Annotated in this window: 207 protein-coding genes, 2 tRNA genes, 3 pseudogenes and 1 riboswitch (1 of these 213 cut by a window edge); of the genes and pseudogenes, 82 read left to right on the forward strand and 130 right to left on the reverse strand. The window is 63.7% G+C overall.

Features of this window, described 5'->3' with window-relative positions; genetic code table 11:
• The 3 genes and pseudogenes from ACQ4MM_RS01365 to hppD all read right to left on the reverse strand — a co-directional run.
• Window positions 1-241: hypothetical protein (locus ACQ4MM_RS01365; RefSeq protein WP_431475678.1), on the reverse strand; the 241-nt coding region annotated here is incomplete at its 3' end.
• 126 nt (window positions 242-367) lie between these two features.
• A pseudogene (locus tag ACQ4MM_RS01370) lies at window positions 368-3,934 on the reverse strand (indolepyruvate ferredoxin oxidoreductase family protein).
• A 48-nt stretch (window positions 3,935-3,982) separates the two neighbouring features.
• A pseudogene (hppD, locus tag ACQ4MM_RS01375) lies at window positions 3,983-5,147 on the reverse strand (4-hydroxyphenylpyruvate dioxygenase).
• Between the two features lie 127 nt (window positions 5,148-5,274).
• On the opposite strand from hppD, the gene ACQ4MM_RS01380 reads away from it, so the two are divergent.
• The 3 genes from ACQ4MM_RS01380 to ACQ4MM_RS01390 all read left to right on the forward strand — a co-directional run bounded on the left by ACQ4MM_RS01380 (window position 5,275) and on the right by ACQ4MM_RS01390 (window position 7,116).
• Window positions 5,275-5,796 (forward strand): Lrp/AsnC family transcriptional regulator, encoded by a 522-nt coding sequence (locus ACQ4MM_RS01380; RefSeq protein ID WP_028103119.1) that lies wholly within the window; start codon window positions 5,275-5,277, stop codon window positions 5,794-5,796.
• 3 nt (window positions 5,797-5,799) lie between these two features.
• Entirely contained in the window at window positions 5,800-6,126 is a 327-nt protein-coding gene (locus ACQ4MM_RS01385; protein WP_431475679.1) for a hypothetical protein, read from the forward strand.
• Between the two features lie 78 nt (window positions 6,127-6,204).
• A complete protein-coding gene (locus ACQ4MM_RS01390) occupies window positions 6,205-7,116 on the forward strand; it encodes a bile acid:sodium symporter family protein (RefSeq protein ID WP_431475680.1) in 912 nt (303 codons plus the stop codon).
• Here ACQ4MM_RS01390 and ACQ4MM_RS01395 read toward each other — a convergent pair.
• The 5 genes from ACQ4MM_RS01395 to ACQ4MM_RS01415 are packed head-to-tail and all read right to left on the reverse strand — an operon-like array spanning window position 7,058 to window position 12,324.
• Window positions 7,058-7,846: a substrate-binding periplasmic protein gene (locus ACQ4MM_RS01395; protein WP_431475681.1), complete on the reverse strand. Its 789-nt coding sequence runs from the start codon at window positions 7,844-7,846 to the stop codon at window positions 7,058-7,060. The two genes, ACQ4MM_RS01390 and ACQ4MM_RS01395, sit on opposite strands and share 59 nt — an antisense overlap.
• Window positions 7,847-7,857: 11 nt before the next feature.
• Complete coding sequence (locus ACQ4MM_RS01400) at window positions 7,858-8,538, reverse strand: GNAT family N-acetyltransferase (protein WP_431475682.1); 681 nt, start codon at window positions 8,536-8,538, stop codon at window positions 7,858-7,860.
• A complete protein-coding gene (locus ACQ4MM_RS01405) occupies window positions 8,525-9,640 on the reverse strand; it encodes a multifunctional CCA tRNA nucleotidyl transferase/2'3'-cyclic phosphodiesterase/2'nucleotidase/phosphatase (protein WP_431475683.1) in 1,116 nt (371 codons plus the stop codon). Before ACQ4MM_RS01405 ends, ACQ4MM_RS01400 begins: the two co-directional genes overlap by 14 nt.
• 5 nt (window positions 9,641-9,645) lie before the next feature.
• Window positions 9,646-10,365 carry a glutathione S-transferase family protein gene (locus tag ACQ4MM_RS01410; RefSeq protein WP_431475684.1) on the reverse strand — a complete coding sequence of 240 codons (720 nt, stop codon included), beginning with the start codon at window positions 10,363-10,365 and terminating at the stop codon, window positions 9,646-9,648.
• Window positions 10,366-10,383: 18 nt separating this feature from the next.
• Window positions 10,384-12,324 (reverse strand): transglycosylase SLT domain-containing protein, encoded by a 1,941-nt coding sequence (locus ACQ4MM_RS01415; protein ID WP_431475685.1) that lies wholly within the window; start codon window positions 12,322-12,324, stop codon window positions 10,384-10,386.
• 63 nt (window positions 12,325-12,387) lie between these two features.
• Here ACQ4MM_RS01415 and ACQ4MM_RS01420 point away from each other — a divergent pair, with 63 nt between their 5' ends.
• On the forward strand, window positions 12,388-12,972 hold the full coding sequence (locus ACQ4MM_RS01420; RefSeq protein WP_431475686.1) for a 5-formyltetrahydrofolate cyclo-ligase: 585 nt from the start codon (window positions 12,388-12,390) through the stop codon (window positions 12,970-12,972).
• 64 nt (window positions 12,973-13,036) lie between these two features.
• Here ACQ4MM_RS01420 and metF read toward each other — a convergent pair whose 3' ends face one another.
• From metF to ahcY, 3 genes are read right to left on the reverse strand one after another with little or no spacing between them, the layout of a single operon-like run.
• Window positions 13,037-13,876, reverse strand: a complete 840-nt coding sequence (gene metF / locus ACQ4MM_RS01425; RefSeq protein WP_431475990.1) for a methylenetetrahydrofolate reductase [NAD(P)H] — start codon at window positions 13,874-13,876, stop codon at window positions 13,037-13,039.
• Window positions 13,869-14,219 (reverse strand): phage holin family protein, encoded by a 351-nt coding sequence (locus ACQ4MM_RS01430; RefSeq protein ID WP_431475687.1) that lies wholly within the window; start codon window positions 14,217-14,219, stop codon window positions 13,869-13,871. Before ACQ4MM_RS01430 ends, metF begins: the two co-directional genes overlap by 8 nt.
• A 60-nt stretch (window positions 14,220-14,279) precedes the next feature.
• Window positions 14,280-15,695 (reverse strand): adenosylhomocysteinase, encoded by a 1,416-nt coding sequence (gene ahcY, locus ACQ4MM_RS01435; RefSeq protein WP_431475688.1) that lies wholly within the window; start codon window positions 15,693-15,695, stop codon window positions 14,280-14,282.
• A gap of 31 nt (window positions 15,696-15,726) precedes the next feature.
• Window positions 15,727-15,790: riboswitch (S-adenosyl-L-homocysteine riboswitch) on the reverse strand.
• Between the two features lie 191 nt (window positions 15,791-15,981).
• On the opposite strand from ahcY, the gene ACQ4MM_RS01440 reads away from it, so the two are divergent.
• On the forward strand, window positions 15,982-16,509 hold the full coding sequence (locus ACQ4MM_RS01440; RefSeq protein ID WP_431475689.1) for a hypothetical protein: 528 nt from the start codon (window positions 15,982-15,984) through the stop codon (window positions 16,507-16,509).
• A 55-nt stretch (window positions 16,510-16,564) separates the two neighbouring features.
• Here the strand turns inward: ACQ4MM_RS01440 and metK are convergent, their stop codons facing one another.
• A complete protein-coding gene (metK, locus tag ACQ4MM_RS01445) occupies window positions 16,565-17,728 on the reverse strand; it encodes a methionine adenosyltransferase (protein ID WP_431475690.1) in 1,164 nt (387 codons plus the stop codon).
• Between the two features lie 188 nt (window positions 17,729-17,916).
• On the opposite strand from metK, the gene ACQ4MM_RS01450 reads away from it, so the two are divergent.
• From ACQ4MM_RS01450 to dapF, 3 genes are read left to right on the forward strand one after another with little or no spacing between them, the layout of a single operon-like run.
• Complete coding sequence (locus ACQ4MM_RS01450) at window positions 17,917-18,777, forward strand: lysophospholipid acyltransferase family protein (protein ID WP_431475691.1); 861 nt, start codon at window positions 17,917-17,919, stop codon at window positions 18,775-18,777.
• Complete coding sequence (locus ACQ4MM_RS01455) at window positions 18,774-19,670, forward strand: lipid A biosynthesis acyltransferase (RefSeq protein ID WP_431475692.1); 897 nt, start codon at window positions 18,774-18,776, stop codon at window positions 19,668-19,670. The genes ACQ4MM_RS01450 and ACQ4MM_RS01455 overlap by 4 nt, the downstream gene beginning before the upstream one ends.
• A complete protein-coding gene (dapF, locus tag ACQ4MM_RS01460) occupies window positions 19,667-20,530 on the forward strand; it encodes a diaminopimelate epimerase (RefSeq protein WP_431475693.1) in 864 nt (287 codons plus the stop codon). The genes ACQ4MM_RS01455 and dapF overlap by 4 nt, the downstream gene beginning before the upstream one ends.
• Here the strand turns inward: dapF and ACQ4MM_RS01465 are convergent.
• Window positions 20,479-21,117, reverse strand: a complete 639-nt coding sequence (locus ACQ4MM_RS01465) for a hypothetical protein (protein WP_431476006.1) — start codon at window positions 21,115-21,117, stop codon at window positions 20,479-20,481. The genes dapF and ACQ4MM_RS01465 overlap by 52 nt on opposite strands.
• 180 nt (window positions 21,118-21,297) lie before the next feature.
• A complete protein-coding gene (locus ACQ4MM_RS01470; protein WP_431476007.1) occupies window positions 21,298-21,483 on the reverse strand; it encodes a hypothetical protein in 186 nt (61 codons plus the stop codon).
• Here ACQ4MM_RS01470 and ACQ4MM_RS01475 point away from each other — a divergent pair.
• Window positions 21,465-21,719 (forward strand): hypothetical protein, encoded by a 255-nt coding sequence (locus ACQ4MM_RS01475; RefSeq protein WP_431476008.1) that lies wholly within the window; start codon window positions 21,465-21,467, stop codon window positions 21,717-21,719. The genes ACQ4MM_RS01470 and ACQ4MM_RS01475 overlap by 19 nt on opposite strands.
• A gap of 24 nt (window positions 21,720-21,743) precedes the next feature.
• Here ACQ4MM_RS01475 and ACQ4MM_RS01480 read toward each other — a convergent pair.
• Window positions 21,744-21,854, reverse strand: a pseudogene (locus ACQ4MM_RS01480) (hypothetical protein); the annotation flags it as partial.
• 300 nt (window positions 21,855-22,154) lie between these two features.
• On the opposite strand from ACQ4MM_RS01480, the gene ACQ4MM_RS01485 reads away from it, so the two are divergent.
• The 9 genes from ACQ4MM_RS01485 to ACQ4MM_RS01525 all read left to right on the forward strand — a co-directional run bounded on the left by ACQ4MM_RS01485 (window position 22,155) and on the right by ACQ4MM_RS01525 (window position 30,220).
• Window positions 22,155-23,249 (forward strand): porin, encoded by a 1,095-nt coding sequence (locus ACQ4MM_RS01485; RefSeq protein WP_431475694.1) that lies wholly within the window; start codon window positions 22,155-22,157, stop codon window positions 23,247-23,249.
• 101 nt (window positions 23,250-23,350) lie between these two features.
• Window positions 23,351-24,022, forward strand: a complete 672-nt coding sequence (locus tag ACQ4MM_RS01490; protein WP_431475695.1) for a DUF484 family protein — start codon at window positions 23,351-23,353, stop codon at window positions 24,020-24,022.
• Window positions 24,023-24,026: 4 nt separating this feature from the next.
• Window positions 24,027-24,971 carry a tyrosine recombinase XerC gene (locus tag ACQ4MM_RS01495; RefSeq protein WP_431475696.1) on the forward strand — a complete coding sequence of 315 codons (945 nt, stop codon included), beginning with the start codon at window positions 24,027-24,029 and terminating at the stop codon, window positions 24,969-24,971.
• A gap of 92 nt (window positions 24,972-25,063) precedes the next feature.
• Window positions 25,064-26,113 (forward strand): CobW family GTP-binding protein, encoded by a 1,050-nt coding sequence (locus ACQ4MM_RS01500; RefSeq protein WP_431475697.1) that lies wholly within the window; start codon window positions 25,064-25,066, stop codon window positions 26,111-26,113.
• 72 nt (window positions 26,114-26,185) lie between these two features.
• Window positions 26,186-26,629 (forward strand): RNA polymerase-binding protein DksA, encoded by a 444-nt coding sequence (dksA, locus tag ACQ4MM_RS01505; RefSeq protein WP_055928267.1) that lies wholly within the window; start codon window positions 26,186-26,188, stop codon window positions 26,627-26,629.
• Between the two features lie 104 nt (window positions 26,630-26,733).
• Window positions 26,734-28,068 carry an STAS domain-containing protein gene (locus ACQ4MM_RS01510; protein WP_431475698.1) on the forward strand — a complete coding sequence of 445 codons (1,335 nt, stop codon included), beginning with the start codon at window positions 26,734-26,736 and terminating at the stop codon, window positions 28,066-28,068.
• Between the two features lie 63 nt (window positions 28,069-28,131).
• On the forward strand, window positions 28,132-28,674 hold the full coding sequence (gene hslV / locus ACQ4MM_RS01515) for an ATP-dependent protease subunit HslV (protein WP_431475699.1): 543 nt from the start codon (window positions 28,132-28,134) through the stop codon (window positions 28,672-28,674).
• Window positions 28,671-30,005, forward strand: a complete 1,335-nt coding sequence (gene hslU / locus ACQ4MM_RS01520) for an ATP-dependent protease ATPase subunit HslU (RefSeq protein WP_431475700.1) — start codon at window positions 28,671-28,673, stop codon at window positions 30,003-30,005. The genes hslV and hslU overlap by 4 nt, the downstream gene beginning before the upstream one ends.
• Window positions 30,006-30,013: 8 nt before the next feature.
• Window positions 30,014-30,220 carry a hypothetical protein gene (locus tag ACQ4MM_RS01525; protein ID WP_431475701.1) on the forward strand — a complete coding sequence of 69 codons (207 nt, stop codon included), beginning with the start codon at window positions 30,014-30,016 and terminating at the stop codon, window positions 30,218-30,220.
• 3 nt (window positions 30,221-30,223) lie between these two features.
• Here ACQ4MM_RS01525 and ACQ4MM_RS01530 read toward each other — a convergent pair whose 3' ends face one another.
• The 18 genes from ACQ4MM_RS01530 to gpmA all read right to left on the reverse strand — a co-directional run bounded on the left by ACQ4MM_RS01530 (window position 30,224) and on the right by gpmA (window position 49,944).
• On the reverse strand, window positions 30,224-32,332 hold the full coding sequence (locus ACQ4MM_RS01530; protein WP_431475702.1) for a patatin-like phospholipase family protein: 2,109 nt from the start codon (window positions 32,330-32,332) through the stop codon (window positions 30,224-30,226).
• Window positions 32,333-32,469: 137 nt separating this feature from the next.
• Window positions 32,470-33,045, reverse strand: coding sequence for a type II secretion system protein N (locus ACQ4MM_RS01535; RefSeq protein WP_431475703.1), 576 nt, complete (start codon window positions 33,043-33,045; stop codon window positions 32,470-32,472).
• A 15-nt stretch (window positions 33,046-33,060) separates the two neighbouring features.
• Window positions 33,061-34,281: a type II secretion system inner membrane protein GspF gene (gspF, locus tag ACQ4MM_RS01540; RefSeq protein WP_431475704.1), complete on the reverse strand. Its 1,221-nt coding sequence runs from the start codon at window positions 34,279-34,281 to the stop codon at window positions 33,061-33,063.
• A 3-nt stretch (window positions 34,282-34,284) separates the two neighbouring features.
• Window positions 34,285-35,709 (reverse strand): type II secretion system ATPase GspE, encoded by a 1,425-nt coding sequence (gene gspE, locus ACQ4MM_RS01545; protein ID WP_431475705.1) that lies wholly within the window; start codon window positions 35,707-35,709, stop codon window positions 34,285-34,287.
• Complete coding sequence (gene gspD, locus ACQ4MM_RS01550) at window positions 35,706-37,907, reverse strand: type II secretion system secretin GspD (RefSeq protein ID WP_431475706.1); 2,202 nt, start codon at window positions 37,905-37,907, stop codon at window positions 35,706-35,708. The genes gspE and gspD overlap by 4 nt, the downstream gene beginning before the upstream one ends.
• Window positions 37,907-38,680, reverse strand: a complete 774-nt coding sequence (locus ACQ4MM_RS01555; protein WP_431475707.1) for a type II secretion system protein N — start codon at window positions 38,678-38,680, stop codon at window positions 37,907-37,909. Before ACQ4MM_RS01555 ends, gspD begins: the two co-directional genes overlap by 1 nt.
• Window positions 38,677-39,195, reverse strand: a complete 519-nt coding sequence (gspM, locus tag ACQ4MM_RS01560) for a type II secretion system protein GspM (protein ID WP_431475708.1) — start codon at window positions 39,193-39,195, stop codon at window positions 38,677-38,679. The genes ACQ4MM_RS01555 and gspM overlap by 4 nt, the downstream gene beginning before the upstream one ends.
• Complete coding sequence (gspL, locus tag ACQ4MM_RS01565; RefSeq protein ID WP_431475709.1) at window positions 39,195-40,427, reverse strand: type II secretion system protein GspL; 1,233 nt, start codon at window positions 40,425-40,427, stop codon at window positions 39,195-39,197. The genes gspM and gspL overlap by 1 nt, the downstream gene beginning before the upstream one ends.
• A 19-nt stretch (window positions 40,428-40,446) precedes the next feature.
• Window positions 40,447-41,427: a type II secretion system minor pseudopilin GspK gene (gene gspK, locus ACQ4MM_RS01570; RefSeq protein WP_431475710.1), complete on the reverse strand. Its 981-nt coding sequence runs from the start codon at window positions 41,425-41,427 to the stop codon at window positions 40,447-40,449.
• The gene (locus tag ACQ4MM_RS01575) at window positions 41,424-42,092 is read right to left on the reverse strand and encodes a PulJ/GspJ family protein (protein WP_431475711.1); all 669 of its coding nucleotides are present in this window, start codon (window positions 42,090-42,092) and stop codon (window positions 41,424-41,426) included. The genes gspK and ACQ4MM_RS01575 overlap by 4 nt, the downstream gene beginning before the upstream one ends.
• Window positions 42,089-42,451: a type II secretion system minor pseudopilin GspI gene (gene gspI / locus ACQ4MM_RS01580; RefSeq protein WP_090436130.1), complete on the reverse strand. Its 363-nt coding sequence runs from the start codon at window positions 42,449-42,451 to the stop codon at window positions 42,089-42,091. The genes ACQ4MM_RS01575 and gspI overlap by 4 nt, the downstream gene beginning before the upstream one ends.
• 3 nt (window positions 42,452-42,454) lie before the next feature.
• Window positions 42,455-42,961 carry a GspH/FimT family pseudopilin gene (locus tag ACQ4MM_RS01585; protein WP_431475712.1) on the reverse strand — a complete coding sequence of 169 codons (507 nt, stop codon included), beginning with the start codon at window positions 42,959-42,961 and terminating at the stop codon, window positions 42,455-42,457.
• Window positions 42,933-43,367, reverse strand: coding sequence for a type II secretion system major pseudopilin GspG (gene gspG / locus ACQ4MM_RS01590; protein ID WP_431475713.1), 435 nt, complete (start codon window positions 43,365-43,367; stop codon window positions 42,933-42,935). Before gspG ends, ACQ4MM_RS01585 begins: the two co-directional genes overlap by 29 nt.
• Window positions 43,368-43,404: 37 nt before the next feature.
• Window positions 43,405-45,531 carry an amidohydrolase family protein gene (locus ACQ4MM_RS01595; RefSeq protein ID WP_431475714.1) on the reverse strand — a complete coding sequence of 709 codons (2,127 nt, stop codon included), beginning with the start codon at window positions 45,529-45,531 and terminating at the stop codon, window positions 43,405-43,407.
• Between the two features lie 15 nt (window positions 45,532-45,546).
• Complete coding sequence (locus ACQ4MM_RS01600; protein WP_431475715.1) at window positions 45,547-46,299, reverse strand: HesA/MoeB/ThiF family protein; 753 nt, start codon at window positions 46,297-46,299, stop codon at window positions 45,547-45,549.
• Window positions 46,300-47,709, reverse strand: coding sequence for a S41 family peptidase (locus ACQ4MM_RS01605; protein ID WP_431475716.1), 1,410 nt, complete (start codon window positions 47,707-47,709; stop codon window positions 46,300-46,302).
• Between the two features lie 16 nt (window positions 47,710-47,725).
• Entirely contained in the window at window positions 47,726-49,186 is a 1,461-nt protein-coding gene (locus tag ACQ4MM_RS01610; RefSeq protein ID WP_431475991.1) for a peptidoglycan DD-metalloendopeptidase family protein, read from the reverse strand.
• An 11-nt stretch (window positions 49,187-49,197) separates the two neighbouring features.
• Entirely contained in the window at window positions 49,198-49,944 is a 747-nt protein-coding gene (gene gpmA / locus ACQ4MM_RS01615) for a 2,3-diphosphoglycerate-dependent phosphoglycerate mutase (protein ID WP_431475717.1), read from the reverse strand.
• Between the two features lie 103 nt (window positions 49,945-50,047).
• On the opposite strand from gpmA, the gene ACQ4MM_RS01620 reads away from it, so the two are divergent.
• The 5 genes from ACQ4MM_RS01620 to ACQ4MM_RS01640 all read left to right on the forward strand — a co-directional run bounded on the left by ACQ4MM_RS01620 (window position 50,048) and on the right by ACQ4MM_RS01640 (window position 52,911).
• Entirely contained in the window at window positions 50,048-50,449 is a 402-nt protein-coding gene (locus tag ACQ4MM_RS01620; protein ID WP_431475718.1) for a rhodanese-like domain-containing protein, read from the forward strand.
• A 4-nt stretch (window positions 50,450-50,453) separates the two neighbouring features.
• Window positions 50,454-50,714, forward strand: a complete 261-nt coding sequence (grxC, locus tag ACQ4MM_RS01625) for a glutaredoxin 3 (RefSeq protein ID WP_057265991.1) — start codon at window positions 50,454-50,456, stop codon at window positions 50,712-50,714.
• 139 nt (window positions 50,715-50,853) lie between these two features.
• A complete protein-coding gene (gene secB, locus ACQ4MM_RS01630) occupies window positions 50,854-51,345 on the forward strand; it encodes a protein-export chaperone SecB (RefSeq protein WP_055928071.1) in 492 nt (163 codons plus the stop codon).
• An 85-nt stretch (window positions 51,346-51,430) separates the two neighbouring features.
• A complete protein-coding gene (locus tag ACQ4MM_RS01635; RefSeq protein WP_431475719.1) occupies window positions 51,431-51,877 on the forward strand; it encodes an SH3 domain-containing protein in 447 nt (148 codons plus the stop codon).
• A gap of 5 nt (window positions 51,878-51,882) precedes the next feature.
• Entirely contained in the window at window positions 51,883-52,911 is a 1,029-nt protein-coding gene (locus tag ACQ4MM_RS01640; protein WP_431475720.1) for an NAD(P)H-dependent glycerol-3-phosphate dehydrogenase, read from the forward strand.
• Here the strand turns inward: ACQ4MM_RS01640 and ACQ4MM_RS01645 are convergent.
• Window positions 52,892-53,224 carry a cupin domain-containing protein gene (locus ACQ4MM_RS01645; RefSeq protein WP_431475721.1) on the reverse strand — a complete coding sequence of 111 codons (333 nt, stop codon included), beginning with the start codon at window positions 53,222-53,224 and terminating at the stop codon, window positions 52,892-52,894. The genes ACQ4MM_RS01640 and ACQ4MM_RS01645 overlap by 20 nt on opposite strands.
• Window positions 53,225-53,271: 47 nt before the next feature.
• Window positions 53,272-53,961, reverse strand: coding sequence for an aquaporin Z (gene aqpZ / locus ACQ4MM_RS01650; protein WP_431475722.1), 690 nt, complete (start codon window positions 53,959-53,961; stop codon window positions 53,272-53,274).
• Between the two features lie 180 nt (window positions 53,962-54,141).
• On the opposite strand from aqpZ, the gene ACQ4MM_RS01655 reads away from it, so the two are divergent.
• From ACQ4MM_RS01655 to ACQ4MM_RS01730, 16 genes are all read left to right on the forward strand, one after another.
• Complete coding sequence (locus tag ACQ4MM_RS01655) at window positions 54,142-54,642, forward strand: winged helix-turn-helix transcriptional regulator (RefSeq protein WP_431475723.1); 501 nt, start codon at window positions 54,142-54,144, stop codon at window positions 54,640-54,642.
• Window positions 54,639-56,327 (forward strand): long-chain-fatty-acid--CoA ligase, encoded by a 1,689-nt coding sequence (locus ACQ4MM_RS01660; protein ID WP_431475724.1) that lies wholly within the window; start codon window positions 54,639-54,641, stop codon window positions 56,325-56,327. The genes ACQ4MM_RS01655 and ACQ4MM_RS01660 overlap by 4 nt, the downstream gene beginning before the upstream one ends.
• A 54-nt stretch (window positions 56,328-56,381) precedes the next feature.
• Window positions 56,382-57,311, forward strand: a complete 930-nt coding sequence (locus ACQ4MM_RS01665; RefSeq protein ID WP_431475725.1) for a diiron oxygenase — start codon at window positions 56,382-56,384, stop codon at window positions 57,309-57,311.
• Between the two features lie 86 nt (window positions 57,312-57,397).
• Window positions 57,398-58,180: an enoyl-CoA hydratase/isomerase family protein gene (locus ACQ4MM_RS01670; RefSeq protein ID WP_431475726.1), complete on the forward strand. Its 783-nt coding sequence runs from the start codon at window positions 57,398-57,400 to the stop codon at window positions 58,178-58,180.
• On the forward strand, window positions 58,177-58,695 hold the full coding sequence (locus tag ACQ4MM_RS01675; protein WP_431475727.1) for a thioesterase family protein: 519 nt from the start codon (window positions 58,177-58,179) through the stop codon (window positions 58,693-58,695). Before ACQ4MM_RS01670 ends, ACQ4MM_RS01675 begins: the two co-directional genes overlap by 4 nt.
• 12 nt (window positions 58,696-58,707) lie before the next feature.
• The gene (locus tag ACQ4MM_RS01680; RefSeq protein WP_431475728.1) at window positions 58,708-59,976 is read left to right on the forward strand and encodes a flavin monoamine oxidase family protein; all 1,269 of its coding nucleotides are present in this window, start codon (window positions 58,708-58,710) and stop codon (window positions 59,974-59,976) included.
• Between the two features lie 106 nt (window positions 59,977-60,082).
• A complete protein-coding gene (locus tag ACQ4MM_RS01685) occupies window positions 60,083-60,274 on the forward strand; it encodes a hypothetical protein (RefSeq protein WP_431475729.1) in 192 nt (63 codons plus the stop codon).
• Window positions 60,271-61,035: a hypothetical protein gene (locus tag ACQ4MM_RS01690; RefSeq protein ID WP_431475730.1), complete on the forward strand. Its 765-nt coding sequence runs from the start codon at window positions 60,271-60,273 to the stop codon at window positions 61,033-61,035. The genes ACQ4MM_RS01685 and ACQ4MM_RS01690 overlap by 4 nt, the downstream gene beginning before the upstream one ends.
• Before the next feature lie 139 nt (window positions 61,036-61,174).
• Window positions 61,175-62,425, forward strand: a complete 1,251-nt coding sequence (locus tag ACQ4MM_RS01695) for a DUF3472 domain-containing protein (protein WP_431475731.1) — start codon at window positions 61,175-61,177, stop codon at window positions 62,423-62,425.
• Between the two features lie 120 nt (window positions 62,426-62,545).
• On the forward strand, window positions 62,546-62,812 hold the full coding sequence (locus tag ACQ4MM_RS01700; protein ID WP_431475732.1) for a BufA1 family periplasmic bufferin-type metallophore: 267 nt from the start codon (window positions 62,546-62,548) through the stop codon (window positions 62,810-62,812).
• Window positions 62,812-63,573 carry an alpha/beta fold hydrolase gene (locus ACQ4MM_RS01705; RefSeq protein WP_431475733.1) on the forward strand — a complete coding sequence of 254 codons (762 nt, stop codon included), beginning with the start codon at window positions 62,812-62,814 and terminating at the stop codon, window positions 63,571-63,573. The genes ACQ4MM_RS01700 and ACQ4MM_RS01705 overlap by 1 nt, the downstream gene beginning before the upstream one ends.
• A 28-nt stretch (window positions 63,574-63,601) precedes the next feature.
• Window positions 63,602-63,871 (forward strand): BufA2 family periplasmic bufferin-type metallophore, encoded by a 270-nt coding sequence (gene bufA2, locus ACQ4MM_RS01710; protein WP_431475734.1) that lies wholly within the window; start codon window positions 63,602-63,604, stop codon window positions 63,869-63,871.
• 19 nt (window positions 63,872-63,890) lie between these two features.
• On the forward strand, window positions 63,891-64,709 hold the full coding sequence (gene bufB, locus ACQ4MM_RS01715; protein WP_431475735.1) for an MNIO family bufferin maturase: 819 nt from the start codon (window positions 63,891-63,893) through the stop codon (window positions 64,707-64,709).
• On the forward strand, window positions 64,706-65,443 hold the full coding sequence (locus ACQ4MM_RS01720; RefSeq protein WP_431475736.1) for an HvfC/BufC family peptide modification chaperone: 738 nt from the start codon (window positions 64,706-64,708) through the stop codon (window positions 65,441-65,443). Before bufB ends, ACQ4MM_RS01720 begins: the two co-directional genes overlap by 4 nt.
• Window positions 65,436-66,002, forward strand: a complete 567-nt coding sequence (locus tag ACQ4MM_RS01725) for a hypothetical protein (RefSeq protein ID WP_431475737.1) — start codon at window positions 65,436-65,438, stop codon at window positions 66,000-66,002. The genes ACQ4MM_RS01720 and ACQ4MM_RS01725 overlap by 8 nt, the downstream gene beginning before the upstream one ends.
• 23 nt (window positions 66,003-66,025) lie before the next feature.
• Window positions 66,026-66,496: a DoxX family protein gene (locus tag ACQ4MM_RS01730; RefSeq protein WP_431475738.1), complete on the forward strand. Its 471-nt coding sequence runs from the start codon at window positions 66,026-66,028 to the stop codon at window positions 66,494-66,496.
• Between the two features lie 104 nt (window positions 66,497-66,600).
• Here the strand turns inward: ACQ4MM_RS01730 and ACQ4MM_RS01735 are convergent.
• From ACQ4MM_RS01735 to petA, 6 genes are all read right to left on the reverse strand, one after another.
• Window positions 66,601-66,676 (reverse strand) — tRNA-Thr (locus tag ACQ4MM_RS01735).
• A gap of 26 nt (window positions 66,677-66,702) precedes the next feature.
• Window positions 66,703-67,188: a ClpXP protease specificity-enhancing factor gene (locus ACQ4MM_RS01740; RefSeq protein WP_431475739.1), complete on the reverse strand. Its 486-nt coding sequence runs from the start codon at window positions 67,186-67,188 to the stop codon at window positions 66,703-66,705.
• Window positions 67,189-67,248: 60 nt separating this feature from the next.
• The gene (locus ACQ4MM_RS01745) at window positions 67,249-67,860 is read right to left on the reverse strand and encodes a glutathione S-transferase N-terminal domain-containing protein (RefSeq protein WP_090436157.1); all 612 of its coding nucleotides are present in this window, start codon (window positions 67,858-67,860) and stop codon (window positions 67,249-67,251) included.
• A 112-nt stretch (window positions 67,861-67,972) separates the two neighbouring features.
• Window positions 67,973-68,737: a cytochrome c1 gene (locus tag ACQ4MM_RS01750; protein ID WP_431475740.1), complete on the reverse strand. Its 765-nt coding sequence runs from the start codon at window positions 68,735-68,737 to the stop codon at window positions 67,973-67,975.
• A gap of 35 nt (window positions 68,738-68,772) precedes the next feature.
• Entirely contained in the window at window positions 68,773-70,206 is a 1,434-nt protein-coding gene (locus ACQ4MM_RS01755) for a cytochrome b (RefSeq protein WP_431475741.1), read from the reverse strand.
• Window positions 70,207-70,209: 3 nt separating this feature from the next.
• Window positions 70,210-70,818, reverse strand: a complete 609-nt coding sequence (gene petA, locus ACQ4MM_RS01760) for a ubiquinol-cytochrome c reductase iron-sulfur subunit (RefSeq protein ID WP_431475742.1) — start codon at window positions 70,816-70,818, stop codon at window positions 70,210-70,212.
• Between the two features lie 200 nt (window positions 70,819-71,018).
• On the opposite strand from petA, the gene mscL reads away from it, so the two are divergent.
• From mscL to ACQ4MM_RS01780, 4 genes are read left to right on the forward strand one after another with little or no spacing between them, the layout of a single operon-like run.
• Window positions 71,019-71,444, forward strand: coding sequence for a large conductance mechanosensitive channel protein MscL (gene mscL, locus ACQ4MM_RS01765; RefSeq protein WP_431475743.1), 426 nt, complete (start codon window positions 71,019-71,021; stop codon window positions 71,442-71,444).
• A 31-nt stretch (window positions 71,445-71,475) separates the two neighbouring features.
• Complete coding sequence (locus ACQ4MM_RS01770) at window positions 71,476-72,609, forward strand: trypsin-like peptidase domain-containing protein (protein WP_431475744.1); 1,134 nt, start codon at window positions 71,476-71,478, stop codon at window positions 72,607-72,609.
• Window position 72,610: 1 nt separating this feature from the next.
• Complete coding sequence (locus tag ACQ4MM_RS01775) at window positions 72,611-73,303, forward strand: DUF2461 domain-containing protein (RefSeq protein WP_431475745.1); 693 nt, start codon at window positions 72,611-72,613, stop codon at window positions 73,301-73,303.
• Entirely contained in the window at window positions 73,300-74,376 is a 1,077-nt protein-coding gene (locus ACQ4MM_RS01780; RefSeq protein ID WP_431475746.1) for a tartrate dehydrogenase, read from the forward strand. Before ACQ4MM_RS01775 ends, ACQ4MM_RS01780 begins: the two co-directional genes overlap by 4 nt.
• Here the strand turns inward: ACQ4MM_RS01780 and ACQ4MM_RS01785 are convergent.
• Window positions 74,373-75,131, reverse strand: a complete 759-nt coding sequence (locus ACQ4MM_RS01785; protein ID WP_431475747.1) for a LytR/AlgR family response regulator transcription factor — start codon at window positions 75,129-75,131, stop codon at window positions 74,373-74,375. The two genes, ACQ4MM_RS01780 and ACQ4MM_RS01785, sit on opposite strands and share 4 nt — an antisense overlap.
• Window positions 75,128-76,144, reverse strand: a complete 1,017-nt coding sequence (locus ACQ4MM_RS01790; RefSeq protein ID WP_431475748.1) for a sensor histidine kinase — start codon at window positions 76,142-76,144, stop codon at window positions 75,128-75,130. Before ACQ4MM_RS01790 ends, ACQ4MM_RS01785 begins: the two co-directional genes overlap by 4 nt.
• Before the next feature lie 211 nt (window positions 76,145-76,355).
• Here ACQ4MM_RS01790 and ACQ4MM_RS01795 point away from each other — a divergent pair, with 211 nt between their 5' ends.
• Together ACQ4MM_RS01795 and ACQ4MM_RS01800 are read left to right on the forward strand one after the other, a co-directional pair.
• Window positions 76,356-76,553, forward strand: a complete 198-nt coding sequence (locus ACQ4MM_RS01795; protein WP_431475749.1) for a hypothetical protein — start codon at window positions 76,356-76,358, stop codon at window positions 76,551-76,553.
• A 33-nt stretch (window positions 76,554-76,586) separates the two neighbouring features.
• Entirely contained in the window at window positions 76,587-77,348 is a 762-nt protein-coding gene (locus ACQ4MM_RS01800) for a GIN domain-containing protein (protein WP_431475750.1), read from the forward strand.
• A gap of 32 nt (window positions 77,349-77,380) precedes the next feature.
• Here the strand turns inward: ACQ4MM_RS01800 and ACQ4MM_RS01805 are convergent, their stop codons facing one another.
• The 13 genes from ACQ4MM_RS01805 to ACQ4MM_RS01865 form a co-directional block, all read right to left on the reverse strand.
• The gene (locus ACQ4MM_RS01805; protein WP_431475751.1) at window positions 77,381-78,172 is read right to left on the reverse strand and encodes a LytR C-terminal domain-containing protein; all 792 of its coding nucleotides are present in this window, start codon (window positions 78,170-78,172) and stop codon (window positions 77,381-77,383) included.
• Window positions 78,173-78,181: 9 nt separating this feature from the next.
• Window positions 78,182-79,117, reverse strand: a complete 936-nt coding sequence (locus tag ACQ4MM_RS01810; RefSeq protein WP_431475752.1) for a type II secretion system F family protein — start codon at window positions 79,115-79,117, stop codon at window positions 78,182-78,184.
• Complete coding sequence (locus ACQ4MM_RS01815) at window positions 79,114-80,091, reverse strand: type II secretion system F family protein (RefSeq protein ID WP_431475753.1); 978 nt, start codon at window positions 80,089-80,091, stop codon at window positions 79,114-79,116. The genes ACQ4MM_RS01810 and ACQ4MM_RS01815 overlap by 4 nt, the downstream gene beginning before the upstream one ends.
• 10 nt (window positions 80,092-80,101) lie before the next feature.
• Complete coding sequence (locus tag ACQ4MM_RS01820; protein ID WP_431475754.1) at window positions 80,102-81,445, reverse strand: CpaF family protein; 1,344 nt, start codon at window positions 81,443-81,445, stop codon at window positions 80,102-80,104.
• Window position 81,446: 1 nt separating this feature from the next.
• Window positions 81,447-82,628 carry an AAA family ATPase gene (locus ACQ4MM_RS01825; RefSeq protein ID WP_431475755.1) on the reverse strand — a complete coding sequence of 394 codons (1,182 nt, stop codon included), beginning with the start codon at window positions 82,626-82,628 and terminating at the stop codon, window positions 81,447-81,449.
• A gap of 22 nt (window positions 82,629-82,650) precedes the next feature.
• Window positions 82,651-83,211, reverse strand: a complete 561-nt coding sequence (locus ACQ4MM_RS01830) for a TadE/TadG family type IV pilus assembly protein (protein ID WP_431475756.1) — start codon at window positions 83,209-83,211, stop codon at window positions 82,651-82,653.
• On the reverse strand, window positions 83,201-83,638 hold the full coding sequence (locus tag ACQ4MM_RS01835; protein WP_431475757.1) for a hypothetical protein: 438 nt from the start codon (window positions 83,636-83,638) through the stop codon (window positions 83,201-83,203). Before ACQ4MM_RS01835 ends, ACQ4MM_RS01830 begins: the two co-directional genes overlap by 11 nt.
• Entirely contained in the window at window positions 83,635-85,038 is a 1,404-nt protein-coding gene (locus ACQ4MM_RS01840; protein ID WP_431475758.1) for a pilus assembly protein TadG-related protein, read from the reverse strand. Before ACQ4MM_RS01840 ends, ACQ4MM_RS01835 begins: the two co-directional genes overlap by 4 nt.
• On the reverse strand, window positions 85,035-86,402 hold the full coding sequence (locus ACQ4MM_RS01845) for a type II and III secretion system protein family protein (protein WP_431475759.1): 1,368 nt from the start codon (window positions 86,400-86,402) through the stop codon (window positions 85,035-85,037). Before ACQ4MM_RS01845 ends, ACQ4MM_RS01840 begins: the two co-directional genes overlap by 4 nt.
• A gap of 9 nt (window positions 86,403-86,411) precedes the next feature.
• Window positions 86,412-87,272, reverse strand: a complete 861-nt coding sequence (cpaB, locus tag ACQ4MM_RS01850) for a Flp pilus assembly protein CpaB (RefSeq protein ID WP_431475760.1) — start codon at window positions 87,270-87,272, stop codon at window positions 86,412-86,414.
• The gene (locus ACQ4MM_RS01855; protein WP_431475761.1) at window positions 87,269-88,558 is read right to left on the reverse strand and encodes an ATP-binding protein; all 1,290 of its coding nucleotides are present in this window, start codon (window positions 88,556-88,558) and stop codon (window positions 87,269-87,271) included. The genes cpaB and ACQ4MM_RS01855 overlap by 4 nt, the downstream gene beginning before the upstream one ends.
• Before the next feature lie 66 nt (window positions 88,559-88,624).
• Window positions 88,625-89,062: a prepilin peptidase gene (locus ACQ4MM_RS01860; protein ID WP_431475762.1), complete on the reverse strand. Its 438-nt coding sequence runs from the start codon at window positions 89,060-89,062 to the stop codon at window positions 88,625-88,627.
• Window positions 89,063-89,109: 47 nt separating this feature from the next.
• Window positions 89,110-89,328, reverse strand: a complete 219-nt coding sequence (locus ACQ4MM_RS01865) for a Flp family type IVb pilin (RefSeq protein ID WP_431475992.1) — start codon at window positions 89,326-89,328, stop codon at window positions 89,110-89,112.
• A gap of 252 nt (window positions 89,329-89,580) precedes the next feature.
• Here ACQ4MM_RS01865 and ACQ4MM_RS01870 point away from each other — a divergent pair, with 252 nt between their 5' ends.
• Window positions 89,581-90,627, forward strand: coding sequence for a GGDEF domain-containing protein (locus ACQ4MM_RS01870; protein WP_431475763.1), 1,047 nt, complete (start codon window positions 89,581-89,583; stop codon window positions 90,625-90,627).
• 9 nt (window positions 90,628-90,636) lie between these two features.
• Here ACQ4MM_RS01870 and ACQ4MM_RS01875 read toward each other — a convergent pair whose 3' ends face one another.
• Complete coding sequence (locus ACQ4MM_RS01875) at window positions 90,637-91,857, reverse strand: HD-GYP domain-containing protein (RefSeq protein WP_431475764.1); 1,221 nt, start codon at window positions 91,855-91,857, stop codon at window positions 90,637-90,639.
• A 69-nt stretch (window positions 91,858-91,926) separates the two neighbouring features.
• On the opposite strand from ACQ4MM_RS01875, the gene ACQ4MM_RS01880 reads away from it, so the two are divergent.
• Window positions 91,927-92,856 carry a LysR substrate-binding domain-containing protein gene (locus ACQ4MM_RS01880; RefSeq protein ID WP_431475765.1) on the forward strand — a complete coding sequence of 310 codons (930 nt, stop codon included), beginning with the start codon at window positions 91,927-91,929 and terminating at the stop codon, window positions 92,854-92,856.
• Window positions 92,857-92,868: 12 nt separating this feature from the next.
• On the opposite strand, the gene ACQ4MM_RS01885 is transcribed toward ACQ4MM_RS01880, so the two are convergent.
• Window positions 92,869-93,573: a substrate-binding periplasmic protein gene (locus ACQ4MM_RS01885; protein ID WP_431475766.1), complete on the reverse strand. Its 705-nt coding sequence runs from the start codon at window positions 93,571-93,573 to the stop codon at window positions 92,869-92,871.
• A 178-nt stretch (window positions 93,574-93,751) separates the two neighbouring features.
• On the opposite strand from ACQ4MM_RS01885, the gene ACQ4MM_RS01890 reads away from it, so the two are divergent.
• From ACQ4MM_RS01890 to ACQ4MM_RS01900, 3 genes are all read left to right on the forward strand, one after another.
• The gene (locus ACQ4MM_RS01890) at window positions 93,752-97,306 is read left to right on the forward strand and encodes an indolepyruvate ferredoxin oxidoreductase family protein (RefSeq protein WP_431475767.1); all 3,555 of its coding nucleotides are present in this window, start codon (window positions 93,752-93,754) and stop codon (window positions 97,304-97,306) included.
• 172 nt (window positions 97,307-97,478) lie between these two features.
• A complete protein-coding gene (icmF, locus tag ACQ4MM_RS01895) occupies window positions 97,479-100,772 on the forward strand; it encodes a fused isobutyryl-CoA mutase/GTPase IcmF (RefSeq protein WP_431475768.1) in 3,294 nt (1,097 codons plus the stop codon).
• Between the two features lie 339 nt (window positions 100,773-101,111).
• On the forward strand, window positions 101,112-102,590 hold the full coding sequence (locus ACQ4MM_RS01900; RefSeq protein ID WP_431475769.1) for an alkaline phosphatase D family protein: 1,479 nt from the start codon (window positions 101,112-101,114) through the stop codon (window positions 102,588-102,590).
• Here ACQ4MM_RS01900 and ACQ4MM_RS01905 read toward each other — a convergent pair whose 3' ends face one another.
• Genes ACQ4MM_RS01905 through ACQ4MM_RS01925 form a run of 5 tightly spaced genes read right to left on the reverse strand, consistent with a single transcriptional unit; the run spans window position 102,591 to window position 108,833 of the window.
• Window positions 102,591-103,601 carry a substrate-binding domain-containing protein gene (locus tag ACQ4MM_RS01905; protein ID WP_431475770.1) on the reverse strand — a complete coding sequence of 337 codons (1,011 nt, stop codon included), beginning with the start codon at window positions 103,599-103,601 and terminating at the stop codon, window positions 102,591-102,593.
• Window positions 103,598-104,860 carry an MFS transporter gene (locus ACQ4MM_RS01910; RefSeq protein WP_431475771.1) on the reverse strand — a complete coding sequence of 421 codons (1,263 nt, stop codon included), beginning with the start codon at window positions 104,858-104,860 and terminating at the stop codon, window positions 103,598-103,600. The genes ACQ4MM_RS01905 and ACQ4MM_RS01910 overlap by 4 nt, the downstream gene beginning before the upstream one ends.
• A complete protein-coding gene (gene pgmB, locus ACQ4MM_RS01915) occupies window positions 104,824-105,495 on the reverse strand; it encodes a beta-phosphoglucomutase (RefSeq protein ID WP_431475772.1) in 672 nt (223 codons plus the stop codon). Before pgmB ends, ACQ4MM_RS01910 begins: the two co-directional genes overlap by 37 nt.
• Window positions 105,492-107,804: a glycoside hydrolase family 65 protein gene (locus ACQ4MM_RS01920; protein ID WP_431475773.1), complete on the reverse strand. Its 2,313-nt coding sequence runs from the start codon at window positions 107,802-107,804 to the stop codon at window positions 105,492-105,494. Before ACQ4MM_RS01920 ends, pgmB begins: the two co-directional genes overlap by 4 nt.
• A gap of 51 nt (window positions 107,805-107,855) precedes the next feature.
• Window positions 107,856-108,833 (reverse strand): LacI family DNA-binding transcriptional regulator, encoded by a 978-nt coding sequence (locus ACQ4MM_RS01925; protein WP_431475774.1) that lies wholly within the window; start codon window positions 108,831-108,833, stop codon window positions 107,856-107,858.
• 139 nt (window positions 108,834-108,972) lie between these two features.
• On the opposite strand from ACQ4MM_RS01925, the gene ACQ4MM_RS01930 reads away from it, so the two are divergent.
• Window positions 108,973-111,429, forward strand: a complete 2,457-nt coding sequence (locus tag ACQ4MM_RS01930) for a TonB-dependent receptor (RefSeq protein WP_431475775.1) — start codon at window positions 108,973-108,975, stop codon at window positions 111,427-111,429.
• Between the two features lie 168 nt (window positions 111,430-111,597).
• The gene (locus tag ACQ4MM_RS01935; protein WP_431475776.1) at window positions 111,598-111,918 is read left to right on the forward strand and encodes a hypothetical protein; all 321 of its coding nucleotides are present in this window, start codon (window positions 111,598-111,600) and stop codon (window positions 111,916-111,918) included.
• Here the strand turns inward: ACQ4MM_RS01935 and ACQ4MM_RS01940 are convergent.
• Window positions 111,902-112,915 (reverse strand): TonB family protein, encoded by a 1,014-nt coding sequence (locus ACQ4MM_RS01940; RefSeq protein WP_431475777.1) that lies wholly within the window; start codon window positions 112,913-112,915, stop codon window positions 111,902-111,904. The genes ACQ4MM_RS01935 and ACQ4MM_RS01940 overlap by 17 nt on opposite strands.
• A 111-nt stretch (window positions 112,916-113,026) precedes the next feature.
• Window positions 113,027-114,022, reverse strand: coding sequence for an MBL fold metallo-hydrolase (locus tag ACQ4MM_RS01945; protein WP_431475778.1), 996 nt, complete (start codon window positions 114,020-114,022; stop codon window positions 113,027-113,029).
• 124 nt (window positions 114,023-114,146) lie between these two features.
• Here ACQ4MM_RS01945 and ACQ4MM_RS01950 point away from each other — a divergent pair, with 124 nt between their 5' ends.
• Entirely contained in the window at window positions 114,147-114,758 is a 612-nt protein-coding gene (locus ACQ4MM_RS01950; RefSeq protein WP_431475779.1) for a TetR/AcrR family transcriptional regulator, read from the forward strand.
• On the opposite strand, the gene ACQ4MM_RS01955 is transcribed toward ACQ4MM_RS01950, so the two are convergent.
• Both ACQ4MM_RS01955 and ACQ4MM_RS01960 read right to left on the reverse strand, forming a co-directional pair.
• Entirely contained in the window at window positions 114,751-115,839 is a 1,089-nt protein-coding gene (locus ACQ4MM_RS01955; RefSeq protein WP_431475780.1) for a WD40/YVTN/BNR-like repeat-containing protein, read from the reverse strand. The genes ACQ4MM_RS01950 and ACQ4MM_RS01955 overlap by 8 nt on opposite strands.
• Window position 115,840: 1 nt before the next feature.
• Window positions 115,841-116,098, reverse strand: coding sequence for a MoaD/ThiS family protein (locus ACQ4MM_RS01960; RefSeq protein ID WP_431475781.1), 258 nt, complete (start codon window positions 116,096-116,098; stop codon window positions 115,841-115,843).
• A gap of 62 nt (window positions 116,099-116,160) precedes the next feature.
• On the opposite strand from ACQ4MM_RS01960, the gene ACQ4MM_RS01965 reads away from it, so the two are divergent.
• Window positions 116,161-116,478 (forward strand): hypothetical protein, encoded by a 318-nt coding sequence (locus ACQ4MM_RS01965; RefSeq protein WP_431475782.1) that lies wholly within the window; start codon window positions 116,161-116,163, stop codon window positions 116,476-116,478.
• On the opposite strand, the gene ACQ4MM_RS01970 is transcribed toward ACQ4MM_RS01965, so the two are convergent.
• The 16 genes from ACQ4MM_RS01970 to ACQ4MM_RS02045 are packed head-to-tail and all read right to left on the reverse strand — an operon-like array spanning window position 116,475 to window position 136,681.
• Window positions 116,475-117,446, reverse strand: coding sequence for a polysaccharide deacetylase family protein (locus tag ACQ4MM_RS01970; RefSeq protein ID WP_431475783.1), 972 nt, complete (start codon window positions 117,444-117,446; stop codon window positions 116,475-116,477). The two genes, ACQ4MM_RS01965 and ACQ4MM_RS01970, sit on opposite strands and share 4 nt — an antisense overlap.
• Entirely contained in the window at window positions 117,436-118,728 is a 1,293-nt protein-coding gene (locus tag ACQ4MM_RS01975) for a putative O-glycosylation ligase, exosortase A system-associated (RefSeq protein WP_431475784.1), read from the reverse strand. The genes ACQ4MM_RS01970 and ACQ4MM_RS01975 overlap by 11 nt, the downstream gene beginning before the upstream one ends.
• 13 nt (window positions 118,729-118,741) lie before the next feature.
• The gene (locus tag ACQ4MM_RS01980; protein ID WP_431475785.1) at window positions 118,742-120,112 is read right to left on the reverse strand and encodes a phenylacetate--CoA ligase family protein; all 1,371 of its coding nucleotides are present in this window, start codon (window positions 120,110-120,112) and stop codon (window positions 118,742-118,744) included.
• A complete protein-coding gene (locus ACQ4MM_RS01985) occupies window positions 120,109-121,254 on the reverse strand; it encodes a glycosyltransferase family 4 protein (RefSeq protein WP_431475786.1) in 1,146 nt (381 codons plus the stop codon). Before ACQ4MM_RS01985 ends, ACQ4MM_RS01980 begins: the two co-directional genes overlap by 4 nt.
• Window positions 121,251-122,465: a TIGR04063 family PEP-CTERM/XrtA system glycosyltransferase gene (locus tag ACQ4MM_RS01990; protein WP_431475993.1), complete on the reverse strand. Its 1,215-nt coding sequence runs from the start codon at window positions 122,463-122,465 to the stop codon at window positions 121,251-121,253. Before ACQ4MM_RS01990 ends, ACQ4MM_RS01985 begins: the two co-directional genes overlap by 4 nt.
• A gap of 2 nt (window positions 122,466-122,467) precedes the next feature.
• Window positions 122,468-124,363, reverse strand: a complete 1,896-nt coding sequence (locus ACQ4MM_RS01995) for an XrtA/PEP-CTERM system amidotransferase (protein WP_431475787.1) — start codon at window positions 124,361-124,363, stop codon at window positions 122,468-122,470.
• Window positions 124,351-125,520, reverse strand: coding sequence for a TIGR03088 family PEP-CTERM/XrtA system glycosyltransferase (locus ACQ4MM_RS02000; protein WP_431475788.1), 1,170 nt, complete (start codon window positions 125,518-125,520; stop codon window positions 124,351-124,353). The genes ACQ4MM_RS01995 and ACQ4MM_RS02000 overlap by 13 nt, the downstream gene beginning before the upstream one ends.
• 9 nt (window positions 125,521-125,529) lie before the next feature.
• Entirely contained in the window at window positions 125,530-127,083 is a 1,554-nt protein-coding gene (gene xrtA / locus ACQ4MM_RS02005) for an exosortase A (RefSeq protein WP_431475789.1), read from the reverse strand.
• The gene (locus tag ACQ4MM_RS02010) at window positions 127,080-128,324 is read right to left on the reverse strand and encodes a TIGR03087 family PEP-CTERM/XrtA system glycosyltransferase (protein WP_431475790.1); all 1,245 of its coding nucleotides are present in this window, start codon (window positions 128,322-128,324) and stop codon (window positions 127,080-127,082) included. Before ACQ4MM_RS02010 ends, xrtA begins: the two co-directional genes overlap by 4 nt.
• Before the next feature lie 3 nt (window positions 128,325-128,327).
• Window positions 128,328-129,551, reverse strand: a complete 1,224-nt coding sequence (locus ACQ4MM_RS02015) for a FemAB family XrtA/PEP-CTERM system-associated protein (RefSeq protein ID WP_431475791.1) — start codon at window positions 129,549-129,551, stop codon at window positions 128,328-128,330.
• A complete protein-coding gene (locus ACQ4MM_RS02020) occupies window positions 129,548-130,393 on the reverse strand; it encodes an XrtA system polysaccharide deacetylase (protein WP_431475792.1) in 846 nt (281 codons plus the stop codon). The genes ACQ4MM_RS02015 and ACQ4MM_RS02020 overlap by 4 nt, the downstream gene beginning before the upstream one ends.
• Window positions 130,394-130,395: 2 nt before the next feature.
• Entirely contained in the window at window positions 130,396-131,526 is a 1,131-nt protein-coding gene (gene wecB / locus ACQ4MM_RS02025; RefSeq protein WP_431475793.1) for a non-hydrolyzing UDP-N-acetylglucosamine 2-epimerase, read from the reverse strand.
• Complete coding sequence (locus ACQ4MM_RS02030) at window positions 131,523-132,563, reverse strand: XrtA/PEP-CTERM system-associated ATPase (protein ID WP_431475794.1); 1,041 nt, start codon at window positions 132,561-132,563, stop codon at window positions 131,523-131,525. The genes wecB and ACQ4MM_RS02030 overlap by 4 nt, the downstream gene beginning before the upstream one ends.
• Before the next feature lie 15 nt (window positions 132,564-132,578).
• On the reverse strand, window positions 132,579-134,135 hold the full coding sequence (locus ACQ4MM_RS02035; RefSeq protein ID WP_431475795.1) for a TIGR03016 family PEP-CTERM system-associated outer membrane protein: 1,557 nt from the start codon (window positions 134,133-134,135) through the stop codon (window positions 132,579-132,581).
• A complete protein-coding gene (locus ACQ4MM_RS02040) occupies window positions 134,128-135,126 on the reverse strand; it encodes an XrtA-associated tyrosine autokinase (RefSeq protein ID WP_431475796.1) in 999 nt (332 codons plus the stop codon). Before ACQ4MM_RS02040 ends, ACQ4MM_RS02035 begins: the two co-directional genes overlap by 8 nt.
• A gap of 28 nt (window positions 135,127-135,154) precedes the next feature.
• Window positions 135,155-136,681 (reverse strand): XrtA system polysaccharide chain length determinant, encoded by a 1,527-nt coding sequence (locus ACQ4MM_RS02045; protein ID WP_431475797.1) that lies wholly within the window; start codon window positions 136,679-136,681, stop codon window positions 135,155-135,157.
• 190 nt (window positions 136,682-136,871) lie between these two features.
• Here ACQ4MM_RS02045 and ACQ4MM_RS02050 point away from each other — a divergent pair, with 190 nt between their 5' ends.
• From ACQ4MM_RS02050 to ACQ4MM_RS02090, 9 genes are all read left to right on the forward strand, one after another.
• Window positions 136,872-137,645: a S1 family peptidase gene (locus ACQ4MM_RS02050; protein WP_431475798.1), complete on the forward strand. Its 774-nt coding sequence runs from the start codon at window positions 136,872-136,874 to the stop codon at window positions 137,643-137,645.
• A 70-nt stretch (window positions 137,646-137,715) separates the two neighbouring features.
• Window positions 137,716-138,339 (forward strand): XrtA/PEP-CTERM system exopolysaccharide export protein, encoded by a 624-nt coding sequence (locus ACQ4MM_RS02055; RefSeq protein WP_431475994.1) that lies wholly within the window; start codon window positions 137,716-137,718, stop codon window positions 138,337-138,339.
• A gap of 219 nt (window positions 138,340-138,558) precedes the next feature.
• On the forward strand, window positions 138,559-139,212 hold the full coding sequence (locus ACQ4MM_RS02060) for a hypothetical protein (protein WP_431475799.1): 654 nt from the start codon (window positions 138,559-138,561) through the stop codon (window positions 139,210-139,212).
• A 5-nt stretch (window positions 139,213-139,217) separates the two neighbouring features.
• Window positions 139,218-139,445 (forward strand): hypothetical protein, encoded by a 228-nt coding sequence (locus ACQ4MM_RS02065; RefSeq protein ID WP_431475800.1) that lies wholly within the window; start codon window positions 139,218-139,220, stop codon window positions 139,443-139,445.
• Window positions 139,439-140,353, forward strand: coding sequence for an HprK-related kinase A (locus ACQ4MM_RS02070; RefSeq protein ID WP_431475801.1), 915 nt, complete (start codon window positions 139,439-139,441; stop codon window positions 140,351-140,353). Before ACQ4MM_RS02065 ends, ACQ4MM_RS02070 begins: the two co-directional genes overlap by 7 nt.
• On the forward strand, window positions 140,343-141,449 hold the full coding sequence (locus ACQ4MM_RS02075; RefSeq protein ID WP_431475802.1) for a nucleotidyltransferase domain-containing protein: 1,107 nt from the start codon (window positions 140,343-140,345) through the stop codon (window positions 141,447-141,449). Before ACQ4MM_RS02070 ends, ACQ4MM_RS02075 begins: the two co-directional genes overlap by 11 nt.
• A 63-nt stretch (window positions 141,450-141,512) precedes the next feature.
• The gene (locus ACQ4MM_RS02080; protein ID WP_431475803.1) at window positions 141,513-142,361 is read left to right on the forward strand and encodes a lytic transglycosylase domain-containing protein; all 849 of its coding nucleotides are present in this window, start codon (window positions 141,513-141,515) and stop codon (window positions 142,359-142,361) included.
• Window positions 142,362-142,373: 12 nt separating this feature from the next.
• A complete protein-coding gene (locus ACQ4MM_RS02085; RefSeq protein WP_431475804.1) occupies window positions 142,374-143,999 on the forward strand; it encodes a GMC oxidoreductase in 1,626 nt (541 codons plus the stop codon).
• Window positions 143,986-144,780 carry an SDR family NAD(P)-dependent oxidoreductase gene (locus tag ACQ4MM_RS02090; protein ID WP_431475805.1) on the forward strand — a complete coding sequence of 265 codons (795 nt, stop codon included), beginning with the start codon at window positions 143,986-143,988 and terminating at the stop codon, window positions 144,778-144,780. The genes ACQ4MM_RS02085 and ACQ4MM_RS02090 overlap by 14 nt, the downstream gene beginning before the upstream one ends.
• A 59-nt stretch (window positions 144,781-144,839) precedes the next feature.
• On the opposite strand, the gene pepA is transcribed toward ACQ4MM_RS02090, so the two are convergent.
• The 12 genes from pepA to ACQ4MM_RS02150 form a co-directional block, all read right to left on the reverse strand.
• Window positions 144,840-145,736, reverse strand: coding sequence for a flocculation-associated PEP-CTERM protein PepA (gene pepA / locus ACQ4MM_RS02095; RefSeq protein ID WP_431475806.1), 897 nt, complete (start codon window positions 145,734-145,736; stop codon window positions 144,840-144,842).
• 159 nt (window positions 145,737-145,895) lie between these two features.
• The gene (locus tag ACQ4MM_RS02100) at window positions 145,896-147,104 is read right to left on the reverse strand and encodes a glycosyltransferase (protein WP_431475807.1); all 1,209 of its coding nucleotides are present in this window, start codon (window positions 147,102-147,104) and stop codon (window positions 145,896-145,898) included.
• Window positions 147,105-147,118: 14 nt separating this feature from the next.
• The gene (locus tag ACQ4MM_RS02105; protein WP_431475808.1) at window positions 147,119-148,174 is read right to left on the reverse strand and encodes a molybdopterin biosynthesis protein MoeY; all 1,056 of its coding nucleotides are present in this window, start codon (window positions 148,172-148,174) and stop codon (window positions 147,119-147,121) included.
• Window positions 148,171-149,043, reverse strand: a complete 873-nt coding sequence (locus ACQ4MM_RS02110; protein ID WP_431475809.1) for a ThiF family adenylyltransferase — start codon at window positions 149,041-149,043, stop codon at window positions 148,171-148,173. The genes ACQ4MM_RS02105 and ACQ4MM_RS02110 overlap by 4 nt, the downstream gene beginning before the upstream one ends.
• Before the next feature lie 5 nt (window positions 149,044-149,048).
• On the reverse strand, window positions 149,049-151,838 hold the full coding sequence (gene prsT, locus ACQ4MM_RS02115; protein ID WP_431475810.1) for an XrtA/PEP-CTERM system TPR-repeat protein PrsT: 2,790 nt from the start codon (window positions 151,836-151,838) through the stop codon (window positions 149,049-149,051).
• Between the two features lie 74 nt (window positions 151,839-151,912).
• On the reverse strand, window positions 151,913-152,674 hold the full coding sequence (locus ACQ4MM_RS02120) for an N-acyl amino acid synthase FeeM domain-containing protein (protein ID WP_431475811.1): 762 nt from the start codon (window positions 152,672-152,674) through the stop codon (window positions 151,913-151,915).
• 339 nt (window positions 152,675-153,013) lie between these two features.
• Window positions 153,014-155,770, reverse strand: coding sequence for an XrtA/PEP-CTERM system TPR-repeat protein PrsT (prsT, locus tag ACQ4MM_RS02125; RefSeq protein WP_431475812.1), 2,757 nt, complete (start codon window positions 155,768-155,770; stop codon window positions 153,014-153,016).
• Window positions 155,771-155,798: 28 nt separating this feature from the next.
• Window positions 155,799-157,634, reverse strand: coding sequence for an asparagine synthetase B family protein (locus ACQ4MM_RS02130; RefSeq protein ID WP_431475813.1), 1,836 nt, complete (start codon window positions 157,632-157,634; stop codon window positions 155,799-155,801).
• A gap of 15 nt (window positions 157,635-157,649) precedes the next feature.
• Window positions 157,650-158,894 (reverse strand): pyridoxal-dependent decarboxylase, exosortase A system-associated, encoded by a 1,245-nt coding sequence (locus ACQ4MM_RS02135; protein WP_431475814.1) that lies wholly within the window; start codon window positions 158,892-158,894, stop codon window positions 157,650-157,652.
• On the reverse strand, window positions 158,891-160,480 hold the full coding sequence (locus ACQ4MM_RS02140; RefSeq protein WP_431475815.1) for an acyl-CoA ligase (AMP-forming), exosortase A system-associated: 1,590 nt from the start codon (window positions 160,478-160,480) through the stop codon (window positions 158,891-158,893). The genes ACQ4MM_RS02135 and ACQ4MM_RS02140 overlap by 4 nt, the downstream gene beginning before the upstream one ends.
• Before the next feature lie 51 nt (window positions 160,481-160,531).
• Window positions 160,532-162,685 carry a GNAT family N-acetyltransferase gene (locus ACQ4MM_RS02145; protein WP_431475816.1) on the reverse strand — a complete coding sequence of 718 codons (2,154 nt, stop codon included), beginning with the start codon at window positions 162,683-162,685 and terminating at the stop codon, window positions 160,532-160,534.
• Complete coding sequence (locus ACQ4MM_RS02150) at window positions 162,682-163,803, reverse strand: DegT/DnrJ/EryC1/StrS family aminotransferase (protein ID WP_431475817.1); 1,122 nt, start codon at window positions 163,801-163,803, stop codon at window positions 162,682-162,684. The genes ACQ4MM_RS02145 and ACQ4MM_RS02150 overlap by 4 nt, the downstream gene beginning before the upstream one ends.
• A 205-nt stretch (window positions 163,804-164,008) precedes the next feature.
• On the opposite strand from ACQ4MM_RS02150, the gene ACQ4MM_RS02155 reads away from it, so the two are divergent.
• The 11 genes from ACQ4MM_RS02155 (at window position 164,009) to ACQ4MM_RS02205 (ending at window position 171,294) form a co-directional block, all read left to right on the forward strand.
• Window positions 164,009-164,257: an acyl carrier protein gene (locus tag ACQ4MM_RS02155; RefSeq protein WP_431475818.1), complete on the forward strand. Its 249-nt coding sequence runs from the start codon at window positions 164,009-164,011 to the stop codon at window positions 164,255-164,257.
• A 242-nt stretch (window positions 164,258-164,499) separates the two neighbouring features.
• Window positions 164,500-165,108, forward strand: coding sequence for a hypothetical protein (locus ACQ4MM_RS02160; RefSeq protein WP_431475819.1), 609 nt, complete (start codon window positions 164,500-164,502; stop codon window positions 165,106-165,108).
• A complete protein-coding gene (locus ACQ4MM_RS02165; protein WP_431475820.1) occupies window positions 165,101-165,517 on the forward strand; it encodes a hypothetical protein in 417 nt (138 codons plus the stop codon). The genes ACQ4MM_RS02160 and ACQ4MM_RS02165 overlap by 8 nt, the downstream gene beginning before the upstream one ends.
• A 234-nt stretch (window positions 165,518-165,751) precedes the next feature.
• Window positions 165,752-166,387: a hypothetical protein gene (locus tag ACQ4MM_RS02170; protein ID WP_431475821.1), complete on the forward strand. Its 636-nt coding sequence runs from the start codon at window positions 165,752-165,754 to the stop codon at window positions 166,385-166,387.
• Entirely contained in the window at window positions 166,348-166,629 is a 282-nt protein-coding gene (locus tag ACQ4MM_RS02175) for a glycosyltransferase (RefSeq protein ID WP_431475822.1), read from the forward strand. Before ACQ4MM_RS02170 ends, ACQ4MM_RS02175 begins: the two co-directional genes overlap by 40 nt.
• Entirely contained in the window at window positions 166,586-166,927 is a 342-nt protein-coding gene (locus ACQ4MM_RS02180) for a hypothetical protein (protein WP_431475823.1), read from the forward strand. The genes ACQ4MM_RS02175 and ACQ4MM_RS02180 overlap by 44 nt, the downstream gene beginning before the upstream one ends.
• Window positions 166,894-167,295, forward strand: a complete 402-nt coding sequence (locus ACQ4MM_RS02185; RefSeq protein WP_431475824.1) for a hypothetical protein — start codon at window positions 166,894-166,896, stop codon at window positions 167,293-167,295. The genes ACQ4MM_RS02180 and ACQ4MM_RS02185 overlap by 34 nt, the downstream gene beginning before the upstream one ends.
• Window positions 167,292-168,047 (forward strand): tetratricopeptide repeat protein, encoded by a 756-nt coding sequence (locus tag ACQ4MM_RS02190; RefSeq protein ID WP_431475825.1) that lies wholly within the window; start codon window positions 167,292-167,294, stop codon window positions 168,045-168,047. The genes ACQ4MM_RS02185 and ACQ4MM_RS02190 overlap by 4 nt, the downstream gene beginning before the upstream one ends.
• A gap of 208 nt (window positions 168,048-168,255) precedes the next feature.
• Entirely contained in the window at window positions 168,256-169,524 is a 1,269-nt protein-coding gene (locus tag ACQ4MM_RS02195) for a hypothetical protein (RefSeq protein ID WP_431475826.1), read from the forward strand.
• 267 nt (window positions 169,525-169,791) lie between these two features.
• The gene (locus tag ACQ4MM_RS02200) at window positions 169,792-170,505 is read left to right on the forward strand and encodes a hypothetical protein (protein WP_431475827.1); all 714 of its coding nucleotides are present in this window, start codon (window positions 169,792-169,794) and stop codon (window positions 170,503-170,505) included.
• 228 nt (window positions 170,506-170,733) lie between these two features.
• Entirely contained in the window at window positions 170,734-171,294 is a 561-nt protein-coding gene (locus ACQ4MM_RS02205) for an ATP-grasp domain-containing protein (protein ID WP_431475828.1), read from the forward strand.
• Between the two features lie 20 nt (window positions 171,295-171,314).
• Here the strand turns inward: ACQ4MM_RS02205 and prsR are convergent, their stop codons facing one another.
• The 9 genes from prsR to ACQ4MM_RS02250 all read right to left on the reverse strand — a co-directional run bounded on the left by prsR (window position 171,315) and on the right by ACQ4MM_RS02250 (window position 184,214).
• Window positions 171,315-172,676 (reverse strand): PEP-CTERM-box response regulator transcription factor, encoded by a 1,362-nt coding sequence (gene prsR / locus ACQ4MM_RS02210; RefSeq protein WP_431475829.1) that lies wholly within the window; start codon window positions 172,674-172,676, stop codon window positions 171,315-171,317.
• Between the two features lie 17 nt (window positions 172,677-172,693).
• Entirely contained in the window at window positions 172,694-174,730 is a 2,037-nt protein-coding gene (gene prsK / locus ACQ4MM_RS02215) for an XrtA/PEP-CTERM system histidine kinase PrsK (RefSeq protein ID WP_431475830.1), read from the reverse strand.
• Window positions 174,731-174,745: 15 nt separating this feature from the next.
• Complete coding sequence (locus ACQ4MM_RS02220; RefSeq protein WP_431475831.1) at window positions 174,746-176,149, reverse strand: TIGR03013 family XrtA/PEP-CTERM system glycosyltransferase; 1,404 nt, start codon at window positions 176,147-176,149, stop codon at window positions 174,746-174,748.
• Window positions 176,150-176,222: 73 nt separating this feature from the next.
• A complete protein-coding gene (locus tag ACQ4MM_RS02225; RefSeq protein WP_431475832.1) occupies window positions 176,223-177,260 on the reverse strand; it encodes an SDR family oxidoreductase in 1,038 nt (345 codons plus the stop codon).
• Between the two features lie 32 nt (window positions 177,261-177,292).
• Window positions 177,293-178,582 (reverse strand): nucleotide sugar dehydrogenase, encoded by a 1,290-nt coding sequence (locus ACQ4MM_RS02230; RefSeq protein WP_431475833.1) that lies wholly within the window; start codon window positions 178,580-178,582, stop codon window positions 177,293-177,295.
• Between the two features lie 327 nt (window positions 178,583-178,909).
• A complete protein-coding gene (locus ACQ4MM_RS02235) occupies window positions 178,910-180,550 on the reverse strand; it encodes a methyl-accepting chemotaxis protein (RefSeq protein WP_431475834.1) in 1,641 nt (546 codons plus the stop codon).
• 196 nt (window positions 180,551-180,746) lie between these two features.
• Complete coding sequence (locus ACQ4MM_RS02240; RefSeq protein ID WP_431475835.1) at window positions 180,747-182,189, reverse strand: lipopolysaccharide biosynthesis protein; 1,443 nt, start codon at window positions 182,187-182,189, stop codon at window positions 180,747-180,749.
• Window positions 182,186-183,322, reverse strand: a complete 1,137-nt coding sequence (locus tag ACQ4MM_RS02245; RefSeq protein WP_431475836.1) for an acyltransferase family protein — start codon at window positions 183,320-183,322, stop codon at window positions 182,186-182,188. Before ACQ4MM_RS02245 ends, ACQ4MM_RS02240 begins: the two co-directional genes overlap by 4 nt.
• A complete protein-coding gene (locus tag ACQ4MM_RS02250) occupies window positions 183,315-184,214 on the reverse strand; it encodes a TIGR02466 family protein (RefSeq protein WP_431475837.1) in 900 nt (299 codons plus the stop codon). The genes ACQ4MM_RS02245 and ACQ4MM_RS02250 overlap by 8 nt, the downstream gene beginning before the upstream one ends.
• Window positions 184,215-184,411: 197 nt before the next feature.
• Between ACQ4MM_RS02250 and ACQ4MM_RS02255 the strand changes: the two genes are divergently transcribed.
• The gene (locus tag ACQ4MM_RS02255; RefSeq protein ID WP_431475838.1) at window positions 184,412-185,605 is read left to right on the forward strand and encodes a hypothetical protein; all 1,194 of its coding nucleotides are present in this window, start codon (window positions 184,412-184,414) and stop codon (window positions 185,603-185,605) included.
• Complete coding sequence (locus tag ACQ4MM_RS02260) at window positions 185,598-186,557, forward strand: AAC(3) family N-acetyltransferase (RefSeq protein ID WP_431475839.1); 960 nt, start codon at window positions 185,598-185,600, stop codon at window positions 186,555-186,557. The genes ACQ4MM_RS02255 and ACQ4MM_RS02260 overlap by 8 nt, the downstream gene beginning before the upstream one ends.
• Here ACQ4MM_RS02260 and ACQ4MM_RS02265 read toward each other — a convergent pair.
• The 9 genes from ACQ4MM_RS02265 to ACQ4MM_RS02305 all read right to left on the reverse strand — a co-directional run bounded on the left by ACQ4MM_RS02265 (window position 186,484) and on the right by ACQ4MM_RS02305 (window position 197,115).
• Window positions 186,484-187,476 (reverse strand): acyltransferase family protein, encoded by a 993-nt coding sequence (locus ACQ4MM_RS02265; protein ID WP_431475840.1) that lies wholly within the window; start codon window positions 187,474-187,476, stop codon window positions 186,484-186,486. The genes ACQ4MM_RS02260 and ACQ4MM_RS02265 overlap by 74 nt on opposite strands.
• A 69-nt stretch (window positions 187,477-187,545) precedes the next feature.
• Window positions 187,546-188,535, reverse strand: coding sequence for an acyltransferase family protein (locus tag ACQ4MM_RS02270; RefSeq protein WP_431475841.1), 990 nt, complete (start codon window positions 188,533-188,535; stop codon window positions 187,546-187,548).
• A gap of 102 nt (window positions 188,536-188,637) precedes the next feature.
• The gene (locus ACQ4MM_RS02275; RefSeq protein ID WP_431475842.1) at window positions 188,638-189,639 is read right to left on the reverse strand and encodes a T6SS immunity protein Tli4 family protein; all 1,002 of its coding nucleotides are present in this window, start codon (window positions 189,637-189,639) and stop codon (window positions 188,638-188,640) included.
• The gene (locus tag ACQ4MM_RS02280) at window positions 189,626-190,564 is read right to left on the reverse strand and encodes a T6SS immunity protein Tli4 family protein (protein ID WP_431475843.1); all 939 of its coding nucleotides are present in this window, start codon (window positions 190,562-190,564) and stop codon (window positions 189,626-189,628) included. The genes ACQ4MM_RS02275 and ACQ4MM_RS02280 overlap by 14 nt, the downstream gene beginning before the upstream one ends.
• A 151-nt stretch (window positions 190,565-190,715) precedes the next feature.
• Complete coding sequence (locus ACQ4MM_RS02285; protein ID WP_431475844.1) at window positions 190,716-190,982, reverse strand: PAAR domain-containing protein; 267 nt, start codon at window positions 190,980-190,982, stop codon at window positions 190,716-190,718.
• 2 nt (window positions 190,983-190,984) lie between these two features.
• Entirely contained in the window at window positions 190,985-192,364 is a 1,380-nt protein-coding gene (locus tag ACQ4MM_RS02290; protein ID WP_431475845.1) for a T6SS immunity protein Tli4 family protein, read from the reverse strand.
• A 10-nt stretch (window positions 192,365-192,374) separates the two neighbouring features.
• On the reverse strand, window positions 192,375-194,048 hold the full coding sequence (locus ACQ4MM_RS02295) for a lipase family alpha/beta hydrolase (RefSeq protein ID WP_431475846.1): 1,674 nt from the start codon (window positions 194,046-194,048) through the stop codon (window positions 192,375-192,377).
• A gap of 15 nt (window positions 194,049-194,063) precedes the next feature.
• Window positions 194,064-196,808: a type VI secretion system Vgr family protein gene (locus ACQ4MM_RS02300; protein WP_431475847.1), complete on the reverse strand. Its 2,745-nt coding sequence runs from the start codon at window positions 196,806-196,808 to the stop codon at window positions 194,064-194,066.
• 231 nt (window positions 196,809-197,039) lie between these two features.
• A tRNA-Arg gene (locus ACQ4MM_RS02305) sits at window positions 197,040-197,115 on the reverse strand.
• A gap of 151 nt (window positions 197,116-197,266) precedes the next feature.
• Between ACQ4MM_RS02305 and ACQ4MM_RS02310 the strand changes: the two genes are divergently transcribed.
• Complete coding sequence (locus tag ACQ4MM_RS02310) at window positions 197,267-197,806, forward strand: c-type cytochrome (protein ID WP_431475848.1); 540 nt, start codon at window positions 197,267-197,269, stop codon at window positions 197,804-197,806.
• Between the two features lie 231 nt (window positions 197,807-198,037).
• Here the strand turns inward: ACQ4MM_RS02310 and ACQ4MM_RS02315 are convergent, their stop codons facing one another.
• The 5 genes from ACQ4MM_RS02315 to ACQ4MM_RS02335 all read right to left on the reverse strand — a co-directional run bounded on the left by ACQ4MM_RS02315 (window position 198,038) and on the right by ACQ4MM_RS02335 (window position 207,171).
• Entirely contained in the window at window positions 198,038-200,050 is a 2,013-nt protein-coding gene (locus tag ACQ4MM_RS02315; RefSeq protein WP_431475849.1) for a M13 family metallopeptidase, read from the reverse strand.
• Window positions 200,051-200,133: 83 nt separating this feature from the next.
• Window positions 200,134-202,161 (reverse strand): M13 family metallopeptidase, encoded by a 2,028-nt coding sequence (locus tag ACQ4MM_RS02320; protein ID WP_431475850.1) that lies wholly within the window; start codon window positions 202,159-202,161, stop codon window positions 200,134-200,136.
• A gap of 107 nt (window positions 202,162-202,268) precedes the next feature.
• Complete coding sequence (locus ACQ4MM_RS02325) at window positions 202,269-204,275, reverse strand: M13 family metallopeptidase (protein WP_431475995.1); 2,007 nt, start codon at window positions 204,273-204,275, stop codon at window positions 202,269-202,271.
• A 52-nt stretch (window positions 204,276-204,327) separates the two neighbouring features.
• Window positions 204,328-206,505 (reverse strand): TonB-dependent receptor plug domain-containing protein, encoded by a 2,178-nt coding sequence (locus ACQ4MM_RS02330; RefSeq protein ID WP_431475851.1) that lies wholly within the window; start codon window positions 206,503-206,505, stop codon window positions 204,328-204,330.
• Window positions 206,506-206,610: 105 nt separating this feature from the next.
• On the reverse strand, window positions 206,611-207,171 hold the full coding sequence (locus ACQ4MM_RS02335; protein ID WP_431475852.1) for a hypothetical protein: 561 nt from the start codon (window positions 207,169-207,171) through the stop codon (window positions 206,611-206,613).
• Window positions 207,172-207,457: 286 nt separating this feature from the next.
• On the opposite strand from ACQ4MM_RS02335, the gene ACQ4MM_RS02340 reads away from it, so the two are divergent.
• From ACQ4MM_RS02340 to ybaL, 3 genes are all read left to right on the forward strand, one after another.
• A complete protein-coding gene (locus ACQ4MM_RS02340) occupies window positions 207,458-208,888 on the forward strand; it encodes a S41 family peptidase (protein ID WP_431475853.1) in 1,431 nt (476 codons plus the stop codon).
• A 112-nt stretch (window positions 208,889-209,000) separates the two neighbouring features.
• The gene (locus tag ACQ4MM_RS02345) at window positions 209,001-210,122 is read left to right on the forward strand and encodes a beta-ketoacyl-ACP synthase III (protein WP_431475854.1); all 1,122 of its coding nucleotides are present in this window, start codon (window positions 209,001-209,003) and stop codon (window positions 210,120-210,122) included.
• Window positions 210,123-210,232: 110 nt separating this feature from the next.
• On the forward strand, window positions 210,233-211,936 hold the full coding sequence (gene ybaL, locus ACQ4MM_RS02350) for a YbaL family putative K(+) efflux transporter (RefSeq protein WP_431475855.1): 1,704 nt from the start codon (window positions 210,233-210,235) through the stop codon (window positions 211,934-211,936).
• Between the two features lie 46 nt (window positions 211,937-211,982).
• Here ybaL and ACQ4MM_RS02355 read toward each other — a convergent pair whose 3' ends face one another.
• A complete protein-coding gene (locus tag ACQ4MM_RS02355) occupies window positions 211,983-214,022 on the reverse strand; it encodes an FAD-dependent oxidoreductase (protein ID WP_431475856.1) in 2,040 nt (679 codons plus the stop codon).
• Window positions 214,023-214,109: 87 nt separating this feature from the next.
• Between ACQ4MM_RS02355 and ACQ4MM_RS02360 the strand changes: the two genes are divergently transcribed.
• Window positions 214,110-214,739 carry an SRPBCC family protein gene (locus tag ACQ4MM_RS02360; RefSeq protein WP_431475857.1) on the forward strand — a complete coding sequence of 210 codons (630 nt, stop codon included), beginning with the start codon at window positions 214,110-214,112 and terminating at the stop codon, window positions 214,737-214,739.
• Between the two features lie 10 nt (window positions 214,740-214,749).
• On the opposite strand, the gene ACQ4MM_RS02365 is transcribed toward ACQ4MM_RS02360, so the two are convergent.
• The 11 genes from ACQ4MM_RS02365 to ACQ4MM_RS02415 all read right to left on the reverse strand — a co-directional run bounded on the left by ACQ4MM_RS02365 (window position 214,750) and on the right by ACQ4MM_RS02415 (window position 223,650).
• Window positions 214,750-215,202, reverse strand: coding sequence for a hypothetical protein (locus ACQ4MM_RS02365; RefSeq protein WP_431475858.1), 453 nt, complete (start codon window positions 215,200-215,202; stop codon window positions 214,750-214,752).
• Window positions 215,203-215,210: 8 nt separating this feature from the next.
• Window positions 215,211-215,663, reverse strand: a complete 453-nt coding sequence (locus ACQ4MM_RS02370) for a DUF2721 domain-containing protein (protein ID WP_431475859.1) — start codon at window positions 215,661-215,663, stop codon at window positions 215,211-215,213.
• Window positions 215,663-216,622, reverse strand: a complete 960-nt coding sequence (gene pip / locus ACQ4MM_RS02375; protein WP_431475860.1) for a prolyl aminopeptidase — start codon at window positions 216,620-216,622, stop codon at window positions 215,663-215,665. Before pip ends, ACQ4MM_RS02370 begins: the two co-directional genes overlap by 1 nt.
• A gap of 37 nt (window positions 216,623-216,659) precedes the next feature.
• Window positions 216,660-217,952 (reverse strand): amino acid deaminase, encoded by a 1,293-nt coding sequence (locus ACQ4MM_RS02380; RefSeq protein WP_431475861.1) that lies wholly within the window; start codon window positions 217,950-217,952, stop codon window positions 216,660-216,662.
• A 34-nt stretch (window positions 217,953-217,986) separates the two neighbouring features.
• Window positions 217,987-218,640, reverse strand: a complete 654-nt coding sequence (locus tag ACQ4MM_RS02385; RefSeq protein ID WP_431475862.1) for a glutathione S-transferase family protein — start codon at window positions 218,638-218,640, stop codon at window positions 217,987-217,989.
• An 800-nt stretch (window positions 218,641-219,440) separates the two neighbouring features.
• The gene (locus ACQ4MM_RS02390) at window positions 219,441-219,836 is read right to left on the reverse strand and encodes a DUF1761 domain-containing protein (protein ID WP_431475863.1); all 396 of its coding nucleotides are present in this window, start codon (window positions 219,834-219,836) and stop codon (window positions 219,441-219,443) included.
• 64 nt (window positions 219,837-219,900) lie between these two features.
• Window positions 219,901-220,239, reverse strand: a complete 339-nt coding sequence (locus ACQ4MM_RS02395) for a hypothetical protein (protein ID WP_431475864.1) — start codon at window positions 220,237-220,239, stop codon at window positions 219,901-219,903.
• A 77-nt stretch (window positions 220,240-220,316) separates the two neighbouring features.
• Complete coding sequence (gene phbB, locus ACQ4MM_RS02400) at window positions 220,317-221,057, reverse strand: acetoacetyl-CoA reductase (protein ID WP_431475865.1); 741 nt, start codon at window positions 221,055-221,057, stop codon at window positions 220,317-220,319.
• A gap of 31 nt (window positions 221,058-221,088) precedes the next feature.
• A complete protein-coding gene (locus tag ACQ4MM_RS02405; protein WP_431475866.1) occupies window positions 221,089-222,267 on the reverse strand; it encodes an acetyl-CoA C-acetyltransferase in 1,179 nt (392 codons plus the stop codon).
• Window positions 222,268-222,342: 75 nt separating this feature from the next.
• Window positions 222,343-222,615, reverse strand: coding sequence for a hypothetical protein (locus ACQ4MM_RS02410; RefSeq protein ID WP_431475867.1), 273 nt, complete (start codon window positions 222,613-222,615; stop codon window positions 222,343-222,345).
• Window positions 222,616-222,741: 126 nt separating this feature from the next.
• Window positions 222,742-223,650 carry a LysR substrate-binding domain-containing protein gene (locus ACQ4MM_RS02415; protein WP_431475996.1) on the reverse strand — a complete coding sequence of 303 codons (909 nt, stop codon included), beginning with the start codon at window positions 223,648-223,650 and terminating at the stop codon, window positions 222,742-222,744.
• 101 nt (window positions 223,651-223,751) lie between these two features.
• Here ACQ4MM_RS02415 and metE point away from each other — a divergent pair, with 101 nt between their 5' ends.
• Window positions 223,752-224,227, forward strand: the 5' portion of a protein-coding gene (metE, locus tag ACQ4MM_RS02420) for a 5-methyltetrahydropteroyltriglutamate--homocysteine S-methyltransferase (protein WP_431475868.1). 1,855 nt of this gene lie beyond the right edge of the window; only the first 476 of its 2,331 coding nucleotides appear in the window; its start codon is at window positions 223,752-223,754; the stop codon falls past the right edge of the window.

Raw genomic sequence — 224,227 nt, forward strand, 5'->3', positions numbered from 1 at the left:
GAAGCCGCTGTTCTGCGACTGGTTGGTCAGCGGCGTCGAAGACGTTCTTGTAGCCTTGCTTGGTGATGTCTTCGCCGGTGAGGACCGTCACTGCCGACGGTCCTTCCAGGCTGGCGCGTGGGATACGCGAGCCGGTGATCACGACAGCCGCCGGAGATACAGCATCCTGGGCCTGTGCGACGCCAGCCAGCAAAACGAAAGCTCCTGCCGCCAGCGGTTTCAATTTGAATTTTGTCTGCATTGAAGTGGTCCTCTTGTGAAGAGGCGCCACCTTAACAAGTCCGTCTTTATTACTGAACGAATGATTTTGCAGATGCTTATGAAAAAAGCCGGGGACTAGCCCCGGCCTTTATGCGTCCGCCAAATATCAGGCAGCGTGCGTTGCGACTGCCGGCTTGCTGAATTCCGCCAGCAGCGATGCTTCCTTCTGCTTGGCCGCCTTCAGGTGGCGCTCCTTGACGTGGCCGTAGCCGCGGATGTCTTCAGGAATGCGCGCGATCGCCACGGCGGTTGCCAGGTTGTCGGCAGTCAGCTTGGCCAGGAGGGCGGACACGGTGTTGCGGTATTCGCCGATCAGGGCGCGTTCCATCTTGCGCTCCGCGGTGTAGCCGAAGACGTCCGAGGGCGGAGCCGCGCAGCCCCTTGAACTTGGCCAGCACGCCGAAGGCTTTCAGCATCCATGGACCGAATTCCTGCTTGACCAGGTGGCCTTCCTTGTCCTTCTTCTTCGCCAACAGCGGCGGCGCCAGGTGGAACTTCACCTTGTAGTCGCCTTCGAACATGCCTTCGATCTTGGCGCGGAAGGCCGGGTCGCTGTGCAGGCGTGCCACTTCGTACTCGTCCTTGTAGGCCATCAGCTTGTAGAAGTAACGCGCAACGGCTTCGGTCAGCTTCTTCGAACCCAGGGCGCCTTCCGCTGCCTGCACCTGCGCCACGAAATCGCTGTACTGCTTTGCGTATGCGGCGTCCTGGTAGGCGGTCAGCAGTTCCACGCGCTTGGCGATGATTTCTTCCAGCGTTTGGGTGCGCTTGAATTCGATCACGGTTGCCGGGGTGGCCAGCTTGGCCACGGCGGCGGTGTCGTGCGCGCAGTAGCGGCCCCAGTTGAAGGCCGACTTGTTGAAGCCAACCTGCACGCCGTTCAGTTCAATCGCCTTCATCAGCGCTTCTTCCGACAGCGGCACATGGCCTTTCTGGAAGGAGTAGCCCCAGCATTGAACATATTGGTGGCAATCGAGTCGCCCATCAGCGCGGTCGCGATCTTTCCGGCGTCGACGAAGTCCACATTGGCTTCGCCGCAGGCGCGCTTGATCTCGGCCTGCGAAGAGGTGCCTGGGAATTGCCAGTCAGGGTTCTTCACGAAGGCTGCGGTGGTGGCGCCGGTCGAATTGATGGCAGCGTGAAGTGCGGCCTTCGCCCATGCGCGACAGCGCGTCTTTCGATGCGGTCACGATCTGGTCCGCAACCGATCACCAGGTTGGCGCTGCCGGTACCAACGCGGGTCGAGTGCAGGTCGGCCTGCTTGTCGGCCAGGCGCACGTGCGACATCACCGGACCGCCCTTCTGGGCCAGGCCGGACATGTCCAGCACGATGGCGCCCTTGCCTTCAACGTGTGGGCCGCCACGGCCAGGATCTGGCCCACGGTCACCACGCCGGTGCCGCCGATACCGGTGATCAGGATGCCGTATGGGTTGGCGGTCGAAGGCAGGACCGGCGATGGCAGGGCCGGCACTTCGCCGCCACCCGCTGCTGCAGCTTTCTTCGGCTTTTTCAGGCCGCCGCCTTCCACCGTCACGAAGGACGGGCAGAAGCCGTTTACGCAGGAGAAGTCCTTGTTGCAGCTGGACTGGTTGATCTGGCGCTTGCGGCCCAGTTCAGTTTCCAGCGGTTCGACGGACAGGCAGTTGGACTGCACGGAGCAGTCGCCGCAGCCTTCGCAGACGGCTTCGTTGATCACGGCGCGCTTGGCCGCGGTCAGGGAATTCGCCTTTTTTGCGGCGGCGGCGCTTTTCCGAGGCGCAGGTCTGGTCGTAGATCATGGCCGATACGCCCGGCTTGTCGCGCAGTTCCTTCTGCACGTCCATCAGCTCGGAGCGGTGGCGCACGGTGACGCCCGGCGCCCAGTTGTAATCGTCCGGATATTTTTCAGGTTCGTCGGTGACCACGATGATCGGGGTCACGCCTTCCGCCGCGATCTGGCGCGAGATCATGCCTGGATCGAGCGGGCCGTCCACGTTCTGGCCGCCGGTCATTGCCACGGCGTCGTTGTACAGGATCTTGTAAGTGATGTTCACCTTCGCCGCCACGGCGGCGCGGATCGCCAGGATGCCGGAGTGGAAGTAGGTGCCGTCGCCCAGGTTGGTGAAGACGTGCTTCTCATTGGTGAACGGCGCCTGGCCGACCCAGGTCACGCCTTCCGCGCCCCATATGGGTGAAGGTGGACGTCTCGCGGTCCATCCACAGCACCATGTAGTGGCAACCGATACCGGCCATGGCGCGCGAACCTTCCGGCACCTTGGTCGAAGAGTTGTGCGGGCAGCCGGAGCAGAAGTAAGGAATGCGGTCGGTCTCGGGATTGGCCTTGGCCGGCAGGTTTTTCAGCGCCGCCTCCTTGGCTTCCAGGAAGGCGATACGCTCTTTCACGCGCGCGGCAACCGGATGGTCCTTGCAATAGTGCTCGATGCGCGAAGCGATGGCGCGTGCGATCTGGGCCGGATTCAGCTCATAGGTCGCCGGCAGCAGCCAGTCGCCGTGGCCGGTCTTGCCCTTGTTGCTCCACTCGCCGGTGTCGTCGAACTTGCCGACCACGCGTGGACGTTCGCCGTCCGGCAGGTTGTACAGTTCTTCCTTCAGCGCGTATTCCAGGATCTGGCGCTTTTCTTCCACCACCAGGATTTCGTCCAGGCCCTTGGCGAATTCGTGCACGCCGTCCGCTTCCAGCGGCCAGGTCATGCCGATCTTGTACAGGCGGATGCCGATATCGGCAGCGGCCTGCTCGTCGATGCCCAGGTCGGCCAGCGCCTGGCGGGTGTCCAGGTAGGACTTGCCGGCTGTGATGATGCCGATCTTCGGCTTCGGCGCATCCCAGATGATCTTGTTCAGCTTATTGGCGCGGCAGTAGGCCAGCGCCGCGTACCACTTGTAGCTGTTCATGCGGACTTCCATGTCCAGCACGGTTGTCCGGCCAGCGGATATTCAGGCCGCCCGCCGGCAGCTCGAAGTCGTCCGGCATCTGGATCTGAACGCGGTCAGGGTCGAAATCGACCACGGCGCCCGACTCGATGATGTCGGTCACGCACTTCATCGAACACCCACAGGCCGGTGTAGCGGCTCATGGCCCAGGCATGCAGGCCGTAGTCGATGTATTCCTGCACCGACGCTGGATACAGCACCGGAATGCCGCAGGCATTCAGGATGTGGTCCGACTGGTGGGCGGTGGAGGACGATTTGGCAGCGTGGTCGTCGCCTGCCAGCACCAGCACGCCGCCGTGCTTGGAAGAGCCGGCGTTGTTGGCGTGCTTGAACACGTCGCCGCAGCGGTCGACGCCCGGGCCCTTGCCGTACCACATGGAGAACACGGCCGTCATACTTGGCGTCTTCAAACAGGTTGGTCTGCTGGGTGCCCCACCGACGGCGGTCGCCGCCAGGTCTTCGTTCATGCCGGGGTGGAACTTGACGTGGTGCGCGTCGAGGTGCTTCTTGGCCTTCAATCGCGGTCTGGTCGACCGAGGTGACTGGCGAACCGCGATAGCCGGTGATGTAGCCGGCGGTATTCAGGCCGGCTTTCAGGTCGCGTTCACGTTGCAGCATCGGCAGGCGGATCAGGGCTTGCGTGCCGGTCATGAAGGCGCGGCCGCGCTCAAGGGTCCACTTGTCGTCGAGGGTAATGTCGTGCGCAGGCGATAGCTCGCCGCTCTTGACGGGTGCGTTCATCAGGTGTGTCTCCAAAAACTTCTTCGAAATTAGAACGGCGCCCTGTTCTTATTTGCGGGGCTGCCGGTGTGTCTGTTTTAGGGCTGCGGTCTTGCCTGGATCGTCCAGCACGCCGCGGCGGATCTGGTCCAGCTCAATCGATTCGAACAGCGCGCGGAAGTTGCCTTCGCCGAAGCCCTGGTCGCCCTTGCGCTGGATGATCTCGAAGAAGATCGGGCCAATCACGTTCTGGGTGAAGATCTGCAGCAGCAGTTCGCGCTCGTTGGAATCCGCGCTCGAATGGCCGTCGACCAGGATGCGCAGGCGGCGCAGTTCTTCCACGTTCTCGCCGTGGTTAGGCAGGCGGCGGTTGACCAGTTCATAGTAGGTCTCGATCGTGTCCTGGAACACGATGCCCTGGTTGCGCAGGCCTTGCACGGAATCGTAGATGCCGTCGGTGCCCAGCGCGATGTGCTGGATGCCTTCGCCGTGGTATTCGTTCAGGTACTCGGCGATCTGCGACTTGTCGTCCGACGATTCGTTGATCGGGATGCGGATCTTGCCGCAAGGCGAAGTCAATGGCCTTCGATTTCAGGCCGGTCAGCTTGCCTTCGATGTCGAAGTAGCGCACTTCGCGGAAGTTGAACAGGCGCTCGTAGAAGTCGGCCCATTCCTTCATGCGGCCGCGGTGCACATTGTGGGTCAGGTGGTCGATATAGGTCAGGCCATTGCCGACCGGGTTGGCTTCGGCGCCCGGGATGGCCACGAAGTCCGCGTCGTAAATCGAGATGTCGCCAATGGCGCCGGTCGGCTTGCCGTCAGCCGAATTCTTGCCGCGCCAGCGGTCGACCAAGTACAGCAGGGAGTCGCCCACGCCCTTGATGGCGGGGATATTCAGCTCCATCGGACCGGTTTTGTTGTCAAAACCCCACGCGCCCAGTTCCAGCGCGCGCTGGTACGCGAAGGCAGCATCGTCGACGCGGATCGCGATGGCGCATACGGATGGACCGTGCTGGCGGGCGAAGCGCTGGGCGAAGGAATCCTGCTCGGCGTTGATGATGAAGTTGATATCGCCCTGGCGGTACAGGGTCACGTCCTTGTGGCGGTGACGGGCGATAGCGGTGAAGCCCATGTTTTCGAACAGCTTGCCCAGCGCTTTTGGATCGGGTGCGGCGAACTCGACGAACTCGAATCCGTCGGTGCGCATGGGGTTGTCCCAGGGGGTGAATTTCATGCTGCGTCTCCCTATTAGAATTGCGCACAGTATAGTCCCCTGCATGCGACATTTAATTGCAAACATTTCCCAACAACGATTGGATTGAGCAATAATATTGCGAGAACCCCGATCGAACGAGGAATTTATGACCAAGATTGCGCTGGATAAAACGGATCGCAAGATATTGTCCATTTTGCAGACGGATGGCCGGCTGTCCAACCAGGATGTTGCAGAGCAAGTCAACCTCTCTCCTTCCCCCTGCCTGCGCCGCATCAAGCGCCTGGAAGAGGAAGGCGTGATCCGCCAGTACGTGGCGCTGCTGGACCCGGACAAGATCGGCCTGGGCCTGCTGGCCTACGTCAATGTGCGCCTTGAGAAGCACAGCGATGCGGCCGCCCACAGCAACGCCCGTGCCCTGGGCGTGAACCCGACCGGCACTTCGCCGCGCGCCGACTTCGCGGTGGCGGTCGAACAATGGCCGGAAGTGGTGGCCTGCTACGCCATGACCGGCGAAATGGATTACCTGCTGCGCGTGCATGTGGAAGACATGGACCACTTCTCACGCTTCATGATGGCGACCCTGTTGCGTCATCCGGCCGTGCTGGACGTTAAATCTTCCTTCGCCCTGCAGCGCATCAAAGACACCACCGCCCTGCCGCTGGTCTGATCGATGCAGAACGAAGCCAAAGCGCCCCTGTGGTTGGCAGCGGCCAAAGGCGGACTGGCAGCCGCCATGCTCGCCCTGCCGATACTGCTCCTGACGATCAGCCTCACATTCGGACCTGCGCCGTCAGGCTATGCCGGCGCCGCCTTCGGTGCGGCCATGCTGCTTGTGATCGTAGCAGGCCAGGTTCTGGCGCTGGTCGCCGGCGCTGTCGCAGGCGCCATTTGGCTCAGGAAACAGCGGCATGGCCTAGTCAAGTGGAGCGTGAACGTGCTGGCCGTCCTGGGTGCAGGCATCATCGCCTTACTCGCCTTCGTCTTGCTTACGCGGTAGTTGCCGGCGCCGCCCGGGTCGTGTCAATATTAAGACAATGACAAGCTCGCCATACGCGGGCAAAAAGGAGACCCCGCCATGCAAGGAGACATCGTCTCAACCGTGCTGCTGCCCATCGCACTTGCCTTCATCATGTTTTCCCTTGGGCTGGGCCTGACGCCCGCCGACTTTGGCCGCATCGTGCAGCAGCCGCGCGCGCTGCTGGTGGGTGTGCTGTGCCACTTCGTCCTGCTGCCGCTGGCTTGCTTCGGCATGCTGCAGGTGGCAGGCATCGGCGGCGCCTTCGCGGTGGGCTTCATGATCCTGGCGGCCTGCCCTACCGGCACCACTTCCAACCTGCTCACTTACATCGCACGCGGCGACGTCGCGCTGGCCTTGAGTTTTACCGCCGTGGCCAGCGTGCTGACCATTTTCACGCTGCCGCTGATCGTCTCCTTCGCGCTGGAATACTTTGCCGGCAGCGGCCAGAAGGTGGAGGCGCCGGTCGGCGCAATGATGAAGCAGATGGTGCTGATGCTCGGCCTGCCGGTTGCCATCGGCATGTCGCTGCGTCACCTGAAACCGGCCCTGGGCCAGCGCATCGAGGGCAGCTGCACCAAGATCGCGTCCGTCCTGTTCATCCTGATCGTGATCGCTGCGGTGGCGAAGAACTGGGTGCTCTTGCGCGACAACTTCCATACCCTTGCCCCGTTCGCAATGGCACTGAACGTGACCATGCTGGCCTGCGGCTTCGGCGTGGCCTGGCTGGCCCGGCTCTCGCGCCAGCAATCGGTCACGCTCGGTATCGAGACGGCGATCCAGAACGGCACCTTGGCGATGGTGATCGGCAGCAGCGTGCTGAAACAGGACGCATTCGCCCTGCCGGGCGCACTGTACGGGGTGTTGATGTATGTGAGCGGGCTGGCTTTCGCCTACAGTATGCGCGCCGCGCTCAATCGTGTTCGTGGAGGCGAACCAGCGATTGTTCCAGGCGCTGGTAGTCCGCCGTAGCGCGTACCCTGGCAATCGCGGTCCAGAGCGCCTCGAAACGCTTTGGCTCCTTGTCGTAGGCCTTGCGGCCCACCATCAGGTGGAAATCGAAAGTGGCGAAGGGCTGCCTGGCCAACACCACGCGGCCCTGGAAGCGCGGATCTTCCTTCAGCAGGTTTTCCGCATCGCGCCCCATCAGCACGGCGACGTCGGCACTGCCGGCCGCCAGCAGGCGCAAGCCCTCTTCCGCCGTCTTGGGCGTGTCGATCACGGTCTGGCCGCGCGCCTGCAGCATGTCCACGATGTAGTAGCCGCGCTGCGCCACCACCAGCTTGCGCGGGTTGACCAGGGTCTTGCCGTCCCAGCTTGCGCCGCTGTCGACACGCAGGTACAGGTCGACATGGTCGCGGTACATGGCGCGCTCCGGGTCCTGGGTGCCATCGGCCTTGGTCGGCGGCCGGCTGTAGGTGCGCCGGCGCGGGTTGTCGGAAGGACCCACCATGGCGTCGATCACGCCGGTGCGGGTTTCCTCTTCACAGCGCTTCCACGGGCGGGGCACAAAATTGATCTGGTCACCGGTGATCCTGGCAGCGCGTTTCAGCAATTCGATATTCAGGCCGCTACCGTCCGGCATGGTCCATGGCGCCTGCGGGATGTCTTCGTAGCAGAATTTCAATGGCGCGCCCGCCGCCTGCGCCAGCGGTGCGGCCATGGTCAAGGCTAAAGCAATGCTGCGCAGGGCGAACGGCATGAAAGCCTCCTCTACTTTTCGTCCGATTTTACTCCAGGGATCCTGTCGAACAGCTTGGTGGCGGCCCGGACGTTGGCTTTCAGGGCGTAATCGAACGATGCCAGCTGCTCTTCCATTGCTTCCTGCAACACGCTGACCGGGTCCGCAGGGCCGAGTTTCAGGTAGGCGTCGGCTTCGCCGTAGTCGCGGTGGATTTTCATGCCAGCCTTTTTGGCGATGTGGATCATCGTGGCATTGGACGACAGGCAGTGCATGTACAGGGTATCGACGTCGTTGTTGCGGCAGGCGATATTGGCGCGTTCGAACAGCTTGGAGCCGATGCCGAGGCCACGCGCGGACTTGGAGACCGACACGCCGAATTCCGCCACCTGGTCCTTTTCGGTGGCCTTGTGCTTGTCCGCATCGCGGTCGGCAAAGGCCAGGTGGCCGACAGCCACCAGCTTGAAGACGCGGTTGTAGACGCCGAACACCATGTCGCGGTCGAAATCGATGCCGCCCACGTAGCGCGTGATCTGTTCGTCATTAACCGGGGAGCCAAAGCGCAGCAGGCGGTCGTGACGCTCCAGCGTAAGGAAGTGCTTGAGTATGCGGCGGCGGTCGCGTTCGCGCAATTCCTTGACCGGCACGGTCGGCCGGTCCTTGCCGCCGAACAGGCCGCGCAGGGGATTGCGGAAAAAATTAAGGCTGGTCATCGGGGTTCTCCTGCGCGGCGATCGTCTCCCGCACCGCTTGCACGCGCGCCGCACGCACCAGCTCGGGAATCATGTGCGGTTGGCCCGCGGAGCCTTGCGCGATTTCACCCGCGTTGACTGCGCGCGCGGCGTCGAGCGCCCTGGCCAGCAATTCGCGCTGGGCAGGCGCTGTGCTGCCGGCACATTCCACAGCCGCCACCATTTGCACGAAGCGGGCCGGCTTACGGAAACCGTCGCAGCGCTCGAACAGGCCGACCAGCGCGGCGGCGTCCAGTTGCAGCGCCTGCTCCACGCTGCCGCGGTCGCGCGCCGTCATCAGCGCCAGGTCGCGGCATTCGGTCGGTACCTTCAGCCGCTTGCTGGCCTGCTCGACCTGCGGCACCGCGAGCGCCAGCGTCAGCGCGGCAAAGCGCACCGGCAGCTCAAGGTCCGCGGCGGCGGCACGGTCGATCACCGGCGCCACCGCGTGGCCGTCGCCAACCTCGGGAATGATATGAGACAGGGCGCCGCAGTCGCGCAGCGCTTCCAGCATGCGCGAAGGCTGCTGTTCCATGAGTCCGCGCGCAATTTCCTGCCATACGCGCTCGGGCACCAGCGCATCGACCTCGCCTTCGTCCACCATGCGCTTCATCAGCGCGTTGGTTTCGGGCGCCACGCGAAACTCCGGATAGCGCGCGGCAAAGCGCGCCAGGCGCAGGATGCGCACCGGGTCTTCGGCGAACGCGTCCGACACGTGGCGGAACATGCGGTCCTTGATGTCCTGCTGGCCGTTGTAGGGGTCGACCAGCACGCCATCGTCGCCGCGCGCGATGGCGTTGATGGTAAGGTCTCTTCGCACCAGGTCCTCTTCCAGCGTGACGTCGCTGGAGGTGTGGAACACGAAGCCCTTGTAGCCGGGCGCCGTTTTGCGCTCGGTGCGCGCCAGCGCATATTCTTCCTGCGTTTGCGGGTGCAGGAACACCGGGAAATCCTTGCCGACCGGGCGGAAGCCGGCGCTCACCATTTCTTCCGGCGTCGCGCCTACCACCACATGGTCATGGTCCTTGACCGGCAACCCCAGCAATTCATCGCGCACCGCGCCACCGACCACGTAAGTCTTCATCACCATCAATCGTCCGGCATCTCCGCGTCGTGCAGTGGCGCGGCTTCTGTTTCAGCCAGCGCACCGGCAATCCAGGCGTCGACTGCGGGGTGGCTGCGCATCCGCTCGCAGTAGGCGGCCAGCGCCGGCGGCAGCACCACGCCGTAGGTCTTGAAGCGGCACACCACGGGCGCGAAGAAGGCGTCGGCAATCGAGAACTCGCCGAACAGGAATTCATTATGGCCGAAGCGGCTCAGGCACTCTTCCCACATTTCGCTGATACGGCCGATATCGGCCTGGGTTGCCGGGGTGCGGCCTTTGCCAGGATAGCTGCCCTTGATATTCATCGACATGGTGCTGCGCAGGCTGCCGAAAGAGCTGTGCATTTCGGCGCAGACCGAGCGCGCCAGGGCGCGCGCCGCCACATCGCGCGGCCACATTGGCTTGTCGGGGAACTGCTCGGCCAGGTATTCGCAGATCGCCAGGCTGTCCCAGATCGCCAGCTCGCCAGCCAGCAGCACCGGCACCCGGCCACTGGCGCTGTACTTGGCGATATTGTTGGAGGTGTCGGGCTGGTCGAGCAGCACGCGTACCTCGGTGAACGGGATATTGAAGGCTTTCATCGCAACCCACGGGCGCATCGACCACGAGGAATAATTCTTGTTGCCGATAATCAGGGTCAGGCCCGGCTCACGCGCCGCGGCGAGCGTTTCGGCAAGTTTCGGATCGAGTTCTGTGGTCTGCATGGTTCCTCTATTCTCGTATTAACGGCCGCCGTAGGCAGCTTCCTGTTGTTCCTGCTCGGTGTAGCCCTTCGGCGTGACGGTGCCGCCCAGTCGCGCCTTCAGCGATTGCGGACGGCCATCGAACAGCGCCGCATAGTAGGTGGCGTTGACCATCACGTTTTTCACGTAGCCGCGCGTTTCCGTGAAGGGAATCGATTCGATGAAGATGGTGCTGTCCATCGGCTTGGTCAACTGCGTGCGCCAGGAGCGCAGCCGGCCCGGCCCGGCGTTATAGGCCGCGGTGGCCAGCACTTGCGAGCCGTCCATGCTGCCCAGCACCATGTTCATGTAATTCGCCCCCAGCAGGATGTTGGTCTTGACGTCGGTCAGCATGCCCTGCACGAAATCGGTCAAACCGATCTTGCGCGCCACCCAGCGTCCGGTGGAGGGCATCACCTGCATCAGGCCCGAAGCGCCGGCCGAGGATTGGGCATCCATCACAAAACGCGATTCCTGCCGGATCAGGCCATATACCCAGGCGCGGTCCAGGCCCAGGGTGCTGGTGGTCGGCTGCATGATGTCGTCATGCGGCACCGGATAACGGTGCGTGTAGTCGGCCTGCAAGCGGGTCTTTTCCGAGGTGTACACCATGCGATCCAGCACATGCTTGGCGCGCGCGAATTCGGCGGCGGCGATCAGTTCGCGCTCGTTCAGGCGGCGCGTCTCCCAGTTCCACTCGCGCGTGCCTTCGAAGCGCAGCCGCATTTCAAAGAACTTGAGTGCGCGCTGCAGGCCGGGGTTGGTGGCGATGGCCGCCATTTCGGCCGCCGTCGGCGCCGGACCCGGTGGCGGGATGCTCACCAGTTGGCCCAGTTCTTCGCCGGCCAGGATGCCGTAGTAACTCGATTGGTCGGCAATGCTGCGGTAGGCCGCCAGCACTTCCGGCGTATTGCTGCCGGCCTCGGCGGCGATGGCGCGTGCGTTCCAGTAGATCCAGGCCGAATCCTTGCGCAATTGCGCCGGCATGGCGGCAATGGTGGCCTTCACCGTTTTCCAGTCGCGCTCACGCAGGGCGATGCGGGTCTTCCATTGCATCTGGTCGCTGGACAGAGGCGCCCCGGCCGACTTGGCCCAGTAGCCTGCCGTGTCGGGCGAGAAGGAATAGGACGAGACCAGCGCCAGGTTGGCCCAGCCGATGGCGCGTTCCTGCGGCGTCAGCTGCGGCGAATTCTTTTCCAGCGCCATCCGCGCCAGGTTCATGCTGGTGCGGGCACTGCGGCCCAGCGCTACCAGGAAGGTCTCGTGGTCGGCGCGCGTGCTGCCGGCGCCTTTGGCCAGCGCCAGCGTCGGCAAGTCCACCGCCTGGCCCATTTTCTTGTCCGAACCATTCAGCAGCATCACGACGCGCTTGGCCGGGCCGGTGGCATTGGTTTCGCCGGCCAGGCGCACCTGCGTCCACAGGTCTTCCTCGGTGAACTGGCCGGCCTGCGCCAACGCTGCGATCAACGCGCCGCAGCCTTCGCCGTAGTACGGCGGATACACCAGCAGGACGCGCGCATCGGCGGCCACGTTCTGGCCTTTGGACAGGCGCGACAACAGGTTGTAGCACTTGACCTGGGTGTCGTCCTGCAGCACGAACTGCGGGAACTGTTCATCGAAGGTGGCCCACTCGCGCTTGCGGCCCAGCTCCAGCAGCCAGTCGTTGCGCATGCGGTCGGCGATGGCGCTGCCCTGGTATTTGCTCAGGAAGGCGCGCACTTCGGGATCGGCCGCTTCCTTGAAGCGCGCTTTCAGTCGGTAGTAATCGACGTAGGAAGGAATCGAGTAATCGGCCAGGCGGGCGGCGTAAAACTCGGCTTTGGCGGCGTCGTCGCGCCGTACCGAATCGCGCAGCAGCAGGAAGGCATCATCTTCCTTGCGGCTGTCGCTTGCGTTATCCTGCGCCAAGGCCAGTGGCGCGGCGGCGCATGCTGCGACCATCAGTGCGCCGGCTATCCATTTCGAGGTGGAAATCAATGTACGACTCTCAAGGTAATTCACGATATGACCAGCCCAACTAGGATACCACGCAACCCCGAGCGCCAGCCAGCATCGGGCAAGGCGGAATTGCGCAAGCTGATGCTGGCGGCACGGCGCGCGCTGGCGCCGGAAACGCGGGCGCAGTGGGACCGGGAAATTGGTGCGAAAGTGGTGCACTGGTGGCGTGCATCCGGTGTCGGCACGCTGGGGGTTTACTGGCCCTTGCGCGACGAGCCAAACCTGCAAGCCTGTTATGCGGAATTGGCGGAACTGGGCGTGAAGCTGCTGCTGCCGATGGTGCTGGAGAAGAATGCGCCGCTGGCATTCACCGCATGGAGCATCGGCGAGCCGATGGTGAGGGATGCGATGGGGGTGGCGGTGCCGGCCACGCTACGCCTGGCGCAAGAATATCCGCCGGCCTTGCTGATTCCTTGCCTGGGCTATAACCCGCAGGGCTACCGCCTGGGCTATGGCGGCGGTTTCTACGACCGCACGCTGGCGCGCCAACCGCGCCCGGCCACCGTGGGGGTGGCCTATCGCTGCCTGGTGGCGGAGTTTGGGTCGGATGAGCATGATGTGGCGCTCGACCGCATTATTACCGAGGACTAAAACCGGCAAACGCCGGTCCGACACAAGGGTCAGGCCCGCGTTTGCCGAAACCGCTGGCCGTTGATCAGACGGAGTTTGAAACCAGCCGGTTCCACAGGGCCGTCGTGGCGACGGCCTGGTTCATCGAATAGAAGTGCAGGCCCGGCGCGCCGCCGGCCAGCAGGCGTTGGCACAGGTCCGATACCACGTCGAGGCCGAACGACTTGATCGAGGCCGAATCGTCGCCGAACGACGCCAGTTTCAGGCGCACCCAGCGCGGGATCTCGGCGCCGCACATATCCGAGAAGCGCATCAGCTGCGTGTAGTTCGTGATCGGCATGATGCCGGCCACGATCGGCACGTTCACCCCGGCCTTCTGTGCCGCGTCGACGAAATGGAAATAGGCGTCGGCGTTGTAGAAGTACTGGGTGATGGCGGCATTGGCGCCGGCATTCACCTTGCGCACGAAGGCCTGCATATCGTCCTGCGGCGAACGCGCCTGCGGGTGCACCTCGGGATAGGCCGCCACTTCGATATGGAACCAGTCGCCGGTCTCCGCGCGCACGAATTCCACCAGCTCGTTGGCGTAGCGGAACTCGCCGGACATGCCGTAACCGGAAGGCAGGTCGCCGCGCAGCGCCACCAGGCGCTTGATGCCGTGCGATTTGTATTGCTGCAGGATGGCGCGGATCGATTCGCGCGTGCCGCCGATGCAGGACAGGTGCGGCGCGGCTTCCTCGCCGGCCGCCATGATTTCGAGCACGGTGTCCAGGGTACCCTGCTGGGTCGAACCGCCGGCGCCGAAGGTCACGGAAAAATATTTTGGATGCAGCTCGGACAGTTTGGCGCGCACCAGGCGCAGCTTTTCCGTCCCTTCCGCCGTCTTGGGCGGGAAGAACTCGATACTGAAATTATGGTTAGCCATCATTGTCTTTCAACAGAAGGGTAGACAAGGCCCAGGAGATCACGCTGTACAGCAGCGCGCCACCAATGGCTGACCAGAAGCTGTCCACGTGGAAGCCGTCCACCATTTTCGCCACCAGCCAGAACATGAAGCCGTTGATGATGAAGATGAACAGGCCGAGCGACAGCACCGTGACGGGCAATGTCAGCAACAGCAGCAGCGGGCGCACCAGGGTGTTGACCAGGCCAAGCAGGAGGGCAGCAACCAAAGCGGCGCCAATGCTCGTGACACTGACGGAATGCATAAGGTAAGGCAGCGCGAACAGCGCGGCGGCATTGATTATCCAGGTGAGGACCAAACGCATAATGAGAAACCTTGGCAAACTTCGGCCCTGCCGCCGATGGGCGGCAGGGCAAGGGACTGCTTAGTAGCGGTAGTGTTCAGGCTTGTAAGGGCCTTCAACCTGGACGTTGATGTACGCTGCCTGCTCTTCGGTCAGGGTGGTCAGTTGCGCGTTCAGCTTCTTCAGCTGCAGGCGCGCGACCTTCTCATCGAGGTGCTTAGGCAGGGTGTACACGCCGACCGGGTAAGCCTTGGTGTTGGCGAACAGTTCGATCTGGGCGATGGTCTGGTTGGCGAACGAGGACGACATCACGTACGAAGGGTGGCCGGTGCCGCAGCCCAGGTTCACCAGGCGGCCTTCGGCCAGCAGGATGATGCGCTTGCCATTCGGGAAGATCACATGATCAACCTGCGGCTTGATGTTCTCCCACTGGTACTTCTTCAGGGAGGCGACGTCGATCTCGTTGTCGAAGTGGCCGATGTTGCAGACGATCGCCTGGTCCTTCATCTTCAGCATGTGCTGTTCGGTCAGGATGTGGTAGTTGCCGGTGCAGGTGACGAAGATGTCGCCGTGTTCAGCGGCGTAATCCATGGTCACCACGCGGTAGCCTTCCATGGCGGCCTGCAGGGCGCAGATCGGGTCGATCTCGGTTACCCACACTTGCGCCGACAGGGCGCGCATGGCTTGCGCCGAGCCCTTGCCCACGTCGCCGTAGCCGGCGATGACGGCGACCTTACCGGCTACCATCACGTCGGTGGCGCGCTTGATGCCGTCCACCAGCGATTCGCGGCAGCCGTACAGGTTGTCGAACTTGGACTTGGTGACGGAATCGTTCACGTTGATGGCAGGGAAGGCCAGTTTGCCTTCCTTGTGCATCTGGTACAGGCGGTGCACGCCGGTGGTGGTTTCTTCGGTCACGCCCAGGATTGCCGGCAGGCGCTTGGAGTACCAGGTCGCATCCTTGGCCAGGTGGGCCTTGATGGAGTTGAACAGGCAGATTTCTTCTTCCGAGCCGGGGTTGTTCAGCACCGAGATGTCTTTCTCGGCGCGGGCGCCCAGGTGCAGCAGCAGGGTTGCGTCGCCGCCGTCGTCCAGGATCATGTTGGAGTACACGCCTTCACCCGGCCATTCGAAGATGCGGTGGGTGTAGTCCCAGTAGTCGGCCAGGGTTTCGCCCTTGACTGCGAACACCGGGGTGCCGACGGCAGCGATAGCCGCGGCAGCATGGTCCTGGGTCGAGTAGATATTGCAGGACGCCCAGCGCACTTGCGCGCCCAGTGCTTCCAGGGTGCGGATCAGCACTGCGGTCTGGATGGTCATGTGCAGCGAGCCGGTGATGCGCGCGCCTTTCAGCGGCTGCGCAGCGGCGAATTCCTCGCGGATTGCCATCAGGCCCGGCATTTCCGTTTCGGCGATCTTGATCTCTTTTTCGCCCCAGGCGGCCAGGCCGATGTCAGCGATGATGTAGTCTTGGGAATTTTTGAGTACGGCGTTCATCACGCCCTCCTTTCAGTGTGTTGAAAAAAGTAACGTGAGCGCGGTGTTGATGTTCCGAGCCTGGCCAGGCTTGCTGGTCGCAGCGCTCCTCGGAGATCCGGGATTGTATCACTCAAACGTTCCCAAGCACACAACAGCGATTTCCGGCAGCAAAAGTTGACTGTCGAAAATATTTACACTCAAATTCTCGAACGAAACAAAAATTGAATAACTTCAATAACTTACGTACATGGCCTGCATTTTGCTTAGCAAGGAAGTCAGTTCAACCTTGTTAAATGAGAAATACATGAAAAAACTGTTGGCCTCCGTCATCCTGCTGGGCGCTTCCATCGCTGCCCAGGCTTCGCCGATCAATGTCTCGTTCGCATTCACGAACGTGGCGACCGGTTCGTTTACCTATGATTCCAGCCTGGATGGCACGCTGATCGACTATTCCGATCTGAGCGCATTCAACCTGACTTTCCACGGCGCCACGACTTCGAGCTACGACCTGGCGTTCATCAACTCCGGCAACTTCGCCGCTTGGCACTACCTGAATTTCAATTCGGCGACCGACAGCTTCCTGATGAACAACATCGCCGGCTACCCGACCACCATGGCAGCCATCAAGAACAACTTCGGCCAAGGCTTCTTCGTGCGCGACGACGGCAAGTACATCGTCGACTATGCCGGTGGCGGCACCCAAAGCTACCAGGCGCTGCAAATCAGCGTCGACCGCGCCACCCCACCGAACGACGTCCCGCTGCCTGCCACCCCGCTGCTGACCGCCATCGGTCTGGCGGCCCTGGCCTTGGCGCGCCGCCGCAAGGCCTGATGCAGGATAAAAAAAACCGGCCACTGGCCGGTTTTTTTTGCTCGCGACGCTGGCCTTACAAGCCGGCCGCTGCGCGCAGGATCGCTGCCTTGTCGGTACGTTCCCAGCTGAATTCCGGCTCTTCGCGGCCGAAGTGGCCGTAGGCCGCAGTCTTGGTGTAGATCGGGCGCAGCAGGTCCAGCATCTGCACGATGCCTTTCGGGCGCAGGTCGAAGTGTTCCTGCACCAGCTGGGCGATCTTCTCGTCGGAGATCACGCCGCTGCCTTCGGTATACACGGTGATGTTGATCGGGCGTGCCACGCCGATCGCGTACGACACCTGCACCTGGCACTGGCGCGCCAGGCCGGCGGCCACCACGTTCTTGGCCACATAGCGGGCAGCGTAGGCCGCCGAACGGTCAACCTTGGACGGGTCCTTGCCGGAGAACGCGCCGCCGCCGTGCGGGGCTGCGCCGCCGTAGGTGTCGACGATGATCTTGCGGCCGGTCAGGCCGCAGTCGCCCTGCGGGCCGCCGATGACGAAACGGCCGGTCGGGTTGACCAGGAACTTGGTGTCCTTGATCCAGCCGGTTGGCAGCACCGGCTTGATGATCTCTTCGATCACCGCTTCTTCGATCTGCGAGTGGCTCAGTTCAGGCGCGTGCTGGGTCGACAGCACCACGGTATCCACGGACACCGGGCGGCCATCGACGTAGCGCAGGGTGACTTGCGACTTGGCGTCCGGACGCAGCCATGGCAGGCGGCCATCCTTGCGCAGCTGCGACTGGCGCTCGACCAGGCGGTGCGCGTAGTAGATCGGCGCTGGCATCAGTTCCGGGGTTTCATCGCAGGCGTAGCCGAACATCAGGCCCTGGTCGCCGGCGCCCTGGTCCAGGTCGATGCCGGCACCTTCGTCGACGCCCTGGGCGATGTCCGGCGATTGCTTGTCGTAAGCAACCAGCACGGCGCAGCCCTTGTAGTCGATACCGTATTCGGTGTTGTCGTAGCCGATGCGCTTGATGGTATCGCGGGCTACTTGAATATAATCCACGTTGGCGTGGGTGGTGATTTCACCGGCCAGCACAACCAGGCCGGTATTGCACAGCGTTTCCGCGGCAACGCGGGCGCGTGGGTCCTGGCTGAGGATGGCATCCAGAATCGCGTCGGAAATCTGGTCGGCTACCTTGTCCGGGTGGCCTTCAGAGACGGATTCAGAGGTGAAAAGGAAATCGTTGGACATCGCAAGCTCCTGACTTTGGTTTGAAATAACATTGTCGCAAAACCAATAAAGCTTGCGACGCTTTAGCGAAATTTGTACCCCGCCTCGCAAGTTGTCTGTTAACTCAGCGGCTACTGCAACGTGGTATTTTACGCTTCTTAAAAAATTTTTGTGCAGAGCAACGTAAAAATGCTCTTATAAATTAAGAAATGCTGTTAAGAATATTCCGCTTTTTCTCTATCTTCCCCTTGCCGCTGCTGCACGCCCTGGGCATCGGGCTCGGCTGGCTGGTCTACCTGCTGTCCCCTGCTTACCGGCGCCGCATGCGCGCCAACATGGCCCAGGCCGGCTTTTCCGCCCACCTCGGCAGCGCGGTCGGCGAAGCCGGCAAGGCGATTGCCGAACTGCCCTTCATCTGGTGCGCCGACCCGCAGCGCGTGACCAGCCGCGCCACCGTCGAGAATTGGGACCTGGTGCAGAAGTACCTGGATGCCGGCCAAGGCATCGTGTTCCTGACCCCGCACCTGGGCTGCTTTGAAATCACCGCCCAGGAAATCGCCCACCGCACCGAGCTGATGGTGATGTACCGTCCGCCGCGCAAGGAAGCGATGAAGCCGCTGATCGAGGGTGCCCGAGCCCGCAAGAACCTGCTGTTGGCGCCGGCCACCATGAGCGGCGTGCGCATGCTGGCCAAGTTCCTGAAGAAGGGCCAGCCGATCGGCCTGCTGCCCGACCAGGTACCGCAGGAAGGCGAAGGCGTGTGGGCCGACTTCTTTGGCCGCAGCGCCTACACCATGACCTTGCCGGCCAAGATGGCGCAATTGGGCGATGCCGTGATCCTGATCGTCTACGCCGAACGCCTGCCCGCCGGCAAAGGCTATGTGGTGCGCTTCGTGCCGTTCGACGGCGCGCTGGAAGGCGATGGCGCGGCCCAGGCGCGCGCCATCAACGCCGCAATGGAAAAGCTGATCGCGCGCTGCCCGGCCCAGTATTACTGGAGCTATAACCGCTACAAGGTGCCGGCCGGCGTGGCCGGTCCGGGCGCCGCGGCGCAGGAGGCATCGGCATGAGGCTCCTGCTCGGGATGATGTGGCTGCTGCACTGGTTGCCACTGCCGGTGCTGGGCCGGCTCGGCAAGGCCGTCGGCAACCTGCTGTTCGTGGTGATGGGCCCGCGCCGCGAGATCGCCTTGACCAACCTGCGCCTGACCATGCCGGAATTGACGGAAGCACAGCGCCGCGACATCGCGCGCCGGCACTTCCAGGCCTACTCGCGCAGCGTGCTGGAACGCTCGATCCTGTGGTGGGCCCCGGAACAACGCCTGCGCAAGCTGATCCAGGTCGAAACCAGCGACGGCCTGCCGCCCGGCCAGGTGCCGGTGGCCCAGATGACGGAAAAGCCGACTATCCTGCTATGCCCGCATTTCGTCTGCCTCGACGTGGGCGGCGCGTCGATCGCCATGGAAGCGTCGGCATCGTCCATGTACGTCGCGCAAAAGAACAAGGTGTTCGATGAAGTGCTGCGTGCCGGCCGCGCGCGTTTCAAGCCGGTCAGGCTGTTCACCCGCCAGGACGGCATCAAGCCCATCCTGCGGGCACTGAAGGAAAAGCTGCCCTACTTCATGCTGCCGGACATGGACTTCGGCGACAAGGATGCCGAGTTCGTGCCCTTCTTCGGCGTACCGGCCGCCACCCTGACGGCTACCGCGCGCATCGCTGCCGCAACCGGCGGCCAGGTGATGCCGGTGATCGCTACCTTCCTGCCCAATTACCAGGGCTACCGTGTGAAGTTCTATCCGGTGTGGGAGAATTACCCAGGACCCGATATGGTCGAAGCGACGCGCCGCATGAATGAATTTATTGAAGCACGCGTCAGGGAAGCGCCTGCCGAATACTTCTGGACCCACAAGCGCTTCAAGACCCGCCCGGAAGGCCAGCCTTCCTTCTATTCGAAGAAACAATGAAACTCAAATTCACCAAGATGCACGGCGCCGGCAATGACTTCGTGGTCATTGACGCCATCAACCAGAAAGTCGATTTCACCCCGGCCCAGTGGCAGGCGCTGGCCGACCGCCGTTTCGGCGTAGGCGCGGACCAGATGCTGGTGGTGGAAAAGTCCAGCGTGCCGGGTTGCGATTTCCGCTACCGCATCTTCAACAACGACGGCGGCGAAGTGGAGCAGTGCGGCAACGGTTCGCGTGCCTTCGTCAAGTTCGTGGTGGAAAAAGGCCTGACCGCGGCGCGCAAGATCAGGGTGGAAACCCTGGCCGGCATCATTGAACCGCGCCTGGAAGACGATGGCAGCATTACCGTCGACATGGGCGCGCCGGTGCTGGCGCCGGCGCAGGTGCCGTTCGACGCGGAAGGCTTGCAGGGCCAGCCGGAAGGCCGCGAAACCCTGTGGCCGCTGGTGCTGGAACTGGGCGGCCAGCGCGAGTCGGTGCAGGTGTCGGTGGTGTCGATGGGTAACCCGCATGCGGTGCAGGTGGTGACCGATGTGGACAGTGCGCCGGTGGAACTGGTCGGCCCGCTGATCGAGCACCATCCGCGCTTCCCGAAGCGGGTGAATGCCGGTTTCATGCAACTGCTCGACCGCCGGCACGTGAAACTGCGCGTGTTCGAACGCGGGGCTGGCGAAACACTGGCTTGCGGCACCGGCGCTTGCGCCGCGGTCGTGGCCGGCATCCGGCGCGGCCTGCTCGATTCGCCGGTGCGCGTCGATGCGCGCGGCGGGCAGCTGTCGATTGCCTGGGCGGGTGAAGGCCAGCCGGTCTACCTGACGGGGCCGGCGGTGACGGTGTTTGAGGGTGAGATCACCGTCTGAAACCGGTGAACCAGTGTCAGACCCAAGGGTCTGACACTGTCTGCGCCACTGCCGCAGGTTTGGGTCAGGCCACCGCCATCATGTCGGCGCCCCAGCCAGCTTTTCAGGCGGTACAGGCGCTGGCGGTAATTTCCTTCCATATCCGCATCGACCTGCTCGAACAGGCGCACGATGCGATCCAGCTTCTGGCGCTCGGTTGCGGTGCGCACCAGCACCAGGCGGCGCTTGCTGCGGCCGTAGCTGGCGCGGATATCGACCACCAGGCAGTGTCCCTGGTCGGCCGCCTTCACATCCAATAGCAAGGCCTCGGCCCGCGTCAGCCGGAACATGGCCGCCAGTTCAATGCGCGCCGCCAGCAAGGGCTGGCTGCTGAGGATGTCGCGCGTCAGCAAAGGCAGCAGTGGATCGGCCCAGCCGTCCGGCGGCGGTGGCGCAGCGATCCGCTCCAGCGCCTGCTGCGCTTCGGCACTGCCCTGGGCCGCCGCCTTCTGCAGCCAGTACACCGCCCGCACATCATTGTCTTCGGCGCCGCGGCGCGCGCGCCAGGCATGGATGCCGCACTCAAGCTGCGCCCCGCTATGCCCCATGTCCGCCGCGCGCTCCAGGCAAGCATGGGCCTCGCTCGCGCTGCGCTGGGAGAAATTCGGGGCGGATATAGATACGCGACATGGCAAACCAAGGCGTCCGCCAGCCCTTGCTCGCCGGCCTGCGCCAGCCAGCGCAGGGCGCGCTTGAAGTTGACCGTGCCGCTGCTGGACTCGACCCGGTCACCTTCGCTGTTCATGCGTGCCAGGTGCAGCCCCAGCGCCAATTTGGGCGTCGCGGTCGCCGCCCTGGGCGGCCAGGGTACGCAAGCGCTGTAGTTCGTCCTGGTCGGCATCCTGCTCGGCTTCCAGTGCGCGCCAGGCATCGGGCGCACTGGCCGGCAGCTGCGGTGCCGGGCGCCACCGCACGTTGCGGCGCGGCCGGCATTGCGGCCTGGCGCGACTGGCCGGCCGCCACTGGCGGCACGGGATCGACGCGCCGCAACTGCCCCAGCACCCGCACCGCTGCCGGGATGCCCTCCTGCGCGGCGCGCACGAAACCACTGCAAGGCCAGGGCGCGCGCAGGCTGCGCCACCTCAAATGGAATATTGGCGCCAATCAGTTGCCAGGCTTCTTCCACGCCCTGGGTCGCGGCGCGGCATAGCCAATGCAAGGCTGTCGGCATGTTTTGTGGCAGGCTGGCCCCGCCAAAAAGGTAGAGCTTGCCCAACGCTAGTTGGGCTGCGGCGTCTCCTGACCGCGCTCCCCTGATAATCACCAGCTCGTCTCGATTTGCCATCGATGTATCCGGTTCCAAGGAATAAGCTGCGTGTCCAGTGTAGGCCGCACCCCACTATCAGGTGGCGCATGACTCCCGGACTTTTTGATATGTGACAAATGTGACAGCCCTAGCTTTCGGCTTCCTTACAGGTCTTTCACTAAATGAGCAGGCTGGCAAGCGTTTCAAAAATACAACAGGGGTGCCCGCTTTTGACCATTTTTCTGCAGCTACATGACCAATCGGCCCGAACGCGGCGCTATCTGCACTTATCGTATAACCATCCCTGTACCCGGTTTGACTCATAAAAAGGAAGAACACATGAAGAAATCGTTATTGGCCCTGGCCTTGATGGGCGCCTTCAGCAGTGCTGCCTTTGCGCAATCCTCCGTCACCATTTATGGCACGCTGGATGCCGGCATCACCAAGACCACCAATACGGCGAATACCGCCATCCAGGAAGCCAAGCGCGACAACAACAAGCTGGGCTTCCGCGGCGTGGAAGACCTGGGCAGCGGCCTGAAGGCCCTGTTCCACATGGAGATCCGCTTCGAACCTGACACCGGCACCATCGAAGGCGTCAGCCGTCCACTGTTCCAGGGCCAGAGCCGGGTCGGCCTGCAAGGCGGCTTCGGTACCATCCGCGCCGGCCGCGCGCTGACCTCGCTGCAGGAAACCAGCACCCAGTTCGAACCGTGGTCCGGCATGCCGAACCAGGCCGGCTTCCAGACCGACATCATGGTCTCCGGCTACCGCACATCGCTGTCCGGCAGCGGCTCCGACCCGCTGGGCCAGGCCGGCAACTCCGGCAACCGCTTCTCCAACGCGGTCTGGTACAACACGCCGGTCTTCAACGGCTTCCAGCTGAACGTGAATATCGGCAGCAAGGAAAACAATGGCCTGACCACGGCCATCGTCGGCCGCGGCACGGCTGCGGCGCCGCAGTATCCGGTGGGTTCGCTGGCCGGCGCCTACCCGTACTCGGTCAGCGCCACCTATATGGCGCCGGGCACCGCACCGCAGTGGGCCATCTATGCCGGTACCGAACGCAATGCGACCGAGGTCAAGTGGCATTCGGTCGGCGCCTACTTCCGTCCGATGCCGGAACTGAAGCTGATGGCCAGCTACGGCAAACAGGACCTGGGCCACATCCTGGCCGCCAACGACGGCATCACCGCCTGGATGCTGGGCGCCAACTACACCTACGGCCCCGGCATGTTCCGCGTGGGCTATGGCCAGAAGGACCCGGACGGCCAGCTCAAGACCAAGCAGTTCTCGGTCGGCTACGAATACAACCTGTCGCCGCGTACCTACCTGTACCTCGACCTGTCGCAGAAGAAACTGCCGCTCACCGCGGCGTCGACCTCGGACGTCAACCAGAACCATTACGCGCTGGGCATCCACCACAACTTCTAACGCCGCGCAGCCGGGGTCGGGCCCGCAGGGCCAGACCCCACCAACTGCCGGCCCCTTCGGTTAAAATGTCCACGCCTGCAATATTCGATGTGACATCAACAATGACCGACACCCTGGATTCCGCAATCGTCGCGCAGTACCTGGCCGACCATCCCCACTTCTTCGAAGAACACGCCAACCTGCTGGGCGACGTCAGGCTGTCCAGCCCGCTGACCGGGCGCGCGGTCTCGCTGCAGGAACGCCAGATGGAAGTCATGCGCGACAAATACAAGGCGCTGGAATTGCGCATGGCCGACCTGACCCGCCATGCCGAAGCCAACGCCGCCATCGCCAACCGTTTCCACAGCTGGAACCAGGCCATCCTGCAGACGCGCGACGATGCCGACGTGCCGCGCGCCGTGGCGCAAGGGCTGGTCGACAGCTTCAACGTGCCGGCGGCAACCCTGCGCCTGTTCAACGTGGCGCCGGAATTCGCCGGCGAGTGGTTTGCCAGCGGGGCATCGGAAGACGCCCGCCTGTTCGCCAACAGCCTGTTGACGCCCTACTGCGGCAGCAATAACGATTTCGAAGCCGTGCGCTGGCTGGACCAGGCGGAGCAGGTCAAGTCCACCGTGATCCTGCCGCTGCGCAAGCCAGGCGCCAAGGGCGCGGCCTTCGGCCTGCTGATCATGGGCTCGCCGGACCCGCAACGTTTCACTTCCCTGATGGCGACCGACTTCCTGGTCCACATCGGCGAAACCGCCAGCGTGGCGCTGGCCCCCCTGCTCGCTTGATGCGATGAGCGGCGCCGGCAAGCAGCAACAGGCCGACGCCTACCTGGCCCACCTGGCCACCCAGCGCAAGCTGTCGGCGCACACGGTCGCCGCCTATGGCCGCGACCTGCGCGAGCTGGCCACCCTGTCCGACGGCAAAGCCTGGGACGCCCTGACCCACTTCGATATCCGGCGCTACGCGGCCCAGCTCCATGGCCGCGGCCTGGACGCGCGCAGCATTGCCCGCAAGCTGTCCGGCTGGCGCGGCTTCTTTGCCTGGCTCGGCCGGCACAGCACGCTGGCGGCCAATCCGGTGGAAGGGGTGCGCGCGCCGAAGCGCGCCAAGACCCTGCCCAAGGCCCTGTCGGTCGACGACGCGGTGCGGCTGGTGGCGCCCCATACGCCGAGTGCGGGCGAGGGCGCACCGGCCCGGCTGTGCAACCGCGCCATGTTCGAACTGCTGTATTCCAGCGGCTTGCGGGTGTCCGAGCTGGCCGGCCTGGACCGCGAATTCCGCAAGGCCGGCGACGGCCAGCCCGCTTCGCTAGGCTGGCTGGAGCTGGACAACGCCGAAGTGGTGGTGACCGGCAAGGGCAGCAAGATGCGCCGCGTACCGGTCGGCAGCCCCGCCCTCGCCGCGCTGCAAGCCTGGCTGGCGGTGCGCCCGGCGCCGGCCGATGGCAGCAGCGCGCTGTTCGTCAACGAGCGCGGCAACCGTGTCACGCCGCGCGTGGTGCAACTGCGGCTGAAGGCGCACGGCATCCAGGCCGGCGCGCCGGTGGCAGTGCACCCGCATATGCTGCGCCACTCGTTTGCTTCGCATGTACTGCAGTCCTCGGGCGACCTGCGCGCGGTGCAGGAGATGCTGGGTCACGCCAGCATTACCTCGACCCAGGTCTACACCGCCCTCGATTTCCAGCACCTGGCGCTGGTCTATGACAAGGCCCACCCGAGGGCTAAAATCAAATAGACGCGAACTTGATCCTGCTCAAGTTTGCCCATTTGCCAGCATTTCCTGAATTCCGGCATAATCGACCGATTCCCAATGCTTCTGCTACGACTATGGCACTGATTCCAACCACCATCCTGACCGGCTTTCTTGGCGCCGGCAAAACCACGCTGCTGAACCGCATCTTGCGCGAAGAGCATGGCATGAAGATCGCCGTGATCGAAAATGAATTCGGCCAGGAGAATATCGACAATGAAATCCTGGTGCAGGAATCGCGCGAGCAAATCGTGGAAATGAATAACGGCTGCATTTGCTGCACCGTGCGCGGCGACCTGATCATCGGCCTGAGCGACCTCGCCAAGCGCCGCGCCGCCGGCGAAATCGCCTTCGACCGCGTGGTGATCGAAACCACCGGCCTGGCCAATCCCGGCCCGGTGGCCCAGACTTTCTTCATCGACGAAGAAGTAGGCGCTAACTACATGCTCGATGCGGTGGTCACGGTGGTCGACGCGCGCCACGCCATGCAGCAGCTCGACGAACATGAAGAAGCCCAGCGCCAGGTAGGCTTCGCCGACAAGATTTTACTGTCCAAGACCGACCTGGTGGATGGCGCTGCGGTCGACGCGCTGAGCGCGCGCCTGAAGCGCATCAACCCGCGCGCGCCGATCAGCCGTTCCGATTTCGGCCAGGCGCCGCTGGCCGAAGTACTCGACCTGCGCGGCTTCAACCTGAATGAAAAGCTGGAAATCGACCCCGACTTCCTGGCCGCCGAGGAAGACGAACACGAGCACGCCGATTGCGGCCATGAGCATGAGCATGATGAGCACTGCGGCCACCACCATGACCACCATCACGCCCATCACAGCGACGATATCGCGGCCTTTGTGTTCAAGAGCGAACGCCCGTTTGACCCGGCCAAGCTGGACGAATTCCTGGGCGGCCTGGTTGATGTGTACGGTCCTCGCATGTTGCGTTACAAAGGCGTATTGTTGATGCAGGGCGCAGAAAGGAAAGTAGTGTTCCAGGGCGTGCATCAATTGATGGGCAGCGACCTGGGTGCAAAATGGGGTGAAAACGAGACACGGTCCAGCAAAATGGTGTTTATTGGCAAAAATCTCCCAAAAGACATCTTTATTGCTGGCCTTGAACAATGTTTGGTATAAACTAGGGCGTTTTTTTTGACGCCACCCAAGCAGAAATTTGAAAACTCTGTCGTATCGAAGGTAAGCGAAGTCATGACAAAAGCAAATAAATCGACCCCCGCCGCGGACGTCCTGCTCACCGAAGAAGAAATTCTGAAGATGGGCGAAAAGGACTATATGAACCCGGCCCAGATGGCGTTTTTCAAGAACAAGCTGCAAAACCTTGAAAAAGAATTGCTGAAAAACGCTGGCGAAACCACCGAACACCTGCGCGAAACCGTGCTGGTGCCTGACCCCGCCGACCGCGCCACCATCGAAGAAGAGCACGCACTGGAACTGCGTACCCGTGACCGCGAACGCAAACTGCTGAAGAAAGTGCAGCAATCGATCGCCGCCATCGACAATAACGACTATGGTTATTGCGAAGAAACCGGCGAACCGATTGGTATTCCACGCCTGATCGCACGTCCAACGGCTACCCTGTCGCTGGAAGCGCAGCAGCGCCGCGAACTGAAACAGAAGCTGTACGGCGACTGATCTGCCACAAATCGAGAAAAAGGCACGCTTAGGCGTGCTTTTTTCTTTTCTTTACACGTACGGTACGCCCTTATAATTTTCCGTTGGGCTACACTAGTGATCCTATGGGACTGTTCTCCATTTTTAAAAAAGGCAAGGTTGAGGAAAGCATCGTCGAAACTGACGATGCCGACGCTGCACGCCTGGCCGCGAACAGCGAGCTGGAGCGCCAACGCGCGCAACAATCGGACCTGCAACGCGAAATCGCCCGTGCCACCGCGATGAAAATCGACGCCATTGAGGCGGCGATGGCGGCGGACATCTTTAACGAACCTGAACCAGCCTGGGCCCGCAAGCCACGCACGCTGCAGCCAGCCTCCGCGGCTGCCGCCAACGATGGCGCCACCTTGCCCCTGCTGGACCAGTACACTACCGAACTGCTGGGCGACGAGGACATGCCTCTCGAAGCGGCGGCCGCCGAAAGCGCGCCGATCGTGGAAGAGATCGCAATCCTGTATTCGAATGGCCAGGCGGAAGTGGCCGAACAAATGCTGCTGGGCAGCCTGCCGGACTCGGCGCAGGACCGTACCGTGTGGTGGATGTTGTTCGACCTCTACCAGGTACTGGGCCGCCAGGAATCGTTCGAGAACGTGTCGATCGACTACGCCAGCCAGTACGAAACCTCGCCGCCATCCTGGATTCCGCCCGCCAGCGCGGCCAGCAAGACCCCTGATGTCGCGCGCGGCTATTCCGGCGTGGCGCCCACCCTGGGCCTGGCCGGCGTGTTGAACGCTGCGGTGGCACCGCAACTGGAACGGCTGGACAGCATGGACCAGAAGCAGCCGCTGCGGCTGGACTTCTCGCGCGTCAACGGTGTCGATCCGGACGGCTGCGCCCTGCTGCTGGCGGCGCTGAAGAAGGTGCAGGCCAGCGACCGCGAACTGATCGTGGTCGGTGCCGCCGAACTGGCCGAACAGGTGCGCGACATCCTGAGCATCGGCAACCGCGACGTGGGCGAAGGGCCTTGGCTGCTCTACCTCGAACTGCTGCGCCTGCTGAACCAGGAAAAGGAATTCGAAGAAGCGTCGATGGACTACTGCGTCACCTTCGAAGTGTCGCCGCCGCCGTTCGTCGCACCAAAGAAAGTGGCCAATGCGCCACGCCAGGCCACGGCGGCCACTTCCGACCGCTTCATGCTGCCGGCCGTGATCGAAGGCGACATCGGCAGCCTGCTGGGCGCGATCGATGCCTATGCCAGCGAGAACCAGGTGGTGGTGTTCGATTGCGGCCGCCTGGCGCGCATGGAGTTTGGCGCCGCCAGCGCCTTGCAGAACAAGGTGGCTGAATTGGCCAGCGGCGAGCGCCGCGTCGAATTCCGCGACCTGAACCATCTGGTTGCAGCACTGATGCGCCTGCTGGGCTATGCTGAAATAGCGCGGCTCTTCCCCCACAAGTACTGAGCTGTTGAATTTTGGGGCTGCGGCCCCAAAATACCGCGTTAATCCCAAACCAAAGGCATTAACATGGAACAATTTCACGGCACCACCATCCTGTGCGTGCGTCGCGGCAACGATGTCGCGATCGGCGGCGATGGCCAGGTCACCCTGGGCAACATCGTCATGAAGGGCACCGCCCGCAAGGTGCGCAAGCTGTACCAGAACAAAGTCCTGTGCGGCTTTGCCGGCGGCACTGCCGACGCCTTCACCCTGCTCGACCGCTTCGAAGCCAAGCTGGAAAAACACCAGGGCCACCTGCTGCGCGCCTCGGTCGAGATGGCCAAGGACTGGCGCACCGACCGCGTGCTGCGCCGCCTGGAAGCCATGCTGCTGGTAGCCGACAAGGATGCCACCCTGGTGATTACCGGCAACGGCGACGTGCTGGAGCCCGAAGGCGGTGTCGGCGCCATCGGTTCCGGCGGCAGCTACGCCCAATCGGCCGCCAGGGCCCTGATCGAGAATACCGACCTGTCCCCGACCGAAGTGGTGAAGAAGTCGCTCACCATCGCCGGCGAACTGTGCATCTACACCAACCTGAACCACATCATCGAGACCCTGGACCCAGCATGAACATGACCCCGCAAGAAATCGTCGGCGAACTCGACAAACATGTGGTCGGCCAGGGCAAGGCCAAGAAGGCAGTCGCCATTGCGCTGCGCAACCGCTGGCGCCGGCAGCAGGTGGAAGAACCGCTGCGCCATGAGATCACCCCGAAAAACATCCTGATGATCGGCCCCACCGGCGTCGGCAAGACCGAGATCGCGCGCCGCCTGGCCAAGCTGGCCGATGCGCCCTTCATCAAGGTGGAAGCGACCAAGTTCACCGAAGTGGGTTATGTGGGCCGCGACGTCGACACCATCATCCGCGACCTGATCGACATCGGCGTGAAGCAGACCCGCCAGTCGGAAATGGCCAAGGTGCGCGCACGCGCCGAAGATGCGGCCGAAGACCGCATCCTCGACATCCTGCTGCCGCCGCCGCGCGATTTCGGTTTTGCCAACGGCTCGGCCGAACCGCGCACCGACGACAGCACCCGCCAGACCTTCCGCAAGCGCCTGCGCCAGGGCGAGCTCGATGACAAGGAAATCGAGATCGAACTGGCCGAGCAAAGCCCGACCATGGAAATCATGGCGCCGCCAGGCATGGAAGAAATGACGGAGCAGATCAAGTCCATGTTCTCCGGCATGGGCGGCGGCCGCAAGAAGGCGCGCAAGATCAAGATCAAGGAAGCCATGAAGTTCCTGCTGGACGAGGAAGCGGCCAAGCTGGTCAACGAAGACGAGATGAAGCAGAAGGCCCTCGCCAACGTCGAGCAGAACGGCATTGTGTTCCTGGACGAGGTGGACAAGATCGCCTCACGCTCGGAAGCCGGAGGCGCCGACGTTTCGCGCGCCGGCGTGCAGCGCGACCTGCTGCCACTGGTGGAAGGCACCACCGTCAACTCCAAGTACGGCATGGTGCGCACCGACCATATCCTGTTCATCGCCTCGGGCGCCTTCCACCTGGCCAAGCCGTCCGACCTGATCCCCGAGCTGCAGGGCCGCTTCCCGATCCGCGTCGAACTGGAGTCGCTGTCGATCGCCGACTTCGAGCGTATCCTGACCAGTACCGACGCCTGCCTGACCAAGCAATACCAGGCCTTGCTGGCAACCGAAGGCGTGCAGCTGGAATTCGCCGCCGACGGCATCATCCGCCTGGCGGAAATTGCCTTCCAGGTCAACGAGCGCACCGAGAACATCGGCGCGCGCCGGCTGTACACGGTGATGGAAAAGCTGCTGGAAGAGATCTCCTACACGGCGACCGAAACCGGCGACCAGTCGATCACCATCGATGCCGCCTATGTCAACCAGCGGCTGGATGCGCTGGCCGTCAACGAAGACCTGTCGCGCTACGTACTGTAACGACTGCCATGGCTAACAAGCAGCTGGCGACCCGGCAAAAGATGCGGGTCCGCGTCGAACCTTCGCAGAACTTTGGCAAGCCCCGCAATCCGATTGCGGCGCTGGCCAAGGCGCGCGCGGCAGGGCCGCACGACAAGAACCGCACCACTGCCGAGCGCCAGGCTGGCAAGAAGCTGATCGGCAAGAAGCTGGGCGGCGACGACCAAGGCAGCTGAGTCTTACCAGATCGGCCCGAGGAACAGGTACAGCGTCTGCTCGCCCTCGCGGGTGGCGCCGGCGCCGAGGAACAGCGGGCCGAAGCGGGTTTCCACCGACAGGAAAGCGCTGCCCGCCTGCTTCAGGGCGCGCCCCGTCGCACTGGTGCCGCGGTCAAAACCACCGCCCGTCTCGAGCGAGAAGCCGGCCCGCATATTGCCGCCGAAAGCGCTCGGCAGCGAAGCGATGCGGCGCGCCAGCACCAGCCGGCCCAGCAGGATGGTCGGCTCCTGGATCGAGTCGGCCGGTGTGCCCGACAGGCGCAGGAAGCCGCCCAGCGTGACCGGCGAAGCCCCGGCCTGCGCCTTGGCCCATTCCAGCGACACGTGGCCGGCCCAGTCGTTCCACGCGAAAGCCTGCAGCGCGGTCGCGCCCCAGTTCACGCCGCCGGTGCCGACACTCTTGCCGCTGCCCGGCGTCTGTTCGCGGCCGATGGTGATCAGCGTGCCGCGGGTCGGGAAGGCCAGCGAATCGAGCGTGTCGACGCGGAAGCGGGCGAAGGTCTTGCTGTTGTAGACGCGATCGACGGGCAGCGTCGGGTCCTGCGGGATCAGGCGCCGTACCGAGTTCGCCTGGCGCGTCACGCCGACCGACAACTCGCCCCAGTTGCCGAACTGCCGTCCCAGCGCAAACGATGCGGCACGCGTGCTGTAGGCTACGCGCGCCATGCGCTGCTCCTTCTGGAAGATATCGCCGGCAATCCTGCCGACCTGCGCCGACGGCATCACGAACCATTGCGAGCCGGCGCCCAGCGGCTGCCACCACTGGATGCCAATGCCGCGCTCATTGCCCAGCCGCCCTTCGGTGCGCAATTCGCCGCCCCAGCTATTCAGGGCCGAAAGCACGTGCATCACCTTGATGGCGAAATTGTTCGAATCGCGGAAGTCGCTGGCCAGTTCGAGGCCGACCCGCATGCGGCTGCGCGCCCATTCAGCTTCCGTGGTGCGGATGGTGACTGTGCGCTCGCCGTCCACGTCGTCGATATCGGTTTCCACACGGGCCATGTCACCGCGGCCATACAGCGCCATTGCGGCTTGCCGTACCTGCTCGCGCGTGGTCGGCTTGCCGGGCTCCAGGCCGGACTGCTTTTCCAGCACTTCGGGATTGACTTCGCGTGCACCCTGGATCTGCACCTTGGCCAGTTTCACCGGCCGGTCGGAATCGACCGGCGCCGCCAGGCGCAGGCTTTCCATGCTGATGTAGTCGCGTTCGGGCAGGGCCAGCGCGGCCAGGCGCGGCGCCAGTTGGCGCGCGGCGGCTTCGCCGGCGGCCATGGCTTTGTCCCAGGTGGAGAAATCGAGGAAAGTGATGCCGTCCAGCTTGGGCGCGATCAGGATGTCGTCCTTGCGCAATTCGCTGAGCGAGCGCTGCACGTTCTGCTCGGTCAGGATCTGCAGCATCTGGTTGGCGACACCGAGCGCACTGCCCAATTCCTTTTCCGGCGCCAGCGTGGTGCCGACGTTGACCGCGATGACAATATCGGCGCCCATGGCGCGTGCCATGTCGACCGGCAGGTTGCGCACCAGGCCGCCATCCACCACCAGGTGATCCTTGATGCGCACCGGCGCGAACACGCCCGGCACGGCCAGCGAGGCGCGGATGGTCTGGAACAGGGGCGTGTCGTCGAGCACCACCAGTTCACCGGTCAGCAGGTCGGAGGCGACCGAGCGGAACGGCAGCGGCAATTGGCTGACCGGCAGGTCGCGCGTGCCGCGCGGCAGCAGGCGCTGCAGCGCCATTTCCAGTGCCGCGTTGCTGGCGGCGCCGGGCGGGCCCAGCACGCCGTTGCGGGTGATGCCGAATTCAATGCGGGAGGGGATCTGGATGTCTTCGTCGCGGCGGCGGAAATGCAGCTCGTCGCGCGCCGGACGGTCGGCTACCACACTGTCCCAGTCGGTGGTGGCGGCCATGCGTTCGAGGTCCTTTACCGAGGCGCCGGCGGCCCAGGCGCCGCCGATGACGCTGCCCATCGAGGTGCCGACCACGATGTCGACCGGGATGCGCATTTCCTGCAGGGCGCGCAGGACGCCGACGTGGGCAAAGCCTCGGGCGCCGCCGCCGGAGAGGACCAACGCGACTTTGGGGCGCTTTTGAAGCGTTAAACCCGGCTCGGACCCAAGGATCTGGGCCTCGGGCCTGGCCCAGGTTTGCCGGTGCTCGGCTGCGCAAGCAAGACCTGCGCAAAAGAGCAGGGCTAGGACTACGCGCCTCATCGCGCTTGCGGCGCCCCGCCAGATGGTTGTGCCGACGTGGTCGGCGGCTGGGCCGGTGCCATCTGCACGGGCGGTGGAGGCATTGGCGTCACCTGCTGTGGCAGCGGCACCGGTGGCGGCTCTTGCGGTCCGCCCATGCCCAGCGGCGACGAAATGCCGCCGCTCGAACTTACGCCCTGGTCGCTCATCAGGTCAAGGCGCTTCTGCACGCCGCCTTCCATCAGGATCACGTGGCGCGGCTGCACTTCCTTCACGCTGACGCCCGGTGACAGTTCGGCGCCGACCGGGAAGGCCTTGGCCGGCTGCCCATCGGCCGCAATGATCGCCACGCTGCCATTGCCACGGGTATCGGCCACCACGCCGCGCAACTGGTAATTGCTGACCGCTGCCACTGCGGTATTGCCGCCAAACAGCCCGCGCGCCGCGTCCATGTTCGCTTCCGGCACCTGCGCCACCGGCACCGCCGCGATCGGGCGCTGCTTCGGCTTGAATAGCTGCATGCCCCAGTAGGCCAGCGAGGCAGACAGCACCGCGACGGCGGCCACACTGCAGATCAAAGGCAAACGTTTCAATTCAATTCTCCAGGTTCAGCGCACGAGCTGATTGATTTCGATGATCGGCATCAGCACGGCCAACACGATCAGCAGCACCACCACGCCCATCGCCAGGATCAGCATCGGTTCCAGCAGGCCGGCGATGGTCAGCGTGCGGCGCTCCAGGTCGGATTCCTGCGCGCTGGCGGCGCGGTCCAGCATGGCGGGCAGTTCGCCGGTGATTTCGCCGGCGCGGATCATGTGGATCAGCATCGGCGGGAAGTGTTTTTGGGCCGACAGCGAACGCGCCAGGCTGGCGCCTTCGCGCACCGAATCGCTGGCCTGCTCGACCAGGTCGCGCATCGCCACATTGGACAAGGTGTCGCGGCTGGTTTCCAGCGCGCGCAGGATAGGCACGCCGGAACCGGTGGTGATCGCCAGCGTGCTGGCAAAGCGCGAGGTATTCAGGCTGCGCTCGAACTTGCCGTACAGCGGCGCGGTCAGCAGCCAGGTGTGCCAGCGCAGCTTGATCTCGGGGTTTTGCAGCATGCGCCGCACCACAAAGCCGCCGGCCACCAGGATGCCCAGCATGACAAAGCCGTAGCTGCGCACGAAGTCGGAAATGGCCAGCATGATCACCGTCAGCAGCGGCAGCTTTTGCTTGGTGTTGGCGAACACCGACACGATCTGCGGCACCACATAGGTGAGCAGGAAGATCACGATCAGGAAGGCCACCACGGTCACGATGGCCGGGTAGGTAAAGGCCAGCTTGACCTTCTGCACCAGCGCGTTGCGGCGTTCGATGTAGTCGGCCAGGCGCGACAGCACGCGCGACAACTGGCCGATCTGCTCGCCCGAGGCCACCAGCGCGCGGTAGATTTCCTGGAAGTCGCGCGGGTGGCGCGACAGCACGTCCGACAGCGAGGAGCCGCCCATCACTTCCGAACGGATCGACGCCACCAGGTCGCGCACGTAAGGACGTTCGGCTTGTTCCAGCAATGCAGTGAAGGCTTGTTCCAGCGGCAGGCCCGCCTCCAGCAGGCTGGCCAGCTGGCGCGTAAACAGCGCCAGCTCGGTGGTACTGAGCTTTTCGCCGAAACCGCGGCGCGAGGTAGCGCCGCTGGCGTCGACTTGCGCCGCAATGGCGTCAACCTTGATCGGCACCAGGCCTTGCGAACGCAGGTCGGCGCGCGCGGAACGGGCGCTGTCGGCATTGACCACGCCCTTCTTGCTGGCACCCGCCGCATCGACGGCTTCATAACGGAAGGCCGGCATCGCTTAGTCCTTCGTCACGCGCAGCAATTCGGCCGGCGTGGTCACGCCCTGCTGCAGCCAGCGTTCGCCGTCTTCGCGCATGGTGATCATGCCGCCTTGCCGCTGCGCGGTGGCGCGGATTTCGGCTTCCGAAGTGCGGTCGTGGATCTGGGCGCGGATATGTTCGTCCGTCTGCAACAGTTCATAGATGCCGACGCGGCCCTGGTAGCCGGTGTTGCCGCAATGCTCGCAGCCCACGGCTTTCCATTGCGTGCCGTCGAAGCTCTTGCAGCTCGGGCACAGCTTGCGCACCAGGCGCTGGGCCAGCACGCCGAGCAGCGACGAAGACAGCAAGAACGGTTCAATGCCCATATCCAGCAGGCGGGTGACGGCGGCAGCGGCGTCGTTGGTATGCAGGGTCGCCAGCACCAGGTGGCCGGTCAGCGAAGCCTGCACCGCGATCTGCGCGGTTTCCAAGTCGCGGATCTCGCCGATCATGATCACGTCCGGGTCCTGGCGCAGGATGGCGCGCAGGGCTTTGGCGAAAGTCATGTCGATGCGCGCATTGACCTGGGTCTGGCCCACGCCGTGCAGGTCGTATTCGACCGGGTCTTCCACCGTCATGATGTTGGTGGAAGTGTTGTTCAGCATCGACAGCGCGGCGTACAGCGTGGTGGTCTTGCCGGAGCCGGTCGGGCCGGTGACCAGCACGATGCCGTGCGGCTGGTTGATCAGGCTATTGAACTGCCCCGTCATTTTCTCGCTCATGCCGAGGTGGGACAGGTCGAGCCGGCCGGCCTCCTTGTCCAGCAGGCGCAGCACGGCGCGTTCGCCGTGGCCGGTCGGCAGCGTGGAGACGCGCACGTCGACCGGCTTGCCGCCCACGCGCAGCGTGATGCGGCCGTCCTGCGGCAGGCGCTTCTCGGCGATGTCCAGCTGCGCCATGATCTTGATACGCGAGATCAGCGAACCGTGGATCGCCTTGCGCGGGCGCACGATGTCGCGCAGCGCGCCGTCGACGCGGAAACGCACCACCGAGGTCTGCTCGAACGGTTCGATGTGGATATCCGATGCGCCGTCGCGCAGGGCCTGCGTCAGCAGTGCATTGATCATGCGGATCACCGGCGCATCGTCGGACGATTCCAGCAAGTCTTCAATCGCCGGCACGTCCTGCAGCAGCTTGGTCAGGTCCAGGTCGGCGTCGAATTCTTCCGCCACCTGCGACGCGTCTCCGCTGGCACTGGCATAGGCGGTGGCGATCGCCGCTTCCAGGTCGGCGCGCGACAGGTGCTTGAGGTTGACGCGGCCGAAGCGGCGCGACACTTCGGCAATCGCGGAAGCAGGCGTGGCGGCCGACATCATCACATCGACCGCGTGCTCGGCTTCGGCGCTGGGTTGGGCCAGCACCAGGAAGTCGCGCGCAAAGGCGTAGGGCAGCAGGTTGCTCATTGCTGCTGCTTCGGTTCAGGCGCGGTGCGCGGCGCCGGCGGAATCGGGCGCACCATCTGGCCGCCGCCGCTCGGCTCACCATTCACCAGCTCCGGCAGGGTCGGGCGGCCCAGGTCCTGCATCACCATGCTCGACTCTGGTTTGGAGGCTTCCTGCGAGGCGCGGATAAAGTCGTAGCGGTCGGCGGTCAGGCTCATCTGCTGCTCGCGGTTGCGCACCACCACCGGGCGCAGGAACACCATCAGGTTGGTTTTCTTGCGGCTGCGTTTCTGGTATTTGAACAGGTTGCCGATCAGCGGCAGGTCACCCAGGCCCGGCACTTTTTCCACGCCGTCGCTGGTGTCGTCCTGGATCAGGCCGCCGAGGATCAGCACCTGGCCGTCGTCCGCCAGGATATTGGTTTCGATTACGCGGTTCTTCAGGATCAGGCCACTGTTCGAGGTCACGCTGGTGTCGATGCTGGAGCTCTCGTTATAGATCGCCAGCTTGATGGTGCCGCCTTCGGAAATCTGCGGGCGCACCTTCAGCGTAATGCCGACGTCCTTGCGGTCCACCGTGGTAAACGGGTTGCTGGTGGTGCCTGCCGTGGTGTTGTAGGAACCGGTCACGATCGGCACGTTCTGGCCGACCTTGATGGTCGCCACTTCATTGTCCAGGGTGATCATGTTCGGCGTGGACAGGATATTGCTGTCGCCGTCCGAACCCAGCGCGTGCGCAATCGCGCCCAGTCCCAGCTTGCCGTTGGCGAGCTGCTTGAACACGCCAAGTGTCAGGCCGGCGCCTGGCGGCGTCGGCGTCGTGGTGCCGCTGCCGCCGTTGGCGAGGTTGTTCAGGCTGATCAGGTTATTGCCGGAATCGGTCGCGAACGAGGTGCCGCCGCCGATGCGGTAGCTGCTGTTGGAGTTGCCGCTCAGGCCCGCCCACTGCACCCCGAACTCGGACAGCTTGTCGGCGTTGACTTCGACGATCATCGATTCGATGTAGACCTGGGCGCGGCGCACGTCCAGCTGGTCGATCACGCTGCGCAGGTTGCGGTACACGGCTTCCGGCGCGGTGATGATCAGGGTGTTGGTGGTGGCGTCGGCCTGGATATAGCCGGCCGATCCACCGCCGCCGCCGCTCTGCGAGCCGCTGCGGCTGCCGCTTTGCAGGGCCGGATTGCTCGGGCCGTTCTGGCCGGTGCCCGATTGCGAGGACGAGCCCAGGCCGGACTGGCCCATCTGGCTGTTGCCGGCGCCGCCCAGCGAGTTCAGGCTGCCGCTATTGCTGCCGGACTGGCTGCCGCCGCCATCGCCCGACACCACGGAGCGCAGGGTTTCCGCCAGCTTGGTGGCTTCCGCGTTCTTCAGGTAGACCACGTGCACATTGCCGGCCTGCGCGGTCGGCTGGTCCAGTTTCGAGATCAGGGACTTGGCCAGGTTGGCCCGTGCCGCGGACGGTGCGCGCACCACCAGCGAATTGGTGCGCGGGTCCGGCACCAGGGTGACGCGGCCGGAGTCGCCGCCGGCGCCCGGCTCCATCAGCTTGTTGATCATGGTGGCCAGGTCGCTGGCGATGGCGTAACGCACCGGCACCACGTCCAGGTCGGCCGACGACGGCGCATCGAGCGAGGCCACGATCTTGGCCAGGCGCTTCAGGTTGTCCGAATAGTCGGTGATGACCAGGGTGTTGTTGCCCGGGTTGGCGTTGATGGTGTTGTTGGGCGTGATCAGGGGACGCAGCACGGTCACCAGGTTGGCCGAATTCTCGTGGTTCAGGTGGAACACCTGGGTCACGATCTGGTCGCCCTGCGGGCTTTTCTGGCCGCCGATCACGGTCGGCGACGCTTGCAGCTTGGCTTCCGCTTCCGGCACCACCTTGGCGTAGCCGTCGCCGCTGACGATTGCATAGCCTTGCAGGCGCAGCGCGGAGGCCAGCAACTGGAAGGCTTGCGACTTGGTGATGGATTTTTCCGAAACCAGGGTCAGCGTGCCTTTCACGCGCGGGTCGATCAGGAACGTGATGTTGGTGTAGTGGCCGACGGCCTTGATCACCGATTCAATGTCGGCACCGACAAAATTCAGCGCGGCTTCGTCATTGGGCTGGGCCCAGGCCGTGACCGGAGCGGCGCCAGGCGCCAGCGCACAGCACAGCAGCGCGGCAGCGCTCAGACGGCGCAGCGCCGGGAAGGGGGTTGGGCTTGCAGTGTGTGTTTTCATTATCGGAACTCTAGTGCAATCACGTTTTTAACGCTGTTCGGCTTACGCTGGCCCAGCATGCTTAACAGGCCGCCAAGTTGGTCTTCGAATCCTGTTGCCGCTTCCGCCTGGCCGGAAAACTCCAACCGGCCTTGCGCAAATTTTCCTGCACCGCTCAACAGCAGCGGGCCGCGTTGCGAATTCAGCGCCAGCGCGGCTTGCTGGCCTTTCCAGTCGAAGGCCAGCTGGTAGCTGCCCAAAGGCTTCACCGGCGTCAGGCGCGACGACATGTCCTGCATTTCCAGCGTGGTGCGCCCGTTCAGCGACACCGCCTGCCCTTCGAGCGCCAGGTGCAGCGAAGACCAGGACAACTTCATGCGGCCACTTGGCGCCAGCGTGTTCAATGGCGCGCCCAGTCCCGCCAGGCCATCGGCCGGCAGCATCAGGGCCGCCGGGCTGACGTCCCAGTTGTTCCAGCCGCCGCGCAGCGATACCGCTTGCGTCAGCGCCTCCGGGTTTTGCAATTCCACGTCGACGCTGCCGAACAGGACCAGCGGCGACAGGCGCCAGCTGAAACGGCCCGGCAGCAGCGGCGTCACCGCGCCATCCTTGCTGGCGGCGCCGCCGATGAAGGCGGAGCCGCGCCACAGCGTACCCTGCGCATCGCCCAGGGTCAAACGGCCGCCGCTCTGGCTTTCCACCACCTGCCCCATCCAGCTGGCGGGCAGGAAAACCAGCACCGTCAGGCCTGCGCTGAGCATGATCGCCAGCAACCACAACATTACGCGCTTCATTGTGCGGGAGACTCCTGGCGCAGGGTCAGGTTGGCATCCACCTGGCCGGCCGGACCTTGCTGCGTCACGCTACCTTCCTGCACCATCACGCGCTGTTCGCGGCGCATCGCATCGAGCCAGGTCACCAGGCCCGGAAACGGCACGCCCTTGAATTCCACTTTAATGTAATCGCCCGTGACTGCCAGGTTTTGCGTGGCCAGGCCAGCCGCTTGCAGCCGCGCCGCCACACCATCCTTGCTCAGCGGCTGCGGCTGCACCGGCGGCTGGGCCGCCGACTGGGTCGCTTCGCCGGCCAGCGCCTGCAATTCCGCCAATTGCTGGTTCATGCGCGGCAGGTCTTTTTGCAGCCTGGCGCGGCCGCTCAAGGCCGGGTCGATCAGCACGCCCCATACCAGGCCCAGGGCGACCACGATGCCGCCGATGGCCAGCATGCGCTGCTCCTGTTCGTTGCGCGCGCCCCACCAGGCGGCGGCAGCGGCGCGGTAGCCATTGATCTTGTCGTTCAGGCTCGCCATTATTTGCCCCCTGCCTTGACCTGCCATACGCCCGGGCCGCTTTCGGTGGCGCTCATCTTGCGCTGGGCCAGCGCGGCCTGCACTTGCGCCAGCGCATTGGCGTCGACGCTGTTCGGCTTGAACTTGACCGTCATGCTGCGTTCCTTGTATTCGATACCCGCCAGCACTTCCCGGTTGGGCAGCACGGCCAGCGCTTCGCCCAGGACCGCGCTCATATTGGTGAATTCATCGGCCGTGCCGCCGCCGCTGCCGGCGCGCGCCACCGCGATATTGCGGCGCATTTGCTCAACCGGGTCGCCGATCATCGGCAGGTTCGGATAGGCGGCGCGGAATACCTGCGTCATGTTCTGGCGCACCGCGGTTTCCTCGCGCTTGAGGCGCAGCCATTCCCAGTTCATGCCGACGATATTGACCAGCACCGCAGCAACGGCGATGCGATACGGCCATTTCCAGCGCGCCCAGGCGCGGGCGGTCGCGCCGCTGACGGCGCCCAGGCCGGCGGCCAGGTCGAGCGGCACCGCTTTGGCAGCGGCGATGCGGTGCACCCAGTTGTCTTCTTCCACCGTGATGCCCGGCACATTGGCCGCCGCCGCGGCGTATTCGGCGCGCTGGGCCGGCGCTACGTACAGCGTGACCGGCGCTTCGCCAGCCAGCGCGCGCAGGGTGTGCAGCGCCGGCTCGGCGGCATTCGGCAGGGTCAGGCCCAGGCCTTCATTGGGCGCGCTGCGCAGGGTCAGTTCCAGGCCGGCGTCGTCCACGCCCAGGGCGGCCGACACGCTGCCCGGCGCCAGCGGCAGGCTCAGTTGCACCGGCAGCGCCGACACGCCATGCGCGCCTTGCGCCACCAGGGCCTTGACCAGCACTTCCAGCCAGGCGCGGTTGGCCACCGCTACCACGCGTTCGGCGCTGTCGCCGCTGGCAGGAGCCAGGGCCAGCACGCAGTCAGCCGGATCGCCCAGCACTTGTTCTTCCACCAGGTTGGGCAGGGCAGCCTTCAGCCTGGCGCCCGACAACGGCGGCATTTTGACTTTCAGCAGCGAGACATCGGCGGCGGCCAGCAGCAGCACCACGCGGCGCGCGGCCGACACCAGCTCGCCCAGGTTGCCCAGTGCACCGGCGCCCTGCTGCATCACGTTGCCGCCGTCGCCCACCAGCGCGAACTGGCAGCTGGCCGGCACGCCGTTGTCGGCGGCTGCGGCGCGGGCCGGATACCGAATGTAGAGTGTTGTCAAAGCTGGCCTTCCCTATTCCTTAAATTTCACGTATCCACACCACCTGGGTACCGTTCTGGTCGCGATGGATCAGCGACCACGACACCAGCTCCGCCCGATCCAGCTTGACCCGGCTCATCACCAGGAAGTAGTCGCTGCGGCAGTCCATATCGCTGTCCTGCAGCAGCGGCGGCTTACCCGCGTTCTGCTTGAAGTTGCCGACGTTGAGGAAGGGCGCGCGCTTGCGCGCCACCACCAGGTTCTGCCCCTCCGACAGCGAGCCGTTGATCAGGGCCGCCAGCACTTCGGCCGGCGCCGTGTTGACGTTGATCGGCGTCGCCGCCGGCAGCACAACCACCAGATCGCGCAGCTTGTCGATCGCCTTCTGGTCGAAACCCGACACCGACAGCAAATCCTCGGCCCGCAGCATCTTCATCGGCTGCCCGCTGCCCGCCGGCACCGGATCGACGTCCGGCGTCGGCGCGCTTCCCGGCGGCTGCTGCAGCAAGCCGGCGCCCTCGCTGCGCGCCACCTGGATCGCAACCACCTTGGCCAGCGACGGGTCAAGCTGCAGGATCTGCAGCAGCCGCGCAAACACCGCCACCTGTTTCTTGTTGATGCCGCCAGCCCCGGTTGTACTGGCCAGATTCGCAAGATTGTAGCGCGATTGCGCGTCGTAATTCTGTCCAGAAATGGTAGCGTCGAAAGTTTCGCCTTCGATCTTTTCGCGTTTGACGAAGTCGTCCAGCCGGGTTTCCGCCAGCGGCGTGGCCCACAGGCCGTCGGCGCGCGTCATGGTACGGCTATCGAGCATGTCCTGGCGCAGGATAAGCCTGGCCAGATCAAGGCCGGAGCGCACAATCCAGCGCGTCTGGGAATGCAGGCGCTGGTTCTCGATCGAGCGCACCTGCACCTGCTGCTGCCAGAACAGGCTGGCCACGATGGTCACGGCCAGGGTGGTCAACAGTAGCGCCGTAACAACAGCTACCCCGCGCTGGCGGGCTGGAAAGCGTCGTTTCATACGGACCCCAGCAGGAAAACTTTGACCAGGGGCGCCGGCTGGCCCTGGATCTGCAGCGAAATTTCCAGCCCGGTCGGGCCTTCCGCCTTGTTCGCCGCGGCGGCCTTGGCGTCCTTGCACTTGTTCGGGTCAGGATCGACGCATGTCGGTTCGGAAGGGGTGCTCGCGGCATTATTCGGCTGCCGCCAGCCGCCACCTTCCCACACCCGGAATTCCATATTGGCCACGCCGGCCTGCAAGCCCACCATCGCCTGCGTATTGGCTTGTTCGAGGGCGGCCTTCCACAGCGCGTCCAGCTGCAACAGGTCGCGCGCGCCGCGCGACTCGGTGCGCGACAGCAGGCCATCACGGATGGTATAGCTGACCACCTGCAGCTGCGACGCCGCATTCTCCACCATCACGGTACGCACAAAGACCAGGCGGTTGCTCTCGGCCAGCATGTTCTGGCGTTCGCGCAGCAACTGCTTGTCGGCGATCTGTTCCAGGTCGCTTTGCATCTGGGCGAAGGTAAGCTGGGTGCCGCGGGTCTGCTCCATGTTCTGCGTCAGCTGCTCGCGCGAACGCACGATGCCATCGAGCCCGCGCCAGCCCAGCACGGCGACAATGGCCAGCACGGTGATCGCCACCAGCAGTTCAATCAGGGTAAAGCCGCGCGCGTTTTTCATTCCTGCAGCACCAGTTGGTTCAGGGATGTGATGCGGCGCTGCGGCGCGCTCGCTTCGAAGACGCTCACCTCGATCCGGCGCATGCGCGGGTTCGGCAGCGTGAACACCACTTCTTCACAAATGAAGTTGAAATCGGCTTGCGGGCACTCGAAGGTGGTCTTGCCCGGCGCCGGCCAGACTTTGGCCAGGCGCACCTGCACCATGCGGTTCTCGGCCGACCAGATCGCCATCATATTGGTGCGCAGGCCCTCGCTGTTCTGGGTCAGGCTGCCCATGGCACGCAAGGCGGCGCCCAGCGCGGTGCAGACGATCAGCAGCGCCACCAGCACTTCCAGCAGGGTAAAGCCTCGTTGCCGCATACTTCAGTCCACCGTGAAATGGCCGACACCGTCGGCACGGATGATGGCGCGCAGGTCGCCGCTGGCCATGGTCAGCGTGAAAGGCCGGTCGACCGGCTCACGGCCGAAAACGATGCGCATGGTGCCCGGCACATTGGTCGGCGGATCAAGCAGCAGGGTCATGGGGCTGAACTGGAAAGGACGCTCGCGCAGCAGGTCATCCTGCGGCAGCGTCTCCCAGGTCTTGTCATTCCGCACCAGGAAACGGTAACTGTCCGGCCCCGCCTCGAAGGCGATCGGCCGGTTGCGCACGATGGCTTCATCGCGCGCCAACTGCATCAGCAGCGCGATGCGCTGCGCCTCTTTCTGCATGGCTTGCGCCTGGGACGGCGCGACATTCATCACGGTCAGGCCGAGCGTGATGCCGATGATGACCAGCACCACCAGCAGCTCGATCAGCGTGAATCCAGCCGGATGCGCTGCCGAATGCGCAGCCGAACGCTTAAATTTCCCAGGAACCGATATCTGCATCGTCGCCGCTGCCGCCTGGCTGGCCGTCGGCGCCATAGGAGAACACATCGATCTCACCTTTTACGCCCGGGGACAGGAACTGGTATGGATTGCCCCATGGGTCCTTCGGCATTTTTTCCAGGTACGGCGCCTTCCAGCCGTTGGCGGCAGGACCGGCGGTCGGCTTGGCCATCAATGATTGCAGGCCCTGTTCGGTGGTCGGATAGCGCTGGTTATCCAGCTTGTACATCTTCAGCGCCTGCATGATGGTGGAGATTTCGACCTTGGCGGCGGCAGTCTTGGACTGGCCAACGCGGTCCAGCACCTTAGGCAGCACCAGTGCCGCCAGCACGCCCATGATCACGACGACAACCATGATCTCGATCAGCGTAAAACCGCCGGAGCGGCGTTTGCGTGGTTTTTGCATAAGATTCATTAAAAATTAAACTGGCAGTATAAGTGATTCAATCGTGCTTGCGGCCAATTGCGCCTGCGCGGCGCAACACGCCGTCATTCGAGCCGGCGATATTCGACGGCACGGCCGCCAGCGGCTTCACCGCCGGCGCGTTGGCGACGAAAGGCTTGATGCCCAGCGCCTCGTCCACTTCCTTAGGATAGATCACCTGGCCGCGGGTGATCACGGCAGATACTTTGCGCAGGTCTTCGATATTCTTGGTCGGGTCGCCGTCGACCAGCACCAGGTCGGCCAGCTTGCCGGTTTCGATGCTGCCGCGATCGGCGCTGGTGCGGGTGTAGCGGGCGCCGTTGCGGGTCGCCACCTGGATCGCCTCGGCCGGGGTCAAGCCGGCTTTCACCAGCAGGGCCAGCTCGGAATGCAGGGTGAAGCCTGCCAGGTCGTCGGTGCCGGCCACAATCGGCACGCCGGCTTTATGCAGGATGCCGACGAACTGCACCATCTTGGCGAAGGATTTCTCGTAGCGCGCCTGGGTGGCGGCATCCGGGATCTTCATGGTGCCGACGTGGAAGCCGCGCGCCACGTCGGGCGGCATATTGCCTTCCACTGCGGCCCAAGGCTCGTTGACGTCGCCGTCCTTCTGCTTCAGGAAGGCGAAAGTGGCCAGGGTCGGGTCGATCACGATCTGCTTTTTCTTCAGCGTGGCGACGAAGTCTTTCACTTCCTTCGAGTTGAAGTCCAGGCCGGCGACTTTCTCGGCCGGCAGGTAGAAGCGTTCCAGGCTGCGGGTTTCCACGCCCGGCTTGAACAGGAAGTTCAGCATGACCTGGTTGATGTGCTGCAGCTCGTCGTAGCCGGCATCCAGCGCCTGCTGGGCGCGCAGGCCGGCCGGCACGTGGCCGGACACCCGCATGCCGCGCGAGTGTGCGTAAGCAACGGTGTCCTTCAGGATCTCTTTCGGGAAGGAGTTGTAGATCTTCAGCTGCGGGTAGCCATGCTCGGCATACCAGTCGATGGCGCGCTTGGACTGTTCCAGTGTCTTCACCACGAAGCCACCGTTGGAGGAATACGAACTTTCGCCCTCCAGGAAGCCGGCCGGCACGATCTGCGGCGCCAGCAGCTCGCCGTCGGCGGTTTCGTCGATCATCATCTGCAGCTGGGCATTGTCGTTGCCCATGTCGCGCAGCGTGGTCACGCCGGCGGCGACGTGCAGCGCCCCTTCCCAGCGGCCGATGTGGCCGTGCATGTCGAACAGGCCGGGCAGCATGATGCGGCCGCCGGCATCGATCTCGTTGACGGCGCCGCGCACCGGCGAGCCGGCCGGCAAGATGGCGGCGATGCGGCCGCGCAGCACGTACACGTCGGACGGCGCCCCGACAGTAGCCTTGTTGCTGTCGAAGATGCGGGCGTTCTTCACCACGGTCAGGCCCTGCAGCGGGTGCTGCAGCTTGGCCGCCATGTCGTTCAGCATTTTCGCTTCGGCGACTTTCTGGCGTTCGGCCAGCAGCTTGCCGTTGTCCTGCCAGCCTTCGATGGCGAATACGAAAGTACCCGGCTCCACCACGGCAAACAGGGAAGGATTGGCGCCCTTGGTGATCCACAGGAATTTCGGGCTCAGCCCGAGGCCGGTCTGCGCCACCAGTTGCACCGGTTGCGACTGGCCCTTGGGACCGGCTGCCTGAACTTCATCGAGCACCACCTGCTTCAGGGTGCCGGAGGGCAGCAGCGGGATGCTGGCCGACGGCGTCTTGGCCAGCGCGGCAATCGCACGCGAGTCCACTTCGAAGCTGCCGTTCAGCGCCACGTACACCGCCGGCCCGCTGACGTCTTTCGCACCCTGCTCGGTAGTGGATTTCCATTGCGCCTTGCCGTCCTTGCGCTCGAAGGACTCGTCGACCACCGCGCCGAAGGTCGAATTGCCCTTGGAATGGTAGGTCGACATGGTGCCGTCGGCGGCCAGGCGGAATTCCTCCGTCAGTTCGGGGCCGCGGCCATTGTCCTTGTAAATGTAGCGAACCTTGGTCAAGCCGTCGTCATGGCTTTCCACCACTTGCTCGCCCATCTGCTTGCCGTTGTTCTCGGAAATGATGACGTAGCGGGTGGTTTGCGTGACTGCCGCTTGTGCGCTGAACGCACTTGCAATAGCCAGCGCCAGGACGGCGGAAACTCGCTTCATTGTTGGATCTCCAGTTTATTGATGTGGTGTCCCGCACACAGGGCAGGCCTCGTTGCGGGTGATGCTAATGCTGTTCCACTCCATGCGCAATCCATCCAGCAGCAGCAGGCGGCCGGACAGCGATTCGCCCACCCCCATCACCAATTTGAGCGCCTCGGCCGCCTGCATGGCGCCGACCACGCCCACCAGCGGTGCGAACACGCCCATGGTGGAACAGGCCACGTCTTCGAACGGCTGGTCTTGCGGGAACAGGCAGGAGTAGCAAGGCCCGGCCACCCGCGTATCGAACACGCTGACCTGGCCGTCGAAGCGGATCACGGCTCCGGACACCAGCGGCACGCGATGCGCCACGCAGGCGCGGTTGACGGCATGGCGGGTCTTGAAGTTGTCGGTGCAGTCAAGCACCACGTCGTGCTGCGCCACCAGCGCCGCCAGGCGCGCGTCGTCGGCCCGTTCGACCAGGGCGTTGACCTGGCATTCCGGATTGATGGCGTTCAGCGTCGTGCGCGCCGACTCGGCCTTGGGCTGGCCGACACGTTCGGTGGTATGGGCGATCTGGCGCTGCAGGTTGGTCAGGTCGACGCTGTCATGGTCGACAATGGTCAGCTGGCCGATGCCGGCCGCGGCCAGGTACAGCGATGCCGGCGAGCCAAGGCCGCCGGCGCCGATCACCAATGCCCTGCCCTGCAAGATCGCCTGCTGTCCCTCGATGCCGATTTCGTCAAGGAGGATATGGCGCGAATAACGCAGCAGCTGCTGGTCGTTCATTTACTTCGCTGCCAGCTCGGGCTTGGAAGCTGTCTTGACCGGCAAGCCCTTGAAATGACGCAGGGCCTGTTCCAGCTGGAAGTCGTCCTTGCCGCCGAATTCGAAAGGCTTCTGCTTTTTCGCTGCGGCCAGCAGGCGCTGCTCTTCTTCCAGCTCGTCGCGGCGGATGCGTCCTTGCTTGTCCTCTTCACCCTCGCTGCTGGCCAGGTGTTTCTGCAAATCGGCTTCGCGCAGGCGCAGGCTGTTGATGGCGTCGCCCTCCGACGTCTCGTCCACCAGCACGTCAGGCACGATGCCCTTGGCCTGGATGCCGCGGCCGTTCGGCGTGAAGTAGCGCGCGGTGGTCAGCTTGACGGCCGAATCGGCGGTGATCTGGCGCAGCGTCTGCACCGAGCCCTTGCCGAAGGTCTGGCTGCCCATCACGATGGCGCGCTTGTAATCCTGCAAGGCACCCGCCACGATCTCGGAAGCCGAGGCGGAACCGCCGTTGACCAGCACCACCATCGGCACCGTCTTCAGCGCGGCCGGCAGCTTGGCCAGCGGGTCGCTGCCGCTGCGGCTCGAATAATTTTCAGACGCGGCGTGGAAAGCCTGCTTGGAATCGGCCAGCTGGCCGTCGGTGGACACCACCAGCGCATCCTTCGGCAGGAAGGCGGCCGAGACGCCGACCGCGCCCTGCACCACGCCACCCGGGTCGTTGCGCAGGTCCAGCACCAGGCCCTTGATGTTCGGGTTCCTGGCGTACAGGGCGCCGAGCTTCTTCGCCATGTCTTCCACCGTCGGCTCCTGGAATTGCGAGATGCGCAGCCAGGCGTAGTCCGGCTCCACCATCTTCACCTTCACGCTTTGCACGCGGATCTCTTCGCGCACGATAGGAATCAGCAGCGGCTTCTCTTCGTCCTTGCGCGATACCGTCAGCACTACCTTGGTGCGCGGCTCGCCGCGCATTTTCTTGATCGCGTCGTCCAGCGACAAGCCTTTCAGCGGCTGGCTGTCGAGGCGGGTAATCAGGTCGCCGGGCTTGATGCCGGCCCGCCAGGCCGGTGAATCCTCGATCGGCGCCACGACCTTGATGTAGCCGTCTTCCACCCCGACTTCGATGCCGATGCCGACAAACTTGCCGTGGATGGATTCGCGCATCTCCTTGAAGGCGCTCTTATCGAGATAGGTGGAATGAGGATCGAGGGAGGACACCATGCCGGCGATGGCGTCCTGCAGCAGCTTCTTGTCGTCGACCTGCTCGACGTAGTCGGATTTGATCAGGCTGAAAACTTCGGACAGGGTCCGCAGCTCTTCCAGCGGCAAAGGCGTGGAGCCCTTTTGCGCCAGGGCGGAAAACTGCATCGAGACGGCTACGCCAGCCACCATACCAAGGCCGACCAGGCCCAGACTCTTCGTTTTGTTGCCCATTGATTGCTTTCCGCCGCTAGAACTTGACCCACCCGGCCGGATCTATCGGCTTGCCCTGGTGGCGCATTTCAAAGTATAAACCCGATTCTTCGTAACCGCCGGTATTTCCGACGGTGGCGATCACCTCGCCCGCTTTCACCACGTCGCCGGCGCGTTTCAGCACAGACTCGTTGTAGCCGTATCCGCTCCAGTACTGGCCGCCGTGGTCGATGATAATGAAATTGCCGTAGCCGCGCAGTGAAGTCGCGTACACCACGCGGCCTGCCGCCACGGCGCGCACTTCGGCGCCGGCTGCGGCCTTGACCACCATGCCTTTCCAGGCCACGCCGTCGGCATTCTTGCTGCCAAAGCGCTTGTCCACCTTGCCGTTGACCGGCATCGGCAGCGCCCCTTTCAGCCTGGCGAACACGCCGTCCGGCACCACCGGCGCCAGCGCCACCTCGGATGGACGGGGCGACTTCTCGTCGCGATCGGAGGCTTCCGGCTTGGCGGCGACCTTCGGTTCCTCTTCGGCCGGCAGCGGCTTGGGCGCCGGCTTGCCGGCCTTTTTCGCTTCCTGTGCCAGGCGTTCACGCTCGGCCTGCGCCTTGGCACGGGCCAGCGCACGCGCTTCGGCATCCGCCTTGGCCTTGGCGGCCCGTTCGGCGGCCAGCTTTTCCTGGCGTGCTTTTTCGGCAGCGGCGATGCGCGCCTGCTCTTCGATCAGCTTGTTCAGCTTGTCGACCACGGCATCCAGGCGCTGGGCATCCTGCTCCATGCGGCCGGCTTCCTTGCGCTGGGCCACCAGCTTCTTCGACAGGCTGGCCAGGGCTGCGGCGCGGCGGCCCTTTTCCTGTTCCAGCTTGACCTTCTGCTGGCGCTCTTCCTCGGCGATTTCGTCCAGTTCCTGCTTGGCATTCTGGGCCTCGGCCTGGTTTTCCTCGACCTTTTTCAGGTTGGCGCGCAGCGAATCGAGCAGGCGCGCCTGCGACTGCGAGACATAGGCCATCAGCTGCAGTTCGCGGTTGATGCGGTTGGGATTGTCGCCCGACAGGAGCAGCTTGATGCGGTCTTCGTTGCCGGCCACGTACTGCTCGCGCAGCAGCTTGGCCAGCTGCTGCTTCTGCGCCGCCACGGTGGCGGACAGGCGCAACTGCTCGGCAGCCAGTTCAGCCACCTTGCTATTGATCTGCGATTGCTCCGCCGCCAAATCGCGCAGGGTGCGATTGGCGTCGGAAATCGCTTCCTCCGACTCGGCCAGCGTATCGGCCGCGTCTTCCTTGGCGCTTTCGGTCTTGCCGATTTCCGCCTTCAGGGTGGCCAGCTTGCGCGACAGCGCCGCCCGCTCCGTCTCGGCAGCAGCCTTTTGCTTGCTGCGTTCGGTCGGCTTGCTGGCGGCGCGGGCGGCATCGGCGCCCTGCACGGCGCCCAGCGCCAGCAGCAGGGCCAGCGCGACGCCGCGCCAATTCCGGATGCGACGCCGGCGAGTCGGATGCAACGCCACGGGAATTACTTGGCCTTGCCCTGGTTGGCCACGGCAGCCTGCGCTGCCGCGATGGCGGCCGGGTCGCCCAGGTAGTAATGCTTGATCGGCTTCAGGTCGGCATCCAGTTCATACACCAGCGGCTGGCCGTTCGGGATGTTGAGGCCGACGATTTCCTGGTCGCTGATGCCGTCCAGCATCTTGATCAGGGCGCGCAGGCTGTTGCCGTGGGCCGAAATCAGGATCTGCTTGCCGGCTTTGATGGCCGGCGCAATCTCATCGTCCCAGGCTGGCATGACGCGCGCCACGGTGTCTTTCAGGCATTCGGTGAGCGGGATCGCATCCTGCGGCAGGCCGGCGTAGCGCGGGTCACCGAAGGAAGTGCGGTTGTCGCCCGCTTCCAGGGCTGGCGGCGGAATATCGTAGCTGCGGCGCCATACCAGCACCTGCGCATCGCCGAACTTGGCAGCGGTTTCGCCCTTGTCCAGGCCTTGCAACGCACCGTAATGACGCTCGTTCAGGCGCCAATCATGCTTGATCGGCACGTACATCTCGTCCATCTCGTCCAGGGTCAACCACAACGTGCGAATCGCACGCTTGAGCACGGAGGTGTAGCACAGGTCGAAGGAGAAGCCGGCATCTTTCAGGATTTTGCCAGCGGATTTGGCTTCGTTGACGCCTTTTTCGGTCAGGTCCACGTCGGTCCAGCCGGTGAAGCGATTTTCCAGGTTCCAGGTGGACTCGCCGTGACGCATGAATACGATTTTATACATAGAGCTATAACAATAGAGTTGGAAATGGGTGAAAATCGCCGCCGAAGCCACGAACAAGCATCTATTTTATAATGCGCAGATTAAGTTCAACCATTGGATTACCGTGAAATTCATCATCGACAATATTTTCCTGATCGCCATCGTCCTTTTGTCCGGCGGCGCCCTGCTGTTCCCAGTCCTGACCCAACGCGGTAAAAAAGCCTCGCCAGCCGAAGTGACCCTGCTGATCAACCGTGGCAAAGCCGGCATTCTCGATGTGCGCGCCAAGGACAAGGCGGAAAGCCGTATCATCGATTCCAAGCATATTCCGCTGGCCGAACTGGGCAACCGCATGGGCGAACTGGACAAGTTCAAGAACAAGACCCTGGTGGTGGTATGCGATAAAGGGGTCAGTGCCTTCAGCGCTGCCCGCATGCTGGAAAAGTCCGGTTTCTCCGACGTTGTCGTGATGGAAGGCGGGATCGATGCCTGGAAGTCGCAAAACCTGCCACTGACACGGAGCTAAGAACATGACTGCCAACGTTACCATGTACAGCACCCTGGTGTGCCCGTATTGCGTGCGCGCCGAACGTTTACTGGAAAGCAAGGGTGTCACCGCCATCAACAAGATCCGCGTCGACCTCGACCCGGCCCAGCGCCAGCTGATGATGGAAAAGACCGGCCGCCGCACCGTGCCGCAGATTTATATTGGCGACACCCACGTTGGCGGTTTTGACGATCTGTATGCCCTGGACCAGGCCGGCGGCCTGGACCCCTTGTTAAAAGGTTAAACGCCCCCAAATACAACGGACAAACGGGTAAAACGTTGGAAAATAAACTAGTTTTGCTACAATTGCCGTCGCGTTTGACTTGGGCTGACCCGGTGGCCTGGACAAGCATTAACTAATATAACTGATACGAAAGCGTTCCATGTCTGAAGAAAACCTGCAACCTGTGTTCCAAATCCAACGCGTCTACCTGAAAGACATGTCGCTGGAGCAGCCTAATTCCCCAGCGATCTTCCTGGAACAGGAAGCTCCTTCGATCGAAGTCGCGCTGGACGTTGGCGCCGAGCCGCTGTCCGAAGGCATCTTCGAGTCCACCGTGACCGTGACCGTGACGGCCAAGATCAAGGACAAAGTCGCTTTCCTGGTTGAAGGTAAACAAGCCGGTATCTTCGAAGCCCGCAACATTCCAGCCGAACAGCTGGACCCACTGCTGGGCATTGGCTGCCCGAACATCGTGTACCCATACCTGCGTTCGAACATCGCCGACATGATCACCCGCGCCGGTTTCCCGCCGATCCACCTGGCCGAGATCAACTTCGAAGTGTTCTACCAGCAGCGCCTGGCAGCCATCGCCCAGCAGCAAGCTGCTGACGCCGGCGCGACCCCGGTCGAAGGCTCGGCAACCGTTCAGTAATACTTCTGCGATACTATGGGGAACCATGGTTCCCCGGAATGCAAAGGCCCCAGTGGGCCTTTGCGCATTTTTAAGGTTCTAATCGATGAATTTACGCCGCATTGTCGCCCTTGCCGCCACGCTGCTGGCCTGCGCCAGCGCCCAGGCGATCGACTACCGCTCGGTCGGCGCCAATCCTGCCGTGCTGTACGGGGCACCGTCGACCAGGGCCGCCAAGCAGTACATCGTCCCGTCCGGCGCCCCGCTGGAAGTCGTGCTGACGTATGGCGAATGGGTCAAGGTACGCGATATGGCCGGCGACCTGGCCTGGACCGAAGCCAAGGGTTTGAGCATCAAACAGCGCAATGTGATCGTACGCGCCGCCAATACCAAGGTACGCGGCGCCGCCGACGAAACGTCGTCGGTGGTGTTCATTGCCGACAAGGGCGTGCTGCTGGAAATGACCGAAGCAGTCGCCAATGGCTGGACCAAGGTCAAGCACCGCGATGGCCTGGTGGGCTATGTGCGCAGCAACGATATCTGGGGTAATTGAGCAAGATGCCGCAAGAAAGCAAACGCAAGATCAGCGTGCTGGGCGCCGGTGCCTGGGGCACTGCGGTCGCCATCGCCGTCGCCGCGCGCCACGACGTGGTGCTGTGGGGCCGCGATGCGGCAGCCATGGCTGAAATGGCCGCCACGCGCGACAACAGCCACTACCTGAAAGGCTATCCGTTCCCGCCCGCGCTGCAGGTCAGCGCCGATTTCGACGCCGCCGTGGCTCATGCAGGCCAGGATGGCCTGCTGATTGCCGCCTGCCCGGTAGCCGGCCTGCGCCCGCTGCTGCAATCGCTCAAGGGCAAGCCGATTCCGAATATCGTCTGGCTGTGCAAAGGCTTCGAATACGACACCGGCATGCTGCCGCACCAGATCGCGCGCGAAGTGCTGGGCGACGGCGTGCCGGCCGGCGCCCTGTCCGGCCCATCGTTCGCGCAGGAAGTCGCCAAAGGCCTGCCTTGCGCCTTGACCATCGCCTCCAGCGACGCCGCCCTGTGCGAGCTGGTCGTGGGCGCGGTACATGGCGGCACCATGCGCGTCTACTCCAGCGAAGACCTGGTCGGCGTGGAAGTGGGCGGCGCAGTGAAGAACGTGCTGGCCATCGCCACCGGCGTGGCCGACGGCATGGGCCTGGGCCTGAACGCGCGCGCCGCGCTGATCACACGCGGCCTGGCCGAAATCACGCGCCTCGGCACCGCGCTGGGCGGCAATGTCGAAACCTTCATGGGACTGACCGGCATGGGCGACCTGATCCTGACCTGCACCGGCGACCTGTCGCGCAACCGCCGCGTGGGCCTCGGCCTGGCGCAAGGCAAGTCGCTGGACACCGTGGTCAATGAACTGGGCCATGTGGCAGAAGGCGTGCCGTGCGCGAAAGCGGTCCGCGAACTGGCGCGCCGCCTGGGCGTGGAAATGCCGATCACGAATGCGGTCGCCAGCGTGCTGTTCGACGGCCTGCATCCGGCTGACCTGGTGCAGGGCCTGCTGGCGCGCGACCCCCGCTACGAAAGCTTCAATCCGGCAGCAAAATAGTCAGCAGCAGCAGGGAGTCGGCGTTCGCCTGCAGTGAATGGGGCGCGCCGCCCTCCAGGTACAGCAGCTCGCCCGCACGCAGGATGGTGGTGCGGCCATGGGCATCGAACGACACTTCCCCTTCCAGGCATTGCAGCGTGATCTGGCCGCGCACCGCGTGTTCCGGCAAGACCCGGCCGGCAGGCACCGTCATGCGGATCAATTCGAGCTGTTCCGTCTTGGCCAGTGCAATGGAAGAAAACTGCGACAGGCTTTCAGCGGCCTCGCGGCTGATCCGGACCACTTGCCCGGATGATGCATGTGGTAGCGCCATATACCCTCCCTGGAGAATGCCAATGATAGCAGCAGGCGCCAGCAGCCTTATTTCTGTTCGCCGCCGATGAAACGGTAAATGCCGGCACCGACGCCGGCGCCGATGATCGGTGCGACCCAGAACAGCCACAACTGCGCCACGGCCCAGCCGCCGACGTACAACGCGACGCCCGTGCTGCGCGCCGGGTTGACCGAGGTATTGGTGACCGGGATCGAAATCAGGTGGATCAGGGTCAGGCACAGGCCGATGGCGATCGGTGCCAAGCCGGCCGGTGCACGCTTGTCGGTCGCGCCCAGGATCACCACCAGGAAGAACGCCGTCATCACCACTTCCGTCACCAGCGCCGCCAGCAGGCTGTAACCGCCCGGCGAATGCTCGCCATAGCCATTGGAGGCGAAGCCGGCGGCAACATCGAAGCCGGCCTTGCCGCTGGCGATCAGGTACAGCACGCCGCCTGCCGCGATACCGCCCAGCACCTGGGCCACGATATAGCCCGGCAAGTCCTTGGCCGGAAAGCGGCCGCCCAGCCACAGGCCGACCGACACGGCAGGATTCAGGTGGCAGCCCGAAATATGCCCGATGGCGAAGGCCATGGTCAGTACCGTCAGGCCGAACGCCAGCGACACACCATGCAAGCCGATCCCCACGCCGGGGAATGCCGCCGCCAGCACCGCGCTGCCGCAGCCGCCCAGGACCAGCCAGAACGTACCGAAGAATTCCGCACCCAGTTTTTGCATTGTCAGCTCCGTGAGAGTTGGTAATTGTGCAAACAGACTAACGATAAATGGCGGAAATAACAACGGTGCGATGTGTTGCAGCGCAGAAAAATAGAGCGACCGTTCTAGAAAATTCGCTTGTTTTACGCAAGCGATTTCAATAGAGTAAATGTTATATATTTACTACCAAAATGGAAGCCAATGAGCAAAGGATCGTTTGCCGGGATGAATTGCCCCATCGCCCAGACCCTGGAACAGGTCGGCGAATGGTGGACTTTCGTCATCCTGCGCAACGCCTTCTGCGGCATGAGCCGCTTCCAGGATTTCCAGCGCCACCTCGGCATCAGCACCAACATCCTGTCGCGCCGCCTGGGCAAGCTGGTGGAAAACGGCATCCTGCTGCGCCAGCCATGCAATGAGGATGCCCGCATCGTCCACTACCGCCTGACCCCGAAGGGCCATTCGCTCTATCCCATCCTGGCCGCGATGACGGTGTGGGGCGAGCAATGGGTCCCCCATCCGGCCGGTCCGCGCATGACGCTGGTGGAGCGCGAGACGGGACTGCCCGTGGCCGGCGTCGGCATCCGCGCCGCCGATGGGCGCGACCTGGCGCCGGCGCAAATCGATACGGTGGCCGGCCCCGGCGCCGATGACAAGACGCACGCTTTGATGCGCATGAGAGAGGAGACAAGCAAACAATGAATACCGATAAAGTCTGGCTCAAGTCCTATCCCGATGGCATTCCGGCCACCATCGATCCCGGCCTGTATCGCTCCCTGCCGCACCTGCTGGAGGAATCCTTCGCCAAATTCGCCGAGCGCAAGGCTTACGCCTGCATGGACAGTTTCATGAGCTACCGCGAATGGGACCAGCACTCGCGCAACCTGGCCGCCTGGCTGCAGCAGCGTGGACTGGACAAAGGCGCCCGCGTGGCCGTGATGATGCCCAATGTGCTGCAATACCCGGTCGCGGTGGCGGCCATCCTGCGCGCCGGCTGCACCGTGGTGAACGTCAATCCTCTCTACACCGCGCGCGAACTGGAACACCAGCTGGCCGATTCCGGCGCGGAAGCCATCATCCTCCTCGAGAACTTCGCCACCACGGCGGAAAAAGTGCTGCCGCGTACCAGCGTGAAGCACGTGGTGGTGGCCAGCATGGGCGATATGCTGGGCTTTGCCAAGGGCATGCTGGTCAACTTCGTGGTGCGCAAAGTGAAGAAAATGGTGCCGCCATTCAGCCTGCCGGGCGCCGTGCCGTTCCGCGAAGCCTTGCGCCAGGGCGCGCTGCGCAAACTGCGCCCGATGGAGCTGGGTCACGACGACATCGCCTTCCTGCAATACACGGGCGGCACCACGGGCTTGTCCAAAGGCGCCACCCTCAGCCATCGCAACGTGATTGCCAATATGCTGCAGAACGATGCGTGGGCCGGACCGGCCCTGCTCAATGCGGCCAAAGACCAGCAGGTGGTGACGGTATGCGCACTGCCGCTGTACCACATCCTGGCGCTGAACGCCTGCATGCTGATGGGCGCGCGCTGGGGCGCGATGAACTTGCTGGTGCCCAATCCGCGCGACATGGCGGGCTTCGTCAAGGAACTGGCCAAGTACCGCGTCAACTTCTTCCCCGGCGTGAACACGCTGTTCAACGCCTTGCTGAACCAGCCCGGCCTGGCGCGGGTCGACTTCTCCGGCCTGCGCATCACGCTGGGTGGCGGCATGGCGGTGCAGCAGGTGGTCAGCGAGCGCTGGCTGGCCGCGACCGGCAGCCCGATCCTCGAGGGCTACGGCCTGTCGGAGACGTCGCCGACGGCCACGCTGTGCCGTCCCGACCAGAATGGTTTCAGCGGCACCATCGGCCTGCCGGTGCCTTCGACCGAAGTGGCGATCGTCGACGACGACGGCAATCCCCTGCCCTTCGGCCAGGCCGGCGAAATCGCCATCCGCGGCCCGCAGGTGATGGCCGGCTACTGGCAGCGGCCGGACGAAACCGCCAAGGTCATGACGCCATCCGGCTACTTCAAGTCGGGCGATATCGGCATCATGGATGAACAGGGTTATGTCCGCATTGTCGACCGCAAGAAGGACATGATCCTGGTCTCCGGATTCAACGTTTACCCCAATGAAGTGGAAGGCGTGGTGGCTGCCCACCCGCTGGTGCTCGAATGCGCCTGCATCGGCGTACCCGACGCCGGTTCGGGCGAAGCCGTCAAGCTGTTCGTGGTGCGTAAACACCAATCGCTCACCAGCGAGCAGCTGATGGACTACTGCAAACAGCAGTTGACCGCTTACAAAAAACCGAAATACATCGAGTTCCGCGACGCCCTGCCCAAAACCAATGTGGGCAAGATCCTGCGCCGCGAGCTGCGCGACGAAAAGGTCGCGGCGTAAGTTTTTGCTGCATTCCCTGTACTGCCCCGAACATCTCAATAACAGGAGTTAAGTATGGAAGCCAGTATTGCCGCAGTAAGCCAACCTAAAACCAACCCCATCGTGCTCGATGAGAAGCGCCAGAAGACCGTGCGCACGCTGATCAACGCCTCGCACCGCAAGCTGCTGTTCCTCGACCAGGTGGTCGACTGGGAAACCGGCATCGACTTTTCCAAGCCGCCCAAAGTGGCCGAATCGAGCTGGATCTACGGCACTCCCTACTGGGACGCTCTGACCGAGGCGCAGCGCAATGAAGTCCTGTGGCTGGAGACCGGCCGCGACGTGTCCTACTTCATCTGGCTGGAACAGACCCTGCCCGAACTGTACGTCGGCTACGTCAATCAATACCACGGCGTGCTGAGCGACGACGTGCGCGAATACCTGATGGTGTTCTCGCGCGAGGAGATCGTGCACACGCTGATGTTCCGCCGCTACCTGGACAAGGCCAACCTGCGCCTGTGGAGCCATCCGGAAAACATCCCCAACTACTCCCTGTTCGAGCGCCAGCTGGCCGGCAAGCATCCGGTGTACGGCATCTGCTGGAACTTGCTGATCGAATGGTTCGCGGAACTGAACTCGATCTTCCAGACCCAGACCGACGGCATCGACCCGCTGACGCGCAAGATGTTCAAGGAGCACCACCTGGAGGAAGTGCGCCACATTGCCTTCGCCAAGACCATCTGCGAAAACTACTTCGAGGCCGCGCCGAAGGAAGAAATGGCCGAGATGTGCGAGTTCTTCCAGAAGGGATACGGTTTCCTGCTGGACGAATACACCTACATGCCGGAAATCGCGCTGCACGCATCCTTCGACTTCCCGATCAAGCCGGGCGACGCCGACAAGATCCGCGAAGTGCGCAACTCGCCGAACAACCAGCGCCTGAATGAAGCCCGCTTCCGCGACGTGCGCGAGTGGTGCCTGAAGCACAACATCATCAAGCAGTAAGCCCCTTCATCCCTGGACGGCAGCTTCCATGGCGCAGTGCGCGCCAGGGACGGCTGTCGCCGTTTCAAGAAGAATCTGGAGCAAGCATGATCGATATCATTCCCCACGATTCCGGCATTACGGAATTGCGCATCGCCCGGCCCCCGGTCAACCTGATCGACGTAGGCGTGCTGAAATCCCTGCGCCATGCACTGGCCCAGGCCGACGGCGCCGGCCAGCGCGGCATCATCCTGTCCGGTGCACCGGGCGTATTTTCCTCCGGCGTAGACCTGGCCGCACTGGTCGGCGGCGACCATGCGGCCGTGCGCGAATACTGGCAGCAGGTATTCCTGCTGGCGTCCGAAATGGCGCTGTCGCGCCAGCCGATTTTCGCCGCCATCACCGGCCACTGCATGGCAGCTGGCGCCCTGCTGGCCGTGTTCTGCGACTACCGCGTGATGGCGCAAGGCCCGTGGCAGGTCGGCCTGAACGAAGTGCGGGTCGGCGTGGCGCTGCCGGACTGCTTCCAGGTCGCGGTGCGCCGCGTGGTGGGCGCCCTGCAGGCGGAACGGCTGCTGGTGTTCGGCCGCATGCTGTCGCCGCAGCAGGCGCTGGAAGTGAACCTGGTGGACGAACTGGCCGAACCTGCGCAAGTAGTGGCACGCACGCGCGAGCGCCTGCAGGAGCTGCTGTCGGTGCCGCCGCACGCCCTGGTCAACACGCGCGCCATCGCCCGCCGCGACCTGCGCGACGTGTTTGCCGACGTCGATGCGCTGCCACTCGACGAATTCGTCGACGCCTTCCTGCAGCCGGAAACCCAGCAGGCGCTGCGCCACGTTGCCAGCCGCATGCGCCAACCCGCTGCCGCCACTGCCGCCGCTGCACGATGAACCTGTATTTCCGCCTCTTGCTGGTCTGGCTGCGGGCCTGCTTCAAGCCCGCGATCCAGGTCGGCGACATGATCGAGATGCAGCTCACCGTGCTGCCCAATGACCTGGACCTGAACGGCCATATGAACAATGGCCGCTACATGACCATCATCGACCTGGCGCTGGTCGAATACATGACCCGCGCCGGCTTCATGCAACCGGCCCTCAAACGCGGTTGGCGCCCGATGCTGGGCGGCTCGATGATTGCCTTCCGCCGCGGGCTCAAACCGTTCCGCCGCTATACCCTGCGCTTCTGCGCCCTGTGCTGGGACGAGCGCTGGACCTATATCCGTTTCGAGTTCGTGCGCGACGGGGAAGTGATGGCAGTCGGCCACACCAAGGGCGGCATTGTCGGTCCCTTCGGTGTGGTGGGCAGCAATGAAATGTGCGCAGTACTGGGCGTGGATCCGGCTTCGCCGGCCTTCCCGCGCTCGGTCACGGCCTGGATCGAAGCCGACCGCCTGATGCGGGCCTGAACCGGAAAAAGAATGGAAACCATACAATCGATCGCCGTCATCGGCGCCGGCCCGGCAGGGCTGACCGCCGCCGACACCCTGCGCCAGCTGGGCTATAAAAAAGTCACCGTGTTCGAACAGGAGTCGCGCGTAGGCGGCAAGGTATGCACCGCGCAGACGCCCGCCGGGCCGCTGGAGCTGGGTGCCGTCATCGCCTCCGCCGAATGCGAACTGGTGCTGGGACTGGCGCAGCGCCTCGGCGTCGCGCTCGCGCCCTACCCGGTGGAGCAGCGCTTCCTCGATGAGCAGGGCGTACGGCACGATGCCACGTCCTTCCTGGCCAGCCGCTACAGCGCGGACCAGATCCGGCAAGCGATCGTCAATTATGGCGCGGCGCTGGAGCGCTACGCGATGGTGCGCTACGATACCCTGGCCGGCATGCCGCGCGCACTGCACGAGCCGTTTGACCGCTTCGCCGCCAGCCACGGCTTCACCCCGGTGGCCGAGCTGGCGCGCGGCGCCCTGGTGGGCTTCGGCTACGGCTACTACGAAACCGTTCCGGCACTGTATTTCATGAAACTGATCCCGTGGCTGTTCCGGCCCGACGGCCAGGGCGGCCTCGCGCCGGGCAGGTTCCACGTCTTCCCGCAAGGCTTCCAGGGCTTGTGGAAAGCCCTGGCGCGCGAACTCGATGTCCGCCTCGGCGCCGCGGTGACGTCGCTCGACAGCCAGCAGGGACGCCCGGTGCAGCTCACCATCAATGGCCGCGACCAGCACAGCTTCGATGCGGTAGTGGTGGCCACGCCGCTGCACACGGCCGGCAGCTTCCTGCCGGCCGGCAGCGAAGCCACAACCATGTTCGCGCAATTGCGCAGCAACCGCTACCTGGTCAGCGCCTTTGCCGCCAACGGCCTGCCCGGCGGGGAATTCCTGTTCCTGCACCAGAACGAGCGCCCCGAACGCATCGGCCATATGAATGCCTGGGCCAACCGCAATCCGGCCCAGCCTATGTACCTGGGCTGGCAATTGGCCGGGGACGCGGCCAGCACCGGCGAGCTGCGCGAGCTGCTGGCAGGCGACATTGCTGCCCAGGGCGGAACGCTGGCGCGCGTCGTCATGCAGCAGGAGTGGGATTACTTCCCCCACGTCGATGGCGCAGCCCTGGATGCCGGCTACTTCGAACGCATCGACGCCTTGCAGGGCCAGGGCCGCGTGTATTACGCGGGCGGGGCCTTGAACTTCGAGACGGTCGAGCATAGTGCGCGCCAGGCGCGTGCCCTGATGCGCCGCCATTTCGGCTGACGCCAAAGGGCATCCCTTACGGTTTGTGCCTATAGAAAAACGACGAGGGCGGAGCCTATAATGGCTGTGCGAACCGGCACGCCATTGCCGCCCTCGGAGATACCGCATGAAACACCTGATCGTTGCCAGCCTGGCCCTCGCGCTGACCGTGCCTGCTTTTGCAAGCACCACCCACGCCAAGAGCACCGCCACCCATCACAAGACCGCATCGACCACGACCAAGCACCACGTGGCCAAGAAGAAAACCGCCGCGCATCACAAGACCGCCAAGGCAACCACTCACCACAAGCACGCATGATTTTCGTCTGGGGCAGGAAGGCGGTCTATACCCACGCCGGTTACGTGGCCGATTTCTGCCCCGTTTGCCGGGCATCCCGTGCGTTCTCCGTGCAACGCATCGGCATGGCCTGGCATGTGTACTACGTCACCGTTTCCAAAGGCGAGCTGGCCGGATACCAGCGCACGTGCTGCGATTGCGGCATGGTGCTGCCAATGGAAGTCGGACACTACACCCGGTTAAGCGCCGAGCAGCTTCCGCTGGCGCAACTGGAGCAGTCCACCAATCCCCATTTGTCGATCCGCCATGCCGATGCACTGGCCGCGGCAGCACGCCTGCGCGAAGCGCCTTTGCTGCTCGACGAGTCCGAACGCCGCCGCCAGATCGATGCCGCGCTGCGCCTGCAAGCCGATGCGCTCGACGAGTTCGAAGCAACCACCCGCCTCGACCGCGAAGTATGGTGGGCCATCGGCGGTGCATTCGCGTTCTGCACCCTGGTACTCGCGGCCCTGCGCCAGCAGGCACCGGAAAACATGGACACCGGCTTCATCATCGCCTTCTTCCTCAGCCTGGCCGCCGTAGCCTGGCAATTGAGCCAGATGGGAGAACGCTTCCTGCAGCGCGGCATCCTGCCCAAGCTGGCCCGTTCGCTGGCGCCGCTGCAGCCCAGCGCGGCGGAACTCGATGAAGCGTTCGAGCGCATGCGCGAGCAGGGCCGCAAGCTGGCCATACGCTTGGACAGCGCCCGCCTGCAGCAAGCCATTAGCGCCCTGCGCAACTAAGCCAGCGCCAGCGCCAGCGCAGCATGGCAAGTCTGGCCGCATGCGGCCGGCCCAATCTTTGCCGCAAAATCAGTTGCGTTTGCTTTCGATTCATCGTAGTTTACCTTTCGCATTGCAAACAATTTGAAAGGATATGGAGATGAAACGAAGAATTTCGCTATTAATCCTTGCGTTTTCCGCTGTAACAGCCTTCGCAGGCCAGTCGGCCGCAAGCGGCGACGCCGTGGTCGCACTGGCCGGCAACGGCTTTGTCACCCGCACCGATGCCGGCTCGACGGAAGTCATCAACAACAACGGCTTGACCAATTGGACCAGCGCCAATGCGGTCACCAGCGTCTGGTTTCACATGTCGGCCGCAGGCAATGCCACGCTGTCTTTGGAGGCAAGCCTGAGCGGCAGCAAATCCAGCAAGATCCGCGTCACCGCCAACGGCACGCCATTTGACGTTACGCTCGCCAAAGGCAGAACCAAGACTTACGCCATCGGCACCATCAACGTGCCCGCCGCCGGTTATGTACGGGTTGACCTGCAGGGCATCAGCAAGTCCGGCACCTACTTCGGCCAGGTATCGGCGCTGCGCGTCAACACTACCACGCCGCTCCACTACGCCAACGACGCCGCCAACTATTACTGGTCGCGCCGCGGCCCATCGGTCCACATGGGTTATACGGTGCCGGCCAACACCGAGTACTTCTACAACGAGCTGACCGTGCCGCTTGGCGAAGACAAGATCGGCTCCTACTTCATGGCGAACGGCTTCAACGGCGGCTACTTCGGCATCCAGGTCAACGGGCCGACCGAACGCCGCGTGCTGTTCTCGGTGTGGGACGCCGACAGCGGCGCCAAGACCACCTTGGTACGCAAAGGCCCCAATGTGGTCGACAACACCTTTGGCGGCGAAGGCACAGGCGGCCAGTCCTACCTGCTGTACAACTGGGTGGCTGGCAATACCTATCGCTTCATCACCCGCACCTTGCCGGATGGCGCTGGCGGCACCGACTTCTCAGCCTGGTTCTATGCACCGGAGGCCAACACCTGGCGCTTGATCGCCACCTGGAAGCGTCCTGCCACCACCACTTACCATGCCGGCGTGTATTCCTTCCTGGAGAACTTCATCGACAGCAACGGCTACCTTGGCCGCAGCGTACAGTTCAACAACCAATGGGCACGCAGCACCAGCGGCAGCTGGACCGAGCTGCTAACGGCGCGCTTCACCGGCGACGCTACCGCTGCCGATGCCCAGCGCATGGACTACGCGGGCGGCTTGCAAAACGGCAGGTTCTACCTGCGCAATGGCGGCTTCTTCAGCCCGAATGTGCCGATCAACCAGAACTTCACCCGTCCAGCCACCGGACAGGCGCCAACGGTCGACGTCAGCACCCTGCCGTAGACATTTTTGTATCCCAGTGTATCTGGCCCCGTGCCAGATACACTTCCCATGAGCTCTCGACAAAAGCGATACACACTGCCCCCGTAATCTGGTCACACCTTAACCAAGGAGACCAAGATTATGAAAACCACTTACGCAGGACTGGCAGCCACCCTGGCGATTGCACTTTGCACCTCCTCCGCACACGCCGCAGAACCCAAGAAGGAAATGGAGAAGTGCTATGGCGTGGCGAAAGCCGGCCATAACGACTGCGCCGCGGGCCCGGGCACTTCATGTGCCGCCACCGCCAAAGTCGACTACCAGGGCGACGCCTGGGTACTGGTCGAAAAAGGTACCTGCACCACCATCAAAACCCCTAAGGGCTACGGCTCGCTGAAGGCGAAGTGATGAAGCGCGCAATTGCATCGGCGATCGCGCTGGCCGCCAGCCTTGCGGGCGCGGCACACGCCGCAGCACCTGCCGCCCAGCCAACCGCCAGGAACATCGTGATTGTGCCGGGCGCCTTCATTGACGCCTCCAGCTGGCGCGTGGTGCACGACACGCTGCGATTGAAGGGCTTCAACGTCACCGTCGCCCAACTGCCCCACACCTCGCTTGATGACGACATTGCCATCGCCCGCAAGGCGATCTTCCAGCAGTTCGGCAGCGTCATCGTGGTCGGCAATGGCATCGGCGGCGCGGTGATCTCGAACGTCGCCACCGGCGACAAGGTGAAAGCACTGGTGTATGTGGCGGCGCTGATGCCCGAAGTCGGCGAGACCTCGCAGCAGCTGCTGTCGTCGATGCCCGGCGCCGGCGAAGGTGTGAAGCCGGACCGCGCGGGTTTCCAGTTCTACGACGCTGCACGTTTCCACGCCGACCTGGCCGCCGACCTGACGCCGAACCGCGTCGGCTTCATGGCGGCCTCGCAGGTCCCGGTCAGCAATGTGCTGATGGGAACACCAAGCTGGTTCGCCACATGGCACCAGAAACCCAGCTTCGGCATCGTCGCCACGCAAGACCGCCTGGTGAACCCGGAGCTGCAGCGCTGGATGTACAAGCGCGCCGGCGCCAAGGTCACTGAAATTGCAGCAAGCCATGCAGTTCAAATTTCGCAGCCGGAAGCGGTCGCGAAAGTCATCGAAGACGCTGCCCTCAGCGTCCTGTAAGTCCCACCTCAACCAAAGGAGATACACCATGAGCATCGCTACCAAAACCCGCGCTGGCCTGGCCAGCGCCGCCGCCCTGATCGCACTGGCTTCCCTGTCGGCACCGTCCTTCGCCGCGGAAAAAGTGAAGGAAGAACCGGGCCGCTGCTACGGCATCAACACCTGCAAGGGCACCAGCCTGTGCGCCACCGCCAAGAACGACTGCAAGGGTCTGAACCAATGCAAAGGCCAGGGCGTGCTGGTGAAGACCCCGACCGAGTGCAAAGCACTGGGCGGCTCCCTGACCGAAGCCAAGTAAAACCCGACGGAGGCACACCATGCACGCCAATCGCTTTGGCCTCGGCCTGCGCCGCGAACACTACCGCGATTTCCTCGAAGGCGACGTTGACGTGGATTTCGTCGAAGTGATCTCGGAGAACTTCATGGTCGCCGGCGGCCAGCCGCGCGACATCCTGCGCCGCGTGAGGGAAAAGCATCCCGTGGTGCTGCATGGTGTGTCGATGTCGCTCGGTTCGGCCGACGGCTTGCGGCCGGACTACCTGGCCCGCCTGTGCGACCTGGTGCAGGAGATCGAGCCAATGTTCGTCTCCGACCACCTGAGCTGGTCGCGCATCGGCCACTTCAATTCGCACGACCTGCTGCCACTGCCTTACACGCAGGAGGCGCTCAACATCATCTGCAACAACATCGACCAGGCGCAGGAAGCGCTGGGTCGCACCATGCTGGTCGAAAACCCTTCAAGCTACCTGGCATACGCCGAATCCACCATGACGGAGTGGGAGTTTATTGCCGCCATGGCCAAGCGAACCGGCTGCGGCCTGCTGCTGGACGTGAACAATGTCTTCGTCAGCGCCAGCAACCACGGTTTCGATCCGCTCGATTTCCTGCGCGGCGTACCGATGAACCGCGTTTGCCAGATCCACCTCGCCGGCCATAGCCAGGGCGACGGCCTGCTGATCGATACGCACGACAGCGCCGTCAACGATGCTGTTTGGTCGCTGTACCAGCAGACGATTGCGCGTTGCGGCCCCGTCGCCACCATGATCGAACGCGATGGCGATATCCCGCCGCTGGCCGACCTGCTGGCAGAACTGGATGTCGCCCGCCACATCGCCGCGCACAAGGAGGCAGCATGAACCTCGCCGACCTCCAGGGCGACTTCCAGGCCATGCTGGCTGAGTCCACGCCGGTTGCAGGCGTGCCAGCGGGGCCCGGCCGCGCCGTCTACCAGAACAACTACCGCGCGCAGCTTGTCGGCTGCCTTGAAGAAAGCTATCCGCAACTGCGCGCCTTCATCGGCGAAGAAGCCTTCCTGCACGCCGCCGCCGCGCACATCAAGCGCCGCCCGCCCCATGCCTGGACGCTGGACGCCTACGCCGACGATTTCTGCGACACGCTGCAAGCGCTCTTTCCAGACAACCCGGACTTGCACGAGCTAGCCTGGATCGAGCACGCGCTGGATCAAGCGTTCATCGCCCGCGATGCTGCGCCAGTTGCCGCCGACGCACTGGCCGCAGTCGACTGGGATCACGTCCGCCTGCAACTGACGCCGACGCTGCGCCTGCGCACCGCCACAACCAATTCCGCCGAGGTGTGGTTCTCCCTGCGCGACGGCGGCTCGCCCGAGAGCGAAATGCTGCCGGCTTCGGGCGGCCTCGTGGTCTGGCGGCGCGGCTTCGTCTCCTGCCTGCGCGCGCTCGACGCTATCGAGCACGTCGCGCTGACGCATCTTCAGCGCGACGGCAGCTTTGTCGGCCTGTGTGCCTTGCTGGTGGAGCGCCTTGGCGAAGAACAGGGCATTGCCAGTGCCGGCGCCATGCTGGCCGACTGGCTTGGTAGCGAACTTATTACCGGAGCTGAAAATGAATGAAACCCGCCGCCTGTTCCTGCTTTCCGCCATCGCCGGACTGGCAGGCAGCGCAAGCCTTGCCTTCGCGCCGGCGCTCGCAGGCGCGGCGCTGCCATTCCACAGTGCCACCGAGGTCCTGCGCGCCTTCGCAGCCGCACAGCCGGCCCTCAGCTATCACGCCGCCGGACCCGACGACGGCCGTCCCATCGTGCTCGCCCGCAATCCCGGCGACAGGATCGAAAGCTACACCGAAACGGCATCGCTGCTGGCAGCGCAAGGCTACCGAGTGCTGCTGCCAACCCTGCGCGAAGCAAATGCCGCAGCGCTCGGCCATGACCTGCTCGGCTTCATCGACAGCCTGCACATTCCGGAAGCAGTCTTCATAGGCTCCGGCCAAGGCGCCCAGGCAGCGCGCGCCGCGGCAAGCCAGCGCCGTACCCGCATCATCGGCCTCGTCCTGGCAGACGGCGCCCCGGCGCCAACGACTGTCCCCACCATCGGCCTCGCTGCCGGCGCCACACCGCAGCAGATGGCCGATGCCGCCGCTACGCTCGCGCGCCAAGGCAAATGGCGCACCTGACACCTGACAAAACGGAGACCACCATGAACACCAACTTCGCCCAATCGCCTGCCGCCGCAAGCGCGATCCCAAACCGCATCACGGCACTCCACGCCCTTGCCGCGCGCCTGCTGCCCGCATCGGTCCAGCTGCTGGCCGCACGGCTCGGCATCGCCGCCATCTTCTTCCTCTCCGGCCGCACCAAGGTCGAAGGCTGGTTCACGTTGAAGGATTCAACGGTCGACCTGTTCCGCTATGAATACATGCTGCCCCTGGTCCCGCCCGAAGTCGCTGCCCCGCTGGCAACCTTCGCCGAACACGCCCTGCCGCTACTGCTGGTCGCCGGCCTGTTCACCCGCTTCGCCGCCCTCGGCCTGCTCGCCATGACCGCCGTCATCGAAATCTTCGTCTATCCCCAAGCCTGGCCCACCCACTTGAGCTGGGCAGCCCTGCTGCTACCCCTGGTAGCCCAGGGCCCCGGCAGGTACTCGTTGGATTATCTGTGGAAGCGATGACTGCCATGACACTGGAAGACGCCAGGGTCTTGCTGGCCCAGTGGTGCGGCGACCAGCCTCTAAAAGAAAAAGCCCAGCCGGTGAAGGCTGGGCTTTTGGGATGCTGGTGCCGGCTGCAGGACTCGAACCCGCCACCTGATGATTACAAATCAACTGCTCTACCTGATGAGCTAAGCCGGCTGTAAAACTTTCGCCGCGATTATACGCTATTTAATGCGCGTGAGGGTTGGACGGCCACCTTTCTTTGGTGGTTCGCCGCCATCGTCCGGTCCATTGTCGTCATCGTTGCGTGGCGCCGGGGCGTTTGGCACGGAAGACAGGGTCGGGACTGGCGCAATTTCTTCGACCGGCGCAGGCGTTTTCGCTACGGTCGCCTGGCCCAGCAGCGGCTCAAACGCCATGCCCTGGCCGTTTTCGTTGGCGTAAATCGCCATCACGTTATTGACTGGCACGTAGATTTCGCGCGAAACGCCGCCAAAGCGGGCGTGGAAGTGGATCGCATCGTTATCCATCTTCAGGCCGGAAGTGGCGCCGAAGCTGATATTCAGGACGATCTCGCCCTTCCGCACGTATTCCATCGGAACCTGGGTTGCTGCGTCGACCTTGACCGCCAGGTAGGGGGTATAGCCGCAATCGGTGCACCATTCGTAGATGGCGCGCAGCATGTAGGGCTTGGTGGAGATTTCTGACATGTTCAAACTATATGGTGCGGCGCGCGCATTGCAAGCAAAGGCGCGCCGCCGGGGCCGCTATTAACGGCGCATTACTTTCTCGGACGGAGTCAGCGCTTCGATGTAGGCAGGGCGCGAGAAGATACGCTCGGCGTACTTCATCAGCGGCGCTGCGGTCTTCGACAGCTCGATACCGTAGTGGTCCAGACGCCACAGCAGCGGTGCCACGGCCACGTCCAGCATGGAGAACTCGTCGCCCAGCATGTACTTGTTCTTCAGGAACAGCGGAGCCAGGGTGGTCAGGCGGTCGCGGATTTCTGCGCGGGCCTTGTCGTGGCTCTTGTCGTTCGTCTTGTTGCGCTCGCTTTCCAGCGTGTGCACGTGAACGAACAGCTCTTTCTCGAAGTTGAACAGCATCAGGCGGGCACGGGCGCGCATCAGCGGGTCGGCCGGCATCAGTTGCGGATGCGGGAAGCGCTCATCGATGTACTCATTGATGATATTCGATTCGTACAGAATCAGTTCGCGCTCGACCAGGATGGGTACCTGGCCGTACGGGTTCATGGTCGAAATGTCTTCCGGCTTGTTGAACAGGTCAACGTCGCGCACTTCAAAGTCCATGCCTTTTTCAAACAGGACCAGGCGGCAGCGCTGGGAGAATGGGCAGGTAGTGCCCGAATAGAGAACCATCATTTTCCTAGTTCCTTAGAAACAAAGGGGGCGAGACCGCGAACGGTTCACCCCAGTTGGGCCGCCCGCACCTGGCAGGCGGCGCAAACACGCGCCGGATCACCGGCGCAAGCGATTATTTGACTTCTTTCCAGTACGACGCGTTGAGGCGCCATGCCAGGGTAGCGAAGATCGTCATGAAGATCAGGACCCATACGCCCAGTTGCTTGCGCTTCTGTGCGGCTGGCTCAGCCATCCACTCCATGTAGCCAACGATGTCGGCCACGGCAGTGTCGTATTCCAGCTTGCTCATGCTGCCCTTCGTGACTGGCTCGAAGCCGACGAACTTGTGCACCTTCTTGCCATGCTCGTGTGGGTCAGCCACTTCTTCAAACTTGGCGGCCTGCACGCCCTGCAGCTCCCACAGCACGTGTGGCATGGCCGCATTCGGCAACACCATGTTGTTGAAGCCGGTCGGGCGGGTGTCGTCCTTGTAGAAGGTGCGCAGGTAGGTGTACAGGTAGTCGCTGCCGCTGTTCGACGGCGTAGCCTTGGCACGAGCGATCACGGACAGGTCAGGCGGCACGGTGCCGAACCAGGCCTTGGCGTCCTTGGCCGGCATGGCCGTGGTCATCATCTCGCCCACTTTTTCGCCGGTGAACAGCAGGTTGTTCTTGATCTGCTCTTCGCTCAAGCCCAGGTCGCGCAGGCGGTTGTAACGCATGGACGACGCATTGTGGCAGTTCAGGCAGTAGTTCACGAACAGCTTGGCGCCGTTTTGCAGGGCAGCCATATTGTGCGAGCGGTCCGGGGCCTTCTCCAGTGGGAAGCCGCCTTCGTTGGCGAAGGCCAGCACTGGTACCAGGGCCAGGAGGGCCAGCAGTTTCTTCGAAAAGATCATTTATTAGTCCTTTGCTTAGCGTTCTGGTCGTCCGATTAGTGCGCGTGGAACACAACGCGGTCCGGCACCTTCTTGAACGTACCCATCGCGCTCCACCATGGCATCAGCAGGAAGAAGCTGAAGTAGTACAGGGTCGCAATCTGAGCGATGATCGTGCCGACTGGGCTCGGTGGCTGGGTGCCCAGGTAGCCCAGGGCTACGAAGGCGATGCCCAGGCCAGCGTAAACATACTTGTGCCAGTCAGGACGGTAACGAATCGATTTCACCGGCGAGTGGTCGAGCCATGGCAGGAAGGCCAGGATCACCACGGAACCGCCGAAGAACACCACGCCCCAGAATTTCGCATCCAGTGCGCCTGGCAGCATGCCGACGATCATCAGCAGCGCGATCACACTGACAGCGACCTTGACCATGCTCGGCAGCTTGGACTTCATCCACAGGAAGGCGGTGTAGGCAGCGATGCCCACCATCAGCACCCACAGGAAGTCCGAAGTAGTGGCGCGCAGCACCGAGTAGAAGGCGGTGAAGTACCAGGTCGGCGCAATGTGCGGCGGGGTCTTCATCGAATCGCCCGGCAGGAAGTTGTTGTACTCCAGGAAGTAGCCGCCCATTTCAGGCGCGAAGAACACCACAGCCGAGAAGATGGTCAGGAAGATCGATACGCCGAACAGGTCGTGCACGGTGTAGTACGGGTGCGAAGGAATCGAATCGACCGGGTGGCCGTCCGGGCCCAGGTTTTCTTTCACTTCGATGCCGTCCGGGTTGGACGAGCCGACTTCGTGCAGCGCGATCAGGTGGGCAGCCACCAGGCCCAGCAGGACCAGCGGGATGGCGATCACGTGGAAGGCGAAGAAGCGGTTCAGGGTCGCGTCGGACACCACGTAGTCGCCGCGGATCCACAGCGACAGGTCAGGGCCGATCAGGGGGATGGCACCGAACAGGTTGACGATCACCTGGGCGCCCCAGTACGACATCTGGCCCCATGGCAGCAGGTAGCCGAAGAATGCTTCGGCCATCAGGCACAGGAAGATGGCGAAACCGAACAGCCAGATCAGTTCACGTGGTTTGCGGTAGGAACCGTACATCAGGCCGCGGGTCATGTGCAGGTACACGATGATGAAGAAGGCCGAGGCGCCGGTCGAGTGCATATAACGCACCAGCCAGCCCCATGGCACTTCGCGCATGATGTATTCAACCGATGCGAAGGCTACAGGCACGCCACTGGCAGTCATCGTAGCGTCCGGCTTGTAGTGCATGGTCAGGAAGATACCGGTGACGATCTGCAGCACCAGGACCAGCATGGCCAGGGAGCCGAAGATGTACCAGAAATTGAAGTTTTTCGGAGCGTAGTACTTGCCCCATTGGTCGTTCCACAGCTTGGTGGCAGGGAAGCGGTCGTCGACCCAGCCCATCAGCTTCTTGGCGGCGGGTGCGTCGGCAGGGAATTTGGTTTCCTTGAATGCGGCCATGGATTATGCCTCGCCTTTCTCGTCTTTACCGATGATCAGCTTGCTGTCGCCCAGATACATATGGCGTGGCACTTGCAGGTTGTCCGGAGCAGGCTTGTTCTTGAATACGCGGCCGGCCAGGTCGAAGGTCGAACCGTGGCATGGGCACAGGAAGCCGCCGCCCCAGTTGTCAGGCAGCGATGGCTGTGCGCCAGGGGTCAGCTTGTCCGATGGGGAGCAGCCCAGGTGGGAGCAGATGCCCACGGCCACCAGGATTTCCGGCTTGATCGAGCGATGTTGGTTGCGGGCGTATTCCGGGGTCAGGTCGTCGGGGGTACGCTCAGATTTCGGATCGGCCAGATCGGCTTCGTCTTTCGCCAGCGATGCCACCATTTCCGGGGTACGCTTCAGGATCCAGACCGGCTTGCCGCGCCACTCCACGATTTTCTTCTCGCCAGGCTGCAGCGTTGAGATGTCTACTTCCACCGGTGCACCAGCTGCCTTCGCACGCTCGGACGGCTGGAACGTGCTTACCAGGGCGCCAGTTGCACCCAAACCGACCACACCACCTGCCGCACACGTTGCGACGAGGAGACCGCGACGGCTCGAATCGACCTGCTTCTCGTTACTCATACAAACCCCAATCAGTCAAAAATCCAAAATCTTTATTGTTAACAAAGCTTCTAGCAACCTTAAATTATAAAGGAGTGAAGTTGCGATTTAAAGCAAAACCTTGCAATTAGCTAATCCATCCCAATGTTGCGCCCCTTGCGCGTTCGATAAATTTGCAGCAAAGTTGATACAAATCCATAAATTTTTGGGGAGAATATGCTATGGGAATGATGCAAGACTTCAAAGAATTCGCCATGAAGGGCAATGTCATCGACCTGGCGGTCGGTGTCATCATCGGCGCGGCCTTCGGCAAAATCGTCGATTCCCTGGTGACCGACGTCATCATGCCGCCGATCGGCATGCTGCTGGGCGGCCTCGATTTCGCCAACTATTACATTCCTCTCAACGGGCAGGCGCACAACCTGGCCCTGGCCGAGGCGAAGAAACTGGGCGCGGTGATCGCCTATGGCAATTTCTTCACCATCCTGCTGAATTTCGTCATCCTGGCCTTCGTGATCTTCCAGATGGTACGCCTGGTGGCCAAACTGCGCCGCGAGGAAGCCCCGGCAGCCGCCGCGGCGGAACCTGTACCACCTTCAGAAGATATCGTGCTGCTGCGCGAAATTCGCGATTCTTTGCGAAAATAGGAGTTATCTCCCATTTTGTAGCAATACCGCCATGCGAAGACTCTGGTTATTGTTTGCACAAACGGTGACCATCGCATTGGCACTGTTCTTTGTATACACCGCCGTACAGCGGCCGGCCGTGCCCACCAAGCCGGTGCCGGCCGCCGCTCACACGGCAGTGCTGGCCGACGCCAGTGCCACGCCTTCCCCCGGGTCGTACCGCGCGGCGGCCGGCCGCGCCATGCCGGCCGTCGTCAATATCCTGACCACCAAGGCGGTGCGCAAGCGCCACCCGCTGTCGCGCGATCCTTTTTTCAAGCGCTTCTTCGGCGACCGTGACGAAGATGATGACCAGAACAGCCTGGGTTCCGGCGTCATCGTCAGCCCGCAGGGCTATATCCTGACCAATTACCACGTGGTGGAAGCGGCCGACGAGATCCAGGTGGTGCTGCCGGACGGCCGCAAAGCCGCTGCCAGGATGGTCGGCACCGACCCGGAAACCGACTTGGCGGTGGTCCGCATCGAACTGGACAAGCTGCCAGTGGTCGCCCTGGGCCAGGTCGAACAGGCCAAGGTGGGCGACGTGGTACTGGCCATCGGCAACCCGTTTGGCGTCGGCCAGACCGTCACCATGGGCATCATCTCCGCCCTGGGCCGCAATAACCTGCACATCAACCATTTCGAAAACTTCATCCAGACCGATGCCGCCATCAACTTCGGCAACTCGGGCGGCGCCCTGATCGACACCCAGGGCAATTTGCTGGGCATTAATTCGGCGATTTACTCCCAGACCGGCGGCTCGGTCGGCATCGGCTTTGCGATCCCGGTCAGCACCGCGCGCAATGTGCTGGACGCCATTATTAAAGATGGCCACGTGGTACGCGGCTGGATCGGCGTCGAATCGCAGGAAATCACGCCGGAGCTGGCGCACAGCTTCGGCCTGGACCGCGATTCGGGCGCCATCATCGCCGGCGTGGTGCGCAACGGCCCGGCCGACAAGGCCGGCATCAAGCCGGGCGACATCCTGCTGTCGGTGGACGGCAAGCCGGTCAAGGACACCAATGAAATGCTGAACCTGATCGCCCAGCTCTCGCCCGGCGGCCAGTCGACCATGCGCATCCTGCGCAAGAGCCGCGAAAGCGACCTCCTACTCACCGTGGGCAAACGCCCCCCAGCCAAAAAATAATATGCACCTGCGCGACCTTACCCGCTTCCTGACGGAACTGTCCGACAACAATAACCGTCCCTGGTTTGTGATGAACAAGCCGCGCTACGACATCCTGCGCGAGGAATTCCTGGAGCTGGTGACCCAGGTGATCGCGGAGCTGGGCAAGTTCGACGCCCAGGTCAAGTTCTGCAACCCGAAGAAGGCCATGTTCCGCATCAACCGCGACGTGCGCTTTGCCCACGACAAGAGCCCATACAAGACCCACTTCTCGGCCGCCATCGCGCCCAACGATATGCGCCGCCCGAGCATGGCGGGCGGCCCGACCTGGTATTTCCAGATCAGCCCCGACGGCGTGCTGGGCATCGGCGCCGGCGAGTACATTCCGCCGCCGCACCGCCTGAAGGCGCTGCGCAACCATATGGTCAACGACGCCGCAGGCTTCAAGAAAGCATTGGCCAACAAGGCACTCAAGGCGCGCTACGGTTCGATCACCGAAGAACACAAGCTGCAGCGCCCGCCGAAAGGCTTCGACCCCGAGCATGAGCATATTGAATTCATCAAGCTGAAAAGCTTCTTTGTCTACCAGGAAGTGAAGCTGCCGCTGAACAAGCCGGACGAGCTGCTGGGCATGATCGCGGGCGCCTTCAAGGACGCCTGGCCACTGGTGCAGTGGATGCGCGCCGCCCCGGTCGAGGAACAGGAGGCAGCGTGAGCAGCCATCGCATTGCAGTCATCGCCGGCGACGGCATCGGCAAGGAAGTGATGCCGGAAGGCTTGCGCACCCTGCAGGCCGCCGCAGCGCGTTACGGCCTGCCGCTGGAATTCACGACTTTCGAATGGGCCAACTGCGACTATTACATGCAGCACGGCCAGATGATGCCGGCCGACTGGTTCGACCAGTTGAAAAGCTTCGACGCGATCTACTTCGGCGCGGTCGGCTGGCCGGATGCGGTGCCCGACCACATCTCCCTGTGGGGCTCCCTGATCAAGTTCCGCCGCGAATTCGACCAGTACGTGAACCTGCGCCCGGTGCGCCTGATGCCGGGCGTGCCTTGTCCGCTGGCAGGAAAAAAACCCGGCGATATCGATTTCTACGTGGTGCGTGAAAACACCGAGGGCGAATATTCCGCCGTCGGCGGACGCCTGTTCGAAAATACCGAACGCGAAGTGGTGCTGCAGGAAGCCGTGTTCACCCGCAAGGGCGTCGACCGCATCCTGCAGTTCGCCTTCGACCTGGCGCAGTCGCGCCCGAAGAAGCACCTGACCTCCGCCACCAAATCGAACGGCATCGCGATCAGCATGCCGTACTGGGACGAGCGCGTGAAAGCCATGTCGGCCAACTACCCGGACGTGCGCTGGGACCAGTACCACGTCGACATCCTGGCGGCGCGCTTCGTGCTGAGCCCCGAGCGATTCGACGTGGTGGTGGCGTCCAACCTGTTCGGCGACATCCTGAGCGACCTTGGGCCGGCCTGCGCCGGCACCATCGGCATTGCGCCGTCGGCCAACCTGAATCCGGAACGCACCCTGCCCTCGCTGTTCGAGCCGGTACACGGGTCGGCGCCGGATATCTACGGCAAGAACATCGCCAACCCGGTCGCCATGATCTGGTCCGGCGCCATGATGCTGGACTTCCTCGGCAACGGCGATGCCCGCTACACGCAGGCGCACGACACCATCATGCGCGCGATCGAAACCGTGCTGGTACAAGGGCCGCGCACGCCGGACATGGGCGGCACGGCCTCCACCACCGAAATGGGCCAGGCCATCGCCGCCCTGGTTTAAGCGCCCAGCAGGGCCTTCACCGCCGGCAGGTGGCGTTCGCTGACCGGGACCCGGTCGCCGCAGCGCAGGACCAGTTGGCTGCCGCCCTCGGCGTCGCGCTCCAGCGACGCCACTTCGCTCGCCCGCACCAGCGCACGCCGGTGCACGCGCAGGAAGCTGGCCGGGTCCAGGTGCTGCTCCAGCCGCGCCAGCGGCACGCGGTGCAGCACGCGCCGCTGCGCCAGTCGTAGCTCGACGTAGTTGCCCGCCGCCTCGATCCACAGCACTTCGGATACCTGCACGCATTCGATGCGGCCCACCGAGCGCACGTTCAGCTGCTGCATATACTCCTGCCCCGCCGGCTCCGCGAAGGCGCGCATGGCGCGGGCATAGGCGGCACGCTGGCGTTGCTCCAGCATGGCGGCAGCCCGCTCCAGGGCTTGCGCCAGGCGCTGGTCGTCGAAGGGCTTGAGCAGGTAATCCAGGGCATGTACTTCAAAGGCTTCGATTGCGTGCTCGTTATAAGCGGTGGCGAAAATCACCAGCGGCGGCTCGTCGCGCCGCGCCAGCTCGCGCGCCAGCGCCAGGCCGGTTTCCTGCGGCATCTGGATATCGAGAAAAACGACGTCCACCTCCTGCCCGGCCAGGGCGGCGCGCGCCGCGGCGGCACTGGCGCATTCCCCGACCAGTTGCCAACCCTCATGCGGCGCAAGCCCGTAACGCAGGTTGATGCGGCCGGGTTCCTCGTCGTCGACGATCAGGGCGCGGATCTTCATGCGGCGAAATACATCGGCATGGTGATTTCGGCGACAAAGCGGCCGCCGCCACGCGCGGTGCGCAATCCGGCGCCGCTGCCACAGGCGATGCGCAGGCGCGCTTCGATATTGCGCAAGCCCATGCCCAGGCCCGGATTGGGCGGCACCTCGTGCACGGAATTGCTGATATGGATATGCAGCATGCCGCCCTGCTCCGCAAAACGCAGCATGATGTCGCTGTCGCCGTCGTGGCAATCGAGGTCATGGCGCAGCGCATTCTCGACCAGGGGCTGCAACAGCAAGGGCGGGCAGTCGGCGGCCAGCACCGCACCGCTGTCGCCTTCGATCGACACCTGCAGCCTGTCCCCGTAGCGCATCGACTGCAGCGACAGGTAATCGCGCACGAACTGCAGCTCTTCCGCCAGCGTGACCCAATCGCGCGCGCCGGCCGCCTGGGCGTAGCGCAGCAAACCGCTGAGGCGGCTGATCGCGCTCAGGGTAGCGCCCTTGTCGTCCATGCGCACCAGTGCGCTGACCGCATTCAGGGCATTGAACAGGAAGTGCGGTTCCAGCTGCCCGCGCAGTGCGGCCAGGCGCTGCTGCTCCAGCTCCAGGCGCAAGGTCAGGTTGTCGGTTTCGCGCGCGCGCTGGATTTGCCAGATGCGGATGCCGGCTACCGTCACGAAGGTAAAGGTGGTCCAGGTCAGCTCGAGAAAGACGGCGAACCAGCTGCGGTCCTGCTGCAGCGAGACGAAGGCGCATTCCAGCGGCAGGAACAGCAGCAGCACCAGAAGATAGGTACGGGCGATGCCGCGCGGGCTGGCCAGCGACTGCGGCCAGCGCTCCAGGGCGAGGTACAGCACGGCGCTGAACAGCACCATCAAGGCGTGCGCACCGCCCCATTCGCCCAGCAGCTCCCAATAGGAGGGATTGGCGCCGCGCTGCAATAGCGAGCCGTAGGAGGAGGCGGCCCCGGTCAGGCAGATGACGCTCCATGCCAGCACGCTGACACCGAGGATACGTAGAAAGTGCAAGGTTCTCATGGCTGGACAGTATACCGGCCCTTTCCATAGGAGCCGACGGCCCCCGTCACACCGTCATCCGCCTTCGTCACACCGGCTTTCCTGCATTTCAGGTCGCCATTTCTGCATTTCGTCGCACACCGGTAGTGCTGGACACCGCACATATCTATAGTTCAATCAACGAAACGCGAAATGAACTTAACCCAACCGAATGGAGAGCAAAATGAACATCGCCAAAAACATGGAATACATCTTCCTCGCAGCAGTTGCCGTCATCAGCGCAACCGGCTTCGCCACTGCCGCTACCCCGCTGAAACACAGCGCACCGGCAGCCGTAGTCGCCAAGGCGCAAGCCAAGGCAATGCCAGTGGTGACCGTTACCGCCAAGCGCCTGACCGCTGCCGAAAAAGCCGCACTGTAATTCGAACGCATCGCACCTTCACGGAGCCTCAACATGAAAAAGTTCTTCACCGCCACGCTGATGACCGCAATGATGTTCACCGCAGGCGGCGCCGCCCGCGCCGACGAGATCATCACCGAAGCGCGCACTGTTGACGGCCGCCCTGTGAAAGTAGTGCTGGATGGCGTGGTAGACCTGAAGCTGAAGCAAGGCGCACCGGCATTGGTGCTGTCCGGCGACAAGCGCTACCTGCAAAAGATTACGGTGACGCAGAACGGCGACACCATCCGCATCGGTACCGAGAATATGCGCGGCATCCACATCGGCCCGCGCAACCTGAAAGCGGAACTGACGCTGCCGCAGCTGCGCGAGCTGGTTTCCGCCGGCGTGGGCTCGGCTGAAGTGAAGGGATTCGACGGCGATGAAGTTCGCCTCTCCCTGGAAGGCGCCGGTGCCGTGAGCATGGCGTCGCGCTTCAAGAAAGTCGATGCGCGCCTGACCGGTGTCGGCAGCATGACCGTCAGCGACACCCAGGCCGACGTGGTCGACCTGAACCTGAAAGGCGCCGGCCAGATTGCGATTTCCGGCCAGAGCAAGCATCTGAACGCCAAGCTGGGCGGCATCGGCAGCCTCGATGCGAAGCAACTGCAAAGCGAAAGCGTGGACGCTGACATGACCGGCCTTGGCAGCGCCACCTTCAACGCCAAGACTTCCGCCAACCTGCGCCTCTCCGGCATGGGTTCGGCAACGGTGTACGGCAATCCGGCCAACCGCCAGTCCACCGCACGCGGCCTGGGCAGCGTGTCCTGGAACTGAAGCCAAGATTTCCCAACCAACTGTGTGTTGTTTCACGGTGCTTGCCGCCCGCTAACCCCGGGCGGCTTTTTTATTCCCGCGTCCCTGCCCAGCACGATGCGCAGCTGCGGCTCGCCGCTGCCGCGGACTTCGACCCGCGTCTCCGCCACATTGAAGGGGATGGTGTTGGTCAGGCGCACGACCTGCATCCCTTCCGCCCGCAAACGCTGCGCCACCGCGGCGGCCATGCCGCGGATGCCGTTGCCGTTACTGACTTCCAGCCGCGTTGGCGCTGCTGCCATGCCAGCCGCACGCGGCACGCGCACCGCCGGCTCGAGCCGCGCCACTTCGACCAGGCCTGCGCCGAGCTGGCGCACCTCGACGCGTGCCATGCCAGCCGGCCACAGGCTGCCGGCAGCTTCACTGGCCTTGTCGTCGGGCACCCCGCTTTCCTGCCGTTCCCGCAATAGGCGCGCATGGCGCATCGCCTCCAGGGCACGGCCGCTGTCGCCGCTCGCCTCCATCAGCGCAGCCAGGCGCTCCCAGGCAACCGGGCTAGAGGGCGCCAGCAGGCAGGCGCGCTCCAGCGCTGCCCGCGCCTGCTCCAGATGCCCGCCCAGGTAGTACGCGTAGCCAAGCTCGCCCAGCAGCGCCGCGCCAGGGGTGTGCCGCGCGCGCTGTTCCAGCAGCGCAATGGCTTCGTCATAGCGTCCGTCCCCGGCCAGCACTGCCGGCGCTGGCGCAGCGGCCGGCGCGGCCGACAACATGACGGGCGCCGGCGGCAGTAGCGGCATGCTGCACGCAGCCATCATCGCCAACCCGGCAGCAAGAATCGTCTTACGCATGGCAAGCTCCTAACGCGCGCTGTGCGCAACAGGATGGAATACGGCTTTCATCTGTATTGATGCAGGTCCCAGCAGCACGATCAACAGCGTCGGAAAAATGCAGAAGATCAGGGGGAACAGAAGCTTGAGCGCCACCTTGGCCGCCGCCTCCTGAGCCACCACGGCGCGCTTGCGGCGCAGGTTGTCCGCGTGCACACGCAATGAGTCACCCATGCTGGTGCCGAAGCGCTCCGCCTGCACCAACATCGCCACCAGCGCGTCCACATCCTCCACGCCGCTGCGCAAGGCCAGGTTGCGCAGCGCGCGTTCCTTGGAAAAGCCGGAGCGCATTTCCATCAGCACGAGCTGCAACTCCTGTGCCAACACCAGGCTTTTGATGTGGATCTCGCCGGCGACTTTGGCCAGGGCGCGTTCCATGCTCAGACCCGCCTCGACGCAGATGGTCAGCAAGTCCAGCGCGTCGGGCAGGCTTTCGAAGATATCGCGTTGCCGCATTTCAGCGCGACGCGCCAATACCCCGTTCGGCAGGTAATAACCGATCGCCGCACTGGCAAACAGCACCAGCAGCAAATGGCCGTAGCGTCCCGCCAGCGACGCCGCCAGCGCCGGCAAGCCAAGTGCCAGCAGGGTCTTGGCAGCAAAGTACAGCTTTGGCGCGCCAGCATGGCGCCAGCCGGCATTCATGAAGCGCGTGCGCAGTGCCGACTGCTCCCAGCCGTCTTCCGGCAGCGAAAGGCGGCTGAAGGGCTCCGCCACCCGCGACACTTTTTCAATCCATTCGCCCTGGCCGGGTGCCGGCGCCGCTGCGGAAGAAGCGGTGAAAGTTCTCAGGCGCTCGCGCAACGGCACGCTGGACAGTGCCAGCATTGCCCACAGCGCCAGCCCAGCCACCACGGCAAACACCAGCAGCAGGAACAGGATGGTACGGATGTCGGCGCCGCTCATACCCGCACCTTGATCACCTGGCGCATCCACAGCATCCCGGCCACCATGGCGCAGGCACCGTACCACAGCATGCGTTGCCCATTGGGGTCCTGCCACAAGACCGCGCTGTATTTCGGGTTGGTCACCTGCATCGCCGCCATCAGGCCAAGCGGCATCAAGGTCAGGATCCAGGCCGACATGCGGCCCTCAGCCGACATCACCCGCACTTGCGCCAGCAGCTGCAGGCGCGCGCGCGTCATGCGCGACACATTGTCCAGTAACTCCGCCAGGTTACCGCCCGATTCGCGCTGGATCAGCACCGCGATCACCAGGTAGCGCAGGTCGGTCAGCGGGACGCGCGCCGCCAGGTTGTGCAGGGCGTCCTGCATGGTGACGCCGAAATTGACTTCCTCGTAGGCGGCGCGGAACTCGCCGCCCAGCGGGTCGGCCACTTCATCGCCCGCCATCTGCATCACATTGGCGAAGGAGTGGCCGGCACGCAGCCCGCGTGCCAGGAAATCGGCCACTTCCGGCAACTGCGACTCGATGCGGCGCACACGGGCGGCTCGCGCGCGCAGCAGCAGCAAGGCCGGTGCCGCCAATGACAGGGCGCCCGCAATGAGCGATGGCAGCGGCGGGAAGTGCAGCACGGCCGGCAGCAGCAAGCCCGCCAGCGCGGCGCCCGCCTGCACTTGCAGGAAGCGCGCCACCTGCCAGCCCAAGCCGGACTGCAGCAGCAGCCGGTCCAGCGCGCCGAGGTGCGGGATGCGCCGCAGCAGTGCGTCCAGCGCCGCCGCCCTGGCGTATCGGCGCTCCTTGAGGATGCTGATGCCGCCGCCAGCACTGTCGGTGCGGCCCGACATCAGCCGCAGGCGCCGTGCGATGCGCTGCGCGCTGTTGCCATGGGTGCTGCTCCACCACAGCCACACCGCCTCGCACAGGCAGATCACGGCAGCGAACAGCAGCACGGAAAAACCGGTCCAGGCGAAATCCATGGCCGCCTCCCTATTCGTACACCCGGCCGGGATCGAAGGCGCTGTCCGGCACCGGCACCCCGAACATGCGCAAGCGTTCGGCAAAGCGCGGGCGCACGCCGGTGGCGTAGTAATGGCCCTGCACCTTGCCCTGCGCATCCACCCCGGTCTGCTCGAAATGGAAGATCTCGTGCATGGCCACGGTGTCGCCCTCCATGCCGGTGACCTCCTGCAGGCTGACCAGCTTGCGCGTGCCGTCGGTCAGGCGCGACAGCTGCATCACCACCGTGATGGCGGAGCAGATCTGCTGGCGCGCGGTGCGCGGCGCCAGGTTGGCGCCCGCCATGCCGACCATGCTCTCCAGCCGCGACAAGGCGTCGCGCGGCGAGTTGGCATGGATGGTGGCGAAGGAACCCTCATGGCCGGTGTTCATCGCCTGCAGCATGTCGATCGCCTCGGCTCCGCGCACTTCGCCCAGGATGATGCGGTCGGGCCGCATGCGCAGCGCATTGCGCACCAGCGCGCGCTGCGTCACTTCGCCCTTGCCCTCCACGTTCGGCAGGCGCGTTTCCAGGCGCACGATGTGCGGCTGGCGCAGTTGCAGCTCGGCCGCGTCTTCGATGGTGACGATGCGCTCGGTGGCCGGAATGAAGCCGGACAGCACATTGAGCAGCGTGGTCTTGCCGCTGCCGGTGCCGCCCGAAATCAGCACGTTCAGGCGCGCCTGCCCCAGCGCCTTCAGCACTTCCGACATGGGCGGCGTCAGGCTCTTGAATTCCAGCAGCTTTTCCATCGACAGCGGCTGCGCCGAGAAGCGGCGGATCGACAGGATCGGACCATCCACCGCCAACGGCGGGATGATGGCGTTGACGCGCGAACCATCCGGCAAGCGCGCATCGACCATCGGGCTCGATTCATCGACGCGCCGGCCCACGCGCGAGACGATCTTCTCGATGATCTTCATCAGGTGCATGTTGTCGTGGAAGCTGATGCCGGTCAGCTCCAGCCGGCCGGTGCGCTCGACGTACACCTGGGCGTGGGTGTTGACCAGGATATCGGACACGCCGGGATCGGCCAGCAAAGGTTCCAGCGGCCCGAAGCCCAGCATCTCGTTCTGGATGTCCAGCACCAGCTTATGGCGCTCGCCCTGGTTCAGCACGATGCGTTCCTCGTCGACGATGCGCGCCACCAGCAGCGCCAGTTCGTGCTTGAACTGTTCCGGCGTCAGGCGTTTCAGCCGTTCCAGGTCGATGCGTTCCAGGATCATCTGGTGCATGGACTTTTTCAGCTCCTGGTAGGCGCCGTCGGCCATGGCCGGGGCACTCGGCGCCTGCTGTCCATCGTCGCCCAGGGCCAGGCGTTCTCGCAAGCTCATGTCAATCTCCCATCGAAGTTTCGGCGCGGCCAAACAGCCGGTCGAACAAGCCTTTGCTTTCGGGCAGGCGGCGCTCGGTCACCGCCTCCACCAGTTCGGCCAGGCTGCGCGCCACCGGGCTGCTGCGCGCAAGCTGCAGCAATGGAATGCCCTGGTTGACCGAATCGGTGGCGGACAGGTAATCGTTGGGCACCGTGTGCAGCACGTCGGCGCCCAGCGCCTGTTCCAGGTCGGCCAGGCGCAGCTTGCCGCCTTTCTCGTAGCGGTTGACGATCAGGCGAGTACGCTCCTGCGGGTAGCCCAGCGAGCGGAAGATGTCGAGCAGGCGGCGCCCGTCGCGGATATCGGGCAGCGCCAGCTGCAGCACCGGATAGATGGCGTCGGCCTGGTCCAGCGCCCGCAACGACAGCGCATCGATCTGGCGCCCCACGTCCAGCAGCACATAGTCGTAATGCTGGCGCGCCACGCGCAAGATGGCGTCGATGTGGTCCGGCTTCATTTGCGTGGCCAGCGCCGGGTCGTCGGCCGCTGCCAGCAAGCCGTAGCCGGGCGCCACATGCACCAGGCAGGATTCGAGGAAGGCCGGGTCGAGGCGGCCGATCTGGCTGCAGATATCGGACAGGGTCATGGCCGGCTTCTGGTCGGACACGTAGAGCGTGGCATCACCGAACTGGCCGTGCAGGTCGAGCAGCAGCACCTTGCGCCCGGCCAGGGCCGCCAGCGCATAGCCGAAGTTGGTAGCCAGGAAGGTGGCCCCGCTGCCGCCCTTGCAGGAGATGAACGCCAGCGCCTTGCCCTCGCGCACCGCCGTCACGCCGCGTTCGATCTCGACGCGGTCCAGCGCTTCGTGCAGGGCGCGGTGCACCAGCGGCAGGTGCAGCACTTCCCGCATGCCGACACGCATGGCGCGGATCAACAGCTCGTGCTGCGGTGCGCGCGTCAGCAGGATGAACGAGGCGTCGGGGTAATGCCGTGCCAGCGGTTCCAGCAGCTCGGCCTGGACCGGCGCCACTTCGCTGGCATCGAACAGCACCAGCTCCGGCGGCTGCGGCAGCAAGCGCTCCACCGCATCGCGCAGGTCGCGCCGGGTGGCCGCCAGCATCAGCGCCGGCAGGCGCGCCGAACCCTGTGCCGCCAGCTCCGCCTGCAACCGCTCGTCATTGCTGATCAACAGCGCTTTCATGGGACCTCCTTTGCTTGCAGGTTCAGGGGCAAGGCGCCTGGCCCGGCGTGTAGCCAAGCGATTCGGCGGCCACCAGCGCGCTGGACGACGGCATCACCCCAGGTACCGGCACCATTGGCAGCAACGGCTCGTAAGCCAGCGCCGCACAACCGGCGCCGCTGCCGCACAAGCCGACCCGCACGAAGCTGATGCAGCTTGGGCCATGCGAATCGCGTGCGCAATTGATGCGGTTGGCCATTGGGCAGGCCGGCAGCAGGGGCACCGGGGCCAGTTCGCCGGCGGCGTTCTGCCACAGGTATTCGATGCGGATGGCGGCGCTGCTGACATTCGGCGCCAGCGGCAGCGCGCCATCGTCAGCGCGGAACAGCGCCGCCCGGCGCAGCGCCTGCATCGCCGCCGGGTTGCTGAAGTCCGTGATGGCGGCCGCGCGTGCCGCGCGCTGGGTCACTTCGGGCAGCGTGTTCCACAGGAACAGCACACGCCCATACTCGAACATGGCGAACAGCAAGGGCATGAATACCACGCACACCAGGCCGAATTCGACGGTGGCGCTGCCGCGCCGGCGGGCGGGCTTAATCGTCACGGCCGACCTCCGCATACACTGCCAGCGTCACCGGCACAGTGCCAAAGTCGACGATGGCCTGGTTGTCGACGCTCACCAGCACGCCGATCTTGGTCGGCGTATCGGTCGCCAGCAGCGCGTTGCAATTGCCTGGATCGCACAGGAATTCCACGCGCAGTGTCTGGACGTCGACTTCGGCGGCAGCCAGCGTTTGGTCGATCAGCGCGTGCGCGCTGTCCAGCGCCACGGTGCGCCGGCTGCCGTCGCGCAGGACTTCCAGCGGCACGATAGACAGAAAGCGCGCCGCATTGCTGGCAGCCCGGTCCACAGCGGCGCCATTGATGGCCAGCCGTCCCATGTTCAGCGCGAGCACCAGCAACGGCGCCAGTCCCGCCATCACCAGGGCAGCCTCGATGGCGGCAACGCCGCGGCAACGCAGGCGCCTCATCGCAGCAGCTCCACGTCGGTCGCCAGCGCCGCCAGTTCTTTGGCGCTGAGGATGCCGGCGAACTCGCCCGGCACTTCGGCCGCGCTGGCCTGCGCCGTCAGGAAGAAGCGCGCCACGGCCAGCACCGTGCCATCCACATTGGCGCCGGCCGGGAGCGGGCACGCCAGCAGCGGCACATACAGCAGGCGCCGCTCCTTGCGGCCCGGATAACCCGTGGGCGCCGTCCTGAAGCCGGTGTTGTTGTAGGCGCCCGACGCCGGCCAGTTGGTGCCGGTGCTGCTGAAGGCCGGCGTTGCCGGGTACAGGCTGGCCCAATGGCTGAAAAGGAAGGCACTGTTGTTGCTCCGCCTGGCCGGCCCGTAGGCCCACAGCGCGCCGTACTGCGCCGGGGCGATAGCCGGCAGCGGATAGCTGCCGTCGGCGACTGTCATCAGGGGTTTGCCGGTGCCCGGGGTACTGGCAGCGGCCGCGGCCTGCGGCGGGTAGCTGCTCATCCAGTTTGCCAGCGTGCCGCGGTACTCGCGCACATTGCTGTCCGGCGGCGCGGTGTAGGGATCGCAGGCATCGCTGCCGCTGTAAATTCCGAAGCGCGAATTGAGCTGCTGCCACAACCCGAAGCCGGCATTGCGGCGCAGGTGAAGGGCGCCGGCCAGCGAGGGGTATGCCAGCTTGCCGACGCACATGAACGGCGCCACCTGCGGGTCGCCGCTGCTGGCCGGCACCGCGACGCTGCCGGGCGGGCTGGCAGGATCGACCAGGAAGTACTCGCCGCTGCCGGCGCCCGGCGCCGGATTCAGGGCCAGCAGGTTGTAGGTGAGGCCATGGCGCAAGCCGTAATCGATGCGCTCGTCCAGGCCGGCTCCGTTGAAGCGGGTGGCGCTCGCCACGCTGCTCGGAGCGCAGATCGCCAGCGGCAGCACGCGCAAGCTGTTGGGGCCGGCCACGGCGCGGGCGCCGACCATGGTGGCGTCGCTGCCGCCCAGGAAGCGGCCGAACGCAACCGGCAGGACGGTGAAGGCGGCGCCCTGCCCGGCCATGTCGGCGCGCGCATAACGCAGCCCGCCGGGAGCCCCCTGTGCTGCACTGACGTCCAGCCAGGGGCCGGCCGGATCGGCGGCAAACGACAGCACCGCGGGATTCAGCACGACGCGGTCGACGCCGCGCACGCGGCGGTTCAGCACCGCCGCACCGGCGGCAACAAGCGCGCCTGAAACCCCGCTTGCGGTGCCATCGAGCTGCTGGGCTGCGCTCAGCGCCACCGCGTCGGCCACCTGTTGCAACTGGCCCTGGCGCTGCAAAGCCATCGACAGCTCCAGCGCCAGCCCGCACACGCCGATCGCCAGCGGCAGCACGAAGGCCGTCAGCATCAGGATCGCGCCGCGTTCGCGCTGCCGCTTCATTTACGCTCTCCCGTGTCCGGCGCCGGATCGCTGAAGGATTTGCGGTAGCGCGCCTGGGCCGCCGCCGCCGCCGCGCCATCCCACCCGGCACCCTCGCCTTCCGGCTTGACCAGGTGGGCCGTGATCACGAACAGCAGTTCGCTGCGGTCGTTCTGGAAATCGGTGCTGCGAAACAGCGCCCCCAGCACCGGTATCTCGCTGAGAAACGGCACGCCCTTGACGTTGTTGACCTGCGTGTGCCGGATCAGGCCACCGATGGCAAAACTCTGGCCGTCCTGCAGTTGCACGGTAGTGCTGGCGCGGCGCGTGGTAATCAGGGGGAAGATGGCGCGCCCGCTGATGCTGCCGTTGCTGACGCCGATGCCGTCGCGCGACAGCTCCGACACTTCCGGCGCCACTTTCAGGTTGATGCGCCCGCCCGCCAGCACGGTGGGCGTGAATTTCAGGCCGACGCCGAATTCCTTCTCCTCCAGCGTAATGCGGTTGTTCTCCTGCGCCACCGGCACCATCACCTTGCCGCCGGCCAGGAAGCTGCCTTCCTGGCCGCTCATGGCCATCACGGTCGGCTCGGCCAGGATGCGCACCTGGCCTTCCTGCCGCTCCGCATCGAGCCGCACGCTGCTGCCGTTGGATTTCGACAGCCGCAGGCCGCTGCCCAGCGTGCCGCTCAGGAAGTCGGCCAGCACCATGGCGCTCCAGCTGCCGCTGGCATGGCGCAGCGACAGGCCCGCTTCCAGCTTATCGAGCAGGGTCTTGGACACTTCCGCCACTTTCACCTCCAGCTTGACTTGCTGCGGCGCGCTGACGGCCAGCAGGTTGACCAGCCGCGGGCCGGGCGCCGACGGCTGCGCCGGTGCGCCCTCCTTGCGCGCCAGCGGCTGCGGCGCCTGGCGCACGAAGGCTTGCGCCAGGTCCAGCACTTGCGCCAGTGTGGCGCCGTCGCTCACGCTGCCGCTCAGGGCGATGGCATCGGCGGCGGCGCTGACCCTGATGCCGCGCTCCTGCGGCAGCAGTTCCGCCAGGCTCGCGCGCAGTGGCGAGACATCGAGCCCCACTGCCACCTCCACCACGCTGCAGGCGCCCGACTTGCCTTGCACGATCAGGTTGGTGCTGCCGATCTCGGCGCCGACCAAGTACAGCGTGTCGCTCGCCACCAGGGTGGCCTGCAGCACATGCGGATTGCCGATGCTGCGCCCGCTCACGCTGTCGGGCAGGCGCATCAGGGTGGACTTGCCGAGTTCCAGCGCCAGCTTGCCGGGAGCCGCGGGGGAACCGGCACAACGCAGGCTGTCGCTAAGCGCCGGCGCGGCCGGCAGGAACAACAGGGCCAGCGCGGCCGGCAGGCAGGCAGGTGCGAATCGCATGTCGGCTCCTCACAGGCATTCCCGGCTGCTACGGTTGCCGTCGATGACGCCGATGCAGTAGCGCGCCGGCTCGGCGGAAGGAGGCAACGCGGCTCGCAGCAGGCGCGGTGCCGCGGCAGGCACTGTTGCGGCAAGGTCGGTTGGCGCCGCCGGTGCGGCGCCGGCACCAAGCCCGAGCACGCTATGGCGGGTGGCGCCCGGCGTCGCGCCAGGCTGCGGGTCGACCTGGTTGCGCAGCACCAGCGACAGCGTGCCGACGCTGCGCGCCAGGTCGAGTTGCTCGGCCTGGCCGGGCGTGACTTCCAGTGTGACCGCATTCACCACGCGCGGCTTGGTGTCGTCGCGCGCCACTTCCTGCGCCACGGCCAGTACCAGGATCCGTTCCAGCACGATCTTCGACAGCGCGCTTTCACTGCCGTTGCTGCCGTTGTTCTGCGCCGGCGCATACACCAGGATATCGACGAAATTGCCCGGCAAGGCAAAGCCGGCCACGCCCACCACGTCATTCACGCGTACGGTGATGGCGCGCTTGCCTTCCGCAATCAGGGCCGACAAGCCACCCAGCGTGCCGGCCGGCGCCAGCCTGGCTTCCGTCACCGGCTCTCCGCGCTGCACGCTGGCCTTCAGCACGCGGCCCGCCAGCGCTGCCAGGTCGAGCTGGGCGCCGGCCGGCACGCTGCCGGCCGGCCACTCGGCCAGCGCCACCATGTCCGGCGCCAGGCGCTGGCCCAGGCCGACATCGGCGGCCGCTACCGCGATGTGCACGCTGGACGAAGCGGGTTGGCGCAGCCAGCGCGCCGCCAGCAGCACCGCAGCCAGTCCCAGCACCATCGCCAGTCCCAGCATCAGCAAGGCGCGCCGGCTCTTCATACGGCACCATCGGCGAACATGCTGGTCCAGGCCTGGTCCAGCGTGGCGGGGTTCAGGTTCGGCACGGTGCCGGCGAAGCCGGCAAATTCGGCCACGCGCGCCACGATTTCGCGCGGCAGGCTGGCCAGCAAAGGCTGGCCGCTGCCCTGGTGCAGTTCGCCGACCAGGTAGGCCAGCGCCGCTTCGTCGGCCTCGATGCCGCGCGCCCGGCATTGCTGGCGCAGCAGGCTGCGGTAACTGGCTTCCGGCAACGGCCCCAGCGCGACCTTGTAGCCGATACGGCGCAACGCAGCGCCATCCAGCAGGGTGTGCGGCGCCAGGTTGGTGGCGAAGGCCAGCGCCGCCTGGCAAGGCACGCTGAAGGCATGGCCGCCCGGCAGTGCAAGCTGGTCGGTGCCGCTATCGAGCAATTGCGCCAGGCGGTTCAGCAGCGCGCTGGCCGGCAGGCGCTGGCGCCCCAGGTCGTCGATGATCAGCAAGCCGTGGCAAGCCTTGAGCTGGGGCGGCGCCAGGTAGCAGCCGCCGGCCGCGTCGTGGCGCAAGTCCAGCATGGCGCCATCGAGTTCCGCGCCCAGCTGCACCATGGGGCGCTGGCACAGCAGCCAGCGCATGTCGCCGCCACGCGCACCGGTGGGCCGGCCCGGCAGCGGCGGCGGCGCCAGATGCACCGCCGCGTCATAGAGCTGGATGACGGTATTGCCGACCGCCACCGCATACGGCACGGCCACCCCCCCTTGCAGCAGGCATCCCAGCTTGCGCGCCAGCGTGCTCTTGCCGCTGCCGGAAGGGCCATACAGGCACACCGAGCGCCCCGCATGCATGGCAGCGCCCACCAGTTCGTGGATGCGCGGCGGCAGGCAATCGTCGGCAAACACACTGGCCACATCGGCCGCCAGTACCGGCGGCAATTGCAAGGCCTGGCGCTGCAACTGGGCGCGCCAGGCTTCGAGCGGGACCGGTGCCGGGCCCACGTACGGCGCGCGTTCCAGCCACTGCGCCGCGCGCTGGCGGCCGATGCCGGTCAGCTGGTACTGCACGTCGACCTCGGAATCGCCGCGCCACGCCACTTCCACCAGTTGTTCGGCTTGCAGGCCGTCCAGCACTTCGCGCAACACATTGATCGACAGCCGCAGGCGGCTGGTCAGCACCGATAAATGGCATTTGCCGGCCCCCAGCAAGGCCTTGCCCGCCAGCTCGGCCAGCATGGCGTGCTCCAGGCCGGTGTCGCGCACCGAGCGCGGCGGGGTTGGCAGCAGCGGCTGCTCATCGTCTGCAAAATCGATCATGGTGACCTCCTGTTGGAAACGATGATAGGCATGGGTTTCCGGATGGATATTGAGGCGGAGCAAAGATCAGCGATGCGCCAACGCAACGGTGGCCAAGGTGCCTGCCGCAATCGCCACGGCATAGGGCATGCCTTCCGCCTTGCCGCCGCGCCAGCGCGCCAGTTGCAGGCAAAACAAGGCCAGCAGCCCGCCGGCCAGCGCGCTCAGCAATGAAAGCTGCAGCGCCTGCCAGGGCCCGACAAAGCTGCCCGCCATGGCCGCCAGCTTGACGTCGCCTGCCGCCATCCCGCCCAAGCCATACAAAGGCAGGAACAGCAGCAAGCCCACTGCCGCGCCGGCCAGTCCCTGCGCCAGCAACGCGCTGCCGCCGCCCAGGCGCCAGTGAATTGCCAGCGCCAGCAGCAGGCCCGCCGCCACCAGTACGTTGGGAATCCGGCGCCAGGCCAGGTCCGACACTGCCGCCTGGAGCACCAGGCATAGCAGGATGATTTCGAGTCCGCTCATGGCGAAAAGGCTGGCAACCCGGCCGCCGCCGGGCGCCAGCCACCCCATCAAGGCGTCAGTGCGTCGACCACGCGGTTGAACACTTCGGTCAGCTCGGTTGAGACGCTGGTCATTGCCGTGCCAACCGCCAGTGCAATCAGCGACGCGATCAGGCCATACTCGATTGCCGTCACGCCCCGCTCATCCCTGATGAAACGCCTCATTGCAAACAGTGCTTTCATGATGATCTCCTTCGCTAGGAAAACTCTGACACCTGGGCTGCGCATCATTGGCTTTACTATAGGAGCCATTCCTACGAGCAAGTTGACATTGCGCAAGTTTTCCGCACAGAACTTTTTCTCGCTGGGCGGTGTTCTATGTCAAACTGTAGTTATGGGATGTGTGTTGCAATGAGGTTGCGTTTTGCATGAAACTACGCAAAGTTAATTGCCGAGAATGCAAAAAAGATTTATCCTGATCAGCTATTCTTTAGAAAGCCCCTTGCTTTGCCGCTGAGCGCCTAGTTACCGGACACTCACATGGATTCCCTTCTGAAACATATGGTGGACATGACCGGCCACCGCGATCACACGATGCTCGACATCTCGGTGATCTCGGCGGTAGCGGAATTGGCGTCCGCCACGCAAGCGCGCGTGCTGAGCATCGTCAATGTACGAGGCCAGCTTTACGTGCGCGCGCGCGCCGTGATCGAACACGGCCGTCCGGCGCGCATGGAGGAATACATGGACCCGGCCATCGCGGGCGAGGCGGTCAGCAACTTCCCCGCCCTGGCGCGCTGCCTGGCCCACCATGAGTCGAGCGCCGACTACATGTCGCCCGAGGGTGAGCACACACTCTGGCTGCCGATCTGGATGGGCGACAAGGCCGATACTTGCCTGGAAATCATCAATCCGACGCCGTACACCAGCGACACCATCCATATCATTGGCGGCATTGTCAGCGTGTACCGCAATTTCCAGAACTTGCTCGATTACAGCGAACGCGACTCGTTGACCGGACTGCTGAACCGCAAGACTTTCGACGACCAGCTGGCCAAGATGCTGCAGGCATCGGCCGAGCACGACATACTGGCGCTTCCACCGGACGGCCTCGAACGCCGCAATCCGCAAGAACAGGAAAAACAATGGCTGGCGGTGGTCGATGTCGACCACTTCAAGGCGGTTAACGACAAATTCGGGCATTTGTACGGCGACGAGGTGTTGATCCTGATCGCCAACCTGCTGCAATCCTCGTTCCGCGCCCAGGACCGCGTGTTCCGGTTCGGCGGTGAAGAATTCGTGGTGCTGCTGCGCTCTTCCACCCTGGATAACGCCAAGAAGATCATCGAACGCTTCAGGATGAACGTGGAACAGCACGAGTTCCCGCAAGTTGGGCAGGTGACAGTGAGCGTCGGCTTCGTCAGCATCAGCGCCTATGAAGCGCCGGTGATCATCCTCGGCCGCGCCGACCAGGCCCTGTACTACGCCAAGAGCCACGGCCGCAATATGGCCTGCCACTACGACGAACTGGTCAGCGGCGGGCAGTTGCAGACTGTCGAATCGAACGATACCGCCGAATTCTTCTGAGGTCCGGGCTCAGCCCAGCGTCAGGAAGCGCATCGGGTCCACCTGCCATTTCGCTGGCGATTCATGACCCACGATCTTGTCGCCGCCACCAAAACCCAGGCCGCGTGACAAGTCGACAGTTTCCGGCTTGATGTACACATTGTTCTTCGTATTGAAGAACACGTTCACCTTGGGCGCCAGCAAGTTGCTTTCGTGCGGCTCGATTACCACGCCGAGCCGGCCCGACTCCAGCATCACCAGCGTACCAACCGGGTAGATGCCGACGCAGCGCATGAATTCCTGCACCAGCTTCGGATTGAAATGGTGCTTGCTCCACTCGTAGATCTTGCGCAGGGCCGCCGCTGCCGGCAGCCCCTTGTGATAGACGCGGTCTGCCGTAATGGCGTCGTAGACGTCGACAATTGCCGCCATCTGCGCCATTTCGCTGATAGCGTCCCCAGCCAGCCTGTCCGGGTAACCGGTGCCGTCAAGCCGCTCGTGGTGGTGGAGCGTAATGTCCAGCGCCAGCGCCGGCACGTCGGGCGACTGCTTCAGGATATTGAAGCCGTCCATTGGATGCTTCTTGATGATTGCGAATTCTTCATCGGTCAACGGGCCCGGCTTGTTCAGGATCGCGTCCGGTACCAGGGCTTTGCCGGTGTCGTGCAGCAAGCCGCCAAGACCGGCCTCCCGAATGATGTCCTGGTCCATGCCACGCGCATTGGCAAACGCCACCAGCAGCGCACACACGCTGACCGAATGCAGGAAGGTGTAATCGTCCTTGGACTTGATGCGTAGCAGCCCCAGCAAGGCGCCCGGGTTGCGCAGGATGGATTCCGTAATGTTCTGTACCACCGGCTGCACCGAGCCGATTTCGATGGCCTTGCCGAGACGGGCATCGGCCATCACATTGCGCACCACGCCCGCGGCCTGGCTGCGGATCTGTGCCGCGCGCTGCAACTCTTCGCCCAGTGAGGTCCGGATAATGCGCGACGGCTCTTTGGCGATCGCTTCGACCTCACGCTCGGTCGCAGCCTGGGCCTCGGCCAGCGAGGGCGCATCCTCCACGTCCAGCCCTTTCGACGCATCGATCACCACGTCGTGAATGCCGGCCTGGATGATTTTCTGAATCTGCTCCTGGCTTGAAATCTCGAAGCGGTTGCGGACAAACGGGTGGGTCATCCAGTCACAACTCAGGTCGTGGATATACATGCCGACCTTTAACTGCGCCGAATCGACTTTCTTTAACATGGTGAGGCTCGCGAGATAAATCCGTGAAGAACGTTAGAATAAGTATACACAATGTTATCCTACGGGAATATGGAACTTCGCCAACTGCGCTATTTTGTTGCCATCGTCGACCACGGATCGTTGTCGCGGGCCGCACTGGTATTGCATGTTGCACAACCCGCCCTGACCCAGCAATTGCGCCAGCTTGAAGAGGAACTGGGCGCCCAGCTCCTGCACCGCAGTGCCCAAGGCGTGGTCAGCACCGACGCCGGCAAGGTGTTTTACGACCATGCCCAGGCGATCTTGAAACAGGTGGCCGACGCCCGCTCCGCCGTCACCCAGTCGGCCCGCCCTTCCGGCAGTGTCACCATGGGCCTGCCGCACAGCATTTCCGGCGCCCTGGCATTGCCCCTGCTGACCGCCGCGCGCGAGCACTATCCCGACATAACGCTGCAGTTGACCGAAGAACTGACCGGCAACCTGGCAGAACAGCTCAAAAGCGGCCGGGTTAACCTGGCCATCCTGTTCGACGACGGCCAGCTGACGCCGTTTTCCACTACCCCGCTGGCGGAAGAAGAATTGCGTTTCATCTGCCGCCACGATGCAGTGTGGTTCACCGACAACGACACCGTGACGCTGCAGCAAGCCCTGAACGCCACCTTAATTTTGCCTGGACTGCAACATGGCGTGCGGCCGCGCATTGAAGCCATGGCGCGCGCTGCCGGGCTGGTGATCGGCAATGTCATCGAAATCAACTCGATCGCCATCCTGAAGTCCGCCATCATGGCCGGCATGGGTGCGACTATCCTGCCAGTCGCCCCAGTCCTGCCGGAAATCGAGCTTGGCCAGATGCGCAGCGTGCGTATCGACAACCCCGCCATCAGCCGTACCGTGGTGTTATGTGCTTCGCGCAACATCCCCCTGACCAATGCCGCCAACGCGATCGCCGTACTGACGCAACAAGTCGCGACCGACCTCTGCCAGCGCAACACCTGGCCCGGCGCACGCCTTCTTGCTTGAGCCCATGGGCCGTTAGGTCAGCTTATGTCTTGCCAGGATGCGGCGCAAGGTGCCATCGGCCCGCATGCTGTCTAATGCGCGCTGGAACAGGGCGATGTCGGCCTCGTCGAAATCCAGGGAGCCTGCCAGCCAGGCCGTGGTGGTGCGCACCGGTGCACTGGTCTCGAAGTCGCCTTCGCCCGAGCCATGCCCTTTCAGGGACGCAGCAATGATGCGGCGCTCGCCAAACGCCGCGTCGGCCATGCCGCCCAGCAGGAAACGGTGCACTTCATCGATCGAGCTGGCTTCGACCAGGCGCGTGAAGCCCTGTTCTTTCAGGATGGCGGCCTGGGCGGCGCCACGCAGCAGGGCGATGCGCTTGTCCTTCATCTGCTCCAGCGGCAGCAGCTTGCTGCGCACAGCCAGCAACACATAGTTTTCGTCATACAGCGGCACCAGCCAGCGGTATTGCGCCTCGCGCTCGGGCAGGCGGGTCAGCGGATAAATGGCGGTGGCCGGCATGGTGGTTGCCAGGAATTGCGCGCGGCGCCAGGGCACGAATTGTGTGGCTGGCTTCAGGCCGGCCCGCCTGCACAGCTCTGCCACAACCTCCTGCAAGCCGCCGGGATCGCCGCTTTCATGCACCAGCGAGGGCAAATGACTGGTCACCAATTGCATCTTGCGCGCCACACCCGCCAGCGCGAGTGCTGGACTGGCCAACAACACTGCTGTCGCCACCAAGATTCTTCGTCTAGCCATCATTTTTTCTTATACCCCCATCCCCAAACCGTATTTCCGTATACGTAAAGTAACCCGTAAACTAAAAAGTTGAAAAGGCCTGCACACCCGCAGGCGTTGTGACTTAGGCAAGGACGCGCTTACCCGGCGCCGACCGATGCCAGGCACGCACCGAATCATGATTTTGGAGACAGCCACCATGCCAGACGGCAGCAACTCGCCTGTACTACACGACGTCACCCTCGACGACAAATTCACTTCCACCACCGGTAAAGTTTTCCTGTCCGGCATCCAGGCGCTGGTGCGCTTGCCAATGATGCAACAATTGCGCGATGCGCGCGACGGCTTGAGCACCGGCGGCTTCATCTCCGGCTACCGCGGCTCCCCGCTGGGTGGCCTGGATGAGACCTTGTGGAAGGCGCAAAAGCACCTGGAAAAGCACAATGTGCAATTCGTACCAGGCGTGAACGAGGACCTGGCGGCGACTGCCGTCTGGGGCTCGCAGCAGGTTGACCTGATCGGCCCGGCCAAGTACGACGGCGTGTTCGCCATGTGGTACGGCAAGGGCCCGGGCGTGGATCGCTGCGGCGACGTCTTCAAGCACATGAACCACGCCGGTACGTCCAAGAATGGCGGCATCCTGCTGGTGGCCGGCGACGACCACGGTGCTTATTCCTCCACCCTGCCGCACCAGTCGGACCACATTTTCTCCGCCTGCATGATCCCGGTCCTGTATCCGTGCAATGTGCAGGAATACATCGACCTCGGCATCCATGGCTGGGCCATGTCGCGCTTCTCCGGTTGCGCCGTTGCCTTCAAGGCGCTGGCGGACACCGTGGAGTCGAGCGCTTCGATCGATGCCGATCCGTTCCGTGTCGACGTCAAGATCCCGAAAGACTTCGTGATGCCGGAAGGCGGCCTGAATGCCCGCCTGTCCGCGATCCCGCTGGGCCAGCAAGCGCGCAACCAGGAAGCGCTGATGCAGGACTATAAAATCTACGCGGCCCTGGCTTACGCCCGCGAGAACAAGCTGAATCACACCACCATCGATTCCAAGGACGCCAAGCTGGGCATCATCGCCTCCGGCAAGTCCTACCTGGACGTGCTGGAAGCGCTGGAAGAACTGGGCATCGACGAAGCGATGGCCGCCAAGGTTGGCCTGCGCCTGTTCAAGGTCTCCATGCCATGGCCGCTGGAGCCGGACTCGGTGCGCGAATTCGCACAGGGCCTGGACGAAATCCTGGTGGTCGAAGAAAAGCGCCAGTTCGTCGAATACCAGCTGAAGGAACAACTGTACAACTGGCGCGACGACGTGCGCCCACACATCATCGGCAAGTTCGACGACAAGGGCGAGTGGGTTGCGCCGCGCGGCGAATGGCTGCTGCCGCCGAAGGCTGACTTCTCCGTATCGCAGGTGGCGCGTGTGATCGCCAGCCGCGTGGCGCGCTACATCGCCGATGCCAGCATCCAGGACCAGATCAAGGCACGCCTGTCCTTCCTCGAAGCCAAGGACGCAGTACTGAAAAAGGCGATCGAGACCCCGTTCCGCCCGGCCTTCTACTGCTCCGGCTGCCCGCACAACACCTCGACCAAGGTGCCTGAAGGTTCCTTCGCGCTGGCCGGCATCGGCTGCCACGTGATGGCAACTTCGATCTACCCTGAGATGAACAAGCTGACCACCCATATGGGCGGTGAAGGCACGCCGTGGATCGGCCAGGCTGCATTCAGCAAAGTGCCGCACGTGTTCCAGAACCTGGGCGACGGCACCTACTTCCACTCCGGCTACCTGGCGATCCGCGCCGCCGTGGCTGCGAAAGTGAACATCACCTACAAGATCCTGTACAACGATGCGGTGGCAATGACCGGCGGCCAGCCGGTCGACGGCACCGTGTCCGTGCCGATGATCGCGCAGCAGATGGCGGCCGAAGGCATCAAGCGCATCGCGCTGGTGACCGAAGACCTGTCGCGCTACACCGACCGTTCCGCCCTGCCTGCCATCGTTTCCCTGCATGACCGCAAGGACATGGATGCCGTACAGCGCGAAATGCGCGAGCTGCCAGGCTGCACCGTCATCATCTACGACCAGACCTGCGCCGCAGAGAAGCGTCGCCGCCGCAAGAAGGGCGAGTTCCCTGACCCAAGCAAGCGCATGGTCATCAACGAAGCCGTGTGCGAAGGCTGCGGCGACTGCGGCATCCAGTCCAACTGCGTCTCGATCCTGCCGAAGGAAACTGAATTCGGCCGCAAGCGCACCATCGACCAGTCCTCCTGCAACAAGGACTACTCGTGCACCAAGGGTTTCTGCCCATCTTTCGTGACCGTCGAAGGCGGCACGCTGAAGAAGACCAAGACCGGTACCGCGAAGACCGACGACTGGGGCGATATTCCTGCGCCGGTGTTGCCAAGCATTGAGCAGCCATACAACATCCTGATCAACGGTATCGGCGGCACCGGCGTGATTACCGTCGGCGCACTGATGGGCATGGCCGCGCACCTGGAAGGCAAAGGCGCTTCCGTGCTGGACATGACCGGCATGTCGCAGAAGAACGGCTCCGTGACTTCTCACGTCAAGGTAGCGAAGACCCCGGCCCACCTCCGCGCGCAGCGTATCGCCACGGGCGAAGCAGACCTGATCCTGGGCTGCGACATGCTGACCTCGGGCGCCTACGATGCCGTGTCGAAGATGCGCCCAGGCCGTACCTTTGCCATCGTCAACCAGCACGAGCAGCCGCCAGGCACCTTCGCGCAGAACGCCGACTGGCAGTACCCGGCCGAAAGCGTGGAAGCGCTGATCACCGAGTCGGTGGGCGGTGCGCAGTCGGTCGACTTCATCAACGCCACCAAACTGGCGACCGCGCTGATGGGTGATTCGATTGCGTCCAACCTGTTCATGATGGGTTACGCCTTCCAGAAAGGCCGCATCCCGCTGAGCGAAGCTGCCCTGCTGCGCGCGATCGAGTTGAATGGCGTGGCGGTGGAATCGAACAAGCGCTCCTTCCTGTGGGGCCGCCGCGCAGCCCTGGACTTCAAGCGTGTGGAAAAGGTCGCAACCCCGACCCAGGCTGTCGTAGTGCAGATGCCACAATCGCTGGAAAACGTGATCAAGAAGCGCGTTGAGTTCCTGACTGCTTACCAGGATGCTGCGTACGCCGCTACCTACGAAGACCTGGTGCAGCAAGTGCGCTCGAAAGAGACCCTGCTGGGCCTGGGCAACAAGCTGTCAACCGCGGTTGCCAAATCGCTGTTCAAGCTGATGTCCTATAAAGATGAATATGAGGTGGCGCGCCTGTACACCGATGGCCGCTTCGTTGAGCAGTTGAAGACCCAGTTTGAAGGCGATTTCTCGCTGAAATTCAACCTGGCGCCGCCGCTGTTCGCGAAGAAGGATGCCAAGGGCCACCTGGTCAAGGCGGAATACGGTTCGTGGATGTGGAAGGCGTTCACCTTGCTGGCAAAATTCAAGGGCCTGCGCGGTGGTACGTTTGACATCTTCGGCTACACCGAGGAGCGTAAGATGGAACGGGCGCTGATTACCGAGTTCCGCGGTGTTATTGCTGAGCTGCTGGGTGGGCTGTCGGCAGGTAACCACGAACAGGCTGTCGCTGTCGCCAACCTGCCGGAGAAGATTCGCGGCTTTGGCCATGTGAAGGAAAAGGCTGTGGCGGAGTACCAGGTGAACCGGGCGAAGATGATGGCTGCGTTTAAGGGCGCAGGCCAAGCTCACGCTGCCTGAAAACCGGTAAACCAGTGTCAGACCCGCAGGGTCTGACACTTATGACGCGACGGCTGCGTGGCGGGTGTCTGACCCTGCGGGTCAGACACCGGTTTACCGATTTTAGAAACGCTTGACTTGACGTTAACGTAAACGTCATATAATCAAAAATCCCCCGTTCCAAGGAACAAAAATGAACGACATCGCCAACGCCAAGAAACTGTCCGCTGAGCCAGAGCAGGCCAAGACCGCGAACAAAGTCCGCTTTGTCACCGCCGCGTCCCTGTTTGACGGCCACGACGCCTCGATCAACATCATGCGCCGCATCCTGCAATCGCAGGGCGCCGAAGTGATCCACCTGGGCCACAACCGCTCGGTGGACGAAGTGGTCACCGCGGCCCTGACCGAAGACGTGCAAGGCATCGCTATTTCCTCCTACCAGGGCGGCCACGTCGAATACTTCAAATACATGATCGACCTGCTGCGCCAGCGCGGCGGCTCGCACATCAAGGTCTTCGGCGGTGGCGGCGGCGTGATCGTGCCGAGCGAAATCGCCGACCTGCACGACTACGGTGTCACCCGCATCTTCTCGCCTGAAGACGGCCAGCGCATGGGCCTGGTCGGCATGATCCAGTGGATGGTGCAGCAGTGCGACGTCGACCTGTCCACCTACTCGCCAACCCAGCTGGACGCCATCCGCGACGGCGAAATCGAACAACGCCACCGCCCGCTGGCCCAGCTGATCACCGCGCTGGAAAACGGCAAGGCCTCCAACAAGCTGCGCTCCGAACTGGCCGAAGCAGCCAAGGCGGTCAGCGCCCCGACGCTGGGCATCACCGGCACCGGCGGCGCAGGTAAATCCTCGCTGACCGATGAACTGATCCGCCGCATCCGCCTGGACCAGGGCGACGCGCTGAACATCGCCGTGATCTCGATCGACCCGTCGCGCCGCAAATCCGGCGGCGCACTGCTGGGCGACCGTATCCGCATGAACGCGATCAGCCCTTGGAACGGCAAGACCCGCGTCTTCATGCGCTCCCTGGCGACCCGCGAAGCCGGTTCCGAGATCTCCCAGGCTCTGCCTGACGTGATCGCAGCCTGCAAAGTAGCCGGCTTCGACCTGGTGATCGTGGAAACCTCCGGCATCGGCCAGGGCGACGCTGCGATCGTGCCGCACGTCGACGTCTCCATGTACGTGATGACGCCGGAATTCGGCGCCGCCTCGCAGCTGGAAAAGATCGACATGCTGGACTTCGCCGATTTCATCGCGATCAACAAGTTCGACCGCAAGGGCGCGCAGGATGCACTGCGCGACGTGGCCAAGCAGTACCAGCGCAACCGCGAAATGTGGACCAAGCGCCCGGAAGAAATGCCGGTATTCGGAACCCAGGCTTCCCGCTTCAACGACGACGGCGTGACCGCGCTGTACCAGGGGCTGCTGCCGGTACTGGCAGGCAAAGGCCTGAAAACCAGCAAAGGCGTGATGGCACCAATGGAGGTGCGCTTCAGCTCCGGCAAGAACGTGATCGTTCCGCCGGCACGCGCGCGCTACCTGGCCGAGATCTCCGACACCGTGCGCGGCTACCACAAGAAGACGCAAGCACAGGCCAAGCTGGCACGCGAACGCCAGCAGCTGCAGGAATCCAAGCGTATGATGGCCGTCGCCGGCAAATCCGTCGTGGACTTCGATGACCTGATCGTCGAGCGCGATCACGCCATGGACAGCGGCTCCAAGAAGCTGCTGGCCCAATGGCCGGACATGCAGGCCGCCTACGCCGGCGATGAATACGTCGTGAAGATCCGCGACAAGGAAATCCGCACCGGCCTGGTACAGCACACCCTGTCCGGCACCAAGATCCGCAAGGTATCGCTGCCGAAGTACGAAGACCACGGCGAGCTGCTGCGCTGGCTGATGCTGGAAAATGTCCCTGGCTCCTATCCGTTCACCGCCGGCGTGTTCGCCTTCAAGCGTGAAGGCGAAGACCCGACCCGCATGTTCGCGGGCGAAGGCGATGCGTTCCGTACCAACCGCCGCTTCAAGCTGGTATCCACCGGCATGGATGCCAAGCGCTTGTCGACCGCATTCGACTCCGTCACCCTGTACGGCGCCGACCCTGCGATCCGTCCAGACATCTACGGCAAGATCGGTAACTCCGGCGTGTCCATCGCGACCCTGGACGACATGAAAGTGCTGTACGACGGCTTCGACCTGTGCAACCCAAGCACCTCGGTGTCGATGACCATCAACGGCCCTGCGCCTGCGATCCTGGCGATGTTCATGAACACCGCCATCGACCAGCAGGTAGAGAAGTTCGTCACCGAGAACAAGCGCCAACCTTCGGAAGACGAGTTCCAGAAGATCAAGGACTGGGTGCTGATGAACGTGCGCGGCACCGTGCAGGCCGACATCCTGAAGGAAGACCAGGGCCAGAACACCTGCATCTTCTCGACCGAATTCTCGCTGAAAGTGATGGGCGACATCCAGGAATACTTCGTGCACCACCAGGTGCGCAACTTCTACTCGGTGTCGATCTCCGGCTACCACATCGCGGAAGCGGGCGCGAACCCGATCTCGCAGCTGGCCTTCACGCTGTCCAACGGCTTCACCTTCGTGGAAGCCTACCTGGCGCGCGGCATGCACATCGACGACTTCGCGCCGAACCTGTCGTTCTTCTTCTCCAACGGCATGGACCCGGAATACACGGTGCTGGGCCGCGTGGCGCGCCGCATCTGGGCCGTCACCATGAAAGAGAAATACGGCGCCAACGACCGTTCGCAGAAGCTGAAGTACCACATCCAGACTTCCGGCCGCTCGCTGCACGCGCAGGAAATCGACTTCAACGACATCCGCACCACGCTGCAGGCGCTGATCGCGATCTACGACAACTGCAACTCGCTGCACACCAACGCCTACGACGAAGCGATCACCACGCCGACCGACGAATCCGTCCGCCGCGCACTGGCGATCCAGCTGATCATCAACCGCGAATGGGGCCTGGCGAAGAACGAGAATCCGAACCAGGGCGCCTTCATCATCGAAGAACTGACCGACATGGTGGAAGAAGCCGTGCTGCAGGAGTTCGAACGCATCGCCGAACGTGGCGGCGTGCTGGGCGCGATGGAAACCGGCTACCAGCGCGGCAAGATCCAGGAAGAGTCGCTGCTGTACGAGCACCAGAAGCACGACGGTACCCTGCCTATCATCGGCGTCAACACCTTCCGCAATCCAAAGGGTTCGGAAGCACCGGCCACCATCGAACTGGCCCGTTCCACCGACGATGAAAAGCAATCGCAGCTGACCCGCCTGGCGGACTTCCACGCCCGCAATGCCGATGCAGCACCGGCCGCCCTGGCCGCACTGCAGAAAGCCGCCATCGACAACGAAAACGTGTTCGCCAAGCTGATGGACGCAGCCCGCGTCTGCTCGCTGGGCCAGATCACGACCGCGCTGTTCGAAGTCGGCGGCCAATACCGCCGCAACATGTAAGCGAAGCAAGGTGTCAGACCCCACGGGTCTGACACCGACGGGTCTGACACCGACGGGTCTGACACCGGTTTACCGGTTTTAGTGGAAGAACAGCCACACCAGCAGCAGCACAATCCCCGGCACCCCCAATAGCCAAGCCAAGAAATACTTCCCCATGACAGCCTCCCTGTGACGTTGAACAATAGTCACAGCCTACGACCCGCACCGCAGGCCGTCAGTTAGCTGGAACACACGCGGCCCAACGAACAAGTTATCATTTGACCATTTGATAACAATGCGGGGATTGCAATGGCAGTAGTGTTGGGACCTATCTTGAAGTTCTGTGGCTGCGCCGAGGGCATGTGGACAGTCAGCGCACTGGTGGTATGGACGGGCGAAGCCCCGCCCTCGGTAACGGCAGCCGTACTGCCGGGAGCCGCAGCCGCGGTCCGGCCGCTGGCCGTCGAGTCCCGCCGCTTGCGCACCCGCTTGCACAAACGCGCCGTGCATGCTGTCGAGAGCTGGCGCTTCACCATCGAGCAGCACGCCACGCGCGAACAGCAAGTCCAATACATCGTCGACGGACAAGCCTTCACCTTCACCGTACCAGCGCGAGATGGCGCACCTACCTGCGCCTATACCTCTTGCAACGGCTTCTCCGATTACAAGAAGATGAAGGACATCCCCCAGGACCCGGTCTGGAACAAGATGCACGACAACCACGTGCAGCGCCCATACCACCTGCTGTTGATGGGCGGCGACCAGGTCTACAGCGATGCGATGTGGACCACTACCGCCCTGAACGACTGGGCCGCCGCGCCAAACGACAAGAAGCTCGCCAACAAGCCGATTAGCAAAACGCTGCAAACCGACATCGATGATTTCTTCTTCGGGAACTACCTGAAGGTGTGGGCGTATCCGCATGTGGCGCGTATGTTCGCCTCCGTTCCGACGGTGATGATGTGGGACGATCACGACATCATCGATGGCTGGGGCTCTTACCCTGACAAGTTCCAGCAATCGCCCGTGTTCAAGGCGATCTACAACATCGCGCGCGACTATTTCCTGCTGTTCCAGCAACACAGCACGGCGGAAGCCGAGGTGCCGATGCGGTTGCCTTTGCAGCCCGGCTTCACCAAGGCGGTGCGCGTCGGCGAATACGGCCTGCTGGTGCTGGATTTGCGCAGCGAGCGCACGCCGGACGTCGTCATGGGCGATCAATCTTGGCAAGCGGCCTATACCTGGCTGGAAGCACAGACTGACTGCAAACACTTGCTGATCATGTCCAGCATCCCTGTCGTGCACCCCGACTTCAGCACGCTGGAAATGCTGCTGTGCGCCTTGCCGGGCCAGCAGGAGCTGGAGGACGACCTGAAAGACCATTGGCTGAGCCGCACCCACCAATGGGAGCGATTGCGCCTGATCCATCGTCTGCAGGAATGGTCGCAACGCACCGGCGGCCGCGTCACCATCCTTTCCGGTGACGTGCACGTGGGCGCTATCGGTGCGATCGAATCCAGCCAAAAGCAGTACCAGGGCAAGCCAATCACGATCCACCAATTGACCTCTTCCGGCGTGGTGCATCCGCCGCCACCTGCGATGGCGCTGTTCTACCTCGAGCACGTGGGCGACAAGGTGGAACAACTGGAGGGCGGCATCACGACCTCGATGTACAAATTCCCCGGCACCTCGCACCGCTACATCGGCGCGCGCAACTACCTGAGCCTCGAGCCGGACCGCATCGTAGACGGCCGCTCACGCAACCGGCTGTGGGCCAACTGGCATGTGGAGAACGAAGCGCAGCCCTACCGCCAGGCGATCCTGCCGCTGGCAGACTAATTAACGCGCGGCGGGACCGGTCGTTGCACCAGTCAGTAGCGCAGGCTGCCACAGCTCCTGCAGGCTGGCGGCGGGCTTGCCGTTGATCAGGGCGAGCAACATGTCGGCCATCTTGGCGCCGGCGGCGCGGGCGTTGGGCTGGTCGATGGTGGTGACGTCGATGTCGGCCAAGGTGTCGGCCATGCTGCCCCACACGATCAGTGAGATGTCCTTGCCGACTACGATGCCGGCGTCGAGCAAAGCGCGCACTGCGCCTACTCCGGCAAGGTGGTTGTCGACCACGATGGCGGTTGGGCGCGGCGTCGTGGGCAGGAGTGCCTGCACTGCGGCGTGGCCGGCGCGGCGGTCGATACAGTCGTCGACCAGGTGGCGCGAATCAACCGCCAGGCCAGCGCTGGACATCGTCGCAAGGAAGCTGGCGCGGCGCTGTGCGGCGAAGTTCATCGCCAGCGGCGCACTGACCATGGCGATGCGCTGGTGGCCTAGCGACAGCAAACGCTCCAGCGCCATGCGGATGCCGGCCTCGTTGTCATAGTCGAACCAAGCGTAGGGCGCATCGAGCTGGGTGCGGCCGTGGGCGATGAAGGGGAATCCGGCGCGCGCGAGGTAGGCGATGCGTTCATCATCCACCAGCGTGCGGCTCACCACCAGGCCATCGACGCGGCGGCCGCGCACCATTTGCTCGTAGGACGGCATTTCGTTCGCCGGCGACACCGGCGCGATGATGAAGTTCATGCGCTTTTGCTCCAGCGCCTCCGACATGCCGCCCACTACCTCCAGGAACATGGCATCGCCCAGGTCGGCCGGCAGCAGCGGGTAGATCGTACCCAGCACATTGCTGCGGCCAACGGCCAGGCTACGCGCCATCGGATTGGCTTGGTAGCCCGACTCGCGCGCGGCACGCAGCACGCGCTCGCGCGTCAACTCGCTGACTTCGGGGTAGCCATTCAGCGCACGGCTGACGGTGGTCTTGGACATGCCGAGCTTTTCGGCGAGGCTCTTCAAATTCATGACGAAATTATAGCGGGTGCGTCCAGCCCGCCGTCCGTCCCGTCCACCGCACGCTTGAAGAAGTACAGCGTCACCAGCACGATCGCTATCGGCACCAGTGTCAGGTAAAACGCGAAGTGGCCGCTGAAAGCGCCGAATACATAGCCGGTGACCAGCGACCCCGTGGTGCCGCCCAGTGCGGAAAAGATCACCAGCAGCCCGGTCATCGCCGAATGCTGGTGCTTTGGCAGGGAGCTAAGCATCACGGAATTGATGCCAGGGTAGACCGGCGCCATGAACAGTCCGATCAGCGGAAACAGGAAGGCCGCCAGTGGCGCCTCGCCCCACCCGGCTCCAGCAGGGACCACAACATCATGCGTCATCGGCAATGCAAGCAATACCACGGCGCCCATGCCGAGCAGGCATGCATTCATCACCGGATACCAGTTCATGCGGCGCATCAGCACACCCGCCGACAAGCGGCCGACAGCCAGGCAGGCGGCGAAGATACTGGTGACCTGCACGCTCATGGCGGTCGGCAGGTGCAGGATCTCGTTGTTGAAGGTCGGCAGCCAGGTACCTACGCTCTGCTCGATCAGTACGTACAGGAAGGCGGTCAGGACGAACACGCACACCAGAGGCTTGAAGAACAGCTTGAGCATCGCCGCGAACTCCTGCGGCAGGCTGCGCGCCTCGGGCGGCGCGGCCAGGCGTTCGTCGAACGGCGTAAGCAGCAGCATCAGGAAGGTCAGGGCGCACAGGCCAGCCAGTACCCAGTACACGTGCAACCAGCTTTGCGAGCGCGGGTCGGCAGAATCGATGAAGAAGCTGAACACCCAGTAGGCACACAGCACGCCCACCATGAAGAACCCCTCCAGTGTATTCATGATGCCCGCATGCTGGCGGCGGTCGGCGGCAACCAGGCCGAGTGTGGAGTAGACCGACACCTTCACCAGCGCGAACGAAACGCCGACACACAGGAACAGCATCTTGGTGGTGAGGAAGGACGGCAGCAGCGGCATGGACAGGCAAGCCGCCGTAACGATGGCGAGGCCGGTCAGCATCGCCTTCTTGTACCCGATGCGGGGCAGGAAACTGGCCACCAGGAACGACACCACGGCAATCGGCAGGTCCTTGAATCCTTCCAGCACGCTGGCGGCGGACTTGCTGACACCGTAGTTGTTGATGACCTGCAGGATCACCGTGCCAACGCTGTTCAGCAGGATGGCGAAGGTGAAATAGATCAGGAACAGGACCCAGATGATGCGCCGGTTTTGCATAGTGTCTCCATTATATTTTTGAATTTTTCCAATCCCGGGATCACCGTGTCTGCCTGCCATAGCGTGGCCGCCTGGCCAACGCCAATGGCGTACATGCCGGCCGCCTTGATGGCGGTCACGCCGGCAACGGCGTCCTCCACGCCAACACATTCGGCCGGGTCTACGCCCAGTTCCGACGCGGCGCGCAGGAAGATTTCGGGATCGGGTTTGCCGCGCGCGATCGTCGCCGCGTCTACGACATAGTCGAACTTCTCAGTGATGCCGAGGCTTTCAAGCACCGTGAAGGCGTTTTTGCTGACCGACGCAAGGCCCACCTTCAAGCCTTGCGCGCGACACCAGTCAAGTGCTGCCACTGCGCCGGGCAGCAAGTCGGCAGGCGACATTTCGGCGATCAGTGTCTTGTAATGCTCGTTCTTGGTGTCGGCCAGCGACTGTTTCTCGGCGTCGCTGTATGTGCGCGGCGCACTGGCCAGTATCAGCTCCAGGGAGCCCATGCGGTCGATACCCTTCAGGTTTTCGTTGAAGGCTTCGTCGAAGTGCACCTGCTGCGACTGCGCCAGCTTTTGCCAGGCCAGGAAGTGATAGTGGGCAGTATCGGTGATTACGCCATCGAGGTCGAAGATAACGGCTTTCATGCGAGCTCCTGTACCGGCGCGGCCGGGCTAACGGTGACGGGCACGCCGCGGTGCTGGAAGGCCAGCGCTTCCCCGCGCAGCAGCGTGTATTGCGTGCCGCCTGGGCTGACGCGCACCTGCAGCAGGCTGCCATGCAGGTGGATGCGGAACTGGTAGTGTTGCCATTGCTTCGGCAGCGTCGGCGCGAAACGCACTGCGCCGTCCACCACGCGCATGCCGCCGAAGCCGTAAGCCACACCCAGCCAGGTACCGGCCATGGCGGCGGTGTGCACGCCGTAGTGGGTGTTGCCGTGCGTGTTATCCAGGTCGAGCCGCGCGGTTTCCATGAAATAGTCGTAGGCCTTGCCTTCGTAGCCTACTTCGGAGGCGATGATGCTGAAGATGCAGGACGACAGGGAGGAATCGTGCGTGGTCACCGCTTCGTAGTAATCGAAGTCGCGCTTCTTGTCTTCCAGCGTGAACTGCTCGCCCAGCAGCAGCAGCGCTAGCACCACGTCGGCCTGCTTGCAGACCTGGTGGCGGTAGATCACCATCGGGTGAAAATTCAGCAGCAACGGATATTTGTCGGCTGGCGTGTTGGCGAAGTCCCAAACTTTCTTGTCGAGGAAACTGTCGTCTTGCGGGTGGATGCCGAGTGCCGCGTCGTATGGCAGCAACATGGCGGCGGCGGCGCGGCGCAATTCTTCCAGTTCGCCTTCGCCCAGCGCAACGGCGGCGGCAATGCGCGCCCAGTCCTGCGGGTATTCGCGCGCGATGCGCTCGGCCACCGTGGCGGCAAACCGCATGTGCAGCTTCGCCATGGCGTTGGTGTAGTAGTTGTTGTTCACCAGCGCGGTGTATTCGTCCGGCCCTGTCACTTCGTTGATCACGAAATCGCCTGCCCGGTTGTAGCTACCGATACCGAGCCAGATGCGCGCGGTCTCGATCAGGATTTCGGCGCCGTAGCGCAGCAGGTAAGCGTCGTCGCCGGTGGCATCCATGTACTGCTTGATCGAATACGCCACGTCGGCATTGATGTGGTACTGCGCGGTGCCGGCCGGGAAGTAGGCCGAGCATTCCTCGCCCGCGATGGTGCGCCACGGGTAGAGCGCACCCTTGGCGTGCGACATCTGGCGCGCACGTTCGCGCGCAGCGGGCAGGCCAGCGTAACGGTACTCCAGCAGCTTGCGCGCGATCTCAGGCTTGTTGTACAGGAAGAAGGGGAAGATGTAGATCTCGGTATCCCAGAAATAGTGCCCTTCGTAGCCCTCGCCTGTCACGCCCTTGGCGGAGATATTGGTCTTGCCGTCGCGGCCCACCGATTGCAGCAGGTGGAACTGGTTGAAACGAATGCCTTGCTGAAGTGCGTCGTCGCCCGCCACTTCCACATCCGCCTGCGCCCAGAAATCGGCCAGGTAGGCTGCCTGCTGCGCGGCCAGTTTGTCGAAACCCAGGCCACGCGCGGCCTCAAGTTCGGCGCGTGAACGCGCCAGCAATTCATCCTCGGCATAATCGCGCGAGCTGTAATAGCAGCCGTATTTCACCAGGCGCACCGCCTGGCCATCGCGCCCGTCGACCGTGTACGACTGCACCAGCCGCGAGCCTTCCACACGCTGCGCGAGGTCATGCTGCGCATCGATCACCTGTGCGGCGGCTGTCACCAGCGTGAACCCGCTGTTATGGGTGCGCTGCTGCAGGGCGGCGAAGTGCGGCGCCAGTTCGTTGCCAACCAGCGCCAGCGCCGGACCGGTCGTGGCAGAACCGACACGCGGATCGTCGCCGGCTTCCAGGTTGCGCACCACGCCATCGATCGTACATTCCAGCCGCAAGGCGCCATCGAAACCAAGCGGCGTCACGGCGAATTCGATCGCGAACAGGTGCTTGCTGGCGAAGCTGACCATGCGGCGGCTGCGCAACTGTACGCGGCGGCCGGACGGCGCCTGCCACACGATATCGCGCTCCAGCAGGCCGGTGCGGAAGTCGAGGCGGCGCTCATAGCTTTCGACCCGCCCCTGCAACAGGTCGAAGCGCTCTTCGCCAATCCATAGCGCGATACCCTTGGCATTCGGTACGTTCAACATAAACTGGTTGTTGCGTGCCAGGCCGTAGGCATTTTCCGGATACTGGATCGGCTCCGATTCAAAGAAGCCGTTCAGGTAAGTACCGTCCAGCGAAGTGCCGGCCGGGCCGGCGTAGCCTTCTTCGGGCGTGCCGCGCAGGCCGATATAGCCATTGCCGAGCGCGAACAAGGTCTCATCCAGGAAATTCGACGCTGCTTCGAAGGACGTTTCGCGGATACACCAGGCATCGAGGGGGTAAGTGTGCTGCATCTTCTTCTTTCCTGTTCATTCAAACCGGTTTGGATTCGGTGTAAAAAATTTTTAAGTAGCGCGCACGATGAGCGCCGTCGGCAAGGTTTCGGAAGTCACGGAACGTCCCTCCAGCAAGTCCAGCATCTTCTTCGCCAACAGTACGCCCCCATCGCGCAGGTACTGGTGCACGCTGGTCAGCGGCGGCACGAAGCTCACTGCGCCCGGCGTATCGTCGTAGCCGATGACCGACACCTGCTCCGGCACGCGCACATCGCGCTCGGCCAGCGCACGGATCGCGCCCATCGCCAGCAAGTCGCTGGCGGCAAACACGCCGTCGAACGACAAGCCTTTCTTTTTCAGCAGGGAATCCAGGCAATCAAAGCCGGCTTCGAAGGTAAATGCCTTCGGCCGCATGATGTGCACGCTGCCCTGCCCTCCCAGCGCGTCGATGAAGCCCGCGCAGCGCTCCTGCACCTCGGCGTGGTCCACGTCGCCCAGGAACAACACCTTCTTGCGCCCCAATTCGATGAAGCGCTGGGCAACACTGATACCGCCCTTGCGGTTGTCACTGCCGACCACCACGGTGTCCGAACCCGCCTGCGGCGCGCCCCACACCACCAGCGGCTGGCTGCGCTTTTTGAGCGCGGTCACCGCCTCGCCATGCGAACCCTGGCCCAGCAGGATCAGGCCGTCGGCGCCTTGCACCGGGGCGGTATCCAGCAATTGGCGCGAGGTCAGCACCACGCTATAGCCGGCGGTCGTCAGCTCCTGCGTGATCCCGCCCAGCAGCTCCAGCGGGTAGGGGTCGGACATCGGCCGGCCCTTCTCGGGTGTCATTTCCACCACAACTGCCACCGAATACGAACGCCCCATGCGCAGGTTGCGTGCGCTCACGTTCAGGCGATAGCCCTGGGCCTCCGCGATCTGGCGCACTTTCTCCCGCGTTTCTTCCGTTACGAGGGGACTGCCACGCAGGGCGCGCGACACGGTAATTTTCGAAACCCCTGCCAGCTTGGCGAGGTCTTCCATAGTTTTATTGACTGCCATGCGGGGCATTATGACAGATTTCGAAACCACGCAACAACAAAATGACATCGATAACATTTCGTTTGACATCGATATCATTTCTTGTTTCAATGGTCAGGCCTTGGAAGCCGAATCACATAAAACGAAAGAAGAGACACGTATGAAAAATCATCGGAAGTTCCTGTTGTCGTCCATTTCCATCGCTGTACTGGCCTTGATCGGCCAGGCCCGGGCCGCGGAACAGGAAGGCCAGCAAGCCACGGCGGAAGCCGCGCCAGCCCCGGCTGCGGCAGATGCCGCCGTTCAGAAAGAAATCCAGCAAGTGGTCGTGACCGGCGTGGCCTCGGCCCGCGGCGTGCGCAAGCTGGACTCCGCCTTCTCCATTACCACCGCTTCGGAAGAACAACTCAAACAAGCCGCCCCGATCAGCACCGCCGACGTCATGAAGCTGGTGCCGGGCGCCTTTGCCGAATCGACCGGCGGCCAGTCGGGCGCCAACATCCAGGTGCGCGGCTTCCCGTCCGGCTCCGATTCGCCGTTCGTGTCGGTGCAGATGCAGGGCAACCCGCTGTATCCGGTGTCCACCTTGTCCTTCTTCGAAGGTTCCTCGGCCTTCCGCCTGGACGACACCATTGAACGCGTGGAAGTACTGCGCGGCGGCCCGAGCACCATCTTCTCCAGCGGCCAGCCGGGCGCCACCATGAATTTCATCCTGAAAAAGGGCGGCGACACGCCGGAAGGCTCGGTGCGCTTCACCACCGGCACCGGCGAACTGCGCCGCGTTGATGTCTTTTACGGCGGCAAGATTTCCGACGGCTGGTACGGCACCATTGGCGGCTTCTACCGTAACACCCATGGCGTGCGCGATTCCGGCTTCCCTTCCGATGACGGCGGCCAGGTCACCGCGACCCTGACCCGCAAGCTTGACCAGGGCGAAGCAAGTTTCTACGTGCGCCGGACCGACGACAAGAATGCCTTCTACACCGGCGTGCCGCTGGTTTCCAGCAATGAAGGCCACACCATCAGCGAGTTCCCGGGCTTCGATCCGCTCAAGGGCACCTTGATGAGCAACGAGATGCGCCGCTTCACCGTGGAGGCCGCGCCAGGCAAGACCCTGAATTACGACCTGGGCGATGGCCGCGGCCTGAAATCCACCGTGCTGGGCATGGAGTTCGACCAGAACATCAATGGCTGGAACGTCTCCAACAAATTCAATCACTTCGATGGCGAGCTGAATACCATTGCCATGTTCACCGGTAACAACCCGCTGGCCATGTCCGCCTATAACACTGCGGCGCTGGCAGCCAACGGCGGCACCACGGCCACCGCGACCTACCTGGATGGCACGCCGGTATCGGGCAACCAGCAAGTGGTGCAGGCCGGCCTGTGGGCAGTTGAAAAGAAACTGAAGTCGTTCACCGACGAGATCCGCGTCAGCAAGGAGTGGATCCAGGACAACACCCTGACCGTGGGCGGCTACTTTGCCAACTACTCGTCGGATGACGTGTGGTACCTGGGCAGCAGCCACTTGATGACGGCCGTGCCGAACGCGCGCCTGATCAACGTCAAGCTGGACAACGGCGTCATCGTCGCCAACAACGGCAAGGACGGCAGCGTGTTCTACGCCCCGGTCGCCTCCTACGACGGCAGCAACACCGCGCTGTTCATCGCCAATGAATGGAAGGTCAACGACAGGATCAAGATCGACGGCGGCATTCGCCGCGAGCGCCAGAAACTGGATGCAACGATCTCCAACCTGGCCAGCGGCGATACGGACAACAACCCGCTGACGGTCTACAACAACAATACCTCGATACCGACCGGCGCCAACACCGCGCTGAGCCGCACCGATTCGGCCAACAGCTTCACCGTCGGCGGCAATTACAAGCTGGCCAAGGACATGAGCGTGTTCGCCCGCGCCAATATGGGCCACACCTTCGTCGCCTTCGACGACTTGCGCAATGCCGGAACCCAGGCCAAGGTCAATGACCGCAGCTTCCTGCCGACACCAAAGATCAAGCAGTACGAACTGGGCTTCAAGACTGCCGGCCAGCTGTACAGCGCCTACATCAACTACTTCCACACCGACTTTGAAGGCATCGCCTTCCAGCAAATCCTGTCGAACGGCACCATCCTGAATTCGGTGTCCGGCTCCAAGGGCGACGGCGTGGAAGTGGAACTGGCGCTGCGCCCGATCCGCGACCTGTCGCTGAGCCTGTCCGGCAACTGGCAGGATTCGAAGTACAAGGACAACCCGCTGACCGAAGGCAAGCTGGTGCAGCGCCAGCCGAAGCTGCAATACCGCTTCACGCCGAGCTACCGCATCCCGATGGGCGAGAACAATGCGCTCAAGCTGTACGGCACTTACACCTACGTGGGCGACCGCTGGGCCGACCAGTCCAACCTGCAATACCTGCCTTCGTATAAAACGGTGGACCTGGGCGCGCTGTATACCATCGGCGACAAGATCGAGATCCGCCTGAGCGGCAACAACATCACCAACGAACTCGGCCTGACCGAAGGCAATTCGCGCCTGACTACCGGCGGCAGCGGCCCGATCAACGCCCGCCCTCTGTTCGGCCGCAGCTGGGAGCTGTCGCTGGCCTACCGCTTCTGAAGTTGTAACCTTCCCTCGCAGTAAGCAGTTCCCCTCCGGGCGTCGCAGGATTTTCCAAGGCTGCGGCGCCCTTTTTTTCGCTTGCAAACGGAGCTCTAGCATTCACCCTGGTTTTCGCCTAACCTGAGAAAGGTGCCTGAGTGAAAGGTTACTATCAGGGGTAGATGCGTGGTCTCACTGAATTCCGTCAACTCTCTGCAAACTGCCGTGGCCTTTGCCGAGCGCAAGGTTCAGCAGGATCGCGACCAGGTCGCGCAGGATGAAGACCGGCTCGATGCCAGCCGCTCGCTGTTGCAGCTTGATTCCCAGTCGCTCACGAAAGCCCAGCAAGACAGTTCGCGCGCGCAGGCAACCGCAGCCCCGCGCTTGAGCTCACCGCGCCTGGACAATGCCATCGAACAGCGCATCCCATCCGGTGTCCTGCCGAAACCACCCACCCTGAACAGCCTCGGCCAGACAATCGGGCAGTTGATCAACGTGGAAGCTTGAGCAGCGCATCCTTTGCCGGCTGGTAGCCGCCGGCGGCCGAGCGCTGGTACAACGCTCGCGCCTTGCCCATGTCCTGCGGCAGGACTTCGCCCTTTTCGTAGAGGTACGCCAAGTCGTATTGCGCAGCGCGGTTCTGCGCCTCCGCCGCATCAACAACAAGTTTCAGGCCGCGCTGCTTGTCACCCTCCCTGGCATGGATCAACAGCATGCCGAGCATGGTCTTGGCTTCCGGTTCGCCTTGGGCGACCGCCTTTTCCAGCATGTCGAACATCAGCTCGTCATCCTGCGATCGATCCGGTGCATCAAGCAGTAACCTGGCCAGGTTCAGTTGTGCACTCGCGTTGCCCTGGGCCGCTGCTTTTTTTGCCCAGTCGATCGACTGTGCCACATCCTGGTCGACGACCCGGCCGGCTGCGAGCACCATCGACAATGCCACTTGCGCGTGCACATAGCCCGATTCGGCGGACCCGCGAAGCAATCGAAGCGACTCAGGGACATTCTTTTCGACTTCCGAATCGCCTGCAAAATAGCGCCAGCTCATCTGGTACATGGCGTCGGCATTGCCGGCCGCTGCCAGCGCCTTTGTCTCTTCAAATCGAGCCTTGGCTTGGGCAGGCGTTTCGCCATCTTCCAGGGTCCAGAAGTAGCTCATCTTGGTCCAGGTGGGCTCGAACCGGCCGATTGTTTCTGGCGACATGAACAGGCATTTCGCGAGTCCGTCCTGCGCCGCCAGGTCCAGTAGCGGGTGGCCACTGGATTTCTCCACCCTGGACTCGATGACACGGCCATCCATCCCGATCAGGTAGGCCAGCACAACCTGCCCTTCCTCGCCGTTCCGCAAAGACTCGGCCGGCCACTCGGGCTTGGGGCATGACTGCAGCTTGGCAGTCAGCTTTTCAATAGGCAGCCGATTCTTTTCGGCGGATGCCTCAACAAGTGTAGGCAGGCTGAGCAGGCACGCCAGCGCGGCTGCTGGCAGGAAGGTCGACAGGCGCATCGGGCCAATTATCAGGAAGTAAATATTTCCCGACTGTATCACTAGCGACGGGCTGCGCCAAGGACGGCGGGCGCGGTAGCGACCACATTTTCAAGAATTGCTGATACGGTTTCATGGCATCCTCCACCAGGCGCTGGTGGCCTGCGGTTGGGCGATATTCAGGGCTTCGCCGATCATCGGCGTGGCCAGGGTTTGGCCGCGGGCGGCAGCCAGGGCGGTGATCTGTTCGAACGGATCGTCCCAGCTATGCATCGCCAGGTCGAAGGTGCCGTTGTGGATCGGCAGCATGACCTTGCCGCGCAGGTCAATGTGGGCCTGCATGGTGTCCTTCGGCTGCATGTGGATGTCCGGCCATTTTGGGTCGTAAGCGCCGGTTTCCATCAGGGTCAGGTCGAAGGGGCCGAAACGCTGGCCGATTTCCCTGAAGCCCTTGAAATAGCCGGTGTCGCCGCTGAAAAACACCTTCAGGTCGCTGCTCTCCAGCACCCACGAGGCCCATAAGGTCTTGTTGCTGTCCCATAGGGTGCGGCCGGAAAAGTGCTGGGCCGGCGTGGCGGTCAGCTTCAGGCTGCCTGCCGACACCGATTCCCACCAGCCGAGCTGGCGCACCTTGTCGATTGGAACACCCCAGGAAATCAAAGTGTCGCCCACACCCAACGGCGCCAGGAAGTGCTCGGTCTTGGCTTCCAGCTCGCGAATGGCAGCGTAATCGAGGTGATCGTAATGGTTGTGCGACAGGATCACGCCCTTGATCGGCGGCAGCTCGGCAATGCTGATCGGTGGCGCGTGAAAGCGTGCCGGACCGGCCCACTGCACCGGCGAAGCGCGTTTGGAAAATACCGGATCGGTCAGCCAGAACTCGCCATTGAGCTTCAACAGGACAGTCGAGTGCCCCAGGCGGAACAGGGTGTTATCAGGTGCAGCAATCAATTGCCCGCGAGTGAGCACTTGCATCGGCAGCGGCTGGACGGGAACGGTGTTGACCGGTTTGTTGAAGGTAAAGTCCCAGAAAATCTTCAGTGTCTTGAGGAAACCCGGCTGCTGGCGCGGCGCGTCGTTCTGGTAGGCGGGACGGGAATCGGCGGCGTTGTAAGCTAAGCAAGTCATGATGAAGAGCGCTCCAATCAACAGGTTTCGTTGCATATTCGGTGGGGGTACGACAAATGAGTTACACTACACAGTGTAGTTTCGGCTTTGGGAAAAGTAAACTACCCGGTGTAAAATATTTTTTATGAACCAACCCGACAAACTTACCGACCGCAAGCGCGCCGCCATCATCACGGCCGCCATCGCCGAATTCCGTGCCCGGGGCTTCGAGGCCACCAGCATGGACCGCATCGCGGCCGCGGCCAGCGTTTCAAAACGCACGGTGTACAACCATTTCGCCAGCAAGGACGAACTGTTCGAGCAGATCCTGCAGGAGTTGTGGAATTGCAGTGCCGCCCTGAACGCCATCGGCTACCAGCAAGGCAAGCCGATCAAGCCGCAGCTGATGGAACTGATGCGCCAGAAAATGGCCATGTTGCGCGACGCTTACTTCCTCGACCTGGTGCGCGTCGCCATTGCGGAAGCGATCCACGCACCGCAACGCGCCGGCGACATGATGACCAAACTGGGCAAGAAGGAAGAAGGTGTGGCCAGCTTCCTGCGCGCGGCACAGGAAGACAAGGTGCTGAAAGCGGGCGATCCGGCCTTCATGTCGCACATGCTGCAGGGGCAGTTGAAATCGTTTGCCCTATGGCCGCAGGTAGCGATGGGCAAAACGCCGCTGACGCCGCAGGAACAGGAGGCGGTCATCACCGCCACCGTCGAAATGTTCCTGTCCTACTACGGCATCAATTGAAGCATACCGCGTACACCGGCGGCAGCGTGGTGGAAATGGTTTGCCAGTGCTCGCCGCCGTTGGTGGATAGCCAGGCGCCGCCCGTGGTGGAGGCCATCAGCAAGGTTTTTCCATCGTCGGCCACCGCCAGCCCGTGGCGGTACACCAGGTCGTAGCAATGCTCCTGCGGCAGGCCGCCGCGCAAGGTGTTGAAACTGGCGCCGCCATCGGCGGTACGGTTGACGGCCAGCGCCGCCTCCACCGGCACTCGCTGCTGGTCGGCCACGGCCGGTGCGAACCAGGCTGTCTTGCCGTCGCGCGGATGGACCGCCACCGCGAAACCAAAGCTCGACAGCGGCGCCGTGATTTCTTCCCAGCTTTCCCCGTTATTGCTCGACTGCCAGATGCCGTTATGGTGCTGGCACCACAGCATGTCCGGCTCGGCCGCACAGCGTACGATGCGGTGCGGGTCCTGTACCGCGCCGGCATCCTGCATCTCGGGCGGCATGTAGCGCGCCGCCATGCCCTTGGTGCGCAGCTGCCAGCTTGCGCCGCCATCGCGCGTCAGCCAGGCGCCGCCGCATGACACGCCGACCAGCACCGAATTGCTGTCGCGCGGGTCGACGCAGATGCTGTGGATGCCCGGCACGTCATAGCCGCCGCCAAACCACTGCGCGCGTTCAGGCACGTTCCACAGCGATTCCACCAATTGCCAGCTGTCGCCACGATCGCTGGAACGGAACAGGCCACCCGGCAGGGTGCCGGCCCACAGCACCCCGGGCTGGTCCTGGCCGCCCGCTTCCAGCACCCAGATCTGCTTGAGGGTCCAGTCGATCTTGTCGCTGCTGTCCTGCGGCTTGGGCGGATAGGCCGGCACCGCGATTTCCGTCCACTCCGTGCCGCCGGCATCGCGCCGGTGCAATTTGGCGCCGAAGTGCCCCAGGTTCAGGCATGCATAAGTAGCGCCATCGCGCGCATCGTGCAGCACCATCGATAGCGGATCGCCGAAAAAGGATTTGTCCTCCTCCAGCTTCCATTCGCCATTGCGGTAAGCCAGTTCGAACAAGCCTTTGCGGCTTGCAATGAAAGCGCGGTCTGCCATGTCATCCTCCGGATAAGGCTTGCAACACGTAGATCCTGGAATCGCTGCGCAATGATTCGTCGAGTTCACTGCGCTTGCCGTCGATGAACACCACGACGTTGGCACGCAGGCGGCCTTGCTCGTCCAGGACGTAGGCCCCCAGGCGCGGATTTTCAGCAAAGGCCCGATCCAGCGCGGCGCGCACGGTGGCCGCCTGGGTCTCCAACGTCGGAACCGGCAGGAAGCGCGCCAACTGCTGGGTGAAGATGATCTGGGCCATGGGAAAGCTATTCTAGCGCGCTTTGGCCTACAATCATCCTGTGTGCATAACCGGAGCCACACATGGCTATCAGCCCGCAGGAACTCGAGCTGTTGATGCATGAAGTTGAGCAGGAAGACCCGATCGATTTTGCCGACCTGCCCTTCGATGAACAGGAACTACGCGCACTGGTTGCCAACCATCTGTGCGAAATGGCCGACGCCATGGAAAAGTTCAGCGAAGAAGACCGCCGCCTGACCTTGCTGGCGGTGTCGGCCAAACTGGTGCTGGAGAACCTGGTGCTGCACGTGCAGCTATTGCGGCGCCACGGCTTACCGCTGAGCGAACAGACTGCCGCCCTGCTGTCGCGCCTGCGCAAGGGCGACAGCGACGGCGCCTAAACCCGCTCCGCCGGCTGCAGCATATTGCGCGCCAGGCGCAGTCCGAACTTGCCGATGCCCTGGTCCCAGGGTGTGAAGCGCGGCAGCTGGTACCAGTCCGTTTCGCCCCGGCTGGCGCCCCAGGCAGTGGAGACTGCGGCATCGAAACCCATCTCGCGCACCATGGCGACATGCTCGGGCAGGTAGTCCTGGCCCGGCTTGCCGTTCGGGTAGGCAAACACGCGCACCGGCGCGTCGAGTACCGCTTCCAGCGCCGCCCTGCCCTGCGCGATTTCCTGGCGCGCTTCTGCTTCCGGCAAGCGCGCCAGGATCGGGTGATTGACCGTGTGGCCGCCGATACCCATGCCGGCCGCGTGCAGCTTGCGCAACTGCGTGCTGCTCATCATCAGGTCGCGCGGCAATTCGGCGCCGGACAAGCTGGCCACCTTGCCGACTTCTTCCAGCCGCTGCGCCATCGGCAAGTATTTCAGCTGCTTGATCAGGGCGCTGATCGTGTTGCGGCGCGCCTCCCAGTTTCCTATGGCATAGCGGCCGAGGCCGAGCGCAGTGGCATCGAACACATCGCCCGGCGCGCGGCGCACCGACTCGATCACGCTATCGTTCCACATGCGGCCGCCGTCGAGGAAGCCGGTCGCAATGAAAAAGCTCGCGTGCAAGCCATGCCGCTGCAGTACAGGCAACGCGACTTCCGCGTTGTCGGCATAGCCATCGTCGAAGGTAATGCAGGCGCTGCGCGGCGGCAGCCGCCCATCCGCCGCCAGCCGCACGGCTTCGAGCAGCGGCAACACGTTGAAGCGCGACTTGAGCCAGCCGAGCTGGCGCTCGAACTGCGCGCGGTGCACTTCACCCGGGAATAGCGGATCCGGCTCCGGCAATACGCGATGGTAGATCAGGATCGCCGGTGCACGGCCGCCGCCGCCCGACAGCAAGGATAGGGCGCCCCGTTCGAGCTGCTGCTTAAGCCACACCTTGCGCCTCCTCTTGCTGCACCACAGCCGGAGCGGCAGCGCGTTCCTTCAGCATTCGCTCAATCAGCAGGCGGGTCGCCATCATGATCACCATGATGTAGTAAGGCACGTCGAAGTAGGCCAGGCTGAGGAACGCCCCGCCCACCATGAAGCCGATCAGGCTTACCTGCAGCATGCGCACCAGGCGCGTCGCCCACGCCAGTTCGGGAATATCGTCGGTGTGTTTGATCACCCACGCCCCGTTGCGCCAGACCACCAGGTACATCAACAGGAACAGCGCCAGGCCGACATACCCATGTTCGCCAAGCACCTGGAAGTAGATGCTGTGCGCCGCGTGTATGTCGTCCGGCACAGGAGCATAGAGCTGGAATATGAACTTGTTGTAGATCTGGAAGCCGCCCCCGAACAAGGGGTGGTCGGCCGCCAGGTTGATGGCCATCTTCCAGGCGTTGATACGCCCCATCGCTGAACCGTCCTGTTCATAGGTGTTGATGGTGTCGATGCGAGCGTGCCACTGCTCCGGCATGAAAATCAGCGCCAGCGGCGCCAACACCAGCAACAGCGCGCCCAGCTTCATCTTTTCATGGCTCTTGAACCACAGGAAAGCCAGCATGGCGGCCAGCGCCAGCGCCGCGCCGCGCGAGTAGGAGCCCAGCGAGGCCAGCGCACACAGGCCCGCCGCCATCCACATCGCCCGCTTGCCCCACTTGTTGGCGATCAGCGGCACCAGGAACATCATCAGCGGCACCACCATGATCAGCGCCAGCGCGATTTCGTTGTTACCTTCGATGAAGGTGCCCATCGGGCCCCACACGCGGTAGGCGCCGCCGCTACGGATCGTGAACAGCCCGCCCTTCACGCCATAGAAGCCCAGCGAAATGACGATGGCCCAGACCATCATTTCGATGTCCTTGCGGGTACGCACCAGCATCGACACAACCACGGTCATGCCAATGATCTTGAGCACCTTGTTCAGTGCCGGCAAGGGGTCCTCGGGTCCGATGGCAAACAGCGTCGTCAGGCACATCCAGCCGGAAAAGGCCAGCAACAGCCAGGTCAGCCCGGTGTTCGGGAGCGAGACATCTTTTGGCTTGGCCATCATCGCCAGCACCGTGGTCCCGGCAATGATGGCGGCGAACGGCATGCTTTGCGCCCAACCCCAGCTCTGGGTGTGCGGGTTCATCACGCTGATCCAGACCCACAGCACGGCACCATAGAACGGTCGCTTGAATATGAACGGCAGCGAACCGAAAACGATCAGGGCAATGACTATGTCGCGCATGGCGCCTCCCAGCTTACTTCGTCAAGGCGTTCCATGGGGTCTCCAGCTTGGTCACGCAATAGCGGTACTTGCCGCTCTTTTCCGGCAGAATTTCCGGCACCAGTTCCACCTCGATCTTCACCTGCTTGCCCATGCGCGCATGGAAGCCGGCTTCGACGCACTGCCGTGCCTTGTCGTCGAACTGGCCGTCGTACACGATCTGCACGCGGGTCCAGTCCAGGGTTTCCTGGATCACCTTGAAGGCGCGCACTGCCGGCAGGTCGCGCATGATGTAGGCTAGCGCGGCGCTGTGGATCAGGGTGCCGTCCTGGTTGATCAGGAAGTCGGTGGTGCGGCCGTGGATTTCCTTCAGCACCGGCAGGGTGCGCCCGCAACTGCATGGCTCGGTGTCCAGTGCGCCGACGTCGCCGGTGCGGTAGCGGATGAAAGGGAAGTCGCCCGACTGCAAATGGGTCACCACGATCTCGCCCGACTCGCCGGGCGGCAGTTGCCGGCCTTCCGGGTCCAGCACTTCGATCACGATGTCCTCGCTCGTGATGTGCAGCTTGCCGGCCGGGCACTGGTGGGCGATGAAGCCGGAATCGCGGCCGCCGTAGCCATTCGCCACCGGGCAGCCGAACACGCGCTCGATCTGCTCGCGCTGCGACTGGTACAGGCATTCCGACGTGACGAAAGCGACGCGGATGCCCAGCTTGTCGAGGCGGATGCCCTTGTCTTCGGCATGCGAGGCGATGCGCGCCAGCACCGTCGGATAGCCGAACAGCATTTTCGGCTTGCGCTGGCGGATGCGTTCCACGTGGCCATCCAGCCCGGCTTCGGTGGTGGCGAAGGCCGACATCAATTCGGTGCGCATCAGGGTGTCGCGCACCATGCGCACACGGTCCTGCGCGCCCAACTCGATCGGCGAACCCCAGATCACGATTTCACGGTCGCCGATATCCACGTCCCACCAGCGCGTGGCGCGCCATTTGGCAGCCACGTCATGGCTCACGCGGTGGCGGCCGACAAAGAAGGTCAGCGGCGCACCGGTGGAGCCGCCGGTGTTGTAGCGCACCAGGTTATTGGCATCATCGGCTTTCAGCGTTTCGATATTCCCGCGAATCGCCGCCTTGTCCAGCAACGGCAGGCGCATCAGGTCGGGCACGCCCTTGAAGTCGCGCGCGGCATCGAAGCCGATGCGGGCAAAAGCGTCGCGGTAATACGGTACCTGCCGCTGTGCTCGCAGCAACAGGGCGCGCAGGCGTTCGATTTGCAGCTCCTGCAGCCTGGCCGCCGGCCAGTACTGGGTCTGCTCCATATGGCGGCGCACGGCCACGCTGCTGTGCTTCTTGAGTTTTTCATGCAGCGGGAACAGCACGCCGGAAACCAGGGCGGTATAGATCATGGGCGGCGCCCTCCTTTGCTTGCCAGGGCCTGGCGGTATACATCCAGCAGGCGCGGCTTGACGCTGGACCAGGCATATTGCGCCACGCTGGCGCGGCCGGCGCTGCGCAGCGCTTCCGCCAGCGCCGGGTGTTCGGCCAGGCGCAGCACGGCTTGCGCCATGGCGGCCGGATCGGCCGGCGGCACCAGCAGCGCGGTCTTGCCGTCTTCCACCACATACGGCACGCCGCCCACGTTGGTGCTGACCACCAGGGCGCCGCTGGCCAGCGCTTCCAGCACGGAATTGGGCATATTGTCGACCAGGCTGGGGTTCAGCATGATGTCGGCATTGCGGTACAGGGCCGGCATGTCGGCGGTGTCGACGCGGCCGGTGAAGTGCACGGCGTGCGCCACGCCCAGGCCCTGCGCCAGGTGTTCCAGCTCACCGCGCAGCGGGCCGGAACCTGCCACCGTGAGCTGCGCTTCGGGATGGGTTTGGCGGACGATCGCGAAAGCGCGCAGCGCGCTGGCATTGTCGTAAATGTCTTCCAGGTTGCGTGCCACCAGCAGGCGCAAGGCGCCGCGCGCCCGCGCTGCGGCATCGGCGGCAAAGCGCTCCAGGTTGACGATATTCGGCACGATCACGGAGTCGATGCCGTGCTGGCCGAAGACATGGGCCAAAAAGCCCGAGGGCACGGCCAATGCGGCGCAGCGCCGCAGGCTGGGGCGCATCCAGGCCGCCGACTGCTTGAGGAAATTGGCGGCCTCGCCGCCGCGGTAATTGACCACCACCGGGGTGCCGCGCAGGTGCGCGATCCAGATCGCCGGCGCCGCAAACAGATGCCAGGACCAGCCGGAATTGGCCATCACATGGAATACCTGCACGCGGCCGGCGGCGCGCCATAGGCCCGCCATATACGGCAGCATGCGGAACAGCGCGCGCACCCCGCGCAGCTGGCCGGCCCAGGCCGGGCGGTAAGGCGCGTTGGTCTGCACGAATTCAACGGCAATGCCGGCATCGCGCAGCAAGCCGGCAAGCTGCAAGGCCTGGTTGGCCATGCCGCCGGAAGGCGGCGGCAACGGCCCGACCAGCGCAATGCGCTGCACCTCCGGCGCGTCCAGCGCGCGCGGCGCAGTGGCGAATGCTTGCTGCGGCGCGTTCATGCCAGTGCCTTCTCCGTGATGCTGCCGTACACATTGCGGTAGCGCGCCACGCTGGCGGTCCAGTTGCGCTCTTCCTCCACGAAGCGGCGGCCCGATTGGCGGAACTCCGGCCATTTGTGCGGCGCGTCCAACAGCGCCAGCACCTGTTTCGACAGCGCGGCGGCATCGCCGGCGGCAAACAGCACGCCGGTGCGGCCGTCATCGATCAATTCCTTGTGGCCGCCCACGTCGGACGCCACCATCAGGCGGCCCTGGGCCATCGCCTCCAGCGGTTTCAAAGGCGTGACCAGGTCGGTCAGGCGCATCTTGTGGCGCGGGTAGCACAACACGTCCACCAGGTTGTAGTAGCGCTGCACTTCGCTATGCGGCACGCGGCCGGTGAAGGTCACCTTGTCCTCGATGCCGAGCGCCTTGGCCTGCGCGCGCAGCGCCGCGTCCTGCGGGCCGCCGCCCACCAGCAGCACGCGGATCTCGGGACGCTTAGCCAGCATGCCAGGCAAAGCGTTGAGCAGGATGTCCAGCCCCTCGTAAGCATAGAAGGAGCCGATGAAGCCCAGCACGGTCTTGCCTTCCAGGCCCAGTTGCTGCGCCAGCGCTTCGTCGCGCGCTCCGCCCACCGCGAAGTCGCCGATGTCGACCGCGTTCGGGATCACTTCGATCTTCTTGGCCGGGATGCCGCGCCCGATGATCTCGCTGCGCAATCCTTCGCAAATGGTGGTGGCGGCATCGACGCGCTGCAGCGCCCAGGTTTCCATGGCGCGCGTCAGGCGGTAGCGCAAGCCCCACTCCTTGCTGGTGCCGTGGTCGACCGCCGCGTCTTCCCAGAAGGCGCGGATTTCGTACACCACCGGGATGCCCAGCTTGCGCCCCACCCGCAGCGCGGCCACGGCGTTCAGCGCCGGCGAGTGCGCGTGCAGCACGTCCGGCTTCACTTCTTTCGCCACTTCCAGCAGGCGCGCGGCCAGCGCGTTGATCACTGCCACCTGGTTCAGCACCGGCAGCTTGGCCAGCGGCCCGCTGGCCGGCGCCGTGCGGTAGAACTCCAGCCCGTCGACCGTTTCGCGCGCCGCGCTGGAGGCGCCCTGTTTCGGGCTGGTGAGATGGAATGTCTGCCAGCCGCGCGCGCGCTGGGCCTGCAGGATGGAACGCGTGCGGAAGGTATAACCGCTATGCAGCGGAATCGAATGGTCCAGCACGTGCAGGATTCGGATACTCATGCCTGCATCTCTTTTTTCAGGAAGGCTTCAAACATCAGCAGGGTCCAGATCGGCGCGCTGTAGTCGCGCCGGCCCGACAGGTGCTGCTCCACCAGTTCGCGCAGGTAATCCTGGTTGAACATGCCGGTATCGGCCAGGGTCGGTCCCAGCAAGGCTTGCTGCACGCGTGCGCGCAGCGGGCCGCGGAACCAGGCCGCCAGCGGCACCGCAAAGCCCTGCTTGCGGCGGTACAGGATATCGTGCGGCAGGTACTTCTCCATCGCCTTCTTGAAGATGTACTTGCCTTCGCTGCCATTCAGCTTCATCTCCGGCGGCAGGCCGGAAATCCACTCGACCAGCTTGTGGTCCAGCAGCGGCACCCGCACTTCCAGCGCGTGCGCCATCGAGGCGCGGTCGACCTTGGTCAGGATATCGCCCGGCAGGTAGGTTTTCATGTCCAGGTACTGGATCATCGACAGCGGGTCGTCGGTCGGCGACCTGGCCGCATGGCCGCGCATCACGTCGATCGCGCTATAGCCCTGCAGGCCGGCGCGGAACTTGGCCGAGAACAGGCGCGCACGCATGGCGTCCGACATGATCGACACGCCGTGGAAATAGCCTTCCACCAGGTCGCGCGACAGCGCTTCGAAAGTGGTCTTGGCGCGGAATACACGCGGCGCCCAGTCGGCCTTCGGATACATGCGGCCCAGGGTGCCGAACACCGGCTTGCGCAGCGCTTCCGGAATACGCCCGCGCACGCTCTGCTCCGCCATCGCATAGCGGTAGCGGCGGTAGCCGGCCAGGTTCTCGTCGCCGCCATCGCCCGACAGCGCCACGGTGACGCGCTTGCGCGCCAGTTGGCATACGCGGTAGGTCGGGATCGCCGAGCTGTCGGCATACGGTTCGTCGTACAGGTGGGCCAGGGTGTCGAGCAGGCCGTAGTCGTCGGTATCGACGGTTTCCACGAAATGGTCGGTCTTGTACAGCTGCGCCACCTGCTGCGCGTATTCCGATTCGTCGAACGCCTTGTCCTTGAAGGCGATCGAGCAGGTATGCACGGCGCCTTCGTCGAGGCCGGCCATCATCGCCACAACGGCGGAGGAATCGACCCCGCCCGACAGGAAGGCGCCCAGCGGCACTTCCGCCACCAGGCGGATCTTGACCGCTTCGCGCAAGCGCTCCACCAGCTCGCCCTGGGCGTCGCTCTCGGTCATCTTCTCGTGCAGCTTGAACGGCACGTCCCAGAACTGCTCCGGCTTGGCCAGCGGCGCGCCAACCTTCTGGGTCAGGCGGAAACCGGGCGACAGCTTGAGCGCACCCCGGTAGATGGTCTTTGGCTCAGGCACATAGCCGTAGGCGAAATAGTCTTCCACCGCCTGCGGGTCGATATCGCGCGGCAGCGAAGGATGCATGCGCAGCGCTTTCAGTTCAGAACTGAAGGCGAACCAGCCGTCCGGCGTCATGGCGTAGTACAGCGGCTTGACGCCCAGGCGGTCGCGCGCCAGGAACATCACCTGCTGCTTGCGGTCCCACAGGCCGATGGCGAACATGCCGCGGAAGTGGTGCACGCAATCCTCGCCCCATTCTTCCCAGGCGTGCACGATCACTTCGGTGTCGCTCTTGGTCTTGAAGGTGTGGCCGAGCGCCTTCAGCTGTGCGGTCAGTTCGCGGTAGTTGTAGATCTCGCCGTTGTAGCACACCATCACGCTGCCGTCCTCGTTGCCGAGCGGCTGCTGGCCCATGGCGATGTCGATCACCGACAGGCGGCGGTGGCCGAAGCCCACGCCCGGTTCGATGTAGGTGTCGCCCTCGTCGGGCCCGCGATGGTGCTGGGTGTCGTTCATGCGGCGCAGCAGCGCCTCGTCCACCGCGCGCCCGCCGCGCGCATCCATGATCCCTGTTATTCCGCACATGATGGTACTGGCTTTCTTATCTTGAGCTTGCGTTCGCACAAGCTGTCGTACATATCCTGGTAGCCGGCCACCATGGCCGGCATGCTGTATTTGCGCAGCACCCGTTCCCGTCCTGCCTGGCCGTGGCGGCGCGCAAGCGCCGGCGCTTCCACATAGTGTTTCAGCGCGGCCGCCATGGCCGCAGCATTGGACGGCGGCACCAGCTGGCCGGTGACGCCGTTTTCGATCACTTCCGGAATCCCGCCCACGCGCGTGCCCACCACCGGCAGCCCGCTGGCCATCGCTTCCAGCGCCGAGCCGGGCGTGCCTTCGGCAATGGAGGACATCACGAAGACGTCGAGGCTGCGCAGGATGTCCGGCACGTCGTTGCGCGCACCGGGCAGCCATACCGCCTCGGCAATGCCGGCTGCCGCCGCCTTGTCGCGCAGTTTCTGCAGCAGCGGGCCGTCGCCGACCACCGCCAGGCGCAGGCGCTCGCGCTGCTGCGGCAGCGCTTCGCGCAGCAGCAGGAAGGCATCCATCAGGGTGGCGTGATCCTTCACGTCCTGCACCCGGCCCACGCTACCGATCACGATTTCGCCGTCGTTGAAGAAGGGACGCGCCTCGCTGTCGCCGCGCACGCGGAAGCGCTCGGCGTCGATGCCGTTGGCCAGCATGCGGCTCTTGGCGGGCGGCACGCCGATCACGTCGCGGTTCCACAGCTCCATCGCGGCAGAATTGGCATAGCATACGTCGTAGAACGGCAGCATCAGGCGGCGCAGGAAGTTGTGCTTGCGGTTGCTGCCGTCCGGGTCGGTGTGGTCGCGGCCATGGGCGCCGTTGACGCGCACCGGCACCCCGGCCAGCAGCGCCGTCGGCGCATATTCGATGGCCGAGAAGTTATAGGTGTGCAGCACGGCCGGCTGCAGCTCGCGCAGCAGGCGCCACAGCACGCCATGGGTGGCGGGCGACAAGCCGGGCTGCTTGCCCAGCGTATGCACGGTGACGTCGGGCTTGTTGATGCGCCTGACGAAATCCGGGTTGACGCGCGTCAGGCATACGATGGCGTGGCGATAGCGCTCGGCCGGCATGCGGTTGATGCGCTCGACCATGAGATTTTCCATGCCGCCAAAATCGAGCGCATACGTCAGGTGGACGATGAGAGGGATGTCGTTCATGGCAGCAAATCAGGGGCGGCGCGTGCCGGCCAGGGACTGGTCCAGCGGCTCGAGGTTGCGATCCAGGAAGGCCCGCATGGCAGCGCGCGCCACGGCCGGGTCTTCATCGTAAGGGGCGAATACCATCACGGCTGCGCCGTCGCCGTTGCCGGACAGGAGTTTGCCCTTGATCTGCAGCAGCTTGCCGACGTAGTTACTGCTGGTCATGCTGCCGTTGACCCAGTACCACTGCCACACCAGCAGGCGGCGGCCTTCAAAACCGAGCATGGCTTCGCGCACGGCCATGTGGCGGCCGCCGAAGTTTTCGTCGCGCAGGTCGGCACTGTTTTCGCGGAACGCAGCCTTCTGCTGGCCGAGGCGGTTGGTCGAGCTGACCAGCTTGGCGCTGCCCGGCGCATCGCGGTAGAACAGCACGGTCAGTCCGACCGGAGGCGCGCCGGCAAACGACTGGCGCAGCGTGCTGCTGGCCGGTGCATAGTCGGGCTGCCAAGTCGTGAATTCCGGTCCGGCCGGCGTCGGCGAAGCCAGTGCCAGCTTGACCGCCGGCACGGCGCCCGCCGCCTGGTCGGCGCGCGAGGCCAGCGCCGGCCAGAGCGCCAGCACCGCCAGCACCGCCACGGTGCCGCCGGCCAGCGGGCGCAATGGCAGCGGCAGCACGAGTTGGTCGTTGGCCGCGACAGCGGCGGGGCCCTGGCCGTCTTCGCGCCAGAAGCTGCCGACCCAGAACAGCAGCAGCATCACGACGCCGAAGAATACCCAGCCGTAGATCAGGTGGTCGACGCCGACAGCCAGGGTCATGCCGCTCAAGTGCCCCATCATCACGATCATATATGCGCGCACGCCGTTGGCTGCCACCGGCACCAGCATCGAGGCCAGGACAAAGGCGGCGCGGCGCCACACGGTGCGGTAGCTCAAATAGGCAAACAGGCAGCCGAGAGTGATCGAGGAAATCAGGTAGCGCAGGCCGCTGCAGGCATCCACCACCGACCAGTTGCCGCTCGGGATGGAGAAGTTATTGCCGTCGCGCAGGACCGGGATGCCGGTCAGGCGCAGCGCATCGACGGTGAAGTTAGCGGTCAGGTCGATCAGCGGCGGCACCAGGCTCTCGCCGACCGGTACCGCGAGCAGGATGAAGCCCAGCGGGAACAGCAGCGCGCCGGCAATGCGCTTGCCCAATACCGCCAGCACGGTCAGCGGCAGCATGGCCGCCAGCGCGTACTGGCGCACGATGCCCACCTCGGCCAGGTCGGCCAGCAGCCAGGCCGCGCCACAGGCGGCCAGCAGCAGCAAGGCCGGCCAGCATGGCTGCAACGGCAGCTGCTGCAAGGCCGCGCGCTGGCGCCACACCAGCCACAGGCTGATCGGCAGGATCAGGAAGCCGTGCGCGAAGGTTTCCGAGCGCTGCCATATGTCGGCCACGCTCAATGCCGTCTCATGGAACACCAGCAGCGGCAGCAGCATGACCAGGGCCACCAGCAGCGCATTACGGGCGCCTGCCAGGGGACCATGCGATGCGAGCGCGCCGGGTGCGGCGGCGGTTCCGCTGGAAGGTAAGGTATTCATGCCGGTGTCCAAAGGGCTGGGGCTGCGCCAGCGTCCTGCGCAGCCGGGGTTTCGATCATGCGGTCCAGCGGCGCCAGCCGGGCGTCCCAGCTATACGCTGCAATCACGCGCGCGCGTGCCGCCTGGCCAAGCGTTTCCAGCGCGGCCGGCGGGCCGGCCAGCGCCTCGCTAACGGCAACCAGCCACTGCTGCGCACCGTCGGCCAGCAGCAGCTCGCGGCCGATGCCGGCGTCGATGCCTTCCAGAGCCTGCGGCGTGACCAGCACGGCTTTGGCCATCGCCATCGCTTCCAGCACCTTGTTCTGGATGCCGCGCGCCACGCGCAGCGGCGCCACCGACAGCGCGGCATGCGCCACGTAGGGCCGCACATCGGGCACGGTGCCGGTCACCGTGATGCCCGGCTGCGCGGCCAGGGCCTGCACTTCCGCCGACGGGCGGGCGCCGACAATCACGAAGCGCAGCGCCGGGTCGCGCGCGCGCAGCGGCGGCAATACATCGGAGGCGAACCATTGCACGGCATCGACGTTGGGCCAGTAATCCATGGCGCCGCAGAACACCAGTGCCTTGTCGCCGGGCGCATAGGGACTGGCGCAGTCGGCCGGGGCGAAATAGGCGGTATCGACGCCGTTGCTGAACCAGCCGATGCGCGCCGCGCTTTCCGGTGCCAGCGTGCGGAACAACTCCGCTTCCGGCGCCGACACGAACAGCGAGGCATCGAAGCTGGCGGCAACCTGGCGTTCATAGCGCAGCAGGCGGCTGGCCTCGTAACCGAAGACCGCACTGGCCGGCCACGGCTTGCGCTCGGCGTACTGGCGCCATTTGTCGGAATCGACGTCGACGAAATCAATTACACGGCGGGCCTGCGGCCAGGCGTCAGCGTACTGCGCCATGGGCGAGGAAAACACCACGATGCGGTTGATGCCATGCTGCTGCACGGCCTGGTTCACCCAGCCTTGCAGGCCGGCGTCGCGGTAATAGTCGAAGGACAGCGAGCGGTTGCGCAGCACGGCGCCCAGGCTGCGCAAGCGCGCGGCGCGCGGCGACAGCGCCGCAAAATGCGCCGAGGCGCACACCGCCTGCACGGTCGGCACATGCTGCCAGTCGTCGGGATCGTCGACGAAGGTGGCCAGGTGCACGCGATAGCGTTGCGCCAGATGCTTGAGCAAATGCCAGGAGCGGATCTTGTCGCCCTTGTTCGGCGGGTAGGGCATGCGATGCACCAGCAGCAGCAGGTCTTCCACGATTTACCCCAGGTTCTTGACGATATAAGGACCGAGCGCATTGGCCAGCGGCAGCGGCATCGCCTTCCACAATTTGATGAAAAGCTGGTATTTCGGGTTCAACGGGTTCACGTCCGGCAGCGCGTCGGCCGCGAACAGCTGGTATTCGTAAGGCAGCGGCTGCGCCGTGAAGCCCCAGTTCTTCTTGAAGTCGAAGGCGCCGGTGCCTTTCTTGCTGCGGCCGAAGTCGAACATGCGGTAGCCTTTGGCGGCGGATGCCTGCATCAGGTTCCAGTACATGAAGTCGTTGCCGGCCACCTCGCGCGCGAGGTCCATGCCGCCGCCGTAGTAAGGCAGTACTTCGTCGCGGAAGAAGAAGCTCAGCACGCCGGCCACCAGCTTGCCGTCCTGCGTGATGACGCGCACCTCGCAGTCGTCCTTGAAGGTTTGCTTTAGCAGGGCAAAGTACTTCTTCGGGAACACCGGGGTGCCGAGGCGGTGCACGCTGTGCGCGTAAGCGGTGAACATGCGGTCGACGTTGTCGTCCACCTCGCCCTGCAGGTTCAGCTTGATGCCCTTGCGTACCATCGCGCGCTGCTTGCGCGGAATGGCGTTCAGGTTCTCTTCGTCGTCGCCGCTGATCGCCTTGCGGAAGGTGTAGTACAGGTCCTTGCCCTGCCATTTCGACTGGTCCGGGTGGGCCGGCGCGTAGTTGCGGTATTCCAGGTGGCCCACGCCAAGCGCGGCGGCCAGTTCTTCGGCGGCCTTGTCCAGCAGGGCGCGCGCGGTGTCGGTGGTGGCTGCCACGCCGCCGTACACGCAGAACGGCAGCGAGGCCAGGTAGTGGCCGAACATGCGGCTTTTCATGCGCGCCAGCGGCAGCACGCCGGTGATCACGCCGCCTTCTTCCACGTAGAAGAACCAGGTCGGGTGGCCGTAGCATTGCTCGATGATGGTTTGCCAGCCGCTGCGGTGGAAGAAGGTCGCGTCCGGGCAGGTTTCGACGAAGGCGTCCCAGCGCGCGCGTTCGTCGGCGCTGGTGCCGAGCAGCTGGATCAAAACCGGTACTTCCGGGTCAGACCCAAGGGCCTGATCCGCAACGCGACTGTCCCCGATCGGGTCTGACCCTTGGGTCTGACCCGGGCTTGCCGGTTTGCCGGCAGCCACCGCCAGCGCAGTCGCCGCTTCCGCTTCGGCCTTGGCCCTTGCAGCGCGGCGCTCGGCCGCCGCTTCGATAATCGAGGTCATTGCTGCCCCAGGAAAATGCGGTCCATGCGATCCCACGCGAAGTCGCGCGTCAAGGCCCTGATGCGCGACTCCATGCGATGCAGGTTGACGTAGTGGCGGAAGCGCGTCTTCATCCCCAGCCCCTCGGGGCGCGGCTGGCCGGGATCCAGTTCCCACGGGTGGCAATAGAAAATGGCAGGCTGGCCGTCTGCCTTGTTCACGCGGCGCATCATGCCGCGCGACAGCGCATACGGCAGCAGGCGGAAATAGCCGCCTCCGCCGGCCGGCAGGTTGCGCTGGCCGATGCGCACCGTGGTGATCGGCACTTCCAGCAAGCCTTGCTCGCCGTTCGGGTGGAAAGCAAAGCGCGGCGCATCCGGCATGCCGTAATGGTCGTGCGCGATCGGGTAGATCGATGAGCTGTAGCGGTAGCCCGCTTCCTGCAGCACATCGAGCGCCCACAGGTTGCCGGGGCCGATCGAGAAGCTGGGCGCGCGGTAGCCGATCACCTGCTGGCCGCCGATGTCTTCCAGGATCTTCTTGCTGCTGGCGATATCGTCCATGAACTGTTCGCGCGACTGGTCGGAAGCGCGCAGGTGGCCGTAGCCGTGGCTGGCCAGCTCATGGCCGCCGGCCACGATACGGCGCACCATCTCCGGATAGCGTTCGGCGATCCAGCCCAGCGTGAAGAAGGTGCCCTTGGCCTGGCCGTCATCCAGGATGCCGAGCACGCGGTCGATATTCGCCTCCACCCGGCACTCGCGCTGCGGCCAGCTTTCGCGGCTGATGTGCGGTGCGAACGCCGACACCTGAAAGTAGTCTTCCACGTCGATGGTCATCGCATTGCGAACGGCCGCGCCCATGTTCAGCCCCGCGCCTTCAGCCAGTCCAGCACGATGGCGGCAATGCGCTCGGCGGCGCGGCCATCCCAGAAGTGCGGGATGCGGCCGGCCTTGCCGGCGCCGGCCAGTTGCGCCTCGTAGGCGGCCAGGATGTGCGCCGGGTCGTTGCCGGCGATGGTATTGGTGCCTTCGTCGACGGTGATCGGGCGCTCGGTGTTGTTGCGCAGCGTGATGCACGGCGTGCCCAGCGCAGTGGTCTCTTCCTGGATGCCGCCGGAATCGGTCAGCACCACGCGCGCATCCTTCATCAGGCCCAGCATCTCCAGGTAGCCCATAGGCGGCAGCAGCAGCACTTCCGGACGGTCCAGCAGGTGGCTCAGGCCGAACTTCTCGATGGTGGAGCGGGTACGCGGGTGCACCGGGAAGATCACCGGCGTGCGTTCGGCAATCTTTGCCGCGGTTTCCAGCAAGCCTTGCAGCACGGCCTTGTCGTCCACGTTCGACGGGCGGTGCAGGGTCAGCACGGCGTATTCGCCCTTGCCGGCCTTGAAGTCGGGGCGCCCGGCATCGGCCGCGATCTGCGGCGCCGGAATGGCGCGCGCCAGGTTGGCACGCAGGGTATCGATCATCACGTTGCCGACGAAGTGCACGCGTTCCGCGCCGATGCCTTCCTTGGCCAGGTTGTCGGCGCCGCTCTCCTCGGTGGTAAACAGCAGGTCGGACAGCTGGTCGGTCAGCACGCGGTTGATTTCTTCCGGCATGGCGCGGTCGAAGCTGCGCAGGCCCGCTTCCACGTGGATCACCGGCACGCCCTTCTTGGCCGCCACCAGGGCGCAGGCGATGGTGGAGTTGACGTCGCCCACCACCAGCACGGCGGCCGGCTGCACTTCATCCACGGCCGGCTCGAAGCGCTTCATCACGTCGGCGGTCTGCTGGGCATGGCTGCCGGAGCCGACTTCCAGGTTGATGTCCGGGCTGGGAATGCCCAGCGCGTCGAAGTACTGCTGGTTCATGGCCACGTCGTAGTGCTGGCCGGTGTGCACCAGCAGCGCCTCGACCTGCGGCTTCAGTTGGGCGAAGGCGGCCATGATGGGCGCCATCTTCATGAAATTCGGCCGCGCGCCGACGACGCACAGGATACGGAAAGCACTCATTCGTTACTGTCCTGATGGATGTTGTAGGAGGATGGCGAACGTACGATCTTCTTCAGGATCGACAGCACCGAGGTCAGCGACTTTTCAACGCGCATCATGCGTTCGTCCAGCACCGCCGGGTATGGGCTGCCGAACAGCATGCCGGCTTCCATGTCGGCCTGGGCCGCGCCGTTGCCGGCCGGCACAGCGGTGCCATCGATCGCCGCAGCGGCCGGCGGCGGCTGGAACTCCTGCTGGATGTCGCGGATCACCGTGTCGACGTCGGCATCGGTGAACTCCTGCATCTCTTCCAGGAAGCCCATCAGCAGCAAGCGGTCCATCAGGTGGTTGGTCTTGCGCGGGATGCCGCCGGTGTAGTGGAACACGGCGGCGTAGGCGGCCGGCGTCAGGTGCGGGTTACCGCTCCAGCCGACAGTGCGCATGCGGTGTTCGATATAGGCATTGCTTTCGCTGCTGTCCATCGGGCCCAGGTGATAGGTCGCGATCACGCGCTGGCGCAACTGCGACATGCCGGGGCTGTGCAGGGTGGCGCGGAATTCCGGCTGGCCCAGCAGGAAAGTCTGCAGCAGCGATTTTTCGTCGGTCTGGAAATTGGACAGCATGCGCAATTCTTCCACCACTTTCGGCGTCAGGTTCTGCGCTTCGTCAACCACCAGCAGCGCGCGCTTGCCATCCTGCTCGCACAGGCGCAGGAAGACCTCGAGGCGGCCCAGCAAAGTGGTCTTGCTGGCCGTGTCCTCGCAGGGCAGGCCGAACCCGCCCACCACACCGCGCAGCACATCATTGGAATCGAGGTGGGTGTTGACCAGGTGACAGGTGACGATCTTGTCCGACGCGATCTGGTTGAACAGGTTGCGCACCAGGGTGGTCTTGCCGGCCCCGACTTCGCCGGTGATGACGATGAATCCCTCGCCCTGCGACAGGCCGTACTCCAGGTAAGCCATGGCCCGTTTGTGGCCCTTGCTGCCGAAGAAGAAATGCGGGTCGGGCCGCAGGCGGAAGGGCTTGTCGCTTAGCCCGTAATAGCTCTCATACATGGCGAACCTTACTGCTTAAAATTTTGTTGACAGTGTCGCGGACACGGCATTTTCCGTGTATTTCTGCCCGCCCACGCCGGAGGAACCCCGCACCCGGCGCAATTCGACCGAGCCCGTGGTACGCGAGCTGTAATTGCGCGACAGGTTGAGGCGCAAGTCGCGGTGGTTGCTGGTGCGCGCATCGCTCAGCGATTTGACGTTCATGGCGTTGCCGATCAGGGTCGCCACGGTTTGCGCGCCCGGCCGGTAGCTGATGCTGGCCATGGCGCCGAGCTGCTCGGTATTGTCGTTCAGCGACAGCAGCGAGCTGCCCAGCAAGGCGCTGTCGACTTGCTGGCTGGACAGCATTTCACGCCGGGTCTTGAACACGCTGAACAGGCTGGTGGTGCGCGCCAGTTGCCAGGCCACCGACGCGTTCAACTGCTTCTGCAGCGAATAGCGGTTGCTCAGGAAGTTGACGCTGGTGGCCAGCGACGGCGGCAGGCCGGCCGACTGGATATACGCCTGCACCGCGGCAGCGCGCACCAGCGGGTCGGGAATCTGGGCCCGGAACAGGTTGTCCAGCATGGTGGCCGTACTGATGGCCTGCGGCAGCAGGAACTGGCTGCGCGTGCTGCTCACCGAATCGCTATAGACGATATTCCAGACCGTGCCGCGGCTGCGGTGCTGCAGCGCCAGGCTGTAGCTGGGGCCATAGAAGCGGTGCCCGGCCGACGCCTGCAGCGAAGTGCGCGCCGATGGGGTCCACGTCACGTTGGCGCCGTAGGCCGCGCCCGACTGTGCGCCGCCCAGCCCGCTGTAATCGTAATCGTCGTAGCCGCCGAACATGCCGATATTGAGCTGCTGCGTAGCGGCATAGCGCAAGTTCAGGTTGGCCGCCTTGGAACTGGTGCTCTGGCCGCGGGTGCCGCCGCCGGTCACCGGCAACTCTTCCTCGATCACCGAGCGCATCGCGCTGGCATCCCAGCCAAAGCGGCGGAAAGTGGGGCCGCTGCTCAGGCGGGCACTGATGGTATTGCCATCGCTGTTGCGCATGCCGACGTTATCGGTGCTGACCGTGTCATGGCTGTAGCGCAGTTCGCCATTGGCAAAAGCGCCAAAGCGGTGCACCAGGTAAGGACTGACGCGGTAGCTGCGCACTTCATTGCGGTTGGTGCGCACATAGTCATTATTCGACTGCTGCGGGCCGAAGGCCGAGGTGGCTTGCTGGTGGATGCCGGCCTGGGCATCCATGTACAGCAAGTCTTCCACCAGGCGCGCCTTGAGCCTGCTGTTCAAGTCCTGGCTGTGGCGCTGGGCGCCACTGCGGCGCCCGCCGGAATATTCATAGAGGTTCAGCGCATAATCCAGGCTGAAATCGAAGCGTTGCGATCGGTTCAGCAACTGGAAGCCGGGCGTCAGCTGCAGCACCATGCCGCTCTGCGCGCGGTCATCCTGCGCCAGGGCGACGTTGTCGGAGTAGGTGACGCGGGCGGCGGCGAGCGGCGTGAAATCCCACGCCGCATGGGCCGGGAAGGCCGCCGCCAAGCCCGCTGCCAAGGGCAGCAGGGCCAGGCGGCTGCGCTTAGCCATAGTGATAGTCATAGGTTTCGGTACCCGGGAATTCACGCGACTTGTTGTAGATCAGGTTGACGTTGCTCAAGCCTTCCAGCTGGCGCAGCGACTCCTTGACCGCGTGCTGGGTAGTGCGTTCCGATTCCACCACCATCACGATCTGGCCCATATTCGAGGCCAGCACATGCGATTCGGACGTCAGCAGCAGCGGCGGCGAATCGAAGATCACGATACGGTCCGGGTAGCGGTTCGCGATCTCGTTCACCAGGTTTTTCATCATGTGCGAGGCCAGCAGCTCGGTCGCGCGCGGCGAACTGGTGCCGGCCGGCAGGATCGACAGGGTATTGACATTGGTGCGCAGCATGACGTCGGCCATGTCGACACTGTCGTCCAGCAGGATGTCCATCAGGCCGCGCTGGGCCGGCAAGCCCAGGGTGCGCAGCACCGACGGGCGTGCCACGTCGGCGTCGACCAGCAGCACGGTGTGGTCCAGCTCCATGGCAATGCTCATCGCCAGGTTGATGGCGCAGAAGGTCTTGCCTTCGCCGGGCAGCGAGCTGGTGATCATGATCAGGTTGCCCGGGTTGTCGCCCTGCTTGCGGGCGGCAAAGGCGCGCTTGATCAGCGGGCGCTTGATGATGCGGAAGTCTTCCACCAGCGCGGTGCGGCCGCCGGCGGCCGTGACCAGGCCGGACTCGTGCATGCGCATCAGGTCCAGTTCCACGGTATGGGTGGTGCGGCGGCTGGCGTCGCCATGCGGCTGCAAGGTGGCCAGGGTCGGCACCACCGGGGTGGCGGCAGGCGCGGCCGGGGCGGCGTGCGCCGGGGCCGGGGCCGGGGCCGGCACCGGTGCGGCAGGGGCAGCAGCTGGAGCAGCAGCGGCCGGGGCCGCGTGGACTGCTTCAGCTACCGGAGCCGCGGCCGGTGCTGCAGGGATCGTGGCCTCGGCGCTGGCGTCGGCAGGACGCGGTTGCCCGAGGCGGTTGGCGGCTTTTTCGATAATGCTCACTTGATGGACTCCCTGGGTGTTGCGCAGCTCAACCGGCGCGCAGCAAGGTAATGGTCATGACACCGCCGAAGGCGGTCAGCAGCGAGGCCACGGCCAGGCCGAAGGCATACAGTCGGCGCCGGCGCGAAGAGCGCTGTTGCTCGGTCCAGTTCATGCCAATGGTGCCAAGAATCGGCACGCCGGTCACTTCGCGCAGGCTGTGCTGGCTGAGGAAGGTAGGACGGACCTGGCTCATCAGGAACGCACTGCCCAGGCCGGACAGCAGGGCTGCCACGAATACGATCGAGTAGAAACGGGGGCGGTTGGGGCCGACCGGGGTTTGCGGCACGATCGGCGGATCGATCACGCGGAAGCTCATCATGTCGGTCGCCGAGCTGAGGTCGCCGGACAGTTTGGCCGCTTCGCGGCGCTGCACCAGCTTTTCATAGTTTTCCTTATTGATCGAATAGTCGCGGTTGAGCTGGGCCAGTTGCGCCTCCACTTCCGGCGCCGCCGTGCTCTGCGAGCGCATGCGCTCCATGCGCGACGAGTATTCGCCGACGCGCGCCTTGAGCGCGGCCACGCGCGCTTCCTCGGCCGACAGCGCCACGTTCATCTGCTGCAGCATCGGGCTGTAGCCCGCGCCCGGGTCGCCGCTCTTGGCCGCCTTCTTGGCCTCGTCCTTCTTTTTCTGCTGCAGGTTGGCGATCAGGCGCTTGGCGGAAATGATGTCGGGGTGTTCTTCGGTGTACTGCATGCGCAGGCTGTCGAGCTGCTTTTCCAGCGTCGAGATGCGGCCGTCGATTTCCGGATTGGCAATATTGGCGGCATCGGCGGCCGGCGCCATGTCTTCGCCGGCGATCTGGCGCTTGATGGCATTGCGGGCCTGTTCGGCTTCCAGCAATTCCAGGCGCGCCTGGTTGAGCTTTTCGGACAGGTCGCCCAGGTTGCTCGAATAATCGGTGCCCTGGCGCGGCAACAGGCCCATGTGGCGGATCTTGAATTCCTTCAGCGAATTCTCGCCGGCCGCCAGGCGCTCTTCATACATCTTGATCTGGTCGTCGATGAACTGCACGGCCTTTTCCGAGTCCTGTTTCTTGCCGCCGAAGGAGCCTTCGACAAAGATGGTCAGCAGCGACTGCACCACGTCCTTGCCCAGCTTCGGGTTCTCGTTCTTGTAGGAGATGGTGTAGATGTCGTCGCGCTCGGTGCCGCTGACCTTGATCGCGGTCATCAGCTCGTCGACCTGCCTTTCGTGTTCCTTGCTGTCCTTGGCCTTGATGTCCAGGTCCACCATGCGCAGCACGCGCTCGACATTGGGGCGGCTGATCAGGGTGCGGCGCATGAACATCACTTGCTGTTCGACGTTGGGGGTGGTGGTCATGCCCGACATCAGCGGCTTCAGGATACTTTGGGTATCGACGTAGACCCGGGCCGAGGCCTGGTAATCGTTGGGCAGGCGGAACACCACGGCCCAACCGATCACTGCCACCAGCCAGGCAATTGCCACTGCATACCAGCGGTATTTCCCGATTGCCTTAAGAAAGGTCAACAGCAATGCCAAAATTTCTGCCATCTCGATCACTCATCCCTGGTTAGGCAGGCAAACTGTCGCAAATGCCCACATCTAATATTGCCTAAATAACATCTAATCTCTATCATACAGCAGAACGCACTGCCTGTTACTATTAATTTATGTCTGTTGCGCACTGCTGACGAAAAGAATTTAACATTTCCCTAAGGCAATTCACCACTTTGGAGACGGCATGCTCAAGCTGATTTCACTATTCCTGGCCGCCTGCCTGTGCTGCGCCAGCGCACTGGCCGGGGCGGCGCCGCTGCCGCACACGATTGCCGCGGTCAAGCCCAGCGTGGTCGGGATCGGCACCTTCAACCGCACCCGCAGTCCCGCCATCGTATTCCATGCCACTGGTTTTGTGGTGGGCGATGGCCTGTCGGTCATCACCAATGCCCACGCGGTGACGGCACTCGATTCGGAGAAGCTGGAAACCCTGGGCGTAGTGACCGGCAAGGGCGACCAGCTGCAATTTCGCGAAGTGAGCGTGGTGACCATCGACCGCGCGCACGACCTGGTGCACCTGCGGCTGAAGGGCGCGCCGCTGCCGGCGCTGACCCTGGGCGGCAGCGAGATGCTGGAGGAAGGCAGCGAACTGGTGTTTACCGGCTACCCGCTGGGCATCATGCTGGGCCTGAACCCGGTCACCCACCGCGCCCTGCTGGCGGCGCAAACGCCCGCCATCCTGCCGACCCCGAATTCGCGCGGCCTCAATCCGCGCGCCGTGCTGCAGCTGCAGCGTGGCGCGCCGTTCACGATTTACCAGCTCGACGGTACGGCCTACCCCAGCAATAGCGGCAGCCCCGTGTATGATCCGGAAACCGGCGCCGTGGTGGCCGTCATCAATATGACCCTGGTCAAGGGCACCAAGGAAAGCGCGATTACCGCTCCCAGCGGCATCAGCTACGCCATTCCGGTGCGCCACGTGCATGAACTGCTGCAACAGGGCGGGACACAAAAATAGCAAGGTAAATTGGCAAGACTCGTGGTATAACAGGCAATGCTAAAATGCAAATAAGGAGAATAATGTGAATATGCAAACCAAGCTGGCCCGCGTGCTCGCCGCGAGCGCCGTGGTCCTCGGCGCCCTGGGCCTGGGCGGCTGCGCCACGCCCCACAGCGGGGCCCCGGCAGACGCCGGCGTCGTGCCGCAAACCGATTACCTGATCGGCCCCGGCGACAACCTGAGCATCATCGTCTGGCGCAACCCGGAAGTGTCGCAAGTGGTACCGGTGCGTCCCGACGGCAAGATCACCACCCCGCTGGTGGAAGACTTGCCGGCCAGCGGCAAGACCTCGACCGAACTGGCGCGCGATATCGAGAAAGCGCTGGCCAAGTTCATCCAGCAGCCGGTGGTGACCGTCATCGTTACCGGCTTTGTCGGCACCTATGGCGAGCAGATCCGCGTGATCGGCCAGGCCGCCAAGCCGCAATCGCTGCCATACCGCCGCGATATGTCGATCCTGGACGTGATGATTGCCGTGGGCGGCGTCACGGAGTTTGCCGCCGGCAATAAAGCCAGCATCATCCGCCTGGTCGACGGCAAGCAGCAGCAATTCACCGTGCGCTTGAACGACTTGATCAAGGATGGCGACATTTCCGCCAATGTACCGATGCGCCCGGGCGATATTCTGGTAATTCCGGAGAGCTTCTTCTAGACTGGAAGTACCAATTCGATAGTTTCCTGTAGGTGTCGAAAATTCTTACAGTTCAAGATAAGATAGTCGGTTGGGGGGCCTGGGAGCCCCCCTTGATCTAGCTAAGCACCTGATTTTCCAGCTATTCCATAGGTGAAACTCGTATCTGGAACGGTACTTGCTTCTTCACTAAGTATCACGGGTGGCAGAGCTACCCTTCTCACTCGCAAGGACGACGACGTGGCCATTGAACAACAGCCAGGCAAGCAACTGAGCGCGAAGGGCGCTGCGCGCCGCCGCTTCACACGCGCCGGTGCCGCCGCATCCGGCGTGCTACTGACCCTGCACAGCCAACCTGGCATGGCAGCGGTCGTCTGCGCCGGCCCGTCGGGTTTCCAGTCCGGCCTGGTCAGCGCGCGCCCCAACGATCCCGGCGCCTGCGCCGGCAAATCGCCAGGCGCATGGAAGAATACCGATCCGGCGCCGGACAGCAGCAGCACCGGCAAGGGCGGCAAAGGCGGCGGCAAGGGCGGCGGCAAGAATCCGACCCCATCGCCGCTGCCGGACAAGGTATGGCCGGCAGGCGCCTTGCCGACCGATAAGTTCCGCAGCATGTTCACCTGCAACCTGGAGATGAACAGCACCTATGGCGCGGACATCTGTACCCTCGACTACATCCTGGGTAACGACGCGACCTTCGACCAATATAAACTGGGTGCGCACCTGGTGGCGGCTTACCTGAACGTGCTGGCCGGCCTGTCCGGCTTCCAGACCGTGCCGATGCTGCAGAACATCTGGAAAGAGCTGCGCGATACCGGCCACTTCAGCCCGACTGCCGGCGTGCAGTGGGATGCCCAGCAAGTAGTCGACTACCTGTCGGGTACGATGGGTTGAGGCCGGTGCAGTGGCAACTGGTGCCGGGCCAGTCCCTGCTGCATCGCAGCTGGGACGGCCAGGTAGTGCTTTACAACGAAGTGTCCGGCGCCACCCACCTGCTGGACCAGGCTACCCTCGACTTGCTGCACGGCTTGCGCGACGGCGCACTCGCGCCCGACGACTGGGCCGACCCTGAACTGCAGCTTGCCTTTGCCGAGTTGCGCAAACTCTACCTGGTGGAACCATGCTGACCGTCGCCTCGCTGGCGCCAGCGGCGCTGCAGGCGCGCCTGGCCGGCGACGGCCTGCGCCTGCGCACCGGACGCTTTTCGGTGCGCTTGCAGGCCGACATGCCCAGCGTGGCTGCCAGTATCGGCCAACTGTATGGCGACTACCCCTTGCTGCAGGACAGCGATTTCGCCGATTTCCACCTGCAGCTGCGGCGCCCCCGCTCGGCGCGCCGCTGGTTGCGCCCGCAAGTGCGGCTGCATTGCGACGGCTATGAGATGTTCCAGCCGATGCCCTTGCAGCATGCCTTCCCCATGTTCGAATGGGGCTTGAACTGGTGCGTGTCGAGCCGCGCCCACCGCTACCTGATCGTGCATGCCGCCGTGCTGGAACGCCATGGCCGCGCCGTGATCCTGCCGGCCCCGCCCGGCTCGGGCAAGAGCACGCTGACGGCGGCCCTGGCCGGCAAGGGCGGCTGGCGCCTGCTGTCCGACGAGCTGACCCTGCTCGAACTCGACACCGGCCTGCTGGTGCCCAACCCTCGCCCGATCAGCCTGAAGAACGCCTCGATCGACATTATCCGCAACTACCTGCCGGATGCGGTACTAAGCACGCCGGTACACGACACCACCAAGGGCACCGTGGCGCATATGCGCGCGCCGGGAGCTGCCGTACTGCGTGCGGCGGACAGCGCCCTGCCAGCCTGGATCGTATTCCCGCATTACAGCGCCGGCGCCGGCACCACCCTGGAACCGCTGGCGCGCGCCGCCACCTTCATGGAACTGGCCGGCAACAGCTTCAACTACAGCGTGCTGGGGGCCGACGGCTTCAATGCGCTGGGCCGCCTGATCGAGCAGGCGGCCGGCTTCCGCTTCCGCTATAGTGCGCTGGATGAAGCCCTGGACACCTTTGCCCGCCTCAATGAAAGCTGAGCTGCCGCTGCTGCTGCGCGTGCTGCGCGCGCCGCAACAGGTGCTCGGCCTGCCGCCCGCCGGCTGGGACCTGCTGCTGCGCCAGGCCGCCAATGCCAACCTCAGCGCCACCCTGCACGACTGGCTGGCGCAGCACGGCGTGCTGGCGCAAGCGTTGCCGCAGGCGCGCGAGCAATTATCCTGGGCGGCCGTGATGGCGCGCCGCCACCGCCAGGCCACCTACTGGGAAATCCGCCTGATCGGCAAGGCGCTGGACGGGCTCGGCCTGCCGCTGCTGCTGTTGAAAGGCGGCGCCTATGCCGCGGCCGACCTGCCGCCGGCCGCCGGCCGCCTGTTTTCCGACATCGACATCCTGGTGCCGGAAGAAAGCCTGCCGCAAGTGGAAGCGGCCCTGATGCGCCACGGCTGGGTCGGCGCCCACCACGACAGCTACGACCAGCGCTATTACCGCGAATGGATGCACGAGCTGCCGCCGATGATGCATGTGCTGCGCCAGACCGCCATCGACGTGCACCACACCATCCTGCCGCGCACCGCCGCCCAGCGCCCCGATGCGCGCCTGCTGCGGGCTGCGGCACGGTCGCTGGCAAGCGCGGCCGCGCCAGCCGGCACCGCCATCCTGGCGCCGCTGGACATGGTGCTGCACAGCGCCACCCACCTGTTTGCCGACGGCGAATTCGACAAGGGCTTGCGCGACCTGTGGGACTTGCACTGCCTGCTGACGCATTTCGGCCGGCACGAGCCCGGCTTCTGGGACGCGCTGCCGGCGCGCGCACGCCAGCACCAGTTGCAGCGCTTCATGTTCTACGGCTTGCGCTACAGCGCCATGCTGCTCGGCACCGAGGTGCCGCCGGCCACCCTGGCCGCCATGGCGCCCGATGCGCCGGCGCCGCTGCTGCTGGCCGCGATGGATGCGCTGTTTACACGCGCGCTGCGGCCGCACCACCCAAGCTGCCGCGACGCCGGCAGCGCGCTGGCCGACTTCCTGCTGTATGTGCGCGGCAACTGGCTGCGCATGCCGCCGCTGCGGCTGGCGCGCCACCTGTTCCATAAGGCATTTTTGACACCCAAAAACTCGCAGGGCGCGGCGGCATAACGGCAGCAACTGCCAGCGCCACCCAGCTACAATGGCTGGGTATCCGCTTTGCATGGAGCATGCATGCGATTCCTCGCCATCGTGGCGGCCAGCCTGCTGGCCCACGCTGCCAGCGCGCAGAATGCCGCCACCCTGTACGAACAAGCCCAGCGCCTGGAACACGGCGAAGGCGTAGCGCGCGACCTGGACCAGGCGGCGGCGTTGTACTGCCGCGCCGCCCGGCTGGGCGCCCCTGACGCGCAATATGCGCTGGGCTGGATGTATGCCAACGGCCGCGGCGTGGTGCATGACGATGGCGCCGCCTGGCGCCTGTTCGGGCTGGCAGCCGAGCAAGGCCACGCGGCAGCCGTGCGCATGCAGGCGCTGCTGCCTGCCGCCCCCGGCGTGCCACTGCCGGCCTGCATGGCGCCCGATCCCGCGCTGGAACTCGACCTTGCCTTCCCGCTTCCCGACTACAGCGCCGCCACGCCGCAATTGCTGGCCCTGGTCGACAAGCTGGCCCCCGAGTACCAGATCGAACCGGCCCTGGCGCTGGCCGTCATCGCCGTCGAGTCCGGCTTCAAGCGCACCGCCGTCTCGCCCAAGGATGCGCGCGGGCTGATGCAGCTGATCCCGGCCACCGCCGCGCGCTTTTGCGTGCTGGATGCCTTCAATCCGGAACAGAACCTGCGCGGCGGCCTGGCGTACCTGCGCTGGCTGCTGGCGCGCTACAGCGGCGACGTCACGCTCGCGACCGCCGCCTACAATGCCGGCGAGCAGGCGGTCGACCAGTACCGCGGCGTGCCGCCTTACGATGAAACGCGCGCCTACGTGCGGCGGATCGGCAAGCTGTACGGCAAAGCCCTGCATCCGATCGCGGCCGCCGTGCCGCAGCGCTGCATGCACCCGATGGCAATTCGCTCACGCCGATGATATGCTTGCCCGATGGAATGGGACGCGATCATCATCGGCACCGGCATGGGCGGCGCGCCACTCGGCTACGCGCTGGCGAAGGCCGGGCAGCGCGTGCTGTTTCTTGAAAAGGGCAAGTCCCATTTGCTGCCGGGCGCACTGACCAACAGTTACGCCGAAACGCATTTCCCGGCACCGGCAGCGCCCGGCCCGCAGCACCGCGCCACGCTGCAGCGCGCCGGCCGCTACAGCGACACCATCCGCACCAACGCCGGCTCGCGCACCCAGCATTTCGTGCCCTTCATCGGCAGCGGCACCGGCGGCTCCAGCGCGCTGTATGGCATGGTGCTGGAACGTTTCTTCGCCGCCGATTTCGCGCCGCGCGCCCAGCATCCGCAAGCGGCCGATGCCGCCCTGCCGGAAGCCTGGCCGATCGGCTACGACCAGCTGCTGCCGCATTACGAAGCGGCGGAACGGCTGTTCCGCGTGCGCGGCACGCCGGATCCGCTGCGCGCCGACCGCACTGGCGGCTGGGCCGCGCACTTCCGGGCGCCGCCGCCGCTGACGCCGGCCTCCAGCGAACTGTTTGCGTTCTTCCAGCAGCGCGCACTGCATCCCTACCGCTTGCCGCTGGCCTGTGAATTCGTGGCAGGCTGCGACGCCTGCCAGGGCTACCTGTGCGACCGCCAGTGCAAGAACGACGCCAGCCGCATCTGCCTGGAGCCGGCCCTGTCGCAGCACGGCGCCACGCTGATGGATGAATGCGAAGTGCTGCAGCTGGAAGCCACGCGCGAGGCCGTGACCGGCGTGGTGTGCCAGCAGCGCGGCCAGCGCCTGACCCTGCGCGGCAAGCAGGTATTCCTGGCGGCCGGCGCGCTGGAAACCCCGCGCCTGCTGCTGCAATCGGCTTCCGAGCACTGGCCGCAAGGCCTGGCCAACGATTCCGGCCTGGTGGGGCGCAACCTGATGCGCCACCACATCGACCTGTATGTGATCAAGCCCAAGACGGCAGCCGGCTTCGACAACCGGCAAAAGGAGTTCGGCTTCAACGATTTCTACCAGCGCGACGGCAACAAGCTCGGCTCGGTGCAATCGTTCGGCCGCCTGCCGCCGGTGCCGGTGCTGGCCGCCTCGATGCAAGACGATATCCGGCAAGGCGCCCTGCCCTGGCTGGCGCCCCTGTTCAAGCTGGCGCAGCCGGTGATGAAGCCGATCCTCAAGCAGTTCGTGCACGAACGCCTGGTGCTGGCCACCACGCTGGAAGACTTGCCGTATGCCGACAACCGCGTCACCCCGGCCAGCGGCGACGCACGCCTGGCGCTCGACTATCGCGTGCGCCCGCATGATGCGGCGCGCATCGCAGCCATGCGCAGCCTGATGAAGGAAGCGCTCAAGCCCTACTCCTTCGACCTGGTGAAGCAGGCCGACAACAACCAGCGCATCGCCCACGTGTGCGGCACCTGCCGCTTCGGCAGCGATCCGCGCAGCAGCGTGCTCGACGCCAATAACCGCGCCCATGGCCTGTCCAACCTGTACGTGGTGGACGGCTCCTTCTTCCCGTCCAGCGGCGGAACCAATCCCAGCCTGACGATTGCCGCCAACGCCCTGCGCGTGGCGCGCCACCTGACGGGAAAAGGAATCTACGATGATCAAACTTGAAGACTTGCGCGGCCATTGGGCGCTGGTGACCGGCGCTTCCGGCGGCATCGGCGCCGAATTTGCGCGCGAACTGGCGCGCAACGGCGTCAATGTGGCACTGGTGGGGCGGCGCGAAGAACGGCTGCAGGAACTGGCGCAAGGCCTGGTGCATGAGCTGGGCGTCAAGGCCGAGGTGATACGCGTCGACCTCGCGAAACCGGGCGCGGTGGCGCATGTCAAGGAGCGGCTCGACGCGGTGGAGATCCGCATCCGCCTGCTGTGCAATATCGCCGGCATGGGACGCTGGAACCGGCTCGAGCATTGGGAGCTCAAGGACTACCGCGATATGATCGAGGTCAACAACAGCGCCATGGTGGAAATGTGCTATCACTTCCTGCCCGACCTGGCGTCACATGCGGGCAGCGCGGTGATCAATGTTTCCTCGCAGGCCAGCTACCAGCCGGTGCCCTATATGGCGGTGTACGCGGCCTCGAAAGCCTTCGTGCAAAGCTTCAGCCAGGCCTTGCACGGCGAGTGGAAGGAGCGCGGCATCCTGGTGCAAACCCTGGTGCCGGGACCGACCGACACCGAATTCGACGCCAAGGCCGGCGCCTATGCCAGCGCCCTGGCCACGCGCGGCAGCACGGCCGACGTGGTGAAGGCGTCGCTGGCCGGGCTGGCCAAGGGCGCCCCGGTGGTGGCCTCGATCAAGGGCACCTATAAACAGCGCTTTTTTGCCGGCCTGTTCCCGCACAGCATGGTGATCCGGGAAGTGGGCAAGATGTTCAAACCGCCGCACTAAGTAAAAAAGGGACGTACCCGAAGGTACGTCCCCATTTCAGTTCCTGGAAACGTCGCGGCTTAAGCGCGGCGGCGCAGGCGAGCCAGGCCCAGCAGGCCAATGCCCATCAACAGCATGGTGCCTGGTTCCGGTACGCGGGTGAAGCCGCTGTCGCCGTCAACCTTGAACATGATGTCGCCGCCTGGACCGAATACCGGCAGCACGGTGGAGAATGGATCGCCGTTGTTGCTCGAACCGTTGCGGTGGAAGCCGGCGGTCGCTGCCGAACCGGCTGGATAGTTCAGGCTCGATTCAAAGTCAACGCCGAAAATCAGGCTCATCACGCCTTCGAAGTAGTCAGGGTTGACGAAGTCGCCTGGTTGCAGCATGCCGGCATGCAGCTTGGCGGAACCCTGGCCATTGTTAGGGCCAAACAGGGTGAACACGGACGAGTTGGAATCAATCGTCAGCAGCGCCACCATGATGCCGTCGTCAAAGCCCTGGCCAGTTACGGTGTTGGCGTTACGTGCGGTATCGAAGTAGATCGCCACTTTGTTCGAGCCCGGCGCACCGCCCAGGCCGAAGGTTGCGGTTGGACCGAAAGTGCCGGTCACCACTTCCGTCATCTTGGCAGCGATGGTGAATTCGAAATCGCCGGTGGCGATACCGTTGGCTTCACCGTCCAGGCGGCCACCCAGGTTCGGGGTACCGGTGCCGCCGTTCTTGCCGACCAGGGTCGACTGGTACAGGAATTCAAAGCTCTGGCCGACGGTCAGCGGGGTGCCGAACGGGCCAATGCCGCGGGCCAGGCCGCTGCCGTTGGACGACCAGTCCAGGCGGTCAACGTTGGATGCCAGGGTATTGCCGACGCCATCCTTGATGTTGAACGGGGTGAGCACGTCCGCCTGGGCGGCACCAGCGGCGAACAGCATGCTGGCTACAGTAGCAAGCGGGAGCAGTTTGCGGAAAATCTTCATTGTTTTGACTCCTGAGTTAAAAAGGGCTGTCATGACCTTTTGCTGCTATCCGGCCTTGCAGCGGGCACAACTCCTATGAGCAATAGTTGTGCCAACTTTTCCGTTCCCTTAGAAATCAATAGCTTGCCGTGTTACGGTTAGTACCATATTGATATTAACTTATGGCGTTGTAAGGATTTTCGACAGTAACTTGCTAAAAGATTCCGACGACCGATAGTTATCGAATATGGTCATCAATTGGCGCGCCGCCGCGCTTGCCGACGGCGTGGCCAGCAAGGCCTGCACGGCTTGCCGCAGCTCGGCCTCGTCGAAGCGGTCGGCGCGCAGCAAGGCACCGGCGCCCGCCGCCACAATGCCCTGCATGTTCAGGAACTGGTCGAGATTGCCGGCAATGCCGACCACGGGCACGCCGGCTGCCAGCGCCTGGTGACTGGTCGGGCTGCCGCCGTTGCAGATCACCAGGGCGGCGCGGCGCGCCGCTTCTTCGCCCGGCAGGAAGTCGGCCACGCGCGCATTGTCCGGCACCACATCGAGCTTGACCATGCCGACGGTGGCTGCCAGCACCGTCACCGGCAGGCCGGCCAGCGCCCGCAACACGCCGGGCAGCAAGGCGCCATGGCCCGAGCTGCCCACGGTGACATACACCACTGGCCGCCCGGCCGGCAGCTGGTCCCACCAGTCCGGCACCGGCAGCGGCGGCGACCACAGCACGGGACCGATGAAGGCGTGATTGGGCGGCAGGTCGTGCGGCGGAAACAGGTCCGGCACGTCGGCATACAGGGTGTAGTCGGCATCGGTGTAGACCCGGTTCAGGTCCCAGCCCAGCGACGGCAGGCCATACTGGCGCCGCACCTTGTTCAGCGGAATGGTGTGCAGCGCAAACGCCAGCGGGCGCGCCAGGTTGAACAGCGCATTGGCCAGCGGGATCGGCAGCAAGCGCGTGAGCGGCAGGCTGGGCACGATGTAGCGCTGGCGCACGAACGGGCTCCAGTAGGCATTGATCAGCGAGACATAGGGCACGCCGGCCAGGCGTGCACTGATCGACAGCGACAGGCGAAAGTCGCCCACCACCACATCGGGCTGGACCTGGCGCAGCAGCTGCAGGTCCTGTTCCACATACGCCGCCAGCGTCGCGGCGTCGTAGACCGGCTTGCCGTCGGCCAGGGCTTGCAGGAATTGCTGGTTCGGAATGCTGTGGATCGGCCAGCGCACCAGGTCCGCGCCTTCAAAGCAGAAGGCATAGCGCTCGGCGCAGGCAAAGTGCACTTCGTATTGCGCGCGGTCGAGCGCGCCGGACAGCGCCAGCGGGCGGCCGACATGCGCCAGGGTCACGGCTTCGGCGACGAACAGGATTTTCTGGCGTGGCATGGCGCGCGACCGGCTTACTTCATCAATTCAGCCAGGGGCTTGCGCAGCGAGCGTGCCTTGGGCGCGTTGCCGGCACCCAGGCGTCCCATGAACACGGCGGTTTCCGGCGCGGCGCCGATTACCCCGGTCAGCTGGCCATACAGCCGGCGCGCCGCTTCCTGCAACGGGTCGAGGCGCGTGAAGCGCACCGCATTGCGCACATAACGGCCGAAGATCAGCGGCGTCATTTCCGGCTGCATATGCAGGCCCAGCGCAGCGACCGTCAGCCAGAAGCGCTGGGTGGCGCGGCCGGCGGCCACGTAATCGTCGATGCCGGCCGGCGCGCTCTTGGCGCGGATCACGAAATGGGCGGCGCAGGCGATGCCGGGCAGCAGGTCCATCTGCAGGCGTGGCGCCCAGGTGCCCATCAGGGTATTCATGGTGTTGACGCGCTGCCAGCTCACCATCGCCCACTTCATCAGGGCCAGCGTGCCGTTGTCGACGCCGAGCGCCTGGTCCGGCACCTTGTCCGGGCTGTGCGTCTTGCCCCAGTCGATGATGCTGCGGTGCACCTCATACGCTTCCGGCATGGTCAGGCGCAGCTTGGCGTTGTTGAACATCAGCCTGGCCGCCGACCAGCGGCCGCCGAAGCCTTCGATCCATTGCACCTGGTGCGCCGGGCCGGCCGCCGCTTCCAGCGCCTGCTTTTCCTGCGCCGTCAGGGGCCGCGTGCTGAGCGGGCGGCGCTGCACGCTGCGCGTGGTGACCACTGCCAGCAGCGGGCTGGGCTTGATGGCCGCGTCCGGTGTGAAGCGCACGTCGAACACCGGCCCGCGCTCCGGGCTGTCGCCGCGCCGCACGGCATCGGCGCGCAGGCCGTGGGCGCTGGCGGCGATGGCCATGGTTTCCAGCATGGCGCCGACGGCCACCTGGCTCGGATGCCCGTCCAGGTCGTACACCACATGGTCGCGCGTATCGTAGCAGTGCACGGCCACCTGGTCCGGCGCCACGATTTCGAAGCGCCACACCTGCGTGTTGTCGCCGCTGGGCGCCCAGCGCGCCAGGTCGAGGATCTGTTCGATGGTGTTCATGGTTGGGCCATTTTCGCAAAGGCGCGCTTGCCGATCATGATCGCCAGGCGCTGGATCGGGTTGTTGTTGCCACCGGGGCGCCAGGTGCGCACCAGCTTGTTGCGGTAGGCGTCGAACTGCATGCCGTGCGGCGCCGCCCGCACCTCGCCGCGCCCGAGCAGGATTTTCAGCGCCTCGGTGGCGGCGATGCCGGCGCACAGCTGGCAGGCCATGATGGTCGACGGCCCGCGCCGCTCGGCGAAATTGACGGCCGACGGCACCACCAGGTAGGGCCGGTGCAGGCCGGCCGGCGCCAGCCCGACCACGAAGCGGATCGCCTTCTCGCCTTCCGGCAGGTCGCCCCAGCCGAAATACTGTTCGAACGTCATTTGGCCGGGCAGGAAGTTCAGCAGGGCGGCGCCCATGCCCAGCGGCGCCACCGTGGTGGCAGGAATGCCGCGCTCGGCGCACAGGGCGAAGGTCTGTTGCCGGATGTCGAAGGCAAAGAAGTCGAGGCTGTCGATATAGATGTCGACGCCCTCGAAGAATTGCGCCAGGTTGCCGGCGTTGATACCGTCCGGGAAGGTCTTGATCTCAAGTTCGGGATTGACGTCGCGCGCCATGCGCGCCATCACCTCGATCTTCGGCAAGCCGCGCGTCGACTGCATGGCGCCGACCTGGCGGTTGAAATTGGGCAGGTCGAAGCTGTCGAAATCGGCGATATGGAAGGAGCCGAGCCCGAGGCGCACCAGGGTCATCAGGTGTACCCCGCCGACCCCGCCGGCGCCGGCAATCGCCACGCGCTTGCCGCGCAAGGTGGCCTGCTCGGCTTCGGTGAGCCAGCCGATATTGCGAGCGAACGCCTTGCTGTAGATGAATGGGTCGCTCATCGCGCTCAGCTGCCGTTCAGGACTTTCAACAGGGCGATGGCATCGTCCAGGTGTGGGAACGAAGTGCCGCCCGAGACCAGCCGTTCCAGTTCCAGCTTGGCCGCTTTCCTGTCGCCCGATTTGTTGAGGGCCACTGCCAGGTGGTAGCGCAGCATGGCGTTCGACGGCTGCAGCGAACTGGCGCGTTTCAGCATCGGCACCGCGCGCGCGGTGTCGCCCTGGCCGACCAGCAGCCAGCCGGTGGTGTCCAGAACCGCCGCACTGTCCGGCGCCGCCTTCAACGCTTGCTCGGCCGTCGGCAAGGCGCGCGGATCCTTCAGTTCGCTATATGCCCAGGCCAGGTTGTTCAGCGCCACCGGACTGTCCGGCGCCGCCTTCAGCACGCGCTCCAGGTCGGCGACGGCCGCCGTGAACTGCTTGCGCGACAGGCTCAGCTCGGCCGCGTACATGGTGGCAGCCAGGTCGCCTGGCTGTTCCTTGCGGTATTGCGCCAGGCGCTGGTCGGCATCGCGCGGCAAGCCGGCCGCCAGCAGGGTGCGGTGGATCGCCAGTATGATGCGGCCATCCTTCTCGAAGCCATAGGCTTTCTCGTACAGCGCCACGGCATCCTGGTACTTCTGCTGGCGCACCAGCAGGTCGCCTTCCATCACATAGCCAGCCGCTTGCTGCCCGCCTTCCTTTTGCATCTGGCGCGCCATCGCCAGCACCTCCGCCGGGCGGTTCTGCTGTTGCGCGATTTCGGCCAGTGCCATGCGCGCCGCGCGGTATTTAGGGTCGATGGCCAACGCCTCCTTCAAGTCGGAGCTGGCGGCCGGCGCATTCTTCAGCAGCAGGTGGGCGGCCGCCATGCCAAACCAGGCCGGGGCCGATTTAGGGTCTTGCTGCACCATCTTGCCGAAGCTTTCCAGGGCGCCGGCGCCATCGTTGTTGGCCAGCTGCACTTGTCCCAGCAGCTCGGACAGGGCCGGGCTCTTGGCGTCACCCACCTGCAACTGGCGCGCCAGCGTGGTGGCCTTGGCATGCTGGCCGGCTTTCAGGTAGGCGCGCGCCAGGCGAATGCCCAGTTCGGCTGCCTTCGGTTGTTCCGCCACCGCCTGCTCCAGCCAGCGCACGGCAGCTTCCGGCTGGTTCTGCAGCACGGCGATATCGGCCAGCGCCGTCATGGCGCCGACATGGTGCGGGTCGTGCTTCAGCACGGTCTCGAAGCGCTTGCGGGCAGCATCGGTCTGGTGTTCCTGCAGGTCGAGCTGGGCCAGGTTCAGCATGGCGGCCATATGGGTCGGCTGCAGCGCGACCGCTTTCTCGAACGCGGCGCGGGCCGCCGGCACGTTCTTCTGGGCCAGGTAGATGCCGCCCTCCATATTGCGCACCACGGCATTGTCCTGTTGCGCGGCCTGGTAGGCCTTGACCGCGGCCAGCGCCTTGTCATAGCGCCCCAGGCTGATTTCGGAGCGGATCAGGTAGAGTGCCGCCTGTTCCGACTTGGGGTCGAGCGCGGTGGCACGCCCCAGTTGTTCGACCGCCTGCTCGACCCGCCCTTGCCCCAGCTGGGCCAAGCCGAGCGAAGTATGCAGCGTCGCTTCGTTGGGCATGATGGCGGCGGCTTTTTCGAAGTACTGCTGGGCCGCCTTGTAGTCCTTGTTGCGCAAATTCGATTCGCCGGCCAGCACCAGCAACTGCGCATCCTGCGAACCGCCGCGCAGCAGCGGTCCCAGGACAGCGGCCGCTTCGGCCGGCTGGTTGGTCTTGAGCAGGGCTTGCGCCAGCAGCTTGCGGGCATACATGCTGTCCGGGTTGCGTTCCAGGTAAGCGTTGAGGAAACCCTGGGCGGCGGTCGCGTTGTCCAGCTTGAGCTCGTTGGCACCGGCCAGCAGCACCGTCGGCATATGGTTGGGCACCAGCTTCAGCAGCTTGAGCAGCTGCCCCTGTGCATCGGTGTATTTGCCACTGCTATGGTCGAGCAGGGCTTGCAGATAGATGGCGTACGGGCTGTTCGGCGTGGTCTTGTCGAGGGCGGCGATATCGGCCTTGGCCGCATCGTACTGCTTCATCTCGATAGCCAGGTCGGCCCGTTCGACCCTTGCGCTCAGGAGGTCGGGCTGCAGCGCCAGGGCCTGGCCGAAGGCCTCCCGTGCCGCGTCATGCTGGCCCTGGTGGCGCAGCACGGAGCCCTTGAAGCGGAATACCGACGGCTCTTTCGGATTGGCTTGCACCGCCTGCTCGGCCAGCTTCAGGGCCAGCGCGCCGTCCTTCGCCATCCAGGCCATATTGCCCTGGCCCAGCAATGCTGCGGCCATTCCCGGCTGTGCGGCCAGCGCCTGGGCATATCCTTCGCTGGCCTTGCCGCTGTCGCCCACAGCCAGCCAGGCAGCGGCGCGCGCTGCCAGCAAGGCCGGGCCGGCGTTGGCGGCGTCGGCGGCGCTTTCATCAAGCGCCGCCTGCGCCTTGTCTTGCGCCAGCAGCGCACGCACCAGCTGCGGCAGGGCCTTAGCGCGGTCGATCTTCAGGCCGAGCGCCTTGCGGATTTCCTTTTCGGCCGCGGCCGGCTCGTTGTAGTCGTTGTAGACGCGTGCCAGCTGGTAGCGGATTTCGGCATCGTCCGGGCTCTTGGCGGCCGCGTTGCGCATCTGGATCAGGGCCGCCTTGGTTTCGCCCTGGCGCAAATGCTGCTGGGCTTGCGCCATCAGGGTGGCGCTGGTTTCAGACTTGAGGCAGCCGGACAGGCCGGCAGCCAACATCAGGCTGCCGAAGATGGCGAGGGCGCGCAGCGCCCCCCGGTTCTCGCGACGTGGCATGGAAACCCCTGCATGGTGATCAGGATATTGACAATACCACAATAATTGTCAATCGACTATCAAATCTCAAGAGACTATTGGATGTTTATCAGGCGCTGGACAATCCCGCGTTCTTCGCGCGGCGAATAGAACATCGGGTAGAAGGAACGCGCCGACATGGCCGTTTCCACGCCCTGGCCGCCGTATTTCTCGATCTGTTCGCTGACATACGACAGGTCCACCACCAGCAGGTAGGCCGGGGCATCGACGCGCGGGTTGGTCTTCAGTTCGCCCAACCGCTTGAAGCCAAGCATCGCCTCATAAAAGCGACGGTGGCGCGGGTTGATTTCGATGAAGATATGGGTGCAATGGTGCAGGTCGCGCGCATAGATCACGGACAGGTGAAACAGCGAGGCCATCTGCGACTTGCTGCCGCCGTTGTCGAACGCCAGCTTGGTGATTTCACACACGCGGGCGCCGGGGATCATGCGCACCGAATCGACTTCTTCCTTGAAAATTTCATCGGCCATGATGCCGATCGAGGAATCCAGCCCGAGGGTCAGGGTGCCGACTACCTCCCCCTTGTCGCTGGCGGTCAGCGTGATCCGGTTCGGGTCATCGGTCAGTTTATGGGTCCCGGCGTAGCCACGCCAGGAGTACATTTTGTTAATTAGCAAGCTGGCTTTGCTGCGGCCTTCAACCGTATCGATCATGCGGATACCAAAAGATTTTTCGTCGGTGACCAGGTCTTCCATATTTTCCGGAAGCAAGTCCTCGAGCGTGGCGCGCGCATGAGAATTGGCTGGAGCCTGCCGGACCGGCTCGGCTTCCAGCACTGGGACAGCGATTCCATTCATGGCTCTATCCTCCTTTGGTACCCGCCAGCCTTACGGCCAGCCACTACCAATGAACACGGCGAGCGGCGCGGACGCCGTGCTCAACGGCAAAATATAGTTGATTACACTTGCGGAGGCGCGCACGATTGATGCCGGGACGAAAATGTAGCGGGTTGCAAGTGGGTTATGTAAAAATTACTAACTTTCTACATGTTGGCATGGCAGCGCCCGCCACACAATACCCATGAAGTAAATGTTGTGAAAATGACTCTACTGTTTTCAAGCAAACAATAGACATAGAGGAGGGGAGGCCCGCACGCGGCGGTGCGCGGGCGGGCTGGATTGCTTGAAAGTTGTTACTTATTCAAACTGCTTTTGCAAGTTACGTGCTTCATCGGTCTGGGCGAAGCGGGTATCGGCCAAGGCGGCCTGCAATTCCTTGCGGGCCGCGGCCTTGTCACCTTTCTTCCACAGCGCCGCCGCATAATGGCCACGGATATCGGCCGCCTTGGGCGCCAGGTCGCTGGCTTTCTTCAGGATCGGCAGGGCACGCTCGACCTGGTTCTGCTCGGCCAGGATCCAGCCCAGGGTATCCATGATGGTCGGGTTGTCGCCGGCCAGTTGCTGGGCTTTCTCGGCCGTGGCGAGGGCACGCTTGTCTTTGTCCTGCTGATAAGACCAAGCCAGGTTGTTGAGCGCCAGCACATTGTCCGGCGCCTTGGCCAGCACGCTTTCGAGTTGGCCGATGGCGGCTTTATACTGCTTGGCCGCAATGTTTTGCTCGGCTGCATACATCAGGCCGAACGGCTCGTCCGGGTGCGCCTTGCGCCAGCTTGCCATCTGGGCATCGGCCTCGGCGGCGCGGTTGGCGGCGCGCAGCGCGGTGGTGAGCTTGAGCAGCAGTTCCGGCCGCGCCGCCAGCGTGAAGGCTTGCTGATACGGCGCCACCGCCTGTGCCGGCTTGCCCGCTTGCACCTGCAGGTCGCCCTCCAGCAGAAAGCCGACCGGCAGCTTGGCCTGGGTTTTTTGCAGCTTGCGCGCCACCGCCAGCGCCTCGTCCGGCTTACCCTGCATCACGGCCAGGTCCGCTTGCATCAGCTGCGCCGGCACCGAATCCGGATCCAGGCTGAGCGCCTTCTTCACGCTGGCCTGGGCGCCCGGCAAATCCTTTTTCTGCACCTGCACGCTGGCCAAGTAAAGCTGGGCCTGCGGTGCCTTGGGCGCCGCGCCGGCCAGCTTGCTGTAGGTTTCGGAGGCGCCGGGCAGGTCGCCCGACATCTGCTGGGCCCGTCCCATGACTTCCAGCGCCAACGGCGCGGCCGGGTGCACCAGCAGCACCTTGCGCATATGCTCGACTGCCTTGGCCGGCTGGCGCGACTGCAGGTAATACGCCCCCAGGCGCACGGCCGGCAGCAGCGCGTCCGGGTCGACCGTGGCTGCCTTTTCCAGCCACTGGGCCGCTTCGTCGCGTTGCTTGGCACGTTCGGCCATCTGCCCCAACGCCGTCATCGCGCTGACATTGTCCTTGTCCTTCTCCAGCAGTTTCAGCATGTGCTGGCGCGCCGCCTCGGGTTTTTGCTCCATGATTTCGAGCTGGGCCAGGGTGACCACCGTGGCGTAGCTGGTCGGCGCCAGTTCGACGGCCTTGCTGAAGGCGGCGCGGGCGCCGGCCTTGTCTTGCTTGGACAGCAGCACATGGCCGCGCAGGACGTGCAGTTCGGGCTCCTTGCCGTGTCTGGCATCCTGCTTGGCCAGCACGGCCAACGCTTGCTCGGCGTTGCCCATCGCGAGGTAGGTGCGCGCCAGTGCGGTGGCGGCCGGCAGGGAATCGGGTTCCAGCTCGAGCGCCTTGTTCAGCATGGCCAGCCCTTTGTCACGCTCGCCCAGCGCGATGCGGGCGCCGCCCAGGGCGATATAGCCCGGGGCGCGTTTCGGGTTCAGCGCGATGGCTTGCTCCAGCAGGGCCGCGGCCTTGCCCGGCTCGCGCAGCAGCATATTGCCTTGCGCCGCCAGCTCGAGCAGACTGCCATCGCTGACCTGGCCCTTCAGGGTCGGTTCCAGCACCTTCAGCGCATCGGCCGGGTTGTTGGTGCGCAGCAGGGTTGCTGCCAGCAATTTGCGGGCGAAGGCATTGCCCGGATCCTTGTCGAGATAAGTGCGCAGCTTGGCCTCGCCCTGCTTCAGCGTGCCAAGCTGGAAGTCGACCGCGCCCGACAGCAGCAGGCTCGGCGGGTGGTTCGGCGCGCCCTTGGCAATCGCTTGCAGGTTGTCGCGCGCCGCCTTGTAATTGCCGCGCGAATAGTCAAGCAAGGCCTGGGTGTACAGGGTGGTCAGGCTGCGCGGCGCCGACTTCTTGGCCGCGTTGATGGCAGCCTGGGCCGAATCGAGCTTGCCGGCCACGATGTCCAGGTAGGCTTGCTCCAGGTTGGCGCCGCTATTGGTCGGATCCAGCTTGAGCACTTCGGCAAAGGCGGCGCGCGCCTCTTCCGGCTTGGACTGGGCACGCAGCAACTCGCCCTTGAAAGTCAGCGCATTGATATTGCTGGCATCCTTGGCAATCGCTTGCTCGGTCAGGGCCCGCGCGCCCTCCAGGTCGTTGCCGATGGCCGCCAGGCGCGCCATGCCGGTCAGCGCGTCGGCGCTGTTGGGCTCGGCGTCCAGGGCGGACTGGAATTGTTTTTTCGCCTCATCGAGCTTGCGCAGGCCAATCAGGGCTTCGCCGCGGAACGCCAGCATGGCCGGGCTTTGCTGGAATTTTTCCGTCTCGTCCAGCATCTTTTGCATGTCGCCAAGGCGCAGCAGCGCTTCCGCCAGCAGCAGTTCGCTCTCTGGCGGCTGGTACTTCAATTCCAGGGCGCGGCGCGCTTCCTTTTCCGCCGAGACCGCATCGCCCATCTGCAGCGACAGCTTGCCCAGCTGGTAGCGCGCCTCGCCGTTGTTGGGGTCCTTGGCCAGTGCATTCTTGAGCTGGATCTGGGCGCCTTTGCGGTCGCCCTTCTGCTGCAGCTGCTTGGCGTCGGCCAGCAGGCTTTCCGGGGTGTCGGATTTGCAGCCTGCCAGCAGTGCGCTGGCGGCCAGGGTGGCGGCGACAGCCAGCCGGGTTACGCGATATGCCATGTTGTCCCTCAGTTTCGTGATGTCGTTGTTATACGTTGCGATGGGCGCGGAACCATTGCTCCAGCATCATCAGCACCCAGACCATGGTGCCGTGGTAGCCGGCATGCTCTTTCAAATGGGTACCGACCAGTTGTTCGATGAAGTCGCCGCGCACCACCTTGCGTGTCTTGAGGTCGCTCAAGCTGTCCGCGGCCAGCTGCTGCAGGGCCTGGTGCTGCTGCAGCCAGACCCCGAACGGCAGGCCGAACCCATGCTTCTGCTTGGTGATGATGGCATCGGGCAAGAAGCCGCGCAATGCTTCCTTGAAGAACCAGCGCAACTGCGTGCCATTCAGCTTCTGTTGCGGGGTCAGGCCGGCCGAAAAAGCTACAACCGAGTCGTGCAGGAAGGGGAACGCCACTTCCACGCCGGCCAGCTCGCACGCCTTCATCACTTTCGGCAAGTCGTTGTCGGCCAGGGTGATCTGCAAGTCCAGCGCCAGCATGCGGTTGATCAGGGAACGCGCTTCGCTGCGGCCGTAATTGCGCTGCAGCGTGGCGATCGGGTTGCCGATGTCGGCCGCCGCCAGGAAGTCGTCGGTGAACACCTGCTGCGGGCCGTAGCGGCCCAGCAGGTTATAGGTTTCCAGGCGCGCCGGCATGCCGACCGAGGCTTGCTCGATATAGCTGCGCGCCTTGCGCAGCAGGCGCACCCGCTCGCCGCCCGGGAAGTTGAACACGGCCGGCTCCAGCAGGGCCTTGCGCACCAGGCGCGGCACCCGCTCGTACAGCTCGAACACATGCTGCTTGGCGTAGCGTTCGTTGCCGCCGAATAGCTCGTCGCCGCCATCGCCGCCGAACATGCGCTGCACGCCGTCGGCTTTGGCCATGCGGGCGCAGTAGAAAGCCGGCACCGCCGAAGCATTGCCGAACGGCTGGTCGAACACGGCCGCCACTTGCGGGATGGCATTCGCCACGTCGTCCGGCGTCACATAGTATTCATGGTGCCGGGTGCCGAAATGGCGCGAGGCCAGGCGCGCGTACTCCATTTCGTCGTAACCCTGGGCTTCGAAGCCGATCGAATAGGTGTCGGCCGCCACGCCGCCGACCTGGGTCAGCACGCCGGCGATGGTCGAGCTGTCGGTGCCGCCGGACAGGAAGGCACCCACCTTGCGGTCGCCCGCCGCCTCCTTCACGCTATGGCGCAGCACCGACAGGAATTCTTCTTTCAGCTCGCCGAACGAACGCTTGCCGTCTTCCTCGAACTGCATGCGCCAGTAGCTATGCTCTTCGACGCGGCCCTGGCGGTAATGCAGGTAGCGGCCAGGCAGCAGGCGCTGCTGGCCCTGGTACACGGTGCCGGGCGAGGGCACCATGTGGAAGTAGACGTAGTTGTACAAGCCCTGGTGGTCCAGCACGCCGGGCGTCAGCGGGTGGCGCACCAGGGCGTCGGCCGAACTGGCGAACACCAGGGTTTCGCCGGCCAGCTGCCAGTTCAGCGGCTGGATGCCCATGCGGTCGGTGGCCAGCAAGGCTTCGCCGCTGCGTTCATCGAGAATGGCCAGGGTGAAGCAGCCATGGATCCGGGCGCAGGTGCGCTGCGCGCCCTGCGACCACAGCGTGGCAACCGTGGCGGCCACGCCCTGCGCTGCGGCCTGGGCTGCCAGCGCCGGCTCGTCCAGGCGCGGCTGGCCCCACAAGGCCACCAGCAAGCCATCGCGCTGGTACACGTCGGCGCTGCCGGCCTGCGCCGCCACGGCCACGCCGCTACGCTGGCCGCAGCGCGCCTGCGGCACGCTCTGGTCGAAGCGGGACAACGGCGCCGCCATCTGCTCCAGCAATTCCGGCGCGGCGGCCAGTCCAATCCATCCACAGATCCCGCTCATATGCTTCCCTTCCGCTTACACGAAAACTTCGACTGCAGCCGGGTGGCTCAGGAAAGCCGCCGGGCTGGCCGTGGCGCCATAGGCGCCGGATTGCAACACCACCACCAGGTCGCCGGCCTGTGCCTGGCCCAGTTCCATCTCGTCGGCCAGCAGGTCGAGCGGCGTGCACAGCGGACCCACCACCGAAACCTGCTCGCGCGGGCCGCCGGCCACGCGGTTGCCGATCAGCACCGGGTAATTCTTGCGGATCACCTGGCCGAAATTGCCGGAAGCCGACAGGTGGTGGTGCAGGCCGCCATCGGTCACCAGGAACACCTGGCCGCGCGATTCCTTGCGGTCGACCACCCGGCACACGTAGGCGCCGGCCTCGCCCACCAGGTAGCGGCCCAGTTCGATCACCACCTCGGCGCCTTGCAGGCGCGGCCGCATTTCATCCATGATGCGCGCCAGGTTGTCGCCCACCGCAGCCAGGTCGAGCCGCTCTTCGCCCGGGAAGTATGGGATGCCGAAGCCGCCGCCGATATTCAGGATGCGCGGCGCGCGCGGCGCCGCTGCGGCCAGGCGCAGCGCCAGCGCGAAGGTTTTTTCGTGGGCGTCCTGCAGCGCGGCCGCCTTCAGGTTCTGCGAGCCGCTGAAGATGTGGAAACCGTAAAAGTCGAGCCCGAGATCGCCGATCCGCGCCAGCATGGCCGGCACGCGCTCGGCGTCGACGCCAAACTGCTTGGGACCGCCGCCCATCTTCATGCCGGACGATTTCAGTTCGAAGTCCGGATTGACCCGCACGTTCACCTTCGGCACGATGCCAAGGCGCTGGCCGATCACGGCGGCGCGCTCCATCTCGCCTTCCGATTCCAGGTTCAGCACGATGCCGGCGGCAATCGCGCAGGACAGTTCGGCCTCGCTCTTGCCCGGGCCGGCAAAGCTAATCTTGGCCGGCTCCATCACGCTGTCGAGCGCCACCCGCAGTTCGCCGCCGGAAGCGACGTCGATGCCATCGACCAGGGTCGCCATATGCTGCACCACCGCCGGCATCGGGTTGGCCTTCATGGCGTAATGCAGGTGCACGTCCTTGGGCAGGGCGGCGCGCAATTCGGCCACGCGCTGCGTCATGGCGGCGCGCGAATAAGCGTAAAACGGGGTCTGGCCGACGCGGGCGGCCAGGCGCGGCAGCGCGATGCCGCCGATCAGCAGACAGTCATCCTCGACCGCAAACTGCAGCAGTGGTGCGTGTTGCGGGCGGCGCGGTGCGTCCGTGTTCATGCGCCCTCCCCGAACACGTTTTCGTATTGGGCCGACAGCAGCTTGCGGTCGATCTTGCCGTTCGGGTTGCGCGGCAGGCTGGCCTCGGCGATCACCACCTTCTGCGGCAGCATATAGGCCGGCAGGTGCGGCTTCAATGCGGCCAGCAGGTCGGAGGCGGTCAGCGCCACGCCTTCGCGCGGCAACGCCACCACCACAATGGCCTGGCCCAGGGCCGGGTGCTTGACGCCCAGCGCGGCCGCTTCGGCCACCTGGTCGCGCGCATACACCACTTCCTCCACCTCGGTCGGCGAGACGCGGTAGCCGGAAGTCTTGATCATTTCATCGTTGCGGCTGATGAAATAGAGGAAGCCATCCTCGTCCTTGCGCACGGTGTCGCCCGACCACACCGCCAGCTCGGTCAGCGGCAAGCCGTAATGGCGCGGCGCGATCGGCTTGAAACGTTCGGCGGTCTTGGCCGGGTCGTTCCAGTATCCGAGCGAGACCAGGGCGCCGCGGTGCACCAGTTCGCCCGGCTCGCCCGGCGCGCATTCGGAACCATCGGGGCGCAGCACCGCCACTTCCGCATTCGGGATCGCCTTGCCCATCGAATCGGGGCGGCGCTCCAGTTCTTCCGGCGGCAAATACGTCGAGCGGAACGCTTCGGTCAGGCCATACATCAGGAACGGGCGGGCCTGCGGCAGCGCGGCACGCAGCGCATCGAGGGTCGGGCGCTGCATGGCGCCGCCCGAGTTGGTCAGGTAGCGCAGCGTGCAGTCGGCCGGCCAGGACAGCGGCGCCAGCTGGATCCACAGCGGCGGCACGGCAGCCAGGCCAGTGATCTTTTCCGCCACCACCGCGTTCAACACATCGCGCGGCAACAGGTGGTTGATCAGCACGGCAGTGGCGCCGACGTGGAAGGCGGTGGTGAGCTGGCTCAGGCCATAGTCAAAGCTGAGCGGCAGCACCGCCAGCAGGCGGTCGGCCGGCGTGTTTTCCAGATAGCTGGCGACGCTCTTGGCGCCGGCCACAATGTTGCGGTGCGACAACACCACGCCTTTCGGCTTGCCGGTGCTGCCCGAGGTGTACAGGATGGCCGCCAGGTCGCCGTCAATCACGCGGTGCGGCGCCGGCAGCGCAGCCGCCTGGCCGGCCGCCAGGGCGGCTTCCCAGCCCAGCACTGACACGCCCGGCACGGCTGCCGGGGCGCCGGCGCCGACCGCGATCACCAGCTTCAGGTCGCGGCAGTGGGCCAGCGCATCGCCCAGCAGGCGCAGGCGGTCGACCGAGGTCACCAGCACGCGCACATTGCAGTCGGCCAGGATGTAGGCCACCTGTTCCGGCTTCAGCAGCGGGTTGACCGGCACGAAGGCGCCGCCGGCCGCGGCCGCGCCGAACATGGCCGCCACGTTCTCGACGTTCTTTTCCATGTAGACGGCAACCCGCTCGCCCATGCCGAGCCCGTGCGCCAGCAAGGCATCGCGCGTGCTGCGCACCAGGCCGGCCAGCGCGGCGTAATCGAGGCGGCGGGCGCCATACACCAGCGCTTCAGCTTGCGGGCTGCGTGTTGCGCTGTGGAAAATGAACTCATGTACCAGGTCGCTCATGCGGCGGCCCTCCTGAAGAAATCTGGATCAAATGACAATTGTATGTGCAACTCATTGCTCCGGCAAAGCACGGCGCCAGCCGGCTTGCCCCGCTGCGTGCGCGCGCTCACGCTGGCGCAGCCGGCGCGTGGCACGGCCGATAGTTTCATGCAAGGCACCGGCCAGGCCGGCCAGGCTGCGTGGCTGATACGCCACAATGCCCCAGCGTTCGCGCCGTTCGCTCATCCAAAGTTGCTTGTAAGGATCGTCGCCCTGCAGGTAATCGACTTCCTGCACCTGCTCGACTTCCATCACATGCTGCATCAGGTAGGCGCTCAGCAGGGTGCCCGGGGCATACGGCTTGGCTGACTCATCATAGGCCAGCTTGTAAATCATGGCCTTGCCATTGCGCACAATCCAGAACTGGGCGGCAACCGCTTTGCCATCCAGCCAGGCCAGGCCCAGGCGCAGGCTGCCCTGGGCGGCGCACAGGCGCATCAGGCCGGGCAGGAAGGCCGGGTAGGGTTCCGGCACCTTCCAGCTATGCGCATACACCGCCTCGTAGGCGGCGATCGCTTCCGGCAGGCGGGCGCCGCCGGTGACGATTTCCAGGCGGCCGCCGGCTTGCCCGAACTTGCGGCCCATGCGCTTGAGGGTGCTGCGCACGGCGCCGGGACGCGCCGCCAGGTAGGCCGGCCAGTTGCTGTCGGTGGTCAGGAACCAGTTACCGAACGAGAAATACTCGAACGGCAGCCAGCCCAGCTTGCGCAGCGCATCGAGCAACACCTGGTAGGCATGGCTGGACGGGTCCATCGGCTTCATGGTCAGGTGGCTGGCGCCGGGGAAATCGCGCTGCACGGCGGCCAGCAGCACCAGCAGGTCGGCCGCCTTCAGGCAAGGGTTGAAGGCCGGCTGGTAGAGCGAAGTGTAGAAGTTGCTGAGCGCGTGCAGCTGCCAGCCGCCGCTGTGCTGGAGCGCGTGCAGCGGCAGCACCGCCTGCACCAGGCCGTCGCGCCGCAGCACGTAAAAGCGCACCACGTCGTCGCAATCCATCACGGTTTCGATCAGGTTGCGGTACCAGTCGCAGCCGGCATCGCTGCTGCCCTGCCCGGCTTGCTCGATGCAGGCCCGCACGTCGTCCGGCAGCGCCTCGACGCTGCCGATCGCATCGACCGTGTAGCGGCCGTTGGCCAGGGCCTGGCGCTGGCGTTGCTGGCCGCCCAGCACCTGGCGCAGCTTGGCCAGCGCTTCCACCGCGCTGTAGCGGTACAGGGTGTCGTGCTGGATCCAGCGCTGGGCGGTGCCCCATTCCAGCAGGTTCTGGTCGGCATCGGTGTAGAACTCGATCACCTTGCCGGCAAACTGGCTGAAGGCGCGCCGCAGCAGTTCATGCAGCAGCAGGCGGCCCGGCGCATAGCGCGCGAACTCGGCATCGTAGGCGGTCTTCATCATGACCAGCATGGCGCCGCGCACCAGCACCAGGCGCGACGCCACCAGGCGCTCGCCGAACCACAGTTCGTACACCAGGCCGCGCCCCTCCTGTGCCGCCTCGACCAGCACGCTGTGGTAGAACGGCAATTGGCCGCCGTGGCTGATGGCGGTGCCTTCGCGCCCTTTCCAGCTGGCGCCTTCCAGCGCCGCGTAGCGCGCCACGGCATCGCCTACTTCGGCCGGCGTGCTCACTTCGGCGAAGCGCGGCGCCAGGCCATCGGTGACGGCGCGCTTCTGGTAGCGGCGCATATTCGATTGCAGGCCGCGCGAGCGCGCCGCCCAGTAATCATCGAAGCTGCCCTGCAGCGTGACCTGCATGGTCAGGGCATGGTTGCTGTGCAGCTGGAACGGCCGGCAGACTGCGTTCACGCCGCCCACCAGCGGATCGTTGCACAGCAGGTCGAGCTGCACGGCGCCGGCCGGCAAGCTGCGGCACAGGCCGTCAAGCAGGGCGCGCTCGGCCACCAGGGTGGGGCCGATCTGCAACTGCGGCGGCAGGAAGCTGGCCCAGCGCATCCGGCTGTGCGGGCGCAAGATGCACATGCCTTGCAGCTGGCCTTGCTGCTCGAGCCAGAACAGCTGCTCGTCGCCGCGGCCAAAATGCTGCAGCAGGGCAGCGACGAAACGGCTGTCGAGCAAGGGGTGGTTGCCGCCCACGCGCTGGTTCAGCGCATCCCAGCGCGCGGCGTGGCTGCCCAGTCCGCCGCGCAGCGGCGCCGATTGCCAACGGTTCATGCGAGCACCCTCCGCAACTGGCTGCCCATCCACTCAAGCTGGTCCGCTTCCAGGCCCTGGTGGCAAGGCAGGTGCAGCAGCTCCCGCCGATAACGCGCGGACACCGCGCAATCGCTGCTGGCCAGCTCATCCCAGCGCCAGATCGGCAAGCCGGCCCGCTTCAGCGCCGCGAAGCGGCTGTCGTCGGCCAGCAGCAGCGGGAACATATAGGGCGCGCAGCCGTCGGGCAGGCTGGGCCACAGCGGGCGCGCCCGCGCCAGGCCGGCCACCAGGGCCGACCAGGTGGCGTAATGCTGGCGGCGCTGCCCGGCCAGCCGCTCGAGCCGGCTATGCCGCATGATCCAGCGCGAGCCGGCCAGGCCGCTGCTGGCGGCCAGCGCCGGCTGGTACTGGTGGGAAGGCGCGCGTTCGCGGCTGCGCACGTCGGTGCCGCAGGCATGCTGGGCGGCGGCCTGCACCGGCGGCGCCGACGGGCGCCCGCGCCGCCAGGCGTCGCGCCAGCCGCGCACTTCCTGCAGCCAGCCGCGCGGCGCCAGCGCCTGCGGCGCGGCGCCCCACAGCATGCCGCCATCGGCGCAGCCAAAGTATTTCGAGGGGCTGGCCACCACATAGTGGCCGCTGCCCGGCTGGCACAGCGCGGCGCGCTGCAGCGCCACCGGCCAGGCATGGGCGCAATCTTCCACCAGCGCCACGCCGTGGCGGCGGCACAGGGCCTGCACCGCCTCCAGCGTGGCAGGGGCCTGCGGCACGCCGAAGTAATGGGTCAGCAGCAGCGCCGCCACGCCGCCTTCCTGCAGGCGCGCCGCCAGCGCGTCGAGGTCAGGGCCGAGGTCGCCGTCCAGCGGATAAAACCGGATCGCGCCGTCCAGCGCCAGCGCCGGGTCGAGCATGGTGCGGCAATGGTAGGCCGGCGCCAGCAAGGCGCCGCGCGCACCGACCCCGGCCGCCGCGTAGGCTGCCGCCAGGGCATAGCGCCCGCGCACGAAGTGCTGGCCGTGCGCCGGCCAGGCCGGCCCGGCCAGCAGGCGCAAGTCGCCCAGGCGCAGCCCGGGCAGCACCGGCACGGCGGGTGGCGGGAAGTGGCAGGCAGACGGATCGAAACGCACGAACTCCAGCATCGGGGTGCCCACCGGGCTAGTTGAATCAGCTAAGCTTATCACTCGGCCATGTTCCTCAGCAAAGAATAGTATTGGCACGGTATTTTATTCTAAAAGCAACAATAAACATGCGAAATCGGCAATAATTTATTTTTTGCCCGGAATCGCACAGCGGGGCTTCCGGGGGCAGGTATACTGCGCACTGACCGCAATCCTGGAGCATCACATGTATTTGGAAGAAGTAAAAACCATCCTGATCGACGTCCTGGCACTGGGCCCTGGCGGCCAAGCACTGGACCAACACTCGGCCCTGCTGGGCAGCCTGCCGGAGCTTGATTCTATGGCCGTCGTGCAGCTGATTGGCGCGCTGGAGGAACAATTCGGCTTCAGCATCGACGACGACGAGATCAGCGCCACCACCTTTGCCACCCTCGGCAGCCTGGCGGCCTTCGTGCAGCACAAGCTGACCGCGTAAGGCCATGGCCCCGGCGCCCCAAGCCTTGTTCCTGGCGCATGGCGCGGCAGCGCGCTTTGCGCTGTACCATGCGCCGGCGGCGCCCTGCCGCGGCGCCTGGCTCTACCTGCATCCGTGGGCCGAGGAAATGAACAAGGCGCGCCGCATGGCCGCGCTGCAGGCGCGCGCCCTGGCCGCCGCTGGCTGGGCCGTATTGCAGCTCGACCTGCACGGCTGCGGCGACAGTGCCGGCGACTTTGGCGATGCGGACTGGGACAGCTGGCGCGCCGACGTCGCGCTCGGCATGGACTGGCTGCAAGCCACCCCTCGGCGCACAACTGCCGCAGGCGCCCGGCTTGTGGGGGCTGCGCCTGGGCGCCCTGCTGGCGCTCGACTATGCCGCGCAGCCGGTGGGCGCGGCGCCGGCGCAGCTGCTGCTGTGGCAGCCGGTATTGCAGGGCAATGCACACCTGACCCAATTCCTGCGCCTGCGCGTGGCCGCGCAAATGCTGGGGGACGGCGTGGCCGACGGCGGCACCGAAGCGCTGCGCGCCACGCTGGCCGGCGGCAGCGCGCTGGAAGTGGCCGGCTACACCCTGGCGCCCGCCATGGCCGGCGCGCTCGACCGGCTCGACGCCAGCCGCCTGCCGCCGCCCTGCCCCGGTCCACTGGCTGGAACTGGCGCCGGCCGAAGGCCGGCCGCTGGCGCCGGTCTCGCAGCGCGTGCTGCAAGGCTGGCAGGCGGCCGGGGGTCGATGGGCCGCGCCCAGTGCGTCGCCGGGCCGGCATTCTGGGCCACCCAGGAAATTGCCGAAGCGCCGGCGCTGCTGGCGGCCACCTGCGCCATGCTGCAGGAGGCTTGCCATGCTTGACGAGCGCGCACTGGCTTTCGACTGCGAAGGCGAGACCCTGGTCGGCATCCTCAGCCCGGCCGCGGCAACGGCGCGGCGCGGCGTGCTGGTTATTGTCGGCGGCCCGCAATACCGCGCCGGCAGCCACCGCCAGTTCGCCCTGCTGGCGCGCCACCTGGCGGCGCAGGGCATCCCCGGCGCTGCGCTTCGATTACCGCGGCCTGGGCGACAGCAGCGGCGCCGCCCGCACCTTCGACGACGTGGCCGCCGACATCCCGCAGGCGCCATCGACGCCTTCCAGGCCGCCGTGCCCGGCTTGCAGGAAGTGGTGCTGTGGGGCCTGTGCGATGCCGCCGCCGCCGCCCTGTTCTACGGCCAGCGCGATCCCGCGCGTCAGCGGCCTGGTGCTGCTCAATCCCTGGGCGCGTAGCGCGCGCCGGCCTGGCGCGCAGCACGCTCAAGCACTATTACTGGGCGCGCCTGCGCGACCCCGGCCCTGTGGCGCAAGCTGGCACGCGGCCCAGTTCGCGCTGGGCGCGTCGCTACGCTCGCTGCTTGGGTTGGTCGGCGCGGCACGCCGCGAGGCCGCGCCGGACGCCGCGCCGGCCATATCCTCCGTCGCCACCCCCCGCCAGCCCTGCCGCGCGACGGCAGCGCACCACCGTTGACGCCCGACCTGCATGCGCGCCTGCTGCACGCCATGCAAGCCTTCCAAGGCCGGGTCCTGTTCATTTTCAGTAGCGCCGACCTGACGGCGCAGGAGTTCCTCGACATGTGCAAGGCTTCGCCGAGCTGGCAACGCCTGCTGGCCAAACCGTCGGTGCAGCAGCATACGCTGGACGGCGCCGACCATACCTTCTCGCGCCGCGCCTGGCGCGACCAGGTCGCCGACTGGACCGGTGGCATGGGTGGCGGCATGGTGAAGCGCGTCCTGATGGTGGCCTTCCACTTCCCGCCGCTGCGCGGCAGCAGCGGCATCCAGCGCGCGCTGAAGTTCGTGCAATACCTGCCGGCGCTGGGCTGGCAACCGCTGGTGCTGTCGGCCCATCCGCGCGCCTACGTCAACCAGGGCCCGGACCAGATGGCGGAGATCCCGCCCGAAGCCGTGGTCAAGCGCGCCTTTGCCATCGATGCCGGGCGCCACCTGGGCCTGGCGCGGCCGCTACTTCGGCTTCACCGCCTGGCCAGACCGCTTCGTCAGCTGGTGCCTGGGCGCCGTGCCGGCCGGCCTGTCGCTGGTGCGCAAGTACCCGCCCGCAAGTGGTCTGGAGCACCTACCCGATTGCCAGCGCGACCCTGATCGGTTACCTGCTGCACAAGCTGAGCGGCCTGCCGTGGGTGGTCGACTTCCGCGACCCGATGACCGACGAGTTTTACCCGCGCGACCCGAAGGTGCGCGCGATCCAGCGCTGGATCGAGCGCAAGGCCGTGCACCATGCGGCGCTGGTAGTCTGCACCACGCCCAGCGCGGTGGTGACCTACACCACACGCTACCCGCATGTGCCGCGCCAGCGCTTCACGGTGCTGGGAAAACGGCTATGACGAGGAAAACTTCCGCAGCGCCGCTGCGCTGGCGGCGCCGGCGCCGGCCGGGCGCCCGTTTACGCTGGTGCACAGCGGCATCATCTATCCGTCCGAACGCGACCCGGTGCCGCTGTTCCGCGCGCTGTCCGAGCTGAAAGCGGCCGGCGCCATCGATGCCAGCCAGCTGCACATCGTGCTGCGCGCCACCGCCCATGACAGCTATGTCGGCGCCCTTGCTGGAAGAACACGGCATTGCCGACCTGGTGAGCCCTGGCGCCGCCGGTGCCGTACCAGGCGGCGCTGGCGGAAATGCTGACGGTGGACGGCCTGCTGCTGCTGCAAGCGAGCAACTGCAACCACCAGATCCCGGCCAAGCTGTATGAATACCTGCGCGCGCGGCGGCCGATCATGGCCCTGACCGATGCCGCTGGCGATACGGCCACCACCTTGCGCGCAGCCGGTGTCGACACGATCGCGCCGCTGGACGACAGCGCCGGCATCAAGCAAGGCTTGCTGCATTTCCTGCAGCTGGCACGCGCTGGACGCGCGCCACTGCCCACGCCCGCCGCAGTGGCCGCCGCCTCGCGCCAGGCCCGCACTGCCGAACTGGCACGCTTGTTCGACAGCGTGTTGCCGCAGTCTCTCGCCTTGCCCGCCACGGCAAGCTCACCGGAGGAAGTATGAAGATTCGCATGTTGATGTTGGCCGCCCTGTGCGCCAGCGCCATTCCCGCCAGCGCCCGCAACTACTGCGGCGAGCCGACCGGCCAGGAGTGGGATTACCGGACTGCCACGCCGCAGATGATGTCCGTGCTGGAAGGGCGCCACTTCACCGAAGATATCGAGATGGGCATCGCCGGCTACTCCGGCAAGCAAGGCGATATCGGCGCCGAATACGACTATACGCTGACCAAGATGCCCAACCATCCGCGCGCCCTGAATTCCGTGGTGCGCCTGGCGCCGCGCTATTCGAGCGGCAAGATGCCGGGTGGGCGCATGCTGATCGAGTGCTATTTCGAACGCGCCGTGCGCATCTTCCCGGATGACCCCACCACCTGGTTCGCCTATGCGCGCTACCAGTTCTTGAAGGGCAAGGATGCCCAGGCATTAACCATGATGGAAAAGGCTTACGAGATGTCGCCGGACGATGCCTCCATCAATTACAACCTGGGCCTGGTCTACGCCAAGCAGAAAAAATACGACCAGGCCTTGCCTTATGCGCAGAAGGCGTATGCGCTCAAGTTCCCGCTGCCGGCACTGAAGCAGATGCTGGTCAAGGCCGGCAAATGGGTGGAACCGCCGCCGATGCCGGAAGAACCGGCCGAGCAGGCGGAGGCGAACGCCTCCGCGGCTGCTGCGGCTTCAGCGGCTGCTGCGGCTTCAACGGCTCCGGCAGCTTCGGCTACATCCACCGCGTCGGCGGTCAAAACCTGCTGACCCGGCCACAGCGACCAAGCCATGATGCAACTGCTGTGGCGTCGCGGTGCGGCTGTGGCCTTCTTTGGCCTGCTGCTGGCGGCGGCCAGCATCTACCCGGCACCAAAGCTGCTGCTGGCCGTGCTGCTGGGCGGCTACATGGCCTTGCTGCTGTGGCGCCCGCAAGCCTGGCTGGTGGCGGTGCCGGCCCTGCTGCCGGTACTCGACTTTGCCCCCGTGGACCGGCTGGTTCTTCCTGGAAGAACTCGACCTGCTGTTGCTGGCCACCTGCGCCGCCGGCTACTGGGCCCTGGGGAGTACGCGGGCCCCCACCAAACTTCCCGGCCTGACGCGTTTCGCGCTGGGCTTTTTCATGCTGTGCTACGCAATTGCCGCCTGGCGCGGCCTGACGCCGCTGGCACCGCTCGACGCCAATTCCTTCGCCAATTACACCAGTCCTTACAACGGCTTGCGCGTCCTGAAAGGCGTGCTATGGCCGCTGCTGCTGTTGCCCCTGCTGCGCGGCACCGCCGGCGAGCAGGGCAGCAACCTGCAGCGCCTGCTGGTGCCCGGCATGATCCTGGGCCTGGCCGCGTGCAGCCTGGCCGTGGTGTGGGAACGCCTGGCCTTTCCCGGCCTGTTCAATTTCTCCAGCGACTACCGTCCCACAGCGCCGTTTTCGGCGATGCACACGGGCGGCGCCGCGCTGGATGCCTACCTGGCCATGGCCTTCCCCTTCGTCACGCTGTGGCTGGTCAACCATCCGCCGCCGCGCCGCCTGACGCTGGGCCTGGCGGCCCTGGCGCTGGGACTGTTTGCCGGCCTGACCACCTTCTCGCGCGACATCTACCTGGCCTATGCCGCGGCGGGCGCGGTCATCGCCGTGCTGGGTTCGGCACACCACCTGCGCAGCGGCACCCTGACTGCCCGCAGCATGGTGGCGTCGACCTTGATGCTGGTCCTGACCTACTGGGTGCTGAGCCAGGTGTTCGCCTTCGGCGGCTATCGCGGACTCGGCGCGGCGCTGGGCATGCTGGCCACCGCGCTGCTGCTGGCAGGCGCCGCGCCGCGCATGCCGCAGCCGCTGGCCGGCGGCGGACTGGCACTGCTGCTGCTGCTGGTAGTCGGGGCTATCGGCTGGTTCGGTTCGGGCGGGCGCCCACCGCCAAGGGCGCGTACATCGCCTATGCCCTGCCGCTGCTGTGCGCCGTCGGCGGTACCGTCTTGCTGGCTGTCGGCCCCGCAGCCGCAGCGGCCATGGGGCGTGCTGCTGCTCGCGGCGGCGCTGCCGGCGCAGGCACTGGCGGCGGCCTTGGTGGCGCGCCATTACGGCGGCAATGATGCCTTGCCGGGCGTGGCGCTGGCCATCGCGCTGGCCCTGGCCATGGGCGCCAGCCGCCTGCTGCCGCAGCCGCCATGGAAGCTCGATCGCGGCACCCCTGACGGTGAGCTTTTTCAGCGCCATCGTATTTGCCGCCCTGATCCCGATTTCCAGTAGCTACTACACCGGCAGCCGCTTCGCCACCGTGGGCAACGACCTGAGCGTGCGCCTGGCGCACTGGGGGCGAGGCGCTCGGCATGATGGACGACAATGCCATGACCGCCACCTTCGGCCAGGGCCTGGGCCGCTACCCCGCAGGCCTTCACCTGGCGCAACACGCACGGTGAAGTACCAGGCACCTTCAGCTACGCCGAAGAGCCGCGCAACCGCTTCCTGCACCTGGGTGCGGCCCAGTATGCCCAGGGCTTTGGCGAGGTGCTGCGCATGCTGCAGCATGTCGACGTGCAGCCGGGCAAACGTTACCAGCTCAAGCTCGACATCCGCCGCAACAGCGCCGATGCCTCGCCGGTGGCCATGGTGTGCCTGCGCTGGCTGATCTATCCGCTCGATTGCAAAGTGGCCAGCTTCGGCAAGCTGCCGCTGGTGGAAGGCTGGCAAACCATTACCGGCGAACTGCCGTTGCGCACCGCGCGCGGCGAGTGGGGTGCGCCGCTGGTGCTGGAGTTGTACAACCGCTCGCACAAGGCGCCACTGGAAATCGACAATGTCAGCCTGGTGGAACTTGAGACGGGCCGCGAATTGATCCGCAACGGCAGCTTCACCGACGCCAATGATTTCTGGTTCTTCAGCAGCGACCGCAACCACATGCCCTGGCACGTGAAGAATTTTGCCGTCAACCAGGTGTTCGAGCTGGGCTGGGTAGGGCTGGTCGCGACAGCCTTCCTGCTGCTGGCGGTAGGCGGCCGCCTGGTGGCGCGCGGCCTGACGGGCGACAGCTATGCCGCGGTGTGCCTGGCCTCGCTGACCGGCTGCATGATGGTAGGCCTGTTCGACTCGATCACCGACGTGCCGCGGCTGTCGATCGTGTTCCTGTTGATTGCCCTGGCCGGCAGCCTGAAGGCGGCGCGCAAGCGCATCAAGGTGCGCCGCCAGCCGAGCGCGGCCGAGGACCCGGCTGCCGATACCTTGACGACCTGACTGCCATGCACCTGTTATACCCGTCTGACCCGTTCAACAAGACAGCGGTGGATGAAGCATATGCGGAAGAATTTTCCGCCGTAACCGAGCTTGGCTTGTCCTGTTCCCTATTCTCATTCGAAGACTTTGAGGAGGGTAAGTTTCGCGCCAGGCCGGTACTGCCAGCGGACGTGAGGATCATCTACCGGGGCTGGATGATGACGCCCGACAGCTATTCGCGGCTGTTCGATGCAAGTCGCCAGCAATGGCGCACGCTTGCTGAACGACGCGCAAGCGTTTCGCCACTGTCATTATTTGCCGGAGTGGTATCCGCTTTGTACTGAATGGACACCGGAGACTGTTGTCGCAGATAGAAATGCGGATTTCACGCAGCTAATGCTCGACAAGCACTGGCCGGCTTACTTCGTGAAAGACTTTGTCAAATCCCTGACCACCCACCGTGGCTCAGTCGCAAGCTCGCCGCAAGGCATCGCCGAAGTCGTGGCGCTCATCGAGCAGTATCGTGGCGCGGTGGAGGGCGGAGTATGTATCCGCAAGTTCGAAGAGCTGCTTCCCGAAACCGAGGAGCGCTATTTCGTGTTGAATGGCCGGCCATTTGCGCGCGATGGCATCGTTCCGTCCCTGGTCAACGAAATTGCCAAACGCATTCAAAGTCCGTTCTTTTCGGTCGACACGCTGTTCGCGGCCTGCGGCGAGCTGCGCTTGATCGAGCTCGGCGATGGCCAGGTCTCCGACAGGAAGAAGTGGACCGCAGGGCAGTTCGCCGCCATGCTGCGCAGCCAGCCGTGACGGCCGGCCGTGCTGGTCGCTCAGATCGAGGCCTTGATGGCGTGACGCTCCAGCAGGTCGTACAGGGTCGGGCGCGAGACGCCCAGTAGCTCGGAGGCTTTGACGATATTGCCTTCGACGCGGGCCAGCGCGCGCACGATGGCGCGGTATTCGGCTTCGTCGCGCACCTGGCGCAGGTTGAACGGTTCCTCCTCCACCGGCGCGCCGGACAGGCCGAGGTCATCGGCCGTGATGGCCGGGCCGTCGGCCATGATGATGGCGCGCTTGATGCAGTTTTCCATTTCCCGCACATTGCCCGGCCAGTCGTGGTGGCCGATCTGGGCCAGTGCGTCGGGGCTGAAATGCAGGTTGCCGCGGCCTTCCTGGGCACAGAAGCGGTTCTTGAAATGCTGCGCCAGCAGCACCGCATCGCCCTCGCGCTCGCGCAGCGGCGGGATGGTCAAGACGATTTCCGACAGGCGGTAATACAAGTCTTCACGGAAGCGGCCGGCCTTCACCAGCTCTTTCAAGTTCTGGTGGGTGGCGCAGACGATGCGCACGTCGACCGGGATTTCCTCGTGGCCGCCGACGCGCTCGATCACGCGCTCCTGCAGGAAGCGCAGCAGCTTGGCTTGCAGCGGCATCGGCAGGTCGCCCACCTCGTCCAGGAAGAAGGTGCCGCCGTTGGCCGCTTCCACCTTGCCCTTGGTCTGCTTGACGGCGCCGGTAAAGGCGCCCTTCTCATAGCCGAACAGCTCCGACTCGAGCAGGGTTTCCGGAATCGCCGCGCAGTTGATCGCCATGAAGCGTTCCTTGGCGCGCGGGCTGCCCTGGTGCAGGGCGCGGGCGAACACTTCCTTGCCGGTGCCCGATTCGCCCAGCACCATGGTGGTGGCCGAACTTGGCGCCACTTTCTCCACCTGGCGGCACACCTTCAGCATGCCGGGGTCGCGCGAGATGATGCCGGCCAACGGCGCGTCGGCGCTGCCTTGCTGCATGCGTCGGTTTTCCTGCTGCAGGCCATGCAGGAAAAAGGCGCGCTTGATCACCAGCGACAGCAACTCCGGCTCGCACGGCTTCTGGTGGAAATCATAGGCGCCCATGGCGATCGCCTGCACCGCGTGCGAGCGGTCCTGGTTGCCGGTCAGGACGATGACCTTGGTGTCCGGCGCCAGTGCCAGGATCTGCTGCAGCGTGGCCAGGCCTTCGGTGGCGCCGTCCGGGTCGGGCGGCAGGCCGAGGTCCATGGTGCAGACGGCCGGCTCGTGACGACGCAACTGTGCCAGGGCGGCTTCGCGGTCGCCCGCCACCACCACGTCGTAGTCGTCGAAACTCCACTTGAGCTGCTTTTGCAGGCCTGGGTCGTCTTCGATAATCAACAGCTTGGGTTTGCTCTGGCTCACAACAGGTCCTCGCGCCTTCAGGCGGCTTGTTCAATGGTTTGCTGGCGGTACAGCGGCAGGCTGACCGTGAATGTGGTGCCTTGCTCCGGCGCGCTGCGCACCTGCAGCGTTCCACCCAGTTGGTGGATGTATTCCCGGCTTTCGAACGCGCCGATGCCCATGCCGGCCGACTTGGTCGAGTCGAACGGCTTGTACAGGCGCTCGCGGATGAACTCTTCGCTCATGCCGGTGCCGGTGTCGGCCACTTCCACCAGTACGCGCTCGCCGTCGCGCGCCAGGCGCACGCACACCTTGCCGTCGCGCGAGGTGGCTTCGATCGCGTTCTGGATCAGGTGGCCCAGCACGCGTTCCAGCCGTTCGCCTTCGGCCAGCACTTTCAGGCCGGCATCGGCCAGCTGCAGCGAGGGCTTGGGCTCGAACGCTGCCTTCAAGGCCACCGCCTGGGCCAGCAACTGGCCCAGGTCTTGCGGTGTGGCGCGCTCGGGCGACGCGGTACGGCTGAGCTTTTGCAGCATCAGTTTCATTTTCTGCACCGACAGGGTGACGGTCTCCATCATATCGCGTTGGAACTCCGGATTGTCCGCATGTTTTTCCGCATTGGCGGTCATCAGCGACAACTGCGCCACCAGGTTCTTCAAATCGTGCACCACGAAGGTCGACAGGCGGTTGAAGGAATCGAACTGGCGCACCAGCATCAGGGCGTTGTCGGCTTCCTGCTGGGTCAGGTAGGAAGCGGCCTGGGTGCCGGCAATCTTCAGCAAGTCCAGCACTTCCCAGTTGAGCTTGACCTCGCTGCGCGAAGCCATCAGCACCACGAAACCGGCCAAGCGGCCCTGCAGCAGCAGCGGCACCACCAGCCAAGCCTTGGGGAAGGCCTGCAGCCAGGCCGGCAGCGGCACTTCCGGGTCGTGCAAGACGTGGGCGGCCACTTCCACCAGCCACTGCTTGCCCTCCATCAATTGGCAAAATGCCGAGTCGGCCGGCTCGCACGCCTGCTGCGCCTGCACATGCCAGGACGCCAGCGGTTCGAAGCGCTGTTCGCGGCGGATCCACAAGGCGCCGCCCTGGCTTTCCACCAGCTCGGCCAGGGCCGAAATGGTGCGCTCGCCCAGGTTGGGGCCGGTGGCCGACAGGGTGCGGGTAAACGCCAGCCATTCTTCGCGGTAGTCGTAGTTGTAGCGGTAGAAATGCTTGCTGATGAACACTTTCAGCCAGGCGCGGAAGGTGCCCGAGAACAGCACGCCGGCCAGCAGGAAGGTGGCGCCAAACAGGAAGGCCAGTTGCATCAGGCCGCCCCACGAGCCGCCGACAAAGCGCAGGTAGTAAGCCGCCATGCTCATGGCCAGCAGGTAGACTGCCGAGCCGAGCAGGGCTGCCGAATGGAAGGCAATGCGGCGCGACACCGCCAGCTGGGCCGGCCACGAGGCGCGGCGCAACAGCGAAATCGCCAGCAGCGGCACGATCAGCGCATTGACCAGGCCGCGCGCCGCCCACAGTTCGGGGTCGAGTTCGCGCAGCAGCAGCATATCGCTGTACAGGTAGAAGTCGTAGGCAAACAGGGCGCCCAGGCCGAGACAGATGAACTTCATGGCCCAGCGCACTTGCACGCTGCGGTCGCGGTACAGCTGCTCCACCAGCAGCATGCCCAGCACCGCCATGCCGAGGCGGCCGATGGCCAGCACGTGGAACGCCAGGCCGGACGGCAACTGCTGCGCCAGCAGGCTGGCCAGCAGCATGGCGCCATACACCGCGACACTGGCCTGGAAGGTGCGCGCGCTGCGCTGCCACAGGCCGAGCATGGCCAGCAGCACGGCGGTCCAGGCCGCGTTGCGCAGCCATTCGGCGCCGTGCAGCACCCACGGCGCCCACGGCACCACAGTGGCGCTGGCCATCACGGCGCCCCACAGCACCGTCAGCAAGGAAGCGCTGGCCAGCACGCGCTGGTGCGGCCGCTGGTCCGGGCGCTGGCGCCAGCCGGTCAGGACCAGCACGCTAAATAACAGAAACGCCAGCGCAGCGCTGGCGTAACTGAAGGCGGTGATACTGGTCGGCATCAGGCCTCCATGTCCTTAACGGCCTCCCCTGAACATGACCACCTTGATGGTATCGATCAGGACCAGCACATCGAGTAGGAGGCTGTTGTTCTTGACGTAGTACAGGTCGTACTGCAATTTCTGCAGCGCATCTTCAACCGTATCGCCATAGCCATAGCGCACCTGCGCCCAGCCGGTGATGCCGGGCTTGATGCTGTGGCGCATATTGTAATAAGGCACACGCTCGGTCAATTGCTCGACGAAGTAGGGGCGCTCGGGACGCGGGCCGACAAAGGACATTTCGCCCTTCAGCACGTTGAGGATTTGCGGCAGTTCGTCAATCCGCAGCTTGCGGATGATATTGCCCACGCGCGTGATGCGCGGGTCGTTCTTGGAGGCCCATTGCGGCGTGCCGTTCTTTTCCGCGTTCTTGAACATGCTGCGGAACTTCAGCACGCGGAACACGCGGCCATCCATGCCGACCCGCTCCTGCGAGTAGAAGATCGGCGCCCCATCCTCGATCACGATGGCAATCGCGGTGATCAGCATGACCGGCAGCGACACCACCAGCAGCGACAGGCTGGCGGCCACGTCGACCGCCCGCTTCATGAAGGTACGCATGAAGCTCTGGTCGAAACCGCCGCCGAACACCAGCCAGGACGGCTGCACCGATTCAACCCGGATCTGGTAAGTCTCGCGCTCGAAGAAGGTGGCGGCATCGGTGACCTGGATGCCGTACAGCTTGCACTCGAGCAGTTCCTTGATCGGGAAGGCGCCGCCGCGGCGGTTCTGCACCGAGACCACGATTTCCGACACGCGCTGGGTATTTGCCAGCGCCACCAGCGAACCGCCCTCCGGCAGGTGCAGCAGCTGGTTTTGCGGCACGCAGGTCTCTTCCGACGGCACCGCGATATAGCCGGCCACGTCGTAGCGGCGGTAATTGGTGTCGCGCGTGGCCAGCTCGCCGCATTCCTTGGCCAGGGCGCCGCCGCCCAGGAAGATGATGCGGGTCGACAGGAAATGGGTGCGCGAGGTCTTCATGAACATGGCGCGCGCAAACAGGATGCCGGCGCTGGAGATCATGAACACCAGCACCAGGATGCCGCGCCCGAAATACAGGTCCGGCGCCAGGTAAAACACCAGGGTCAGGATGCAGAAACCCATGGCGAACGAGGGCATCAACTGCAGGAAGAAGGGGTTGCGCAAGCCTTCCTGGAAATTGATCTGGTACATGCCCAGCGCAGACATGCTGAACACGATCGCGGCCGCGAAAATACAGGCCGACATGAAGAAGTGGTCGAGCTTCGGTATGGCGAACTGGTCACCGTCGAAAAACCGCAGACCAGCGCCAGCGTAGAACGAGCCAATCAGGATCAACACCTCCAAGAAAAGCAGGCTGAAGACAACCTTGGAAATGTAGTGATTGGAGATTCTTAGCATTTTTATTCCCTCCCGCTGTACTGCTCTCGCTGCTCATGGCAGCGCGCGGAGCCTTCCGGCCATGTCTCGTTAACTATTCTTGTGGGGCCAGGTGGCGGACGTACCAATCCATGGCTTCCTTCAACCCTTCGCCGATACGGTGCGAAGGATCGAAACCCAACAGCTCGCGCGCCTTGCTGATATCGGCCTGCGAATGGCGCACGTCGCCGGCCCGGAATCCCTGGTATTGCGCCTGGTGCTGGCGCAGGTGCGGAAAGCGCTCCTGCAGCAGCTCGCGCATCATCAGGTACAGTTGGTTGAGACTGGTACGCTCATTGAGCGCCACGTTGTACACCTGGTTGGCAGCGCCCGGCTTGTCGGCCATGGCAGCCAGCAGGTTGGCTTGCACCACGTTGTCGATGAAACAGAAATCGCGGCTGGTTTCGCCGTCGCCGTTGATGAACAGGGGACGGTTGCGGATCAGGGCGGACACCCACTGCGGTATCACTGCCGCATAAGCGCCATCCGGATCCTGGCGCGGGCCAAACACATTGAAGTAGCGCAGGCCGATGCTTTCCATGCCGTAGCTGCGCGCAAAAACGTCGGCGTACAGCTCGTTGGCATATTTGGTGACGGCATACGGCGACAGCGGCCGGCCGATGGTGTCTTCCACTTTCGGCAGTGCAGGATGGTCGCCGTAGGTGGAACTGGATGCCGCGTAGACAAAGCGCTTCACTTTCGCGTCGCGCGCCGCCACCAGCATGTTCAGGAAGCCGGTCACATTGGTGCCGTGGGTCAGCAGCGGATCGTCGAGCGAGCGGCTGACCGAACCGAGTGCGGCCTGGTGCAGGACAAAGTCTTTCCCGGCGCAGGCTTGCTGGCAGGTCGCCAGGTCGCGGATATCGCCCTGGATGAAGGTAAAGGATGCCCAGGCCTGGGAACCGACCGCTTCGCGCGCCTGGTCCAGGTTGTGCTGGTGGCCGGTGGCGAAGTTATCCAGGCCCGTGACCTGCTGGCCGAGCTTGAGCAGCGCCTCCACCAGGTTGGAGCCGATAAATCCGGCCGCACCCGTCACCAGCCAATGGTATCGCTGGCCACGCAAATGCAGCCGCACGTCGTCAAACTTGCCCACAACAGCCCTCCCAGGCTTCCTGATACTTTTTATTACAGGCGCCAGACGCTGTAACCAGCTTCTTCCAGGCCTGCCATATTGAATGCCGATTTCACATCGATGAAGACGCCGCCCGGATTCAGCTTGGCCGCCAGGTCGCCCAGCGACAATGCCAGCAGTTCCTTGTGCGACACAGCGGCCACCAGCGCATCGGCTTGCGGCAGGCTGTCCCAGCTTTCGAGGCGAATACCGTACTCGTGCACCGATTCCTCCGAATCGGCCACCGGATCGTGCACATGCACGTCCAGGCCGTACGACTTCAGTTCAAACACTACGTCCGCCACCTTCGAATTGCGCAAGTCCGGGCAGTTTTCCTTGAAGGTCAGGCCCAGCACGTTCACTTTCGCGCCCTTGATGTGGCAGCCCGCCGCGATCATCTGCTTGACGGTTTTCTCGGCCACGAACTTGGCCATGCCGTCATTGATGCGGCGCCCCGCCAGGATCACTTGCGGGTGGTAGCCGATCATGTCGGCCTTGTGGGTCAGGTAGTAGGGATCAACGCCGATACAGTGGCCGCCAACCAGGCCGGGACGGAAAGGCAGGAAATTCCACTTCGTGCCAGCCGCCTGCAGCACTTCCAGCGTATCGATGCCAATCTTGTCGAAGATGATTGCCAGCTCGTTCATCAGCGCAATATTCAGGTCGCGCTGCGTATTTTCGATCACCTTGGCGGCTTCGGCAACTTTCACGCTGGAAGCACGGTATACCCCGGCAGTCACTATCGACTCATATAGTTTAGCAACCTCTTCGAGAGTTGCAGGATTATCTCCCGATACCACCTTCAAGATCGTGGTCAGGCGGTGTTGCTTATCGCCAGGATTGATACGCTCCGGGGAATAGCCGACGTTGAAGTCTTGCGGCCATTTCATGCCGGAATGCTGTTCCAGCACAGGAATGCACACTTCTTCGGTGGCGCCGGGATAGACCGTCGATTCATAGACGACGATGGCGCCCTTCTTCATGTACTTGCCGACGGTGGTCGAGGCCCCGACCAGGGGGCTGAAATCCGGCGAATGGGCATTGTCGACCGGGGTCGGCACCGCCACCACGATGTAATCGGCTTCGGCCAGCGCGGCCGGGTCGTAAGTCACCTGCAATTGGCTTGCTTCGCGCAATTCCGCTTCCGACACTTCACCGGTCGGATCGCAGAAGTTGCGGTAGTTCTCAATCTTGGACTGCGACAAGTCGAAACCGATGGTCTTGCGCTTCTTGCCAAACTCTACCGCCAGGGGCAGGCCCACATAGCCCAAACCTACGACTGCTACAACCTTGTTGTGATCCATATCGGTTCCCGTGAGAATTACAACTTACTATTATGCTAACAATATATTCCAGAAGCCCTGTAACTACAATGCACACTTCACAATTTCCGCCCTGTGGGCCGCGAAAAAGTGGGCGTCACTCTATGAAGCGCGTAACAATTCAGTGGGCGATCCGTTGGCCAAATGCGACAGCAATGTATGGAATGTTTGCCAATTATCTTGTCCATTTGATACGGATTGTCAATTTTACACGGAAGCCGGACAGCTGTCACAGCCTTTCGGTTGCACTGCACCACAAAGCAACGCGGCGGCCCACAGGCCGCCCGCAATTGTCTAAATGATAAACGATTATTGCGACAGGGCGATGACCGGGCGCCTGGCGGGTGCCATCGGCGCCACAACCGGCGCCGGTGGCGCACTGCGCGCCGCGATCTCCTTCAGCTTGAATACGGCCATCGCTTGCGCCACCCATTCGGCCTGGCGCGCCAGGCTGCTGGCGGCGGCCGCGGCCTGCTCGACCAGGGCGGCATTCTGCTGCGTGATGTCGTCGATCTGCACCACCGCCTGGTTGACCTGGCCGATGCCGCGGCTTTGTTCCCGGGTCGCGTTGTGGATCTCATCCATGACACGGGTGACGCGGCCCACCGATTCGATCACTTCGCTCATGGTGGCGCCGGCATTATTGGTCAGCCTGGCGCCGGCATCGACCTTGGCGATCGAGCGGTCGATCAGCTGCTTGACTTCCTTGGCCGCCGTCGCCGAACGCTGGGCCAGGCTGCGCACCTCGGTGGCGACCACGGCAAAGCCCTTGCCGTGCTCGCCGGCACGCGCCGCTTCCACCGCCGCATTCAGGGCCAGGATATTGGTCTGGAACGCGATGCCGTCAATCATGCCGATGATGTCGAGGATCTGGCGCGAAGACTGGCTGATATCGTCCATGGTCTGCACCACTTGCGAAACGATGGAGCCGCCGGCCGCCGCCACGCTGGAGGCCTGGCCAGCCAGTTCGTTGGCGCTGTGCACGCTGGCTGCGCTTTGTTGCACATTGCTGGTGAGCTGCTCCATGCTGGCAGCCGTTTGCTGCAGGCTCGACGCCTGCGATTCGGTGCGGCCCGACAGGTCGAGGTTGCCGCTGGCGATTTCGCTGGTGGCGGTCTGGATTTCATCGAAGTTGCTGCGCACGTCGCCGATGATGCTGTGCAAGTTGACATTGGTCTGGCGCAGCGCCGCCAGCAACTGGCCCATTTCATTGTCGGCGCCGATGGCGATGGCGCCGGTCAGGTCGCCGCCCGCCATCTTGCGCGCAAAGCCGGTGGCCATGCGCAGCGGCCGCAGCACCGCGCGCTGCAGCGCATACCAGAAACACAGGGTCAGGGCGAGAAAGGCGGCATTGGCCAGCGTCATCCACAGCGGCGCCTCATGCAGGGCGCCGGAAATGGCCAGGAAGGCCAGGAAGCCGGTCAGCGCCCCCATGCCGCCGCCGATCAGCCTGGCCAGCGACAGGTCGCGCAGCTGGCTGGCCCAGTTGCGCCAGCCGCTCCGGCGCAGGCGGCCGCGCTCGATGCGCAAGCGGCGCGGATTGCCCTCGCGGATTTCGCGGTAAAGATGCTCGGCCTGCGCCACCTGCTCGCGGCTGGGCTTGGTGCGCACCGACATATAGCCGACCGGACGGCCGGCTTCGATCACCGGCGTCACGTTCGCGTACACCCAGTAGAAGTCGCCGTTCTTGCAACGGTTCTTCACCATCCCGCTCCACGGCATGCCGGCCTTGATCGTGCTCCACAGGTCGGCAAATGCCTCCACCGGCATGTCCGGATGGCGCAGGATATTCTGCGGTGCGCCGATCAGTTCGTCCTCCATGAAGCCGCTGACTTCGATGAAATAGGGATTGGCGTAGGTGATCTTGCCCTTGAGGTCGGTGGTCGAGACGATGGTCTTGCCTTCAGCCAGGATGAACTCCTGGCTGGTGACAGGGGTGTTGAGGCGCATGGCGGTGCTCCTTATCGGCGAACTTCAAGAAGAGTGTTGGCACGAACCGGGAGCTGGGGTCCGCATGGCTTTGGCGGGGCGCAAACGGGCGCCCCGTGCCATGTCATGCGTTCAAGTATAGGAAGATGGTGCGCTCTGGAAACTCACCGAAAATTGCAATAGGAAAATTAAATGAGCTTCTGTTGCGAAACCGCACTCAAGCCGGGGCCTGGCGCCTGAGCATGCCGCGCAGTTCCGCCACCATGGCGCGGTTGAACAGCAGGCTCACCGCCGCATACGCCAGCATCCCGGTGAGTACCTCCACCAGCAGGGCCCAGGCGCGCGGCTGTGCCGCCAGCGGCGCCCGCACCAGGGTCACGGCGCCAAACATCAGGGCCGCGCACAGCACGGCCGGGCCGGCGCGGCTTGCCACCGCCCTGGCGCTGATGCCGATCGCAGCCAGCATGCGGCGCATATTGAAGAACAACACCACCGGATAGGCCAGCAGCCAGGCATAGGCCACGCCCTGGATGCCCCAGCGCGTGCCAAGATAGAAGGCCGGCAGCATGACCAGGCAGGACAGCAGCACATTGCGGAAGTTGATGCCCGGCTGGCCGAGGGCATCGGTGACGGTCGGCAGCATCTGGGTCAGGGTGCGGAACGGCATCACCAGGCACAGCACCTGCAGCGGCAGGATGGCCCCTTCCCAGCCCTTGCCCAGCACCACTACGACCAGCTCCGGCGCCACGCTGGCCATGCCCCACAGCAGGGGAAAGGACAGCAAGCCGATGTAGCCCAGCATCATCAGCACCCCGGAGCGGATTGCCGGCAAATCGTGCTGGTTGCGCGACAGGATGGGGAACAGGACCTGGTTCAGGATGCCCGCCATGCGCTGCACCGGCAGCGAGGCCAGGTGCATCGACACCGAATACCAGCCCAGGGCATGGTCGCCCAGTACGCGGCCGACAATCGCCACATCGGCCTGCGTGAAGCTGTACCACAGCAGGCGGGTCGCGGTCAGGCTGCCGCCGAACCCCAGCAGCTTGCCCATGCCCTTGAGCGACCATTCCGGCCGCGGCTGGCCCGGTGCGCACCAGTTCAGCGCGCCGATCCGCCAGGCCAGGGTGGCCAGCATGCCCGCCACCAGCGACCAGACGCCGGCGCCGAACAGCGCCATGAACAAGGTCACTTGCGAGCCAACCAGCGCCGCACTCAGTTCAACCAGCGAGCGCTGCTTGTATTCCAGGCGGCGCTGCAGGCGCACATCTGGCACGGTGGCCAGTGGCAGCAGCACGAATTGCAGCGACAGCACGTGCAGCAAGGCCTGTAGGCGCGGCTCGCTGTAGAAGGCCGCCACCAGCGGCGCCAGCACATTGGCCAGCACACACAGGCCGAGGTTGACCAGCCACAGCACCCCCATCGCTTGCCGCAGGTCCTGTTCGCTGATTTCCTTGCGCTGGATCAGGGCCGGCCCCAGTCCCACCTCGGCAAACATGCCAAGCAAGCCGAGCACGACGGTACACATGGCCAGCAAGCCGTAATCGGACGGCGCCAGCAAACGCATCACATAAATGGTGACACCCCAGGTGACCACCTGGGACACCAGCTTGGCCCCCGCCACCCACTTCACACCGCGCGCCAGCTCGGATTGCATTTTCATTTCACGCTGCTCCGCGCCGGGAAATCGAATTTGGCCGGCTTTGCCGCCGGTATCAGCTGTGCCAGCCAGCGCCGCAGCCGATCTTTTTGCTGCTCGGTCACGCTGCCCAGCAGCAGCACCGTCACCAGGGTTGCGGCCAGCACGGCCGCCAGGTAGGCATAGCCTTTGCCCATGCCGGCCAGCAGGATTTCAAACAGCAGCACCAGCGGCAAATGGAACAGGTAGATGGAAAAGGTATAGCTGGCCGCCTTGCGAATCGCAGTGCCGCAAGCCGCAAATAGCGGGTCGAAGCGCCCGGCGATGCAGCGGAAGCCCACGAAATTCAGGGCGATCAGCAGCGCCAGCAGGTAATCGCCGAGGAAATGCTTGGAGAAATGCAGCAGCCGGTGCAGCTCCGCCCCCAGCAGCCTGGCGGTCCACTGCGATAACTGCTCACCGATATCGAGATACTGGAAGCCCACCAGGCCAGCCAGCGAAGCCAGCCAGCAAGCCCAGCCCATGGCGGCCGGCAGCTGGTAACCGCCTTGCCAGCGATAGACCAGCACCCCCAGCGCCCACACCGGCGCCAGCAACAGGATCTTGGGACCGATCACCAATGCGGCCAGGCCCAGCCACAGCCAGCGGCGGCGGCCGCTGCCGAAGCACCACAGCGAGAACAGCAGGTAATACGACATTTCGTAGCACAGCGACCAGTAGGCCGAATTCGAGAACGGCATGATGGATACCAGCCACAGCTCGTTGGCGAACACCAGGCTGGCCGCCATGCGCAGCACCGGATGGTCATGCGTCGTCAGGCCGCCGGCATAATGCTGCGGGCTGAGCGCGAGGCCGATCTGGTCGGCCAATGGCGCCAGCAGCATGGCGGGCAGCGCCACCGAATAGATGCGTGCCAGGCGGCTGATCCAGAATTCGCGCGCAGTCGCTTCCTTGCCGTCGGCGACAAAGGCGATCACATAGCCCGACAGCAGGAAGAACACCACCACCGCATTGTGGCCCACCGAAATGGGCAGCAGCGGCGTGCCCAGGGTATTGGAGCTGGCGGCGTGCGCCACCATCACGGTCAGTGCAGCCAGCAAGCGCAGCAAGTCGAGGTACAGCGAAAAGCTGCGTGCCATGCCCTGCTTTTCAGCCATTGCGGCGGGCCTCGAAATGTTCCGAGGCCAGCGCGGTGGCGTGCTGCATGGCCGCGTCGATATGGCGGCCCCAGGCTTTGAGCGACAGCGGGTTGCTGACCTTGCGCGCCGCCAGCTGGCGCGGCAACAGGCGCATCGCGTACAGCTTTTCCGGAATTTTGCGCTTGAGCAGGACCAGGCCGCGGAAATTGGTCATCCACCAGTCATCCTGCTGCAGGCGTTCTTCCAGGCGCGGCACCGTGAAGCTGGGGTGGTACAGGTTGAAGGCAATGGTGATGCGCTGCTGGCTGCCGCCGTAGGTTTCCACCGAGTGCATCAGGCTGGCAGGGAAAAGCAGCATGCGGCCATTGCGCGGGGTCATGAAATAGTCGCGCCGCAGCGGATCGGCTTGGCGGTCGATATCGATCGCCACAAAGCTGCAATCTTCGAACCGGGTGCGGCCGCCGGCGGCCTGGCCAGCTTCGATGTCGCCGACATTGACGTAGTACACGCCGGAAAAGAAGGAATGCACGCCCAGGTGGTCGTGGCGCCGGTTATAGTGGCCCTGCTCGTTGACGTTGGCCCAGGCCCGGATCTTCCAGCCGGTGGCGAAATCCGCGGCATCGCGGCCGGTCTGGCGCGCCACGTATTCGGCCGCCAGGCCGGTCATGCGCTCCAGCAGGCTGCGCGCCGGCGCTTCCTGCCAATCCTGCAGGTCGGCGTCGGACTGCCAGCCGCCGCGGTTAGTCTTGACGGTGCCACAACTGGTCGTACGTCGCGCCAGCACCACATCGCGCAAATCCCGGTTCAGTTGTTCACTGTCGGGCCAATCGAAGTACATGACCGGCGAAGGGAACAGCAAGTCCAGTTTGGCGCCATGCAGCGGCGCCTGCTGCGGGGACGAGGGATTCATGACGGTCCAGGGAGAGAGATTGCAATCAGGATAAGTGAGTTGGCTGGCAGTCGCAAGCGCCAACGTCCCGCCACGCGATTAACAAAACGTCCAGCATATTAGCTTAATGACATCCTTCCGGCAATCCTGAAATTGACACCAAGCGGTCCGGCTGGCATCATCTTGATGGTCAATTGACAACATTTAACGGGAATACAATGCTCCAGCTCCTGAGGTCGCTCAAGAACAAATTCACGCCGGAGGCCCCGCTGCCGATGGGCGCCGTGGCCGAACGTGAGGCCGACCAGCGCGGCTTGCCGGCGCAGGACCCGGGCATCGAGGCAGTAATTGCCGCCTGCACCGACTGGCTGCGCGCGGCGCAAGACCATTCGGCCTCGGCCGACGGCGGCGTGGCGCGCGACTTCAGCCTGGTCAAGGGCTGGGCCACCTCCTATCCCGAGACCACCGGCTATATCATCCCGACCGTGATCGAACTGGCGCGCCGCCAGGAAAGCGCAGAATTGCACCAGCGCGCGCGCCGCATGCTGGACTGGTTCGTCGCCATCCAGTTCCCGGAAGGCGGCTTCCAGGGCGGCCGCATCGATTCCACCCCGCGCGTGCCGGTCACCTTCAATACCGGCCAGGTCTTGCTGGGCCTGGCCGCCGGCGCCCAGCAATACGGCGACCAGAAATACCTCGATGCCATGCACCGCGCCGCCGCCTGGCTGCGCGACTCGCTCGATGAAGACGGCTGCTGGCGCAAGCACCCTACCCCATTTGCCCAGCCCGGTGAAAAAGCCTATGAGACCCATGTGTCCTGGGGCCTGTTTGCCGCCGAGCGCGTGGCGCCCGGCCACGGTTACGGCGAAGCCGGCCTGCGCCAGGTGGCGTGGGCGCTCAGCAAGCAGCAGCCGAACGGCTGGTTTGCGTCGAACTGCCTGAACGACCCGATCAATCCGCTCAGCCACACCATCGGCTACGTGCTGCGCGGCGTGCTGGAAGGTTACCTGCTGTCGCAGCGCCCCGAGCTGCTGGCGGCCGCCGTGCGCACCGGCGATGCCCTGGTTGGCGCGGTTGGCGCCGACGGCTTCCTGCCCGGCCGCCTGGACAGCCAATGGCGCCCCGCCGTGGATTTCGCCTGCCTGACCGGTTCGGTTCAGAACGCGCACTGCCTGTTCCTGCTGTTCCAGCTCACCGGCCAGCAGCGCTACTTCGATGCCGCCCAACGCCTGAACCAGTACGTGCGGCGCAGCGTGAAGGTCGAGGGCCCGAAGGAAACCCGTGGCGCCGTCAAGGGCTCCTTCCCGGTCGACGGCGCCTACGGCAAGTTCGAGTTCCTGAACTGGGCCGTGAAGTTCTGCATCGACGCCAACCTGCTGGAACAGGACCTGCTGAAGGCACGCCATGCTTAAACAGGCCAAGCGCCTGGCCAAGGCCGTGCTGGAAAAACTGCGCCGGCGCAGCAGCGCCAAGGAAATCAAGCAGACGCAACGCCATGTCAGCCGCGAGGAACTGGTGGCGGGACTGGCCCGGCTTGGCATCGCCAAGGGCGACGCCGTGTTCATCCACTCCTCGCTGAAAAGCCTGGGCTACGTGGACGGCGGCGCCGCCACCGTGGTGCAGGCGCTGCAGGACGCAGTCGGCCCGCAGGGCACGCTGGTGCTGCCGACCTATTACATGCCGGGCGGCTCGATCCGCGGCACCTGCGAGATGAAGGATTATGTGTTCGACGTGCGCAAGCACGGCACCAATATGGGCCGCCTGCCGGAAGCCTTCCTGGCCAGCGGCGGCATCTCGCGCAGCGTGCACCCGACACACTCGGTTTCCGCCTGGGGCCGCCACGCCGCCTACCTGACCGAAGCGCACCACCGCGCGCCATCAGTCTTCGGCGAAGGCTCGCCGTGGCAACGCTTTGTCGGCCTGGACAACGCCAAGGTACTGGGCCTGGGCATTTCGATGGGACCGGTCACCTTCTACCACGTGCTGGAAGATGCCATGGGCGAAGACTTCCCGGTTCCGGTATGGGGCGAGGAAACCTTCCGCCTGCCATGCATCGACCAGGCCGGCCAGCGCAGCGAAGTGCCGCTGCGCCCATTCGACCCGGTGCTGGCAAAGCGCCGCATCGACCATGGCTCGCGCGAAGACTTGCGTGCCTACTTCATGGCGGAGTTCAAGCGCGCCGGCCTGCTGCATGCCGGCCAGGTGGGCGAAGCACCATCGTGGTGGATTCCCGCGCGCGGCTTCTTCGACCACCTGCAAAGCCTGGCCGGCGAAAACCTGACCATCTACTCTACCCCGGAACAACTGGCGGCGCGGCCGCTGGCCCAGGATGCCGGCGTACACTCCAGTGTGCGCCAAGCCTGATCATCGGCAGTTCGACCAGGTGGTAGCCCAGGCCGGTCAATAGCGCCAGCAGCGACAGGAACAGGCTCCATTGCCAGAACGGATGGAGCGTCTCCAGCGTACGAAACGCCAGCCCCATCAACGGCGGATGAAACAGGTAGATGCCATAGCTGTACTTGGCAATGAATTTGCTGGCGCGGTTCAGCCGCGGCGCCTGCATTTCGCGCAAGCACGGAATCGCCAAGCCCACCGCCAGGCAAACCAGCCAGCGCCCATAGTTATTGGCGCGCGGCTCCGCATAGGCGACAAAGCCCGCACTAGCCAGCGCCAGCAAGACCGGCCATAGCCAACCCGGCAGGCGCTCCCTGCCCTGCAAGCGCCAGGCCAGCACCCCGGCCAGGAAGCAGGGGGCGAACTCGATCACGTTCAGGCGTGCGCTGACCAGCGGCTGCAGCAAGGCCAACGGCACCGACACCGCCCACAGCGCCAGCGGCCAGCGCAGCGACTTCCGCCGCAGCAGCAGGAACAACGCCGGCAGCAGCAGGTACATCTGCACCTCCAGGCACAACGTCCACAGCACGGAAGACATATAGCGCGCATACACCAGGTTCTGCACCAACAACAGATTGGCGACGAGCTCGAACGGCGTCCACTGCGCATCCATCAAGAAGTAGATTCCCAACAACGTCACGGCTGCCAGCGGGTAAATGCGGCAGGCGCGCTGCAGGTAGAAGGCGCGGAACAGCGCAGCCCCGGCCAGTTGCTGGCGCTCCATCGACTGCATGAGCACCAGGCTGGTGTGAACGAAGAACAGCATGACGCCCAACTGGCCCAGTGCGAACGACATGGCATTGGTGCGGATGGTGTAGCCCGCCACATGCGCCGCCAGCACCAGCAACACGGCAACCGCACGCAGGAAATCGAGATTCGGCTTGAGCATCTTGGCTCCGGTCGCATGGTGCAGAAGCTTCAGTCTGCACGACGATCGGAGCCTAAGCTTTGCGCTGCATCATGCGCCGGTGAGCTGGCTCGCGGCGACAGTCTTGCGTTCGCGCCATGCTGCGCCCAGCTTGATCATCGGGTGCTCAATCAAGTGATAGCCCAGGTAAGGCAGTGCCACCATCAAGACCCAGAACAGGCTCCACTGCAGCACCGGTTGCCAGCTGGCCAGCGTGTCGAAACAAAGGGCCAGCAAAGGATAGTTGAACAGGTAGATGCCGTAGCTGTACTTGGCGACGATCTTGCTGACATAGTTCAAGACCGGCGTGCTTAACTGGTGCACCCAGGGGATCACCAAGCCCAGCACGAGGCAAACCGACCACCGCGCAAAGTAATTGCTGCGCGTATCGGCGAACAGGAGGTAGACCAAGCTGGCAACAGCAAGGGCAAGTGGCCACAGCCATGCCGGCAGCCGTTCCCGGCCCTGCAGGCGCCAGGCGATCACACCGCCCAGGAAACAAGGCAGGTACGACAGCACGCCCATCCGCGGCGACAATAACTGCGGCAGCATCGCCACCGGCAGCGACAGCACCCAGAACGCCAGCAACCACTTGACCGGGCGGTTGCGGAAAAACACGAACAGGAAAGGCAGCATGAAATACATCTGCACTTCCAGCGGCAGCGACCACAGCGGGTCGCTCATCAGCCTGGTGTAAGCCAGGTTCTGCGTCAGGGTCAGGTTGGTGAACAGCTCGTAGTATGTCCAGTGCTGATCGCTGAGGAAGAATATCGCCAGCACCAGGGTGATGGACAAGGGGTAGATGCGGAAGATGCGTTGGATATAGAAACGCTTGAACAGCGCGGAGCCGCTCACTTGCTGGCGTTCGAGGGATTGCATCAGCACCAGGCTGGTATGCACGAAGAAAATCATGACGCCCAGCTGACCCATTGCGTACAGGATCGGCGACTGCTGAGGTTGCCCGATGCGGAGTACATGCGAGAACAGCACGAACAACACTGCCACCGCGCGCAGCAGATCAAGGTTCGGTTTGTTCATCATGGTTGCTACATCCGGAAAGTCGAGTACGTATTCTGCATCAGAATTGCAAGTTATACAATTTCGAAATTGCGATTGATGGGCGGATGCAACGCCCGACATTGATTATTGTGAGGGGGCTGCGGCTGTCGGGCGTAGCCGCAACGAATTCAGGATTCTGTCCCACAGCTCGAGCATTTGCTTGTCCGTCATACTGATCGGCTTGGGATCGAGGCCGCCATCAAAATTTCCCGATTGAAGATCGATGCGAATTTGCGGATGAAGTGCGTCGCGATGCAGTCCAGGTGCTTCCCAGGAAAATAGATGTGCCTTCTGACCATGCTCATTCGGAGCTTTCATCAACCATTCCTGCCCGGGATGATCGCTAATCGTGCGATCACCCACTCTGATATTGCGAATCCCTCCCAGAGTCGCTCCGAGCACTCCTAGCGCACTAAACGTGCCGGGCCTGCGAGACAACAGCGATTCAGGCGGATCTCCTGCGTTGAAATTGGTCGCAACGTCAATGATGATGTCCAGATGCTTGCTAAAGCGAAATCGAATGTTGAGACTTTCGTTGTCGGTCCTGCCTTCATCGGCGAATATTGCGTGCCCCACGCAAAAGCCAGGTGTTGTTGGTGAATTGGAGTCTCTCGGTTGAAGCATGGAGATCGTGGTTTCCATTCGCGACACGGCTCGTTCCACCTTGTCATAGTTGGCACGCTTATGGACTAAATAACGCACGCCATGAAGCCACCTGTAGCCGGAAATCTCAACCGCCGAACTGCGATTCTCATTACCCCAATAGCCAAAAATCTGCGCGTCTTCGCTAGGCGCTACTTTTGTTAGAAGGAGTGAAGTGCCTGACTTGTGCACGTCTTTTCTCAACCTCGCTTCGATGTCGTCCACTTCCTTAAGGAAGATATTGCGCTCCATCGGTTGCGGTTCGACTTTCGCGAATGCGTATTCATAGTTTCCGCTGATGTACTCGGCTTCCGCAGGAAGGTCAATCAAGAAACGGCCAACACAGTGCGTGGTCGTTCTTTCATTTGCGGACGCATCTCCTAAACCGAGCATTGCTGCTAATAGCGTCATGGGTCCCCAGGTATAAGCGCTACGGTATTTCATTTCCATCTTCGGTTGGTCTGAGCCGCAACGAATTCAGAATTCTGTCCCATAGTTCGAGCACTTGCTTATCGGTCATGCTGATCGGTCTAGGGTCAAGACCACCATCTGAATTTCCTGATTGAACTTCAATACGAATCTTGGGGTGAAGTTCGTCGGCATGTAAACCTGGCGCCTCCCACGTAAACAGATGCGCCTGCTGACCATGATCGTTAGGGGCTTTCATCAACCATTCCTGTCCGGGATGATCGCCGATCTTGCGATCCCCCTCTTTAATGTTGCGAATCCCACCTAGAGTCGCTCCGAGCCCCCCCAACGCGCTCAGCACCCCGGGCTTGCGAGACAACAGCGATTCAGGAGGGTCGCCTGCGTTGAGAGTGGTGGCAACGTCAACTACGATGTCCGAATACCCTTTCAGACGAAATCGGATGTTGAGGCTTTCGCTACTACTGCCGGCATCGGCGAACAAGGCTTGCTCAATGCAAAAGCCAGGGGTGGTCGGGGTATTTCCTTCTCTGCCCTGAAGCTTAGACATGGTCGCTCCCATTCGGGTTACAGCGGCCTCAACTTTGCTGGGTGAAGCACCTTTGTGAAGCAGATACCGCTGGCCGTTGATCCAACCATAACCGGAGATATCGACGCCGACGCGTTGGTCTTTACTTTCCCAGTATCCGAAGACCTTGATATTCTCATTCGGAGAACTAGTTTTCAGTAACAGTGATGTTCCCGAATCATGCTTGACGTCCTTAAGGCGCTTTTCGAGGGCTTCCACTTCTTGCTGGAACGCGTCTCTGCCCATGGGCTTCCGCTCCACAGTCGCAAACGCATAGTCGTAGCTGCCGCCGACATACTCTGCATCCGCCGGAAGGTCGATCAAAAAACGGCCAACGCAGTGTGTAACTGTTCTTTCAATGCCGGTCTCGTTCATCGCTTGCTTGCCTGCGGACGCGTCACCTACACCGAGCAATGCTGCGCAAAGCGCAAATATTCCCGATGCATGATTTCCGAGGTGCCTTCTCATTCTTCGAATTTCGTTTGAACTACCATGCCAAGTACTTTGATCAATAAAAGTGGCGACCCTACGTCGCGCTAAAGCTCGATAGCGTAGATTGCAACGCAGCGCCGCAGCTTGTCTTGTGTCCGTCGTAGGCCACCGGAATTCCGTCAATCACATGATCGACATTTCCTTCGACGATTACGCAGACACTGTGGCCCGGCAATGGGCAGATGCATTGGTCGCCAACGCGTGCAACGGGGATTCCGTCGACAGTGAACCATGTCGCACTTACGCTGACGACCTTGCCACCATGCGTGGTGGGATCATTGAGGCGAATAACGTTTGGCATTCTCAAGCATCGCTCGATGGCTGGACGGCATCGCCACCTACTATCGGCATTGGCAAACTGGTTGCGCTCGATTCGTCATAGCGAACCAAACGCCAGACGGTATTGGTGCTGATTTCGGCGTTCGTGCCTTTTATGCGCTCCATAAACGACAGGTCACGCTTGACGCTCGCAGGAGGCATGGCCTCGCCGGATTTGAACAATCGCGTGCTGCCGTGTACGTCGTTCTCAGGACATTGCCAGTAGCCAGTCTGCGGGCAGATTGCGCCGGTACGTACAAACTCGCCTAATGGGAGCACATCACCATTATTCGACTGCGGCGATGACTTACCTCCTGCGCCATTTTCATCATCGGTTGGTCTGAGCCGCAACGAATTCAGAATTCTGTCCCATAGTTCGAGCATTTGCTTATCAGTCATGCTGATCGGTCTAGGGTCAAGACCACCATCAAAGTTACCCGACTGGAGATCAAAGCGAATTTGTGGATGCAAAGCGTCCCGATACAGACCTGGCGCTTCCCACGTAAAGAGATGTGCCTTTTGACCGTGATCATTCGGAGCCTTTAGCAACCATTCCTGGCCGGGATAGTCGCCAATCTTACGATCACCTTCCTTGATATTGCTGATCCCGCCTATCGTCGCGCCCAGCACCCCTAGCCCGCTAAACACGCTTGGCTTGCGCGACAGCAGCGACTCAGGTGGCTTTCCAGTGTTCCGGTTAGTCGCAATATCAAGCACGATATCGGGGCTATTTTTCAAGCGAAAGCGCATGTTAAGGTTTTCGTTCTTACTCGTCCCTTCATCCGCAATCAAGGCCTGCTCAATGCAAAAGCCCTTCTTCGTTGGAGCGTCGTTCTTCATTGCCTGAAGATTTGCCAACATGGCCCTGAAGTCTGCCACCGCTCCTTCCACCTGATCCGAATCAGCTATTGCTCGAACAAGGTATCGCTGTCCGTTGAGCCAGCGATATCCAGCAATATCTACAACTACATCCTGGCTTTTACTCATCCAGTAGCCAAAAAGCCGAGTATTCTCATCGGGCGCAACCTGCTTCACTAGAAGTGGAGCTCCCGATTTGTGCTTTGTATTCCGTAACCGTTTTTCGAATGAATCGACTTCTTGACGGAATGCACCGTGGTCCATCGGTTGACGTTCAATTTTCGCGAAACCATATTCATAGTAGCCCCCGGCATACTCCGCATCTGCTGGCAGGTCGATCAGAAAGCGGCCAACGCAGTGTGTAGTCCAGGTTTTTTTCTCATCAGGGTTCATTGCTTGGTCCTTCAATGCTTTATCTGGTGCGGCATTAGCGGTGCTAAAAACTATGAAAGAGAGCAGCGCCGGTATGGCTAGGACAGTTCGAAAGTGGTACGGGATTCTAAGCATCGGCTGCCTCCTACAAGATTCCGGATTCAAGCGTCAATTTAACGATCGAGTAAAGCGTTAGGCCGGCAGTAAAATCATTGGAGTAACTGCCCTGATGATCATAGCTGGTGTGGCCTTTCTGTTTGCCTTCATGGCGAAATATCTGCTTGACGAAAGCCTTCGGTGCTTGGCCTGACAATTCCGGGACCGTACCGTCCCCAGGCAAGTCTTGCCCTGAGATCTCAAGCTTACATACGTCATCGCCGAACTTTACTTTGACCACGCCGTTTAAGTCGTCATCGACAAGCTCACCAGTAACAAAATTGTTGTACTTTGTGCCCGAAACCCAGCGAACCTCTCCCCAAGCTGCTTGCGCAGGGTCCGCTGCATAGTATGCGTGGCAGTTATTGTGATATTGGCCTTTTATCTCAGTATGAAAATCTCTCGCGACAGTTAACGTCTGAGTGTACGTGGCGAAGTCTGGATCCCCAACACGTGCATTCTCGCTTGCGGAGGAATTCTGCGAGTCCTTCTCGCTCCTCCCTACTGACGGATTTATTAATTCCTTTTTTACCAAGCGCCACCAATCAGCCTTGTTTAAATAGACGGTATCGTATGGATCGCCTTCGCCAAGGAACGATGTAACTTCATCGTCGCCGGCCTTGCCCTTGCTGTAATGCGCTCGTAACCAATGCTGAGCTCCGCTAGGCAGTTTCGCTTGGTACTCAGCGGTCGGCAGCAATTCCATCGGGCCAGGCGCCTGAGTCAAGACCGCTGTGGCTTCGGCAGCGTTTCGCCCAAGAAGAACTTGCTCAACTCCTTCGAAGCCAGCACGCATACGCTTGTATGTTGCCGGGGCGCCGATTGCGGGCATCACACCGTGGACTACGCCCAAAACCTTGTCGCTCTTTCCCTGCAATTGCGTACATGCGCGTGCCACCAATCCGCCCATTGAGTGGGTAACCAGGATGACTTTTTCACAGTCCTTGTTCAGGGTGTTCTTGTAGAAGTCAGTGATCGCGTCGATCTTGTCCACCAGGCGCTGAACCGAAACATTGTTCGACTGCAGCCAGTTATAGCCGACGGCGTGGACCGGATAGGCTGCATTGGCAAATCGTTTCAGATCGTCGGCAGTGATTTCCTCGAACGACTTTTCAGCGCCAAACTGATGAAGCTTTTGCTGTTCCAGCACCAGCTGCACCCAGGCGTCGTCAGGCGTGCCATCTGTCTTCAAGATGTCATGCAAACGCTCCTGCAAAGTGTTCAAGATTTGCCCATAGCTATCGCGGTGGAGCTCGCCCCATCCGAATAGCCGTGCCAACTTTTCAGGATCTAGTTCTGGCGCACCTCTCAACTGCTTCTCGACCTTGCGGGTCAGGCTGACGGAGCCCTCGCCGTCAACCTCGACACGATCCGGATGCAGCACTTTCTTCCTGGCCACCGCATCTTTGCCCAGGTACTGAATAATCTGGACCAGGCCCGCCAGCTTGCCATTCGGTGGGCGCCAGGCGTAGCCCTTGCCATCTTTCACGCGCAGGTTCGTCCCCATGATCCCCGGGATGAAAACGATCGGGATAATCTGCTTCGGATAAAGCTTGACCAGTGCGCGCACCGGGAAGCCTTCCGGCGATAGAACCGACTTTGCACGCACGACGTCGCCGTCTTGCTGGGCGCGAACCTCTCGGATAGGTGTGTTGTCTGTCATTTCTCGATCTTCTCGTCAGGCGTCTGCGTCATCGCGAATTTCAATATCGGCGATGAGCATCTCTTGTTCTTTACTGAGCTCGGTCTCGCCTTTGGCATTGGTCTTCCCGCTGATGACATTGCCGTTGTTCAGCTTGATGACATACGACGCGCCTTTTACCGGGGCATTGCTGCCGATGTAGCGTACGATGAATTTCTCATCCGACTGGACTTTGCTCTTCGGCAGATCCAATGCCTGCGGACTGGCATCACCGGCGCCGCTATGCGCGAACGTGGCCGACTTGACCGTGTAAGCGCCGCTTAGCTGGTGGGTGATCGCGCCACCGCCGTAATTCGTCTGGGCGCCTTGGCTCACGATGCGGACTTTCGGCGCCTGGATGACGATTTCATCGGAGGCGGACAGCACGATGCGTTTCGCGGATGTGAGCTCGATGTCGTCCTGGTGCGTCTGCATATCGATCTTGCCTTCTGCGGCAACCAGCTTCATGCCCAGCTTGTGCGCGAACAGGCTCACGCTTTGCGCCGCGCGCATCAGCAAGCTGCGCCCCGCCGACAACTGCGTATGGCCAACGCTGACGACATCCACATGCGTCTGTGCGCCGATGACGATATTGTCGGAGCTGCCCAGGATCGCTCCGGCCGGTGCATTCACCGCGACGATCGGCTGACCGCCAGCCGGGTTGCCTTTACCGCCGTCGGTATTGCTGCCTTTTTCCCATTGCTTCAGATGGCCGATCAACTGCGACAAGGGCTTGCCATCGCCATCTTCTGCATGATGGGTGCCGGCCAGTTCGGCGAGCTGTTTTTGGATGCTTTGCAGGGCATCCGCCAGGCCGGTCAATCCATCGCGTTCCAACTGGCGTCCGGCCGCACGCAGGTGCGCATCGGCGCTGATGTAGACGCCCTGGGCGCCTTTGATTGCCACGGCATGGTCGCTACGCAGCTCCGCACCTTCACCGCGCGGGCTGCCTTTCCCGTCGAAGCGAGGAGCGGTCAGGTAACCGAGATTCAGCTCACTATGCCCATGTTCGCTTGCCAGTTGGGCGCTGATCTCTCCGGGCGTGTCGTCCACGCGCAACTGGTTGTAGCGTGAGCCCTGGACTTCCTTGCTCTTGATGCCAGACAGGTAGCGATTGCCTGGCAAGCCGCCGGCGTGGCTGAAGGTTGGCGGCGGCGTCGTGCCGCCGTGCACGCGGCCCGTAATGATCGGCTTGTCCGGGTCACCGCCCAGGAAGGTGACGATGCATTCGTCGCCGGCTCGCGGCAATGAAATCGCGCCCCATTGGCGGCTGGCCCAGGTACCGGCGATGCGTACCCACGCCGAGTCGCGCTCACTGTCGGAAGCGCCGGCGCCATTGGGGTGGTCTTCCGGCCGGCAGGCCGGGAAGCGGATTTTTACCCGTCCAAGGTCATCGCAATGGACTTCCTCTCCCGGTGGCCCGACCACGATCACGCTTTGCGCTTCGGTACGCGGCAGGTCGATGCGGGGATCGTAGGCCGGCACGATGGCAATGCCACGCCGCACGCAGCTGAAATGATTGGTGTAGCGCACGCCGCGTTCTTCGCTGGCTTGCTCCAATGCGGAGCCCTGGCCGCCACCGCTCCAGCGATTCAAGGCGAACAGGCGGCGTGCCTTGTCGTTCAAGGCTTTGGGCAGGTTATTCTCGGCATCGACATGCAGTTCGGTGACCACGAACTCACGTTCTTCCGGCGGATGGGAATCGATCGCGGCATGTCCGCTCACCGCGATCCATTGGCCAATGCAAAGGTCGCGCACACCGCTCTCGCCGCGATAGCATTTCGATTCGTACTCGTGGCGAAGCATCCGTAGTGTGCCGAGGTCGCGATAGTCCGAGCTGCTGTCGCCGGCATGTGGCACATCAACCAGGTAGTCTTCCAGGGTTGCCGCAAGTTGGTTACCCCATTCACCCTGATCATTGCGGCCGGTTTCGTCGCTGCCCGTCATCTGGGCGTTGGCATAGTCCCAGCTTTGACGGCTAGTCTTGCCTGGATTCAGGGTGCGCACGGCGTGCCAGGCTGTGATGCTGTCGCGCGCTTCGGTGCCATCGTCGCGATGATAACGGACCGTTCCGGCGGCGTTCTGCTGCAGCGCCGTTACGTCGTCGAACAGCATCAACGTATGCGCCGGCACACTGTCGTCGTTACTCTCGCTTGATTTGCCGGGACGAACGAACCATGCGATGCCGCGGCGCTTCCACAAGCGGCGCAGGAACTGGGCATCCGACTCGTTGTACTGCATTGTGAATTCACGCGGGGGATAGCTGCGCAACTGGCCGACGTCGAACTCAAAGGCGCGCGCCATCATTGGCGTGCGCTGGCACCATTCACTCAAGATCGTTTGGGTGATGTCGACTTCGCTGGCGTTGCGGAAGACGCGCGTGTTGGTGCGCAGTTCCATGATTGCCAGGGCGTCGCGGATGACCAGCTGGTATGTCGCCAGGCCGCCATCGCTTTGCCCTTCGATGGCCTCGGCGACAATGCCGCACACGGAGCGTAAGTCTCCGGTGTCGGTCACGAACTGCACTTCTGCAGGCACTGCGATGAACTGCTTGGTCGGCAAGCCGGCGCTCTTCGATACGCACAACAGGCGGTAATCAATGCCGCCACAGATGGTTTCCGTTCCGCTGACGTGCTTCACCAGCAGGAGGTCGTCCTGCGCGTCGGACAGGCGCAGGCGGATCGGCCGGTTGGTGCCCGCCAGAGTTCCGATTGGCAGCAGTCCTGCCAGCGAGTCAGACATGCCATTCATTTTCATGGTGCATAGTCCTTGCAGTTGCCCGGCGCAAGCGATAGCGCGCAAGAATACAAAAATAGCAACAGATTATAAATGGACTAATGTTGTGCCAATGCGCAACGTTCAATCGTGCGCGCCAACTTTTAAAACGCTAGCAATCGCTTCCTGCGTGGAGCAAAAGGACGCAAAACCTTGCCAAAAGGCGAAGTTATGGGAAGGTAAACATGAAGGTGAAAGTGGTGCGGCTGGCGGGGATCGAACCCACGACCCTCGGCTTCGGAGGCCGATACTCTATCCACTGAGCTACAGCCGCAGGTGATACTGAAGAGACACGAAGGATAGCCGGAAATCCATTCCATAGCTAGGGGTTTCCGACTATAATCGCAGGTTTGACGAGGGCCCGGCATGAAAAATGCCAAATAGATAACCCTCCAACAGCTTCGAAAAACTGTCCTAAGGAAATCATGAGCCACGAATCCGCTATCAGAACGCCTAAGCAGCTGGTCGCTGCCGTTGTAGGTTTCTTCGCTGTTACCATCATTGGCATCGTTTTGCTGGTGCAGTTTGTGACCCAGGAAAAACTGACTGGCGCGGGTTCGGAAAGCCAAAGTGCGGAAGCTATTGCTGCTCGTCTGAAGCCTGTTTCGGATAACGGTTTTACCCTGAAGGACGTGAACGCTCCTAAAGTACTGCAGGCCGGCGAAGCGGTTTATACCGCTACCTGCGCGGCTTGCCATAGCTCCGGTGCTGCTGGTGCTCCTAAGGTCGGCGATAACGGCGCCTGGGGTGCTCGTATTGCCCAGGGTTACGACACTGTTGTGAAGCACGCTATCGACGGCCTGCGCGCGATGCCTGCCAAGGGCGGCAACCCGGACCTGGATGATGTGGAAGTGGCGCGCGCTGTTGTGTTCATGGCGAATAAGTCTGGTGGCAAGTTCAAGGAGCCTGAGGTGAAGCAGGCTGCTCCGGCTGCTGAGGCGCCGGCTGCGGAGCCTAAGGGCTGATCTTTCCCCCGTATATAAAAAAAAACCGCTCGATTTGGAGCGGTTTTTTTTTGCCTTTTTGAACCGGTAAACCGGGGTCTGACCCAAGGGTCAGACCCTGTCTGCACAGCAGTAAAAGATGTTGGTTCTAGGCCGTTGAACTTTTTCGAAGATCAACGGCCTAGAACCCAAGCGGCGGCTTTAAGACCGTTGGGGGGTCAGGCACTTGTGCCTGACCCCGCTTTACCGGTTTTACCAGATGATCACGCGCTCTTTCGGTGCGAGGTACATCTTGTCGCCCTTCTTCAACCCGAACGCGTCGTAGAATCCTGGCTGGTTGCGCAGGGTGCCGTTGGCGCGGAATTCTTCGGGCGAGTGCGGGTCGGTGGTGACCTGGCGGATCAGCGCTGCTTCACGCGACTTGGCGCGCCATGCCTGCGCCCAGCCTTGGTAGAAGCGCTGCTCGCCATTGAAGCCGTCAATCACCGGCGCCGGCTTGCCGCCCAGCGACAGCTTGTAAGCCTTGTACGCAATCGCCAGGCCGGAGTTGTCGGCGATGTTCTCACCCAGCGTCAGCTCGCCATTGACCTTGTAGCCTTTGACCGGGCTGAAGGCGCCATACTGCTTGACCAGCATCTGCGTCTTGGCCTTGAAGTTGGCGTGATCGCGCTTGGTCCACCAGTCGCGCAGGTTGCCGTCGCCGTCGTACTGCGCGCCCTGGTCGTCAAAGCCGTGCGAGATCTCGTGGCCGATCACGGCGCCGATTGCGCCGTAGTTGACCGCGTCGTCCGCGTTGGCGTCGAAGAATGGTGGCTGCAGGATGGCGGCCGGGAATACGATCTCGTTCAGCTCCGGGTTGTAGTAGGCGTTGACGGTCTGCGGCGTCATGCCCCATTCGTCTCGGTCGATCGGCTTGCCCAGCTTGTCCAGTTCCTTCTGTACCGCAAACTGAGTGGCGCGAGTCACGTTGCCAACCAGGTCGTTGCGATCGATGGTCAGCGCGCCGTAGTCGCGCCATTTGTTCGGGTAGCCGATTTTCGGCGTGAACTTGGCCAGCTTGGTTTGCGCTTCCTTCTTGGTTTTGGCGCTCATCCAAGGGAGCTTGTCGATGCTGTCCCTGTAGGCTGCCAGCAGGTTCTTCACCAGTTCTTCCATGCGCGCTTTATTCGCCGCCGGGAAGTGCTGCTCGACGTAGACCTTGCCGATGCTTTCGCCCAGCGCGTCCTCGGTAGCGGAGACGCCGCGTTTCCAGCGTGGGCGCATTTCAGTGGCGCCGCCCAGTTGCTTGCCGTAGAACTCAAAGTTGGTTTCGACGAAAGCCTGGTACAGGTATGGCGCGTTGTGGCGGATCACGTTCCAGGCGAAGTATGGCTTGAGGGTCTCGAGCGGGGTTTCGGCCAGCAGTTTGTCCAGCGCTTTCAGGTAGCTTGGCTGGCTGACGATCACGTAGTCGACTTTGCCGGCGATGCCCAGGCCATTCAGGTAGGCGTTCCAGTCATAGCCCGGCATCAGTTCGCCCAGCTTGGCGACCGGTACCTTGTTGTAGGCTTTGACCGGGTCGCGCAGGTCGACCTTGGACCAGTGCAGTTGTGCGATCCTGGTTTCGAAGGCGACGATGGCCTTGGCGTTCGCGGCGGCATTGGCGTCGCCGGCCAGCGCCAGCATTTTTTCGACGGTGGCCTGATACTTGGCCAGCGTCTCGGCCATCTTGGCGTCGTCTTTTTTCAGGTAGTAGTCGCGGTCTGGCATACCGAGGCCGGACTGCACGAAGTCGACCACGTATTTGGTGGAGTCCTTGTTGTCCTGGTGGATGCCGAGGTCCATCGGCGCCGCGAAGTTGCGGCGGTTGTGGTACGCGAACAGGGCTGGCAATTGCTTCTTGTCGCTCAGGGCGGCGATGCGGGCCAGCTCGGGCTGGATTGGCGCGACGCCCAGTTGTTCGAGGCGCGCTTCATCCATGAAGGCGGCGTAGAAGTCGCCGATGCGCTTCTTGTCGGCAGTGTCGGCGTTTTGCGCGGAGTCTTCGATGATCGTGCGCAGTTGCGGCTGGATGTCTTCGAACAGTTTTTCGAATACGCCCCAGCTCGACATTTCGGCTGGGATTTCGGTTGTGGCGAGCCACTTGCCGTTCAGGTGCTTGAAGAAGTCGTCTTGCGCGCGGACGGCGGGGTCGACGTATTGCAGTTCGATGCCGGATTTGTCTGCTGCGCTGGCGACGGTGGCCAGCAGCGCGGCGGCAGCGGCGGCGATCAGGTTTTTTTTCATTGTGGGGAACTTTCTCAGAACCGGTGAACCGGTGTCAGACCCGCAGGGTCTGACACCGATATGCGGCGGCCGCTGGCCGGTTTTTACCAGATGATCGCGCGATCTTTCGGCGCCAGGTACAGCTTGTCGCCGTCCTTCAGGCCGAACGCTTCGTAGAAGCCGGGCTGGTTACGCAGGGTGCCGTTAGTGCGGAACGGGCCTGGCGAGTGCGGGTCGGCCTTGATGCGCGAGATCAGCGCCGCATCGCGGTACTTGGTGCGCCATACCTGGGCCCAGCCCATGTAGAAGCGCTGGTCGCCGCTGAAGCCGTCGATCACCGGCGCCTTCTTGCCCTTCAGCGACAGCTTGTATGCCTTGTAGGCTACGGCCAGGCCGGAGTTGTCGCCGATGTTTTCGCCCAGGGTCAGCTCGCCATTGACCTTGTAGCCTGGCAGCGCTTCGAATTCGCCGTATTGCTTGACCAGGATGCCGGTGCGCTCCTTGAAGCGCTTGCCGTCTTCCTCGGTCCACCAGTTGCGCAGGTTGCCGTCGCCGTCGAACTGCGAACCCTGGTCGTCGAAACCGTGCGAGATTTCGTGGCCGATCACGGCGCCGATGCCGCCGTAGTTGACCGCGTCGTCAGCCTTCATGTCGAAGAATGGCGGCTGCAGGATGGCGGCCGGGAACACGATCTCGTTCATCTCCGGGTTGTAGTAAGCATTGATCTGCTGCGGTGGCATCAGCCATTCGTCGCGATCAATCGCCTTGCCCAGCTTGTTGATATTGCGTTCGTGTTCGAACTGGCTGGAGCGGATCACGTTGCCGACCAGGTCGTCGCGCTTGATTTCCAGCGCGCTGTAGTCGCGCCACTTGTTCGGGTAGCCGATCTTGGTGGTGAACTTGGCCAGCTTGGCGTGGGCTTCCTTGCGGGTCGCAGGGCCCATCCACTCCAGGGTGTCGATGCTCTGGTTGAACGCTTGCAGCAGGTTCTTCACCAGTTTTTCCATGCGGGCCTTGGCTTCCGGCGGGAAGTGCTTGGCCACGTACAGCTTGCCGACCGCTTCGCCCATCGAGCTTTCGGTCAGGGACACGGCGCGCTTCCAGCGTGGGCGCAGTTCGGTGGCGCCGCTCAGGGTGGTGCCGTAGAACGAGAAGTTCTCGTCAACGAAGGCCTTGGACAGCTCTGGCGAAAGGGTCGCCAGCAAGCGGTAGTCCATATAGGCCTTCCAGTCTTCCATCGACACTTCGGCGATCACCTTGTCCAGCGCCTGCAGGTAGGTCGGCTGGCTGACGATCACGTCTTTCAACTTGCCTTTGATGTGCACGCCTTCGAACCAGGTGTCGAAGTCGAAGCCTGGCATCAGCTCTTTCAGCTTGGCGATCTCGTATTTGTTGTAAGCCTTGACCGGGTCGCGCAGCTCGACCTTGGTCCACTGGATCTCGGCGATGCGGGTTTCAACGTTGACCACGGCTTTTGCGGTAACGGCGGCGTTCTTGTCGCCGGCCAGCGCCATCATCTTGGCCACGTGGGTTTCGAACTTGGCCAGGGTGTCGGCCAGCTTGGCGTCGTCTTTCTTCAGGTAGTAGTCGCGGTCAGGCATCGACAGGCCGGACTGGGACAGGTCGGCCACGTAGCGGGTCGAGTCCTTGTTGTCCTGGTGGATGCCGACGTCGAACGGGCTGCTCACGCCCATGCGCGAGAAGTGCGCGAACTGGGCGGCCAGCTGCTTCTTGTCGTTCAGGGCGGCGATGCGGGCGCGCTCGCCGGCCAGCGGGGTGATGCCCAGTTGTTCGGCGCGGGCTTCGTCCATCATGGCGGCGTACATGTCGCCTACGCGCTTGGCGTCGGCGTTGCCGCCTTTGGCAGCGGCTTCCTCGATCAGGGTGCGCAGTTGCGCCTGGACCGTATCGGACAGTTGCACAAAGGTGCCCCAGGTGGAACGCTCGGCCGGGATCTCGGTGTTCTTCAGCCAGGTGCCGTTCTGGTGCTGGTAGAAGTCGTCCTGGGCACGGACAGCTTTGTCCATGTTGGGAGCTTCGATGCCGGACTTTTGTGCAGGCTTGCCGGCCGCGATAGCGGCATTGGCAGCGAAGAGGCCGATGATGACGGCGCTCAGGATCTTGCGTTTCAAGGTTACCCTCCTAGGTAGATGTGACGGTATCGCGCGACTCTAGCACGCCAGGATGAAACGTTAAAAGAAAAGCCACGCTGTAGCGTGGCTTTTTAGCAAAACGATGCTTACCAGATGATGATCCGGTCTTCCGGCTTGACGTACATCTTGTCGCCTTCCTTGACGCCGAAGGCTTCGTAGAAGGCTGGCTGGTTGACCACCGTGCCGTTGGCGCGGAAGCGGCCGGCGGAGTGCGGGTCGGTCTTGATCTGCACAATCGCCTGCTGCTCGCGCATCTTGGTGCGCCATACCTGGCCGAAGCCCATGAACACGCGCTGTTCGCCGGTCAGGCCTTCGATCACGGGCGAGGTCTTGCCGCCCAGGGAGATTTTGTACGCCTTGTAGGCAATCGCCAGGCCCGAGTTGTCGGCGATGTTCTCGCCCAGGGTCAGCTTGCCATTGATGTTATAGCCAGGCACCGGCTCGTAAGAGCCGTACTGCTTGACCATGGCGTCCGCCTTCACCTTGAAGGCTGCGCGGTCTTCGGCGGTCCACCAGTCGCGCAGGTTGCCGTCGCCGTCGTACTGCGAGCCGGAGTCGTCGAAGCCGTGCGAGATTTCGTGACCGATCACCGCGCCGATGGCGCCGTAGTTCACCGCATCGTCAGCCTTCATGTCGAAGAACGGCGGCTGCAGGATGGCGGCCGGGAACACGATCTCGTTGGCGGTAGGACGATAGTAGGCATTGATCGCCTGCGGAGTCATGCCCCATTCTTCCTTGTCGATCGGCTTGCCCAGCTTTTCCAGGTTGCGGTTGTAGGCGAATTCGGATGCGCGGCCCATATTGCCGATCAGGTCACCTTCCTTGAACTGCAGCTTGCTGTAGTCGCGCCATTTGTTCGGGTAGCCGATTTTCGGGGTGAACTTGGCCAGCTTTTCCTGCGCCTGTTTCTTGGTCTCAGGGCTCATCCAGTCGATGCTGTCGATGCTCTGCTTGTAGGCCACCAGCAGGTTCTTCACCAGTTCTTCCATGCGCGCCTTGCGCTCAGCCGGGAAGTATTTGGCCACGTACAGCTTGCCCATGCCTTCGCCGATCGCGCCTTCCACCACGCCCACGCCGCGCTTCCAGCGTGGCTGCTGTTCGGTCACGCCGGTCAGCACGGTGCCGTAGAAGGCGAAGTTAGCCTGGTCGAAGTCCTTCGACAAGTAAGGCGACGCGTCGCGCAGCAGCTGCCATTCGAAGTAGGCCTTCCAGGTTTCCAGCGGGGTGCTTTCAACCAGCTTGGCAAACTCGGTCATGTAGCTTGGCTGGGCCACGATCACGCTGTCGGTCTTGGCGGCAATGCCGGTGGCGCCCAGGGCAGCATTCCAGTCGTAGCCTGGCGCGCTTTCAGCCAGCTTGCTGATTTCCATCTTGTTGTAGCGCTTGACCGGGTCGCGGTTCTCGACGCGGGACCACTGCACCTTGGCCAGTTCGGTTTCCAGTGCGACGATAGCCTTGGCTTTTTCGGCGCCGTCCTTGTTACCGGCCAGGCCGAGGACTTTGGCGACGTGCAGCTCGTACTTGGCCAGCGCATCCGCCATCTTGGCGTCGTCTTTCTTCAGGTAGTACTCGCGGTCAGGCAAGCCCAGGCCGGACTGGCCCATGTGTGCGGCGTACTGGGTCGAGTTGCGCGCATCCTGGCTGACGAACACGCCGTATGGCGCCGGCACGCCGGTCTTGTTGAAGTGGGCAATCAGGGATGGAATGCCCTTCTTGTCTTTCAGGCCGCGAACCTTGGACAGTTCGCCGGCCAACGGCTTGGCGCCCAGCTTTTCCAGCTTGGCTTCGTTCATGTACGAGGCGTACAGCGCGGCGATCTTGGCGTCGTCGCCTTTCAGGTTTTTCTGGCCCTGCAGGCCCTGGATCAGGTCACGCAGCTGGAACAGGGTGTCGTCGCGCAGCTTGGCGAACGAGCCCCAGCTCGATTTGTCGGCTGGGATCTCGGTGCTGCGCAGCCATTCGCCGTTCAGGTGCTGGAAGAAATCGTCCTGGGCACGCACGCTCTTGTCGATGTACCGCGTGTCGATGCCGGAAGTCGGGGCCGACGTGTGATCGTGGCCTTCATGGCCGCCTGCATGGGCGAATGCCGCCATCAGGCTCAGGGTGATGGTGCTCAGGATATGTCGTTTCACTCTCTTTGTCCCTTTAGAATTTGGATTCAAGTCGAACACTCCACTGGGTGTATGTGGGGTTCAGCGTGGCTGCCTGTGCGGCGAGCCCATTTGCGTTGACCAGGTTGTACCCGGTTGCATCATCCGCCAGCAGGTTGTTAGCGCTGATTCGGATTTGCGTGCGGCTGTCGAAACGCCACAGCGCATACATGTCCAGCACGCGTTTGCGGCTGGTTTCCACCACTTGCTTGTCGCTGGTCCGGGTGCGGATGGCCGGCGTCCAGTTGTAGCTTGTGCCAAGCGTGAGGGGAATATCTTTCAGGCGGTAGTCCAGGCCCAGGTTGGCCGTCTGCTTCGCTTGCTGGTCAAGGCGGTTGTCCGGACCAGGAATGCCGTCAACCTTGGACCAGAAGTGGCTGTAGTTGCTACGAAAATCGATCTGCGGCGCATTCTCCATCAGCTCGGACAGCGCAAACTTGGCTTCCAGTTCGATGCCGCTGGTGCGGGCGTGGCCGATATTGGCCGGCGAAGAAACCCAGCGCTGGCCAAGTTCGGTTTGCTGCAGCGTGAGTTCGCGGCGAATCAGGTTGTCGATATTGCGCACGAAACCGCTGACGCTGATGATGCCGCTGCGGCCCAGGTAGTGTTCATACGCCAGATCGAGGCCGGTGGCCAGTTCCGGCTTCAGGTTGGGGTTGCCGGTGCGGTCAGGGCTGGTGGCGCTGTTCAGGCGAGACAGGGATGGTACGGCGATCAGGTCCTGCACATTGGGCGATTTATAGCTCTTGGTCAGGCTGGCACGCACCTGGTCTTTTTCGTAGCCGGGAATTTTCCATACCGCGTGCAGCAACGGGCTGAACACCTTGCTGGTGTTGCTGACGGTGCCGCTGCTGCGGTCGGACGTGGTGCGGATGCCTTCCCAGCGCGCGCCGACATAAGCCGACCATTGCGGTGTGATGTCCCATTCATCCTGCGCGAACAAGGCGGCGCGGCGCGTGTCGGCGCTCAGGTTATCGCCGGAGTCGGCGAATTGCGCATTGCCGTTCTTGTCCAGCGAGACGCGAACCTGCTCGCGCTGGCTGGCTTCCAGATCCCAGCCGGCCGCCAGCAAATGGCCGGCGCCGATCGGCGAGGTGTACTTGCCGCCGGTATTCAGGCTCTTGTCGCGCGTGTTGTCAGTATCGGTGAAGCGATCGAGCAGCGTGCCCTGCGTATCGTACTGGTAGCGCAGCGAATCGCTGTCACGCTTGCCAAGGCCGAAGCCGAACTTCACATCAAGCTTGCTGGCACCCTGCAGGCGATGCACCCAGTTGCCGAAGCCGCGCAGGAAAGTGACGTCGCCGTCATTGGTTTGCTGCGCCAGGTTGTACTCGGGAGGCTGGCTGCCGACCGGCTGCGAGAGATTGGTCTCCGATGCACTGCGCGACTTCTGGTGCATCAGGAAGGTCTGGAAGTTTAGCGTGTCGCCGTTTTCGAACTTGTAGGAAAAGCGCGGCGTCAGGTGCAGGCCCTTGTTGCTGCCGCTGCTCTCGCTGTCGAGGAACTGCTCCTTGGCCAGGTCGCCGTCGGCTTCGATGTCCGTATTGTGGGTGCTGCTGCTGTCGTGCTGGCGGTTGTAATTGAGCGAGGCCGACAGGGTGTAGGCCAGCGCGCCGGACTTGCCCGGCACGGTCACCGACAGTTCGGGCGAATGGCGGCCTTGCTCGATGCGGTCGGAAGCCTTCACCTGGATGTCGCGCATCTGGTAGCCGTCGCGCAGCACGATGTTGATGGTGCCGGCGATGGCGCGGGTGCTGTGTTCCGCCACCGGGCCGCGCATCACTTCAATGCGTTCGACCTGGTCGGGCGACAGCGATTCCATCGAGAAGCCGGCCGGCGGGCGCTCGCCGTTCACCAGCACCTGGGTATAGCCGCTGCCCAGGCCGCGCATGCGCACTTCGCCGCCCCGGCCGGCGCGGCCGCCAAGCGTGATGCCCGGCAGGCGTTTCAGCACGTCGCCGATATTGCTGTCGCCATTGCGGTCCAGTTCTTCACGGCCGAAAACCTGCTTGCCCGCCGTGGAGTTGCGGCGCTCGGTCATATCGTCCTGGCGGCCGCCGCTGATGGTGACCTGCGGGATGACTTTGTCGGCGGGTTTGACTGGTTCCTGCTGGGCGGCGGCGCCGGAGGCCGCGCCCAGGGTGACCAGGGCGAAAGGGATCAGCTTCTTCATGAATGAACAATGTTGCACGCGGCAGGCCGGTTGGCGCCGCGCTGGCATTGTAATCCCCACCCCGGCGGCTGGCACAGGGCCTCCGCCAATGTTACTTAAAGATACTTACATGCCGCGGCTGCCGCCGCCCGCACCGGGGCCGCCCATGCCACCGCCCGCTCCGCCGCGCCCGCCATGGCCGCCGCGATGGCCGCCCTCCTCGCTGGCCGGGCGTTCACGGCCCCCGCCGGGCCCCTCTTCCATGCGGATCAGTTGATCGACCAGAAACTTTGCCGCGGCCTGGCGCTGGCCGTCATCCAGCGCATCGTTAATGCCCAGCCACCACTCGCGCAACTGGCGGTCTTCAGCTACCGTGGCAGCCTGCTCGGCTTCCAGCCCCGCCTGCAGCTCGCGCAATTCGACGCTCTGGGCCTGCAAACCCTGCTTGGTGGCTTCCTGCAGGCGCTCGCGGCGGGCCTTGCGCTCACGCAACAGTGCCTTGCTCTGGCTCTCGACCTTGGCCCACAGGGTCTGCTGGTTGGCGTTCAGGTTGAGGGACTTGCGGAATTCGGAGGCCATGGGCACCAGGTCTTCGGCGCGCATGTCCATAACCGGCACCGCAAAGGCCGGGGCGACAGCCATGGCCAATACCAGCCAGGCGGCACGGGCAGTGCGTATCAGTTTCATACTCTTGCTCCGGAAAAAAAGATGCCTGCGGGGGTCCCGCAGGCATAAACCACTTTAGGGTAGAGAGAAATAGCGAAACCAGTGTAGGGCTGGCCCGCCGGTGGCTCTGTTTTTCTTACAAATACTTACTCCGGTAAACACATTGGCAAACACCTACAAAGTTATGAATTTATCGTGGCTTTCCACGGTATTTATTCCATGCTGGCAGCTACGATTGCTGGAAATCAGGTTTATACTGAAATCCAATGGCGGACGAGTTAACCGCTGTATTTGGAACAGGTGATACATGGGCAAGAAACTCAAGAACGCTGGCCTGATCGGCCTTGGCGTAGTCGCGGGGGTAGCGGTATCCCTGCAGTTTTCCGCAATGGCTCAAAAGCAGGTCGACCCGGCCCTGCCGCTGGAAGAGCTCAAGCAGCTCGCCGATGTGTACGGCCTGATCAAATCCGACTACGTCGAATCTGTGGAAGACAAAAAGCTGCTGACCGAAGCCATCGCCGGCATGGTCGCTTCGCTTGACCCGCACTCCGCCTACCTGGACAAGAAGGCCTATGCTGAGCTGCGTGAAGGCTCGCAGGGCAAGTTCGTCGGCCTCGGCATCGAGATCGCCCAGGGCGACGAAGGCTATATCAAGATCGTGGCCCCGATCGAGGATTCCCCAGCCTACCGCGCCGGCATCAAGCCGGGCGACATGATCACCCGCCTGGATACCACCTCGCTGAAAGGCCTGAGCCTGGATGAGTCGGTCAAGAAGATGCGCGGCGAGCCGGGCAGCAAAGTGATGCTGACCATCATGCGCAAGGATGAGCCGCAACCGCTGGAATTCACCCTGAACCGCGAAGAAATCCACCAGAAAAGCGTGAAGGCCAAGATGGTCTCGCCCGGCTATGCCTGGGTGCGCATCTCGCAATTCCAGGAACCGACAGTGGATGACCTGGCGGCCAAGATCACCGAGCTGTACCGCCAGGACCCGCACCTGAAAGGCCTGGTGCTGGACTTGCGCAACGACCCGGGCGGCGTGCTGCAAGGCGCAATCGGCGTGGCGGCAGCCTTCCTGCCAAAGGACACCCCGATCGTCTCGACCAACGGCCAGTTGCCTGATTCCAAACAGATTTTCTACGGCCGCGCCGAGTACTATTCGCTGCGCGGCGATGGCGACCCGCTGGCCAAGCTGCCGGAAGCGGTCAAGCACATCCCGATGGCCGTGCTGGTGAATACCGGCTCCGCCTCGGCCTCCGAAATCGTGGCCGGCGCCCTGCAGGATTACAAGCGCGCCACCATCATCGGTTCGCAAACCTTCGGCAAGGGCTCGGTGCAAACCATTCGCCAGCTGACCGCCGATACCGCCGTCAAGCTGACTACCGCGCGCTATTACACGCCGCATGGCCGCTCGATCCAGGCCAAGGGCATTTCCCCTGACCTGGCGGTGGACGAGAACGAAGATGGCGACGGCCTGAACAGCCTGCGCATGCGCGAGGCCGACCTGGCCAAGCACCTCACCAACGACCGCGAGCAGGAAGCCGGCAAGGCCCAGCGCGATGAACTGGAAGAGCAGATGCGCATCCTGGCTGCCGAGAAGAAGCGCAAGCCGCTGGAATACGGCAGCGGGGAAGACTTCCAGCTCAAGCAGGCGCTGAACCACCTGCAAGGCGTTCCGGTGCAGTTGGCCAAGGCCGAATCCAAGCTGGTCAAGCTGGACCCGCCACCCAGGAAATAAAGCTAGCAAAGATTAAGGCGGCGCCCCCTGGGGCGCCGTTTTGCGTTGCAGATGCGGTAAAATCGGCCATCTTACCGGTCGCCTGACCCATTCTAAGAAAGAAATATTGATCATGAAACAAGCCGTCATCAGCGGAACCGGCCTCTTTACCCCAGCGAACTCGATCAGCAATGAAGAGCTGGTCACCGCCTTCAACGCCTACGTCGAACTGTTCAACGCGGAAAACGCCACCGCCATCGCGGCTGGCACCGTGACCGCGCTGGAGCCATCCAGCGCCGGCTTCATTGAAAAGGCATCCGGCATCAAATCGCGCTACGTGATGGAAAAGACCGGCATCCTGGACCCGAAACGCATGACCCCGCGCATTGCAGAGCGCAGCAACGACGAGCTGTCGCTGCAGGCTGAAATCTGCGTGGCCGCCGCGCGCCAGGCGCTGGACCGCGCCGGCCGCACCCCGGCCGACATCGACATGGTGCTGGTGGCTTGCTCCAATATGCAGCGCGCATATCCTGCGATGGCAGTGGAAGTGCAGCAGGCCTTCGGCATTGACGGCTTCGGCTTCGACATGAACGTGGCGTGTTCCTCGGCCACCTTCGGCATCCAGACCGCCGTCGGCGCGGTGCAGAGCGGCCAGGCCCGCGCGGTGCTGATCCTCAATCCTGAGATCACCTCCGGCCACCTCGACTACCGCGACCGCGACAGCCACTTCATCTTCGGCGACGCGTGCACCGCGATCATTGTGGAATCCAAAGAAGGCGCCGTGTCGAAGCACCAGTGGGACATTCTGGACACCAAGCTGAAGACCAGCTTCTCCAACAACATCCGCAACAACTTCGGCTTCATGAACCGCTTCGACGAAGCCGGCATCGGCGCGCCGGACAAGCTGTTCAAACAGCAAGGCCGCAAAGTGTTCAAGGACGTGTGCCCGATGGCAGCGCAAATGATCAAGGATTCGATCGACCGCGCCGGCCTGAAGGTCGAGCAGATGAGCCGCTTCTGGCTGCACCAGGCCAACCTGAGCATGAACCAGCTGATCTCCCGCACCATCCTCGGCCGCGATGCCGAGCCGATGGAAGCGCCGGTGATCCTGGACACTTATGCCAACACCTCGTCGGCCGGTTCCATCATCGCCTTCCACAAGCACCAGGACGACCTGCCGTCCGGCGCCTACGGCGTGATCTGCAGCTTCGGCGCCGGCTACTCCATCGGCTCCGTCGTCGTCCGTAAAGCCTAAATGTCCACCTTGGGGTCAGGAACGAAAGTGGACATTGTCCACTTTCGTTCCTGACCCCGAAGTGGACATTTCTCATATGCAGCTATACTCCTTGCGAAAGGAGGCCCTGCATGCCCCATGACGTCAGCCTGATTACCACTATCGCCGCGGCCCTTGGCTTCGGTCTTGTCTTCGGCTTTATCGCCGTCCGCCTTAAACTCCCCGCCCTCGTCGGCTATCTCGCAGCCGGCATCCTGATTGGCCCTGCTACCCCTGGATTCGTCGCTGACAGCGCAATTGCCGGCCAGTTGGCTGAAATCGGCGTGATGCTGATGATGTTCGGCGTCGGCCTGCATTTCTCGCTGGATGACCTGTGGGAAGTGCGCAAGGTGGCCTTGCCCGGTGCCATCCTGCAGATCGCGGCAGCGACCGGCATGGGCATGGCGCTGGCGCATTGGTGGGGCTGGAGCCTGGGCGGCGGCCTGGTGTTCGGCCTGGCGCTGTCGGTGGCCAGTACTGTGGTGCTGCTGCGGGCGCTGGAGGAGCGTGGCGCGCTGGACTCCTTCAATGGCCGCATTGCCGTCGGCTGGCTGGTGGTCGAGGACCTGGTGACCGTCCTGGTGCTGGTGCTGTTGCCTGCGCTGGCGGGCGCTTTCGGCGGTGATGCGGCCGCCGGCGCTCACGGCCATGGCGTGGCCGAAGGCAGTATCCTCAAGGCACTGGCCGTCACACTGGGCCAGGTGGCACTGTTCGTCGGCTTCATGCTGCTGGTGGGCCGCAAGCTGTTCCCCTGGATCCTGTGGCAAGTGGCACGCACCAATTCGCGCGAGCTGTTCACCCTGTGCGTGATCGCGGCCGCAGTCGGCATTGCATATGCCGCGACCGTACTGTTCGGCATTTCGTTTGCGCTGGGCGCCTTCTTCGCCGGCATGGTGCTGCGCGAGTCGGAACTGAGCCATCGCGCTGCGCATGAATCGCTGCCGCTGCGCGATGCATTCGCGGTGCTGTTCTTCGTTTCGGTCGGCATGCTGTTCGAGCCGATGATCCTGGTCGAACAGCCGCTGCGCGTGCTGGCGGTGGTGGCCATCATCCTGTTCGGCAAATCGATTGCTGCGTTCGCGCTGGTTGTATTGCTGCGCTACCCGGCCAACACGGCGCTGATGGTGTCGGCCAGCCTGGCGCAGATCGGCGAGTTTTCCTTCATCCTGGCCGCGCTTGGCATCTCGCTTGGCCTGTTGCCGCATGAGGGCCAGAGCCTGATCCTGGCAGGCGCGATCCTGTCGATTGCACTCAATCCGCTGATGTTCATGCTGGCTGCACCGCTGGAACGCATGATGGGCAAGAACAAGGCGCTGGCGGCGCAATATGCCCGCAGCGCCGACCCGTTGGCGGAGTTGCCGATGACGACGGCACAGTCCAAGCTGGAAGGCCAGGTGGTGCTGGTGGGTTATGGCCGCGTGGGGCGCAATATTGCGGAGGCGCTAACGGCGCAGGGAATCAATTACGTGGTGGCGGAGCAGAATCGCGAACTGGTCGACCAGTTGCGCCAGCAAGGCATCGCCGCTGTGGCGGGCAATGCCGGCGAGCCGGCGGTGCTGATCCAGGCCCATATCCACAAGGCGCGCATGCTGGTGGTGGCAACGCCGGATACTTTCCACGTGCGCGCCATGATTGAAACGGCGCGTGCGCTGAATCCGGGTATCAAGATCGCAGTGCGCTCGCACAGCGAGGAGGAAGCGGCCCTGCTGCGCAGCGAGCGCGCCGGCATCATCTTCATCGGCGAGCAGGAGCTGGCCAAATCGATGGCGGCGCACGTCGCCAAGGAGATCGCTTAACGCGGCGAAATGTCCACTTCGGGGTCAGGAACCGAAGTGGACATTTTTACAGGCGCGAGGCCAGCTCAGCGCCTTCCTTGATGGCGCGCTTGGCGTCGAGTTCGGCTGCCAGGGCGGCGCCGCCGATCTTGTGGAAGCGCGGGGTGCCCGCTGCGGCGGCCTCGCCTTCCGGCGGCATCAGTTCGGTCAGGCTTTCCTGGCCGGCGCAAATAATCACGTTGTCCACTGCCAGCAGGCGTTCTTCTTCGCCCACCTGGACGTGCAGGCCATGATCGTCAATCAGCTTGTACTGCACGCCGGGAATCATCACCACGCCATTGCGCGCCAGCACCGCGCGGTGCACCCAGCCCGAAGTCTTACCCAGGCCGGCACCCAGCTTGCTGGTTTTGCGCTGTAACAGGTAAAGCTGGCGCACTGGTTCCGCTGCCTTGGCCGGCACCAGGCCGCCGCCAGTATTGGCGTGCAGGTCGACGCCCCATTCAGCCGTCCAGTGTTCCTTCGCAACCGGCAAGGAATGCTCCGGATTGTGCAGCAGGTATTCGCCGACGTCGAAGCCGATGCCGCCCGCGCCAATGATCGCCACCCGTTTGCCGACTGGCTTCTTGTCGCGCAGCACATCGAGGTAGGACAGCACTTTCGGATGGTCGATGCCGTCGATCTTCGGCATGCGCACGCGGATGCCGGTGGCGACGATCACGTCGTCATAGCCGCCCGCGAGCAGTTCTTCGCGCGTGACGCGGTGGTTCAGCTGCAGCTTGACGCCGGTCAGCTCGATCTTGCGTCCAAAGTAGCGCAGGGTTTCGTTGAATTCTTCCTTGCCCGGGATCTGCTTGGCGATATTGAACTGTCCGCCAATGCGGTCGCTGGAGTCGAACAGGGTCACGTCGTGGCCGCATTCGGCCGCCACCGTGGCAGCCGACAGGCCGGCTGGACCCGCGCCCACCACCGCCACCTTGCGGCGGGCCACAGCGGGCTTGTACACCAGCTCCGTCTCGTGGCAGGCGCGCGGGTTCACCAGGCAGCTGGCGCGCTTGTTCTGGAAGGTGTGATCCAGGCAGGCCTGGTTGCATCCGATGCAAGTATTGATTTCGTCGGCGCGGCCGGCGGCCGCCTTGTTGACGAACTCGGCGTCAGCCAGGAAGGGGCGCGCCATCGACACCATGTCGGCATCGCCGCGCAGGATGATGTCTTCCGCCTCCGCCGGCATATTGATACGGTTCGAGGCCACCACCGGAATGGTCACTTCCTTGCGCAGGCGGCCCGCCACTTCGGCAAAGGCGGCGCGCGGCACCGAGGTGACGATGGTCGGCACACGCGCTTCGTGCCAGCCGATGCCGGTGTTCAGGATGGTGGCGCCAGCGTGCTGCAAGGCCTTGGCAACAGACACCACCTCTTCCCAGGTATTGCCGCCGTCCACCAGGTCCAGCAGGGAATGGCGGTACATGATGATGAATTCGCGGCCCACAGCCTCACGCATGCGGCGCACGATTTCCACCGGCAGGCGCATGCGGTTCTCGATGCTGCCGCCCCAGCGGTCGGTGCGCAGGTTGGTGCGGGCGCACAGGAACTGGTTCAGGAGGTAGCCTTCGCTGCCCATCACCTCGACGCCGTCGTAGCCGGCCTTTTGCGCCAGCTTGGCGGCGCGCACGTAGGCCTTGATGGTCGATTCGATGCCGCCTTCCGTCAGCGCCTTCGGCTTGAAGGGTGAGATCGGCGATTTCTTTGCGGAGGCCGACACGGCGAACGGCTGGTAACCATAGCGCCCCGCATGCAGGATCTGCATCAGGATCTTGCCGCCTTCTTCATGCACCGCATTGGTCAGCTTGCGGTGGTTGAACACGTCGCCGATGAAATTCATCGTGCCGCCGAACGGCAGCAGCCAGCCCTGGCGATTCGGCGAGATGCCACCGGTCACGATCATGCCCACGCCGCCCTTGGCGCGCTCACGGTAGAAGGCGGCCAGCTTGTCATAATTGAAGAAGCGGTCCTCCAGGCCGGTGTGCATGGAACCCATGATCACGCGGTTGCGCAAGGTGGTGAAACCCAGGTCGAGGGGCGAAAGAAGATGAGGGAAATTCGTGGTCATAGGCGGAAGGCGGGAGTTCTGTGCGGCGTCTAACGATGGAAGCGCGCGGCGCTTGTATTCTGCCACCAGTTACCTTACGCTGGTAGCATGAAGCGACTGTTATTAGTACTGTTCCTCGGTTTTACCGCGCCCGCCTTCGGTGCGGGACAGGCGGCCCGTTTGGAAGTTCCGAAGCTGGAAGTGTCCGTCAACCGGGTGAAGACAGACGCGCAACAACTCTATGAAGTGAGCGCCAGCGGCACCGTTCATGCATCCCTGCCAACTGTCTGGCGCACCCTTACCACCTATGACCGCATGGAGGAATTCGTGCCCGACATGGCGTCGTGCCGGGTGCTTTCACGGAATGGCAATGAAGTCATCATTGAGCAATTTGGTACGGCCCGCTTCCTGTTCATGTCGCGCTCCATCCACCTTGTCGTGCGTGCCACGGAGCAGCCGATGTCGTCGATCGACATCGCACTGGTTTCGGGGGACATGAAACATTACGAGGCACGCTGGGAATTGATTCCCATTCCGGAAACCGGCGGCACCCGCGTGGTCTACACCGGGCGCCTGATGCCGAACTTCTACGTGCCGGGCCTGTTGGGCACCAATATCATCCGCGGCGATATCGAACGCATGATGAATGCGGTGCTGGCCCACCTGGAGCGCCAGCCGGCGCTGCCGAAACAGTCCGAGCTGGCGCGTGGACTGGGCGGAGTGCCCAGCGTTCCTTAAGCGCTGCGGCTTAGGCCGTGTAGTGGTCGCGGTCGCGCACTTCCGCAAAATTCTCCAGGCTGCCGATACGGATCACCACCGCGTTCGTGGTGGATGCCGTCTGCATGGAGCGCCAGGCGAATTGCCATTCTTTCTCCATCGCATCTTCACGCGTCTTGGTGAAGGCGGCGCCCAAGGCGGCACGGCCGCCGTATTCGATGGCGCCGTCGATACCGGCCCAATTCGGCAACGTGCGCTGCACGGCGCGGTGGATGCGCTCACCGAATTCCTCGGTGTTGTGGATCACCAGGCAGCTATCGGCGCCGAAATGGTCGAACAGGTCGCGGTTCCAGGCTTGCGAGAAGCTCAGGGTCAGGAAGCTGCCCACAGGGCGCAGCACGAACTGGCCGTCCTTCAGGGCTAGTTCAAGTTCGCTGCGCGGGCCGTAGCGATGCAGCGTAGGTGGGCGTTTGTAATCGTGCATGATGATTCTTAGTTTGAATTTCTTTCGATGTGCCGCACGTGGCGGTGGGCACGCATAAAGGTCGAGGCGATAAAGATCTCTCGCAGCAGGTAGCCGAAATTGCCGATCAGGCAGATCATCGCCGCGATAAACAGGCCGGCGATGTATTTGTCCAGCGGGACATTGGTGGCATCGCCAACGAACAGCAATGCCACCACCAGGCAGACGAACAGGCCGCACGCGGTGCTCAGCGCAATGGCAACGTTGATCAGGTGCGAACGCCGGTATAGCACGTCCAGCTCGTTCATATAGGTATCGTTATAGGCCACGTCCAGGCGTTCTTCCAGCACGCGCGAGCGGTCGATGATGCGCGCCAGGCGGTTCAACAGCACCAACAGATTGGTGCAGACGGTGGACAGCATGAAAACCGGGGCAATCGCTAGCTGGATGATGTGGGCGATGTCGCCAAGCTGGAGATTCATTATGCGAAGCGTCCTTGTTGGCGGAATTGTTCGGTAGCGCTCACCAGGGCGCGGCTTATGCCCTGCTCCATGGCGCCGTGGCCTGCGTCAGGAATCATCTTCATCACCGCATTGGCGCCCCAGGCCTGCTGCAGGCGCCAGGCGGAGACCGGCGGGCAGATGACGTCATAGCGGCCCTGCACGATCACCGCAGGCAGGTGGGCGATGCGCGAGACGTTCGACAGCAGCTGGCCGTCGCTGAAGAAGCCCAGGTTGGCCATGTAGTGCGATTCCATGCGGCCGACGCCCAGGTCCAGGGTGTCCGATGGCGGTTCGTCCGGCTGCGGCAACAGGAACACGCGGCGGCCTTCGAACTTGCTCCAGGCGCGCACGGCGGGCCAGTGCACGTCCGGGTTCGGGTCCATGATGCGCTTGACGTAGGCTTGCAGCAGGTTGCCGCGTTCTTCCACCGGGATGGGGGCGACGAATTCGTCGTACACCTCCGGGTGGAACCACTCGGAGCCTTGCAGGAACCAGTCGATTTCCTTCTGGGTGCAGAGGAAGATGCCGCGCAGGACGAAGCCCAGGCAGCGCTCCGGGTGGGCCTGGCCGTACGCCAGCGCCAGGGTGGAACCCCAGGAGCCGCCGAATACCAGCCATTTGTCGATGCCGAACAGGGTGCGCAGGCGCTCGATGTCTTCGATCAGGATCTGAGTGGTGTTATTGCGCACTTCGCCCAGCGGAGTCGATTTGCCGGCGCCGCGCTGGTCGAACAGGATGACCCGATAGTGATCCGGGTTGAAGAAGCGACGGTGCTGCGGCGACATGCCGGCGCCCGGGCCGCCATGGAAGAAGACCACCGGGATGCCGTTCGGGTTGCCCACCTCTTCCCAATATATTGTATGGATGTCATCGACAGCCAGCATGCCGCTATTGCGGGGCTGGATTGGCGGGAACAGGTGTGGCAAGGCGTCGGGCATGGTTATCCTCTATGCGTGAAGCCAAGATTGTAACCGCTCAGAAGAAGGTATTGATGGCTTGCAGGACGTTGTACGTGTCATCCACAACCAGCATCAGGGGCCATTTGTCGAAGGTTGTGCAAGGGTGGGAGATGCCGCAGCCGACCAGGTCGCCCACCTGCAGGTCGGCCTCGACGCCATCCGGCCAGCGCAGGTAGGCGTGCTGGTCGTTCATCTTGTCGATCACCGCGCCTTCCGGCAGCACCAGCGCTGCCCCGCCCGGCCGGTGCGCGGCGATCGCGCGCGGCAGGCCCAGGTCATGCGATGCGTCCCGCTTGCCCATAGCCAGGATCGCCAGGTTCGGCTCAGGGCGCGACAGCACCGTGGTCCAGACTTCCAGCGCCGGGCGCAAGCCTTCCCCCGCTGCCTTGCCCTCGCGGCGGGCCAGCTCACTGGTCAGATCACCGTAGTAGCCGTGGTCGTTGGTCAGGTAGCAGCCGCTGCGCAGGATCGGCAGTACTTTCTTGCCCTGCACCGCCAAGCCAGCAAACTCGCGCGCCACGCGGTCGAAGTAGGCCGAGCCGCCGGCGGAGATGATCACTTGTTCGCCACCGAACAAGCCTTCACTCGCGGCGGACTTCAGCATTTCCGCCATGCGCTGCAGGAAGCCGTTGACGACTTCCACATCCGCCGCAAGGTTATCGGTAACCACCAGGCCCTCGTAGCCTTCAATGCCGGCCAGTTGCAGACCCGGTGCGGCGGCGATGGCTCGCGCCACAGTCATCACTTGTTCCGGATCGCGGCAACCGGCGCGCTTGCCCTTCATGCCCATCTCAACCAGCAGCGGCAAGGGCCGTTCGAGGCCGAAGTCCTGCACTGCCCGCGACAGGCGTTCGACGCCTTGCAGCGAATCGGCCAGCGCGAAGAATTCGAAGCTGTGATCTTCCTGCATCAGGTGCAGGAGAGCGCGGATATCGGCCGGCGCCACCAGCTCGTTCGCCAGGATCACGCGCCGCACGCCAAAGCGCGCCGCAATCTGCACTTGCGGGATAGTGGCAAGCGTGATGCCCCAGGCGCCGTTCTCGACCTGCGCCGCAAATAGTTGCGGGCTCATGGTGGTCTTGCCGTGCGGTGCCAGCAGCACGCCGTGGCGCTCGCAAAAAGCCCGCATCCACGCCAGGTTATGCTGCAGCGCCGAAGCCTTGAGCACCGCCACCGGCAAACTTGTATCCGCCGCCAGCACGTTCCAGTGCTGGGCGCCGATCATGTGCTGGCGCAGCGGCTCCACAATAGGCAGGCCTTTAATGCCTGGCTGCAGGATTTGTTCGTCGAGTTCGGGCAGCGCGTACATATGTGATCCAACCTCTCTTCAAAGAATAGCACTGTCAACCGGTGAGTGGCTCGGCAGTATTGAACGCCAACTGCGCCGCAAAGGCGCGCTTATAAGCTGGACGTGCTTCGCCACGGGCAACATACGCGGCAAGGCGCGGAAATTCGTTCAGGATACCCGATGGCCTTGCCCGGAGCAGCACGGACACCATGGTCAGGTCGGCCGCACTGAACTCGCTGTCCAGCCATTCCGCCTCGCCCAGGCGCGCAGAAAGTTGCCCCAACCGCTGCCGGATCCGGTCCGCAATCAGGGGCAAGCGCTCCTTGCTCCAAGGCTTGTCTCCCTCCTGAAACTTGGCGATGGCGATTTCCAGGATCGGTGGCTCGACAGTGTTAAGTGCGGCGAAGATCCATGTAATTGCACGGGCCCGTGCGTTGGCATCTTCCGGCAACAGGCCCGGATAGCATGAAGCGATGTGGAAAATGATCGCGCCGGACTCGAACAGCACCAGGTCGCCATTCTCATAGGTGGGAATCTGGCCGAACGGATGCAAGGCCAAATGCGCCGGCTCCTTCATTGCGGCAAACGAAACGGGCCGCACGTCATACGGCTGCCCCACTTCCTCGAACGCCCAGCGAACTCGCGTATCGCGCGCCAGGCCCATGCCGCCATCTGGCGAGCGTTCGAATGCGGTAATGGTGTGTGTCATCGAAATCTCCTGGTTATGGTTAATTCAACCAGGGCGCTTGTGCGGGCCCCGTCAAAATGACGACGAGCGACTAGCGGCCAAATCGACATGCCAGCTTTACCTCTTCTGCGTTTTCAACTTGCTGATCAAGCGACGAGACGGGGAAACTGCAAGCTGATGCACCCGCGCTTGCTGACGAAACAGCGAGTGCGAGCAAATAGTTCTTCATCAAGGGACGGCCAATAGCCTGTTCAGTTGCTTAACAACGGACTCTCTAGCTTTACCTACCTTGAATACAGTCGGTACATAAAGCAGGAAGAAACTCCAACGATATCGCGACCGACTACGCTCCTTTGACAAAACATAATGCATCAAGTCGACAGCGGATTCACGATGGTATGCCCAGAGGACGTGATTGCGATACGTAATCGAATAATACGCGTCCTCCGGCCATCGCAACACATGCTTGCTACACAAATGGCATTGGCTACACCGAATCGAGCCAACCGGCCAGCCGCTACGATTCTCGAGATATCTCGAGTGGTCCCAATCACTCGCAGCATAGCCATCTGGAAGTTCTTGAATTGCCTGCTGAGGCTGTCCATGAAGTCCCTGGAAATAGGCCGCCCCATGCCACAAGTGGCCACATGAATCGTGGAACTGCCGGTACTCAAACAAGCTGCTCTTCTGGAAAAACTCCACGTTCGATTTCAGCTTAATTCGAACGACTTCAGCAAACTCGAATTCTGCACGTTTCCGGCACGCTGGACATACGATATCCAGATGGTGCGGGATCGGGCGCCATTCATATGGAGCAGTCATCAGTGCCAGAGAGCGAGGATCAGGCCAAAGACCAGGAATTGCGCGGTGTGGTAGCCGCCATCGATCAGCAGCAGCTTGAAGCTACGCTGGGCGAACTGGTAGTTGATGCCGAAGCAGGCGGCCACCATGCCGCAGCCGGCCAGCAAGGCGTGCTTGATTGCATACTCCAGCGACGGTGCTGGGCCAACCCATCGGGCAAAGGCGAAGGCCGCCAGCAGGGAGAAGACAAAGGCGACGCCGAAGACCTTGGCGGGATGGCCGTCATGTTTGACGCCGCCGTTTTCGTCATTCCACATCTTGCCGAACAGGACCGGCGAATACCACAGGCCGCCCAGCATGAAACTCGAAACGGCCGCCAGCAGGACAGCCCAGTAGTTCATGGTCCAGAATTGCATCGTTGTCTCCCCAATGAATTATTGTTGAGAAAGAACGATATGTGAGCCGGGGCTCAAGAGTCAATCACTTGTTGTTGCAATGCGCCGAAAGCATTTCACCCATCTTGCCGCTGGCGGCCTGGCGGTCGTCGGCCCAGGTCAGGGCGGATTGGGTTCCGCCCGCTTCTTCGCGGCGCAGGAAGCTGACGTAGGTCGAGCCTTTCTTGCCGGTGACGTGCATCAGGCGCAATTCGCAACTGCGGCCATTGGCAGCGGCTTTGGCCGTGCTCAGCACGTCGACCTTGGTGACGTGGCCGATATGCGCCACCAGCGGGGCGCGCTGGTTCAGGATATCGAGCAGCTGATCCTGCGGGATGTTGCGGCTGCAGGCTGCCAGCAGCAGCAAGGGCAGCATTTTCTTCATGGCGCCTCCGAAAGAACAAACGCCGACCGGCGCGAGGGCCGGACGGCGTTTGGGTGTTGCGTTGCTCTTTATTGCGATCAGGACATGTGCTGGCCGCCGTTAATGGCGATGTTGGCACCGGTCAGGAACGCTGCTTCGTCGGAAGCCAGGTAGGCCACCAGGCCCGCCACTTCTTCCGGCTTGCCCAGGCGGGCCATCGGGATTTGCGGGATGATCTTCGAATCCAGCACGTCTTTCGGGATCTCCATCACCATCTTGGTGCCGATATAGCCCGGCGAAATGGTGTTCACGGTTACGCCCTTGCGCGCCACTTCCAGCGCCAGCGCCTTGGTGAAGCCGTGCACGCCGGCCTTGGCGGCGGAGTAGTTGGTCTGGCCGAAAGCGCCCTTCTGGCCGTTCACCGAGGAGATGTTGATGATGCGGCCCCAGCCACGGTCCACCATGCCATCGGCTACCGGCTTGGTCATGTTGAACACGGAGTCCAGATTGGTCTTCATCACGGCATCCCAATTGACCTTGTCCATTTTCTTGAAGGTCATGTCGCGGGTGATACCGGCGTTGTTCACCAGCACATCAACCGGGCCGATGTCGCGCTCGACTGCTGCGATGCAGGTTGCCGCCGAATCAAAGTCCGACACATCACAAGGATAGGCGGAGAAGTTATAGCCCTGGTCCTTCATCGTGGCCAGCCACGACTCATGCGTCTTGTTACTCGGGGAATACGTGGTTACCACTTTGTAGCCCAGCGCGACCATCTTGATGCAAATCGCTTCGCCCAGACCACCCATGCCGCCCGTTACCAATGCAACTCGTGCCATTTAATGTTCCCCTATTTATTTAAACGAAAGCTCATTCCCTCTCAACTGCCAGTGCTACGCCCATGCCGCCGCCGATGCACAGCGAGGCCAGGCCTTTCTTAGCGTCACGGCGGACCATTTCATGCAGCAGGGTCACCAGGATGCGGGCGCCGGATGCGCCGATCGGGTGGCCAATTGCAATCGCGCCACCGTTGACGTTGATCTTGCTGGTATCCCAGCCCATTTCCTTGTTCACGGCGCAGGCTTGCGCGGCGAACGCTTCATTGATTTCCATCAGGTCCAAGTCCTGTGGCGACCAGCCGGCTTTTTTCAGGCACAGCTGCGAAGCGGTGACCGGGCCCATGCCCATGTAAGCTGGGTCCAGGCCGGACGAGGCGTAGGCCTTGATGCGCGCCAGCGGGGTCAGGCCGAGTTCCTTGGCCTGCTTGGCGGACATCATCATCACCGCTGCAGCACCGTCGTTGATGCCGGACGCATTGCCGGCGGTGACGGAGCCTGCCTTGTCAAAGGCTGGGCGCAGGCTGGACAGCGCTTCCAGCGTCGAGCCTGGCTTCACGTATTCGTCCTGGTCGAAGAAGATGCTGCCTTTCTTCTGCACGATTTCCAGCGGCAGGATTTCGTCCTTGAACTTGCCGGCCCTTTGCGCGGCTTCCGCTTTCAGCTGGGACTGCAGCGCGAATTCATCTTGCTGGCTGCGCGAGATGTCGTATTTCTTCGCGACGTTCTCGGCGGTGATGCCCATGTGATACTGGTTATACACGTCCCACAGGCCATCGACGATCATGGTGTCGATCATCTTGGCGTCGCCCATGCGGAAGCCGTCGCGCGAACCGTTCAGCACGTGCGGCGAGGCGCTCATGTTTTCCTGGCCGCCGGCGATGATGATGTTGGCGTCGCCGCACTTGATGGCTTGCGCTGCCAGGTGGGTGGCCTTGAGGCCGCTGCCGCAGACCTTGTTGATGGTGTAGCCCGGGATAGCGCTTGGCAGGCCGGACTTGATCACGGCCTGACGCGCCGGGTTCTGGCCGACGCCAGCGGTCAGTACCTGGCCCAGGATCACTTCGCTGACCAGGTTAGGGTCGATGCCGGTCTGGGCCAACAGGCCCTTGATGACATGGGCACCCAGCTCTGCTGCCGGGGTCTTGGCCAAGGAACCGCCGAACTTGCCTACGGCGGTACGGCCTGCTGCAACAATTACTACGTCATCCATTCTGCTTCTCCGGGAGTGGTATGAAAATCTTTCAATGCATTCTAGCTAAGTGCCATGCCCGCGGCCAGCTATGGCCTACCGGAACAGTGGCTTATTCAAAGCCACATCTGTTGCCTCACGTCCATATGCCTGCGCGCAGTCGATGGCGTGCTTGCCCTGGTCGCTTGCCATTTGCAGCAGGTCTTGTGGATGCTGGATGGCCAGTAATTCGTTGGAGGCTGCGGTCATGACAGCGAGAGAAGCCCATGTGGTATCACGATGCCAGTCAAAGATGCTGGCGAAGCTGGCGAGTTGCGCATCGAAAGCCGCTTGTGCGGCACGAGAGAATTCGTCGTTGAACGCATACATGCCCATGCTCCTTCAGTTGTTCGGTGGCTGAGATACCGCAAGACTTCTCATGTTAGTGCGCGATTCCTGACAAACGTTTGATAAACATCAAGGCTGCTTTCATTTTGCATAAATCCCTTAACGATGTCACGACAATAACTTGATACCGTCCAGCGTGGCGGCGCACTGCTCACGTATCACGTTGACGAAGTCGGCGACATAAGCCTTGTGCTGCAAGGCTGGCGGCACGGAGACAAACAGGTCGCTCCATAAACCGGTCTCGCCGATCGGGCGGGCGATGACGTAGTCGTAGTCGATATAATTTTTGATAGCCCAGTTCGGCAATGCCGCCACACCGCGCCGGCTTGCAACCAGTTGCAGTATCGCGACCGTCAGTTCTGCCGTACGGCGCTGGAATTCGATACCGGCCGGGCGCAATACTTCACGGATCAGGTCGATACGTGTTTCGGGCACCGGATAGGTGATCAGGGTTTCGCCTTCAAAGTCCTGGGCCGACAGGCGGCGATGCGAGGCCAAGCGATGCTTCTGCGCCATCACGGTCAGGATTTCAAAACGGAACAGCGGGAAGGTGGAGTAGTCGGCGCTGTAATCGGACCCAATCACCAGGTCGGCATGTCCATTACGCAGCAATTCTGCTGGTTCGCTGTGGAAGCCGGAAACCAGGTCGATTTCCACGTCCGGCCAGCGGGTGCGGAATGCATCCATCACGGGCATCAGCCAATCGAAGCATGTATGGCATTCAAGCGCCACGCGCAACTGGCCGGTGTCGCCTTGCGACAGGCGCAGCACGTCGCGCTCGGCGCGTTCCACTTCCGGCAACAAGGTATCGGCCAGTCTCAGCAGCCGTTCGCCGGTCGCGGTGAAGCCGATTGGAATCGATTTTCGCTCAAACAACGGCGTACCGTAGCGATCTTCGAGCAACTTGATTTGATGCGACAAGGCCGATTGGGTCAGGTTCAGCAGTTGTGCTGCCTTGACCAGGCTACCGGAGGAGCGTAGCGCCGACAGCGTGCGCAGGTGACGAATCTCGAGCATGTATGAAAGTTTTTCAAGTGGATGCATAAAAAGTTTCGTTTTTATTATATGCCGTCATGCCGCAAACTGTACTTCACCAATATTTCTTAAGCATGACAAAAATGAAACTAGTTCAAACTCATATCCCTGGCTTTCCACGCATCGGCGCAGCGCGTGAACTGAAATTCGCTTTGGAGCGTTTCTGGCGCGGCGAACTGTCCGACGCAGCGTTGCAGGAAACATCCAGCAATCTCCGTGCCCGGCACTGGGAGACGCAGCGCCAGCATGGGCTGGATTTCGTGACGGTCGGCGATTTTGCCTTGTACGACCACGTGGCGAACCATATCCAGCTGCTTGGCTGCGAGCCGGCACGCTTTGGCTTCACGGGTAGCGAATCGCCGCTGGCGCGCTATTTCGCCATGGCACGCGGCGACGGTGCACATGAAGGATGCGGCTGTGGCCACAATGGTGCAGCGCTGGAAATGACCAAGTGGTTCGACACCAACTACCACTACCTGGTGCCGGAGTTCTGCGAATCCGCCGCGTTTGAGCTGCACAGCCAGCGCTTGCTGGACGAAGTCGCCGAAGCGCGCGCCGC

This window comes from Massilia eburnea (genome assembly GCF_050709955.1).
GTDB lineage: Bacteria > Pseudomonadota > Gammaproteobacteria > Burkholderiales > Burkholderiaceae_D > Rugamonas > Rugamonas eburnea_A.

What these genes read in the sequence shown, in the direction of transcription:
- ACQ4MM_RS01380 (WP_028103119.1), top strand. Translation starts at nt 5,275, where the DNA reads ATGACCAAGATTGCGCTGGATAAAACGGATCGCAAGATATTGTCCATT.
- ACQ4MM_RS01385 (WP_431475679.1), top strand. Translation starts at nt 5,800, where the DNA reads ATGCAGAACGAAGCCAAAGCGCCCCTGTGGTTGGCAGCGGCCAAAGGC.
- ACQ4MM_RS01390 (WP_431475680.1), top strand. Translation starts at nt 6,205, where the DNA reads ATGCAAGGAGACATCGTCTCAACCGTGCTGCTGCCCATCGCACTTGCC.
- ACQ4MM_RS01395 (WP_431475681.1), bottom strand. Translation starts at nt 7,846, where the DNA reads ATGCCGTTCGCCCTGCGCAGCATTGCTTTAGCCTTGACCATGGCCGCA.
- ACQ4MM_RS01400 (WP_431475682.1), bottom strand. Translation starts at nt 8,538, where the DNA reads ATGACCAGCCTTAATTTTTTCCGCAATCCCCTGCGCGGCCTGTTCGGC.
- ACQ4MM_RS01405 (WP_431475683.1), bottom strand. Translation starts at nt 9,640, where the DNA reads ATGAAGACTTACGTGGTCGGTGGCGCGGTGCGCGATGAATTGCTGGGG.
- ACQ4MM_RS01410 (WP_431475684.1), bottom strand. Translation starts at nt 10,365, where the DNA reads ATGCAGACCACAGAACTCGATCCGAAACTTGCCGAAACGCTCGCCGCG.
- ACQ4MM_RS01415 (WP_431475685.1), bottom strand. Translation starts at nt 12,324, where the DNA reads ATGGTCGCAGCATGCGCCGCCGCGCCACTGGCCTTGGCGCAGGATAAC.
- ACQ4MM_RS01420 (WP_431475686.1), top strand. Translation starts at nt 12,388, where the DNA reads ATGACCAGCCCAACTAGGATACCACGCAACCCCGAGCGCCAGCCAGCA.
- metF (WP_431475990.1), bottom strand. Translation starts at nt 13,876, where the DNA reads ATGGCTAACCATAATTTCAGTATCGAGTTCTTCCCGCCCAAGACGGCG.
- ACQ4MM_RS01430 (WP_431475687.1), bottom strand. Translation starts at nt 14,219, where the DNA reads ATGCGTTTGGTCCTCACCTGGATAATCAATGCCGCCGCGCTGTTCGCG.
- ahcY (WP_431475688.1), bottom strand. Translation starts at nt 15,695, where the DNA reads ATGAACGCCGTACTCAAAAATTCCCAAGACTACATCATCGCTGACATC.
- ACQ4MM_RS01440 (WP_431475689.1), top strand. Translation starts at nt 15,982, where the DNA reads ATGAAAAAACTGTTGGCCTCCGTCATCCTGCTGGGCGCTTCCATCGCT.
- metK (WP_431475690.1), bottom strand. Translation starts at nt 17,728, where the DNA reads ATGTCCAACGATTTCCTTTTCACCTCTGAATCCGTCTCTGAAGGCCAC.
- ACQ4MM_RS01450 (WP_431475691.1), top strand. Translation starts at nt 17,917, where the DNA reads ATGCTGTTAAGAATATTCCGCTTTTTCTCTATCTTCCCCTTGCCGCTG.
- ACQ4MM_RS01455 (WP_431475692.1), top strand. Translation starts at nt 18,774, where the DNA reads ATGAGGCTCCTGCTCGGGATGATGTGGCTGCTGCACTGGTTGCCACTG.
- dapF (WP_431475693.1), top strand. Translation starts at nt 19,667, where the DNA reads ATGAAACTCAAATTCACCAAGATGCACGGCGCCGGCAATGACTTCGTG.
- ACQ4MM_RS01465 (WP_431476006.1), bottom strand. Translation starts at nt 21,117, where the DNA reads ATGGGGCATAGCGGGGCGCAGCTTGAGTGCGGCATCCATGCCTGGCGC.
- ACQ4MM_RS01485 (WP_431475694.1), top strand. Translation starts at nt 22,155, where the DNA reads ATGAAGAAATCGTTATTGGCCCTGGCCTTGATGGGCGCCTTCAGCAGT.
- ACQ4MM_RS01490 (WP_431475695.1), top strand. Translation starts at nt 23,351, where the DNA reads ATGACCGACACCCTGGATTCCGCAATCGTCGCGCAGTACCTGGCCGAC.
- ACQ4MM_RS01495 (WP_431475696.1), top strand. Translation starts at nt 24,027, where the DNA reads ATGAGCGGCGCCGGCAAGCAGCAACAGGCCGACGCCTACCTGGCCCAC.
- ACQ4MM_RS01500 (WP_431475697.1), top strand. Translation starts at nt 25,064, where the DNA reads ATGGCACTGATTCCAACCACCATCCTGACCGGCTTTCTTGGCGCCGGC.
- dksA (WP_055928267.1), top strand. Translation starts at nt 26,186, where the DNA reads ATGACAAAAGCAAATAAATCGACCCCCGCCGCGGACGTCCTGCTCACC.
- ACQ4MM_RS01510 (WP_431475698.1), top strand. Translation starts at nt 26,734, where the DNA reads ATGGGACTGTTCTCCATTTTTAAAAAAGGCAAGGTTGAGGAAAGCATC.
- hslV (WP_431475699.1), top strand. Translation starts at nt 28,132, where the DNA reads ATGGAACAATTTCACGGCACCACCATCCTGTGCGTGCGTCGCGGCAAC.
- hslU (WP_431475700.1), top strand. Translation starts at nt 28,671, where the DNA reads ATGAACATGACCCCGCAAGAAATCGTCGGCGAACTCGACAAACATGTG.
- ACQ4MM_RS01525 (WP_431475701.1), top strand. Translation starts at nt 30,014, where the DNA reads ATGGCTAACAAGCAGCTGGCGACCCGGCAAAAGATGCGGGTCCGCGTC.
- gspF (WP_431475704.1), bottom strand. Translation starts at nt 34,281, where the DNA reads ATGCCGGCCTTCCGTTATGAAGCCGTCGATGCGGCGGGTGCCAGCAAG.
- gspE (WP_431475705.1), bottom strand. Translation starts at nt 35,709, where the DNA reads ATGAGCAACCTGCTGCCCTACGCCTTTGCGCGCGACTTCCTGGTGCTG.
- gspD (WP_431475706.1), bottom strand. Translation starts at nt 37,907, where the DNA reads ATGAAAACACACACTGCAAGCCCAACCCCCTTCCCGGCGCTGCGCCGT.
- ACQ4MM_RS01555 (WP_431475707.1), bottom strand. Translation starts at nt 38,680, where the DNA reads ATGAAGCGCGTAATGTTGTGGTTGCTGGCGATCATGCTCAGCGCAGGC.
- gspM (WP_431475708.1), bottom strand. Translation starts at nt 39,195, where the DNA reads ATGGCGAGCCTGAACGACAAGATCAATGGCTACCGCGCCGCTGCCGCC.
- gspK (WP_431475710.1), bottom strand. Translation starts at nt 41,427, where the DNA reads ATGAAACGACGCTTTCCAGCCCGCCAGCGCGGGGTAGCTGTTGTTACG.
- ACQ4MM_RS01575 (WP_431475711.1), bottom strand. Translation starts at nt 42,092, where the DNA reads ATGAAAAACGCGCGCGGCTTTACCCTGATTGAACTGCTGGTGGCGATC.
- gspI (WP_090436130.1), bottom strand. Translation starts at nt 42,451, where the DNA reads ATGCGGCAACGAGGCTTTACCCTGCTGGAAGTGCTGGTGGCGCTGCTG.
- ACQ4MM_RS01585 (WP_431475712.1), bottom strand. Translation starts at nt 42,961, where the DNA reads ATGCAGATATCGGTTCCTGGGAAATTTAAGCGTTCGGCTGCGCATTCG.
- gspG (WP_431475713.1), bottom strand. Translation starts at nt 43,367, where the DNA reads ATGCAAAAACCACGCAAACGCCGCTCCGGCGGTTTTACGCTGATCGAG.
- ACQ4MM_RS01595 (WP_431475714.1), bottom strand. Translation starts at nt 45,531, where the DNA reads ATGAAGCGAGTTTCCGCCGTCCTGGCGCTGGCTATTGCAAGTGCGTTC.
- ACQ4MM_RS01600 (WP_431475715.1), bottom strand. Translation starts at nt 46,299, where the DNA reads ATGAACGACCAGCAGCTGCTGCGTTATTCGCGCCATATCCTCCTTGAC.
- ACQ4MM_RS01605 (WP_431475716.1), bottom strand. Translation starts at nt 47,709, where the DNA reads ATGGGCAACAAAACGAAGAGTCTGGGCCTGGTCGGCCTTGGTATGGTG.
- gpmA (WP_431475717.1), bottom strand. Translation starts at nt 49,944, where the DNA reads ATGTATAAAATCGTATTCATGCGTCACGGCGAGTCCACCTGGAACCTG.
- grxC (WP_057265991.1), top strand. Translation starts at nt 50,454, where the DNA reads ATGACTGCCAACGTTACCATGTACAGCACCCTGGTGTGCCCGTATTGC.
- secB (WP_055928071.1), top strand. Translation starts at nt 50,854, where the DNA reads ATGTCTGAAGAAAACCTGCAACCTGTGTTCCAAATCCAACGCGTCTAC.
- ACQ4MM_RS01635 (WP_431475719.1), top strand. Translation starts at nt 51,431, where the DNA reads ATGAATTTACGCCGCATTGTCGCCCTTGCCGCCACGCTGCTGGCCTGC.
- ACQ4MM_RS01640 (WP_431475720.1), top strand. Translation starts at nt 51,883, where the DNA reads ATGCCGCAAGAAAGCAAACGCAAGATCAGCGTGCTGGGCGCCGGTGCC.
- ACQ4MM_RS01645 (WP_431475721.1), bottom strand. Translation starts at nt 53,224, where the DNA reads ATGGCGCTACCACATGCATCATCCGGGCAAGTGGTCCGGATCAGCCGC.
- aqpZ (WP_431475722.1), bottom strand. Translation starts at nt 53,961, where the DNA reads ATGCAAAAACTGGGTGCGGAATTCTTCGGTACGTTCTGGCTGGTCCTG.
- ACQ4MM_RS01655 (WP_431475723.1), top strand. Translation starts at nt 54,142, where the DNA reads ATGAGCAAAGGATCGTTTGCCGGGATGAATTGCCCCATCGCCCAGACC.
- ACQ4MM_RS01660 (WP_431475724.1), top strand. Translation starts at nt 54,639, where the DNA reads ATGAATACCGATAAAGTCTGGCTCAAGTCCTATCCCGATGGCATTCCG.
- ACQ4MM_RS01665 (WP_431475725.1), top strand. Translation starts at nt 56,382, where the DNA reads ATGGAAGCCAGTATTGCCGCAGTAAGCCAACCTAAAACCAACCCCATC.
- ACQ4MM_RS01670 (WP_431475726.1), top strand. Translation starts at nt 57,398, where the DNA reads ATGATCGATATCATTCCCCACGATTCCGGCATTACGGAATTGCGCATC.
- ACQ4MM_RS01675 (WP_431475727.1), top strand. Translation starts at nt 58,177, where the DNA reads ATGAACCTGTATTTCCGCCTCTTGCTGGTCTGGCTGCGGGCCTGCTTC.
- ACQ4MM_RS01680 (WP_431475728.1), top strand. Translation starts at nt 58,708, where the DNA reads ATGGAAACCATACAATCGATCGCCGTCATCGGCGCCGGCCCGGCAGGG.
- ACQ4MM_RS01685 (WP_431475729.1), top strand. Translation starts at nt 60,083, where the DNA reads ATGAAACACCTGATCGTTGCCAGCCTGGCCCTCGCGCTGACCGTGCCT.
- ACQ4MM_RS01690 (WP_431475730.1), top strand. Translation starts at nt 60,271, where the DNA reads ATGATTTTCGTCTGGGGCAGGAAGGCGGTCTATACCCACGCCGGTTAC.
- ACQ4MM_RS01695 (WP_431475731.1), top strand. Translation starts at nt 61,175, where the DNA reads ATGAAACGAAGAATTTCGCTATTAATCCTTGCGTTTTCCGCTGTAACA.
- ACQ4MM_RS01700 (WP_431475732.1), top strand. Translation starts at nt 62,546, where the DNA reads ATGAAAACCACTTACGCAGGACTGGCAGCCACCCTGGCGATTGCACTT.
- ACQ4MM_RS01705 (WP_431475733.1), top strand. Translation starts at nt 62,812, where the DNA reads ATGAAGCGCGCAATTGCATCGGCGATCGCGCTGGCCGCCAGCCTTGCG.
- bufA2 (WP_431475734.1), top strand. Translation starts at nt 63,602, where the DNA reads ATGAGCATCGCTACCAAAACCCGCGCTGGCCTGGCCAGCGCCGCCGCC.
- bufB (WP_431475735.1), top strand. Translation starts at nt 63,891, where the DNA reads ATGCACGCCAATCGCTTTGGCCTCGGCCTGCGCCGCGAACACTACCGC.
- ACQ4MM_RS01720 (WP_431475736.1), top strand. Translation starts at nt 64,706, where the DNA reads ATGAACCTCGCCGACCTCCAGGGCGACTTCCAGGCCATGCTGGCTGAG.
- ACQ4MM_RS01725 (WP_431475737.1), top strand. Translation starts at nt 65,436, where the DNA reads ATGAATGAAACCCGCCGCCTGTTCCTGCTTTCCGCCATCGCCGGACTG.
- ACQ4MM_RS01730 (WP_431475738.1), top strand. Translation starts at nt 66,026, where the DNA reads ATGAACACCAACTTCGCCCAATCGCCTGCCGCCGCAAGCGCGATCCCA.
- ACQ4MM_RS01740 (WP_431475739.1), bottom strand. Translation starts at nt 67,188, where the DNA reads ATGTCAGAAATCTCCACCAAGCCCTACATGCTGCGCGCCATCTACGAA.
- ACQ4MM_RS01745 (WP_090436157.1), bottom strand. Translation starts at nt 67,860, where the DNA reads ATGATGGTTCTCTATTCGGGCACTACCTGCCCATTCTCCCAGCGCTGC.
- ACQ4MM_RS01750 (WP_431475740.1), bottom strand. Translation starts at nt 68,737, where the DNA reads ATGATCTTTTCGAAGAAACTGCTGGCCCTCCTGGCCCTGGTACCAGTG.
- ACQ4MM_RS01755 (WP_431475741.1), bottom strand. Translation starts at nt 70,206, where the DNA reads ATGGCCGCATTCAAGGAAACCAAATTCCCTGCCGACGCACCCGCCGCC.
- petA (WP_431475742.1), bottom strand. Translation starts at nt 70,818, where the DNA reads ATGAGTAACGAGAAGCAGGTCGATTCGAGCCGTCGCGGTCTCCTCGTC.
- mscL (WP_431475743.1), top strand. Translation starts at nt 71,019, where the DNA reads ATGGGAATGATGCAAGACTTCAAAGAATTCGCCATGAAGGGCAATGTC.
- ACQ4MM_RS01770 (WP_431475744.1), top strand. Translation starts at nt 71,476, where the DNA reads ATGCGAAGACTCTGGTTATTGTTTGCACAAACGGTGACCATCGCATTG.
- ACQ4MM_RS01775 (WP_431475745.1), top strand. Translation starts at nt 72,611, where the DNA reads ATGCACCTGCGCGACCTTACCCGCTTCCTGACGGAACTGTCCGACAAC.
- ACQ4MM_RS01785 (WP_431475747.1), bottom strand. Translation starts at nt 75,131, where the DNA reads ATGAAGATCCGCGCCCTGATCGTCGACGACGAGGAACCCGGCCGCATC.
- ACQ4MM_RS01795 (WP_431475749.1), top strand. Translation starts at nt 76,356, where the DNA reads ATGAACATCGCCAAAAACATGGAATACATCTTCCTCGCAGCAGTTGCC.
- ACQ4MM_RS01800 (WP_431475750.1), top strand. Translation starts at nt 76,587, where the DNA reads ATGAAAAAGTTCTTCACCGCCACGCTGATGACCGCAATGATGTTCACC.
- ACQ4MM_RS01805 (WP_431475751.1), bottom strand. Translation starts at nt 78,172, where the DNA reads ATGCGTAAGACGATTCTTGCTGCCGGGTTGGCGATGATGGCTGCGTGC.
- ACQ4MM_RS01810 (WP_431475752.1), bottom strand. Translation starts at nt 79,117, where the DNA reads ATGAGCGGCGCCGACATCCGTACCATCCTGTTCCTGCTGCTGGTGTTT.
- ACQ4MM_RS01815 (WP_431475753.1), bottom strand. Translation starts at nt 80,091, where the DNA reads ATGGATTTCGCCTGGACCGGTTTTTCCGTGCTGCTGTTCGCTGCCGTG.
- ACQ4MM_RS01820 (WP_431475754.1), bottom strand. Translation starts at nt 81,445, where the DNA reads ATGAGCTTGCGAGAACGCCTGGCCCTGGGCGACGATGGACAGCAGGCG.
- ACQ4MM_RS01825 (WP_431475755.1), bottom strand. Translation starts at nt 82,628, where the DNA reads ATGAAAGCGCTGTTGATCAGCAATGACGAGCGGTTGCAGGCGGAGCTG.
- ACQ4MM_RS01835 (WP_431475757.1), bottom strand. Translation starts at nt 83,638, where the DNA reads ATGAGGCGCCTGCGTTGCCGCGGCGTTGCCGCCATCGAGGCTGCCCTG.
- ACQ4MM_RS01840 (WP_431475758.1), bottom strand. Translation starts at nt 85,038, where the DNA reads ATGAAGCGGCAGCGCGAACGCGGCGCGATCCTGATGCTGACGGCCTTC.
- ACQ4MM_RS01845 (WP_431475759.1), bottom strand. Translation starts at nt 86,402, where the DNA reads ATGCGATTCGCACCTGCCTGCCTGCCGGCCGCGCTGGCCCTGTTGTTC.
- cpaB (WP_431475760.1), bottom strand. Translation starts at nt 87,272, where the DNA reads ATGAAGAGCCGGCGCGCCTTGCTGATGCTGGGACTGGCGATGGTGCTG.
- ACQ4MM_RS01855 (WP_431475761.1), bottom strand. Translation starts at nt 88,558, where the DNA reads ATGATCGATTTTGCAGACGATGAGCAGCCGCTGCTGCCAACCCCGCCG.
- ACQ4MM_RS01860 (WP_431475762.1), bottom strand. Translation starts at nt 89,062, where the DNA reads ATGAGCGGACTCGAAATCATCCTGCTATGCCTGGTGCTCCAGGCGGCA.
- ACQ4MM_RS01865 (WP_431475992.1), bottom strand. Translation starts at nt 89,328, where the DNA reads ATGCGCAGCCCAGGTGTCAGAGTTTTCCTAGCGAAGGAGATCATCATG.
- ACQ4MM_RS01870 (WP_431475763.1), top strand. Translation starts at nt 89,581, where the DNA reads ATGGATTCCCTTCTGAAACATATGGTGGACATGACCGGCCACCGCGAT.
- ACQ4MM_RS01875 (WP_431475764.1), bottom strand. Translation starts at nt 91,857, where the DNA reads ATGTTAAAGAAAGTCGATTCGGCGCAGTTAAAGGTCGGCATGTATATC.
- ACQ4MM_RS01880 (WP_431475765.1), top strand. Translation starts at nt 91,927, where the DNA reads ATGGAACTTCGCCAACTGCGCTATTTTGTTGCCATCGTCGACCACGGA.
- ACQ4MM_RS01890 (WP_431475767.1), top strand. Translation starts at nt 93,752, where the DNA reads ATGATTTTGGAGACAGCCACCATGCCAGACGGCAGCAACTCGCCTGTA.
- icmF (WP_431475768.1), top strand. Translation starts at nt 97,479, where the DNA reads ATGAACGACATCGCCAACGCCAAGAAACTGTCCGCTGAGCCAGAGCAG.
- ACQ4MM_RS01900 (WP_431475769.1), top strand. Translation starts at nt 101,112, where the DNA reads ATGTGGACAGTCAGCGCACTGGTGGTATGGACGGGCGAAGCCCCGCCC.
- ACQ4MM_RS01905 (WP_431475770.1), bottom strand. Translation starts at nt 103,601, where the DNA reads ATGAATTTGAAGAGCCTCGCCGAAAAGCTCGGCATGTCCAAGACCACC.
- ACQ4MM_RS01910 (WP_431475771.1), bottom strand. Translation starts at nt 104,860, where the DNA reads ATGCAAAACCGGCGCATCATCTGGGTCCTGTTCCTGATCTATTTCACC.
- pgmB (WP_431475772.1), bottom strand. Translation starts at nt 105,495, where the DNA reads ATGAAAGCCGTTATCTTCGACCTCGATGGCGTAATCACCGATACTGCC.
- ACQ4MM_RS01920 (WP_431475773.1), bottom strand. Translation starts at nt 107,804, where the DNA reads ATGCAGCACACTTACCCCCTCGATGCCTGGTGTATCCGCGAAACGTCC.
- ACQ4MM_RS01925 (WP_431475774.1), bottom strand. Translation starts at nt 108,833, where the DNA reads ATGGCAGTCAATAAAACTATGGAAGACCTCGCCAAGCTGGCAGGGGTT.
- ACQ4MM_RS01930 (WP_431475775.1), top strand. Translation starts at nt 108,973, where the DNA reads ATGAAAAATCATCGGAAGTTCCTGTTGTCGTCCATTTCCATCGCTGTA.
- ACQ4MM_RS01940 (WP_431475777.1), bottom strand. Translation starts at nt 112,915, where the DNA reads ATGCGCCTGTCGACCTTCCTGCCAGCAGCCGCGCTGGCGTGCCTGCTC.
- ACQ4MM_RS01945 (WP_431475778.1), bottom strand. Translation starts at nt 114,022, where the DNA reads ATGACTTGCTTAGCTTACAACGCCGCCGATTCCCGTCCCGCCTACCAG.
- ACQ4MM_RS01950 (WP_431475779.1), top strand. Translation starts at nt 114,147, where the DNA reads ATGAACCAACCCGACAAACTTACCGACCGCAAGCGCGCCGCCATCATC.
- ACQ4MM_RS01955 (WP_431475780.1), bottom strand. Translation starts at nt 115,839, where the DNA reads ATGGCAGACCGCGCTTTCATTGCAAGCCGCAAAGGCTTGTTCGAACTG.
- ACQ4MM_RS01960 (WP_431475781.1), bottom strand. Translation starts at nt 116,098, where the DNA reads ATGGCCCAGATCATCTTCACCCAGCAGTTGGCGCGCTTCCTGCCGGTT.
- ACQ4MM_RS01965 (WP_431475782.1), top strand. Translation starts at nt 116,161, where the DNA reads ATGGCTATCAGCCCGCAGGAACTCGAGCTGTTGATGCATGAAGTTGAG.
- ACQ4MM_RS01975 (WP_431475784.1), bottom strand. Translation starts at nt 118,728, where the DNA reads ATGCGCGACATAGTCATTGCCCTGATCGTTTTCGGTTCGCTGCCGTTC.
- ACQ4MM_RS01980 (WP_431475785.1), bottom strand. Translation starts at nt 120,112, where the DNA reads ATGATCTATACCGCCCTGGTTTCCGGCGTGCTGTTCCCGCTGCATGAA.
- ACQ4MM_RS01985 (WP_431475786.1), bottom strand. Translation starts at nt 121,254, where the DNA reads ATGAACGCGCCGCAGCAAGCATTCGCCACTGCGCCGCGCGCGCTGGAC.
- ACQ4MM_RS01995 (WP_431475787.1), bottom strand. Translation starts at nt 124,363, where the DNA reads ATGTGCGGAATAACAGGGATCATGGATGCGCGCGGCGGGCGCGCGGTG.
- ACQ4MM_RS02000 (WP_431475788.1), bottom strand. Translation starts at nt 125,520, where the DNA reads ATGAACGACATCCCTCTCATCGTCCACCTGACGTATGCGCTCGATTTT.
- xrtA (WP_431475789.1), bottom strand. Translation starts at nt 127,083, where the DNA reads ATGAATACCTTACCTTCCAGCGGAACCGCCGCCGCACCCGGCGCGCTC.
- ACQ4MM_RS02015 (WP_431475791.1), bottom strand. Translation starts at nt 129,551, where the DNA reads ATGACCTCGATTATCGAAGCGGCGGCCGAGCGCCGCGCTGCAAGGGCC.
- ACQ4MM_RS02020 (WP_431475792.1), bottom strand. Translation starts at nt 130,393, where the DNA reads ATGGGCGCGGCCGTTCGCAATGCGATGACCATCGACGTGGAAGACTAC.
- wecB (WP_431475793.1), bottom strand. Translation starts at nt 131,526, where the DNA reads ATGAGTGCTTTCCGTATCCTGTGCGTCGTCGGCGCGCGGCCGAATTTC.
- ACQ4MM_RS02030 (WP_431475794.1), bottom strand. Translation starts at nt 132,563, where the DNA reads ATGTATGAGAGCTATTACGGGCTAAGCGACAAGCCCTTCCGCCTGCGG.
- ACQ4MM_RS02035 (WP_431475795.1), bottom strand. Translation starts at nt 134,135, where the DNA reads ATGGCTAAGCGCAGCCGCCTGGCCCTGCTGCCCTTGGCAGCGGGCTTG.
- ACQ4MM_RS02045 (WP_431475797.1), bottom strand. Translation starts at nt 136,681, where the DNA reads ATGGCAGAAATTTTGGCATTGCTGTTGACCTTTCTTAAGGCAATCGGG.
- ACQ4MM_RS02050 (WP_431475798.1), top strand. Translation starts at nt 136,872, where the DNA reads ATGCTCAAGCTGATTTCACTATTCCTGGCCGCCTGCCTGTGCTGCGCC.
- ACQ4MM_RS02055 (WP_431475994.1), top strand. Translation starts at nt 137,716, where the DNA reads ATGCAAACCAAGCTGGCCCGCGTGCTCGCCGCGAGCGCCGTGGTCCTC.
- ACQ4MM_RS02070 (WP_431475801.1), top strand. Translation starts at nt 139,439, where the DNA reads ATGCTGACCGTCGCCTCGCTGGCGCCAGCGGCGCTGCAGGCGCGCCTG.
- ACQ4MM_RS02075 (WP_431475802.1), top strand. Translation starts at nt 140,343, where the DNA reads ATGAAAGCTGAGCTGCCGCTGCTGCTGCGCGTGCTGCGCGCGCCGCAA.
- ACQ4MM_RS02080 (WP_431475803.1), top strand. Translation starts at nt 141,513, where the DNA reads ATGCGATTCCTCGCCATCGTGGCGGCCAGCCTGCTGGCCCACGCTGCC.
- ACQ4MM_RS02085 (WP_431475804.1), top strand. Translation starts at nt 142,374, where the DNA reads ATGGAATGGGACGCGATCATCATCGGCACCGGCATGGGCGGCGCGCCA.
- ACQ4MM_RS02090 (WP_431475805.1), top strand. Translation starts at nt 143,986, where the DNA reads ATGATCAAACTTGAAGACTTGCGCGGCCATTGGGCGCTGGTGACCGGC.
- pepA (WP_431475806.1), bottom strand. Translation starts at nt 145,736, where the DNA reads ATGAAGATTTTCCGCAAACTGCTCCCGCTTGCTACTGTAGCCAGCATG.
- ACQ4MM_RS02100 (WP_431475807.1), bottom strand. Translation starts at nt 147,104, where the DNA reads ATGCCACGCCAGAAAATCCTGTTCGTCGCCGAAGCCGTGACCCTGGCG.
- ACQ4MM_RS02105 (WP_431475808.1), bottom strand. Translation starts at nt 148,174, where the DNA reads ATGAACACCATCGAACAGATCCTCGACCTGGCGCGCTGGGCGCCCAGC.
- ACQ4MM_RS02110 (WP_431475809.1), bottom strand. Translation starts at nt 149,043, where the DNA reads ATGAGCGACCCATTCATCTACAGCAAGGCGTTCGCTCGCAATATCGGC.
- prsT (WP_431475810.1), bottom strand. Translation starts at nt 151,838, where the DNA reads ATGCCACGTCGCGAGAACCGGGGGGCGCTGCGCGCCCTCGCCATCTTC.
- ACQ4MM_RS02120 (WP_431475811.1), bottom strand. Translation starts at nt 152,674, where the DNA reads ATGAATGGAATCGCTGTCCCAGTGCTGGAAGCCGAGCCGGTCCGGCAG.
- prsT (WP_431475812.1), bottom strand. Translation starts at nt 155,770, where the DNA reads ATGGCATATCGCGTAACCCGGCTGGCTGTCGCCGCCACCCTGGCCGCC.
- ACQ4MM_RS02130 (WP_431475813.1), bottom strand. Translation starts at nt 157,634, where the DNA reads ATGAGCGGGATCTGTGGATGGATTGGACTGGCCGCCGCGCCGGAATTG.
- ACQ4MM_RS02135 (WP_431475814.1), bottom strand. Translation starts at nt 158,894, where the DNA reads ATGAACACGGACGCACCGCGCCGCCCGCAACACGCACCACTGCTGCAG.
- ACQ4MM_RS02140 (WP_431475815.1), bottom strand. Translation starts at nt 160,480, where the DNA reads ATGAGCGACCTGGTACATGAGTTCATTTTCCACAGCGCAACACGCAGC.
- ACQ4MM_RS02145 (WP_431475816.1), bottom strand. Translation starts at nt 162,685, where the DNA reads ATGAACCGTTGGCAATCGGCGCCGCTGCGCGGCGGACTGGGCAGCCAC.
- ACQ4MM_RS02150 (WP_431475817.1), bottom strand. Translation starts at nt 163,803, where the DNA reads ATGCTGGAGTTCGTGCGTTTCGATCCGTCTGCCTGCCACTTCCCGCCA.
- ACQ4MM_RS02155 (WP_431475818.1), top strand. Translation starts at nt 164,009, where the DNA reads ATGTATTTGGAAGAAGTAAAAACCATCCTGATCGACGTCCTGGCACTG.
- ACQ4MM_RS02160 (WP_431475819.1), top strand. Translation starts at nt 164,500, where the DNA reads ATGCGGACTGGGACAGCTGGCGCGCCGACGTCGCGCTCGGCATGGACT.
- ACQ4MM_RS02165 (WP_431475820.1), top strand. Translation starts at nt 165,101, where the DNA reads ATGCTTGACGAGCGCGCACTGGCTTTCGACTGCGAAGGCGAGACCCTG.
- ACQ4MM_RS02180 (WP_431475823.1), top strand. Translation starts at nt 166,586, where the DNA reads ATGTGCCGCGCCAGCGCTTCACGGTGCTGGGAAAACGGCTATGACGAG.
- ACQ4MM_RS02190 (WP_431475825.1), top strand. Translation starts at nt 167,292, where the DNA reads ATGAAGATTCGCATGTTGATGTTGGCCGCCCTGTGCGCCAGCGCCATT.
- ACQ4MM_RS02200 (WP_431475827.1), top strand. Translation starts at nt 169,792, where the DNA reads ATGCTGCAGCATGTCGACGTGCAGCCGGGCAAACGTTACCAGCTCAAG.
- ACQ4MM_RS02205 (WP_431475828.1), top strand. Translation starts at nt 170,734, where the DNA reads ATGCAAGTCGCCAGCAATGGCGCACGCTTGCTGAACGACGCGCAAGCG.
- prsK (WP_431475830.1), bottom strand. Translation starts at nt 174,730, where the DNA reads ATGCCGACCAGTATCACCGCCTTCAGTTACGCCAGCGCTGCGCTGGCG.
- ACQ4MM_RS02220 (WP_431475831.1), bottom strand. Translation starts at nt 176,149, where the DNA reads ATGCTAAGAATCTCCAATCACTACATTTCCAAGGTTGTCTTCAGCCTG.
- ACQ4MM_RS02230 (WP_431475833.1), bottom strand. Translation starts at nt 178,582, where the DNA reads ATGGATCACAACAAGGTTGTAGCAGTCGTAGGTTTGGGCTATGTGGGC.
- ACQ4MM_RS02235 (WP_431475834.1), bottom strand. Translation starts at nt 180,550, where the DNA reads ATGCGCCTCAACACCCCTGTCACCAGCCAGGAGTTCATCCTGGCTGAA.
- ACQ4MM_RS02240 (WP_431475835.1), bottom strand. Translation starts at nt 182,189, where the DNA reads ATGAAAATGCAATCCGAGCTGGCGCGCGGTGTGAAGTGGGTGGCGGGG.
- ACQ4MM_RS02245 (WP_431475836.1), bottom strand. Translation starts at nt 183,322, where the DNA reads ATGGCTGAAAAGCAGGGCATGGCACGCAGCTTTTCGCTGTACCTCGAC.
- ACQ4MM_RS02250 (WP_431475837.1), bottom strand. Translation starts at nt 184,214, where the DNA reads ATGAATCCCTCGTCCCCGCAGCAGGCGCCGCTGCATGGCGCCAAACTG.
- ACQ4MM_RS02255 (WP_431475838.1), top strand. Translation starts at nt 184,412, where the DNA reads ATGCTCCAGCTCCTGAGGTCGCTCAAGAACAAATTCACGCCGGAGGCC.
- ACQ4MM_RS02260 (WP_431475839.1), top strand. Translation starts at nt 185,598, where the DNA reads ATGCTTAAACAGGCCAAGCGCCTGGCCAAGGCCGTGCTGGAAAAACTG.
- ACQ4MM_RS02265 (WP_431475840.1), bottom strand. Translation starts at nt 187,476, where the DNA reads ATGCTCAAGCCGAATCTCGATTTCCTGCGTGCGGTTGCCGTGTTGCTG.
- ACQ4MM_RS02270 (WP_431475841.1), bottom strand. Translation starts at nt 188,535, where the DNA reads ATGATGAACAAACCGAACCTTGATCTGCTGCGCGCGGTGGCAGTGTTG.
- ACQ4MM_RS02275 (WP_431475842.1), bottom strand. Translation starts at nt 189,639, where the DNA reads ATGAAATACCGTAGCGCTTATACCTGGGGACCCATGACGCTATTAGCA.
- ACQ4MM_RS02280 (WP_431475843.1), bottom strand. Translation starts at nt 190,564, where the DNA reads ATGAACGAGACCGGCATTGAAAGAACAGTTACACACTGCGTTGGCCGT.
- ACQ4MM_RS02285 (WP_431475844.1), bottom strand. Translation starts at nt 190,982, where the DNA reads ATGCCAAACGTTATTCGCCTCAATGATCCCACCACGCATGGTGGCAAG.
- ACQ4MM_RS02290 (WP_431475845.1), bottom strand. Translation starts at nt 192,364, where the DNA reads ATGCTTAGAATCCCGTACCACTTTCGAACTGTCCTAGCCATACCGGCG.
- ACQ4MM_RS02295 (WP_431475846.1), bottom strand. Translation starts at nt 194,048, where the DNA reads ATGACAGACAACACACCTATCCGAGAGGTTCGCGCCCAGCAAGACGGC.
- ACQ4MM_RS02300 (WP_431475847.1), bottom strand. Translation starts at nt 196,808, where the DNA reads ATGTCTGACTCGCTGGCAGGACTGCTGCCAATCGGAACTCTGGCGGGC.
- ACQ4MM_RS02310 (WP_431475848.1), top strand. Translation starts at nt 197,267, where the DNA reads ATGAGCCACGAATCCGCTATCAGAACGCCTAAGCAGCTGGTCGCTGCC.
- ACQ4MM_RS02315 (WP_431475849.1), bottom strand. Translation starts at nt 200,050, where the DNA reads ATGAAAAAAAACCTGATCGCCGCCGCTGCCGCCGCGCTGCTGGCCACC.
- ACQ4MM_RS02325 (WP_431475995.1), bottom strand. Translation starts at nt 204,275, where the DNA reads ATGGCGGCATTCGCCCATGCAGGCGGCCATGAAGGCCACGATCACACG.
- ACQ4MM_RS02330 (WP_431475851.1), bottom strand. Translation starts at nt 206,505, where the DNA reads ATGAAGAAGCTGATCCCTTTCGCCCTGGTCACCCTGGGCGCGGCCTCC.
- ACQ4MM_RS02335 (WP_431475852.1), bottom strand. Translation starts at nt 207,171, where the DNA reads ATGAAACTGATACGCACTGCCCGTGCCGCCTGGCTGGTATTGGCCATG.
- ACQ4MM_RS02340 (WP_431475853.1), top strand. Translation starts at nt 207,458, where the DNA reads ATGGGCAAGAAACTCAAGAACGCTGGCCTGATCGGCCTTGGCGTAGTC.
- ACQ4MM_RS02345 (WP_431475854.1), top strand. Translation starts at nt 209,001, where the DNA reads ATGAAACAAGCCGTCATCAGCGGAACCGGCCTCTTTACCCCAGCGAAC.
- ybaL (WP_431475855.1), top strand. Translation starts at nt 210,233, where the DNA reads ATGCCCCATGACGTCAGCCTGATTACCACTATCGCCGCGGCCCTTGGC.
- ACQ4MM_RS02355 (WP_431475856.1), bottom strand. Translation starts at nt 214,022, where the DNA reads ATGACCACGAATTTCCCTCATCTTCTTTCGCCCCTCGACCTGGGTTTC.
- ACQ4MM_RS02360 (WP_431475857.1), top strand. Translation starts at nt 214,110, where the DNA reads ATGAAGCGACTGTTATTAGTACTGTTCCTCGGTTTTACCGCGCCCGCC.
- ACQ4MM_RS02365 (WP_431475858.1), bottom strand. Translation starts at nt 215,202, where the DNA reads ATGCACGATTACAAACGCCCACCTACGCTGCATCGCTACGGCCCGCGC.
- ACQ4MM_RS02370 (WP_431475859.1), bottom strand. Translation starts at nt 215,663, where the DNA reads ATGAATCTCCAGCTTGGCGACATCGCCCACATCATCCAGCTAGCGATT.
- pip (WP_431475860.1), bottom strand. Translation starts at nt 216,622, where the DNA reads ATGCCCGACGCCTTGCCACACCTGTTCCCGCCAATCCAGCCCCGCAAT.
- ACQ4MM_RS02380 (WP_431475861.1), bottom strand. Translation starts at nt 217,952, where the DNA reads ATGTACGCGCTGCCCGAACTCGACGAACAAATCCTGCAGCCAGGCATT.
- ACQ4MM_RS02385 (WP_431475862.1), bottom strand. Translation starts at nt 218,640, where the DNA reads ATGACACACACCATTACCGCATTCGAACGCTCGCCAGATGGCGGCATG.
- ACQ4MM_RS02390 (WP_431475863.1), bottom strand. Translation starts at nt 219,836, where the DNA reads ATGCAATTCTGGACCATGAACTACTGGGCTGTCCTGCTGGCGGCCGTT.
- ACQ4MM_RS02395 (WP_431475864.1), bottom strand. Translation starts at nt 220,239, where the DNA reads ATGAAGAAAATGCTGCCCTTGCTGCTGCTGGCAGCCTGCAGCCGCAAC.
- phbB (WP_431475865.1), bottom strand. Translation starts at nt 221,057, where the DNA reads ATGGCACGAGTTGCATTGGTAACGGGCGGCATGGGTGGTCTGGGCGAA.
- ACQ4MM_RS02405 (WP_431475866.1), bottom strand. Translation starts at nt 222,267, where the DNA reads ATGGATGACGTAGTAATTGTTGCAGCAGGCCGTACCGCCGTAGGCAAG.
- ACQ4MM_RS02410 (WP_431475867.1), bottom strand. Translation starts at nt 222,615, where the DNA reads ATGTATGCGTTCAACGACGAATTCTCTCGTGCCGCACAAGCGGCTTTC.
- ACQ4MM_RS02415 (WP_431475996.1), bottom strand. Translation starts at nt 223,650, where the DNA reads ATGCTCGAGATTCGTCACCTGCGCACGCTGTCGGCGCTACGCTCCTCC.